231 protein-coding genes, 1 tRNA gene and 2 pseudogenes (2 of these 234 running past the window's edge) are annotated in these 230686 nt (G+C 39.5%); 141 read left to right on the top strand and 93 right to left on the bottom strand.

What is annotated here, in order from left to right:
- From AAZR93_RS08835 to yjiA, 3 genes are all read left to right on the top strand, one after another.
- Positions 1-1721, top strand: partial view of a carbon starvation CstA family protein gene (locus tag AAZR93_RS08835; protein WP_294104960.1) — the 3' portion only. 433 nt of this gene lie to the left of the window's left edge; 1721 of the gene's 2154 nt are visible here — the last part of the coding sequence; the start codon falls outside the window, past its left edge; its stop codon occupies positions 1719-1721.
- Positions 1722-1792: 71 nt separating this feature from the next.
- Positions 1793-1996, top strand: a complete 204-nt coding sequence (locus tag AAZR93_RS08830; RefSeq protein ID WP_294104958.1) for a YbdD/YjiX family protein — start codon at positions 1793-1795, stop codon at positions 1994-1996.
- A 70-nt stretch (positions 1997-2066) separates the two neighbouring features.
- Positions 2067-3041: a GTPase gene (gene yjiA, locus AAZR93_RS08825; RefSeq protein ID WP_434719574.1), complete on the top strand. Its 975-nt coding sequence runs from the start codon at positions 2067-2069 to the stop codon at positions 3039-3041.
- 110 nt (positions 3042-3151) lie between these two features.
- Here yjiA and AAZR93_RS08820 read toward each other — a convergent pair whose 3' ends face one another.
- Together AAZR93_RS08820 and AAZR93_RS08815 are read right to left on the bottom strand one after the other, a co-directional pair.
- Complete coding sequence (locus AAZR93_RS08820; RefSeq protein WP_434719573.1) at positions 3152-4471, bottom strand: serine dehydratase subunit alpha family protein; 1320 nt, start codon at positions 4469-4471, stop codon at positions 3152-3154.
- 219 nt (positions 4472-4690) lie between these two features.
- A complete protein-coding gene (locus tag AAZR93_RS08815; RefSeq protein ID WP_294104953.1) occupies positions 4691-6037 on the bottom strand; it encodes an MATE family efflux transporter in 1347 nt (448 codons plus the stop codon).
- Between the two features lie 325 nt (positions 6038-6362).
- Between AAZR93_RS08815 and AAZR93_RS08810 the strand changes: the two genes are divergently transcribed.
- Both AAZR93_RS08810 and AAZR93_RS08805 read left to right on the top strand, forming a co-directional pair.
- Positions 6363-7259: a diaminopimelate dehydrogenase gene (locus AAZR93_RS08810; RefSeq protein WP_434719572.1), complete on the top strand. Its 897-nt coding sequence runs from the start codon at positions 6363-6365 to the stop codon at positions 7257-7259.
- 182 nt (positions 7260-7441) lie between these two features.
- On the top strand, positions 7442-8203 hold the full coding sequence (locus AAZR93_RS08805) for a hypothetical protein (protein ID WP_294104949.1): 762 nt from the start codon (positions 7442-7444) through the stop codon (positions 8201-8203).
- A 131-nt stretch (positions 8204-8334) separates the two neighbouring features.
- Here the strand turns inward: AAZR93_RS08805 and AAZR93_RS08800 are convergent, their stop codons facing one another.
- Complete coding sequence (locus AAZR93_RS08800) at positions 8335-9162, bottom strand: phosphoenolpyruvate hydrolase family protein (RefSeq protein ID WP_294104947.1); 828 nt, start codon at positions 9160-9162, stop codon at positions 8335-8337.
- 15 nt (positions 9163-9177) lie between these two features.
- The gene (locus tag AAZR93_RS08795; protein ID WP_434719571.1) at positions 9178-10398 is read right to left on the bottom strand and encodes a Tm-1-like ATP-binding domain-containing protein; all 1221 of its coding nucleotides are present in this window, start codon (positions 10396-10398) and stop codon (positions 9178-9180) included.
- A gap of 385 nt (positions 10399-10783) precedes the next feature.
- Here AAZR93_RS08795 and AAZR93_RS08790 point away from each other — a divergent pair, with 385 nt between their 5' ends.
- Positions 10784-11419, top strand: coding sequence for a TetR/AcrR family transcriptional regulator (locus AAZR93_RS08790; protein WP_294104943.1), 636 nt, complete (start codon positions 10784-10786; stop codon positions 11417-11419).
- Between the two features lie 199 nt (positions 11420-11618).
- Positions 11619-12656, top strand: coding sequence for an AbrB family transcriptional regulator (locus AAZR93_RS08785; RefSeq protein WP_434719570.1), 1038 nt, complete (start codon positions 11619-11621; stop codon positions 12654-12656).
- Between the two features lie 80 nt (positions 12657-12736).
- On the opposite strand, the gene AAZR93_RS08780 is transcribed toward AAZR93_RS08785, so the two are convergent.
- Positions 12737-13084: a YacC family pilotin-like protein gene (locus AAZR93_RS08780; protein WP_294104939.1), complete on the bottom strand. Its 348-nt coding sequence runs from the start codon at positions 13082-13084 to the stop codon at positions 12737-12739.
- 249 nt (positions 13085-13333) lie between these two features.
- Here AAZR93_RS08780 and cueO point away from each other — a divergent pair, with 249 nt between their 5' ends.
- Both cueO and hpt read left to right on the top strand, forming a co-directional pair.
- Positions 13334-15037, top strand: coding sequence for a multicopper oxidase CueO (gene cueO / locus AAZR93_RS08775; RefSeq protein ID WP_434719569.1), 1704 nt, complete (start codon positions 13334-13336; stop codon positions 15035-15037).
- 190 nt (positions 15038-15227) lie between these two features.
- Positions 15228-15764, top strand: a complete 537-nt coding sequence (hpt, locus tag AAZR93_RS08770) for a hypoxanthine phosphoribosyltransferase (protein ID WP_434719568.1) — start codon at positions 15228-15230, stop codon at positions 15762-15764.
- A 63-nt stretch (positions 15765-15827) separates the two neighbouring features.
- On the opposite strand, the gene can is transcribed toward hpt, so the two are convergent.
- The gene (gene can, locus AAZR93_RS08765; RefSeq protein ID WP_294104933.1) at positions 15828-16481 is read right to left on the bottom strand and encodes a carbonate dehydratase; all 654 of its coding nucleotides are present in this window, start codon (positions 16479-16481) and stop codon (positions 15828-15830) included.
- A 470-nt stretch (positions 16482-16951) separates the two neighbouring features.
- Here can and AAZR93_RS08760 point away from each other — a divergent pair, with 470 nt between their 5' ends.
- The 8 genes from AAZR93_RS08760 to AAZR93_RS08725 all read left to right on the top strand — a co-directional run bounded on the left by AAZR93_RS08760 (position 16952) and on the right by AAZR93_RS08725 (position 25468).
- Complete coding sequence (locus AAZR93_RS08760; RefSeq protein ID WP_434719567.1) at positions 16952-17893, top strand: ABC transporter ATP-binding protein; 942 nt, start codon at positions 16952-16954, stop codon at positions 17891-17893.
- Positions 17890-18660, top strand: a complete 771-nt coding sequence (locus AAZR93_RS08755) for an ABC transporter permease (protein WP_294104929.1) — start codon at positions 17890-17892, stop codon at positions 18658-18660. Before AAZR93_RS08760 ends, AAZR93_RS08755 begins: the two co-directional genes overlap by 4 nt.
- Before the next feature lie 790 nt (positions 18661-19450).
- Entirely contained in the window at positions 19451-19993 is a 543-nt protein-coding gene (locus AAZR93_RS08750; RefSeq protein ID WP_294104927.1) for a fimbrial protein, read from the top strand.
- Between the two features lie 54 nt (positions 19994-20047).
- Positions 20048-20725, top strand: a complete 678-nt coding sequence (locus tag AAZR93_RS08745; protein ID WP_434719566.1) for a fimbrial biogenesis chaperone — start codon at positions 20048-20050, stop codon at positions 20723-20725.
- A gap of 20 nt (positions 20726-20745) precedes the next feature.
- The gene (locus AAZR93_RS08740) at positions 20746-23325 is read left to right on the top strand and encodes a fimbria/pilus outer membrane usher protein (protein WP_434719565.1); all 2580 of its coding nucleotides are present in this window, start codon (positions 20746-20748) and stop codon (positions 23323-23325) included.
- A 21-nt stretch (positions 23326-23346) separates the two neighbouring features.
- Complete coding sequence (locus AAZR93_RS08735; RefSeq protein ID WP_434719564.1) at positions 23347-24360, top strand: fimbrial protein; 1014 nt, start codon at positions 23347-23349, stop codon at positions 24358-24360.
- Positions 24361-24376: 16 nt separating this feature from the next.
- Positions 24377-24913 carry a fimbrial protein gene (locus AAZR93_RS08730; protein ID WP_434719563.1) on the top strand — a complete coding sequence of 179 codons (537 nt, stop codon included), beginning with the start codon at positions 24377-24379 and terminating at the stop codon, positions 24911-24913.
- A gap of 9 nt (positions 24914-24922) precedes the next feature.
- Positions 24923-25468, top strand: coding sequence for a fimbrial protein (locus AAZR93_RS08725; protein ID WP_434719562.1), 546 nt, complete (start codon positions 24923-24925; stop codon positions 25466-25468).
- Positions 25469-25541: 73 nt separating this feature from the next.
- On the opposite strand, the gene panD is transcribed toward AAZR93_RS08725, so the two are convergent.
- The 7 genes from panD to sfsA all read right to left on the bottom strand — a co-directional run bounded on the left by panD (position 25542) and on the right by sfsA (position 31823).
- The gene (gene panD, locus AAZR93_RS08720) at positions 25542-25922 is read right to left on the bottom strand and encodes an aspartate 1-decarboxylase (RefSeq protein WP_434719561.1); all 381 of its coding nucleotides are present in this window, start codon (positions 25920-25922) and stop codon (positions 25542-25544) included.
- Positions 25923-26175: 253 nt separating this feature from the next.
- Positions 26176-27039 (bottom strand): pantoate--beta-alanine ligase, encoded by an 864-nt coding sequence (panC, locus tag AAZR93_RS08715; RefSeq protein WP_434719560.1) that lies wholly within the window; start codon positions 27037-27039, stop codon positions 26176-26178.
- 43 nt (positions 27040-27082) lie between these two features.
- A complete protein-coding gene (gene panB / locus AAZR93_RS08710) occupies positions 27083-27874 on the bottom strand; it encodes a 3-methyl-2-oxobutanoate hydroxymethyltransferase (RefSeq protein WP_434719559.1) in 792 nt (263 codons plus the stop codon).
- Between the two features lie 59 nt (positions 27875-27933).
- Positions 27934-28425, bottom strand: coding sequence for a 2-amino-4-hydroxy-6-hydroxymethyldihydropteridine diphosphokinase (folK, locus tag AAZR93_RS08705; RefSeq protein WP_294104911.1), 492 nt, complete (start codon positions 28423-28425; stop codon positions 27934-27936).
- 12 nt (positions 28426-28437) lie between these two features.
- The gene (gene pcnB, locus AAZR93_RS08700) at positions 28438-29844 is read right to left on the bottom strand and encodes a polynucleotide adenylyltransferase PcnB (protein ID WP_294105076.1); all 1407 of its coding nucleotides are present in this window, start codon (positions 29842-29844) and stop codon (positions 28438-28440) included.
- A gap of 618 nt (positions 29845-30462) precedes the next feature.
- Positions 30463-30918, bottom strand: a complete 456-nt coding sequence (dksA, locus tag AAZR93_RS08695) for an RNA polymerase-binding protein DksA (protein ID WP_294104909.1) — start codon at positions 30916-30918, stop codon at positions 30463-30465.
- A 194-nt stretch (positions 30919-31112) separates the two neighbouring features.
- Positions 31113-31823 carry a DNA/RNA nuclease SfsA gene (gene sfsA / locus AAZR93_RS08690; RefSeq protein WP_294104907.1) on the bottom strand — a complete coding sequence of 237 codons (711 nt, stop codon included), beginning with the start codon at positions 31821-31823 and terminating at the stop codon, positions 31113-31115.
- A 104-nt stretch (positions 31824-31927) separates the two neighbouring features.
- Between sfsA and hrpB the strand changes: the two genes are divergently transcribed.
- Together hrpB and mrcB are read left to right on the top strand one after the other, a co-directional pair.
- Positions 31928-34387: an ATP-dependent helicase HrpB gene (hrpB, locus tag AAZR93_RS08685; protein ID WP_434719558.1), complete on the top strand. Its 2460-nt coding sequence runs from the start codon at positions 31928-31930 to the stop codon at positions 34385-34387.
- Positions 34388-34566: 179 nt separating this feature from the next.
- Entirely contained in the window at positions 34567-37101 is a 2535-nt protein-coding gene (gene mrcB, locus AAZR93_RS08680; protein ID WP_434719557.1) for a bifunctional glycosyl transferase/transpeptidase, read from the top strand.
- Between the two features lie 121 nt (positions 37102-37222).
- Here the strand turns inward: mrcB and hemL are convergent, their stop codons facing one another.
- Complete coding sequence (gene hemL / locus AAZR93_RS08675) at positions 37223-38512, bottom strand: glutamate-1-semialdehyde 2,1-aminomutase (RefSeq protein WP_294104901.1); 1290 nt, start codon at positions 38510-38512, stop codon at positions 37223-37225.
- A gap of 280 nt (positions 38513-38792) precedes the next feature.
- Between hemL and erpA the strand changes: the two genes are divergently transcribed.
- On the top strand, positions 38793-39137 hold the full coding sequence (gene erpA, locus AAZR93_RS08670) for an iron-sulfur cluster insertion protein ErpA (protein ID WP_294104899.1): 345 nt from the start codon (positions 38793-38795) through the stop codon (positions 39135-39137).
- Between the two features lie 201 nt (positions 39138-39338).
- Here the strand turns inward: erpA and btuF are convergent, their stop codons facing one another.
- Both btuF and mtnN read right to left on the bottom strand, forming a co-directional pair.
- Complete coding sequence (gene btuF / locus AAZR93_RS08665; RefSeq protein ID WP_434719556.1) at positions 39339-40163, bottom strand: vitamin B12 ABC transporter substrate-binding protein BtuF; 825 nt, start codon at positions 40161-40163, stop codon at positions 39339-39341.
- An 84-nt stretch (positions 40164-40247) separates the two neighbouring features.
- Positions 40248-40940 carry a 5'-methylthioadenosine/S-adenosylhomocysteine nucleosidase gene (gene mtnN, locus AAZR93_RS08660; protein ID WP_434719555.1) on the bottom strand — a complete coding sequence of 231 codons (693 nt, stop codon included), beginning with the start codon at positions 40938-40940 and terminating at the stop codon, positions 40248-40250.
- A gap of 244 nt (positions 40941-41184) precedes the next feature.
- Here mtnN and dgt point away from each other — a divergent pair, with 244 nt between their 5' ends.
- From dgt to relA, 3 genes are all read left to right on the top strand, one after another.
- The gene (gene dgt / locus AAZR93_RS08655) at positions 41185-42708 is read left to right on the top strand and encodes a dGTPase (protein WP_434719554.1); all 1524 of its coding nucleotides are present in this window, start codon (positions 41185-41187) and stop codon (positions 42706-42708) included.
- A 187-nt stretch (positions 42709-42895) separates the two neighbouring features.
- Positions 42896-44227, top strand: a complete 1332-nt coding sequence (gene rlmD / locus AAZR93_RS08650) for a 23S rRNA (uracil(1939)-C(5))-methyltransferase RlmD (RefSeq protein ID WP_434719553.1) — start codon at positions 42896-42898, stop codon at positions 44225-44227.
- Positions 44228-44243: 16 nt separating this feature from the next.
- Positions 44244-46475: a GTP diphosphokinase gene (gene relA, locus AAZR93_RS08645; RefSeq protein ID WP_294104889.1), complete on the top strand. Its 2232-nt coding sequence runs from the start codon at positions 44244-44246 to the stop codon at positions 46473-46475.
- 349 nt (positions 46476-46824) lie between these two features.
- Here relA and AAZR93_RS08640 read toward each other — a convergent pair whose 3' ends face one another.
- On the bottom strand, positions 46825-47007 hold the full coding sequence (locus AAZR93_RS08640; protein WP_294104887.1) for a hypothetical protein: 183 nt from the start codon (positions 47005-47007) through the stop codon (positions 46825-46827).
- A 157-nt stretch (positions 47008-47164) separates the two neighbouring features.
- A complete protein-coding gene (locus AAZR93_RS08635) occupies positions 47165-48091 on the bottom strand; it encodes an Rpn family recombination-promoting nuclease/putative transposase (protein WP_434719552.1) in 927 nt (308 codons plus the stop codon).
- A 212-nt stretch (positions 48092-48303) separates the two neighbouring features.
- Between AAZR93_RS08635 and mazG the strand changes: the two genes are divergently transcribed.
- The 4 genes from mazG (at position 48304) to AAZR93_RS08615 (ending at position 54416) form a co-directional block, all read left to right on the top strand.
- The gene (gene mazG / locus AAZR93_RS08630; RefSeq protein ID WP_434719551.1) at positions 48304-49098 is read left to right on the top strand and encodes a nucleoside triphosphate pyrophosphohydrolase; all 795 of its coding nucleotides are present in this window, start codon (positions 48304-48306) and stop codon (positions 49096-49098) included.
- 378 nt (positions 49099-49476) lie between these two features.
- Positions 49477-51114 carry a glutamine hydrolyzing CTP synthase gene (gene pyrG / locus AAZR93_RS08625; RefSeq protein ID WP_294104881.1) on the top strand — a complete coding sequence of 546 codons (1638 nt, stop codon included), beginning with the start codon at positions 49477-49479 and terminating at the stop codon, positions 51112-51114.
- 65 nt (positions 51115-51179) lie between these two features.
- Complete coding sequence (gene eno / locus AAZR93_RS08620; protein WP_434719550.1) at positions 51180-52481, top strand: phosphopyruvate hydratase; 1302 nt, start codon at positions 51180-51182, stop codon at positions 52479-52481.
- A 549-nt stretch (positions 52482-53030) separates the two neighbouring features.
- Entirely contained in the window at positions 53031-54416 is a 1386-nt protein-coding gene (locus AAZR93_RS08615; RefSeq protein WP_294104876.1) for a DASS family sodium-coupled anion symporter, read from the top strand.
- Positions 54417-54481: 65 nt separating this feature from the next.
- On the opposite strand, the gene AAZR93_RS08610 is transcribed toward AAZR93_RS08615, so the two are convergent.
- On the bottom strand, positions 54482-55318 hold the full coding sequence (locus AAZR93_RS08610) for a filamentous hemagglutinin N-terminal domain-containing protein (protein WP_434719654.1): 837 nt from the start codon (positions 55316-55318) through the stop codon (positions 54482-54484).
- A 294-nt stretch (positions 55319-55612) separates the two neighbouring features.
- Here AAZR93_RS08610 and AAZR93_RS08605 point away from each other — a divergent pair, with 294 nt between their 5' ends.
- Positions 55613-61696, top strand: coding sequence for a TcdA/TcdB pore-forming domain-containing protein (locus tag AAZR93_RS08605; RefSeq protein ID WP_434719549.1), 6084 nt, complete (start codon positions 55613-55615; stop codon positions 61694-61696).
- 55 nt (positions 61697-61751) lie between these two features.
- Here the strand turns inward: AAZR93_RS08605 and AAZR93_RS08600 are convergent, their stop codons facing one another.
- Together AAZR93_RS08600 and AAZR93_RS08595 are read right to left on the bottom strand one after the other, a co-directional pair.
- The gene (locus AAZR93_RS08600) at positions 61752-64913 is read right to left on the bottom strand and encodes an efflux RND transporter permease subunit (protein WP_294104870.1); all 3162 of its coding nucleotides are present in this window, start codon (positions 64911-64913) and stop codon (positions 61752-61754) included.
- Positions 64914-64928: 15 nt separating this feature from the next.
- Positions 64929-66116 (bottom strand): efflux RND transporter periplasmic adaptor subunit, encoded by a 1188-nt coding sequence (locus tag AAZR93_RS08595; RefSeq protein ID WP_434719548.1) that lies wholly within the window; start codon positions 66114-66116, stop codon positions 64929-64931.
- Between the two features lie 134 nt (positions 66117-66250).
- Between AAZR93_RS08595 and acrR the strand changes: the two genes are divergently transcribed.
- The 3 genes from acrR to mscK all read left to right on the top strand — a co-directional run bounded on the left by acrR (position 66251) and on the right by mscK (position 70799).
- On the top strand, positions 66251-66892 hold the full coding sequence (gene acrR, locus AAZR93_RS08590) for a multidrug efflux transporter transcriptional repressor AcrR (RefSeq protein WP_434719547.1): 642 nt from the start codon (positions 66251-66253) through the stop codon (positions 66890-66892).
- A gap of 70 nt (positions 66893-66962) precedes the next feature.
- The gene (locus AAZR93_RS08585) at positions 66963-67316 is read left to right on the top strand and encodes a DsrE/DsrF/TusD sulfur relay family protein (protein ID WP_294104862.1); all 354 of its coding nucleotides are present in this window, start codon (positions 66963-66965) and stop codon (positions 67314-67316) included.
- A 105-nt stretch (positions 67317-67421) separates the two neighbouring features.
- Complete coding sequence (mscK, locus tag AAZR93_RS08580; RefSeq protein WP_434719653.1) at positions 67422-70799, top strand: mechanosensitive channel MscK; 3378 nt, start codon at positions 67422-67424, stop codon at positions 70797-70799.
- Positions 70800-70805: 6 nt separating this feature from the next.
- Here mscK and AAZR93_RS08575 read toward each other — a convergent pair whose 3' ends face one another.
- Positions 70806-70982, bottom strand: a complete 177-nt coding sequence (locus tag AAZR93_RS08575; RefSeq protein ID WP_294104860.1) for a YbaM family protein — start codon at positions 70980-70982, stop codon at positions 70806-70808.
- 53 nt (positions 70983-71035) lie between these two features.
- On the bottom strand, positions 71036-71584 hold the full coding sequence (priC, locus tag AAZR93_RS08570) for a primosomal replication protein (RefSeq protein ID WP_294104859.1): 549 nt from the start codon (positions 71582-71584) through the stop codon (positions 71036-71038).
- A 143-nt stretch (positions 71585-71727) separates the two neighbouring features.
- Here priC and apt point away from each other — a divergent pair, with 143 nt between their 5' ends.
- The 9 genes from apt to AAZR93_RS08525 all read left to right on the top strand — a co-directional run bounded on the left by apt (position 71728) and on the right by AAZR93_RS08525 (position 82281).
- Positions 71728-72279, top strand: a complete 552-nt coding sequence (gene apt / locus AAZR93_RS08565; protein ID WP_294104857.1) for an adenine phosphoribosyltransferase — start codon at positions 71728-71730, stop codon at positions 72277-72279.
- A 154-nt stretch (positions 72280-72433) separates the two neighbouring features.
- Positions 72434-74365, top strand: a complete 1932-nt coding sequence (dnaX, locus tag AAZR93_RS08560) for a DNA polymerase III subunit gamma/tau (protein ID WP_434719546.1) — start codon at positions 72434-72436, stop codon at positions 74363-74365.
- A gap of 56 nt (positions 74366-74421) precedes the next feature.
- The gene (locus tag AAZR93_RS08555) at positions 74422-74751 is read left to right on the top strand and encodes a YbaB/EbfC family nucleoid-associated protein (protein ID WP_294104854.1); all 330 of its coding nucleotides are present in this window, start codon (positions 74422-74424) and stop codon (positions 74749-74751) included.
- A complete protein-coding gene (gene recR / locus AAZR93_RS08550; protein ID WP_434719545.1) occupies positions 74751-75350 on the top strand; it encodes a recombination mediator RecR in 600 nt (199 codons plus the stop codon). The genes AAZR93_RS08555 and recR overlap by 1 nt, the downstream gene beginning before the upstream one ends.
- A 465-nt stretch (positions 75351-75815) precedes the next feature.
- Positions 75816-77690 (top strand): molecular chaperone HtpG, encoded by a 1875-nt coding sequence (gene htpG, locus AAZR93_RS08545; RefSeq protein WP_434719544.1) that lies wholly within the window; start codon positions 75816-75818, stop codon positions 77688-77690.
- 191 nt (positions 77691-77881) lie between these two features.
- Positions 77882-78526 (top strand): adenylate kinase, encoded by a 645-nt coding sequence (gene adk, locus AAZR93_RS08540; RefSeq protein WP_294104849.1) that lies wholly within the window; start codon positions 77882-77884, stop codon positions 78524-78526.
- A 125-nt stretch (positions 78527-78651) separates the two neighbouring features.
- Positions 78652-79617, top strand: a complete 966-nt coding sequence (gene hemH / locus AAZR93_RS08535; RefSeq protein ID WP_434719543.1) for a ferrochelatase — start codon at positions 78652-78654, stop codon at positions 79615-79617.
- A 120-nt stretch (positions 79618-79737) separates the two neighbouring features.
- Complete coding sequence (gene wzz(fepE) / locus AAZR93_RS08530; RefSeq protein WP_434719542.1) at positions 79738-80859, top strand: LPS O-antigen length regulator Wzz(fepE); 1122 nt, start codon at positions 79738-79740, stop codon at positions 80857-80859.
- 108 nt (positions 80860-80967) lie between these two features.
- Entirely contained in the window at positions 80968-82281 is a 1314-nt protein-coding gene (locus AAZR93_RS08525; RefSeq protein ID WP_434719541.1) for an inosine/guanosine kinase, read from the top strand.
- Positions 82282-82631: 350 nt separating this feature from the next.
- Here AAZR93_RS08525 and eutH read toward each other — a convergent pair whose 3' ends face one another.
- Positions 82632-83882: an ethanolamine utilization protein EutH gene (gene eutH / locus AAZR93_RS08520; protein ID WP_294104840.1), complete on the bottom strand. Its 1251-nt coding sequence runs from the start codon at positions 83880-83882 to the stop codon at positions 82632-82634.
- Between the two features lie 161 nt (positions 83883-84043).
- A complete protein-coding gene (locus AAZR93_RS08515) occupies positions 84044-85483 on the bottom strand; it encodes an FGGY family carbohydrate kinase (protein WP_434719540.1) in 1440 nt (479 codons plus the stop codon).
- 242 nt (positions 85484-85725) lie between these two features.
- Here AAZR93_RS08515 and AAZR93_RS08510 point away from each other — a divergent pair, with 242 nt between their 5' ends.
- From AAZR93_RS08510 to AAZR93_RS08495, 4 genes are all read left to right on the top strand, one after another.
- On the top strand, positions 85726-87126 hold the full coding sequence (locus AAZR93_RS08510; protein WP_434719539.1) for an NAD(P)/FAD-dependent oxidoreductase: 1401 nt from the start codon (positions 85726-85728) through the stop codon (positions 87124-87126).
- The gene (locus AAZR93_RS08505; protein ID WP_434719538.1) at positions 87123-88352 is read left to right on the top strand and encodes an NAD(P)/FAD-dependent oxidoreductase; all 1230 of its coding nucleotides are present in this window, start codon (positions 87123-87125) and stop codon (positions 88350-88352) included. Before AAZR93_RS08510 ends, AAZR93_RS08505 begins: the two co-directional genes overlap by 4 nt.
- A 35-nt stretch (positions 88353-88387) precedes the next feature.
- A complete protein-coding gene (locus AAZR93_RS08500; RefSeq protein WP_294104831.1) occupies positions 88388-89164 on the top strand; it encodes a DeoR/GlpR family DNA-binding transcription regulator in 777 nt (258 codons plus the stop codon).
- Between the two features lie 106 nt (positions 89165-89270).
- The gene (locus tag AAZR93_RS08495; RefSeq protein ID WP_434719537.1) at positions 89271-89609 is read left to right on the top strand and encodes a DUF1937 family protein; all 339 of its coding nucleotides are present in this window, start codon (positions 89271-89273) and stop codon (positions 89607-89609) included.
- Between the two features lie 161 nt (positions 89610-89770).
- Here the strand turns inward: AAZR93_RS08495 and ybaL are convergent, their stop codons facing one another.
- Together ybaL and AAZR93_RS08485 are read right to left on the bottom strand one after the other, a co-directional pair.
- Positions 89771-91522: a YbaL family putative K(+) efflux transporter gene (gene ybaL / locus AAZR93_RS08490; protein WP_434719536.1), complete on the bottom strand. Its 1752-nt coding sequence runs from the start codon at positions 91520-91522 to the stop codon at positions 89771-89773.
- 295 nt (positions 91523-91817) lie between these two features.
- Positions 91818-93041: an MFS transporter gene (locus AAZR93_RS08485; RefSeq protein WP_434719535.1), complete on the bottom strand. Its 1224-nt coding sequence runs from the start codon at positions 93039-93041 to the stop codon at positions 91818-91820.
- 330 nt (positions 93042-93371) lie between these two features.
- On the opposite strand from AAZR93_RS08485, the gene ushA reads away from it, so the two are divergent.
- A complete protein-coding gene (gene ushA, locus AAZR93_RS08480; protein ID WP_294104823.1) occupies positions 93372-95042 on the top strand; it encodes a bifunctional UDP-sugar hydrolase/5'-nucleotidase UshA in 1671 nt (556 codons plus the stop codon).
- A gap of 53 nt (positions 95043-95095) precedes the next feature.
- Here ushA and ybaK read toward each other — a convergent pair whose 3' ends face one another.
- The 3 genes from ybaK to AAZR93_RS08465 all read right to left on the bottom strand — a co-directional run bounded on the left by ybaK (position 95096) and on the right by AAZR93_RS08465 (position 97388).
- Positions 95096-95572: a Cys-tRNA(Pro)/Cys-tRNA(Cys) deacylase YbaK gene (gene ybaK / locus AAZR93_RS08475; protein ID WP_294104821.1), complete on the bottom strand. Its 477-nt coding sequence runs from the start codon at positions 95570-95572 to the stop codon at positions 95096-95098.
- Between the two features lie 26 nt (positions 95573-95598).
- On the bottom strand, positions 95599-96399 hold the full coding sequence (locus tag AAZR93_RS08470) for a TraB/GumN family protein (RefSeq protein ID WP_434719534.1): 801 nt from the start codon (positions 96397-96399) through the stop codon (positions 95599-95601).
- 113 nt (positions 96400-96512) lie between these two features.
- The gene (locus AAZR93_RS08465; protein WP_434719533.1) at positions 96513-97388 is read right to left on the bottom strand and encodes a hypothetical protein; all 876 of its coding nucleotides are present in this window, start codon (positions 97386-97388) and stop codon (positions 96513-96515) included.
- Positions 97389-97603: 215 nt separating this feature from the next.
- On the opposite strand from AAZR93_RS08465, the gene celB reads away from it, so the two are divergent.
- From celB to AAZR93_RS08440, 5 genes are read left to right on the top strand one after another with little or no spacing between them, the layout of a single operon-like run.
- Entirely contained in the window at positions 97604-98887 is a 1284-nt protein-coding gene (celB, locus tag AAZR93_RS08460) for a PTS cellobiose transporter subunit IIC (RefSeq protein ID WP_294104815.1), read from the top strand.
- Positions 98888-98920: 33 nt separating this feature from the next.
- Complete coding sequence (locus tag AAZR93_RS08455) at positions 98921-99889, top strand: N(4)-(beta-N-acetylglucosaminyl)-L-asparaginase (protein WP_434719532.1); 969 nt, start codon at positions 98921-98923, stop codon at positions 99887-99889.
- Positions 99882-101354 (top strand): leucyl aminopeptidase family protein, encoded by a 1473-nt coding sequence (locus tag AAZR93_RS08450; RefSeq protein ID WP_434719652.1) that lies wholly within the window; start codon positions 99882-99884, stop codon positions 101352-101354. The genes AAZR93_RS08455 and AAZR93_RS08450 overlap by 8 nt, the downstream gene beginning before the upstream one ends.
- A gap of 1 nt (position 101355) precedes the next feature.
- Complete coding sequence (locus AAZR93_RS08445) at positions 101356-101661, top strand: PTS sugar transporter subunit IIB (protein ID WP_294104808.1); 306 nt, start codon at positions 101356-101358, stop codon at positions 101659-101661.
- Positions 101662-101670: 9 nt separating this feature from the next.
- Positions 101671-101988: a PTS lactose/cellobiose transporter subunit IIA gene (locus tag AAZR93_RS08440; RefSeq protein ID WP_434719531.1), complete on the top strand. Its 318-nt coding sequence runs from the start codon at positions 101671-101673 to the stop codon at positions 101986-101988.
- 108 nt (positions 101989-102096) lie between these two features.
- On the opposite strand, the pseudogene AAZR93_RS08435 reads toward AAZR93_RS08440, so the two are convergent.
- Positions 102097-102480, bottom strand: a pseudogene (locus AAZR93_RS08435) (cation transporter); the annotation flags it as partial.
- 363 nt (positions 102481-102843) lie between these two features.
- Here AAZR93_RS08435 and cueR (AAZR93_RS08430) point away from each other — a divergent pair.
- A complete protein-coding gene (gene cueR, locus AAZR93_RS08430) occupies positions 102844-103254 on the top strand; it encodes a Cu(I)-responsive transcriptional regulator (protein ID WP_294104803.1) in 411 nt (136 codons plus the stop codon).
- On the opposite strand, the gene AAZR93_RS08425 is transcribed toward cueR (AAZR93_RS08430), so the two are convergent.
- From AAZR93_RS08425 to tesA, 5 genes are all read right to left on the bottom strand, one after another.
- Complete coding sequence (locus AAZR93_RS08425; protein ID WP_434719530.1) at positions 103208-103687, bottom strand: NfeD family protein; 480 nt, start codon at positions 103685-103687, stop codon at positions 103208-103210. The genes cueR (AAZR93_RS08430) and AAZR93_RS08425 overlap by 47 nt on opposite strands.
- Positions 103684-104628, bottom strand: a complete 945-nt coding sequence (locus AAZR93_RS08420; RefSeq protein WP_336429610.1) for an SPFH domain-containing protein — start codon at positions 104626-104628, stop codon at positions 103684-103686. The genes AAZR93_RS08425 and AAZR93_RS08420 overlap by 4 nt, the downstream gene beginning before the upstream one ends.
- A gap of 13 nt (positions 104629-104641) precedes the next feature.
- Entirely contained in the window at positions 104642-105499 is an 858-nt protein-coding gene (locus AAZR93_RS08415) for a co-chaperone YbbN (RefSeq protein ID WP_294104798.1), read from the bottom strand.
- A 71-nt stretch (positions 105500-105570) separates the two neighbouring features.
- On the bottom strand, positions 105571-106356 hold the full coding sequence (locus AAZR93_RS08410) for an SDR family oxidoreductase (protein WP_434719529.1): 786 nt from the start codon (positions 106354-106356) through the stop codon (positions 105571-105573).
- A 140-nt stretch (positions 106357-106496) separates the two neighbouring features.
- Positions 106497-107135: a multifunctional acyl-CoA thioesterase I/protease I/lysophospholipase L1 gene (tesA, locus tag AAZR93_RS08405; RefSeq protein WP_336429606.1), complete on the bottom strand. Its 639-nt coding sequence runs from the start codon at positions 107133-107135 to the stop codon at positions 106497-106499.
- Here tesA and ybbA point away from each other — a divergent pair.
- The 3 genes from ybbA to AAZR93_RS08390 all read left to right on the top strand — a co-directional run bounded on the left by ybbA (position 107106) and on the right by AAZR93_RS08390 (position 111785).
- Positions 107106-107792: a putative ABC transporter ATP-binding protein YbbA gene (ybbA, locus tag AAZR93_RS08400; protein WP_434719528.1), complete on the top strand. Its 687-nt coding sequence runs from the start codon at positions 107106-107108 to the stop codon at positions 107790-107792. The two genes, tesA and ybbA, sit on opposite strands and share 30 nt — an antisense overlap.
- Positions 107789-110236, top strand: a complete 2448-nt coding sequence (gene ybbP / locus AAZR93_RS08395) for a putative ABC transporter permease subunit YbbP (RefSeq protein ID WP_434719527.1) — start codon at positions 107789-107791, stop codon at positions 110234-110236. Before ybbA ends, ybbP begins: the two co-directional genes overlap by 4 nt.
- Positions 110237-110426: 190 nt before the next feature.
- A complete protein-coding gene (locus tag AAZR93_RS08390) occupies positions 110427-111785 on the top strand; it encodes an esterase-like activity of phytase family protein (protein WP_294104788.1) in 1359 nt (452 codons plus the stop codon).
- A gap of 259 nt (positions 111786-112044) precedes the next feature.
- On the opposite strand, the gene AAZR93_RS08385 is transcribed toward AAZR93_RS08390, so the two are convergent.
- The 5 genes from AAZR93_RS08385 to ppiB form a co-directional block, all read right to left on the bottom strand.
- A complete protein-coding gene (locus AAZR93_RS08385; RefSeq protein WP_294104786.1) occupies positions 112045-113301 on the bottom strand; it encodes an MFS transporter in 1257 nt (418 codons plus the stop codon).
- Positions 113302-113424: 123 nt separating this feature from the next.
- Positions 113425-114507, bottom strand: a complete 1083-nt coding sequence (gene purK, locus AAZR93_RS08380) for a 5-(carboxyamino)imidazole ribonucleotide synthase (RefSeq protein WP_434719526.1) — start codon at positions 114505-114507, stop codon at positions 113425-113427.
- Positions 114507-115022 (bottom strand): 5-(carboxyamino)imidazole ribonucleotide mutase, encoded by a 516-nt coding sequence (gene purE / locus AAZR93_RS08375; protein ID WP_294104761.1) that lies wholly within the window; start codon positions 115020-115022, stop codon positions 114507-114509. The genes purK and purE overlap by 1 nt, the downstream gene beginning before the upstream one ends.
- 155 nt (positions 115023-115177) lie before the next feature.
- Entirely contained in the window at positions 115178-115900 is a 723-nt protein-coding gene (gene lpxH / locus AAZR93_RS08370) for a UDP-2,3-diacylglucosamine diphosphatase (protein ID WP_434719525.1), read from the bottom strand.
- 11 nt (positions 115901-115911) lie between these two features.
- On the bottom strand, positions 115912-116406 hold the full coding sequence (ppiB, locus tag AAZR93_RS08365; RefSeq protein ID WP_294104757.1) for a peptidylprolyl isomerase B: 495 nt from the start codon (positions 116404-116406) through the stop codon (positions 115912-115914).
- Positions 116407-116780: 374 nt separating this feature from the next.
- Between ppiB and cysS the strand changes: the two genes are divergently transcribed.
- The 3 genes from cysS to AAZR93_RS08350 all read left to right on the top strand — a co-directional run bounded on the left by cysS (position 116781) and on the right by AAZR93_RS08350 (position 121020).
- The gene (cysS, locus tag AAZR93_RS08360) at positions 116781-118169 is read left to right on the top strand and encodes a cysteine--tRNA ligase (protein WP_294104756.1); all 1389 of its coding nucleotides are present in this window, start codon (positions 116781-116783) and stop codon (positions 118167-118169) included.
- Between the two features lie 569 nt (positions 118170-118738).
- Positions 118739-119599, top strand: coding sequence for a hypothetical protein (locus AAZR93_RS08355; RefSeq protein WP_434719524.1), 861 nt, complete (start codon positions 118739-118741; stop codon positions 119597-119599).
- 212 nt (positions 119600-119811) lie between these two features.
- Complete coding sequence (locus tag AAZR93_RS08350; RefSeq protein WP_434719523.1) at positions 119812-121020, top strand: protein-tyrosine phosphatase family protein; 1209 nt, start codon at positions 119812-119814, stop codon at positions 121018-121020.
- 69 nt (positions 121021-121089) lie between these two features.
- Here AAZR93_RS08350 and fruA read toward each other — a convergent pair whose 3' ends face one another.
- The 5 genes from fruA to folD form a co-directional block, all read right to left on the bottom strand.
- Positions 121090-122781 carry a PTS fructose transporter subunit IIBC gene (fruA, locus tag AAZR93_RS08345; RefSeq protein ID WP_434719522.1) on the bottom strand — a complete coding sequence of 564 codons (1692 nt, stop codon included), beginning with the start codon at positions 122779-122781 and terminating at the stop codon, positions 121090-121092.
- A gap of 14 nt (positions 122782-122795) precedes the next feature.
- Positions 122796-123737, bottom strand: a complete 942-nt coding sequence (fruK, locus tag AAZR93_RS08340; protein WP_434719521.1) for a 1-phosphofructokinase — start codon at positions 123735-123737, stop codon at positions 122796-122798.
- A complete protein-coding gene (fruB, locus tag AAZR93_RS08335; protein WP_434719520.1) occupies positions 123734-124888 on the bottom strand; it encodes a fused PTS fructose transporter subunit IIA/HPr protein in 1155 nt (384 codons plus the stop codon). The genes fruK and fruB overlap by 4 nt, the downstream gene beginning before the upstream one ends.
- Positions 124889-125415: 527 nt before the next feature.
- A complete protein-coding gene (gene ybcJ / locus AAZR93_RS08330) occupies positions 125416-125628 on the bottom strand; it encodes a ribosome-associated protein YbcJ (protein WP_294104745.1) in 213 nt (70 codons plus the stop codon).
- A 17-nt stretch (positions 125629-125645) separates the two neighbouring features.
- On the bottom strand, positions 125646-126503 hold the full coding sequence (gene folD, locus AAZR93_RS08325; protein ID WP_294104743.1) for a bifunctional methylenetetrahydrofolate dehydrogenase/methenyltetrahydrofolate cyclohydrolase FolD: 858 nt from the start codon (positions 126501-126503) through the stop codon (positions 125646-125648).
- Between the two features lie 187 nt (positions 126504-126690).
- Here folD and AAZR93_RS08320 point away from each other — a divergent pair.
- Positions 126691-126767, top strand: a tRNA-Arg gene (locus AAZR93_RS08320).
- Between the two features lie 21 nt (positions 126768-126788).
- Here the strand turns inward: AAZR93_RS08320 and AAZR93_RS08315 are convergent.
- The 22 genes from AAZR93_RS08315 to AAZR93_RS08210 all read right to left on the bottom strand — a co-directional run bounded on the left by AAZR93_RS08315 (position 126789) and on the right by AAZR93_RS08210 (position 134903).
- Entirely contained in the window at positions 126789-127946 is a 1158-nt protein-coding gene (locus tag AAZR93_RS08315; protein ID WP_434719519.1) for a tyrosine-type recombinase/integrase, read from the bottom strand.
- A gap of 440 nt (positions 127947-128386) precedes the next feature.
- Positions 128387-128593, bottom strand: a complete 207-nt coding sequence (locus AAZR93_RS08310) for a DUF4060 family protein (protein ID WP_434719518.1) — start codon at positions 128591-128593, stop codon at positions 128387-128389.
- Positions 128571-128948 carry a hypothetical protein gene (locus tag AAZR93_RS08305; RefSeq protein ID WP_434719517.1) on the bottom strand — a complete coding sequence of 126 codons (378 nt, stop codon included), beginning with the start codon at positions 128946-128948 and terminating at the stop codon, positions 128571-128573. Before AAZR93_RS08305 ends, AAZR93_RS08310 begins: the two co-directional genes overlap by 23 nt.
- Positions 128941-129135, bottom strand: a complete 195-nt coding sequence (locus AAZR93_RS08300) for a hypothetical protein (RefSeq protein WP_434719516.1) — start codon at positions 129133-129135, stop codon at positions 128941-128943. The genes AAZR93_RS08305 and AAZR93_RS08300 overlap by 8 nt, the downstream gene beginning before the upstream one ends.
- The gene (locus AAZR93_RS08295) at positions 129132-129344 is read right to left on the bottom strand and encodes a DUF7301 family protein (RefSeq protein WP_434719515.1); all 213 of its coding nucleotides are present in this window, start codon (positions 129342-129344) and stop codon (positions 129132-129134) included. Before AAZR93_RS08295 ends, AAZR93_RS08300 begins: the two co-directional genes overlap by 4 nt.
- Positions 129289-129459 carry a hypothetical protein gene (locus AAZR93_RS08290; RefSeq protein WP_434719514.1) on the bottom strand — a complete coding sequence of 57 codons (171 nt, stop codon included), beginning with the start codon at positions 129457-129459 and terminating at the stop codon, positions 129289-129291. Before AAZR93_RS08290 ends, AAZR93_RS08295 begins: the two co-directional genes overlap by 56 nt.
- Before the next feature lie 6 nt (positions 129460-129465).
- Positions 129466-129702 (bottom strand): hypothetical protein, encoded by a 237-nt coding sequence (locus tag AAZR93_RS08285; protein ID WP_434719513.1) that lies wholly within the window; start codon positions 129700-129702, stop codon positions 129466-129468.
- Positions 129699-129953: a hypothetical protein gene (locus AAZR93_RS08280; protein WP_434719512.1), complete on the bottom strand. Its 255-nt coding sequence runs from the start codon at positions 129951-129953 to the stop codon at positions 129699-129701. Before AAZR93_RS08280 ends, AAZR93_RS08285 begins: the two co-directional genes overlap by 4 nt.
- Entirely contained in the window at positions 129953-130480 is a 528-nt protein-coding gene (locus tag AAZR93_RS08275) for a hypothetical protein (protein WP_434719511.1), read from the bottom strand. Before AAZR93_RS08275 ends, AAZR93_RS08280 begins: the two co-directional genes overlap by 1 nt.
- A 34-nt stretch (positions 130481-130514) precedes the next feature.
- The gene (locus tag AAZR93_RS08270) at positions 130515-130709 is read right to left on the bottom strand and encodes a hypothetical protein (protein ID WP_434719510.1); all 195 of its coding nucleotides are present in this window, start codon (positions 130707-130709) and stop codon (positions 130515-130517) included.
- A 40-nt stretch (positions 130710-130749) separates the two neighbouring features.
- Entirely contained in the window at positions 130750-131088 is a 339-nt protein-coding gene (locus AAZR93_RS08265; RefSeq protein ID WP_434719509.1) for a hypothetical protein, read from the bottom strand.
- Between the two features lie 35 nt (positions 131089-131123).
- A complete protein-coding gene (ssb, locus tag AAZR93_RS08260; protein WP_434719508.1) occupies positions 131124-131573 on the bottom strand; it encodes a single-stranded DNA-binding protein in 450 nt (149 codons plus the stop codon).
- The gene (locus AAZR93_RS08255; protein ID WP_434719507.1) at positions 131566-132198 is read right to left on the bottom strand and encodes a YqaJ viral recombinase family protein; all 633 of its coding nucleotides are present in this window, start codon (positions 132196-132198) and stop codon (positions 131566-131568) included. Before AAZR93_RS08255 ends, ssb begins: the two co-directional genes overlap by 8 nt.
- Positions 132176-132700, bottom strand: a complete 525-nt coding sequence (locus AAZR93_RS08250) for a hypothetical protein (RefSeq protein WP_434719506.1) — start codon at positions 132698-132700, stop codon at positions 132176-132178. Before AAZR93_RS08250 ends, AAZR93_RS08255 begins: the two co-directional genes overlap by 23 nt.
- On the bottom strand, positions 132700-132924 hold the full coding sequence (locus AAZR93_RS08245) for a hypothetical protein (RefSeq protein ID WP_434719505.1): 225 nt from the start codon (positions 132922-132924) through the stop codon (positions 132700-132702). Before AAZR93_RS08245 ends, AAZR93_RS08250 begins: the two co-directional genes overlap by 1 nt.
- Positions 132921-133151 (bottom strand): hypothetical protein, encoded by a 231-nt coding sequence (locus AAZR93_RS08240; RefSeq protein ID WP_434719504.1) that lies wholly within the window; start codon positions 133149-133151, stop codon positions 132921-132923. The genes AAZR93_RS08245 and AAZR93_RS08240 overlap by 4 nt, the downstream gene beginning before the upstream one ends.
- Positions 133152-133154: 3 nt before the next feature.
- Positions 133155-133343, bottom strand: a complete 189-nt coding sequence (locus AAZR93_RS08235; RefSeq protein WP_265495086.1) for a hypothetical protein — start codon at positions 133341-133343, stop codon at positions 133155-133157.
- 63 nt (positions 133344-133406) lie between these two features.
- Entirely contained in the window at positions 133407-133844 is a 438-nt protein-coding gene (locus AAZR93_RS08230) for a hypothetical protein (protein WP_434719503.1), read from the bottom strand.
- A 62-nt stretch (positions 133845-133906) separates the two neighbouring features.
- Positions 133907-134200, bottom strand: coding sequence for a hypothetical protein (locus AAZR93_RS08225; protein WP_434719502.1), 294 nt, complete (start codon positions 134198-134200; stop codon positions 133907-133909).
- A 1-nt stretch (position 134201) separates the two neighbouring features.
- Entirely contained in the window at positions 134202-134393 is a 192-nt protein-coding gene (locus AAZR93_RS08220) for a hypothetical protein (RefSeq protein ID WP_434719501.1), read from the bottom strand.
- 13 nt (positions 134394-134406) lie between these two features.
- Positions 134407-134676, bottom strand: a complete 270-nt coding sequence (locus AAZR93_RS08215) for a hypothetical protein (RefSeq protein WP_434719500.1) — start codon at positions 134674-134676, stop codon at positions 134407-134409.
- A 29-nt stretch (positions 134677-134705) separates the two neighbouring features.
- Complete coding sequence (locus tag AAZR93_RS08210; protein ID WP_434719499.1) at positions 134706-134903, bottom strand: hypothetical protein; 198 nt, start codon at positions 134901-134903, stop codon at positions 134706-134708.
- Positions 134904-135279: 376 nt separating this feature from the next.
- Here AAZR93_RS08210 and AAZR93_RS08205 point away from each other — a divergent pair, with 376 nt between their 5' ends.
- Complete coding sequence (locus AAZR93_RS08205) at positions 135280-135798, top strand: superinfection exclusion B family protein (protein WP_264633871.1); 519 nt, start codon at positions 135280-135282, stop codon at positions 135796-135798.
- Between the two features lie 74 nt (positions 135799-135872).
- Here AAZR93_RS08205 and AAZR93_RS08200 read toward each other — a convergent pair whose 3' ends face one another.
- The gene (locus AAZR93_RS08200; protein WP_434719498.1) at positions 135873-136163 is read right to left on the bottom strand and encodes a transcriptional regulator; all 291 of its coding nucleotides are present in this window, start codon (positions 136161-136163) and stop codon (positions 135873-135875) included.
- Position 136164: 1 nt separating this feature from the next.
- The gene (locus AAZR93_RS08195) at positions 136165-136365 is read right to left on the bottom strand and encodes a hypothetical protein (RefSeq protein WP_434719497.1); all 201 of its coding nucleotides are present in this window, start codon (positions 136363-136365) and stop codon (positions 136165-136167) included.
- A 384-nt stretch (positions 136366-136749) separates the two neighbouring features.
- Here AAZR93_RS08195 and AAZR93_RS08190 point away from each other — a divergent pair, with 384 nt between their 5' ends.
- Entirely contained in the window at positions 136750-136956 is a 207-nt protein-coding gene (locus AAZR93_RS08190; protein WP_198634997.1) for a hypothetical protein, read from the top strand.
- 53 nt (positions 136957-137009) lie between these two features.
- On the opposite strand, the gene AAZR93_RS08185 is transcribed toward AAZR93_RS08190, so the two are convergent.
- From AAZR93_RS08185 to AAZR93_RS08170, 4 genes are all read right to left on the bottom strand, one after another.
- The gene (locus AAZR93_RS08185) at positions 137010-137471 is read right to left on the bottom strand and encodes a hypothetical protein (protein ID WP_434719496.1); all 462 of its coding nucleotides are present in this window, start codon (positions 137469-137471) and stop codon (positions 137010-137012) included.
- A gap of 13 nt (positions 137472-137484) precedes the next feature.
- Complete coding sequence (locus AAZR93_RS08180; protein ID WP_434719495.1) at positions 137485-137793, bottom strand: STAS-like domain-containing protein; 309 nt, start codon at positions 137791-137793, stop codon at positions 137485-137487.
- Complete coding sequence (locus tag AAZR93_RS08175) at positions 137793-138911, bottom strand: hypothetical protein (RefSeq protein WP_434719494.1); 1119 nt, start codon at positions 138909-138911, stop codon at positions 137793-137795. Before AAZR93_RS08175 ends, AAZR93_RS08180 begins: the two co-directional genes overlap by 1 nt.
- 65 nt (positions 138912-138976) lie before the next feature.
- Positions 138977-139687 (bottom strand): LexA family protein, encoded by a 711-nt coding sequence (locus tag AAZR93_RS08170; protein WP_294104700.1) that lies wholly within the window; start codon positions 139685-139687, stop codon positions 138977-138979.
- Positions 139688-139794: 107 nt separating this feature from the next.
- On the opposite strand from AAZR93_RS08170, the gene AAZR93_RS08165 reads away from it, so the two are divergent.
- The 19 genes from AAZR93_RS08165 (at position 139795) to lysC (ending at position 148834) form a co-directional block, all read left to right on the top strand.
- Positions 139795-139980, top strand: coding sequence for a Cro/CI family transcriptional regulator (locus AAZR93_RS08165; RefSeq protein WP_434719493.1), 186 nt, complete (start codon positions 139795-139797; stop codon positions 139978-139980).
- Positions 139981-140089: 109 nt separating this feature from the next.
- On the top strand, positions 140090-140437 hold the full coding sequence (locus tag AAZR93_RS08160) for a hypothetical protein (RefSeq protein WP_434719492.1): 348 nt from the start codon (positions 140090-140092) through the stop codon (positions 140435-140437).
- 73 nt (positions 140438-140510) lie between these two features.
- Positions 140511-141197, top strand: a complete 687-nt coding sequence (locus AAZR93_RS08155) for a GIY-YIG nuclease family protein (RefSeq protein WP_434719491.1) — start codon at positions 140511-140513, stop codon at positions 141195-141197.
- A complete protein-coding gene (locus tag AAZR93_RS08150) occupies positions 141197-142006 on the top strand; it encodes a hypothetical protein (RefSeq protein WP_434719490.1) in 810 nt (269 codons plus the stop codon). The genes AAZR93_RS08155 and AAZR93_RS08150 overlap by 1 nt, the downstream gene beginning before the upstream one ends.
- Positions 142007-142009: 3 nt before the next feature.
- The gene (locus tag AAZR93_RS08145) at positions 142010-142864 is read left to right on the top strand and encodes an ATP-binding protein (RefSeq protein WP_434719489.1); all 855 of its coding nucleotides are present in this window, start codon (positions 142010-142012) and stop codon (positions 142862-142864) included.
- A 25-nt stretch (positions 142865-142889) separates the two neighbouring features.
- The gene (locus AAZR93_RS08140) at positions 142890-143282 is read left to right on the top strand and encodes an ASCH domain-containing protein (RefSeq protein ID WP_434719488.1); all 393 of its coding nucleotides are present in this window, start codon (positions 142890-142892) and stop codon (positions 143280-143282) included.
- Complete coding sequence (locus tag AAZR93_RS08135) at positions 143282-143557, top strand: hypothetical protein (RefSeq protein WP_434719487.1); 276 nt, start codon at positions 143282-143284, stop codon at positions 143555-143557. Before AAZR93_RS08140 ends, AAZR93_RS08135 begins: the two co-directional genes overlap by 1 nt.
- Positions 143544-143747 carry a DUF551 domain-containing protein gene (locus tag AAZR93_RS08130; RefSeq protein WP_434719486.1) on the top strand — a complete coding sequence of 68 codons (204 nt, stop codon included), beginning with the start codon at positions 143544-143546 and terminating at the stop codon, positions 143745-143747. The genes AAZR93_RS08135 and AAZR93_RS08130 overlap by 14 nt, the downstream gene beginning before the upstream one ends.
- A complete protein-coding gene (locus AAZR93_RS08125; RefSeq protein WP_434719485.1) occupies positions 143744-144022 on the top strand; it encodes a hypothetical protein in 279 nt (92 codons plus the stop codon). Before AAZR93_RS08130 ends, AAZR93_RS08125 begins: the two co-directional genes overlap by 4 nt.
- 2 nt (positions 144023-144024) lie before the next feature.
- A complete protein-coding gene (locus AAZR93_RS08120) occupies positions 144025-144306 on the top strand; it encodes a hypothetical protein (protein ID WP_434719484.1) in 282 nt (93 codons plus the stop codon).
- Between the two features lie 9 nt (positions 144307-144315).
- Positions 144316-144762, top strand: a complete 447-nt coding sequence (locus AAZR93_RS08115; RefSeq protein WP_434719483.1) for a recombination protein NinB — start codon at positions 144316-144318, stop codon at positions 144760-144762.
- Positions 144763-145469: 707 nt separating this feature from the next.
- Positions 145470-145772, top strand: coding sequence for a hypothetical protein (locus AAZR93_RS08110; RefSeq protein ID WP_434719482.1), 303 nt, complete (start codon positions 145470-145472; stop codon positions 145770-145772).
- Entirely contained in the window at positions 145772-146365 is a 594-nt protein-coding gene (locus AAZR93_RS08105) for a recombination protein NinG (protein WP_434719481.1), read from the top strand. Before AAZR93_RS08110 ends, AAZR93_RS08105 begins: the two co-directional genes overlap by 1 nt.
- Positions 146355-146555: a hypothetical protein gene (locus AAZR93_RS08100; protein WP_434719480.1), complete on the top strand. Its 201-nt coding sequence runs from the start codon at positions 146355-146357 to the stop codon at positions 146553-146555. The genes AAZR93_RS08105 and AAZR93_RS08100 overlap by 11 nt, the downstream gene beginning before the upstream one ends.
- On the top strand, positions 146552-147139 hold the full coding sequence (locus AAZR93_RS08095; protein WP_434719479.1) for a hypothetical protein: 588 nt from the start codon (positions 146552-146554) through the stop codon (positions 147137-147139). The genes AAZR93_RS08100 and AAZR93_RS08095 overlap by 4 nt, the downstream gene beginning before the upstream one ends.
- Before the next feature lie 494 nt (positions 147140-147633).
- Entirely contained in the window at positions 147634-147969 is a 336-nt protein-coding gene (locus AAZR93_RS08090; protein ID WP_434719478.1) for a phage holin, lambda family, read from the top strand.
- Complete coding sequence (locus AAZR93_RS08085) at positions 147966-148298, top strand: M15 family metallopeptidase (protein WP_434719477.1); 333 nt, start codon at positions 147966-147968, stop codon at positions 148296-148298. The genes AAZR93_RS08090 and AAZR93_RS08085 overlap by 4 nt, the downstream gene beginning before the upstream one ends.
- A 1-nt stretch (position 148299) precedes the next feature.
- Positions 148300-148647 carry a hypothetical protein gene (locus AAZR93_RS08080; protein ID WP_434719660.1) on the top strand — a complete coding sequence of 116 codons (348 nt, stop codon included), beginning with the start codon at positions 148300-148302 and terminating at the stop codon, positions 148645-148647.
- Entirely contained in the window at positions 148583-148834 is a 252-nt protein-coding gene (gene lysC / locus AAZR93_RS08075; protein WP_434719476.1) for an Rz1-like lysis system protein LysC, read from the top strand. Before AAZR93_RS08080 ends, lysC begins: the two co-directional genes overlap by 65 nt.
- Before the next feature lie 3 nt (positions 148835-148837).
- On the opposite strand, the gene AAZR93_RS08070 is transcribed toward lysC, so the two are convergent.
- Positions 148838-149050, bottom strand: a complete 213-nt coding sequence (locus tag AAZR93_RS08070; RefSeq protein WP_434719475.1) for a KTSC domain-containing protein — start codon at positions 149048-149050, stop codon at positions 148838-148840.
- A gap of 565 nt (positions 149051-149615) precedes the next feature.
- On the opposite strand from AAZR93_RS08070, the gene AAZR93_RS08065 reads away from it, so the two are divergent.
- From AAZR93_RS08065 to AAZR93_RS07970, 20 genes are all read left to right on the top strand, one after another.
- Complete coding sequence (locus AAZR93_RS08065; RefSeq protein WP_210846710.1) at positions 149616-150155, top strand: Rha family transcriptional regulator; 540 nt, start codon at positions 149616-149618, stop codon at positions 150153-150155.
- A gap of 10 nt (positions 150156-150165) precedes the next feature.
- Positions 150166-150399 carry a hypothetical protein gene (locus tag AAZR93_RS08060; RefSeq protein WP_434719474.1) on the top strand — a complete coding sequence of 78 codons (234 nt, stop codon included), beginning with the start codon at positions 150166-150168 and terminating at the stop codon, positions 150397-150399.
- Positions 150400-150463: 64 nt separating this feature from the next.
- Entirely contained in the window at positions 150464-150703 is a 240-nt protein-coding gene (locus AAZR93_RS08055) for a hypothetical protein (protein ID WP_434719473.1), read from the top strand.
- A gap of 63 nt (positions 150704-150766) precedes the next feature.
- Entirely contained in the window at positions 150767-151027 is a 261-nt protein-coding gene (locus AAZR93_RS08050; protein WP_196733022.1) for a DUF2560 family protein, read from the top strand.
- Between the two features lie 139 nt (positions 151028-151166).
- On the top strand, positions 151167-151619 hold the full coding sequence (locus AAZR93_RS08045) for a ubiquitin carboxyl-hydrolase (RefSeq protein WP_434719472.1): 453 nt from the start codon (positions 151167-151169) through the stop codon (positions 151617-151619).
- Positions 151603-153087, top strand: coding sequence for a DNA-packaging protein (locus AAZR93_RS08040; RefSeq protein ID WP_434719471.1), 1485 nt, complete (start codon positions 151603-151605; stop codon positions 153085-153087). The genes AAZR93_RS08045 and AAZR93_RS08040 overlap by 17 nt, the downstream gene beginning before the upstream one ends.
- A gap of 3 nt (positions 153088-153090) precedes the next feature.
- A complete protein-coding gene (locus AAZR93_RS08035; RefSeq protein WP_434719470.1) occupies positions 153091-154461 on the top strand; it encodes an anti-CBASS protein Acb1 family protein in 1371 nt (456 codons plus the stop codon).
- Positions 154397-155326 carry a phage minor head protein gene (locus tag AAZR93_RS08030; RefSeq protein WP_434719469.1) on the top strand — a complete coding sequence of 310 codons (930 nt, stop codon included), beginning with the start codon at positions 154397-154399 and terminating at the stop codon, positions 155324-155326. The genes AAZR93_RS08035 and AAZR93_RS08030 overlap by 65 nt, the downstream gene beginning before the upstream one ends.
- Positions 155327-155328: 2 nt before the next feature.
- Positions 155329-156603: a hypothetical protein gene (locus tag AAZR93_RS08025; protein WP_434719468.1), complete on the top strand. Its 1275-nt coding sequence runs from the start codon at positions 155329-155331 to the stop codon at positions 156601-156603.
- On the top strand, positions 156603-157040 hold the full coding sequence (locus tag AAZR93_RS08020; RefSeq protein ID WP_434719467.1) for a phage cement protein: 438 nt from the start codon (positions 156603-156605) through the stop codon (positions 157038-157040). Before AAZR93_RS08025 ends, AAZR93_RS08020 begins: the two co-directional genes overlap by 1 nt.
- Positions 157041-157055: 15 nt before the next feature.
- On the top strand, positions 157056-158150 hold the full coding sequence (locus tag AAZR93_RS08015) for a major capsid protein (protein ID WP_434719466.1): 1095 nt from the start codon (positions 157056-157058) through the stop codon (positions 158148-158150).
- A gap of 10 nt (positions 158151-158160) precedes the next feature.
- On the top strand, positions 158161-158418 hold the full coding sequence (locus tag AAZR93_RS08010; RefSeq protein WP_434719465.1) for a hypothetical protein: 258 nt from the start codon (positions 158161-158163) through the stop codon (positions 158416-158418).
- A gap of 56 nt (positions 158419-158474) precedes the next feature.
- Positions 158475-158876, top strand: a complete 402-nt coding sequence (locus tag AAZR93_RS08005; RefSeq protein WP_141173681.1) for a DUF7370 family protein — start codon at positions 158475-158477, stop codon at positions 158874-158876.
- Positions 158873-159238 (top strand): hypothetical protein, encoded by a 366-nt coding sequence (locus tag AAZR93_RS08000; protein ID WP_434719464.1) that lies wholly within the window; start codon positions 158873-158875, stop codon positions 159236-159238. The genes AAZR93_RS08005 and AAZR93_RS08000 overlap by 4 nt, the downstream gene beginning before the upstream one ends.
- A gap of 2 nt (positions 159239-159240) precedes the next feature.
- Positions 159241-159681, top strand: a complete 441-nt coding sequence (locus AAZR93_RS07995; protein WP_434719463.1) for a hypothetical protein — start codon at positions 159241-159243, stop codon at positions 159679-159681.
- Entirely contained in the window at positions 159678-160055 is a 378-nt protein-coding gene (locus tag AAZR93_RS07990; RefSeq protein ID WP_068445045.1) for a phage tail termination protein, read from the top strand. Before AAZR93_RS07995 ends, AAZR93_RS07990 begins: the two co-directional genes overlap by 4 nt.
- Before the next feature lie 14 nt (positions 160056-160069).
- Positions 160070-160798: an immunoglobulin domain-containing protein gene (locus tag AAZR93_RS07985; protein WP_434719462.1), complete on the top strand. Its 729-nt coding sequence runs from the start codon at positions 160070-160072 to the stop codon at positions 160796-160798.
- A 33-nt stretch (positions 160799-160831) separates the two neighbouring features.
- Positions 160832-161473 (top strand): DUF6246 family protein, encoded by a 642-nt coding sequence (locus AAZR93_RS07980; protein ID WP_434719461.1) that lies wholly within the window; start codon positions 160832-160834, stop codon positions 161471-161473.
- Between the two features lie 3 nt (positions 161474-161476).
- On the top strand, positions 161477-161662 hold the full coding sequence (locus AAZR93_RS07975) for a ClpX C4-type zinc finger protein (RefSeq protein ID WP_434719460.1): 186 nt from the start codon (positions 161477-161479) through the stop codon (positions 161660-161662).
- A 1-nt stretch (position 161663) separates the two neighbouring features.
- Positions 161664-161981, top strand: coding sequence for a hypothetical protein (locus tag AAZR93_RS07970; RefSeq protein WP_434719459.1), 318 nt, complete (start codon positions 161664-161666; stop codon positions 161979-161981).
- On the opposite strand, the gene AAZR93_RS07965 is transcribed toward AAZR93_RS07970, so the two are convergent.
- Complete coding sequence (locus tag AAZR93_RS07965) at positions 161971-162216, bottom strand: Arc family DNA-binding protein (RefSeq protein ID WP_126459766.1); 246 nt, start codon at positions 162214-162216, stop codon at positions 161971-161973. The genes AAZR93_RS07970 and AAZR93_RS07965 overlap by 11 nt on opposite strands.
- A 216-nt stretch (positions 162217-162432) precedes the next feature.
- Here AAZR93_RS07965 and AAZR93_RS07960 point away from each other — a divergent pair, with 216 nt between their 5' ends.
- Together AAZR93_RS07960 and AAZR93_RS07955 are read left to right on the top strand one after the other, a co-directional pair.
- Complete coding sequence (locus tag AAZR93_RS07960) at positions 162433-163455, top strand: hypothetical protein (RefSeq protein ID WP_434719458.1); 1023 nt, start codon at positions 162433-162435, stop codon at positions 163453-163455.
- Between the two features lie 201 nt (positions 163456-163656).
- A complete protein-coding gene (locus tag AAZR93_RS07955; RefSeq protein ID WP_434719457.1) occupies positions 163657-164055 on the top strand; it encodes a hypothetical protein in 399 nt (132 codons plus the stop codon).
- 68 nt (positions 164056-164123) lie between these two features.
- Here the strand turns inward: AAZR93_RS07955 and AAZR93_RS07950 are convergent, their stop codons facing one another.
- A complete protein-coding gene (locus AAZR93_RS07950; RefSeq protein ID WP_434719456.1) occupies positions 164124-164942 on the bottom strand; it encodes a LexA family protein in 819 nt (272 codons plus the stop codon).
- Between the two features lie 79 nt (positions 164943-165021).
- Between AAZR93_RS07950 and AAZR93_RS07945 the strand changes: the two genes are divergently transcribed.
- The 13 genes and pseudogenes from AAZR93_RS07945 (at position 165022) to AAZR93_RS07885 (ending at position 180259) form a co-directional block, all read left to right on the top strand.
- The gene (locus AAZR93_RS07945; RefSeq protein ID WP_434719455.1) at positions 165022-165195 is read left to right on the top strand and encodes a hypothetical protein; all 174 of its coding nucleotides are present in this window, start codon (positions 165022-165024) and stop codon (positions 165193-165195) included.
- A 66-nt stretch (positions 165196-165261) separates the two neighbouring features.
- Positions 165262-165603: pseudogene (locus AAZR93_RS07940) on the top strand (BRO-N domain-containing protein); the annotation flags it as partial.
- Between the two features lie 103 nt (positions 165604-165706).
- Positions 165707-165994 carry a hypothetical protein gene (locus tag AAZR93_RS07935; RefSeq protein ID WP_434719454.1) on the top strand — a complete coding sequence of 96 codons (288 nt, stop codon included), beginning with the start codon at positions 165707-165709 and terminating at the stop codon, positions 165992-165994.
- Between the two features lie 66 nt (positions 165995-166060).
- Positions 166061-166855, top strand: coding sequence for a Rha family transcriptional regulator (locus tag AAZR93_RS07930; protein WP_434719453.1), 795 nt, complete (start codon positions 166061-166063; stop codon positions 166853-166855).
- Positions 166856-167053: 198 nt separating this feature from the next.
- The gene (locus AAZR93_RS07925; protein WP_434719452.1) at positions 167054-167353 is read left to right on the top strand and encodes a hypothetical protein; all 300 of its coding nucleotides are present in this window, start codon (positions 167054-167056) and stop codon (positions 167351-167353) included.
- A 102-nt stretch (positions 167354-167455) separates the two neighbouring features.
- Entirely contained in the window at positions 167456-170893 is a 3438-nt protein-coding gene (locus AAZR93_RS07920; RefSeq protein WP_434719451.1) for a tape measure protein, read from the top strand.
- Positions 170894-170901: 8 nt separating this feature from the next.
- Positions 170902-171387, top strand: a complete 486-nt coding sequence (locus AAZR93_RS07915; protein WP_434719450.1) for a hypothetical protein — start codon at positions 170902-170904, stop codon at positions 171385-171387.
- A complete protein-coding gene (locus AAZR93_RS07910; RefSeq protein WP_434719449.1) occupies positions 171384-171851 on the top strand; it encodes a DUF1833 family protein in 468 nt (155 codons plus the stop codon). The genes AAZR93_RS07915 and AAZR93_RS07910 overlap by 4 nt, the downstream gene beginning before the upstream one ends.
- The gene (locus tag AAZR93_RS07905; protein ID WP_434719448.1) at positions 171851-172243 is read left to right on the top strand and encodes an NlpC/P60 family protein; all 393 of its coding nucleotides are present in this window, start codon (positions 171851-171853) and stop codon (positions 172241-172243) included. The genes AAZR93_RS07910 and AAZR93_RS07905 overlap by 1 nt, the downstream gene beginning before the upstream one ends.
- Positions 172230-174707: a host specificity factor TipJ family phage tail protein gene (locus AAZR93_RS07900; RefSeq protein WP_434719447.1), complete on the top strand. Its 2478-nt coding sequence runs from the start codon at positions 172230-172232 to the stop codon at positions 174705-174707. Before AAZR93_RS07905 ends, AAZR93_RS07900 begins: the two co-directional genes overlap by 14 nt.
- 61 nt (positions 174708-174768) lie before the next feature.
- Positions 174769-176238: a hypothetical protein gene (locus AAZR93_RS07895; RefSeq protein WP_434719446.1), complete on the top strand. Its 1470-nt coding sequence runs from the start codon at positions 174769-174771 to the stop codon at positions 176236-176238.
- An 819-nt stretch (positions 176239-177057) separates the two neighbouring features.
- Complete coding sequence (gss, locus tag AAZR93_RS07890) at positions 177058-178941, top strand: bifunctional glutathionylspermidine amidase/synthase (RefSeq protein ID WP_434719445.1); 1884 nt, start codon at positions 177058-177060, stop codon at positions 178939-178941.
- Positions 178942-179281: 340 nt separating this feature from the next.
- Positions 179282-180259: a LysR substrate-binding domain-containing protein gene (locus AAZR93_RS07885; protein ID WP_434719444.1), complete on the top strand. Its 978-nt coding sequence runs from the start codon at positions 179282-179284 to the stop codon at positions 180257-180259.
- Between the two features lie 117 nt (positions 180260-180376).
- Here the strand turns inward: AAZR93_RS07885 and AAZR93_RS07880 are convergent, their stop codons facing one another.
- The 6 genes from AAZR93_RS07880 to AAZR93_RS07855 all read right to left on the bottom strand — a co-directional run bounded on the left by AAZR93_RS07880 (position 180377) and on the right by AAZR93_RS07855 (position 187571).
- Complete coding sequence (locus AAZR93_RS07880; protein WP_434719443.1) at positions 180377-181555, bottom strand: M20 metallopeptidase family protein; 1179 nt, start codon at positions 181553-181555, stop codon at positions 180377-180379.
- A 653-nt stretch (positions 181556-182208) separates the two neighbouring features.
- A complete protein-coding gene (locus tag AAZR93_RS07875) occupies positions 182209-183534 on the bottom strand; it encodes an amidohydrolase (protein WP_434719442.1) in 1326 nt (441 codons plus the stop codon).
- An 18-nt stretch (positions 183535-183552) separates the two neighbouring features.
- Positions 183553-184029, bottom strand: a complete 477-nt coding sequence (locus AAZR93_RS07870) for a hypothetical protein (RefSeq protein WP_294102882.1) — start codon at positions 184027-184029, stop codon at positions 183553-183555.
- 2 nt (positions 184030-184031) lie between these two features.
- Positions 184032-184829: a DUF3100 domain-containing protein gene (locus tag AAZR93_RS07865; protein WP_434719441.1), complete on the bottom strand. Its 798-nt coding sequence runs from the start codon at positions 184827-184829 to the stop codon at positions 184032-184034.
- A 1202-nt stretch (positions 184830-186031) separates the two neighbouring features.
- Complete coding sequence (locus tag AAZR93_RS07860) at positions 186032-186331, bottom strand: helix-turn-helix domain-containing protein (RefSeq protein WP_294102888.1); 300 nt, start codon at positions 186329-186331, stop codon at positions 186032-186034.
- A gap of 811 nt (positions 186332-187142) precedes the next feature.
- A complete protein-coding gene (locus AAZR93_RS07855) occupies positions 187143-187571 on the bottom strand; it encodes an Exc2 family lipoprotein (protein ID WP_434719440.1) in 429 nt (142 codons plus the stop codon).
- A gap of 337 nt (positions 187572-187908) precedes the next feature.
- On the opposite strand from AAZR93_RS07855, the gene AAZR93_RS07850 reads away from it, so the two are divergent.
- The 5 genes from AAZR93_RS07850 to AAZR93_RS07830 all read left to right on the top strand — a co-directional run bounded on the left by AAZR93_RS07850 (position 187909) and on the right by AAZR93_RS07830 (position 194370).
- Positions 187909-188742 carry an aldo/keto reductase gene (locus tag AAZR93_RS07850; RefSeq protein WP_434719439.1) on the top strand — a complete coding sequence of 278 codons (834 nt, stop codon included), beginning with the start codon at positions 187909-187911 and terminating at the stop codon, positions 188740-188742.
- 767 nt (positions 188743-189509) lie between these two features.
- Positions 189510-190040: a fimbrial protein gene (locus tag AAZR93_RS07845; protein WP_294102896.1), complete on the top strand. Its 531-nt coding sequence runs from the start codon at positions 189510-189512 to the stop codon at positions 190038-190040.
- A gap of 101 nt (positions 190041-190141) precedes the next feature.
- A complete protein-coding gene (locus AAZR93_RS07840; protein ID WP_434719438.1) occupies positions 190142-192619 on the top strand; it encodes a fimbria/pilus outer membrane usher protein in 2478 nt (825 codons plus the stop codon).
- Positions 192620-192631: 12 nt separating this feature from the next.
- The gene (locus AAZR93_RS07835) at positions 192632-193384 is read left to right on the top strand and encodes a fimbrial biogenesis chaperone (protein ID WP_336428774.1); all 753 of its coding nucleotides are present in this window, start codon (positions 192632-192634) and stop codon (positions 193382-193384) included.
- Positions 193381-194370 carry a hypothetical protein gene (locus tag AAZR93_RS07830; RefSeq protein ID WP_294349948.1) on the top strand — a complete coding sequence of 330 codons (990 nt, stop codon included), beginning with the start codon at positions 193381-193383 and terminating at the stop codon, positions 194368-194370. The genes AAZR93_RS07835 and AAZR93_RS07830 overlap by 4 nt, the downstream gene beginning before the upstream one ends.
- Before the next feature lie 98 nt (positions 194371-194468).
- On the opposite strand, the gene AAZR93_RS07825 is transcribed toward AAZR93_RS07830, so the two are convergent.
- From AAZR93_RS07825 to AAZR93_RS07800, 6 genes are all read right to left on the bottom strand, one after another.
- Positions 194469-194666, bottom strand: a complete 198-nt coding sequence (locus AAZR93_RS07825) for a heavy-metal-associated domain-containing protein (RefSeq protein ID WP_434719437.1) — start codon at positions 194664-194666, stop codon at positions 194469-194471.
- A 136-nt stretch (positions 194667-194802) separates the two neighbouring features.
- Complete coding sequence (gene cueR / locus AAZR93_RS07820; protein ID WP_434719436.1) at positions 194803-195279, bottom strand: Cu(I)-responsive transcriptional regulator; 477 nt, start codon at positions 195277-195279, stop codon at positions 194803-194805.
- A gap of 47 nt (positions 195280-195326) precedes the next feature.
- Positions 195327-195590, bottom strand: coding sequence for a glutaredoxin family protein (locus tag AAZR93_RS07815; protein WP_434719435.1), 264 nt, complete (start codon positions 195588-195590; stop codon positions 195327-195329).
- Between the two features lie 86 nt (positions 195591-195676).
- On the bottom strand, positions 195677-198163 hold the full coding sequence (locus AAZR93_RS07810; RefSeq protein ID WP_434719434.1) for a heavy metal translocating P-type ATPase: 2487 nt from the start codon (positions 198161-198163) through the stop codon (positions 195677-195679).
- Positions 198164-198447: 284 nt separating this feature from the next.
- Positions 198448-201588 carry an efflux RND transporter permease subunit gene (locus AAZR93_RS07805; protein WP_434719433.1) on the bottom strand — a complete coding sequence of 1047 codons (3141 nt, stop codon included), beginning with the start codon at positions 201586-201588 and terminating at the stop codon, positions 198448-198450.
- Positions 201588-202814 (bottom strand): efflux RND transporter periplasmic adaptor subunit, encoded by a 1227-nt coding sequence (locus tag AAZR93_RS07800; protein ID WP_434719432.1) that lies wholly within the window; start codon positions 202812-202814, stop codon positions 201588-201590. Before AAZR93_RS07800 ends, AAZR93_RS07805 begins: the two co-directional genes overlap by 1 nt.
- 349 nt (positions 202815-203163) lie before the next feature.
- On the opposite strand from AAZR93_RS07800, the gene AAZR93_RS07795 reads away from it, so the two are divergent.
- The 14 genes from AAZR93_RS07795 (at position 203164) to hycI (ending at position 218019) form a co-directional block, all read left to right on the top strand.
- Positions 203164-203520 (top strand): helix-turn-helix domain-containing protein, encoded by a 357-nt coding sequence (locus tag AAZR93_RS07795; RefSeq protein WP_294102930.1) that lies wholly within the window; start codon positions 203164-203166, stop codon positions 203518-203520.
- 120 nt (positions 203521-203640) lie between these two features.
- Positions 203641-204039 (top strand): MerR family transcriptional regulator, encoded by a 399-nt coding sequence (locus tag AAZR93_RS07790; RefSeq protein ID WP_294102932.1) that lies wholly within the window; start codon positions 203641-203643, stop codon positions 204037-204039.
- Positions 204040-204279: 240 nt separating this feature from the next.
- A complete protein-coding gene (gene fdhF / locus AAZR93_RS07785) occupies positions 204280-206448 on the top strand; it encodes a formate dehydrogenase subunit alpha (protein WP_434719431.1) in 2169 nt (722 codons plus the stop codon).
- A 269-nt stretch (positions 206449-206717) separates the two neighbouring features.
- A complete protein-coding gene (locus AAZR93_RS07780; RefSeq protein WP_294102935.1) occupies positions 206718-207335 on the top strand; it encodes a 4Fe-4S dicluster domain-containing protein in 618 nt (205 codons plus the stop codon).
- A gap of 1 nt (position 207336) precedes the next feature.
- A complete protein-coding gene (hyfB, locus tag AAZR93_RS07775; RefSeq protein ID WP_434719430.1) occupies positions 207337-209352 on the top strand; it encodes a hydrogenase 4 subunit B in 2016 nt (671 codons plus the stop codon).
- A 13-nt stretch (positions 209353-209365) separates the two neighbouring features.
- Positions 209366-210316 (top strand): respiratory chain complex I subunit 1 family protein, encoded by a 951-nt coding sequence (locus AAZR93_RS07770; RefSeq protein ID WP_294102940.1) that lies wholly within the window; start codon positions 209366-209368, stop codon positions 210314-210316.
- A 13-nt stretch (positions 210317-210329) separates the two neighbouring features.
- Positions 210330-211772 (top strand): hydrogenase 4 subunit D, encoded by a 1443-nt coding sequence (locus AAZR93_RS07765; RefSeq protein ID WP_294102943.1) that lies wholly within the window; start codon positions 210330-210332, stop codon positions 211770-211772.
- Between the two features lie 11 nt (positions 211773-211783).
- The gene (gene hyfE, locus AAZR93_RS07760; RefSeq protein WP_434719429.1) at positions 211784-212434 is read left to right on the top strand and encodes a hydrogenase 4 membrane subunit; all 651 of its coding nucleotides are present in this window, start codon (positions 211784-211786) and stop codon (positions 212432-212434) included.
- Between the two features lie 4 nt (positions 212435-212438).
- The gene (locus tag AAZR93_RS07755) at positions 212439-214019 is read left to right on the top strand and encodes a hydrogenase 4 subunit F (RefSeq protein WP_434719428.1); all 1581 of its coding nucleotides are present in this window, start codon (positions 212439-212441) and stop codon (positions 214017-214019) included.
- A 1-nt stretch (position 214020) separates the two neighbouring features.
- Positions 214021-215754 carry an NADH-quinone oxidoreductase subunit C gene (locus tag AAZR93_RS07750; protein ID WP_294102947.1) on the top strand — a complete coding sequence of 578 codons (1734 nt, stop codon included), beginning with the start codon at positions 214021-214023 and terminating at the stop codon, positions 215752-215754.
- 16 nt (positions 215755-215770) lie between these two features.
- On the top strand, positions 215771-216322 hold the full coding sequence (gene hyfH, locus AAZR93_RS07745; protein WP_336428790.1) for a hydrogenase 4 subunit H: 552 nt from the start codon (positions 215771-215773) through the stop codon (positions 216320-216322).
- On the top strand, positions 216319-217101 hold the full coding sequence (locus AAZR93_RS07740) for an NADH-quinone oxidoreductase subunit B family protein (RefSeq protein WP_294102951.1): 783 nt from the start codon (positions 216319-216321) through the stop codon (positions 217099-217101). Before hyfH ends, AAZR93_RS07740 begins: the two co-directional genes overlap by 4 nt.
- Positions 217094-217543 carry a formate hydrogenlyase maturation HycH family protein gene (locus tag AAZR93_RS07735; protein WP_434719427.1) on the top strand — a complete coding sequence of 150 codons (450 nt, stop codon included), beginning with the start codon at positions 217094-217096 and terminating at the stop codon, positions 217541-217543. The genes AAZR93_RS07740 and AAZR93_RS07735 overlap by 8 nt, the downstream gene beginning before the upstream one ends.
- Positions 217540-218019 carry a hydrogenase maturation peptidase HycI gene (gene hycI / locus AAZR93_RS07730; RefSeq protein ID WP_294102956.1) on the top strand — a complete coding sequence of 160 codons (480 nt, stop codon included), beginning with the start codon at positions 217540-217542 and terminating at the stop codon, positions 218017-218019. Before AAZR93_RS07735 ends, hycI begins: the two co-directional genes overlap by 4 nt.
- Before the next feature lie 116 nt (positions 218020-218135).
- Here hycI and hybG read toward each other — a convergent pair whose 3' ends face one another.
- Genes hybG through hydN form a run of 3 tightly spaced genes read right to left on the bottom strand, consistent with a single transcriptional unit; the run spans position 218136 to position 219345 of the window.
- Positions 218136-218408 (bottom strand): hydrogenase maturation factor HybG, encoded by a 273-nt coding sequence (hybG, locus tag AAZR93_RS07725; protein WP_336428795.1) that lies wholly within the window; start codon positions 218406-218408, stop codon positions 218136-218138.
- Positions 218409-218444: 36 nt separating this feature from the next.
- Entirely contained in the window at positions 218445-218786 is a 342-nt protein-coding gene (hypA, locus tag AAZR93_RS07720; RefSeq protein WP_294102963.1) for a hydrogenase maturation nickel metallochaperone HypA, read from the bottom strand.
- A gap of 10 nt (positions 218787-218796) precedes the next feature.
- Positions 218797-219345, bottom strand: coding sequence for an electron transport protein HydN (gene hydN / locus AAZR93_RS07715; protein WP_294102966.1), 549 nt, complete (start codon positions 219343-219345; stop codon positions 218797-218799).
- A gap of 555 nt (positions 219346-219900) precedes the next feature.
- On the opposite strand from hydN, the gene AAZR93_RS07710 reads away from it, so the two are divergent.
- The gene (locus AAZR93_RS07710; protein WP_294349952.1) at positions 219901-221493 is read left to right on the top strand and encodes a sigma 54-interacting transcriptional regulator; all 1593 of its coding nucleotides are present in this window, start codon (positions 219901-219903) and stop codon (positions 221491-221493) included.
- Positions 221494-222019: 526 nt separating this feature from the next.
- Here the strand turns inward: AAZR93_RS07710 and fdhF (AAZR93_RS07705) are convergent.
- Positions 222020-224167: a formate dehydrogenase subunit alpha gene (fdhF, locus tag AAZR93_RS07705; protein WP_336431514.1), complete on the bottom strand. Its 2148-nt coding sequence runs from the start codon at positions 224165-224167 to the stop codon at positions 222020-222022.
- A gap of 420 nt (positions 224168-224587) precedes the next feature.
- Between fdhF (AAZR93_RS07705) and hprR the strand changes: the two genes are divergently transcribed.
- From hprR to AAZR93_RS07670, 7 genes are all read left to right on the top strand, one after another.
- On the top strand, positions 224588-225259 hold the full coding sequence (hprR, locus tag AAZR93_RS07700) for a response regulator transcription factor HprR (protein ID WP_434719426.1): 672 nt from the start codon (positions 224588-224590) through the stop codon (positions 225257-225259).
- The gene (locus AAZR93_RS07695) at positions 225256-226614 is read left to right on the top strand and encodes a heavy metal sensor histidine kinase (protein WP_434719425.1); all 1359 of its coding nucleotides are present in this window, start codon (positions 225256-225258) and stop codon (positions 226612-226614) included. The genes hprR and AAZR93_RS07695 overlap by 4 nt, the downstream gene beginning before the upstream one ends.
- 191 nt (positions 226615-226805) lie before the next feature.
- Positions 226806-227816 (top strand): protein-methionine-sulfoxide reductase catalytic subunit MsrP, encoded by a 1011-nt coding sequence (gene msrP, locus AAZR93_RS07690; RefSeq protein WP_294102980.1) that lies wholly within the window; start codon positions 226806-226808, stop codon positions 227814-227816.
- A gap of 3 nt (positions 227817-227819) precedes the next feature.
- Positions 227820-228416 carry a sulfite oxidase heme-binding subunit YedZ gene (locus AAZR93_RS07685; protein WP_434719424.1) on the top strand — a complete coding sequence of 199 codons (597 nt, stop codon included), beginning with the start codon at positions 227820-227822 and terminating at the stop codon, positions 228414-228416.
- Between the two features lie 211 nt (positions 228417-228627).
- Positions 228628-229548, top strand: coding sequence for a GntR family transcriptional regulator YhfZ (gene yhfZ, locus AAZR93_RS07680; RefSeq protein ID WP_434719423.1), 921 nt, complete (start codon positions 228628-228630; stop codon positions 229546-229548).
- Between the two features lie 25 nt (positions 229549-229573).
- The gene (locus tag AAZR93_RS07675) at positions 229574-229933 is read left to right on the top strand and encodes a PRD domain-containing protein (protein ID WP_434719422.1); all 360 of its coding nucleotides are present in this window, start codon (positions 229574-229576) and stop codon (positions 229931-229933) included.
- Positions 229934-230006: 73 nt separating this feature from the next.
- A protein-coding gene (locus AAZR93_RS07670) for a YhfX family PLP-dependent enzyme (protein WP_294102992.1) crosses the window boundary here: on the top strand, positions 230007-230686 show its 5' portion. 493 nt of this gene lie beyond the right edge of the window; the window shows 680 of its 1173 coding nt (coding positions 1-680); it begins with the start codon at positions 230007-230009; the stop codon falls past the right edge of the window.

Here is a 230686-nt window from a genome sequence, read left to right as displayed (position 1 = left end):
ATGGTGCATCGCTAGGGGAAATTATTAAAGAAGAGCTAGGGCCTATCCCAGGGACTTTGGCTTTGTTTGGTTGTTTCCTTATCATGATCATTATTCTGGCTGTATTGGCCTTGATAGTGGTTAAAGCGCTAGCAGAAAGCCCTTGGGGTGTATTTACAGTTTGTTCTACAGTCCCAATCGCACTCTTTATGGGAGTGTATATGCGCTTTATCCGGCCGGGACGCGTGGCTGAGATATCCGTCATTGGTATTGTATTATTGGTGGCATCAATTTGGTTCGGTGGTGTTATTGCACACGACCCGTACTGGGGCCCAGCGCTGACATTTAAAGACACCACGATTACTTATACGCTTGTGGGTTATGCCTTTGTTTCAGCATTATTACCTGTTTGGCTGATTCTGGCTCCACGTGATTACCTAGCAACCTTCCTAAAAATCGGTGTTATTGTTGGATTGGCGATTGGTATTGTGATCCTAAATCCAGAACTGAAAATGCCAGCCGTGACACAATTCGTTGATGGTACAGGCCCTGTCTGGAAAGGTACGTTGTTCCCATTCTTATTTATTACTATTGCTTGCGGGGCGGTATCAGGTTTCCACGCATTGATAGCATCGGGTACGACGCCTAAATTGTTAGCGAATGAAAAAGATGCACGTTATATCGGCTATGGTGCGATGTTAATGGAATCTTTCGTTGCTATCATGGCATTGGTTGCCGCATCTATTATTGAACCTGGTTTGTATTTTGCAATGAACACCCCTCCTGCGGCTTTAGGTATTACGATGCCTAACTTGCATGAATTGGGTGGCTCTGATGCTGCAATGATCATGGCTCAATTGAAAGATGTTTCAGTACAAGCCGCCGCAACGGTTAGCTCATGGGGTTTTGTTATCTCTCCTGAGCAAATTATGCAAACTGCGAAAGACATTGGTGAACCTTCTGTCTTGAACCGTGCGGGTGGTGCGCCAACACTGGCTGTGGGAATTGCATTTGTATTCCACGAAATAATGCCTGCCGCTAATATGGGCTTTTGGTATCACTTCGGTATTTTGTTTGAAGCGCTGTTTATCTTAACTGCACTAGATGCGGGAACGCGTTCAGGTCGCTTTATGTTGCAAGATTTACTTGGTAACTTCGTTCCATTCTTGAAGAAAACTGACTCATTAGTTGCGGGGATTATCGGTACCGCGGGTTGTGTTGGACTCTGGGGTTACTTATTGTATCAAGGCGTTGTTGACCCACTAGGTGGCGTTAAGAGCCTATGGCCGCTGTTTGGTATCTCGAATCAAATGTTAGCTGCAGTAGCTTTAGTCTTAAGTACCGTTGTCTTGATTAAGATGAAACGCAGCAAATACATTTTGGTTACTGTTTTACCAGCTGTATGGTTATTAATCTGTACCACTTGGGCGCTGGGTCTGAAATTATTCAGTGATAATCCTCAGTTGGAAGGTTTCCTTTATTTAGCGAAATCATATAAAGATAAAATCGCCGCTGGTGGTGCTGATTTAACAGCACAAGACGTGACGAATATGAACCACATTATTATTAATAACTATACGAATGCGGGTTTAAGTATTCTATTCTTAGTTGTGGTATACGGAATTATTTTCTTTGGTATCCGTGTTGCAATGAAGGCGAATAAAAACCCAAATCGCACCGATATGGAAACACCTTATGTACCGGTACCTAAAGAGGGTGTGAAAGTTTCATCTTCACATTAATCTTTAAAGTCTAAAATGGTGCCCTACATTGTGCGATAACATGATGTAGGGCATTTGTATTGGAGAAGGCGATGTTTGGAAGTTTAGGTAAAACAGGAAAATACCTTGGGCAAGCGGCACGTATGCTAATTGGTATTCCTGATTATGATACTTACGTACAACATATGAAAGATAACCATCCCGATAAACCGGTCATGACTTATAAAGAATTTTTCCGTGAGAGACAAGATGCGCGTTATGGTGGTAGTGGAAAGGGTGGATTTCGCTGTTGTTAATGATCAATAGTAATGATTAATGTTAATGATCGAAGTTAACCGATAAATTGATGAAGAAATGAGGATAATAATGAAACCAATCAATGTCACGATACTAAGCGGTTTTTTAGGTGCAGGTAAAACAACACTACTGAGTCATATTCTTCATGCTGATCATGGGCATAAAATCGCAGTTATTGAAAATGAATTTGGTGAAGTTCCTATTGATAATGCATTAATAGGTGATAGAGCCACTCAAATCACTACATTAAGTAATGGCTGTATTTGTTGTAGTCGTTCAAGTGAATTAGAAAATGCATTATTAGACCTATTAGATGGACTAGATAGCGGCAAACTTGATTTTGACCGATTGGTGATTGAATGCACGGGGATGGCAGATCCCGGTCCGATTACGCAAACTTTTTTCTCTCATGAAGTCTTGTGCGAACGATTTTTATTGGATGGCATCATTACGCTTGTAGATGCGGTTCATGCAGATAAACAGTTAAATGATTTTGCAATAGCACAGGCCCAAATTGGTTATGCCGATAGAATTCTACTCACCAAAACAGATATCGAGCCTAACAATACTGCTCAAAAAGAGGCACTAATTGAGCGTATACAACGAATTAACGCACGAGCACCGATTTATCCAGTTATTCATGGTGATATAGATTTAAAGTTATTGTTGGATATTGAAGGGTTTTTGTTAGATTCACAGTTAATTGTTAAACAACCGACTTTTCGTTTTGCACCAAAACAGCAAAATGAGGTGGAGTCGATAGTGGTTGAATTTGATTACCCAGTTGAGTTGATGGCGATATCTCAAGTGATGGAAGATTTATTGTTAAGTTTCGCTGATAACTTATTACGTTATAAAGGTATTTTATCCATCAAAGATGAACCTAAGCGTTTATTATTTCAAGGCGTTCAGCGCCTATATAGCGCAGATTGGGATAAAGATTGGCTTGATGATGAAAAACGCCACAGTGTATTGGTATTTATTGGAATTAAGCTTCCTGAAGAGATTATCCGCGAAAAATTTGCACAGCTTGAACTTAAATAATATAAGTTGCTAAGAGTAATTCAGAGGTAACAAGGTGATAAGCTAGGATATCGGGTCATCTATATAAGTATATGACCCGTATGGATTAAGCTGACGTGTTATAAGAACAGTTAGCGCGCTTTCGCTGCCATAATTTCGATGATTTGCACATCAGTATGCTTCATCGACCCTGCGGCTAATGCGCATAAATTTGCAATAGATTGGTCAACGTCATCAGAAACAATACCATCAGAGCCTCTAACACAGCTATTATCCATTGCCATTAGTACGGCTTTGTATGCTGAGCTCGCGCCCGTAGAGACTTTCATCGCACAACTGTTTGACGCCCCATCACAAATCATGCCACTGACATCCCCAATCATGCTACTAATAGCCATCGCAACTACTTCATAACGCGATTCTAATAACCACGCAATTCCTGCGGCGGCACCCATTGCGGCGGTGGTTGCCGCGCATAAAGCTGATAATGCAGGTAGTTGATTGTGAATATAAATAGCCATTAGGTGGGATAGCATTAATGCACGTGCGAGCTGTTCTTCTGTTGATTGAAGGTAGTCAGCCGTGACGACGACAGGCATGGTTGCAGCAATACCTTGATTACCTGAACCTGAATTGCTCATCGCAGGAAGAATTGCACCGCCCATACGTGCATCTGATGCAGCAGAGGTACGGATCATAATTTCTGACATTAAGTCTTTCGATAATAAACCGCGATCGCGCTGAGTCTGTAGCGTTCTACCAATATGTAAGCCGTAAACATTGCGCAAGCCTTCTTGAGATAACGCATCATTAAGATGCGCGGCTTCTAAAATGAAACAAATATCTTCAAGGGGGGCTTGAGTTGCGAAATTATAGACCGCTTTAGCGGTAACTATAGGTAATGGAATATCGGCAGCACAGTCAACAGGAGAGCTACTTTGTTGCTCACCTTGAGTGATATCAAAGATAATATTATCGTTATGGATAATTTTGACAATGTGCGTATGAGTACGCGCAATCATCACTGTTGCGGATTCCGTTTCGGTATAAACGGTGGCTTCGGAATAAATTACATCATCACAGGGTTTTTTAATATCGACAGTCACTAAACCTGCCGCAAGCATGACCTTACTGCGTTCAATCGCATCGGGAGTGGCTGATTTTAGCACTTCAAGACCTGCATCTGCATCACCACCAATAGCGCCAAGAACGGCAGCGATAGGTAATCCGACCATGCCAGTTCCAGGTACGGTGACACCCATACCATTTTTCATCAGGTTTGGGGAAACAAAGGCACATACACGGATCACTTCGCCATTAACGTACGAAGCCGCTTTCGCTGCCGCTAGTGCCAATGAAATTGGCTCGGTACAGCCTAAAGCAGGTTTAACCTCTTGCTTGACTGCGTTAATAAAATATTGCCACAGTAATGGCTGAGATTGTGTGTGCATAGTGAGTTTTCCCAACGGAATCTTTTTGATGGAATTATTTTAATAAAAAAGTGGGAGAAAAGTTTCACTATGTTTAAGGTGTTGAGGGGGTTTTAGAGAAAAATAATCTCTTATTTAAGTTACAAAGGCGAAAAAATTTTAAGTTTGATGTGTATCACAAAAAATCCTGCCTAAGACATTAGGCAGGATAGGGGTGCTAAGGGCTGTTGATCTTTATCCCTAGCTATCTAAATCGAGTCGTTTGCTTTGCCAACGACGCGAGCGCCAACGCCAAGCATTGGTTAAACCACGTAGCCATTCATCTGCAAAGAAGCCAATCCAGATACCGAGTAGCCCCATTTCCATTTTAATACCAAGGAAATAACCCAATGGGATCGCGACGCCCCACATAAAGATAATGGCCGTACATAATGGGAAGCGTGCATCACCAGATGCTCTGAGTGCGTTAACCATGACAATATTCAGTGTTCTACCTGGTTCTAAGAACACTGAAAGTAGGAACAGTGGTAGCAAGAGCGTAATAATTCCCTGATCTTCAGTCAGATTGGTAATGATAGGATCACGCAGTAGCCAGAAAATAATAACGACACCGATAGTGACATAAAAGCCCATTTTTAAGCTTTTTATGCCACGACGGTAAGCATCTTCAAAGCGTTTTGCTCCAACGAGATGCCCAACCATAATTTCATTACCAATACTGATAGATATACCGAACAGCATAATAAAAAGAGAAAGCTGGAAGTATAGGGTTTGAGCCGCAAGTGCGGTTTCTCCCATCAAGCCGATGAATGCGGATGCGGTCATAAAATGTAGTATCCACACCAAGTTTTCTCCCGCAGAAGGTAATCCAATATGCAGAATTTTACCTAACATACTGCTAGACCAACGTACTAATTGTAGCGGGGAAAATTTAATTCTCAGTCCATAAAATAATAGGCAGAAAAGTAAAATAACCGCGATGACACGTCCAACAACAGTTGACCATGCAACACCTTCTAATCCATATTGCGGTAAACCGAAGAAGCCATATAGCACAATCATGTTACCAAATACGGTAATGATATTGGCTATCAAAGTCACCCACATTGCAGGCTGTGACTTGCCGTATACGCGTAAACATGCTGCTAATATGATTGAAATTGCTTCAGGAATTAAGCAAATGCCTAAAATGTGCAAATATGCATAACCATCATCCATTAAATGTGATGGTGTATTCATGATGCTAAGGATTTTATAGCCAAAAAAGAGGGCAATTAACGCACTTGAAAAACCAAGTATGAAGTTAAACGCAATCGAAATATGTATGGCTTGACCTGCTTTATCACGACGTCCCGCGCCCAAATATTGAGCAATAACAACACTGCACCCGACGCTGATGAAAGTGAAAATAGTGATAAAAAGATCAAATACCTGATTTCCCACCCCCATTGCAGCGAGGTAGGCTGTTGATACATGGCTCACCATGTAGGTATTAATAAGTAAAGTGGCCAAATGAAGAAAAATATCAATAAAAATTGGCCAACTAAGAGAAAATAGCGATCTCTCAGTGACATCAGACTGATGCATCAAGAACCTTTATATAATTAGAATTAAGGGAAAATAAATTGGACGATAATTCTACATGGATTTGCTGAGGTATAATAGCGTTTGGCATGCCCTATTTTTATAAAGTGAATACTTTGTTTAGTTTCAACGATTCTGTTAGATTCAATATATTCATAACAATTCGAATTATAGTGTTTATTATAACGCTATTGACTGTTAATTATTCACTCTTACTACATATTTATGTATTATTGCGATGAGATATATTTGCTGAGGCCTGAAAGATTCAAGGTATAGCGTTAATACGTGCGAACAACATCAGAAGACGTTAAATTAAGGAACACAAATGACTAAAATTAAAGCAGCAATAGTGGGATACGGCAATATTGGCCGTTATGCACTCGAAGCTGTTCAAGCCGCTGAAGATTTTGAATTAGTGGGGATAGTGCGCCGTAATACGCAAGATGTTCCTGCTGAACTTTCTGCTTACAAAATTGTAGATGATATTGAAAAACTGGGAAAAGTGGATGTTGCATTATTGTGCTCACCAACTCGTGCAATTGAGCCTTTGGCTGCAAAAATTTTAAGCCTCGGTATTAATACCGTGGATAGTTTTGATGTGCATTCAGGCATTGTAGATTTAAAACATAGCCTTGATAAAGTCGCAAAAGCTTATAACAGTACCGCAATTATTTCCGCTGGTTGGGATCCTGGTTCTGATTCCATCATGCGTACATTAATGTTAGCGATGGCACCGAAAGGCGTGACTTTTACCAATTTTGGTCCAGGTATGAGTATGGGGCATAGCGTTGCAGCTAAGGCAGTCGAGGGTGTAAAAGATGCGCTGTCAGTGACTATTCCGCTGGGAACCGGTGTGCATCGTCGCATGGTGTATATTGAATTGGTCTCTGGGGCTAGTTTTGACGATGTGGCTCGTGCAATCAAAGCGGATAGCTATTTCTCATCAGATGAAACGCATATCCGTCAAGTTGATAGCATTGATGCGCTTAAAGATGTGGGTCATGGGGTACATATGACCCATAAAGGAGTTTCAGGTGCGACGCATAATCAATTATTTGAATATACAATGCGTATCAATAACCCTGCATTAACGTCCCAATTTATGGTTTCTGCTGCTAGAGCAACAATGAAACAAGCCGCAGGCGCTTATACGGTTATTGAAATCCCACCGGTTAATTTTCTACAAGGTGATTTAGATAGTTTAATCGCTAAATTGGTTTAACTATTTACTTATGTGGCATGAATAACGATTGAGATGATTCATGCCATTTCTACTCATTTACGTTCTCTGTTTTAATCCTCTCATTATTTCAACATTCAGATTATAGCCACTATTTATTTTTCACCTGATTGAGTAGTCTACCAAGCTTAATGATTGGCACGATTATTTTTGAGGATAAAATGATGAATAAAAAATCAAGGAGTGAAAGAAAAACGAATAGAAATAATCGTAGCAATGATAAGCAAAGCGAGAGCGGTTTTTTTTCTAAGAGCAGTTCGACAAAAAGTCTGACTGAAAGCAAACAATCATTTAATGTTATTCGCGCATTATCGAAAATGGTTAACTATGGTTTCTCGTTATTCTATGTTGGGTTTATTCTCTCAGTATGGTTTTACCCTGAATACTATAATGCAGAGATTATTTATAATCTGACAATTATTCTTATTTTTGAGTTTATTCTCGTGCACTCTGGCGTTTTTATGGCGGTAATTCAAAATAAAATTGCCTTGGTGGGTTTTGCTCTATTTTATGGAGTATTTGCCCTTGCAATAAATACTTCGGTACTTGGTGATGCGCCAATTATTCTTTATCTTTACAGTGCTACAGTGATAAATCGAATGATATTTGGTTTGAGTAGCCGTAGTCCGCAAGAACGACAAGAAAATATGGGCTATTCCGCATTAATGGCGCTCAACTTTATGTTTTGTATTTTCGCCGCTCTGATCCTATCTTTTATGGTGCCTTATGGTGGTCTAACGCCTAGCTACTTATCTTCCATTGACTATTATACTGCCATGACCTCAGGTGGAGAATTTCCTGAAAACCCCCATGTTGCATTTGCTTTTGGTGTTATGTACTTTTCTATGCCAGTGGTGATGCCTATTATTGTTAAGTATTTTACTTATCGATACCGTAAAAAACAGGCTAGTAAGGTTAGCGCTTAAGTATGATTTTTGCTTTGCGTTATCATATTTAATGACAGTTTTTATTATGAATAAATAATCTATAAGCAATAAAAAAACGCCTACCGAAGTAGGCGCCTGGTGTTGGCAAAACAAAATGGAAAATAAAAATACTAGCGAGTAATTGATTTGAATTTTTGTGTTGTTTCTGTGAGGGCAATTTCAGTTGGTAGACGTTCCATCGAACTTGCACCATAAAAACCATGACAATCTGGGCAATTAGCTAAGATATATTGAGCATCTTCTGGTGTAGCAATAGGACCACCATGACAAAGTACAATCACATCATCGCGAACCGATTTAGCCGCTTTCGCCCAATCATTAACTAGGGCCACACAATCTTTAAGTGTCAGAGCTGTTTCTGCACCAATATTACCACCTGTTGTTAACCCCATATGAGGCACAATGATATCTGCACCGGCTTTGGTCATTGCGATAGCATCTTCACTGCTAAAGACATAAGGTGTGGTTAATAAGTCTTTTTCGTGAGCCATACGGATCATATCGACTTCAAGTGCGTAACCCATTCCTGTTTCTTCTAAATTTGCTCTGAAGTTACCGTCTATTAAACCGACCGTTGGGAAGTTTTGCACACCAGCGAAGCCTGTCGCTTTGATATCATCAAGGAATTTATCAAACTGACAAAATGGGTCCGTACCGTTGACACCTGCAAGCACAGGGGTTTGTTTAACGACCGGTAGCACTTCTTTTGCCATGTCCATAACGATTTCATTGGCGTTGCCATAGGCAAGAAGGCCAGCGAGTGAGCCACGACCAGCCATGCGATAGCGGCCTGAGTTATAGATAACGATTAAATCAATACCGCCAGCTTCTTCGCATTTAGCTGATAACCCAGTTCCCGCACCACCACCGATAATCGGTTCGCCACGGGCTATCATATCTCTGAATTTTTTCAGTAAACTTTCGCGGTTATGTTTCATGAATAGACCTCTGTATTATTTGTTCAATATATCCTGATGTAATTGAATCACTTGTTCACAAAATTCAGCGGAATTAACATGATAAGGACTCAAAATTAACTGTCTTTTTGCTGTTGTAATTAGATTTTCGGTCAGTGCATCAATAAATGCTTGGTCAGCGAGTGGGTCCCAAAATGGTGCGCCTTCAATATCTAAGGCTGAGAATCCTGCGGTTGGAATGATAAAGCGAATTTCGCCATCACAACGGTTAAGTTTTTGTGCAATCCAACGACCCATTTGTTGATTTTCTTCTGGGGTAGTTCTCATGAGAGTAACTTGCGAATTGTGGTGATAAAATTGCCTATCACGATATTGTTCGGGCACCGTGGCCGGTCGTCCAAAATTGACCATATCTAAAGCACCACAGGAAAGGACACAAGGGGTTTGAGTACGAGCAATTGCACCAAAACGGTCTTCATCACAGGCAAGTACGCCACCAAATAGAAAATCACAAACTTCCGTAGTGGTGATGTCTAAAACGGAATGCAATAGATTGCTATCAATGAGTTTTTCCATTGCCTTCCCGCCACTGCCAGTAGCATGAAAAACTAAACAATCAAACTCATCTTCTAGCTTAGCAGTAAGTTGTTGCACGCAAGATGTGGTGACACCAAACATAGTTAATGCAATAGCCGGTTTTAAGGTGGTGGTATCTTCATCATCTTGATTAAACCAAACTGCCCCTGCAATTTGATTGGCTGCATTTTTTAATACTTTACGGGAAATAATGTTTAACCCAGAGACATCGGTTACTGAATACATCATTGAGATATCGCTGGCACCGATATAGCCTGAAATATCGCCAGAGGCCATGGTGGAAACCATTAGTTTAGGTATACCGACAGGTAATATTTGCATCGCTGGGGTAATTAATGCTGTGCCGCCTGAGCCGCCAAGGCCTAATATAGCAGCAACATCGGTTTGTGCAGCAAGATAAAGACTAAATGCTTGCGCCATAGCTTCTATAGCTTTACCTCTATCGCCACAAAAAACAGCTTTAGCACCAAGAGGATGATAGTTCGCAATAGTATCAGCACTAACATCCGCATTTTTTTCTAATTGAGTTGGTTGCGTTGTTAAATCGACTGTTCGTACAGAAAGCCCTGCATTTTTTATTATTTCACTAACATAAAAAATTTCGGCACTTTTAGTATCTAACGTAGTAGCTATGTAAATAAATCCCTGGTGCTTTTTCATGGAAAATCCTTTCAGATTGGGTCGGGAGTTTAATTTTTCATCTTAATGAGACTATAGTATCATTTTTTAGGTTTGTAAAATGAGATTATTATCTCGTTTTTAAATTTAAGATAAGGAAAATGTGTTAATGATTGTATCTTATTGATAAAAATTAAAAAATAATATTTAATATGGGTTATTATCACTATCATTAAATATTAATATCTATAATTTGTAGCTTAATTAGCATGATCCACCTATGATATTGAGTAATTAGTTTAAAGCTAAATTAAAATTGAGAGATGTTAGAAAATCTAATAGATTAAAAGTGCATGTCAACTCGAGTTCTTTTTTTTATGAAGCTGATTAAACTTATTCTCAGAGACAGTATTTTAAGGATGAATAAATGCCGCAAACTCAAAATATTTCAGAATATAAAGGTACGCGTAAACGAACCTATATTTTATTGGTAACGACGGCTTTAGATTTATTTGAAAAGGGTGCAATGCCTTCTGTTTCTGAGCTTGCATTTGAAGCCGGCGTTTCTCGTGCAACAGCCTATCGCTACTTTCCCACACAGAGCGACTTAATTACCGCTACCGTGAATGCCAGTTTGGGACCTATTTTAACATGGCGACCGCAAAGTGAAAAAACCAGTGAACGTATTGACGAGTTATTGCGTTATGCTTTTCCTCGAATGTTTGAGCATGAAGGAGTACTAAGAGCGGCATTACAAGTCTCACTACAGCAATGGGCTTCTGACCGCTCATCATTGCAAAATGTAGATGTCCCGAAAGTTAAACGCCTTCAGCGAGGAAATCGAAAAGATATTCTTTCAATGGTGACAACGCCGATGAAAGGTGAATATCCGCAAGAAACGATTGATAAAGTTATCAAAGCTTTTTCGGTTATTTATGGCTCGGAAATATTCTTAGTGCTAAAAGATATTTGGATGTTAGATAATCAGCAAGTCACAGAAATTGCGCAGTGGATGGCAAAAGCCGTTATTAACCAAGCCGACGCTGATAACAGAAATAAGTAAATCTGAGCTTCAGTTAACTGATTTTATCATCACTGATTTATGCTTCTAAATTAGTAAAATACAAAATGAATATCGGTCAAAAATTGAAATTTCAGTGAATAATCACTTAGGTGACAAATAGGCGAAAACTAAACGTTGATGGCATTATATTGTGATATAAATTAAGGCTATAACATGGGGTCTTAATGGTTAGTTTTTGATGATGAAATTCATAAAAATGTTAGGCGGGATAGTGAGTTGCTCATTTATTGGTGGGCTACTAACCTATTTTGGAATACCACTCGCATTAATGTTTGGTCCCATTATTGCCATTATTATTTTTCATCGATTTGGTTTCTCTTTTCCTATTCCTAAGCATACCATCACCTTTGTTCAAGTCGCGTTAGGGACATCTGTAGGTTTGATGTTCAATCAGGTTTCGTTAAAAGAAGTCGATAATTTATTACTTTTATTAGTTATGTTAGTTGTCTGTTTAGCCGTGCAATTTTCATTCAGTTTTTTTTGGTTTTACCGCAAGGTAGGATGGACTAAACAAGAAGCAATGTTAGGATCAGTTCCTGGTGCAATGGCCGCCATTTTAGCGCTGACTGACCATACGCATACCCCGCCACAGAAAATTGTTATTTCCCATACCATTCGCTTAATTATCTTAATATTTTTAGCTGGTATTGTTGTGGGTAGCAATAATGACCCTCAACCTATTTTTCAATTACCCCAGCTTTCATTAGAATCTACTTTTTGGTTGCTAGTCATTGTTGCAGTAGGTGTTATTTCTGGATTGATATTACAGCGTTTAAGAGTTCCTGCACCTTTTATGCTGACTTCATTAGCCACGGCAACTTTAATACAAGGTTGGCTGGATGTGCCGCTTCATTTTCCATTAATGCTAACAGAACTTAGTATGGTATTAATCGGTATGAACATTGGTAATCATTTTATTGTTTTCCCATTGTCATCATTAATTAAAAATATTTACTCTTCTGCTCAAGTTGTTGTTATTAATATTTTTTTAACTTTTCTTGTTACTGTGTTTGCATCATGGTTAACCGGTTACGATATCTCAGTTTTGCTGTTAGCCTGGGCACCGGGTAGTATGGAAGCGATGACATTCGCTGCAATTACGATGAATCTCGATGCTGGATTTGTCATGTCGAATCACATTATCAGAATGGTGATAATTCAAAGTATTCCATCTTTGGTGTTATTTTGGCAGGAAAAAAGAGCGAAGAGACCCTAAACTGAAAAGAAACATGTATGGCAATTAACATGTTTCTTTACTTTAAGTTAACTGTTGTTCCCAATAGGTGATGATTTAACTTATTTGACGTAAGCAAATAATCCCAATGAGTCACGAGCTAATGATTGACATTTAAAGTCTTTATCTAAAGGAATACCTTTTAGATCAGCATAACTTTCTTTGTTCATTTCTGTCATTTTTGTGGAGTTATAATCACTGAGATCCCATTTATTGCTCTTTGCAAGATAAACGATAGCTCGTTCAATTTCCCTATCGGGTATTTGTGTATATCCACAGTCATATTTTAAATAAATAAAAACGGCTGTGAGATCGGCAAGATCTTCAGCTTCGTTTGTAGAAAGAGCTCTGGCAGATTGGGTTATCCCTAACAGAGTCATTAAGCATGACATTACTATAAATTTGCGCATTCAGTATTCTATCGGATTTGTTTGTAAAGTTACGTTAGCATGAGAATAGAATTGTTAGTCAACTATATTTTTCTTAAATCAATGTAATAAACCCATATTTATTGAGTGGGTATGTTGACCTTCCTGTAGGGGGAAGCTTTATCATCCCCACTATTAAAGCACGTTTTCGCCGGAAAAGGTAATTGGCTATTTGCCATCCTATTTTGTTCTCACAGATTTTTTATTTTGATAAATAAAGGAAGGTTATCAATGTTACGTCGCGATTTTCTTAAATTAAGCGCTATTACTTACGCTGCAAGTGCGCTACCTATTTGGAGCCGTATCGCGGTAGCGGCTGAAAACTATCCAACTCTTGCTATTCCTGCATTGTTAGAGCCAGATGCTCAAGGTAATATCCAAATTGCAATTAAGCAAGGGACTTCTGTGTTTGTTCCCGGTAAAAAAACGACAACGTGGGGATATAACGGTGATTTACTTGGTCCGGCAATTAGTTTGAAAAACGGACAAAATGTTAATATTAATATTGTAAATCAACTACCTGAAGAAACAACAGTGCATTGGCATGGATTAGAAATATCAGGTGAGCAAGATGGTGGTCCACAAGCGATTATTCGTCCGGGCGCGAGCAGAAAAGTAAATTTTACCGTCGCACAACCTGAATCAACGTGCTGGTTCCATCCTCATACACACGGACAAACAGGCTACCAAGTTGCGATGGGATTAGCTGGACTGGTATTAATTAAAGACCAAGATAGCACTAAACATGGCTTACCAAGTTCATGGGGCGTTGATGACATTCCTGTGATTTTACAAGATAAACGTTTGAATGATGACGGCCAGATAGATTATCAGTTGGATGTGATGAGTGCTGCTGTGGGCTGGTTTGGTTCACTGATGCTGACTAATGGTGCAGTTCTTCCTAAGCACATTGCTCCAAAAGGTTGGATACGCCTTCGGTTGTTGAATGGATGTAATGCACGAAGCTTAAATATTTCAACCAGTGATGGCCGTAAAATGTATGTGGTGGCAAGTGATGGAGGCCTACTCGCAGAGCCTATTCCATTAACAGAATTACCTATTTTAATGGGTGAGCGTTTTGAAGTATTAATTGATGCTTCTGATGGCCGCTCATTTGATTTAGTGACCTTACCTGTTGGCCAAATGGGCATGACGATTGCACCATTCGATCAGCCTTTGCCTGTCCTTCATATTGAAACGACGATCAGTGCTAGTGAAGGTAAATTACCACCTGTCTTGGCCGCGTTGCCCGCGATTCCATCACTTGCAGGGCTGACTCGTCGCCGCTTCCATTTAATGATGGATATGCGCTTAGATATGCAAGGCATGATGATGTTACGTGAAAAATATGGTGACCAAGCTATGGGTAACATGGGCGGGCACGGGGCAATGATGGAAAATATGATGTCTGATGGAAATAATAATTCCATGGGGCAGGGAAATATGAATCACGGCAATATGAATCACGGCAATATGAATCACGGTAGTATGGGTGACGGTAATGCGTCTCAGGGCAAGATGAATAACATGCCAATGAATGGGATGGGAAATGGTGGTGGTCATTGTGGTACGGGGACTGGTGAATTAGACATTCATAACGCGAATACCATTAACGGACAAGTTTTCTCGATGACACATCCTGCGTTTAATGCACCGATGAATAAACAAGAGATTTGGGTCATTTCAGGTCGCGGTGACATGATGTTACATCCATTCCATGTGCATGGTACACGTTTTAGAATTTTGAAAGAAAATGGCAAAGCGGTAGAGCCACATCGCCAAGGCTGGAAAGATATTGTAAGAGTGGAAGGGCAAGTGAGTGAAGTGTTGGTAGAATTTAAGCATCCAGCAACACAGCAGCATCCTTATATGGCGCATTGTCATTTATTAGAGCATGAAGATACTGGGATGATGATGGGTTTCACGGTTAGCTAATATTAATTAAATTAAGCTAAATATCTCATGGGTTAGGATTGTTAGATTCTAGCCCTTTTGTTTTTATAGGTATAATTTAAAATCATTATCATCATTAACTTAAATTTAGGTTGTCTGTGAAGATATCGCGTCTTAGAGAGCTTTATGCTAAAATTACGTGCTTTCCATTCCCATAGATGCGTAATTAAAGATGAAACATACCCTTGAAGTAATGATCTCTGAAGAAGAGATCGCTCTGCGAATTAATGAATTAGCGAATGAAATTAGTGCTCACTACCAAAAAATAGAGGGCGAATTAGTACTCGTTGGCTTATTAAAAGGCTCATTTATTTTTATGGCTGATTTATGCCGTAAAATCAGTGTAGCTCATGAAGTCGATTTCATGACGGTATCAAGCTACGGTAATGCAATGACATCCAGCCGTGATGTGAAAATCGTTAAAGATTTAGATGAAGATATTCGGGGTAAACACGTTCTGATTGTTGAGGATATTATCGATTCGGGTAATACCTTAAATAAAGTGCGTGAAATATTCGAATTACGTGGCCCGAAATCTGTTGCGATTTGTACGTTGCTTGATAAACCTTCACGTCGTGAAGTTGATGTACCAGTCGAATGGATTGGTTATTCTATTGAAGATAAATTTGTCGTGGGATATGGCATTGATTATGCTCAACAGTACCGCCATTTACCTTATATTGGGCATGTGACTCTACTTGACGAGTAATCAATCTCTCATGCTATAAAAGAAAGGACAGCTAAGGCTGTCCTTTTTATTGATATTCGATTGCTATATTTTTGGCGTGAGTTTCGCTATTGCTTCACGATAACACAGCTCAAGTTTTTCACGGCTATCAGCAGTGGTATGCAAATCATGCAAACGACCGTTGTTAATACCGTAGACCCACCCGTGGATCATCACTTTTTGCCCACGTTTCCATGCTGACTGCATAATAGTTGAGTGGCCTAAGTTATAAACTTGTTCAACAACGTTCAATTCGCATAAACGGTCGAGGCGTTCGCAAGGCTTTAATTCACCTAGCATTGAGCTATGTCGGTACCATATATCACGGATATGCAATAACCAGTTGTTAATCAATCCTAACTCAGTATTATCAACAGCCGCTTCAATACCACCGCATCCATAATGGCCACAGATGATAATGTGTTCGACTTCTAAAACATCTACCGCATATTGAATAACGGATAAACAGTTAAGGTCGGTATGAATGACAAGATTGGCAACGTTACGGTGTACGAATAAATCACCTGGCGCAGCATTAATTAATTTTTCAGCAGGTACACGGCTATCTGAACAGCCGATCCATAGGAATCTAGGTTTTTGAGCTTTTGATAATTCTTTAAAGAACTCAGGATTTTCCTCTTTTACAGAGGCTGACCATGCTTCATTATTTGCAAATAGCTCTTCGATTTTTTTCATCATGACTTATAGCCTGGTTGTGTTACTTTGCGATAAAAATTTATACAATATTTAACTCGTCATACATCAACTTGCATTGTTGTTGACTGTGTTCATTCGTTCTAGTTACCAATGTTAGTTAGCGCCTAGCGACTCATTTACTTGTCATTTAGCTGCACCTTGACTGATTTAGAGTATATTGATTTATTAATAGTTAGTTATATTAATTCAATTTCATTATGATGAACCACTCATTTAGACAAGACAACCCTAAATAAGTAACATGTTGAATTATCTTTTATAACCTTATATTCATCATACTTCAAATGACATTATTACTGCAGTTCTTGGGCTATTTTCCCTTGCTACCTATCTGTATCTCAAATTATTTTGGGTTTATTATCACTTTTCTGCATAACATAGAATAGAAAAAAGTGGCATCATAGGCCCATATTGCCCTTAAACCATCACAAGAATAAAGGTGTTTTTTACATATGACGTATGCCCTTGAGTTATCGCAACTGACCAAAACCTATTCGGGTGGCGTGAAGGCTTTGCGAGGAATCGATTTGAACGTTGAAGATGGTGACTTTTATGCATTGCTCGGACCTAATGGCGCAGGTAAGTCAACCACAATAGGGATTATTAGCTCACTGGTCAATAAAACTAGTGGTTCAGTCAAAGTGTTTGGCTATGATCTTTCAAAGCAAGTTGTGCAGGCTAAGCAGCAACTTGGTCTCGTTCCACAAGAATTTAATTTTAATCCTTTTGAAACGGTATTACAGATTGTACTCAATCAAGCAGGTTATTATGGCGTTAAGCGTGATATCGCTTTACAGCGTGCGAAACAATATTTAACCCAATTAGATTTATGGGAAAAGCGAGATGAACGGGCGCGTAACTTATCTGGTGGTATGAAGCGTCGTTTGATGATTGCTCGGGCATTAATGCATCAACCTCGATTATTGATCTTAGATGAACCGACAGCGGGTGTTGATATTGAGCTACGTCGTTCTATGTGGAGCTTTCTGAAAGAGCTAAATGCACAAGGAACAACCATTATTTTGACAACCCACTATTTAGAAGAAGCTGAAATGCTGTGTCGGAATATTGGTATTATTCAACACGGTGAGCTGGTGGAAAATACCAGTATGAAGCAGTTATTAAGTCAACTAGAGTCAGAAACATTTATTTTTGACCTAACACCTAAAAGTCCGATACCTAAATTAGCAGGATATGACGCTCGGTTAATTGATACATCGACGCTGGAAGTTGATGTGAAAAGAGAGCAGGGACTTAATGGGGTATTTAGTCAATTAAGCGAACAAGGCATTCAAATTTTGAGTATGCGTAATAAGGCGAATCGTTTAGAAGAATTATTTGTCAATTTAGTGAGAAAAGAAAGTGATGCCGCCCATAAGGAGGATGCACAATGATTTCATTATATTGGGTTGCATTAAAAACGATTTGGATAAAGGAAGTTACTCGTTTTGGTCGGATATGGGTACAAACATTGTTACCACCAGTGATTACGATGTCACTCTATTTTGTGATATTCGGTAACTTGATTGGTTCTCGAATTGGTGAAATGGGTGGGGTGGATTATATGCAGTTTATTGTCCCCGGTCTGATTATGATGGCGGTGATCACAAACTCTTACTCAAATGTCTGTTCTTCATTTTTTGGTGCTAAGTTTCAGAAGAATATTGAAGAATTACTGGTAGCCCCTGTGCCAACTCATGTCATTATTGCTGGTTTTGTTGGTGGTGGTGTGGCACGAGGCGTTTTAGTTGGCTTTTTAGTGACTTTAATTTCGCTGTTCTTTATTCCATTACACGTTCATTCATGGTCGATGGTCATAATTACGTTGTTGCTTACTGCAATTGTATTTTCACTCGCTGGATTATTGAATGCAATTTTTGCTAAAAGTTTTGATGATATCAGTATCGTGCCAACTTTTGTTTTAACGCCTCTCACCTATCTTGGCGGTGTTTTTTATTCATTAACTTTATTGCCTCCAGTTTGGCAGGCGATATCCAAGCTTAATCCTATCGTGTATATGATCAGTGGTTTTAGATATGGCTTCTTAGGTATTGCCGATGTTTCTGTCATGGTAACATTGGGTGTTTTAATGATTTTCTTAGTCATCTTTTATATTCTAACTTGGTATCTTATTGAGCAAGGTAGAGGATTACGTAGTTAATTATTAAGGTCATTAATTGTCTTAAACCATTTATTATTAGACGCTTAAAAACCGCACTTTAAAGATTAATAAAAAATCAATTAAAGTGCGGTTTTTTATTAATTAAATAAGTAACAATACCTATTTTTATGATTCTAGTGAGCCAAAATGCAGGTTGTTGCTTATTTGCTTAAACTAATTTAATGAAAAGAAAATAGTTCTAATAGGTGACTTTTTTTCTCTTATATAAATATTTTTTTAAAAGTTTAATTTTATGCACTAACATAAAAATTACTTAAGATTAGTCTTATTTTTTTAGCGCTCAATTTTTTTCATTTTTATAGAGCAATTAGAGAATTATATCTAGCCAGTTTTTAACGCCCATAATCCCTCTGTTATCGATATTAAAATCTAACATTATTAATGAAGTGTTAATTATATTTGTTTTTTTATTAATAAATTGCAGCGTAATGACAGTAGTAATGAATTTATATTTCATTCGAAATATGAGGTTACAGTTTAAAATACAAACTGTAACACTACCACTAAGGTGGTATTTGGTTTTTAATTTCAATTATAACATATTTTTAAGTTGTTTGCTCTTTAGATACCACTAATTTGCTATATTTTGACATTAAATATATTAACTTATATTAAATTAATATTAATTACACGTATTATGGATTTAGTTAAGAAACGCTAATATACTTTTGATGAGTTAAAACGTAGAGCAATAATATTTAAATTTACATCAGTAATATTGCGTACGTTGATAATTAAATAATATTTACTGACATATAAAGGGTTAAATATGAATTTTAAAAAAACATTATTAATTACATCAATTATGGCTACTGCATTTTCAGGTATGGCAAATGCGGCATCTGCAGATGCTAATGGGACAATTCATTTTAAAGGTCAATTTATTGATTCAACTTGTATGGTTGAAGTTAATAATGCAAATAAAAATGAAGGCACTATTCAGTTAGGTACTTGGATGTCAAACAGCTTTGATAAAGTTGGCGAGAAAACAGATGCAATACCATTTTTAATTGGTCTTAGTGGCTGCCCTGCAACCTTAAATCAAGCCATTGTTACTTTTAGTGGTACTGCTAATTCAGACAACCCAGAACTATATAACGTAGATAAGGCTACAGGGGTTGGTATTGGACTCTCTTCTGATAATGTCGGTTCTACTTATTATCAACCAAACTCTCCAGCTGGTTCTATTGACTTAAGTAAAGGTAATAAAGGTGAAAAAGAATATTTTGCTCGTTATGTAACGACCGCTGATGCAGTAACTCCTGGAACCGCTAACGCTGATGTAACCGTAACTATTAAATATACTCAGTAATTATATTATTAGGGGACTTTACGTGTTCCCTCTTTTTTCCTATAGGGGAATAGTGTGAAAAAATCACTTATTGCTTTAATTCTTTTGAGCACAGCAGCAGTAAATGCTAACGCAAGCGTAGTATTGGGTGGAACTCGTGTGATTTATGAAGGAGATAAAAAAGAAGCCTCTATTTCGGTCAGAAATGATGATAAAACACCTTTTTTGGTTCAATCGTGGATTGATAATTTCGATAACACGGACAAAACTAAACCACCTTTTTCTGTGACCCCACCCCTTTTTCGAATTGAGCCTGAGTCAGCTAATGCGGTTCGTATTGTATTAACAGACCCAAGACTGCCTACAGATAAAGAGTCGGTTTATTGGTTGAATGTGAAATCGATTCCACCATCAGATAAAAATTCAACTAATAGCTTAACAATTTCGATTAATAACAAAATAAAATTGATTTATCGACCTATAACTTTACCAAGTTCAGATGCATTTAATGCATATGAAAAACTGAGTTTTGAAAAAACAGGTAATACTTTAAAAGCGAAAAATCCGACACCTTATTATGTTTCGTTTGGTGAATTGAAAGTCGGCAATAAAGGGATTGAAAATCCAGGAATGGTTCCTCCAATGGGTGAAGCGTCATGGAGTATTTCTGGTATGCAAGCAAACCAAGTGACTTGGAGTGCTGTTAATGATCACGGAACAATCACGCAAGCTAAAACACAAAAATTAAAATAATAATTGGAAGATTATTCATTATGCGCCGTATTACAAAACCAAAAAACTTACGTGAACATTGTAATGAATATCTTTCATATTCGCATAATGGGCAATTAAACTTTCAAGTAAAAAGAATTTGTCAGGCTATTACGGCAATAATGGTTGTCAGCGCTAGTATCAATTGTGCCATTGCAGAGGATTATTTTAGTCCTAATTCACTCAGTGCAGTCGATGGGACAAATGTTGCTGATTTACAAAATCTCGATCATTTTTCAACCGCAGGTGGGCAACTTGCAGGAAAATATCACGTCGATATCATTATTAATGGGGTATTTGTTGATTCGAGAGAAGTGACATTTGTTGATAGTGAAACGAGCAAACAATTAATACCTATTTTGACTAAAGCCGAATTAGAATCTTGGGGCGTTAATGTTAAGTCAATTGCTACTTTTTCCTCTCTTACGGCTGAGCAAAGTATCGGTGTTATTAGTGATTATATTCCGGATGCAAAAACGATTTTAGAACTCAACCAGCAAAAACTTATTATTTCTATTCCTCAAATAGCGATGGATAAACAAGTCGCAGGCGCAATACCTTCTAGCCAATGGGAAAATGGCGTTCCAGCATTAGTGTTAAATTATTATTATAGTGGTTCAAATAACTGGAACCGTAATAGTTCTGCAGATAGCAATTCCCATTATTTTAATTTACGTAGCGGACTAAACATAGGTCCGTGGAGGCTCAAAAATTATTCGACTTACAGTGATAATTCAGGGCAAAGAGAATGGAATAATATTGAAACCAGCCTAGAGCGTGGGATTAATTTCTTAAAGTCTCAGTTAATTGTCGGTGATACCACAACACCAGGGGAAGTTTTTGATGGCTTCCAATTTCGTGGTATCCAACTGCAAAGTGATGAGTCTATGTTACCAAACTCGATGAGAGGGTTTGCACCTATTATTAGGGGGATAGCTCAAAGCAATGCAGAAGTAACTGTTAAGCAAAATAATTATACGATTTATCAATCCTATGTAGCCCCTGGCGCTTTTGAAATTGACGATCTTTACTCAACCGGAACCAGTGGTGATTTGACCGTTATAATCAAAGAAGCCGATGGTTCCGAGCGTTCGTTTATTGTGCCATTCTCATCAATTGCCATTATGCAACGTGAAGGACAATTAAAATATTCTCTTACCGGCGGGAAATATAAATCAAATTCAAATGCTAATGAACCCGATTTTATGCAAAGCACATTTATTTATGGCTTACCTAAAGGTATTACAGGTTATGCAGGAACATTACTTTCGAAAGATTATCAATCCTATGCCGCAGGTCTTGGCATTAACTTAGGTAATTTTGGTGCATTATCAACTGATGTAACTCAAGCTAGTACACAAAACTTAAAAGGCCGAGAGAGTACAGACAGTGGTCAATCATATCGTTTTCAGTATTCTAAAAACATGATGACAACGGGAACGTCAGTAACACTAGCAAATTATCGCTACTCCACTCAGGGTTATTACAGCTTTACTGAAGCTAATAGCAATAATTCTGAATTATATCGAGATAACAAAAAAAACCGCTTCCAAGTCACATTGAGTCAATCGCTTAATGAATATGGCAGTATCTATTTTTCCTCTTATCAGCAAGATTATTGGAATCGCTCAGGAAAAGAACGTTCAATGAGCGCAGGTTATAATAATAGTTATGGCGGGATCACTTATAATTTAAATTACAGTTATTCTGATAACGCATACCAACATAAAGCTGATAATCATTTTTCATTTTCAATAACAATTCCACTTGATAATACATTTGGTGGCTACACGTCATTAAATAGCAATATGACCACCGATAATAATGGCAATACAGATGCGATGGTTGGGATCAGTGGCAGCTTACTTGAGCGTCAGAATTTAAGTTATTCCATTCAACAGTCATACGGCAATAAAGAAACTAAAGCGAGTGGAAACGCCGCTGCATCTTATCGAGGTAGCTTCGGTGTTGCTAACGTAGGTTATGGTTATGACCGATATTCACAACGTGCTAATTACGGCTTAACGGGCGCAGTGGTCGCTCATCCTTATGGTGTGACATTGTCGCAGCCTATCTATGACTCTTTTGGCATCATTAGAGCACCCGGCGCAGAAAATGTGAATATCTCTAACCGCACTGGGGTGGCTACCGATGGGCGTGGTTATGCCATCGTACCTTATTTAAGTGCTTATACTAAAAATGAAATTTCACTTGATGTGGACTCATTGCCTGACAATGTTGAATTAAAGACCAATACAGTGACTGTTATTCCAACAAAAGGTGCCGCTATATTAGTTAACTATCAAACGCATGTTGGTTATCGCTTACTCTTTAATGCGAATCACAATGGTAAACCCGTTCCCTTTGGTGCCATAGCTCAATTGGATCAAACTGATGGGCAGGATATAAGTTCTGGTATTGCTGATGAAAATGGGGATGTTTACCTTAGTGGGATGCCTGAAAAAGGGCGTTTAAAGATTAAATGGGGTAACGATGCTCAAGACCAATGCACAGCAGAATATCAATTAACGGCGGAGCAGTTGAAGCAGCATTTGCCTATCCTGCCTGTCAATTGCCGTTAAACACTTAAATGAGCTTTTAATATGAATATAAAACAAATTATGACTTCTATTGGTATCACTTTGTTTTCATTTAATGCGTTAAGTAGTGGATCTTATCGTGTTAATTTAGGGAATTTAGATATTAATAATGCAACTCATAAGCTTCCTCAAAAAGCAATTCTAGGTAATGGTTGGAAACAGTTTGATCTTGAATCTGGTAATGCAGTGTGTATAGCAAATGAGCCTAGTGATCTTAAATTTCAACCATTGATAAATAGCAAAACAACCGGTTTATCGATTAACGATGGTGCTGATAATTACCCAATTTTTAGCACGGGTATTGAAGGTATTGGTTATGTGGTTGGTGTACGTCAAAAAGGAACCAGTCGTTGGTATCCTTTAGCGGATAGTAATAGCCCAATTAATGCAGTTGATGGAACGTCGAAATTATTCCTTGAAACTAAAATGATGTATGTAAAAACAGTGCAAGGCAAAATTGAAGGCAAGGAAAATGCAGTCGCTCGTTTTGATCCTTTAAAAGTGCAATGTAGTGGTAATTTACAGGGGGATGGTGAGATTCAACCTGCACCTGCGATGGTGACATGGGAAGCGAGTACTTGTGAAATCAAGAGTGCTCGTCAATCGGTTAATTTAGGTGTTCATGAATTAGCAAAAGTGCAGGCTTTAAAAGTGGGAGATACTTTTGGCTATGCTCAACAATCCGTCACTATTGATTGCCCAAGTCAAATGTCTATTTTTTATACTATAGCCGATAATTTTCACCCAAGTAATGTCAGTACGAATATTATTTACTTAGAGAATGAAGGTGAAAAGCCTGGTTTCGCAGTACAAGTATTCGAAGCGGGTAAAACAACCCCATTGCGGTTAGGTGGTGATAGGTCATTGTCGAATGAACATCTTTACTCATTGGTTAATACTGCTAATTTAAGTCAAGTTATCACCAAAACCTTTGATTTTAGGTATGTTAAATTATCTGACAATGTGAAAGCTTCCGATGGTAATGCACAGGTCACTGTTACCCTAGTGTATAAATAAAATGAGTAATTTAATAATGAAATATATATTTAACTTGTTAATGCTACTCATATTATCTTTTTCAACATGGGTCTCTGCTGCTGATATAAAGGTCAATTTTACCGGTTCTATTCGAGGTACGACATGTAGCATTGAGACTAATAATTTAAATGTTGATTTAGGTCTTTGGTTATTAAAAGGAGGAGGTAGTAATTTTCCTGTGGGTGATACAACTGATTGGGTGGAGTTTGAATTGCAATTTGTTTGTAACTCAGTAAATAACCAAGTTTCAGGTTCATTACGAGGAGTTCCTGCATCTGATAATAAGTCATTTGCGCTAGATAACGTTGAAGGTAAAGCGACGGGAATGGGAATTCAAATTGAGGCTTATTCTACAGAGCGTAAACAATGGGAAGCTAAGAATGTGAACGAAGTTAGTACGCTATTAGGTAGTAGAGCAACTGTTGTTGGCTCGAATAGTATCAAATTGAGGGCGCGTTATAAATCATTAGCTGATAATGCAACTGCGGGAAAAGCAAATGCATCTATCACATTTCTTGTACAAAATAATTAAGGAATGATAATGAGAAAAATAATCAAAGGTTATAAATATTTGTTTCCTATTGCTGCTCTAATTTTTTCTACACCCGCAGTGAGCTATGATGCTGTATTTAATGTTACAGGAAAAGTGGCTGCTGGTACTTGCTCCATAAAATCGTCTCAAACACAAAATGTTAATTTGGGTGATCATACAATTGGTGCGAATGGCTTTGGTCAAAAGATAGGCTCAACGACTAAAGATGTACAATGGGAGCTTAATTTTGATTGTGACGCCAATACTATCATTTATGTATACCTGACTGGGGACAATGATCCTGATAATAATACAGTATTACGATTAGATTCGAATAATAGTGCTAAAGGGCTAGGTATTGAAACGGTGGCTAATGATAACATCGGTAGTGACTGGCATATTTTACCATTTTATCGTGAGAGGTCAGTGACTAAAGCCGGTAGGCCAGCAGGGCCAGTTAAAGTGTTATTTAAATCTCGTTATAAGCAGACTGCGGCTGTTGTAACCCCAGGACCCGCAAATGGTAATTTAGGCATTGATATTTCTTATAACTAAGTATTCATTATTTGATAGATACCTTAATACAGTGTCGATTATATCAAGGTATCAATGTGGGAATATTCTAGCTTTAAGCTACCTGTACTGGAACTGCTTTAGCAATTCGGCTCATCGTATTATTGGCATCAAAATAAGCCACTTTAGGCTGATGGTGGCGAGCATCCTCATCTTCCATATTCACATATGAACAAATAATGAGTTTATCGCCAACAGCAGCGCGACGTGCAGCTGCACCATTAACCGAAATAATTTTAGAGCCTCTTTCACCCGATATTGCATAAGTGGAAAAGCGTTCGCCATTATCAACGTTATAAATATCAATCGCTTCATATTCTAAAATACCCGCGGCATCCATGAAGTTTTGATCGATGGCACAAGATCCTTCGTAGTGAAGGTCTGCCTGTGTGACGGTGACGCGGTGGAGTTTGCCCTGTAGCATTCTTCTTAACATTTTATTCTTCCTCATTCGAACCACAGCGTTGTTGGCTTCACGCATTCGCCCTAGTCACATACTTATGTATGCTCCTAGGTTCTCATTTGCTTGCCGCCTAGCTGTAATTCGAATGAGTTTGAATAAACTAAAGACTAAAATATATAAGTATAGTTAGTAACTCAAATACATCTAATTTCATTCGAACCACAACGCTGTTGGTGTTGTATTTGCTGTGCTTGTTATTATAAAGTTATGTTAACTGTATTACTTTCTATGCAATATCGCTTTGTAGGTCAACTTGTAAATTGTCAATGAGACGGGTTTGACCTAGCCATGCTGCCATTAAGATAACGGCGCGTTTACTTGAATTACTTAATTCAGCCAATGTATCTGCATCACGAATGAATAGCTCATCAGGAGTAAAGCCAGCGGCACGCAAGTCTTCTGCTATTTCTGCAATAATAGACTCGGAAGTACTGGGTGATGCGACTAATTTTTGACCAGCTTCTGTCATGATACGATATAACTGAGGAGCTATTTTAAATTCTTCGGCAGACAAATTATTATTGCGAGAGCTCAGTGCAAGGCCGTTTTTGGCTCTGACTGTTGGTACTGAAATAATTTGTGTATCAAAAGATAAATCATTAACTAATTTACGAATAAGCTGTAGTTGCTGATAATCCTTCTCGCCAAATAACGCAATGTCAGGTTGCACTAAATTAAACAATTTGGTGATAACGGTGGCAACACCTCTAAAATGACCTGGGCGGCTAGCGCCTTCGAGCATGGTTGAGAGTTCAGGAACTTCAACGAAAGTCTGTTTTTCCATCCCGTTAGGATAGAATTCTTGAGGTGATGGTGCAAAAACTAAATGAATCCCCCGACGTTTTAGTTTCTCACAATCTTCTTGCAATGTTCGCGGGTAATTCGCTAAATCAGATTGTTTATCAAATTGCATTGGATTGACAAAAATACTGACAATCACAATATCAGCCTGTTGCTTTGCTTGATCAATTATCGCCAAGTGCCCGTCATGCAAATTTCCCATAGTGGGGACGAGCGCGATACGTTTGCCATCTAGTTTCCAGCGACGGATTTCACGGCGTAGTATCAGTGCCGTTTCAACGATAAGCATAAGTACAATCCTTATAGTCTACAGTCATAATTAATAGAATGAGTTACGAAAACGAGTGAGACTCATCAGGGTAAATACCTTCTTCAACTTCGCGAATATACATATGAATAGCATCATGTATATTGCCTGCTGGAGCGAGAAAGTTTTTAGCAAATTTGGGTGGGCGAGCGGTAATACCCAATGCATCTTGCATCACTAGAATTTGGCCATCGGTTTGTGCACCAGCACCGATACCAATAACTGGTAACAATAGCTCTTCGGAGACATGCGCTGCGAGTGAGCTTGGTACGCACTCAAGCACTAATAGCTGCATACCTGCATTTTCTAATGCAATGGCATCTTTGACTAATTGGTTTGCTGTGACTTCATCTCTACCTTGTACTTTATAACCCCCTAGCACATTGACAGCTTGTGGGGTTAATCCAAGGTGCCCACAAACAGGGACTGAGCGTTCACCGAGCATTTTAACGGTTTCACATAGCCAACTACCACCTTCAATTTTCACCATGTTAGCGCCTGCCTGCATCAAAATAGCGGCATTATGGCAAGCTTGTTCAGGGGTGGCATAGCTCATGAAAGGCATGTCGGAAATGATAAAGGCATCGGGTGCCCCTTTACGGACGCAACGAGTGTGGTAGGCAATCTGCTCAACGGTGACTGGCAGCGTACTGGACTCACCTTGAATAGTCATACCGAGGGAGTCACCAACTAACATGATTTGAATACCTTGCTCATAAAATAGTTGAGCAAAACTTGCATCATAGGCGGTGATAGTTGCGAATTTGTGTTTGTCTTTTTTAAACTGACCCAAATCAGCCAGAGAAATTGGTTTCATTATAATAACCTCCGGAAATGATCTCGCTATTGATAATGGCTTATTTAAGGTTGGACACTTTAGGGGGTAATGTCCCAAAGCATCAGGCCATTGCGAGGGATGTGTGTAAGCCTTTCTGAGAGCAATTCGCCATCAGGAAAAACAAGGTTAGGGGAAATTTCACTGAGCGGATACAGCATAAATTCACGCTCCTTTAGCCCGTAATGGGGTACAGTCAACCGTGAGGTATTAATAACACAGTTACCAAAAAGCATGATATCAAGATCGAGGGTTCTAGGACCCCAACGTTCAGCTTTACGCACTCGCCCAAGGTCGAGCTCAATTTTTTGCGTATAGTCGAGCAATATTTCAGGCTCAAGGTCGGTTTCAAGCAAGACCGCCAGATTGAGATAATCAGGCTGATCTTGTGGTCCAAGTGGCTTTGTGCGATAGAAAGACGATATGGCAGCAATACGGCTGCTTGGGAGCGCATTTAATGCCTGGATAGCTTGCTGTGCTTGCGTTAACGGCTCACCTAGGTTACTTCCAATAGCAATATAAACTTGCTCCATGACACTATCTCTCTATTGTGGCTTGTTTGGTTTGCGAGCCCCTGGTAGCGATGAACGATTAGGACGGTGGCGTCGACGTGTTGGCGCATTGCCTAATTCTGAAATCATTTCACGCTGTTTTAAGTTATTGGCTTCTTGGAATTCTGCCCACCATTGCGTGAGCTCTTGTAGCTCATTTCGGCGCTCTGCACTTGCTCTTAGCTCGAGTAAATCAAAAGCGGCACGGAATTTAGGGTGCTCCATTAATTTATTTGCACGGCGACCTTGCCTGCGAGGTAAGCGCAATTGCAATAGCCAAATATCACGCATCGTAGTCGTAATACGTTTTGGTATGGCGATTGAGCGGCACTGTTCATCAAGAATATCATTCATCGCAAGAGCGAATGCATCATAGTATGCAAGTCCACCTTCTTGGGATAGCTTCTCTGCATGTTCAGTGACGGGATACCATAACATGACTGCAAATAAAAAAGCAGGGTTGACGCGCTTATCATTTTTTAGTCTGAAATCTGTATTTTTTAATACTTGCTCAATGATTTTTTCCATTGGCGAGTCATTATTTTCACTGAATCGGCTAGTCAGTACTGGGAATAATTGCTCCAACAAATTATATTTTTGTAGCATTTTATAAGTGGCGTAGCCATGACCTGCTTGTAACAGTTTTAATGATTCTTCAAATAGCCTTGCCGATGGTATTTCCTTGAGTAACGGTGCTAAGTGGTGGATAGGCGCTGCGGTGTTTGGCTCAATCGTCATATTAAGCTTACAGGCAAAGCGAACCGCTCTTAGCATTCTGACAGGATCTTCACGATAGCGTGTTTCAGGATCGCCAATAAGACGAATAATCCCGTCTTTAAGATCTTTCATACCATTGACATAGTCACGCAATGAAAAATCATCAATGTTGTAATAAAGGCTATTGACCGTAAAGTCGCGACGGATTGCATCGTCTTCGATAGAACCAAAAATATTATCACGCAGCAACATACCGTTTTGTGCTTGCGAAGACATATTTTTATCGTCTGACAAATTTTGGTCATGGTGACCACGGAATGTGGCAACCTCAATAATTTCTGGGCCGAACATAATATGGGCAAGACGGAATCGGCGACCTACAAGGCGGCAATTACGAAATAGCTTGCGAATTTGTTCTGGGGTGGCATTTGTTGTGATGTCGAAATCTTTTGGTTTTTGGCCTAAAAGTAAATCACGGACACCGCCACCCACTAAATAGGCGTCATAGCCGCTTTTATTTAAGCGGTAGAGCACTTTGAGTGCGTTATCACTGATATCGTTACGTGAAATGTTATGTTCAGAACGTGGAATTATAGTGATATGTTCTTCGTTTCCGGTTGTCATTGTGGATTGTTTCTCTGCCTGTACGTCGGCACGCTTGGATTGACGAACCGTTTTTTTCATTTGTTTAGTTTTCTGCGCCACGGGCAATACTTCCACTGGGGCAGAATGAGTGACTGGTTTTTCACCGGCTGCACGTGGATCTTGCTCGACATTATCATTGCGGGATGCATTGCCATTACGCGACAATATATTACGGCAGAAATTTGCTACTCGGTTAAAAATAGTACACCTCGATGTCGTTACGAATATTCATTAAACAAAATAAGCGGCTAATCATAGCTTACTGAGGTTTCTTTGAGAATGGTTAAACGAATAAAAGTGCTATCTAATCATTTTTTATATCAATAGCTTTATCGGTAGAGGGCTAAAATTGCACTCAATTTACCGTTCTCAATAATAGTAGAAACCCTTTGCCTGAGCTGTTCTCGCAGTACAATGAACTTAACATTATGCAAAGTAATCAGCGCATATCGCAAGATAATTTTATGAGAGAGTTTATTTCTATCTTGTCCGAGGATCAATGCTAAATGTATTAGATTAAAGCATCCATTTAGTGAAATTAAATTTTTATTGATTCATGAAAAGATAAAATCAAAGCGCAGAGGAAGGGGATTTTGGAGGTAAAGTTTCCTTATAACGGCGCATGACAAATGCGCCGTTTAGGACTCCATTTAGCAATTAGCCAGCCATTTGCTTTTCGCGAATTTCAGCTAATGTTTTACAGTCGATGCACAAATCAGCGGTAGGGCGGGCTTCCAAACGGCGGATACCAATTTCTACTCCACATGATTCGCAAAAACCAAAGTCGTCATCTTCAACTTTTTTCAGCGTTTTTTCGATCTTCTTAATCAGTTTACGTTCACGATCCCGGTTACGTAATTCAAGGCTGAATTCTTCTTCTTGAGCGGCTCTATCAACAGGGTCTGGAAAGTTAGCTGCCTCATCTTGCATATGAGTAACTGTCCGGTCCACTTCATCTCTGAGTTGATTGCGCCATGCTTCGAGAATGAGCTTAAAATGCGCCAATTGGGCGTCGTTCATGTACTCTTCGCCAGCTTTCTGCTGATAGGGTTCAACCCCTGCAATGGCGAGAATGCTTAAGGACGATGTCTTACGTTTTTGCCCTTCTTGCATAATGCTTCTCCTACACACGCAAATTTTACAAAAACCCCAAGGGGGGAAAAATAAGGTCGCTATAAATAGCAGAAGAGAGCCCTTTTGGCAATCGTTCCTGCAATGAGTTTTGTAATGCTGTGAAGGCGCGCGCGTTTATTCCCTTTTAGCCCCCAGAACTCAGCTTCCTCGTACAAATATCTGTTAAATAGGTATTATTTATCAGACGTAAAGCTTAATTTCTTTCCCAATTTTATTTGTTGAACGGATATATCTGCTTGATAACAAATAACTTCAACGCCATTGTTAATGGCTTCCTCTAAAAGTAACGCATATTTTTTATCAATATGCGCTGCCGCAGATGCTACGTGGATTCCACTATGCAAAGCAACAAACAATAGTATGGCTCTTTTTCCTTCTTTGGCAATGAGTGTTAGCTCGCGTAAATGCTTTTGTCCTCGTAGTGTGACGGCATCCGGAAAATAACCTTGATTACGCTCGAGCAGGGTAACTGATTTTACCTCAATAAAACAATCAGGTAGGTCTTTTTTAGACAGAAAAAAATCAATGCGACTATTTTCTGACCCATATTTAATTTCTGGTTTAATTTCGCTGTATTCAGATAATTCTGGAATGTTTTTTGCGGCGAGCGCTTCTGCAATGATTTGATTCGCTTTTAGCGTGTTTACGCAAATGAGATGATTGTCGGCAGTTTGTGTGATTTCCCAACTATAGGGATATTTGCGTTTGATGTTATCAGATGTTGAATACCACACAGTATCACCCGGAGTGGCACAACCTGTCATCGCACCCGTATTAGCGCAGTGAATTGTCATTACTTCACCGTCAGGCGTCGTGACATCGGCTAAGAAACGTTTATAGCGCTTAATTAAGGTGGCAGGTTTTAATGGGGGAATAAATTCCATATCAGCTCCAAAGTAGACTTCCAAAACGTTTACTAACGCGAATAGTGGCGCTAATGCTACAGTGTCTGATAGCAAAAGTTAAATCCCATGGAGTCATAACCTAAGTGTTACCGATATTAGATGTGAGTGATGACTTACTCACGGCCTTAAAAAATTCCCCTCAAGTGTTATTGCATGCACCAACGGGTGCAGGTAAATCGACTGTATTGCCGTTGATCATTTTGAATAGTGGTGTTATTCAAGGGCGAATAATTATGTTAGAACCTCGTCGAATTGCCGCGCGAACGGTTGCTGCTCGTTTAGCTGAGCAACTTGGTGAGGAAATCGGTAATACTATTGGGTTGCGTATGCGCTCTGAAACAAAGGTCAGCCAACATACTCGTCTTGAAGTGGTTACTGAGGGAGTATTAACGCGACAACTACAAAATGACCCGATGCTTGAAGGTGTGGGATTGGTTATTTTAGATGAATTCCATGAACGTAATTTACAGGCAGATCTTGGGTTGGCCTTGTTATTAGATTCACAGCAAGCTATTAGGGAAGATATTAAAATTCTATTAATGTCTGCGACGTTAGATAATCAGGGATTAACTGAACTATTTCCAGATGCACCTATTATTACCTCTCAAGGGCGTATGTTTTCAGTTGATCGACAATTTCACCCAATCAATCCCAATAAATTATTTCATAAAGAAGTTGCGAGTGCTGTCTGGAAACTATTACAAAAAGAAAAAGGCTCATTATTACTTTTTTTACCAGGCGCAGGTGAAATTGAAAAAACACGAACAGAACTAGCGCTTATGGTTAGTGAGGACATACTTTTGTGTCCGATGTATGGCGCACTTTCTATTCAAGCTCAGCAACAAGCCATTCAAATTGCACCTCAAGGTAAGCGAAAGGTCGTTTTAGCAACCAATATAGCGGAAACGAGTCTAACCATTGAAGGAATTAGATTGGTGGTTGATAGCGGATTGGAACGTGTTGGGCAGTTTAATCCTCGAACAGGATTGACAAAGTTAGTCAAACAGCGCATTAGCCAAGCGTCAATGACTCAAAGAGCAGGACGTGCAGGCCGATTAGAAGCGGGCGTTTGTTGGCATCTTTTTAGTCAAGAACAAGCCCAAAGAGCGGCGCAGTTTAGTGAAGCGGAAATTAATCAAAGTGATTTGAGTGACTTGTGGCTATCTTTATTGCAATGGGGCTGCTCAGATACCGCTCAATTACGTTGGCTAGATACTCCTCCTGATACTGCAATTTCAGCGGCAAAGGATTTACTGTTTAAACTCGGTGCAACGGATAAACAAGGTAAACTTGCTTTGATGGGGCAAAAAATGGCTGAGTCTGGCAGTGCTAGTCGCACTGCTGCGATGCTATATGAAGCACAAAAAAGCAATAATAAAGAAGTGATTAAACTTGCCTGCTTATTAGTGGCAATAATTGAAGAGCCACCGCGTGCTACTGAGAGTGATATTAGGACTTACTTAGAAAGGCCTACTGAAAATTGGTGCAAAAGAGCATCGATATTAAGTGGGCAAAAAGTGACAGCGATTGTTGGCAGAGACTTTACTCTGATAAGTGAGTGGTTACCAACATTGCTTGCTGCGGGTTATCCAGACCGTATCGCTAAAGCACGAGATAATCATGCTCGCTATCAACTCGCAAGTGGTTTAGGTGCTTCTTTTAATGAAATGGATGCATTAATTGGTAAACCATGGGTAATAGTCGCGGCTGTTTGGCTGCCGGAATCATCTGCTGACGCGCGTATTACATTGGCTTATCCTATTGAAATTGAAAAGCTACAACGTGATTGCCCACGCTTGTTTTCTCAGCAGGAAACAGTTGAATGGGATGAACAAAGAGGCTCATTAATAGCGTGGAAGCGACTTCAATGTGGTCAATTGGTGATTAAATCAGAACGATTACATAATCCGGATAAAGCTGAAATTAAAAAGGCATTAATTCATTGGGTAAGACAAAACGGTTTAGCACAGCTTAATTGGCAAGAATCTGATTTGCAATTACGTATTCGCAATCAATTAGCGAAATATTATTTTCCTGATTTAAACCTACCCGCCGTTGATGATGAAACGCTGCTGTCGACACTTGAAGAGTGGCTGGAACCTTATCTTAATGGGGTGACAAACAAGCAGAAATTACAGGATATTAATTTAACGCAATTATTGTTAAATCGATTAGATTGGCAGCAAAAGCAATGGCTTGATAGTACCTTTCCGACTCATTACCATGCGCCATCTCAACGAAATGTAAGTATTTACTATTCACTTGAAAAGCCACCTGTCATTGAGATTCGGATGCAAGAGATGTATGGACAAGCCAAAAATCCAACTGTAGCCGAAGGTAAAGTGGTGGTGACATTATCATTATTGTCACCTGCAATGCGGCCATTACAAATTACGCAAGATCTGGGCGCTTTTTGGCTAGGTAGTTATAAAGAAGTGCAAAAAGAGATGAAAGGCCGTTATCCAAAACATTTGTGGCCTGATGATCCGGTCAACACAGAGCCAACAAGACAAACAAAAAAAGCAATGATGGGTGCGAAATAGCCTTTTTTTATGCTCTAATAGCAGCCCATAAATGAAAGGTCGCAATAGGTTGTCATTGAGTAAGGAAATGTAATTAAGAGCTTTCCCCAGTGAAACCTCTTACATTATGAGCCAAAATTCATCACTATGTGCCTAGAGCTGCCTATTAGTCGTTAAGCAATAAGTGATATGGAGTAACCATGTCCGGTAAAGATTATGAACCAATCGGTAGACGCAAAAAAAAGTCTGCTGAGAAAAAAACATCCGCATCACGCGGTCGTAGAAATCGTGATGATTATGATGATGAAGATTTATTCGAAGACGATGATGATATTGATGAGCAATATCTCGATGATGAAGATGAAGAAGAGCAAATGGCTAAAAAAGGTTCAAACAATAAAAAACCACGTAAAGTGAAAAGCAAATGGCGTTGGTTTTGGCTATTAGTCAAACTAATGGTCGTCGCTGCTGTTTTACTGGCGGCTTATGGTTTTTATTTGAATCAACAAATTAAAGAACGCCTTGATGGCAAAGTGTGGGATCTCCCCGCTGCCGTTTATGGGCGCATGGTGAACCTTGAACCAGGCATGGATTATAGCCAGGCTGAGATGGCACGCTTGCTTGAAGGTATGCAATATCGAAAAGTCAGTAAAATAACCACCTCTGGCGAATTTGTAGTGCGTGGAAATAGTATTGAAATCTTACGTCGCCCGTTTAATTTCCCTGACCAAAAAGAAGGGCAAATACTGGCGCGCTTAGTGTTTGAAAATGATGCTCTCAGTAAAATTGAGAACATGGAAAATGGTCGCTCATTTGGCTTTTTCCGCTTAGATCCTAAACTGATTACGATGATGCAATCAGCGAATAATGAGCAACGTTTGGTTTTGCCATTAGCTGATTTCCCGGAGTCATTGGTTAAAGTTCTGCTTGAAACTGAAGATAGAAATTTTTATGAGCATGATGGTGTTAGCTTATATTCTATCGGTCGTGCAGTCGTAGCAAACTTGACCGCAGGGCGCTCTGTTCAAGGGGGAAGTACCTTAACTCAGCAGTTGGTTAAAAACCTATTTTTAACCAATGAGCGTACCTTGAAACGTAAAGCGACTGAAGCCTATATGGCTGTGTTGTTGGATTATAATTACAGCAAAGAACGTATTCTTGAGCTTTATCTTAACGAAGTATTTTTAGGGCAAAATGGTAATGACGAAATTCGCGGTTTCCCTTTAGCGAGTTTGTATTACTTTGGTCGTCCGATTAACGAATTGAGCTTTGACCAACAAGCTTTATTAGTAGGTATGGTTCAAGGTGCATCAACTTATAATCCTTGGACTAAACCTCAAAATGCGATTAAACGTCGTAATATTGTGTTGAAAATACTTGAAACACGTAATGTTATCGATAAAGACATGTATGAATTGCTCAGTGCGAGGCCATTAGGGGTTAAATCGAGAGAAGGGCTTGTTGCTTCTCAGCCTGCATTTATGCAAATGGTACGCTTAGAGCTAAATGAAAAGTTAGGCGATCAAATTAAAGAGCTCTCAGGGGCGAAAATTTTCACGACCCTTGATCCTGTCGCACAAACTGCCGCAGAAAATGCAGTAGAGGCGGGTGTTGCTGATTTACGTAAAACTCGGAAATTAGATGATCTTGAAGGTGCAATGGTTGTTGTTGATCGTATCAATGGCGAAGTGAGAGCCATGGTAGGGGGATCTCAACCTCAATTTTCTGGATTTAATCGTGCACTAAATGCGCGTCGCAGTATTGGATCGTTAGCAAAACCGCCTGTTTATTTAGCGGCATTGAGTGAACCAGATCGCTATCGTTTAAATACTTGGCTCAAAGATGAACCATTGACAGTAAAAGTGGGAAATCAAACGTGGAGCCCAAGAAACTATAGCCGTAACTTTAATGGCCGAATGATGCTGGTGGATGCTTTGGCTAAATCACAAAATATTCCAACCGTAAATTTAGGGCTAGATATCGGCCTTGATCAGATAGTGAATACGTTTGTGCGTCTAGGCGCACCATCGGCAGCGATGGAAAAAGTACCTGCAATGCTGTTAGGCGCCATAAATTTAACTCCTGCTGAAGTGGCGCAGGTTTATCAAACGATTGGTGGCGACGGCAACCGTGCGAAATTATCAGCACTGCGTTCTGTTATTGATGGTGATGGTAAGGAAATCTACCAAAGCTACCCTTCTGCGGAGCGTGCAGTTCCATCACAAGCCGCATATCTTGCGTTATATGGTATGCAACAAGTGGTTCAGCAAGGTACAGGGCGTGTTTTATTAACCAAATACAGTAAATACAATTTAGCGGGTAAAACCGGAACCACCAACGATTTACGCGATAGCTGGTATGCCGGAATTGACGGTAAAGAGGTTGCTATTGTTTGGGTTGGGCGAGACAACAATGCGCCGACTCAACTGACGGGTTCCACAGGCGCATTGAAAGTTTATCAGCGCTACCTTGATAACCAAGCACCTTTGGCTCTGTTCAATCGAGCGCCAGAAGGTATTGTGGATATGCGTGTCATGATGGACGGGCAATTTAGCTGCTCAGATTTAGGTGGTGGTAGAATATTACCGGTTTGGACTGATGATCCTCAAAGCTTGTGCCAAACATCTACAGCGCAAGATCCTGTTTGGGATTTGAATGGTTCAAATGAAAAACCGAAGGAAGAGGATGCGCCAGATTGGGTTAAAGATATGTTTGGTGACACGCCTAGCCAGTAGTTTTTGACATATTTTAAGTTGTAGCATTAGGTATGTTGGCTAGCTGCAACTGGAATTTTTAAATAAAAAAATAGGCGCTATCATGAGCTTGATAGCGCCTATTTCATTTAAGGGCAAAAAACTATTCGGCTTTGATTTTTGCTAACGCGACTTCTGCGGCTTTAATGGTTTTTTCAATATCTGCATCACTGTGAGCAATTGACATAAAACCAGCTTCAAATGCGGATGGTGCTAAATAAATGCCTTGTTCTAACATTGAGTGGAAGAACTTTTTAAAGCGCTCAACATCACATTTCATCACGTCTTGATAGCAAGTTACGCTTTTTGCATCGGTGAAGAAAATTCCAAACATACCACCCACATGGTTGATCACCATTGGAATGCCTTGCTCTTGTGATACGCGAATTAGCCCGCGAGCTAGTTTTTCAGTTAATTCGGTGAGGCGTGAATGAACACCAACTTGAGATACTTCCTTCAAGCACGCAAGGCCTGCGGCCATCGCGACAGGGTTACCTGATAATGTACCAGCTTGATAAACCGGGCCAATAGGTGCCAGTTTTTCCATAACGTCAAGACGACCACCAAATGCGCCAACAGGCATTCCACCACCAATGATTTTACCTAAGCAGGTAAGATCAGGTTGAACATCGTAATAGTCTTGTGCACCGCCTAATGCGACACGGAAACCCGTCATAACTTCATCAATGATTAAGAGTGCATTGAATTCATCACATAAGGCACGAAGGCCGGGTAAAAACTCTGCATTTGGTGGTACACAGTTCATATTACCAGCGACAGGTTCTACAATGACACAAGCGATTTCTTCTGGATAATTTTCAAAAGCCTGACGAACAGTAGCAAGGTCGTTATAGGTGCAGGTCAATGTATGTTTAACGAAATCCTCAGGAACACCTGGAGAGTTTGGTTCACCCATCGTCAGTGCGCCAGAACCCGCTTTTACTAATAAGCAATCTGCATGACCGTGATAACAGCCTTCAAACTTGATAATTTTGTCGCGCCCTGTATAGCCGCGAGCAAGACGGATAGCACTCATGGTGGCTTCTGTACCTGAGTTCACCATGCGAACCATGTCCATTGAGGGAACTAAGTTACAGACTAATTCAGCCATTTCGACTTCGGCAGCTGTGGGTGCGCCAAAGCTCAAGCCTTTATGGACAGCTTTAATCACTGCATCGCGTATAGCCGGATGGTTATGACCAAGCACCATAGGTCCCCAAGAACCCACGTAATCGACGTAGGCTTTACCATCGACATCATAAATATAGGCGCCATCAGCGCGATCAACAAATACCGGGGTACCACCAACACCGTTAAAAGCGCGCACTGGAGAGTTAACACCACCAGGGATAGAGCGTTGTGCTTCTTCATATAATTCGACAGAATGGCGCATTGCAGGGCTCCTAAAAAAGCTAAACAAAAATATTTTCCATATTCTAAAGCACTGAACCAATTAAACCAAATACTGAACCCAAGTTATGTAGAATGTGCGAATTCGATAACAACACTTGAACGATTTAATCATGTGAAGGATAATTAGGTTAATTGATCTGAGTAGGTTATCTGCTTTAAAACATTCAGCCGCAGTTAAGTGTAATCAACAATGCTGTGGTTTGATGTATAATGAATATAGCTTACACATGTATTTACCGGTCACCGGTCTGGAGTAAGAAATGAGTAATGATGCAGCTTTACCATTGCAGTTTACTGACGCGGCAGCAATTAAAGTTAAAGATCTTGTGTCTGATGAAAACAACCCGAATCTGCGCCTACGTGTTTATATCACCGGTGGCGGTTGCAGTGGTTTCCAATATGGTTTCACTTTCGACGATCAAATTAACGACGGTGATATGACTATAGAAAAACAAGGTGTGGCACTTGTTGTTGACCCTATGAGCCTACAATATTTGGTCGGCGGAAGTGTCGATTATACCGAGGGTTTAGAAGGTTCGCGCTTTATTATCACAAATCCAAATGCTAAATCGACTTGTGGATGCGGTTCTTCCTTTAGCGTTTAATTTGGCACATTTCGAGCTGTGGCGTTGTTGGCTTCTCTCGGATACTCGGGTCACGTACTTATGTACGCTTCCCAAGATATCCTCGCTTGTCGCCTAGCCACAACTCGAACTATTTTGGATTATAACCTACTATAAAATAAGCTATATTTAGATAATTTTTTAACACATCAACACATCAACACATCAACTAACTAATAATATTTATTTTTGGTGATTCAGTTGTTCACATAATGCTTGTGTGGCATTGATAATGCGTGGTCCTGCGCGATGAAACCAATCTTCATTTAAACGAATAATCGGTATATCTAATTGTGAATGCCAAAATGCTTTGACAGCATCTTCTTGTGTTTTATTTCCAGTCATGACAATCACATCAGGTTTACGAGTGAGTACTTGCTCTCTGCTTACTTGTGGCCACTGTACTGCACTATTTGCAAAAATATTTTCACCACCACAAAACGTCACGACATCATTTTGAATGGTGTGATCGCCTGCACTAAAAAGTGGTTGTGTTCCTAGCTGAATAAACACGCGTTTAGCTTGCTTATTGGATGTATTTTGCTGTTTTAGTTGAGCTAAATTAGCTTTCATTTTCGTGATATTTTGTTGTGCTAGCTCAGGATTAGGGCTGTATTGTGCTAATTCATCGATAGCGAAAATCACGTCGTCAATACTTTGTGGATCTAAATAGACAATAGGAATACCTAATGCGGCGAGCTGATCCAGTGGCCGCTGTGGGTTACCACCTCGCCAAGCTAGCAGTAAATCAGGCTTGAGTGTAATAATGCGTTCGACGTTTAAACCTTGCCAATCAGAAACTTGTTCTAATTTTTTGGCTTGTTCTGGGTAATCTGAATAAGCGCTAACGGCGATTAAGCTATCACCGAGTCCTGCTGCATAGGCTAGCTCAGTATTAGCGGGTGAAAGGCTAATAACACGTTGTTTTGGCGCACAAAGCGCTGACGAAGTAAAAAATAAAAATAATAAAGCAGTTGCTGCTGGTAGGATAAAGTTGATTCTTTTCATCGCTATCATCTTGTTTAATTATGATATTGAATTAATAGACTTAGTGAATAGATAGCTAAGTCTATTAAGCTAATATTGAATATATTAAGCGAGTTCAGTCAGTATGGCATTAATCATTAATGATGACTGACGTGCAGCAACAGGAAGAAATTCATCGAAACTTGTATGGGATTCTTTATCTGCAACATCAGAAATTGCGCGAACGACGACAAAAGGTACGGCAAACTGATAGCAAACTTGCCCGATAGCAGTCGCTTCCATTTCAACGGCTGCAACTTGTGGGAAAGTGGCTTTGATGCGAGCTAAAGGCTCTGCGCCATTGATGAAAGCATCACCACTACAGACTAAACCACGAACTGCATTCATCGACAGTTGTGAAATACATTTTTCAGCAACTTCAATGAGTTTTTGGTCAGCAACAAAGGCAGGAGGACATTGTGCCATTTGGCCAGGTTCATAACCAAAAGCGGTGACATCAGCATCGTGGTAGCGTACTTCAGTCGAGACAACGATATCCCCTACATTCAAACGTGAGTCTAATCCGCCGGCAGAGCCCGTATTAATAATTACATCGGGTTGAAAATGTTCTATTAATAGTGTCGTTCCAATCGCGGCTGCAACTTTACCAATACCTGATTTTAGTAAAGCAATATCTGCACCATTAATTTTACCCGTATAAATTTCACAACCTGCACGGCTGAGTGTTTGACAATCTTCAATTTGAGAGCGAAGAATAGCTATTTCTTGCTCCATTGCACCGATTATACCGATTTTCATTATTTCTCCTTTCCCTATCTACCTTGCTTAGCAGCAATTTAAATTATTTAGGGTAAATGTTCGCCATCGTGCTATAACACGAACGAGATAAAATATCCGCGATGCTTTGTATTGTAGATTTTTACTACGAATTGAGCTTGCGAATATATATTAAAAAGATACACAAAGTGTAACATTGAAACGTAAATTTTGGGCTGTTTTTCCAATGCTTGAAGACTAATAAATAAAAAGATAAGGGGCAGATGTGGACGATATTAACTTTTTAAAAAAACTGAGTTTTCAGCGCAACTACAAAAGTGCTATCAGTCAAAAAGTTTCTGCTGATGATGAAGACGCTGTAAATCGTTTATTTGAAAGTGATCGCGGACGAATTATTAATTCTGCTGCTATTCGTCGTTTACAACAAAAAACCCAAGTTTTTCCTCTAGAACAAAATGCCGCTGTGCGCAGTCGACTGACCCATTCATTGGAGGTTCAGCAAGTAGGACGGTACATTAGTAAAACTGTACTGAGTGATTTAAAAAAGAAAAAATTACTCGAAGAGTACGGATTAACTGAACGTTGTGATGCCTTTGAAAGCCTCGTAGAAATGTCATGTCTGATGCATGATATTGGTAATCCCCCTTTTGGACATTTTGGCGAAGCGGCAATTCAACGTTGGTTTAGCGCCTTACTTGCACCAAGTTATATTTTTACCGAAGAAACACCAGACCCTTGTCGAATCAAAGCACTTCAATTAACCGGAAACAAAAAACAAGATTTGTTTCGCAGGCAATTAAAGCAAGATCTCTGTTCATTTGAGGGAAATGCACAAGGGCTGAGAATGGCTCATCGACTATTGAAATTGAATTTAACCTACGCTCAGGTTGGTTCTATTTTGAAATATACCCGAGGCGCCTACGATCTTGAGCCTATCCCTGACGAATTTGATTATTTGATGAAAAAGCCAGGTTATTACTGGTCTGAAGCTGATTTTGTGAGTGAACTGACTAAAAAATTAGATATGGAGAAATATTGCCGTTTTCCTTTGACCTATATTATGGAAGCAGCTGACGATATTTCTTATTGTATAGCTGATTTGGATGATGCTGCTGAGAAAGGTATTTTTACTGTAGAGCAGTTAATTGATCATTTGAAAGCCGAGTGGGGGGAGGTCAAACAAGGTGATTTGTTCGAGCAAACCATCATGCGGGCTTATAATAATATTAGTGAAAACCATACTAGGCGCATTCAGCAAGATCAATTTTTTATGTATCTACGTGTCAATATTACAGGAAAATTAGCTTATTACAGTGCGCAGCGTTTTATTCAAAACCTCCCTGAAATTTATCATGGGCGTTTTAATAGCGCATTATTGGAAGATAAAAGCCCTGAGCATCGGTTATTAAAAGTATTGAAAACGGTCGCTTTTAAACACGTATTTAACCATCATGAAGTTGAAGAGCTGGAGTTACAAGGTTATCGCATTATTAGTGGCTTATTAGATGTTTATAGCCCGTTATTAATGATGGATAGAGCGGAATTTTCTTCGCTGGTAGAACATAATTTCCATAAACATTTTTTTATTGAAACACGTCTATTTCATAAATTGTCAAACAAACATCGTTTATCCTATGCTGAAGCTTTAGAAAAAGTGTCGGCAACGAATGAATCAGATAAATCCATCCTAGAGTTTTATTATCGAGCAAGATTAATTCAAGACTATATTAGCGGCATGACAGATCACTATGCCTATGAAGAATATCGTAAATTTATGGTGAGTAATTAGACATAATTGATTTTTGAAAGAGCATTAAGCGAGAAAAACTTATCAGTGGTAAATAATTTTGCTTAAAAAGCTGCTATTATGATCAGCTGTATTCTTAATTCGAATGCGACAGCATAAATTAGCTGTAATTTAGAATTGAGAAAATATAATATTATTTTTTGCAACTTATTACCTCGTAGTGACTATTATGGCCCAATTTTACTCGCCGAATCGCCGTACCACCCAGCGCCGTCAATTAACGGTAATTGCTGATAGTCTTGATGCCGCGGGGCAAGGTGTTGCCCGCGTTGAAGGCAAAGCTATCTTTGTAACAGGACTATTACCTGGAGAAGAAGCTCAAGTAGAACTGACCGAGGATAAACGTCATTTTGCTAAAGCAAAAGTTATCAAACGTTTTAATCATAGTTTGCAAAGAGTTAAACCTCATTGCCGTTATTTTAACCAGTGTGGTGGTTGTCAGCAGCAACATGTAGATATCTCATTACAGCGAGAAAGCAAAGCCAAAGCGCTACAGCATTTAATGGCAAGAGAAACGGGAAGTAACCTAGAAGCAATCCCTGTTATCAGTGGTGAAGCATATGGTTACCGCCGCAGAGCTCGTCTTGGATTACAATATCAACTAAAAAATAAACATTTGGTGATGGGATTCCGTCAAACACAATCGAATACCTTAGTTGATATAAAAACTTGCCCAGTTTTGCATCCTGCGCTTGATGCGCTCATTCAACCTTTATCTGAATGTCTAAATCAACTTAGCATTGCACCTAAATTAGGGCATGTAGAGCTCATTAATGCTGATAATAGTAAAATAGTACTTATCAGACATTTGGCTCCCTTTAAGATATCAGATAGAAAATTATTAGCGGATTTTGAACAACAAAATAACGTGTCAATTTGGCTCGCGGGTGATGAAGATAAACTACAGTCGCTGACACCATCAACGTTGATACCTGAATATCAAGTCGCAGGCGAGGTATTACAGTTTAATCCCCTTAACTTTATCCAAGTCAATGCTGAAATAAATCAGCATATGGTGAAGCAAGCGATAGAGTGGTTAGATATAAAATGTGACGATAGAATATTAGACCTTTTTTGTGGAATGGGTAACTTTACGTTGCCGATGGCTCGCTTGGCTAAATTTGTCGTTGGCGTTGAAGGTGTTGAAAATTTAGTCGAACGAGCAACAAATAACGCTAAGCGCAATTCTATTTATAATACAGCGTTCTATAATGAAAACTTGGAAGCACAAATTGATACGCAACCTTGGGCTGCCGAAGGGTTTAATAAAGTATTGCTTGATCCCGCCAGAGCAGGAGCTGCTGGCGTAATGGAACATTTAATTAAACTGATGCCAGAAAAAATTGTCTATGTTTCTTGTAACCCAACAACATTAGCCAGAGACAGCAAGCAATTGCTTGAGGCAGGGTATCGGTTGCTACATTTGCGGATGTTGGACATGTTTCCGCACACCAGCCATCTGGAGTCAATGGCGCTATTTATTCTTAGCCCAGAGGGTTAACAGGTAGGGAAAAAATATGGTTGCAGTAAGAAGTGCACATCTTACCCCAGCAGGTGAGTTCGCCCCAGAAAAGTGGGTTAGCGGTCTGGGATTAAATAATAAACAATCAGAAGAAAAGCTCATCCATACCTGGCAGTATTGTCATGATAAATTATCAGGACAAGAAATAGGCCCTCTATTGCTATGGCGCGGCATCGAGATGACCGAAATTTTATCCACATTGAGTATGGATATCGGAAGTCTGCAAGCGGCCTTACTATTTCCTTTAGTTGATGAAAAAAAACTAGATGATCAAGCCGTCATTGATGAGTTTGGGTCATCCATTTATGAGTTAGTGAAAGGCGTACTGGAGATGGACGCCATTCGCCAACTTAAAGCGACTCAATCGAGTGAAACTAGTTCCGTTCAAGTTGATAACATTCGTCGTATGTTGTTGTCGATGGTGGAAGATTTTCGTTGCGTTGTTATCAAATTAGCTGAGCGAATTGCCCATTTACGTGAAGTTAAAGATGCTAGCGAAGAAGAGCGCGTACTGGCAGCGAAAGAGTGTTCTAATATTTATGCACCATTAGCAAATCGTTTGGGTATTGGCCAATTAAAATGGGAATTAGAAGATTTCTGTTTCCGTTATTTGCACCCTGATGAATACAAAAAAATAGCTAAATTACTGCATGAACGGCGTATAGACCGCGAAGATTACATTGATAATTTTGTCAGTACATTACGTAAATATATGCTTAAAGAGCAGATTCAGGCTGATATTTATGGCCGTCCTAAGCATATTTACAGTATTTGGCGAAAAATGAAGAAAAAGGCATTGGCATTTGATGAGTTATTCGATGTTAGAGCCGTGCGTATTGTGGTTGAGCGTCTACAGGATTGCTACGCCGCTTTAGGGATTGTGCATACTCATTTTCGTCATCTTCCTGATGAATTTGATGATTATGTCGCAAATCCAAAGCCAAATGGTTATCAATCTATTCATACCGTGGTTCTTGGCCCTAATGGTAAAACCCTTGAAATACAAATACGCACTAGGCAGATGCATGAAGATGCTGAGCTGGGCGTTGCGGCGCACTGGAAATATAAAGAAGGTGCAACCGGTCTTGGAAAAGATAGTGGCTATGAACACCGTATTGCATGGTTGCGTAAGTTAATTGCGTGGCAGGAAGAAATGTCAGATTCTGGCGAAATGTTGGATGAAGTTCGCAGCCAAGTATTTGATGATAGAGTGTATGTCTTTACGCCAAAAGGTGATGTGGTTGATTTGCCAACAGGTTCAACGCCACTTGATTTTGCATACCATATTCATAGTGATGTTGGACACCGTTGTATTGGTGCAAAAATAGGTGGGCGTATTGTTCCATTTAGCTATCAATTGCAGATGGGTGACCAGATAGAAATTATTACCCAAAAACATCCTAATCCTAGTCGTGATTGGCTTAATCCTAATCTTGGATATGTCACGACCAGTCGTGGGCGAGCAAAAATTCAAAATTGGTTCCGTAAGCAAGACAAAGATAAAAACATCCTCGCAGGACGCCAGATTTTAGATGGGGAATTAGCACAGCTTGAAATTAGCATTAAAGATGCAGAGAAATTGCTGATAGCTCGTTATAACGTTCATTCATTGGATGAAGTGTTAGCAGGTATTGGCGGTGGTGATATTCGTATTAATCAACTGGTGAATTTCTTACAAGGTAAGTTTAATAAAACGACTGCTGAAGAAGCTGACCGTGCAGCAATGAAAACCTTGGAAAGCAAATCAACGGTACCACGTGCACCTTCTCATGATAGCGGCCGTGTCGTCGTCGAGGGTGTCGGTAACTTGATGCACCATATCGCTCGCTGCTGCCAACCAATACCCGGTGATGAAATCGCAGGATTTATCACGAAAGGGCGTGGAATTTCTATTCATAGTATTAATTGTGAACAATTAGCTGACTTACAAAGTCATGCTCCTGAACGTGTTATAGACGCTGTCTGGGGGGAGAACTATTCAAGTGGCTATTCTCTAGTTGTCAGGGTCGTCGCAAATGACCGCAGTGGGTTATTGCGTGATATCACGACTATTTTAGCTAATGAAAAAGTGAATGTATTGGGAGTAAGCAGCCGCAGTGATGTAAAACAGCAGCTAGCAACTATCGATATGACGATTGAAATTCATAATTTACAGGTATTGGCGCGGGTTCTTACTAAGCTGAATCAGTTGCCAGATGTTATTGAAGCGAAACGCCATTCCCAATAATATTCTTCATATTTCGAGCTGTGGCGTTGTTGGCTTCACTCGGTTACTCGGGTCACATACTTTTGTATGCTTCCCGAGATAACCTCATTTTGCCGCCTAGCCACAACTCAAACTATTTTGAATATTTGTGATTTGTGTGTGGTATATTTCGAGCTGTGGCGTTGTTGGCTTCACTCGGTTACTCGGGTCACATACTTTTGTGCGCTTCCCGAGATAACCTCATTTTGCCGCCTAGCCACAACTCAAACTATTTTGAATATTTGTGTGTGGTATATTTCGAGCTATAGAGGACTGCTGGGCCACTAAAATGAATTTTTAGATTGTTTCTATTTATTGTGCAGACAAGGTTTTATTGTAGTTGGCGTATTTGGTCTTTGCTTAAGTTCGTGCTTTCCATAATTAATTCAAGAGAAATACCGGATTTTAACAATTTAGCGGCAATTTCTAATTGGGTTGATTCACGTCCTTCTTTATGCCCTTCCTTATGTCCTTTTTTACGTCCCTGATCTTGTAAACGTAGTGCAATATTCATAATAGTTCCTTGATGTTATGAATTTTATTTTTTGCCGTTTAGCCATAACTCGAACTATTTTGAATATTCGTGAGTGATATATTTCGAGCTATAGAGCACTGCTGGGTCACTAAAATGAATTTTTAGATTGTTTCTATTTTATTGTGCAGACAAGGTTTTATTGTAGTTGGCGTATTTGGTCTTTGCTTAAGCTTGTGCTTTCCATAATTAATTCAAGAGGGATACCGGATTTTAACAATTTAGCAGCAATTTCTAATTGGGTTGATTCACGTCCTTCCTTATGTCCTTCCTTATGCCCTTCCTTATGTCCTTTTTTACGTCCCTGATCTTGTAAACGTAGTGCAATATTCATAATAGTTCCTTGATGGTTGTGAATTTGATTTGTTAGCTGTTTTATAATTTGAGTAAAGCTATGCGAATCAATTGTATAAAACCAGTAATAGAATATTTTATCGATGTCATCTTCATCATTATAGTCTTGATTTATTGCTTGGGCTAGATTAGCGATTATCTGATTAACATCATCCCGCAAATCTTTATGTTTCATGGCAAGCTCCATCACGGCTATCTTACGGTGTTTCAGTAGTTCATTATCATCAATAACAGTAATATCAATCAAAGGTAAAGGGTTAAAATAAAGTTCATTAGCTAATTCTGGAAATTGAAAACAATGGGTCCACATTTGTGAATAGGGGTAAGGCGTAATTTTCCCATTATAGAACAACATTGGAACAACAAAAGGCAATGTTTTATGGCCTTGTTGCAAATGTTGGCTCATAGCAAGAAAGGCATAATGCATGAGACGCCATGTCATTAGTTTATCTGGTACAGATTGGTGCTCTACAAGAACATAAATATAACCGTCGCCATGATGAGTCTCGATAGAATACAGAACATCCGATAAACGAGAACGTAGCTTATGGTCAATAAACGATGAATTGGTAAGTTGTAATGTATTAAAATCACATAATTGTTTAATATTTTTAGGTAAATGAATATCAAAAAAATCTCGCGCATTTCCCACTTTAGACATAAAGCCTTTAAATGCGGAGTCATGGGGTGTGTTATGGTAATCCGTTGTCATACTTGAAACCTTTCCATCTGTTTAATGACTAAAATATTAGCGAAATTTTAGTCTGGATATAGAAAAGTTAGTCCTAAATTTTCATATGACTGGAATAATTAACTTATTGTAATAAATGGTTAATTTAAGGTTTAATAAATAAAATTCCACTTGCTATTCATTTGATATAAAAATAGCGGTTTATGTAATTAAGCAAAACAAAGGTTAGTAAAATGAGTCAGGGAAAACTACAAATTGAAAGATTATTAAATATTATGAATAAGTTGCGTGACCCACAGGATGGCTGCCCGTGGGATAAAGTGCAAACGTTTAAAACCATAGCACCTTATACGTTAGAAGAAACTTATGAAGTGCTAGATGCAATTGAACGCGAAGATTTTAGTGACTTAAAAGGTGAGCTAGGAGACTTGTTATTTCAGGTCGTATTTTATGCTCAAATGGCTAAAGAGCAGTCTTTGTTTGATTTTGACGATATTTGCCAAGCGGTGAGTGACAAGCTAGAACGTCGCCATCCACATATATTTGATGCCGAAAATCAGCTGAGTAGTAGTGAAGTTATCGCGGGTTGGGAAAAGCGTAAAGCGAAGGAGCGAGCAGAAAAAGAACAATTTTCCGTGCTGGATGATATTCCGAGTGCATTACCTGCGTTAATGAAAGCTTATAAAATTCAAAAACGTTGCGCATCCGTGGGTTTTGATTGGGATACCTTAGGTCCAGTTGTTGGCAAAGTACATGAAGAACTTGAAGAGGTGATGGAAGAGGCGACGCAAGTGGTTATCAATGAACAACGCCTTGAAGAAGAATTAGGTGATTTATTGTTTGCTACAGTTAATCTTTCTCGTCATTTAGGTCATAAACCTGAAATGGCACTGCAAAAAGCTTGTCAGAAATTTGAGAACCGTTTTAGACAAATCGAAGAACGCTTAGCAGAAAGTGGCAAATCAACAGAAAGTGCTACACTTGATGAGATGGAGGCTTTGTGGGTTTCTATTAAGCGTCAAGAATAGTGGCTCGTCATATTTCGCACTACAGCGTTGTTGGCTGCGCTTGCTAATCTTAATTTTGGCATGAACTATTTAGGGCGACTAACTGATAGCCGTGTTTCAGATCAAAATAAGTTCAAATTCATCTTTTTTAAGGTATACAAAGAGCTGAAAGGATTTAGCTTTTGATTTTAAAGTGTGTTAGTCTTAAGAAATAGTGTTGGATGTGTATTTATCGAGCATAAATATATTTTCTATTTTAACTTGCTGATATTATTAGAGTATTGATGAAAAGTGGCCTTATTGTGCTTAGAACATTTGTAGCGAATTTAAGGTTCGGGTATACTGTTTTCCCGTCCTGTTATATCCATCATCTTTTAAACCTAAACTTTCAGGTTCAGCATGAAAACTAATTATATTTTTGTGACCGGCGGGGTCGTATCCTCTCTGGGTAAAGGCATTGCCGCAGCCTCATTGGCGGCTATACTCGAAGCCCGTGGACTCAATGTAACCATGATGAAATTGGATCCCTACATCAACGTAGATCCAGGTACAATGAGCCCAACTCAACACGGGGAAGTTTTCGTTACAGAAGACGGCGCTGAAACTGACTTAGATTTAGGTCATTATGAGCGTTTTATCCGTACTAAAATGACACGTCGTAATAACTTTACGACCGGACGTGTATATTCAGAAGTATTGCGCAAAGAGCGCCGTGGTGATTATTTAGGCGCTACGATCCAAGTTATCCCTCATATTACTAATGAAATCAAAGATCGCATCATCCGTGGTGGTGAAGGTCATGATGTTGTATTGGTCGAAATCGGCGGTACAGTGGGTGATATTGAGTCTCTGCCATTCCTTGAAGCTATTCGTCAAATGGCGGCAGAAGTTGGTCGTGAGCGCACGTTATACATACATTTGACCTTAGTGCCGTATCTTGCGGCAGCGGGTGAAGTGAAAACGAAACCAACTCAACATTCAGTGAAAGAACTGTTGTCGATTGGTATCCAACCTGATGTATTAATCTGTCGTTCAGACCGTGTTATTCCTGCTAATGAACGTGCAAAAATTGCACTGTTCTGTAATGTGCCAGAAAAAGCGGTTATCTCACTTAAAGATGTTGATTCCATTTATAAAATTCCAGCTTTGTTAAAATCACAAGGTTTGGATGAATATATTTGTACACGCTTCCATCTTGATTGCCCAGAAGCGAACCTTTCTGAGTGGGAACAGGTTATTTATGAAGAAGCTAATCCTGCTGGTGAAGTGACCATTGGGATGGTCGGTAAATATGTTGAATTACCTGATGCTTATAAATCAGTAATTGAAGCCCTAAAACATGCGGGTTTGAAAAATCGTTTAACGGTTAATATTAAACTGATTGATTCACAAGATATTGAAACACGTGGTGTGGAATTACTCAAAAATCTAGATGCAATTCTAGTTCCGGGTGGATTCGGTGAACGCGGCGTGGAAGGTAAGATTCTGACAGCACAATATGCACGTGAGAATAAAATTCCTTATTTAGGTATATGTTTGGGTATGCAGGTTGCTCTGATTGAGTTTTCGCGCAATGTTGCCAACATGAAAGATGCGAACTCCACAGAATTTAAGCCTGATTGTAAATACCCAGTTGTTGCGCTGATTACAGAATGGCGTGATGAAGACGGCAACGTTGAAGTTCGTTCTGAAGAGAGTGATCTTGGTGGAACAATGCGTGTTGGTGGTCAAGTTTGTCATTTAGTGAATGGCAGCTTAGTACGTGAAATGTATGGTTCAGAGACTATCACTGAGCGCCATCGCCACCGTTATGAAGTGAATAATATGCTACTGAAGCGTATTGAAGATGCAGGTCTTAAAGTTGCGGGCCGTTCAGTAGACAATAAGCTGGTTGAAATTATTGAGAATCCAAACCATCCATGGTTCGTGGCTTGTCAGTTCCATCCAGAGTTCACTTCTACACCAAGAGATGGTCATCCGTTGTTTGCAGGTTTTGTTAAAGCCGCTGGAAAATACCAGAAAGGTGAGTTGAAATAAGATATGGGGAAGTCAGCAAATCGTTGTTAACTTCCCAAAATTTAACTTGTACTGAGGAAAACCTAATGTCTAAAATTGTTAAAGTGATCGGTCGTGAAATCATTGACTCTCGTGGCAACCCAACTGTAGAAGCTGAAGTTCATTTAGAAGGTGGTTTTGTTGGTTTAGCTGCTGCTCCTTCAGGCGCATCTACGGGTTCTCGTGAAGCTCTAGAACTACGTGACGGCGATAAAGCACGTTATTTAGGTAAAGGTGTTCTTAAAGCAGTTGGTGCAGTAAATGGCCCATTAGCTCAAGCACTGCTCGGTAAAGATGCAAAAGATCAAGCCAACATTGATAAAATCATGATTGACCTTGATGGCACTGAAAACAAATCTAAATTTGGTGCAAATGCAATTTTAGCGGTTTCTTTAGCAAATGCTAAAGCGGCAGCTGCGGCAAAAGGTATGCCTCTGTATGAGCATATTTCTGACCTGAATGGTACTCATGGTCAATATTCAATGCCTTTGCCAATGATGAACATCATCAATGGTGGTGAGCACGCAGATAACAACGTTGATATCCAAGAATTCATGATCCAGCCTGTCGGTGCACCAACGCTGAAAGAAGCGATTCGTATGGGTTCTGAAATTTTCCATCATTTAGCGAAAGTGCTCAAATCTAAAGGTATGGGCACCGCTGTTGGTGATGAAGGTGGTTATGCACCTAACTTAGAATCAAACGCTGCTGCACTTGCTGCGATTAAAGTTGCTGTTGAACAAGCAGGTTACGTTCTAGGTAAAGATGTGACTCTGGCTATGGACTGTGCAGCTTCTGAGTTTTATAACAAAGAAACAGGTAACTATGAGCTGAAAGGTGAAGGTAAAACTTTCACTTCACAAGAATTCACTCATTATTTAGAAGAGTTGACTAAGCAATATCCAATCGTTTCTATCGAAGATGGTCTGGACGAATCTGACTGGGACGGTTTTGCATACCAAACTAAAGTTCTTGGCGATAAAATTCAATTAGTTGGTGACGATTTATTCGTTACTAACACCAAGATTTTGAAAGAAGGTATTGATAAAGGTATTGCTAACTCAATCCTGATTAAGTTCAACCAAATCGGTACACTGACTGAGACTTTGGCTGCAATTAAAATGGCGAAAGATGCTGGCTACACGGCGGTTATCTCTCACCGTTCAGGCGAAACTGAAGATGCAACTATTGCTGATTTAGCAGTGGGTACTGCGGCAGGCCAAATCAAAACAGGTTCTATGAGCCGTTCTGACCGTGTTGCTAAATACAACCAATTGATTCGTATTGAAGAAGCTCTAGGTAAAAATGCACCATTCAATGGCCTAAAAGAAGTTAAAGGCCAAGCATAATTTTGATTATAATTAGTTGATTTTAAAAGAGGGAAGCTAAGTGCTTCCCTCTTTTTTATCAAAAATAAAACTGACTCAGCTATCAAAGCTTTATTTTGTTTATGTTCGATACAATACTTGTTCAATTTTATTGTTTGCTATTATTTTTACACTATTTTATTAGTGTTATATTTTTATCCTGAGCTTAATTTAATTAAAAATTTTTAAGTTACTCAAGTTAACTAATATCAATTAAATTAGCTGATTAAGTAATGTAATTTTATTGTTTTTCATTAAATCAGTAAGTTAAAACCCAAAATAGTAGATTGTGTTTAAAGCTGAATATATCTGTCTTATAGTGATTTTCGCTATTTAATGCTTCGAATTTTACGATCTAACAGGTAGGTTTTTTGGAATTAATGACAAATACAACTAAATTATACGGTATAGATCGCATTTCTAAGTTATCCACATTTTAAACCCATTCAATTAACTCTATATTCCACTTCTCGTAAATAAATATTAACAATAAAACTCGAAATCAATTTGCTTCCGAGCTATGGAGTTTATATGGACGCTTCTGAATCTTTGACACCAGCAGTAGGACCTACCCCACCAAATAAAAGGGGATGGATTATCTTAGCTGTTGATATAGTAATATTAATTTTACTTTTGAAATATTTACCTTTTGACGATAAAGCCAATGCAGGCTTGGCAATGATGGTTTTTGTGGGAGTCCTTTGGTTAACTGAGGCGATTCACGTTACGATAACTGCTCTATGTATTCCAATTTTAGCAGTTGGTTTAGGGCTAATGAATACTGGTGATGCGCTTAAATCTTTTGCAAATCCGATCATTTTCTTATTTTTCGGTGGATTTGCATTGGCAACCGCTTTGCATATTCAAGGCTTAGATAGATTGATTGCTAATCGATTACTGATGGCTGCTCGTGGACGACTTTCTGTTGCTGTTTTGCTGCTGTTTGGCGTAACGGCACTGTTATCAATGTGGATTAGTAATACTGCAACGGCAGCAATGATGTTGCCATTAGTGCTTGGTATTTTATCTAACCTTGATGTTCGCCATGAACGAAACACTTTTGTATTTGTATTATTAGGAGTGGCATATAGTGCCAGTATTGGTGGTTTAGGAACTATTGTTGGAAGCCCTCCAAATGCAATTGCGGCTGCGGCGTTAGGTTTAGATTTTCTATCATGGATGAAATACGGTATTCCAATCATGGTAGTGTTGTTACCAATGATGTTTGCTTTGATGTATATGATGCTACGCCCAAATCTTAAACACCGTTTTGAAATAGAATTAGAACAGGTTGAATGGAATGGAAAACGCATCACAGCAATGACTATCTTCTTATTAGCAGTAGTTTGTTGGATTACGAGTACTTTTATTAGTGAAGCACTCGGTGGCATTAAAGATTTAGATACAATTATTGCAATGAGTGCGGCAATTTTAATCGCTATAACAGGCGTTGCGACTTGGTCTCAAATTCAAAAAAATACTGAATGGGGCGTATTAATGCTATTCGGTGGTGGTTTAACTTTGAGTGCAATTTTAAGTACTTCAGGAGCCAGTAAGATTATGGCCGACTGGATGCAATTAACTTTTGGTGAGAGCCACTGGTTTATTATTATTTTAGCTGTTACGACCTTCATTATTATATTAACTGAATTTACAAGTAATACGGCAAGTGCGGCATTATTGGTACCTATTTTTGCAACAGTTGCAGAAGCATTAGGTATGCCTGTAATCGTATTGACAATGATCATTGGTATTGGTGCTTCTTGTGCCTTTATGTTGCCTGTAGCGACACCACCAAATGCAATTGTTTTTGGGTCTGGTTATATAAGGCAAATTGAGATGGTACGAGTCGGTGCGGTATTAAATGTTGCCTGTATCATTGTTATCTCACTATTTGCATGGTTCTTCTGGCTCTAGTAGACACTAATTTAGTATTGTATCTTTAGTATATAACGGCCTCATAATTTATGAGGCCGTTTGTATTACTGTACGGGTTTTGCAATGAGTACTTGCTGGTTTTTCCCTATTTGAATTTTTCCTGAACTAGCTACTGAAAAATCAGCATCTCCGCGTAATGAAAAATTCATGGTTTGAATAAGCCCTTTTATATCAATGTTATTTTGCGGACATAAAAAGCTATCTTTACATTGATATTGATGACTTTCAAATGAAATCAAGCGTCCGAGTAGCTTTGCATTCTCGCTTAATTCTAATTGACTACCTTCGCTATAGGGAATACTTGTTTTAAATTTAGAACCTGAACGAATAATACCTTCTCTTGGTGAAATGGAAGCACTTCCCGATGTACTCAAATAGTTTTGTATGGCAGAGGTAATATTTATCGCATTTTGTAATTTAATTCGATCAGCAAATACATTTAGTTTAGATAGTTGAATTGGCTGCGCTTGCTGCTGACTAATACTGATTTGACTTGTTGGGCTAACTGAAAATTTTAACTGGCTATAGTCTTCTAATGGTTTAGCTTCTAACTGTTTGTCTTTATTTTTTATATATTGCTTATCCATACTACCTGCGATAAGAGAAAGACTATTGATATTGCTTACGGTTCCATCAACCCATGAAATTCCATTAGGGTTGGCTATAATAAGATTAGCAGCTTGTCCTTTAATACCTAGTATTCCTTGAATTTTACTTTCTTCAGTTCCTGTCACTTCGGCTAATATTAATTTTGCTGCTTTATCAGTAAAATTAATATTATCACTGATATCATTATTAAAAATAAGTCCATGCTCATTAGATGATAAACTATCGAATGAATTGAATGAAATATCATTTTTAAGGGGGGCTTCAATATTAATGACTTTCGCTTTGGCTACATCAGGTTGAGCAAAGACCGGGAAATTAAAGCAAGACAGAAAAGTAGTTGCTAGATAGATAAAAAAAGATTCATTATTTATTACATCTCCTTGTAATAATAATCCTAATTGAAGTCATAAACCATAACTCATTTTTTATTTTTATTCTTGTATCAAAAAATAATATAGGTGTAATGATTTATGTTATTTTATTATTTACATAAAAATTTCATTGTTTTCAATTACAATCTGTTTAGTCGTTAAAATGATCTTTATCTATAATAAAAGGGAATTAATATGCTTAATGTGATAAATGAAAATGAAAGCAAGGAAATGTTTTATGATTCATATTTTAATTCATTTTTAATAATTAAAAATGAAAATAAATTTTCAAATATGAAAAAATATAGTTTTATTTTACAAGCAATTAATGATAAGGAATTAAAGTCAGGCATGATTAGTGGTGTAAGATTAAAAAATAGGCTTGCCAGTTTGGATATTAAGTCATTCAAATCTAACTCATCAGAGTTTGTGATTAAAAATGCAATTAGCTTAGATTGTATCACTAATAAAATAAAAAAATCTTCTATAGTAGATATTCAATTTGTTAAAATTAGCAGTTATTCCTATGAAATAGAGTTCGTAATCAATGCTTCAAAGAAAGACGCATCTATGATGGTTGAAGCTTATTTTCTAGGGTATAGCGAGACTAGTCAGTCAAATAAATCACCTGCATATATTGATATACCAAAGCATCCATCTAAAACGAAGTTCTTATTTACAGGTACACTTTCTAGCTCTTCAGTAGTTGTTACAGAATTAAATGAAACAACATATCGGGTTTATCATGATGAGAGAGTTAATAGTTCGCTACTCTATGATAATGTAGTGATGGCTGTAGATTATAAGGATTATCAAATTAAAGGTGCTGATGTAGGTATTGGGATGGCATATATGCAATATGAAAATGAAACCTGGCAATTAGTATTGCAAAAACAAAAGTATGAAGTTATTAGCGGTGTACCAAAAGTTCATTTAAGAGATAATACAACTTCACTTTTAGTTCAATTTCCTTTAATACGAGATCAGATAGAGAATGTAAATAAATTTAAAATAGAACGTGATATGAAACATCAAGAGTTAATTGACGCAGCTAAAGAACTTGGCGTTAATACTGAAAATATATATGATATAGAATATAACCCTGGAGAGTTTTCATTATATAATATGAAAACAAGAACGTGGTCTAAGTTAGTTCAGGAAGTAAAGGATGTAATAAACTTTAAAACTAGCGCTTATTTTGTTGAAATAAATAAAATAAAAATTGAGTTGAGTGAGCTTGAATTTGAATCTGGTTCTCAAATAGATAGATATAAAAAATTAAAAAATGATATTTTTTTGATTGAGACTAAGTGTGACTATTTTAAAGTAAAATATAATAAATTATTATCTGAAGTCTTGATACTTGAAAGAAATTGGCTTTGGTTAAAAATAAAAAATATGGAAGGAAGTAGCTCAGTTATAGATCATAATTATGATGAATCAGTTGAATTAGGCAAAGGTGAGGAGTTTGACTCTTCAGTAGAGCAGAGATTTAAATTTTTGCTTATGGATGATGTGAATCGTGATAATAGTCATTTTTTTTATGGTTATAATAATTATAGTAAGATCAGGCTCCCTATTTCACTGGAAAATTTACCATCACTTGAATTAAAAAAAGTATACTTAAATTGCGAGTTAACAATAGAGCAGAGAGGGGCTTTAAGTCGTTATATTGAAATTGAGTTTGAGAAAGAATATATTGCACTAATTTTAATAAAAGGTGAAAAAATAAAAGAGTTTTTTCATCATTCAGGTTGTGACAATATACGACTTATTCCGCAGGATTTCTATCTACTGTCAGTAAAGGACAATAGTGGTGGTCGTTGTTATCCATTAGTTAGAGCTATGGCAGTGGCGCTAGCTAAAGAAGGGAAAACAGGGGCAGATCATTTAATTGATAAGCTATATTATGCAATATCTTTACCTGATGAAGAAAGTTCTAAACGATTAAAAACAAGTTTAATTACTTTACATTCTAATGTGTTAGCGAATCAAGCATCTATTTCAAATGGTATATTAAATTTGACTGAAATTCAGCATAAAATTTCAGAGTCTAATACAACACAGATGTATTCTCTTAATACGACAAAGCATGCCATGTTGTTAGGGAAAATTGTGAATTCGGAGGGAGCTATATATTATTTTTATGATCCAAACTTTGGGATATTTGGATTTAATGATGAAGCTAAGTTATTTAGTGGAATTAAAGAGTATATGTTAAAAAAGAAAATGGCGGCATTTTATAATGCTATGGGGAATGAAAAAGATCCCAAGTTTGAATTAATTACTATTGATATAGATAAAATGGCAGATGTTCCTATAGGTTCTGGTTTGATTGTTGATGATTTACATGATGCAAATAAATTAAATGAAATAAGTGAACGAAGAGCAAAAGTGAGTTTAGTTGCTGAACAAAAAAATGCTATCTATCATGATCTACAATTACAAGCATCATTACAAGTTATTGATGCAAAACAGTGGGGAGAAAGAATTGATGATGCAGTGAAGCGACTTGCGGATGAAAATCATCTTGATAATAAATGGTTAATTAATTTCTCTAATATTAAAAAATTAGCAGAAGGTGATTATCTAATACAATTTTTGCATCAGGATAAAACTGTGGAGCCTCGCTGGATAGAAACATCAGATAGTACATTTCTGGAATTTTCTCATTATTTTAGTCAACAAATAGATAAAATAAAAAATCATAATACTTTATCTAAAGATAGGTTTATACGAGAAGATAGTATAGATGATGTTGAAGCTGCAGATGGTTTAAATATGGGAATTGAGATTCAAACATTAATTCAATGGGCTAATAATAAAAATCGAGGTTCTTCACTGGGAGCTGAATCTAATTTAGGTATTGCATTAAAAATACATAGTTACGTTGGTTTCACTATGATGTCGCATGGTGCTATAAATGATATGTTTAAAGTGAGTAATGCCGTTAAATTATTATGGCAGGACGATGCCAGTACACTTAAAAGTAGTATGAATACCTTTACTTCCAGTGTAGCTCGGACTGCAAATGAAGGAATTGGACTTATTTTTAATGGCACATTAGTCGGGTTAGATATTTATGAATTGACGCAGGCTGAAACAGAGCCTCAAAAAACTATTTTTGGAACACAACTAGCATTTGATTCTGCATCACTGACGTTTGGTATCGCATCCATGTCGGCTGGTGCCGCTGGTGCAACTGGCGTTGCAGCATTCTGTGGTGGCGGTGGGGTGATATTCGGTGGTTTAGCTATAGGGTTTGCTTCACTTGCTGCAAATTTTGCAACGATTACGGAAGATGCTAAGGCTGTAGGGAGATATTTTTATTTATTGGATAAAGCTTATCAAGGGAATGGATTTGATTATATTTCGGATAGCGAATTTTTAGTGGCTCGGCAAGGGGGGATAATAGAGCTAATTGATTTTAAAAATAGCCGTATGGTCTTTGGTAGCCAGTATATATATCGTTCAGGAGAACATGAAGAAGGTGGGGGGGAGCGGAATTATTTTTTTTGGCCGTCATATGCGAATGTGATAAATCATGACAGAGAAGATTCATTAAATGTTCGCGAAGAAATGGGATATACAGAAAATACGCATTATGTAAATTATAATAAATCCAAGGCTATTATTTTACCGAATACACCACGATCTTATATTAATTATGAGCATAGTATGCTACCGGGTTCAACTAGCAGAAATGATTTAGGATTTAATATTTTGAGAAGAATAGAGGAAAGTGAAAAATTTGATTTTGATTATTATACATTTCCATCTGAGTATATCATATCTAGTATTAAGCAAGAATATATTAAAACAAAAATTGATATTATATTAGATGATAATGAAAGGCATTTAATTATCCCGACGATACCTAAAGAATGGCATGGGTTATTAAATTATAAAATAGAAGGATATAATAGTAACTATCAAATTTATCTTAATGAGGGTGTGGAATTAACATTGTTAAGTCATGAATTTAATAATAAGAAATCTAATTGGATTATTAATGTAAATTCATTGCCAAATAATGATGTTGAATTTTATTCAGGTAAAATAAAAGTTGGGGGCGTAACTATTAATCTAATATCTCCTGAAAATATCGGCTCGATTATGATTGTTGGTAAGAATAATGAAACTAGTTTTGTAGAATTAGACCATAAAATGGTAAAAATTATTAAAGAAGATGCTAGTAACTGGACAGGAAATCAAGAATCGGTTGATAAACATTTAAATATGTTATCTAAAAATCATCGATTATATGAGAAATATATTACGGTAGATAATTATCAGCATAATGGGATTGATATAGGTAGAGCCTTTTACGATGTTGAAAAGAGTAAAATGTTTTATATTGAACTAGGCTATGCATCGGGGGCAAATGCGGTATTATCGCTAGTCGCGGATGGTCATGCATACATTAGCTTACCAGATGAGTCAGTTTTTTTTATTATTGATATCGATTCAAATAAAACATTGGTCAAGTACTGTTTTGACAATGATTTTGGAGAAAAAATTAAAGATATTAAGATATGGAAAATGAACAATTATATTTATATGAGCTGCATTTCAAAAGAAGATAGTCATGAAATTAAAAGTGTGTATCAATATAGTAATAATACACTTAACCTAGTGAGTGTATCTACTAGGGGGAAGATTTCATCTTATTTTGATTCGGAACAAGTTGATATATTTAAGAATGAGATGAATAAAAATGAGATGTTGTCTCTTTTATATCCTAAAATGGCATTTAATTATGATGTTAAAGGTAAACGGTTAAAAAATAAAGAAGTAAAACTATCTGATACCATTATGCTTTTTGGGAAATTAAATAGTAATGAAAATATACGAGTTTGGTTACGGATAAAGGATTGTGTAGTAATAAAGGCCAATATAAAAAAAGATATTTCATATAAATTAGCTAATCAAGAGAGTAAAAAAGTATCGCATAGTGATGTATATGAGGATTTAATTTATATTAATAGTCAATATAATGATGAAGGAGAAGAGGTTTTTTATTTTTATAATTCTAGTGATCATACTGTTTATTGGCAAAAAGGTTTACCTTTAGAGCTTCAAGATGACAGTGGGCCTATTGCGCAAGCAATTGATCTTAAAAATGTGATTAATGCTATTAACTGGGAGGGCAATTGCATCGCAATAACCAAAGATGGAGGTATATATCATATGTCAACTACTGGGCTGCCGAGTATCATAGCAGTAAATGAGTTGTGGTTAAAAAAATACAGTATGTGGTTTAATGAACTAATGGTTCGTGTTGATAATGATACTATTATTTCAATTTTTGGATTAACGGATAAAAATAATGATTACTCCCTTTATGCTTGGTATGTAAATGAGGGACTTTTTGTTTCTACTGAATTTTCTTCGAGTAAAAAATTAACTTTTTTAGGTTATGATCGTTTAAAGGAGTCGATATTTATTTTTGATAGCGAGAATGGAAAATTATATTCACAAAAAAAAATAAATTCTATCATTGTTAACCAAGCATTTTCAAATGAAGGTGCTTTGATATATCCAGAGCTAATTAACAGTCCTAGTCAGCTATATTCTGAATTTAAAATTAAAGATATAAAAAGGAGTGGTGAAAATTTAATTTTAAAAACCTCAAATGATGATGTGATTATCCATGTTATTAATAGCTCAGTTAATAAAAATAGTCTTGATGAAAAAAGCTCAGTTTTTATTAAATCGGGTAGCAATGTTGATAACTTTTTAACTATGTATAAAAGTAGTGGTATTCGAAAAATTATTTTTAATGGTAAAGAGGGGCATGATACCTACATTATTAGTGAGTCAATGTGGAAAGAAAGTGAAACAATTATTATTGATAATAATGCTATCGATATGAAGACGGATGACCTTGTATTGATAATAAAAGATCTGAATCAAGTTGTAGTTGATCGAAATAAAGATGATCTAGTTTTTTTTGATGTGAAGTATCAGACAAAATTAATTTTTCGGCAAGTATTTGGCCCTCAGGCAAAGCAGCACCAACATTTAAATATAATCTTACCTAATGAAGAAGAAAGCGTCAGACTTGATAAATTAATAGAAGTATATCAAGAACGTGGGCCCCTTATGACATTGCAGACTTATTATAGTAATGAAGATGTTACTACCTCTACTTTGATTGAATCTACATCGTCTATAGGAGCGGATAAAGATATCGGGATGGTTAGTGGTTTTAAAACAACAGAGCTATTAAGTAGAACAACTAATCTTTCAAATCATCTTTTTGGTAGAGGAATGTAAGTATATTAATCTATAAAAAATGCCAGTCTACTGACTGGCATTTTATAGATAACAATTAGCTATTCGTTGTCGGTGGATGACTATGTTCTACATCTTCAGATTTCTTCGAGAAACGGCGACGGATCACCACGAAGAACACTGGAACGAAGAAGATAGCTAGTGATGTTGCAGCAAACATACCACCAAGAACGCCTGTACCTACAGAGTTCTGGGATGCAGAGCCCGCACCATTACTAAATACCAGAGGAATAACACCTAACATAAAGGCTAATGATGTCATCAAAATTGGTCTTAAACGCATTTTAACTGCATTCAATGTTGCTTCAACCAATCCTTTTCCTTCTTTTTCCATCAAGTCTTTGGCAAATTCAACAATCAAGATTGCATTCTTCGCCGAGAGTCCAATGGTTGTAAGGAGTCCCACTTTAAAGTAAACGTCATTATCTAAGCCTCGTATAGAGGTAAAGAGTAATGCACCGATGATCCCTAGTGGTACAACTAACATGACAGAGAACGGAACAGACCAACTCTCATACAATGCAGCTAAGCATAGGAATACGACAATCAATGATATTGCATACAGGGCTGGAGCTTGGTTACCTGCTAAACGTTCCTGATATGACATACCTGTCCACTCATAACCGATACCAGCAGGTAAGTTTTCGGTGGTCAGTTGTTCCATCATTAACATCGCATCACCTGTACTCTTACCAGGTGCAGCTTGCCCTTGAATATTCATTGCAGGCACGCCGTTATAACGCTCTAAACGTGGTGAACCAAATTTCCAAGGATCTTGAGATGTATCCAAGAATGCAGAGAATGGCACCATTTTACCGAGGTTATTACGGACATATAGATTGCTAATATCGGATGGTAACATACGGCTTTCAGCGTCACCTTGTACATAAACTTTCTTCACACGACCGCGGTCGATAAAGTCATTTACATAGCTTCCACCAAAGACAGAACTTAGCGTTGCGTTGATATCGCTGATTGCAACACCTTGAGCCTGAGCTTTTTGTTGGTCGATATAAACACGGTATTGGGATGTATCATCCTGCCCATTTGGACGGACACCTTGAAGCATTTCTGGATGTTGGGCCGCGAGTCCAAGTAATTGATTACGGGCTTGCATTAGTGCTTCATGTCCTAAGTTAGCTCTATCAACTAACTCAAAGTCAAATCCATCAGCAGTACCTAACTCAACAATTGCCGGTAGGTTAAAGGCGTAGATCATAGCCTCTTGCTTTTTGGAAAGCGCCATATTTGCACGTAATACAATAGCATCAACGTGGTTTTCATCACCTTTACGTTCGCTCCAGTTTTTCAGAACGACGAAAGCAAGACCCATGTTTTGTCCTTGACCTGCGAAGCTAAAGCCTCCAACGGTAAAGACAGATTCAACATTCTTTTTCTCATCAACTAGGTAGTATTTAGTCACTTCATCTAGTACAGCCTGCGTCTGTTCCTGTGTTGAACCCGGCGGTAGCTGAACCATAGAAAGGAATACACCTTGGTCTTCTGCTGGTAAGAAAGAAGAAGGTAGACGAACAAACATTAGCGCCATGCCCGCAACTAAGACAAGATAAATCAATAAGTAACGGCCAGTGCCGTTAAGCATACGACTTACGCTATCAGTGTAGTGGTGAGCTTGTTTTTCAAATGTCCGGTTAAACCATCCAAAGAAACCTTTTTGACTACCATGGCTGCCTTTTTCAATTGGCTTAAGCATCGTTGCACACAGTGCTGGTGTTAAAATCATTGCTACCAGTACAGATAAAAGCATTGATGAAACTATGGTAATGGAGAATTGACGGTAAATTGCCCCTGTCGCTCCTCCAAAGAAGGCCATTGGGATAAATACGGCAGATAGTACTAATGCGATACCGACTAATGCACCTTGGATTTGACCCATTGATTTTTTGGTCGCTTCTTTTGGTGATAAGCCTTCTTCTTGCATAACACGCTCAACGTTTTCGACTACGACTATAGCATCATCGACGAGTAGCCCGATGGCGAGTACCATCGCAAACATGGTCAAGGTGTTAATGGAATAACCAAATGCCGATAAGATGGCAAAGGTACCGAGCAATACGACTGGAACCGCAATCGTTGGTATTAAAGTTGCTCTGATATTTTGTAGGAATAAATACATAACCACAACAACGAGCATGATTGCTTCAACTAACGTTTTTACCACTTCGTTAATGGAAATCTTAACGAATGGCGTTGTATCGTAAGGGTAAACAATCTCTAGGCCTTGAGGAAAGAATGGCTTCATATCTTCAAGCGCTGTACGAACGTTGTTTGATGTGTCTAGTGCATTTGCGCCTGTGGCTAATTTGATACCGATACCAGCAGCTGGCTTACCATTAAAGCGAGCGATAGTACTGTAGTTCTCTGCACCTAACTGAACTTCTGCAAGATCTTTTAAGCGAACTTGGGAACCATCTTGGTTAACACGCAGTAAAATATTGGAGAATTCTTCAACATTATTCAAACGAGTTTGAGCGATGATGGAAACGTTTAAACGTTGTCCGCCAACAGGAGGAGTCCCCCCGAGTTGTCCCGCTGCGACCTGGTTATTTTGAACTTTGATCGCGTTGATGACATCGGTTGTCGTCATATTGTATTTAACAAGTTGCTCTGGTTTGAGCCAAATACGCATTGCATATTGGGTACCAAACAGTTGGGTTTCACCAACACCGTTGACTCGGCTAAGTGGGTCTTTAACGTTTGATCCCACATAGTCGGCAATATCATATTGCCCCATGGAACCATCATTAGAAACGAAACCTGCAACCATCAAAAATGAGCTTGTGGATTTATCAACACTAATACCTTGTTGCTGTACTTCTTGTGGCAATAATGGCATAGCTAGCTGCAATTTATTTTGCACCTGAACCTGCGCAATATCGCCATCTGTGCCTGCTTCAAAGGTTAGTGTAATACTTGCTGAGCCCGATGAATCGCTGCTTGATGACATATATACCAAGTTATCGATACCATTCATGTTCTGTTCGATAACTTGAGTTACTGTATTTTGTACCGTTGAGGCATCGGCTCCTGGGTAGTTAGCTGAAATAGAAACAGCAGGAGGTGCGATAGTCGGGTACTGAGAAACAGGTAACTGGATAATTGCCAACAGACCAGCAAGCATGGTGATAATCGCAATTACCCACGCAAAAATTGGTCTTTCTATAAAAAACTTAGGCATTAATCAGCCGCTCCCTTATTTAGACTTTTCTTCAGGTTTAGCCTGATTGTCTATGGATTGCGTTTCTAAGTTAGCTTCCTTAGGAACAACAACAATGCCAGGTTTGATTTTTTGTAAGCCAATGACGACGACGCGTTCACCTGCCTGCACCCCATCAGTTACCAGCCATTTGTTGCCAATAGCTTGTGCTGCTTTAACATTTCGAACTTCAATTTTATTCTCAGCGCCAACAACCATGACCTGAGCCGTTCCTTGAGCTGTACGAGACACCCCTTGCTGTGGAACTAAAATTGCTTTTTCAATAACGCCATCATCTAAAATAGCGCGCACGAACATGCCAGGAAGAAGCTCTTTATTCGGGTTAGGGAATACAGCTCTCATTGTGATTGAACCCGTTGTTTCATCAACAGTCACATCAGAGAATTCTAGCGTTCCTTTTTGCGTATATTCCTTGCCGTTATTATTGACTAGGCTTACAGGCGCTTTACCCACTTCTTTTTGAATCGAGCCTTGCTCAATCTCATTTTTTAGACGTAAAAAATCATCACTTGATTGAGTTACATCTACATAGATTGGGTCAAGTTGCTGAACACGCATTAATTCAGTTGCTTGACCACTTGAAACTAAAGCACCTTCAGTTACATTTGATTTGCCTGTACGGCCACTAATCGGAGCTGTGACTTTAGTGTAGTTCAGGTTAATACGTGCAGTTTCAACAGCCGCCTCGCTTGCTTTTACCGAAGCTAAAGCTTGTGCGTAAGTTGAGGTCGCTTGGTCATATTCTTGTTGGCTAATGTAATTTGTACCAATGAGTTGTTTTTGACGTTTAACGGTCAAACCGGCCAAATTTGCATTCGCTTGTGCTTTTGCAAGTTCTGCCTTTGCGCTGTCATAGGTAGCTTGGAAAGGTGCAGGATCGATTTGATACAAAGATGTACCTGCTTCGACATCGCTACCTTCTTTATAATTGCGTTGCAAAATTATCCCACTAACTTGTGGGCGAACTTCAGCAACACGAAATGCAGATGTACGACCTGGTAATTCGGTTTTGACAGTCAGAGGTTCAGCTTTAAGCGTAACAATTCCTACCTCAGGCGCCGGGCGTTCACCGCCACCTTTCTGTTCATCGTTACAACCTGATAAAGCTAAGCCACCTGAAAGAACCAACAGAGCCAGAGGTAACACCCCTCTGTTTTTTCGCATAAGTAACCTCAATTAATCAATATGAGTTTTAAAATAAAAATAGGAAAAATGGTAAACAATAAGATTTATCACTATGCTATAATACAAACATACACGAATGTATGTAAATCTGCTTTCGATAAAAACGAGTCAAGATGGCACGAAAAACTAAACAACAGGCTGAAGAAACCCGCCAAGAGATTTTAGATGCTGCTATCAAAACATTCTCTGAACGGGGCGTTTCTGCCACATCATTAGCTGATATAGCTGCGGCAGCGGGTGTTACCCGAGGTGCTATATACTGGCATTTTAAAAATAAAGTCGATCTTTTTTATCAAGCCTGTGAATTTGGTGATAATCAAATAATACAAGCTGAAGAATATTATCGCTCTAAATATACCAACGATCCGCTCTCAATACTAAGAGAATTACTCATTTATATTTTGACTGATTTTATTGAGAGTCCTAAAAACAGAGCATTGATGGAAATTTTCTTTTTAAAATGCGAACTTGTTGGTGAAATGGCTACTTTAGTTGACTTTAAAAGAGCAAACTATGTTGCGAGCCAATGTCGTATTCTAGATATTTTACGTGCATGTATTGATGCAGGACAACTTCCAGCCAACCTTAATATTGAATGTGCGGCTATAATGACACGTTCCCTAATGTCTGGTTTACTTGAAACTTGGTTATTACAACCCGAAAGTTTTAATATGAATCAATATACGATTACTTTGGTTGATACACTGTTAGAAACGTTTAAACATAACCCAGCAATACGGTTAAACGAAATCTGAACATAATCGCCGTTTAAATATAGCAAATTAAACATAGCAATTTAAATACAATCAATAGTTGGAGAGTAAAATGTCATCCATTCTGATTATAGCCAACGGCGCACCTTATGGTAGCGAAACATTATTCAATTCATTACGTTTAGCAATTACCATAAAAGAGCTGCATCCAGAAACGGATTTAAAAATATTTTTGATGTCAGATGCGGTGAGCGCGGGTATCACTGCGCAAAAACCAAAAGAGGGTTATAATCTTCAACAGATGTTAGAGATTTTAACGGCTCAACAGGTACCTGTTAAGCTTTGTAAAACTTGCACTGATGCAAGAGGTATAAGTGAGTTACCTTTAATTGATGGTGTCGAAATTGGTACTCTCGTTGAGTTGGCTAATTGGACACTCGAGGTTGATAAAGTTCTCACTTTTTAATGATGAGATTGCGTGCTGCAATTAAATTGCTAGCATGCAATATCTGCCATTAAGTCGCATTTTAGATGAAGTATCATGAGTTGGGTTGTAATGAAACAGAACATTATGATGAAACAAGAAAATAGGTGGCTATACTCAGTGGGCGTATTTTTGACGCTTATTCTCTTTTTCTCTGCTCATGCAATGGCAATAACCACTAATAATTTTCCGAGTAAAAACGATATTAAAGCCGAGCTCAATACATTAAATAAAAAAAGTAATGTGAGCGAAGATAATAAATTAGCGATTGCTGATCTTGAAAAATCCCTTTCTTTTTATGATGAGCTAGATAAGTTAGATCAAAAGCTAGACGAACTGCAAAAAAAAATCAATCGTGCCAATGAAGAGTCCAAACAAGCGGTTCAAGGATTACTTCAATTAAAAAATCAAAGTGAAAACCAAGCTGCTAACTTTTCCAAAAAAATTGAAAATGTCAGCCTATCTCAGTTAGAAGAGATGCTAACTCGTTATTTGGAGAATTTACAATCTGAGCAAAATGATTTAGCTACTTATAATAGTCAATTAATTGGTTTACAGACTCAGCCCGAACGTGCTCAGGCTATGATGCTAGATAATGCGAGACGATTACAAGAAATCCGTAATGAGTTAAACAGCACAATAAACGACTCGGTAAAATTACGGCCGACGCAAATTGATATGCTGCAAATTGAACAGTATTTATTGCAGCAACAAAATGAATTTCAAAAGCGTGTATTACAGGTTAATACGCAGCTACAAGATGTTTTACAGAAACAGCGTGATTATACCGCGGTTTATATTGAACAACTCGAAGGGCATATCCAACTTATTCAAGAGGTGATTAATAATAAGCGCCTTAATGACTCTCAATCCACAGTGAGAGAAGCTCAGAGTACCTCTGAGGCTGGTATACAGGTACAACAAAATCCGATTATTCAAAAAGAAATTGCGATTAATAATCAACTGAGTAATCGGTTGATTGAAGCAACACAAGGTAGCAATAAATTAGTACAAAATGGTATTCGGGTAAAAGCTTGGTTAGAAAGAGCGACTCAATCGGAACGCAATCTTAAAGAACAAATTAATGTTCTACGGGGAAGTTTATTATTGTCGCGTATTTTATTTCAGCAACAAATTGATTTACCTGCTGATATTTTAACCAAAAATTTACCGGCTACTATTGCTGATTTACGTCTTGAGCAATTTGATGTTAATCAGCAACGGGATGTGTTGTATCAAGTTAATGATTATATTGCTAATTTAGAGCGCCAGCAGGCTGCGACATCGGGAGATGAACACGTTACATCCGATCTTTTTTCATCGGAAGATAAAGCGGTATTAGTGAGATTACTGGATGTCCGTCGTGAACTACTGGATGAATTAAATCTTCAGTTAGGTAGTCAAATCTCTCAAGCGATTAATTTACAGTTAGATCAAAATCAATTATTGAGTGTCATAAGTTCGCTTGAAAATACGTTAGCTCAACAAATATTTTGGGTTAATAGTAATAAACCTATTGATATTGAATGGGTGAAAGCTTTCCCTGAAGCCGCGGCAGCACAAGTCAGTAGTTTTGATTTTAACCTGTCTACTGGCAGTCTTAAAAAGGGATTTACTAACTCAATGTTGGTTGTTATTCCCTTGCTCTTTATTGCATTAGCCTTTATTTGGTTAAATCGGAAAATTAGCAATAAGTTACATGATATAAATAAAAGCCTTTCTAGTCTTAGGCAAGATAGTATTTTAAATACGCCTTTTGCCTTGTTATTGACGTTATTACAGACGATACCTGTTTCTCTTGTGGTGATTGCTGCGGGTTATTGGTTTTTGAAAACAGGGAATGCACAAGGTGAATTTGTTTGGGCTTTTTGTTTACAATTTGCTATTTTTTGGATTTTGTTTGAACTGACCTTTAGAATATTAAAACCAGAAGGTATTGCTGAGAAACATTTTTCAATCGAAAAAGAAAAAGCGGCCCAAATTCGGCGCAGGATGCTTAGACTATCCATCCCTCTAATTCCATTAATTTACTTTTCAACTTATGGCGTGACTAACCCACTTAAGGTCTCTGATGATGTGATTGGGCAGCTCGTTGTGTTGGTTTCATTATTGCTGTTGTGTGTTTTTACTATCCCATTTTGCAAAGAAGTTTGGCGAGAAAAAGGCAGTCATTTGACACGCTCAGTTGTGATAACGATGCTGACGTTTTCCCCTTTGATACTGATTGGCCTCATGATGGCGGGGTACTATTACACCACATTAAGATTAGCGAATCGCTGGCTTGATAGCCTTTATCTTTTATTGTTGTGGTATATCACTTACAGCACTTGTTTAAGAGATTTAACACTGGTTGCGCGGAAACTGGCGTATCAACGAGCTCTTGAGCGTCGTGCGATGCTTAAGCAAGAAGATACTGAAAATGAGCCAATCAAAGAACCCCCAATGACAATTGAATTGATTAGTCAACAGTCATTGCGCTTAACCACGATGGTGCTATTTATCATCTTTGCCCTTGGTTTTTATGCTATTTGGTCTGATTTTATTACTATATTTTCATTTTTAGACAGTGTGAATTTATGGAGCTTTACCACGACTTCTCCTGAAGGGGGAAATATTCTTCAATCGGTTACCTTGGCTAATCTGATCCTCGCTTTGGTTATTATCGTGGTGTCTTGGATTATGACGAGGAACTTACCCGGTTTATTAGAAGTATTGGTGTTATCACGTTTAAAGCTAAGACAAGGCTCGACTTATGCTATCACCACTATATTGACCTACATAATCATTGGTATTGGTACTATAACCTCGATGGGGATGATTGGAGTCACTTGGAATAAATTACAATGGCTTGCCGCTGGGTTAACGGTGGGGTTAGGGTTCGGTTTGCAGGAAATTTTTGCTAATTTTGTTTCAGGGATCATCTTATTGTTTGAAAGGCCGATCCGTATTGGGGATACCGTTACAATTGGTACTTATTCAGGTACCGTGAGTAAAATTCGAATTCGTGCGACTACCATTATTGATTTTGATCGCAAAGAAGTGATCATCCCAAATAAAGCTTTTGTTACAGAACGGCTGATCAACTGGTCTCTTTCCGATACGGTTACTCGGATCACCGTGGCATTAGGTGTAGCTTATGGCTCGGATCTAGATAAAGTGAAAGAAGTCTTATTGAGCGCAGCGACATCAAATAGCAAAGTAATGACAGAACCCGCGCCAGGCGTTTATTTTACCACCTTTGGTGCGAGTACTTTAGATCATGAGCTGCGCTTTTACGTCCGTCAAATAGGCGATCGTGGGACAACTAGCGATGAAGTTAATCGGGAAATTGATAGACTATGTCGAGAGAATGATATCAATATTGCCTTTAATCAGTTGGAAGTGCATCTGCATAATAATAAAGGCGATGAAGTGCAAGAAATTAAACGCGTACCTAAAGAAAATAATGATAAAACGGATGATTAATGAGTGTTAGCGTGATTTTGGGCATTCATCGATGATGTCTGCTGCTTGTTTGCTGAGATAGTCATTTTTCACAATATCAAGGGCTTTCAGTACGATCTCTGTTTTAATGTCAGATGACTCTAATAAATAGATAAGATCAACGGCGAGTTGGGTTTCAATTGGGGCGTCCTTTAATGAATTCATCGATATTCCTTTATCTATCTATTTTCAGATTCTGGTTTATTTCATTTGTGCGTTTATTCTAAAAACTGGCCTTCTTGATGTTCAATGGCTTTTTCAATACGTAATAAGGCTTGTCGACAGCGATATAAACGCCCCGCTAAAACTGCCAGTTCTTTTTGACATTGATATTGCTGTGTTTGATTGGTTAAGCCACTTAAATACAATTCTTTCTCACTGACCATAGCTTGTAAACGACGTTCGAAGTCTTGATGTTGAGATAAACGCTCGTATAAATCAATATGTTCTTTTTTCTTCGTGAAAGAGGTCTCTTTTTCGCGTAATGGCTGTGTTGAAATTTCACGTGAAATAGCTTGTATTTGATGAACAATTTTCTCGGTCAGAAAATTGACTTGTTGATTGTTGTTTAAAGAAACACTGTGACAAAGTTGCTGGTAGAGTTTATTTAATTCATTTTGGCAATCGCCAAGGCGTGCCGATTTATGACTAAATAGCTGTAGATCAAAACGAGATTGCGAAAATTCTTGGTCTTTTATTGGTTCTATTCGAGTTTCTAGCTCAATAATTTGCGTTTTTAACGCATCTAAAAGCGCCTGTATTTTCATTTTTTGTGCTCAATAAAGGTGAAAAATAACGGAATATTGATATCCAACAAGAAAACTCACCGCAAATAGACGGCTTCTTATTGCATTTTTATGGTACTTTACATAGATTCTACCTTTTCGTATTTACTATATTGGCTTTTATTATGACTGCTAAAGAGCAACAACTGCAATTGATTAAAGAAAGTATCGCATCTATTCCTGATTATCCGAAGGAAGGTGTGTTATTCCGTGACATAACTACATTGTTAAATAACCCAGCTGCATACCAAGCAACGATTGATATGTTAGTTGAACATTATGAAAACAAAGGAATAACTAAGATCGTTGGTACTGAGGCTCGTGGTTTTCTGTTTGGGGCTCCGGTTGCATTACGTTTAGGTGTTGGTTTTGTACCTGTACGTAAAAAAGGCAAATTGCCGCGCGAAGTATTAAGTATGACTTATGATCTTGAGTATGGCACTGATACACTTGAGATCCACAAAGACAGTATTCTTCCTGAAGATAATGTTTTAGTTGTTGATGATTTATTGGCCACTGGTGGCACAATTGAAGCGACCGTTAAAATGATTAAACAACTTGGCGCAAAAGTTGTTGAAGCGGCATTTATCATCAGTCTACCTGACTTAGGTGGCGTTGAACGCTTGGCTGAGCAGGGTATTAGTTCATATAGCCTTGTCGAATTCCCAGGCCATTAATCCTCTTTTCCCCACTATTTTAATCACAGCCTCGCCGTAGAGGTTGAGGCTGTGATAGCATGGTACTAATATTATATTTAATGACTCATTATATTTAATCGCCGTACCATTTATTGTACTTTATTAATGACCATGTTTAATAACTGTGGAATCCATGAGCTATCAGGTACTTGCCCGTAAGTGGCGCCCCCAAAAATTTTCAGATGTTGTTGGTCAACAACACGTCTTGACCGCACTGGCTAATGGGTTGGAGCATCAGCGGCTTCATCACGCCTATCTTTTTTCAGGTACTCGCGGCGTCGGAAAAACGACGATTGCGCGTTTGTTTGCGAAAGGACTCAATTGTGAGACTGGCATTACGGCAACGCCTTGTGGTCAATGTGCTAATTGTCTTGAAATTGAGCAAGGGCGATTTGTTGATTTGATTGAAATTGATGCGGCTTCTCGCACTAAAGTTGAAGATACGCGTGAATTACTTGATAACGTTCAATATGCGCCAGCAAGAGGTCGTTTTAAAGTTTATCTTATTGACGAAGTGCACATGCTCTCTCGTCATAGCTTTAATGCACTATTAAAAACGCTTGAAGAACCCCCTGAGCATGTGAAATTTTTACTTGCGACGACGGATCCGCAAAAGCTACCTGTCACGATATTATCGCGCTGTTTGCAATTTCATCTTAAAGCACTTGATGTGACGCAGATTGCAGAGCAGCTTGAAGTTATTCTCAATGCAGAAAATATTGAACATGATAAGCGTGCTCGTCAGCTAATAGCACGTGCAGCCGACGGCAGCCTACGTGATGCATTAAGTTTGACGGATCAAGCCATTGCAATGGGGCAAGGTGTGGTCACGGGTGATATCGTTAGCCAAATGCTTGGTACACTTGATGATGAACAACCATTGGCAATTATTGAAGCCTTAGTACGTGCAGATAGTATGGCGGTGATGGCGCAAGTTGAACAGGCTGGTACTCGAGGTGCTGATTGGGATAATTTGCTGGTTGAGACTTTATCTTTACTACATCGAATTGCGATGATCCAGCTATTACCAGCAGAAAAAGAAACAGATCCATCGTCAACGGAAGGTCGTTTAAGGCAAGTTGCAAGAGTCGTTTCTCCTGCGGATTTACAACTTTTTTATCAAATTTTACTTGTTGGGCGTAAAGAGATGCCTTTTGCTCCAGAGCGGCGCATGGGGGTGGAAATGACATTGCTTAGAGCATTAGCTTTTCATCCTAAAAGTATAATTGAGGAAGTTGAAACGCCGCCAAGGCTAGTGCAAAGCGTGCCAGCGCAATCCGCACCAACTGCGGTTAATCGTCAAGCTTTATCAAGTCCAAGTGCTGATAACTTACCTGAGAATAGCCCGACCTTACAGCTCTTAAAAGCAAGGCAGGCGCTTCAAGTTCCTCAAAATGAGGATCCTGACTCAAAAAAGTCTAAACCGGCGATGCCTCAAAAGGCTAAGCCGGCGGCATCAGCACTTGAAAGGCTGGCCGCGGTGACCAGCAAATATCAGCAAAATATTGAAAGTAAAGCTTCGGAAAAAGGGAAATCCGTAAAGCCGAAGCATTATCAGTGGCGTCCACAGAATGAAGAGGTATTAGAACCTAAAAATACCCTGACAACGCCAACTGAAATTAAAGAAGCTTTAGAGTATGAAAAAACACCTGAGTTGGCGGCTAAAATTATTGAAGAATCTCGAGAGCGGGATAGTTGGTCAGGTGAAATTGCAAAATTAAATATTCCAAAGCTAGTTGAACAATTGGCTTTGAACTCATATAAAGAAGAATTAAATGAGTCGCAAATTATTTTACATTTGCGACCGGTTCAGCGTCATCTTGATAAACCCGCTGCTCATGCAGTATTGCAAGAAGCATTGAGCCAACATTATGGTCGTTCTGTTGAACTAAAAATCGTTCAAGATGATAATACAGCGGTAAAAACACCACTTGAATGGCGACAAGCGATTTACGAAGAAAAACTGGCGCAAGCTCGTCAGTCTATTATTGCGGATAAAACGATTCAAAAATTGCGATCAATGTTTGATGCGCAGCTTGATGAAGAGAGTATTCGCCCCGTTTAACGCTACAGTGATTACTGTTATATAAAGTAAGCTGTGGCCTCAGTTGTGAGAAAAATATGTTTGGAAAAGGCGGATTGGGTAACCTGATGAAACAGGCCCAACAAATGCAAGATAAAATGCAAAAAGTTCAGGAAGAAATCGCTCAACTGGAAGCAACGGGCGAATCTGGTGCAGGTTTAGTCAAAGTGACTATCAATGGGGCACATAATTGCCGCCGCGTTGAGATTGACCAAAGTCTTTTTGAAGATGATAAAGATTTACTAGAAGACTTGATTGCTGCTGCTTTCAACGATGCGGCTCGCCGTATTGAAGAAACCCAGAAAGAAAAAATGGCTGGCGTTTCAAGTGGTATGCAGCTACCACCAGGCTTTAAGATGCCATTCTAATGCAGACAAGTCCGCTTCTTGAATCATTAATGGAAGCGTTGCGCTGCCTTCCCGGAGTGGGACCAAAGTCAGCGCAGCGAATGGCTTTTCAGCTACTACAGCGTGATCGTAGTGGCGGTATGCGATTAGCACAAGCGCTGACACGGGCAATGTCTGAAATAGGGCATTGTCGTGATTGCAGAACATTTACAGAACAAGATGTCTGTAATATTTGTGATAATCCACGCCGTAAACAACAGGGGCTAATCTGTGTAGTGGAAAGCCCTGCGGATATCTATGCCATTGAACAAACAGGCCAGTTTTCAGGGCGTTATTTTGTTTTAATGGGGCATTTATCACCTCTTGATGGTATCGGTCCTATGGATATCGGTTTGGATAGACTAGAAGAGCGTCTTTCTTCTGAATCTATTACTGAGGTCATTTTAGCGACTAATCCAACTGTTGAAGGTGAAGCGACCGCTAATTATATTGCTCAAATATGTGGGCAATATGGCGTGATGGCAAGTCGCATCGCTCATGGAGTGCCGGTAGGTGGAGAGTTGGAGCTGGTAGATAGTACGACGTTGTCTCATTCTCTCTCTGGCCGTCTTAAGCTTTGATATCCTCGTCATAATTCGCGTTGTAGCGTTGTTGTCTTCATACGTTAACCCTAGTCATATACTTGTGTATGCTCCTAGGGCTTAACGTATTTGATCTCCTCGTCATACTTCGCGCTGTAGCGTTGTTGTCTTCATACGTTAACCCTAGTCACATACTTGTGTATGCTCCTAGGGCTTAACGTATTTGACGCCTAGCTACAACACGAATTATTTAGAGGATGTTGTTAAATATGATTTGCTAGAAAACTTCAAAAACTTCAAAAACTTCAAAAACTTCAAAAACTTCAAAAACTTCAAAATTTTAAAAACCGTCAAAGCTTATCTTGTTATTTTAGCTCTCTGCTTTTTATTGTGATTTGTATGATTTTTTATATGGTGAGCTTGAATTCTCATTTTATGCCCCCAACTATTGGACTATCGATAAGTTAAAACTCTTCAATTAGATTAAAGATATAGAGGCCATTAATGAGTATGAAAGGACAGGAAACTCGCGGTTTCCAATCAGAAGTTAAACAACTGCTGCAATTGATGATCCACTCGCTTTATTCAAATAAAGAAATCTTTTTGCGTGAGCTTATATCAAATGCGTCAGACGCCGCAGATAAGCTGCGTTTTCGTGCACTTTCAAAACCTGAACTGTATGAAAATGATGGTGAATTGCATGTGCGCATCAGTGCCGATAAAGATAAAGGAACGTTAACAATCAGTGATAACGGTATCGGGATGAGCCGTGAAGAGGTGATTGATAATTTAGGGACTATTGCAAAATCGGGTACTAAATCATTTTTAGAATCATTAGGTAGTGACCAAGCCAAAGATAGCCAAATGATTGGGCAGTTTGGTGTGGGTTTCTATTCTGCGTTCATTGTGGCTGATAAAGTGACTGTACGCACCCGTGCGGCAGGTTCAGCCCCTGACCAAGGTGTTTTTTGGGAATCTGTTGGTGAAGGTGACTACACCATCGCTGATATCGAAAAAGAACAACGTGGTACAGAAATTACTTTGCATCTTCGAGAAGATGAAAAAGAATATCTCGATAATTGGCGCTTACGCTCAGTGATTAGCAAATATTCTGACCATATCGCATTGCCTGTTGAAATTGAAGATAAAAATGAAGAAGATGGCACAGTCACTTGGGAAAAAATTAACCAAGCAAAAGCACTGTGGACGCGTAATAAATCTGAAATTTCAGATGAAGAATATGTCGAATTTTATAAACATATTTCTCATGACTATGCTGATCCGTTAAGTTGGACCCATAATCGCGTTGAAGGTAAACAAGAATATACCAGCTTGCTGTATATCCCATCGAAAGCGCCATTTGATTTATGGAATCGTGACCAACAGCATGGCTTAAAACTGTATGTACAGCGTGTCTTTATTATGGATGATGCTGAACAGTTTATGCCTAATTACCTACGTTTTGTACGCGGTGTGCTGGACTCGAACGATTTGCCACTGAATATCTCTCGCGAAATTTTGCAAGATAGCGCACTAACACGTAATTTACGTAGCGCGTTGACTAAACGTGTCTTGCAAATGTTAGAGAAAATGGCAAAAAATGATCCTGAAAAATACCAAGCTTTCTGGCAACAATTTGGCTTAGTCATGAAAGAAGGGCCTGCGGAAGATACAAGCAATGGTGAAGCGATTGCTAAACTTCTGCGCTTTGCGACAACGCACTCAGAAAGTAGTGTGCAAAATGTCTCTTTGGAAGACTATATAAGCCGTATGGTTGAAGGGCAGGACAAAATATACTTTATTACTGCTGATAGTTACGCTGCTGCGAAAGGAAGTCCACATTTAGAGTTATTCCGTAATAAAGGAATTGAGGTTCTGCTGCTATCTGATCGTATTGATGAATGGATGATGAATTACCTATCTGAATTTGATGGTAAACAGTTCCAGTCAGTTAGTAAAGCTGATGAGTCATTAGATAAATTAGCCGATGAAAATAAAGCCGAGTTAGAAGAAGCGGATAAGCAATTAGCACCATTTGTAGAGCGTGTAAAAACCTTTTTAGGTGAACGCGTTAATGATGTGAAACTAACTCATCGTTTAACTGATACGCCAGCAATTGTAACGACTAATGCAGATGAAATGAGTACGCAGATGGCCAAACTATTTGCGGCAGCAGGGCAAGCAGCGCCTGAAGTTAAATATAACTTCGAATTAAATCCTGCACATCCATTAGTTAAAAAGGCATCAGAAGTGACTGATGAATCTGTTTTCTCTGATTGGGTTGATGTACTTTTGGATCAAGCACTACTTGCTGAACGTGGCACATTAGAAGATCCAAACTTATTCATTCGCAAAATCAATGAATTACTTTTGAAATAATTAAGTGACTCATTTTCGTTTTTGAACATAAACCACGTTTTAGCTTGTGCTTTAGCGTGGTTTTTTTCTTTTGCGAAGAAAGTTAAATGCGAAAACGTTTACGTGTCTTCTTGAGTCGAGCGCTATGCTAATGGTATGGTAGCTTGTTTTCTTTTCAAATTATAAAAAACTAAAAGCAAGGGGTTTACGCAATGCGTATCATTCTGCTCGGCGCTCCAGGCGCAGGCAAGGGCACTCAAGCTCAATTTATTATGGAGAAATTTGGGATCCCACAAATTTCAACTGGTGACATGTTACGTGCCGCTGTTAAATCAGGAAGCGAGTTAGGTAAACAAGCTAAAGATCTGATGGATAACGGCAAGTTAGTAACTGATGAATTAGTTATCGCGTTGGTTAAAGAGCGTATCAAACAAGATGACTGTCGTAACGGCTTCTTGTTGGATGGGTTCCCACGTACAATTCCTCAAGCTGATGCAATGAAAGAAGCAGGTATCACGGTTGATAGCGTTCTGGAATTTGCTGTACCTGATGATATTATTGTTGAACGCATCATCGGTCGCCGTGTACATGCACCATCAGGTCGTGTTTATCATGTTAATTTCAACCCACCAAAAGTTGAGAATAAAGATGATGTTACCGGTGAAGAATTAACAATTCGTAAAGATGACCAAGAAGATACCGTACGTAAGCGTTTAGTTGAGTATCATGATTTGACCGCACCTTTAATTGCTTATTATCAAAAAGAAGCCAAAGCGGGTAATACTCAATACTTTAAATTAGATGGCACGCGTAAAGTTTCAGAAGTGAGCGAAGAATTAGCTAAAATTCTCGGTTAATTTTAGAATCGATTATTAATAAAGGCAGCGATAACCGCTGCCTTTATTTTTGTGCCACTTGCTGTCAAAAATAGTTATTTATCTGTGATAAAGTTGGGAATGATTATCAATTAGGAGTAATTATAATGTTAGAAAAAAAAACCGGAATTCTGTTAGTTAATTTAGGCACGCCAGATGCCCCAACAACATCCGCAGTTAAACGTTATTTGGCCGAATTTTTGAGTGATATTCGTGTTATTGATCTTCCTCGCATTATTTGGAAACCCATTTTGCATGGTGCAATTCTACCTTTGCGTTCGTCTAAAGTGGCGAAACTATATCAATCAATTTGGCAAGAAGAGGGGTCTCCTTTATTAGTTTACTCTTTGCGTCAGAAAGAAAAATTAGCGCAATGTTTTCCTGAGATACCGGTTGAATTAGGCATGAGTTATGGTTCACCTTCAGTGAAAAGTGCGATAGATAATTTAATGAGCCAAAATGTTACTGATTTAATCGTATTACCGTTATATCCTCAGTATTCATGTACTACAACAGCGGCCGTCTATGATGCTGTGACGAAAGTATTTCAGGGGATGAGGACTATCCCATCTCTACAGTTTATTCGTAGCTATGCGACGCATCCTGCGTATATTCAAGCATTGGTTTCTTCTATTGAAAGCAGTTTTTCTGAACATGGTGAGCCTGATAGATTAGTGCTGTCTTTTCATGGCATCCCTCAGCGTTATTGTGATACAGGCGATATTTATCAGCAGGAATGTGAAAAAACGGCACAATTACTGAGAGAAGCTTTAGATTTTCCAAGTGAAAAAGTGTTATTAACTTATCAGTCTCGTTTTGGTCGTGAGCCATGGTTAACGCCTTATATGGATAAAACTATGCAGCAATTACCCGCAAAAGGCGTAAAATCCGTTCAGGTAATTTGTCCAGGATTTTCAGTGGATTGCTTAGAGACATTAGAGGAAATCAGCGAGCAAAATAAAGAATTTTTTATCAATAACGGCGGTACTAATTATCATTACATTCCTGCGTTAAATGATAGTCAAAATAGTATTGACATGCTTAAATTAATTATAAAAGGTGTAATTAAATAATCTATGGCTTAAATTAATACAATAATCTGCTGTTATCGATATATCAAAAATTTCAAAATTGACTATAATACTTATCTATAACTTAATTATATAAAATATTATATGTCATTTGGAATTAATATGAGCAATGGTAAAGAATCACAAGGTGGCTTAAAACAGGCACTAGTGCAAAGCCCGCAATTCAATATGCAACCAAGTGATGAAATTGACTTAATGGCATTATTAGCAGTTTTGCTGAGGCATAAATTTCTAATAATTGCTTTTACAGTTGTAATGACAATTATAAGTATTGTTGTCGTCAGTTATTTACCACAAAAGTGGACGAGCACAGCCGTTGTGATCCCTCCAACGTCTGAAGAGATTCAAGAAATTAGTTCAATTGGCGCACAATTGAGTGTATTAGATATTAATATTGATTTAGGCGCACAACGTATATTCAATGTTTTCATTGATCAGTTTCGTTCGAAAGTAAATCAAGAAGCCTATGTGAGAAGTACTGATTATTATAAAAAGCTTTCACAAAAAATAGATTCAAAAGAAGAAGTGCTTAGCCAGCAAAGGTTGGTTAATCAAATCATTGAAAATGGTATTCAACTTAAAGATAAGTCAAAAGAGAAAAACAGTGATTCTACTGATATTGTTTTAACTTTTACTGCCCCTCAACCTATTGAAGCTCAAGACTTACTTGAAGGCTATGTTCGTTATACGGCTTCAAAAGTCAGAACGCAAATCAAAATAGAAATTGAAAATGCCATTGCTCGCCAATTGGTATATGCAACGGAATCTTTCAAGCAGGAAATTACTAAAATTCGTACTAAGTATGATGTCAAAGTTGAAAGATTAAAACGCGCTATTGATATTGCGAAAGCGGCAGGTGTAACAAAACCGATTTCGAGTGAAGCGGCTTCTATTATTGATGATCCTGATTATCCAATTGCATTGGGAACTGAAGCGTTAGAGCAAAAATTACTGATTGAAACACAAAATCGAGATATTGAATTAATGAGTGAAGACTTACAAAATCGTCAACACTATATTAATAATTTGAATGAGTTAACGAGCAAAGAATTAAATTTTACACCAGTGAAATTTATTCTAACGCCAGATTTACCGCTACGTAAAGACTCACCTAAATCTTCATTGATTGTTGCATTGAGCGCAATACTTGGATTTATTCTTAGCTGTGCTTTTGTGTTAAGTCGTGAATTGTTTCGTGATTACAACAAACAAAATACACATTAAGTAAATTGCTAAATAATTAATAATGAAGCCAGCACCTTGAGACAAGGGTGCTGGTTTTCTTTTATCGTGCTAGAATAGACCAATGTTCCTTTTCTGATTTTTTTCATTATGAAATTCCCCGGTCAACGCAAATCAAAACACTATTTCCCTGTCAGCCTCAGAGATCCTCTTTTGCAACCAATTAAAGAGAGAATGAGCGAAGACGAAAATTGTAAATCTTATATTGTTGGTATCGATCAAACATTAGTGGATATAGAAGCTAAAGTTGATGATGAATTTATTCAGCGTTATCAATTAAGTAAAGGTCATTCATTAGTTATTGAAGACGATTCGGCTGAATCGCTTTATAAAGAACTTACAGACAACGCATTGATTACTCATGAGTTTGCCGGTGGCACTATTGGTAATACACTACATAACTATTCTGTACTGGCTGATGATAAATCTGTATTGCTTGGAACTATGTGTAATAACATAGGAATAGGTAGTTATTCATATCGTTATTTGTGCCATACCTCTAGCCGCGTTAATCTTAACTATTTACAAGGTGTTGATGGACCTATTGGCCGCTGTTTTACGTTAATAACAGAAAATGGTGAGCGGACTTTTGCCATTAGCCCTGGTCATATGAATCGTTTGCACCCTGATAGTATTCCAGAAGATATTATCGCAAATGCATCTGCTTTGGTTTTAACAGCGTATTTAGTGCGTTGTAAGCCGGGCGAAACGATGCCTGAAGCCACAATGCAAGCAATCACCTATGCTAAAAAACATAATGTTCCTGTCGTGTTAACCTTGGGGACTAAGTTTGTTATTGCTCAAGATCCTCAATTTTGGCGTGACTTCCTAACAGAACATATATCTGTCGTGGCAATGAATGAGGACGAAGCATTAGAATTGACAGGCTTTAGTGACCCTTTGCTTGCTTCTAATATGGCATTAGATTGGGTTGACCTTGTTTTATGCACCGCGGGCCCTTCAGGGCTATATATGGCGGGTTATACTGAAGAAGCCGTCAAACGGGTGACTCAACATCCATTATTACCCGGTGCGATTGCTGAGTTTAATTTGTATGAGTTTAGCCGAGCTATGCGTCAGCAAGATTGCAAAGTCCCATTGAAAATCTTTTCTCATATTGAGCCTTATATGGGGGGGCCAGAGAAAATAATGAATACGAATGGTGCAGGGGATGGGGCTTTATCTGCATTGCTTCATGATATTACGGCGAACTCCTACCACCGCTCTAATGTGCCAAATTCAAGTAAGCATGAGCGCCAATACTTAACTTACTCATCATTAGCGCAAGTGTGCAAATATGCAAACCGTGTCAGTTATCAGGTTTTAACCCAACACTCGCCACGATTGACTCGTGGTTTACCTGAGAAAGAAGATAGCTTAGAAGAATCTTATTGGGAAAGATAAATTTATTATCGTGAGTGATTATTAGATGAGTTAATACTATTGAGTGTAATTGAATGCCCCAATGTTTAAATCAACATTGGGGCATTCAAGTTAATCACTATACTATTGTTACTAGATTAGGTATTAACAAAAATACTTATTTGAAGGCTAAAATAGCCACTTAAGTTAGTTGAAATTAAACTAATCAAAAAAACCGTATTATTGTTGAATAATTTTTAGTCATATTTGGATGGTGATATCAAATATGAGTGTTTATAAAAATTGATTATGAAATTTAACTTTAATGCGCCTATTTCTGATAATTAAAATTCGAGCGAGTTATTAACAATACATAAATATTATTAATATATTTAAGCTTGTTTAGTGAGCCCTAACTCCACATTTACTTTTGTGAATTCAATTTCTTTTTCATCTTCAATTTCGTAGCGTATTGCTTGTGGAACTGAAATTTTGATGGCAATGAAAACAGCCAAGAAACCACCAACTAGCTTACCTAATAAAATAGGCAATACGAGTGTCGGTTGAAAGTTAGCAGTAAAGGCTAAATGGTCGCCAATAGTTGCTTGAGCACAAACACCGAATGCTACACACAAAACTTTATCTCTTGCTTTCATATCTTTGAATAAATGATAGGTTGCAATAATATTCGCCATGACCATGATAAAGCCTAAAGAACCCGTATCGCTTAGTTTTAAACGGTTACTTAATGCACGGACTAATGGTTTACAATAGCGTTGAAATAGGTAGCAGATAGGAAATGTGCCTGCCAACATGATCCCGATATAACCTGCAATCTCAATCGCTCTAAACAACTCATTTTGGTCTGCAAATAGAGGATCAAATCCCCAAGCGCCAAACACTTTAGTAAATACACCTGTAAAGTGTTCAACAATTGAAAACGCTAATACAAGTTTAACGAATGCATCCATAATTTTACCAAAAATTAGGAAGCCTGTTACCATCAACATTGGGCGATATTTAAGTCCTGCCGCTAATAAAAAGCAGAAAATAAATAATGGCATTAAGTATTGCAACATGGTTAGAAAGTCGAGCGCTATCTGATGAGTTGCAGGTGAGTTAGTTGAAATAATGTCTCTTACTGGGATATTACTAAAAGTGATCAAAAGTAGTGATGCTAATACAGCAAATGGGATGGAAATCAAACCAGCCATTGCACCTAATGCTAGATATTTATGATCTTTACGGTTGAGCATGGTCAATCCAACAGGGATCAGATACACAATAGTTGCACCAGAGGTGTAGCCTATTAGCATCGCAGTGATCCACATATCTCGATTAGTAGTAAGAGCGTCTGCTAATTGGTAGCCGCCCATATCAACCGCAATGATTGATAGGGCCGCGATAGAGACATCTGATCCTACTGATGAGAAGATAGGACCAAGTACATAAGAAATCAGTTGGGAAAGTAAAGGAACAGCTGCCATGATCCCTGCTTGGGCAAGGAATACGGGGCCAATTGAAAAAATACCGTTAACAAATTCTTTTCCAAGGTCGCTGGTGGGTCTTACTATTGATGCGACAGCGCCAATGATGGCTCCGCACATAATTAAGTAGATAATATAATTACCAAATTCAGCCATAGTAGGGTTTCCTTTTATTATTGTGTATAGCCGTAATGCTTCAAATTGCATGATTTTTTAATCAGTGTGGTTATACCGCATGCCTAAATCACTGGATTACTATGTGACTTTGGAGATAGCAGCATGTTGTTAACATACAACTTGAATTATTTTGCTTATATTTAGTGTCTTAATTGGCGAGAACGGGCGATGATGTCGCGATATTGCGCCATAACGCCTTGCATATTTGTCCCATCGGGACGCGTTATTGTGGAATTGCGTTTTACAGGCATTTCGTGGCTTATACCTAAACCTTTACGGGCTAGCAATGCAGCACCTAAAGCGGTGACTTCGCGATTTGCTGGCGATTCAATATTTTTTTGTAATAAATTGGCTAAAAATTGTTTAAAGTATTGATTTGATGATAATCCTCCATCAACAGAAATGGACTGACCTAACGGCGAAATTTTCTCCATTGCGAAAATAACTTCAGCTGAACGCGCCGCAATCCCTTCTAATACAGACTGCATCATATCTTTTTTATCTGTATCAAGTGAAAGACCCGCCCACATACCGGCAGCACTTCGATCCCAATAAGGGCAACCTAAACCCGATAAAGCAGGTACAAATGCTAGACCTCGTTGAATGGCAGATTCGGCTCTGAAGTCACTCAGTTCATCAAACTGATCAAATAAGCCTATTTTTCGAGCCCAGTTCACGGCTGAAGCGGCATTGTAAACACCACCATCAAGACCAAATACAGCAGCTTCTTTAGGAAATTTCCAACAAAGTGTGGGTAAAAGACCGGTCTCGTGGGTTTGTGGAATTTCAGAGCCAGTGAGTGCTTGTAGGAAAGCGCCAGTACCAAATGTAATTTTGGCATCCCCTTTATTGCGACAGCCATGACCAAAAGTCCCTGCAAACTGATCGACAATAACAGCGGTAACTGGGGTTAAGTGCCCATCTAGATTAATTGCGCCAAAATTGCCAATATTATCGCTCAGCGTTGGAAGGCAATGGATAGGTACGCCAAAGATTTCACATAGTTGGGGATCCCATTCTAATGTGTGAATATTCAGTAATGAGGTACGCGATGCCGAATTGTAGTCTGTGACAAAAACGCCGCATAATCTATCAAGGAAGAAAGCATCCATAGTGCCTAAGCGTAGTTTGTTCTTATCTGCCAGTGTTTTGGCGCCTACAACATTCTCTATAATCCATCCCATTTTGCTAGCGGAGAAATAAGGGTCTAGCGGCAAGCCTGATTTTGACTGCACAATAGATTCAAAACCTGCATTTTTGAGTTCTTGGATCGTTTTTTCGGTACGCAGATCTTGCCAAACTATGGCATTGTAAAGCGGACGTTTGCTGTCAGCATCCCAAGCCACAATGCTTTCACCCTGATGAGCAATACCGATAGCATCAACAACTTCACAGCTATGTAGGCATTTAATAATATTTGCCAATATTTCTTCAGGGTCATGCTCTACCCAACCACTATTTAGCGTGATTTGCTTATGTGGGATACTCATCGGGGAGTGATAATGGCCACTTTCATCAAAAACCACGACCCGGGTTCCCGTTGTTCCCTGATCGATAGCAGCATAGCGTTGATTGAGCATCGCATTTCTTCCTAGTGTTATAAATGTTGTAAACTAGTCTGTTTTTTTGCTTACTATCGTTCAATCGGAAATAAAATCCACAAAAAACTCACAATAAGTTTCATGATTGTGATAAAAATCACAATAAAGTAACAATGTGGGTGTTTTTTGGTTTGTTGCTTTAATTTGTGTTGTTTTGGTTGTTGAGTTTGTGGTTATTGTGTGGTTTTATGTGTGAAAGTTTTAAGTAAAGGATTTCAGCCATGGATATTAATAATAAAAAAATTTGGGATGTCATTGTTATCGGTGGTGGTGTCATTGGTTGTGCAGTGACCCGAAAATTTACCTTAATGGGGGCTAAGACACTCTTACTCGAACGCGGTGGTGATATTTTATCGGGGGCAAGTAAAGCAAATAGTGCACTATTGCATACAGGATTTGACGCCACACCAGGGAGTCTCGAATTAACCTGTATGCAAGATGGATATCGCGAATTCATTGATATTAGAGAAAAAATGAATTTACCTATATTAGAAACTGGGGCGTTAGTTGTTGCTTGGAATGATGAGCAACTGAGCAAACTCCCGAGTATTGTGGAACAAGCACACACTAACAACGTATTAGATGTGGCAATTATAGATAAAGACGAATTATATCGTCGAGAACCTCATTTAGCGGAAGGTGCGATGGCGGCTGTCACTGTTCCCGGAGAAGCGGTAATTGATCCTTGGAGCACCCCATTAGCTTATTTAACACAAGCCGTGAAACATGGGGCGCAGTATCATTTTCATAGTGAGGTGATATCGGGCTCATTAAGTGAGGGAATTTGGCATTTGTTGACATCAAAAGGTGAGTTTTCTGCCCGTTTAGTGATCAACTGTGCGGGTATTAATGGTGATATTGTGGAATCTATTTGTCATCCATCGCCATTTCAAATCAAACCGCGTAAAGGACAGTTCTTAGTTTATGATAAAGCTGCGGCGGCAGACGTTAATGCCATTATTCTACCTGTGCCGACTGCGATAACTAAAGGTGTACTGTTATCAAAAACAATATTTGGTAATTTATTACTAGGGCCAACGGCTGAGGAACAAGAAGATCGTTGGAAAGCGGAAGTCAAAGAAGAGGTGCTGCAAGACTTGATTGAACAAGGTTCGCGCTTGTTACCTTCCTTGCATAATTATAGCGTTACCGCGACTTATGCAGGCTTACGTCCAGCAACAGAAGAAAAATATTATCGTATTAATGATTACCCTGAAAAACAGTGGCTGTGTGCTGGTGGAATTCGTTCTACGGGGTTGACTTCAGCGTTAGGGGTGGCTAATTATTTAAGTCAACTTTATCAAAAAAACTTTACGCCTTTATTTGAATTATCTCCGCCAGATGCGTTGATATGGCCAAAAATGCCAATGATTTCAGAGTATCATCAACGTGATTACCAATGTAAAAGTAATGGTGGGATTGTCTGTCACTGTGAGTTAGTCACTCAAAGAGAAATTGAAGCCACATTTGATTCGGATATTCCCCCTGAATGTTTAGGCGCACTTCGACGTAGAACACGTGTCATGATGGGGCGCTGTAATGGGTTTTATTGTAGTAGTCAGGTAGAAGAAATTATTAATTCTCGCTTCGATAACACACTCGCAGTGGAGGCGGTGAAATGAATTTGAATTACGATGTTATTATTATTGGTGCAGGACCTACAGGGTTAGCGGCAGCACAAACATTACGTCGTCGCGGTATTCACAATATTGCTATCATAGAGCGTGAAGAGCATGCCGGTGGAGTTCCTCGTCATTGTCAGCATCCTACATTTGGTTTGTTAGCATTTAAGCGTCCAATGAAAGGCAATAAATTTGCACAGGCCCTTATTAAACGTGTGGGTGATACTCAAATTTATACGCGCAGTACCGTAGTAAGTTTTCAACCTAATGGAATACTGACCGTGTCAATGCCAGACGGAATTGTTGAAATGCATGCAAAGCGTGTGTTAGTCGCCACTGGTGTGCGCGAAACACCTCGCCACCCACGATTAGTCACGGGCTTACGTCCTCAAGGAATACTTACCGCAGGAGCATTGCAGCAATTTGTCTATTTGAAAGGTAAAAAACCTTGTCGTAACCCTGTGATTGTGGGAAGTGAACTTGTCAGTTTTTCCGCATTGTGGACATTGAAAAATGCAGGTGTAAAAGCACAAGGTATGATTGAAAGTGGTTCACGCATTCTTGCCTATAAACCTGCGGTATTATTTGCAAAAGCAATGGGTACGCCTGTGTACCTAAATAGTAAAATTACCCAAATTGGTGGCCTTGAACGTGTTGAATATGTGGTAGTCGAAACCGCAGGGCAATCTCACAAAATTATGTGTGATTCCATTATTTTTACGGGTGGATTTGTTGGGGAAAATACTTTAATTCGTAAAAGTCATCTTGATTTTGACGCGAACACAGGTAAGCCCGTTACTGATCAATATGGGCATTGTTCAGATATACATTATTATGCTGCGGGTAATATGCTGCATCCTGCGGATATGGGCGACCAATGCTATCAAGAAGGCCTCATTATTGGAGGCCATATAGCAGATGATATTTTAGCTCATCACCATAAGTTATCGATTAATAATACGGTAAGATTACCCGTTAGTATTGGTTCTTCGATTCGCTTTAGTGTGCCTGCCTGTATTGATTTATCCGTGATGAATATGGATAAAACTGATTTTAATATTCAAGTTAAACACGCTATTACCGGTACTGTCAAAGTTATGGCTGGAGATTATGTTTTGTATGAGAAACATCATCGTTGTTTGCCTACAAGACGTATATTGCTTAAAGGCATCGATTTAACAAAAATTCAACCGGATGCTACTGAAATTCGTATCACTGTTGTATAGTGCTGAAAATGTTAAATAGTTATAAAGGTAAATAGATGAGTGAGGGGCGTTCTTCAAAAGTACGACATCAAGCCATTATTGAATTATTATCAACTCATGGTCAGGTGTATGTGCAAGAGCTTGCTAAGTATTTCAATGTTGCACAAGAAACTATTCGTCGCGACCTCAGTAAGCTTGAAACTCAAAAATTATTGAAAAAAGTCCATGGTGGTGCCGTTAATATTCAATCCAAATTTGAGCGTAATTTTACAGAAAGAGCTCAAGTTGCCGTTGATGAAAAAAAAGCAATAGCTTTTCAAGCCGCGAAATTAATTAAGCCGGGTGATACGCTGTTTATTGATTTTGGCACAACAACTTTTGAGTTTAGCCAGCGGGTTAAATTAATTGATAATTTAACGGTTATTACTAATTCCCCTTTGCTTGCCAATACATTGCAGGAAAATCCAACAATTGAAACAATTCTAATTGGTGGACAATTTAATGCGATGCAAAATGCCTGTTTAGGTGTTATTGCACTGAAAAATATCGCTGAGTTTTTTGCTGATTATGCCGTTATTGGTGTTGGCGCAATTCATTCATTACATGGCGTGATGGATCAACATGTTGATGAAGCGGCTATTGCACAAAAAATGATGGAAAATAGCGATAAATTAATTGTTTTAGCCGATGGTACTAAAGCAAATAAGCATGCAATTAACTTTGTAACAGGGTGGGATAATATTGATTTTTTAGTGACAACCTGCAAAGACTTTAAATTATCTGAAAATAAAAAACGACCAAAAACAAAAATTATTATTGCTGAAATTGAATAAGAGTTAATTTTAAAAATCGTTAATACAAACCTATGAAGAACAATATTAATATTCCTTCATAGGTTTACTGTACTCAAAATTTGTTATTTTATAACCAGGAAATTATATGAAAATCTATTTTATTGCTTGCCCATATTCAGACCCTGATAGCAATGTGGTTGAAATGCGCTTTCAAGAATGTACTAAGGTTGCCGCTGAATTGGCATTAAAAGGCATCGCAACTTATAGCCAAATTACTATTACACACCCAATTAACCAATATCTTGCAACACAGAATAAAAAAGTCGCTTGGTCATCTATTGATATGGCATTTTTAGATCGCTGTGATGGCTTAATTGTATTGACGCTCCCGGGATGGGAGAAAAGTGGTGGTGTTGCTGCTGAGATTCAATTCATGAAGGATAAAGGATTACCTGTTTGGACTTACGATGAGTTTAAAATTTAAAGATTTATTATAGTTTGACGCTCAGAGAGTTAACGGTAGTTCAAATTATTTAAGGTGGAATTGTGGTTTAAGAAGACTGAGTGAATTTCAAGATAAAAAAAGGAAGCCAAATGGCTTCCTTTTTTGTATTTTATTGTTTACTTTTTTAAACCAAGAAGTAATTAATGAGATGGTTTTAGATACTCATCTAAATTTTTTCCTTCATTTTTTCCATCATGGTTACTATCCGAATTGTCATCAATTGAGCAGCCAAATTCTTCGACATCGTTACACATGAAGGTTGCCATTGATTTAGCAATTTCATGTTCACCGATAATAATATGGTCCGCTCCACGCTCTTTTATGAAGCTAACTTCATCATCGTAGTGAGCACGGACAATCACGATAACATTAGGGTTTAGTTCTTTGGCTGTTGCCACAATTTCACCAGCTTCATAACCATTAGGAATGGTCACAAGTAAGGTCTTCGCACATTCAATACGCGCTAAGCTAATGGTTTCCTTGTTTGCTCCATTACCTAAAATTGCGCTAAATCCATTTTCGGCAAGACCTTCAAATCTAGCTCGAGTGTCCTCAACGACAACCAGTGGGATATTTTTTCTACGTAGTTTGTCTGCTAGCATCCCACCAACACGTCCATAACCAACAATAATGGCGTGACCACAGATATCGACAGGAACTTGAGTTTCATCTTCTAAGGTTTCTTCAAGAAGCTGCTCTTCGATAGTTTCTGTTCTTTCAAGATACTTATCTAATAAGGTAAATAAGATAGGGTTAAGCATGATAGAGACAATTGCACCTGCTAATACAAGGTTTTGAGCGTCTTTATCCATCACACCGAGTGCTAATCCCATACCTGCTAAGATAAAGGCAAACTCACCGATTTGTGCAAGACTGACTGATATGGTTAGTGCTGTTCGCCGTGAATGACCAAACATGCGTACAAGCACCAATGCTGCGGCTGACTTACCGATAATGATAATCGCAAGTACACCTAAAATACCCAGCGGTTGCTGTAATAGTACCATTGGGTCAAATAGCATACCGACAGAAACGAAAAACAGTACGGCAAATGCATCGCGTAGCGGTAAGGTATCTTGAGCAGCACGATGGCTAAGCTCAGATTCATTCAATACCATTCCGGCAAAGAAAGCACCAAGGGCAAATGAGGCATCAAATATTGCCACCGCCGCATAAGCTATACCTAATGCAAGAACAAGGACGGCTAAGGTAAAGAGCTCGCGGGAACCCGTTGAAGCAGTACGCGATAAAATCCATGGGATCACTTTACGGCCAATAACAACCATAAGAACAATAAAGGCAACAACTTTACCAACTGTCCAAGCAAGTCCGAGGATAAGCTCGCTAAAGCTTGCGTCATCGGTATTCATGATGGCAGCAGCAGCAGGTAATAGTACAAGAGTTAGCACCATGGCTAAATCTTCAACTATTAACCAACCAATGGCAATTTGTCCGCGCTGACTTTCTATTAGTTGTCGTTCTTCTAAGGCTCGAAGTAGTACAACGGTACTGGCGGTAGACAAACAGAGACCAAAAACAATACCAGTAAATATTCCCCAGCCAAATAACATGGAAAGGCCGAGGCCTAATATCGTTGCGACCGCTATTTGTGCCACTGCGCCGGGGATGGCAATCGCTTTAACTGCGAGCAAATCTTTAAGTGAAAAGTGAAGGCCAACCCCAAACATTAATAGGATAACACCTATTTCAGCGAGCTCTGGTGCCAGGGTGGTGTCGGCGACGAATCCAGGTGTAAAAGGACCGGCTAGTACACCAGCCGCTAAATAACCAACTAAAGGGGAAATTTTTAATCGTTGAGCTATCATTCCTAACAAATATGCAAGGGCGAGACCACCAACAATGGTTGTAATTAAGGGCGTTGAATGCTCCATTTAGTCTCCTCTGGGTCGTGAATAAAAAAGGTGGGTACATGCCTTTGACTTTTAAAATGACGGTGACGCATTGACTATCATTTTGAAATACAAATTTCATGTTTAGGTATTTTATCTTTTTTTGAGATAAATTGCCTTAAAAAAATGCAATGTTTTTAAAAAAAAAGCGGACTAGAGGTGATAAATAGTTTAAAGGTTTGAGTTTTTGAGATTTAGGGCTAATATTTGAGTCAAATATAGCGGTAGTAACCCATACTTATATTTTAATAAGTATGGGTAAAATAAGAAAATAAAACTATTTATTGCCAATATTTGGTAGTAATACTGTAAAAATACCAAGTAATGGTAGAAAGGCGCAATATTGATAAACTTGTTCAATACTGGTTTGGTCTGCAACATATCCGAGTACTGCTGCGCCAACACCACCCATGCCAAAGGCTAGTCCAAAAAAGAGGCCTGAAACCATTCCTGTTTTACCGGGGATCAGGTCTTGGGCATAAACTAGGATCGCTGAAAAAGCAGATGCTAATATCAAGCCAATGATCACAGTGAGTACGCCTGTCCAATAGAGCGATACGTGAGGTAAAATTAAGGTAAATGGCGCAACACCAAGTATAGAAAACCAAATAACATACTTACGACCAATTTTGTCACCGATAGGGCCACCAATCATAGTGCCTGCAGCAACAGCAAATAAAAATACAAAGAGGTGAATTTGGGCATTTTGAACCGAAACACCGAATTTATCGATTAAATAGAATGTGTAATAGCTGCTAATACTCGCTAAATAAAAGTATTTAGAAAAGATTAATACCAGCAGGACAGCCAAAGAGCCGATTACTGCCTTGCGCGGTAAAACTTTAATATTAGCGTCATAAGTGCTCTTTTTATTTGCTGTGCGGTGTTGTTGCTTATACCAGCTACTAACCTGTAATAGAATGACAATCGCCAGTAGTGCGGCAAGCGAAAACCAACCAATATTGCCTTTGCCGTAAGGTTCAATAATCAGCGCTGCAAGTAATGGGCCTAATGAAGCTCCTAAATTACCCCCAACTTGAAAAAACGACTGGGCAAGACCGTGACGTCCACCAGATGCCATACGTGCGACGCGAGACGATTCAGGGTGAAATACGGATGATCCAGTTCCCACTAGCGCCGCCGCTAATAAAATCATGGGGAAAGTTTCAGCTATCGCTAGTAGTATTAATCCTGAAAGGGTGAAGGTCATGCCAATAGGTAAGGAATAGGGCTGTGGGTGCTTATCCGTGTAATAACCAATTATTGGCTGTAGTAATGATGCCGTAATTTGATAAGTTAGGGTTATCATTCCTATTTGAACAAAACTCAGCGAGAAATCAGCTTGCAACAATGGATAAATCGCTAGGATTAGCGATTGGATCATGTCATTTAACAGGTGAGAAAAACTGATTGCGGTGAGAATACTAAAAACAGTTTTCCCTGTTTTGCTCGACGGTTTCGGTGGACTGATGTTGTTTGGTGTTGTGGTCTGCTCACTCATAATTATCAACTTATTATTGTGTTATATAATTGTTATCAATATATCCGATATTCTTGGCATACTTCAAGTTAGTGGTTATATTCAATCTTGATCATCTACAGCTTGTCTATAATTCGCCGTATTTCACCTATATTTAAATGGAGAAATAAGAAGTTTCAAAAAGCATAACAATGAATTATTTGAAGTAGATCTCATTTTTATGAAACGAATTTATTATTATGCAAGAGGTATCAAATCTTGCTCAAATTTTTATGCTATAAAACAGAACTCGATTACTCACTATAATCTACACACACTGTAGAAAATTCCTATATCAGCAGGGAGAAATGTATGAAGTTTACATTTAAGGCATCAGTATGTGCGTTAACTGTGTCTTTGGCGCTATTACCAGCGGCATTGGCAAACGCATGGGAAAAAGATAAAGCCTATAATATTACTATTTTACATACGAATGACCATCACGGGCACTTTTGGCACAATGATAATGGAGAGTATGGTTTAGCGGCACAAAAAACGGTTGTTGATGAAATCCGTGATGAAGTTGCTAAACAAGGCGGCAGTGTATTACTGCTATCTGGTGGTGATATTAATACAGGTGTCCCTGAGTCTGATCTGCAAGATGCAGAACCTGACTTTAAAGGGATGAATTTAGTGGGTTATGATGCAATGGCACTGGGCAACCATGAATTTGATAATCCACTTGAAATATTACGCCAACAAGAAAAATGGGCTACTTTCCCATTCCTTTCCGCTAATATTTATCAAACTAGTACTGGTAAACGTTTATTTAAGCCTTATCAAATTTTTGATAAGCAAGGTGTGAAAATTGCGGTGATGGGGCTGACAACGGATGATACTGTTCGAATTGGTAATCCGGCTAATTTCCCTGATGTTGAATTTCGTGTTCCAGCAGAAGAAGCCAAAAAAGTTGTTGATGAGCTTCGTGAAACTGAAAAACCAGATATTATCATTGCGGCAACCCATATGGGACATTATGACAATGGTAATCACGGTTCAAATGCACCCGGCGATGTGGAAATGGCGCGTAGTTTACCTGCGGGCTATTTAGATATGATTGTGGGTGGACACTCACAAGATCCTGTTTGTATGTCAAAAGAAAATAAAGATTACAAACAAGCTGATTATGTACCGGGAACACCTTGTGCACCTGATAACCAAAATGGAACTTGGATTGTTCAAGCCCATGAATGGGGTAAATATGTAGGCCGTGCTGATTTTGAATTTAAAAATGGCAAATTCACACTAAAACATTATCAATTGATCCCTGTAAATTTAAAGAAAAAAGTTACTAAAGAAGATGGGACGACTGAGCGCGTCTATTACACTCAAGAAATTGCACATAATCCTGAAATGACTAAATTGTTGACGCCTTATCAAGAAAAAGGTGACACACAACTTGGCGTGAAAGTAGGTTCAGTTGACGGTAAATTAGAAGGTGATCGTAGTAAAGTTCGTTTTGTCCAAACTAACATGGGTCATTTGTTGTTAGCGGCACAAAAAGAGCGTGCGGGTGCTGACTTTGCCATTATGAGCGGTGGTGGTGTTCGTGATTCAATTGAAGCCGGTGAGATAACATATAAAGATGTGCTGAAAGTTCAGCCATTTGCCAATGAATTGGTGTATGTTGATTTTAAAGGTGATGAAGTCATTCCTTATCTGCAAGCGGTTGCCAATATGAAACCTGACGCGGGCGCTTATGGACAATTTTATAATGTTAATCTGACATTAAATGCAGATGGCACTATTAGCGATGTTAAGATTGATGGTAAACCTGTAGATACATCAAAAACTTATCGCATGGCGACATTGAACTTTAATGCTATCGGTGGCGATGGTTACCCTAAAATTGATAATCATCCAAACTATGTCAATACCGGTTTTGTTGATGCAGAAGTGCTCAAAGGCTACATTGAGAAACATTCTCCATTGAAAGCTTCTGATTATGAGCCGAAAGGTGAGATTGTTTATAAAAATAAATAATCAGCAGTAATAGATTGATATTCAAAGCCCCAGAGATGGGGCTTTTTGCTAGGTTAGTCTTTTTTTATCTCCGCAAAAGTCGCGTTTAATACCTCAGCAAGGGCATTTGGCGCTAATTCAATGTCAAGCCCGCGTTTTCCACCTGAAATAAACATCGTGTCATATTGTTTGGCCTGGCTATCAATAACGGTAGGCAGACGTTTTTTCTGACCAAGAGGGCTGATCCCACCGAGTAAATAGCCTGTTGTTTTTTGTGCTATTTGCGGGTCGGCCATTTCGACTTTTTTTACTTTGAAGACTTTAGCTACCAGTTTTAAGTCCAATTGGCCAGAAACCGGTGTGACTGCGACTGCCAGCGTTTTTTGATCGCCATTTAATGCCACTAACAAGGTTTTAAATACCTGTTTAGCATCTAACCCTAATTTATTGACGGCTTCATCACCAAAGTTATGCTCATTTGGGTCATGGTCGTAAGGGTGTAAGATAAATTGAATTTTATGTTTTTCGAGTAATTTTACTGCGGGTGTCATATTTATACCTGCTATTTTCTAATCAACTACTTACGTAAATAATCAACAAGGCTGCCTTCACCAAATAGGTGCAAAGCACCAACAGCCACCACATAGTTTCCATCTGGTAGTGCTTTTAATTTTTCACTCCAAGCTTGGTTGCGCTTAACCATTAAGGCTTGGTAAACATCTTCACTGAAGGTATTGGGCAATGTCGCACAATGATTAGGTTGATAATCAAGCCACCAGCTAATCATGGTTTGCAAAGAGCGTGCATTCGCTCGCCAATGGACAAGGGAGTCTTGTAATAGCGCTAAACCTTGATTCGGTAGCTTGAGCAGTAGCTCAATTTGCGAATCAGTTCCTTCAAGTTCAATCATTTCTTTTTGTTGCGATTGAGCACTGCGTAAGAGTTGATAGTCAATGCCATAGTAACCCCTTAAACCCAGTTCTTGAGCTTGAGTCGCCTGCAAAATCAGTGCAATTTGCCAAGCGGGTAGTCTATCGAATTGGCTTGGTTCTTGGCGAATTTCCTGACAATACTGTAAAAACAACGCATACTCTTCTTTGGTAAGTCGTTCTTCTACCTTCACCTGTGCTATGGTTTGTGAGGGGAAGGGGGAATAATTATCGGTAATATCTGCTTCCACAATCAACGCATCCGCTTGGTTGAGTTTTTCTAAAAGTACCGCAGATAAAGGAAACATGTTTTCTGTTCCCATATGAATGCTACCGACAATATGCAGCTTTAGTTTTTTTGATAAACGAATATCAGCAGCAGGATAGGGATATACTGGTGCGACTTCAGTATGTAGCCAATTTTTCAAATTTTCGAGTAGCTTTCCCATGTGTAACCCACCGACTTTAAGTTTCAGTTGCTTAGGTTAAACAATCTTGGGTGGATTTGCGAATAACTCAAGGGATTATTTCCTTTCTTTACGTGTTGTTCTGTTTACTATAATCATAAGTGGCTATTTTGACGCCAGAACTCTGCTGGTGTTAAACCGCCCAATTTCTTTTGAGGCCAGTGCGCGTTATGGTGAAGGATAACGCTTGATAAAAACTCGGCTACAGTTAGGTTTTGTGCCGCAGGTATTAGCGTAGAAAATGGTATTTCAAGTCGTATTGATGCCTCATTTTCAACATCAAAATAACTTAAATTGAGATTCTGCTGGCTACACCATTGTTGCAATGGGTGCTCTTCAAATACAGATTCTAAAAATAACGTTTTATTTTCAGTCTCAAGACTTTGTATAGCAGCCGGTAAGTTGGGTTGTATTTCATTTAACCAATTGACGACGAGTTGTGCAGATATTCCTTGAAAGATTGCGATGCACAAATAGCTGCTGACCTGTTCTTCTAACCAGAGTAAATGAAGTTGCCCATCATCTTGAGGTAGTAAATTCAATCGACGATAGCGTAATTTCAATGTTCCGCAATGCAGGCCACTGTTCAAGGCTTTTTTCCCTTTTAAAACTCGGGTGCCAAGAATATTCATATGAACCATATTCCCCTTTTTCAGCATCCTATCTAAACTTGCCCGTGAAATAGCTTGTCCCATGCCATCATTAACATAAGTGATGAGCTCATCCAGAGGTAAAACAAAGTGTGTTCTTAGCCAAAGGGCTAGATTAATTTGTTCTTGTCTCATTACCTTGTGTACATTTCGTGGGGTGGATTTCTGATCCTCAACATCTTGCCTTATGCGCCAACGTCGTACGGTAGAAACCGAAATACCTAATTCTTTAGCAAGCTCGCGGTCACTTTTGTCTGACTGTTGCAGGTAGCGGCGAACTCGAGGTGTCGTTGTCGCGTTAGCATGTAATTTTATTTCCATCTCAAACTCCTCTTCTAAATGAGGTGGTATTCAATCTTATGAGACTAATTTATTTGGTACTAAATACTGTGACGTATCGCAACTTTATTTAAATTGCCTTAGGCAATAATCAAAACGCTGGCAAATAGACAGATAATTAACCAAAACAACGTAACTAAAATGCTCAATAACTTTCGTCTGTTATATCCAATATCGCCTTTTATGGGAGATTTACCATGAGTAAGGTACTTGATTACTTAGAAGCTAAGCTGATGCCGTTAGCTGCAAAAGCTGCATCACAACGGCATTTATGCGCAATTCGCGGGGCTTATGTCTCTTTTATGCCATTTATCATCGTCGGCTCGGTGATGCTAATTATTTCGTCCTTTCCGAATCAGGCCTATCAACAATTTATGAGTGGTATTTTTGGCGAGAGCTGGACCAGTATTGTTGAAATCCCTTTTAATGCCGTATTTTCGACTATGTCGTTATTTATCAGCTTTATGGTCGCGTACCGTTTAGCGGAGCATTATGAGGAAGACCAAGTTTCTTGTGGAATTTTGGGTTTGATCTGTTTTTTAATTTTGACCCCTTTTTTAAAAGCAGAATCATTAGGGAATGTCACTGTAATCTCGACTGAATGGATTGGTAGTAAAGGTCTGTTTGTAGCGATGATTGGTTCATTAATATGGACTGAACTTTTTTGCTATATCAAACGCAAAAAATGGGTGATCAAAATGCCAGAAGGCGTTCCACCTGCTGTTCAAGAATCTTTTGCGGCACTGATCCCTGCGTTATTAGTGGTGATTTTAGTGTTAGCGATCCGCACTTTAGTTGCCCAAACCAGTTATGAAACAGTTCATCAGTTTATTTATCAAACGCTTGCAACACCGATGCGCCACTTTGGGACTTCATATTTTGGCGCGCTGTTAACTGGGTTGAGTATTACTTTGTTATGGTCTGTAGGAATAAATTCAGGATCGATGGTCAATGGTATTATTCGTCCACTTTGGATGGAAAATCAGACAGACAATATTGCCGCTATTCAAGCTGGTGTAACACCTCCTCATGTTATTACAGAACAATTTTTTGACATGGTTTGGATGGGCGGGGCAGGAGCGACCTTATCTTTAGTGATTGCAATGCTGATTTTTGCGCGTAGTAAAAGTATTCGTGAAGTTGGACGAATAGGGGCTGGCGCTTCAATTTTCAACATTAATGAGCCGATCCTCTTCGGGCTACCTATCATTATGAACCCGATTATGTTGATCCCATTCAATCTCGTCCCACTTGTGCTTATCACGACGCAATATATCGCAATGAGCCTAGGAGCCGTGGCTTCGACGACCGGGGTGTTTATTCCATGGACATTGCCACCGGTAATTAGTGGTTTCATCGTCACGGGGCATATAAGCGGCAGTATTATGCAAATTATTAATTTATTGATTGGCGCGATGATCTATTTACCCTTCTTGCGCATCATTGATAAACAGTATTTAGCCACTGAACAGAAAGTATAATTTGTTGTTTTATTAGAAATTCAAGGAGCTGTTATGTGGGGAATTATAGCAACATGGCGTATGGCCTTAGAAGGTGTCACTCGAGCGACAGGCATGTTGAACCATGGTGAAAGCGCATCCCACGCTGTCGTAGAGGCAGTCTCTGATGTTGAGGATTTTCCTCTATATAAATCGGTCGGTTATGGCGGATTACCCAGTGAAAACTGTGAAGTTGAGTTAGATGCAGCTTTTATGGATGGCGATTCTCTCGCATTTGGTGCAGTCGGTAATTTGAGCGATATTGCGAATCCCGTACGTGTCGCACATGCATTAAGCCGAGAACGATTTAATTCGCTATTAGTTGGACGTGGAGCCAGAGAGTGGGCTATCGAGCAAGGTTTTGCGCAGAAAAAAATGCTAACGCAAAGATCAATTGCACATTATAAAAAGCGTTGTAGAGAGACCATCGATAAAGGATTGAGCCCATATGATGGCCACGATACTGTCGGTATGGTCGGGTTAGATTTACAAGGCAGTATGAGCGTAGCAACTTCTACCAGTGGGCTATTTATGAAACGTAGAGGCCGAGTCGGGGATTCACCAATAATTGGTTCCGGTTTTTATTGTGATAGCGAAATTGGCGGTGCTACCGCAACGGGTGTTGGTGAAGATCTAATGAAAGGCTGTACGAGCTATGAGATTGTTCGACGTATGGCTGCCGGTTTAACTCCACAACAGGCCGCGGATTCAGTGGTACTTGAGCTAGAAGATAAATTAATGAAGCGATTTGGCCGTTGTGGTGATTTATCTGTGGTGTGTATGAATGCACTGGGTGAATTTGGCGTGGCTACGAATATCAAAACTTTCTCCTTTGTTGTGGCGACCGCCAATATGTCACCAACCGTTTATTTAGCGGATCGCCATGATGAGCACACGACCTATAGGCTAGCCGATAGCAATTGGTTACAAGATTATGAAACGCGGATCAGAGAGCCTATCGATGGAGCGTTACATTATGATTAATTATCAAATTATTATTGAGAGCAAAGCGTTTACTCAGGCACTTTCTACGACACAAGTTATTACTTATCCGCAAAGTGACTTGTTAAAACAATTAGGTCTCCGTAGTCCATTAGTGGAACAGCTTAATAATTACAGCGCGAATGGACAAGTTGCCGATTGCCAATTTGGCTGTGAGCCCGTGGGGCGTTTGACGCTAATTCCTGAAAATCATTGGTTATCATGGCCTGAAGGGCAATTACTTACAGATATTCGTTCTTTGGTTAAAGCGCCACTAGCCAATGTATGCGTAGATTGTCGGTTATTTGACCTTAGCCAAGCGAAACATCGTGGTGCCTGCCAGCAGCTATTGATTTTACTATTTAATCAAAGTTATAGCCTTGATGATCAACAATTTAAAACCACTCAAACTGTGACTCAGAAAATTAAAAATTTGATTTTTTATAGTCATGTTGAGCAAGTAGATGAGTTAAATAAATTAGCACAACACGCCTTTTGTGTGAGTAAAGGTATGATTGATGCACGGCAATTAGCGGATATCCCGAGTGATATTTGTACGCCTGCTTTTGTGGCAGACACTGTGACTTCTGTGATTGCTAACTATCCTTCACTTTCTGCCTCAATCTTAGATGAAAAAGAAGTCAAAGCCCAAGGATTTGGTTTGCTTCATGCTGTTGGTAAGGGCGCTAAGAATCCGCCTCGTATTGTTATTATTCGCTATCAAGGTAGCGATGATGCTAATAATCGTTGCCGTGCATATGTCGGGAAAGGTGTGACCTATGATACTGGTGGTTATTGGTTAAAAAGTGGTGATGGCATGTATACCATGAAATATGACATGTGCGGCGCTGCTAACGTTTTTGGTTTACTCGTTGCCGCAGCAGAAATGAAATTGCCAGTTAATCTTGTTGGGATCTTGATGCTGGCAGAGAACATGATAGGTCCAGAGGCTATGCGCCCGAGTGAAATTGCGACGAGTTACTCAGGTTTAACCGTAGAAATTAATAATACAGATGCAGAAGGTCGACTGGTATTGGCTGATGGGATTGCTTACGCCAGCACATTACAGCCAAAATATATTATTGACGTGGCGACGTTAACCGGAGCTGTTGTGAAAGCATTGGGTTATGACTTAACCGGACTCATGTCCTCAGATATGGCATTGAGTGCTGATTTGCATCAGGCAGGTCTGGATAGTCGTGATGAGATTTGGGCATTGCCCTTGGATAAACGTCTTGCAGGACAGGTGAAAAGTCATATTGCGGATGCGTGTAATACACCGAGTAACAATGCGGCAATCAGTGCATCAGCTGCTTACTTTTTAAGTCTATTTTGCCCCACCGATTTACCTTGGGCGCATTTAGATGTTAGTGGAACAGCATTATGGCGTGAGAATGGTTATAGCACAGCATCTGGTCGACCGATTCCGCTTTTAATTCAACATATTATGAATGACTTGGAGAAATAATATGAAAAAGATTTTATTGATTTGTGATTTAGGAATGTCCACAAGTCTGATGGTTAAAAAAATGCAAGAAGCGGCTAAAACACGTGGTATTGACGCTGAAATTACGGCAAAGTCGGTGCGTGATTATAAAGCCTGTGTAAATGATTTTGATGTTGCGCTTTTAGGTCCACAAATTCGTTACAAACTAGCAGAATGTCAAAAAATTGCCGATGCGGCAGGTAAAAAAGTTGAGTGCATCGATATGATGGCCTATGGAACCCTGAAAGGGGATAAAGTATTAGACCAAGCATTAGCGCTGATTGATTAAGGAGTCAGTATGGATCTCGAAAATGAAGTCATGGAGCTGATTACTAATGCAGGTTATGCACGAAGCTTAGTTTTTCAAGCCATTGCGGTTGCACGTGAAGATAATGATTTTGCTGAAGCGGAAAGTTTAATGCAACAGGCTCAAGATGCATTATCCATTGCGCATCACACTCAAACACGATTAATTGAAATGGATGAAGGAACTGGCAAAGTTCCCGTTCATATCATCATGGTTCATGCTCAAGACCACCTAATGAATGCGATTATGTTGACTGAATTAGGGCGTGAAATCATCATGTTGCATAAAAAAGTGGCAGAGAAAAACTAAAGAGTAAAAATTTGATTCTAAATTGAAAATAGCCCGATATCGAACTAGGGCTATTTTCATTTAATATTGGCGTACTTTAATGCAAAACAACAATATTTAGATTGCGTTCGCTTGATAACCCGCTTGCTCAACCGCTTTAATCAAGCTGTCAGTTGAAGCTTTGCCATAAATTTTAGCGCGTTCAGTATCAACAATAGCGCCAGCAACGCCTTCAACAGCCTCAAGTGCTTGTTGCGTTTTACCCGCACATTTCATACAACTCAAACCTGACAATTGCAACTCAACATCCGGCGTTGTAGCAACAGCCGCCTGATATCCATCTTGTTCAATAGTTGCAATTAATGCATCAGCACTAGCACTACCCTCAACAACAGCATACTCAAGAGTGACTTTAGCACTTTCAACATCATCACGAGCTTGTAGTACTTTAGTCACGGAGCCCACACAGTGGCTGCAAGTGAGTCCTTGTAGGGAAAGTATTATCTTATTCATTTTATTCTCCATTTTACCCGTCATTCTTCGAGCTACAGGGGTGTTGGCTGCGTTCAACTCCCCGAATCACATACTTGTGTATGTTCATCGGGATAGTTTCACTTGCCGCCTACCTGTAACTCGAATAATTTAGGGTAAATTTCAAGTATACATTGCGGTATACATTGGATTTCCTGTCATTCTTCGAGCTACAGGGGTGTTTGCTGTGTAAAACTTTCAGTCATAGCCATAAAACTTTGGCTTTACCGACAACCTATCTGCATTCGAATGGTTTAGGGTGTATAATTAGGCATCAACTTAATCTATCATTTAACTATGTAGTAGAGGTTAAACCTTCCTTCAAGGTTAAGGTCAAGGAAAATTATGAATATTAGTGAAATTGCGAAAAAAACAGGTTTGACCGCAAAAGCGATTCGCTTTTATGAAGATAAAGGCTTAATTACTCCTCCTTTACGCGGTGATAATAGTTATCGCTATTATCAAGATAGACACTTTGATGAGCTGGTGTTATTAAAACAAGCTAAAGATGTTGGGTTTACCCTCGATGAATGCGGTGAATTACTGGGATTATTTCGAAATCCAACCAGACATAGCTCGGATGTGAAAACGACGACTATTGCCAAAGTGCAAGAAATAGAGCAGACAATGGTGAAATTGTCTGCCATACGAGATACGTTGCAAAAATTAGTGGATGAATGTCCCGGTGATGATGGTGCAGACTGCCCGATTATTGACCATCTTGCTCGTGGTTGCTGTCATCAGAGTAAGGCTTAACTTTTAACGTGATACCGTCGACAGCAATAACAACCACTTCGGTATCCGCTAAAAGTGGGATATCTGAATAGATACGCCAGCTTCCGTCGGCCAAACGTACACGGCTGAAACCTTCTTCGGTATCCGTAAGTAAACGTGCCTTAATACCTATTAGCTGGTGGCTAATTTGGTTTACATCGTCAGCTTTAGTGTTTTGCCGCCCACTAAGCCATTTTCGCCATAGCACAGCAGAAACAATGGTAAAAATAGCGAACAAAATACCTTGCCATTCCCAACCGAGAAATGGCAATACGAGGGCGATAAAACCGACCAGCACGGCAGCAATACCTGTCCACAATAGGTAGCCGCCAGTCCCAATGAGTTCACCAATCAGCAATAAACCACCGAGACATAGCCAAAACCATGCGGGCTGAGTGCTGATGAGTTCTATCATTTGTTTACCTGCTTCTTATCAGCTCTAGCTTTAGTACTGTCGCCAATAAGTTCAGTGATACCACCGATTGCTCCCATTAAACTACTTGCCTCTAGTGGCATCATGATCACTTTACTATTTTCAGCAGAACCAATACTAATTAGAGCATCGGTATATTTTTGTGCTACGAAATAGTTAATCGCTTGCATGTCACCAACTGCAATAGCTTCTGATACCATTTGAGTGGCTTTAGCCTCCGCTTCTGCCGCTCTTTCACGAGCTTCTGCTTGTAAAAACGCAGATTGGCGTTCACCTTCCGCTTTTAGAATTTGAGACTGCTTCTCACCTTCTGCTTTTAGGATGGCGGCTTGTCGAATACCTTCAGCTTCAAGAATATCGGCACGTTTAGTCCGCTCAGCTTTCATTTGAGCATTCATCGCGCTAATCAATTCTTTCGGGGGTTTTACATCACGAATTTCAATACGAGTAATCTTCACGCCCCAAGGGTTGGTCGCTTCGTCAACAACATGCAGTAAGCGGTTATTGATGGAATCACGCTGGGAAAGCATTTCATCTAATTCCATTGAACCCAATACGGTACGAATATTGGTCATGGTTAAATTAAGTACAGATAACTCAAGATTACTGACTTCATAAGCAGCGCGAACCGGGTCAACCACTTGAATAAAGCACACAGCATCAATAGTGACGTTGGCGTTATCTCGTGAAATGACTTCTTGGGATGGAATATCAAGGACTTGTTCCATCACATTGATGCGACGGCCTATTTTATCCATAAATGGAACGATAAAATGCAAACCCGGTTGTAACGTTCGAGTGTAACGACCAAAACGTTCAACAGTCCATTGGAATCCTTGCGGCACTGTTTTTACACAGGTAAAAACAATAACAATGGCGAAAAAGATAATAATCGGTATAGCACCAAACGCGAACAAGTCCATATTAAGCCCTTAATTAGTAAAGTAATGAATAAACTTGTCTGCGGTATTTACTGGCCAATGAATCGCCGGTACCCATTGCTGACATGATATCCATCATTGTTTTCTTAACTGCACCGTCTCCGGCATTTAAATCTTTTTTCAAGAATGCCAGTAGCAGTTCTAGTGCTTCTTCATTACGGTTTACTTCATGTAGTTTTAGGGCAAGCTGCACAGCAAGGGTGGTGTCTGCTGGGTTTTGATTAAATTCTTGCTGCAATTGCTGAATTTCAGGCGTATCAGCAGCTTGCTTTAATAAATCGATTTGTGCAATTAACCCTTGATAGCGGCTATCTTTGTCTTGCATCGGTACAGTGGCAAGGGTGATTTGTGCATCATCAGTCAAATTCAAATTAATTTGTGTTTCTGCTAATAACAGCGTGATATCACTATTTTTAGGATTGATTTGATTAGCTTCTTTTAGCAGCGGCAGGGCTTCTTGAGCTTTACCTTCTGCGAGTAATTCAGCGGCTTGTGCAGCTTTTAGCTCTTCAGGGCTTGGCAGTACGCGAGAAAGCATTTCCAGCACAACCTCTTCTGGTTGCGGGCCTTCAAAGCCATCAACAGGACGACCATTTTGCAATATATAGACGGTTGGGATCGCTTTTAGGCCAAATTGGCTGGCGACCATTTGCTCTTCATCACAGTTAACTTTAGCTAAAATAAATAAGCCTGCATACTCATTGGCGATCTTATCAAGTGTTAGTCCAAGATCTTGGCAATGTGGGCTGCGCGGAGACCAAAAATAAAACATGACAGGCAAAGTCATCGATTGTTCAATGACTTGATGTAAATTGGTTTCGTTAATATCAATAATTTGAGCGTTAGCTAACATAAGGTATCTCTTTGTAAATTGTTATTAATACTAAAATTGTTGTCTATAAAATGGGGGCGTTTTTTGATTTTTCAAGCTTTTTTACCCTGATTAGACAGTATTTTATCCATTAACTTATCAGGCAGTATTCGTTTAAGTATACGCACAAATACCGTCAGTAGTGTGACAGAGTAGCGTATACGAGGATGTGGGCTTTCGAGCGCATGAATTAATTTTTCAACAACATGTTCTGGTGTTAAGGTGAAACGAGCCGCAATCCCCGGATTTTTAACGGGTTTATCTTTTTGGGTTTGTGCCACATTTTGTGTAAATGCGGTATGAATAGGACCGGGTTCAATCAAACTGATGTGAATACCACTGCCTTTTAATTCTAATCGCAAGGCGTCTGACCAGGCCTCTAATGCATATTTACTGGCCGCATAAGCACCACGCCCCGGTGTTGAAATAATTCCCATCACTGAGCTGGTCTGTACAATACGGCCTTCATTGTGCACAAGCATGGCGGGGAGCAAGCGGAAGGTTAATTGATGAACACCGAAAAAATTAGCGGAAAATTGCGCTTCAAGCTGCTGACGGCTGACAGTACTTAAGGCACCATAAACGCCAAATCCGGCATTATTAAATAATCCGAAAAGACGTCCATGGCATAATGAAAGCACAGCGTCAGCCGCGGCATCTATGCTATCGTTATCATCAAGATCAAGAGCAACAGTGTCATAACCGAGATCTTTTAAGCGCAATATATCCGCTTCTTTGCGGCAGGCAGCAATGACATGGTAGCCGCGTTGGCGGAGAGTTTGTGCAGCACAAAAGCCTATGCCGCTTGAGGCGCCAGTAATTAGTACGGATTTTTTCATAACTTTACCTATGCTCGTCATTCTTTGCGCTGTAGTGTTCTCGTCATTCTTTGCGCTGTAGCGTTGTTGTTTTCATAATGTTATTTAAACAGAATGTTGATTATTCACTCTAATTTGAATTAATGTGTTAAGTATATATTTCACTTCTTAGGCGGTAAAATATAGAGAGAAAGCTGTTTTTCCATGAAATCTGTAATAGAAGGCTGAGCCTCTACTGTTGGATGAATACCATCTTGTTGTATCCATTCAGGCTTGGTTATCACAGTTTCCATATAAAATGGTAATAGTGGAATATTATTTTCTTGTGCTAATTTTGAATACACGCGTTCAAAGCTTGATGTATAGCGTTTTCCATAGTTTGGTGGAATACGAATTTGCATTAAAAGCGGTTTAGCACCAGATTGCTCTATTTTATCGATAATTTGTTGTAAATTAGTCTCTAACTGTTCTACAGCTAGCCCTTGTAAACCATCGTTTGCACCAAGCTCAATCAATACCCAATTAGGTTTATGTTGTTCAAGTAAGGTAGAAAGACGTTCCAGCCCTTGAGCTGAAGTGTTTCCACTGATACTGCCATTAATCACAGTTACAGGCGGTGACAATTTCTGCCAACGACTGGCGAGCAAAGAGGCCCAAGCCTGCTCTGCCGGTAAGCGATAACCTGCACTCAGGCTATCACCGAGGATCAATAGTTTTGTTGTTGCGAGTGCCTGTCCACTTGCAATCAATAACAGGAGAAAAACCAATATATGTCGGCGAAAAATATTCTTGAAGTTCATCATCTCATTAAACGTGTTGGCCAAGGTGAACATGAACTGACTATATTGCAAGGTGTTGAGCTAATTGTCGAGCCCGGTCAAACAATTGCTCTTATCGGCGAGTCGGGATCAGGTAAATCAACCCTTTTAGGGATCATTGCCGGACTTGATGACGGCACCAGTGGAAGTGTCAGTTTGCTGGGGCAAGAGTTAACGCAAATGGATGAAGAACAGCGGGCGCGTCTACGTGCACAAAGTGTGGGTTTTGTTTTTCAATCCTTTATGTTGATCCCCACACTGAATGCCATTGAAAACGTACAACTTCCCTCGTTATTACGGGGTGAATCAGAATCCAGCAGCCAGCAACATGCCGTTAGTTTATTAACTGAATTAGGTCTCGGTAATCGACTCAAACATATGCCAGCACAATTGTCCGGTGGTGAGCAACAGCGAGTTGCATTAGCCAGAGCTTTCAATGGCCGTCCTGAAATTTTGTTTGCAGATGAACCGACGGGGAATCTTGATCGTCAGACAGGGGATAAAATTGCTGATTTGCTTTTTTCAATGAATAAAGAGCATGGCACAACCTTGATCCTCGTTACTCATGACCATGAACTGGCAGCCCGCTGTCAACGCCGTTTAAGATTGGTCGATGGTCTATTAAGGGAAGAGGCATGATTTGGCGCTGGTTCTGGCGTGAGTGGAAAACGCCATCATTATTAATTGTTTGGTTGGCACTGACGCTAGCGGTTGCTTGCGTGTTAGCGTTAGGACGTATTAGCGACCGTATTGAAAATAGCATGAGCTATCAGAGCCGCGAATTATTAGCGGGTGATTTAGTGTTGCGATCTTCTCAGCCGAGCGATCCTGCTTGGTTACAGGATGCTAAAAATAGTGGCTTGAAAGTGAGTCAGCAAATTTCATTTTCAACTATGGCCTACTCAACGGCAGATGAAGATGCTCGACCACAATTAGTGCTGATCAAAGCCGCCGATAGTGCCTATCCGTTATATGGTGGATTAGTCACTGAGCCTGCGGGGTTACAGCCAACAAAAGGGCAAATATTAGTCGCCCCTAGATTGCTTGAGCTATTAAACCTAAAGTTAGGCGATGATATTGATATTGGCGATGCCACATTAAAAGTTGCAGGTACTTTAGAGCAAGAACCGGATAGTGGCTTTAATCCTTTTCAAATCGCCCCAAGAGCACTTATTTCGATTGAAGATGCTGCATTGACCGGCGCTATTCAATTAGGAAGCCGATTAACGTATCGAGACATGTTCGCCGGAGATAGTGACGCTATTGAGGCTTTCCATGCAAAATTTGATAAAGATTTAAGAACTGATCAACGTTGGTATACCTTAAATGAAGATAATGGTGCGGTAGGAAAGACATTCCAACGTGCACAACAATTTCTTTTATTGTCTGTTTTATTGACGTTATTACTGGCAATTGCTGCTGTTGTTGTTTCAATGACCCATTATTGTCGTAGTCGACACCAGTTGATTGCGGTATTAAAAACCCTTGGAGCAGGGCGTAGTGCGCTGCGAAAATGGATTATTGGTCAGTGGTTGGTTATTTTAATTGCCGCTGCGCTATTAGGTTCATTGCTTGGGCTCGCCTTTGAAGGCATCTTGATGCAAATTCTAGGCGCAATGCTTCCAAAAGCATTACCTTCAGCAAGTTTATGGCCTTGGGTTTGGGCGATAGGCACATTATTTATCATCGCGATTATTGTGGGTATTCGTCCTTATTATCAATTAATGGCAACGCAACCTTCGCGAGTGTTACGTGAAGATGCACAATCACCCGTTTGGCCTTTGTATTACTATCTCCCCATAGTCACACTCATTGTCGTGGGAGGATTATTTTTATTTGCGGGTGTGAACCCTTTACTATGGTCAATCCTGATTGGTATCGTGGTTTTGGCAATTCTCCTAGCACTTATTGGTTGGATAGGGCTGTGGGGCTTACGTCATATTAAGTTTAAACAGTTAAGTTTACGGCTTTCGGTCAGCCGTTTATTGCGCCAACCAATGCAAACAATCACACAAATGAGCGCATTTTCGCTCTCGTTTATGTTGTTAGCATTATTAGTTTTGGTTCGAGGTGATTTGCTCGACCGTTGGCAGCAGCAGCTTCCAGCCGATAGTCCGAATTATTTCTTGATCAATATGACTCAAGAACAAATTAAGCCAGTCACAGAGCTTTTGGCGCAATATAAAGTCAAACCAACAGGCTTTAACCCTGTAGTATTGGCGCGTCTGGCTGAGATTAACGATAGATCAGCGATTGAATGGGCAGATGAACGCGATCCAAACAATAACACGGTACGACGTGAGCTTAGCCTGACTTGGGAATCCATTTTACCACCGGCCAATTTAATGGATAAAGGCACTTGGCCACCAAAAGCGGGTGAGGTGTCTATTGAACAGACCGTCGTGAAAGAGCTTGGAATAAAAATTGGCGATAAGCTAACGTTTAATTCTGGGGCACAAATTTTTTCTGCGACGGTGAGTAGTATTCGAACGGTAGATTGGGAAAGTTTACGACCTAATTTTTACTTTATTTTCTCTGAAGAAAGTTTATCTCAAATGCCAGCCACTTGGTTGAGTAGTTTTCATTATGACGGTGATGGTCAGTTATTGACGCAGCTTAGCCGTAACTATCCAACCATTAATGTGCTAGACACTGGCGCAATTATTACCCAAATCCAGCAAATTCTCCAACAAGTGAGTCAGGCTTTAGAAGTGATGGTGGTGTTAGTGATTTTATGCGGATTGCTGCTATTACTTGCTCAAGTCCAAGTCGGTATGAGTCAACGTGAACGCGAGTTAGTGGTTTACCGTACGCTAGGTGCCAGTAAAAAGCTGATGCGAAGAACACTTTGGAGTGAGTTTGCATTATTAGGTCTAATGGCCGGTTTTGCTGCGGCTTTTGGTGCAGAAATTGCTCTGTGGTTATTACAAACTAAAGTGTTTGATTTTCCATGGCAACCAGAGTGGCGTATCTGGTTAATACTACCGCTAAGCGCTGCGTTGTTGCTATCAATATGCGGAGGTTGGTTAGGCTTGCGCTTATTAGGCACTGGTAATCAGCACCGACGTTTATCGAATGGTTGAGTTATAAAACTTCAGGTAGATATCAATGTATTAAATACCGTGATGTCTACCTATTTTTCTTCTGTGAAAAATAAATTCGCTACAATCTTTCAAGTAAAATAACTGTCTTGAATTCATCACTAAACTGTCATTTGCCGTAGTTATGATTCCGTCGTCGATTATTGAATAATCTAATAATAGGATCATAACAATGTTGCATCGTCGCATGATTGGCTCATTATCTTTACTTGCTACTTTAATTTCATTTAGCACCACAGGGTTTGCTCAACAACAAGTTCCGGCTTCATTGGCTGGACATGCTATTTTACCCGTGAATTCAAGTGTTCCTGCACCTGAAAATGCCCCTTCGGATCTACAAACTAGTGGTAAATTTACTACTGCTAAACGTGTTGATACCCTTGGGCAAATTGAAGGAAAATCCGCAGATCGTCCAACAGGTATGCATATCCCAATTAAAGGGCAGCCTTTACAAGGACATTCAGGTATTAAGCGGATGGCTGATGGGACTTATTGGGTACTGACGGACAATGGTTTTGGTAATAAAGTTAATTCTCCTGATTCAATGCTTTATCTAACCCAATACGATATCGATTTTAAAACAGGCAAAGCCAATCCGCTGAAAACTGTTTTCTTCCAAGATCCAAATAAAATTATTCCGTTCCATATCATTAATGAAAGTTCTCAAGAACGTTACCTAACTGGTAGTGATTTTGACCCGGAAAGTTTTCAATTTGCAGATGGTGCGTTATGGGTAGGGGATGAGTTTGGACCGTATTTAATCAAAATGGATTTAGACGGTAAAGTTTTAGCCTTATTTGAAACCCAAGTTGATGGCAAGAAAGTGGTTTCTCCAGATCACTACCAAGTTACTACACCGGGTAAACCTACTGATAAAGTTAGCTTTCAAGTTAATCGGTCAAAAGGTTTTGAAGGGATGGCTTCATCACCAGATGGTTCAAAATTGTACCCAATGTTAGAAGGGGCAGTTTGGAATGAAGACAAGCAAGATTATGAAAATGTTGATGGTAAACGCGCTGCACGCATTCTTGAATTTGATGTGAAGAAACAAGATTGGACAGGCCGTAGCTGGTTATATGTCTTTGAAGACAATCAAAATGCGATTGGTGATTTTAACTTAATTGATGCTACTCATGGGCTGATTATCGAACGTGATAACGGTGAAGGTACGGCTGATAAAGCTTGTGCACAAGGGGCAACAAATACAGAGAATTGCTTTAGCAATTTAGCTAAATTTAAACGCGTTTATCGTATTGAGTTTTCAGATAAAAATGTTGGATCTGCGGTAGATAAGCAAGCTTATATTGATTTGATGAATATACAAGACCCAAATAGCTTAGCAAGAAAACCATTAAACGAGGGTGTTTTCACTTTTCCATTCTTCACTATCGAAAATGTTGATGTAGTTGATAGCGAACATATTATTGTTGGTAACGATAATAATTATCCGTTCTCATCGAGCCGTGAACCAAATAAAGCAGATGATAATGAGTTTATTTTACTCAAAGTACCAGAGCTATTAGCACCTTAATAATCCGTATATCTCGTGTTGTAGCATTGTTGGATAGCTACGACACGAATGATTTAGCTATTGATATTGTTCAAAATGCCGAGTTTTTGAATCCTTAATTTCCCTTGGTTTTAGTATTAGCCTGAGTGTGTTTTCAGGCTTTTTTTATTTATACTCGTCATACTTCAAGCCGCAGGGGTGTTGACTGCGCTTAGCTACCCGAATCACATACTTATGTATGCTCATCGGGATATCGCTAGTTAACTATTTGAATTATATATTATGAGTGATTTAAAGTTGGGGGCTTCATTCGTAATGTTAGTAACAAAATCACAATAACCGGCGCTGCAATAATCAAAAATGCAGGCGTGAAACTGCCAGTATAATCTTTTACTGCACCAGCAATGAAAGGGGCTAAACAGGCAATCGTGGAAAATAAATTAACGATGGAAAAAAGTTCTAAATAAGGGCCGCGACCGAAATAGTTAGACAATAAGACACTGGATGCTAAAAAAGTCATGCCATAACCAATACCAACAAAAATAACAAATAAAATCAACCAGAACCAAGAAGTAGCAATACTTAAGAAAACCACACCCAATACCATAATAATTAAACTACCAATCAGTAACTTTTTAGGTTCTAGCCATTCGCCAGCGGCACCACCAATAAATCGAGAAAATGCATTTACGAAAGCCATGGTGCTGAGTAATGACACCGCTACCGTCATACTAAACCCTCGTTCTTCAATATGCGCGACCGCAAAGCTATTGACGGTAATACCACACCATAAAAATGAAGTGTAAGTTGCGGCAATTAAATAAAATTGCCAAGTACGTAGCGCTCGGCCTACGGTCCAAACCTGATTTGTTCGATAAACAGGTTTGTTGGCATTGCTGACTTGTTTTTGCATCACCATTTTGGCGTGAGCTTGTTCTTTTTTACCTTCACGCAGCATCAAGATGGTGACTAATGTAATGACACTCAAGTAAATCGCACACAGTACCCAATGCATCCGCCAAGAACCGAGTTGATTAGAGGCATAAAAATAGATCCAAGGCCCTGCCACGCCGCCTAAACCACCAATCGTAAAATAAAGACCGAATGCTAAAGATTGCTTTTCAAATAAGCGGGAAAGTACATAGGTGCCTGGCACCGTGGCAAGTAAGGTAAAACCTACCCCAATTAAGGCGGTACCAAGAAAGTAAGTGCTGATGATTTCGGTAGAATAGAGATTATAGAAACCGGCAATAAAGAATAACGTGCCTAGCAATAATGTTAAGCGGACACCCACCTTACGAATGAGTAAAGAAGGCAAGAAACTGGCTAGCCCACAGGTTAATCCAAGCAAAGTAAAACCAAACCCTGCTTCCGTCCAGCTCCATTTTAGTTCTTCTATCATCCCGGGCAATACCACGCCTAAAGAGGTGAATGTGGTCGCAGTAGCTAAAAAATAAACCATCCCTAATAGAACTAAAATGCTCCATTGATAGAAAGGGCTAAAAGTTGGAGAGGGTGCGGCTTGTACGTCTGGCATGTCGGCTCCAGTAAAACCGTATGCCTTTATATTTTGATATTTATTATCAACAGGAGTACGGCAAAAATAACAAAATGCCCGAAATTAAATATTCGGGCATCGAATAGGGGCTATTTTCGCTATTTATTGGCGAGAGTACCAGTCTAATTTTACTTTTGCCCACTCAATGCCACTTTTATACTCATTTGGCAGCAAAGTTGTTAGTGCATCAAGTGTTGAAGTGAGTTTGTCGCAATCATGGTGAGACAGGTTTAAATGTCCCACTTTGCGTACTGGGCGTACTTCTTTTTCATACCAGTGTAGATGAACTAATGGCAAGCTTAGCCAGTCAGTATTTACGTCGGTTCCAATTAAATTGACCATTACCGCTGGGCTCTCGACTTCAGGGGAGGGCATGGGTAAATCTAAAATAGCGCGTAAATGTAACTCAAATTGGCTGATAGATGCGCCATTTTGTGTCCAGTGGCCGCTATTATGCACTCGTGGTGCAATCTCATTAATGAGTAATTTATCGCCGACGACAAAACATTCCATTGCCATCACACCAGTATAATCAAGTTCATCCATGACAGCGCTCAACATCGATTGTGCTTGTTGCTGGTGGGCATTGCTTGATTTAGGGAAGGCGACACTGGTGCGTAAAATACCTTCTTGATGAAGATTATGTGTAATTGGGTAAAAAACAGATTTTCTGACTCGGTTTCGAGCACCAATAATAGAGACTTCGGCATCAAAGGGAATGCCTTGTTCGACAATACATTCACCATAAATTTCAGCAGGTAAATCAGTTTCATCGCCGGGTCTTACACGCCACTGCCCACGGCCGTCATAGCCACCAGTGCGGCGTTTTACAATCAAAAAATCACCTAATGTGGCAAATAATTCAGGCCATTGTTCAGGGGATTCAAGTAAAGCCCAAGGGGCGGTGGCAAGTTGCAATGAATCATATAAGTTTTTTTGTGGGGATCTGTCTGCTAAACGTGGAAAAATATCACGGTTAATAAACGCATTATGACGCGCTAATTCTTTGGTTAAGGGGGTTTCTGGCCAACGTTCAATTTCTGCGGTGATCACGCTTTGTTGGTAAGGAACAGCTTCTGGTTCCGCATCTAAGCCTACTGGAAAGACAGCTATTCCCAGCGGTTCACCGGCTTGACGCAACATACGACCAAGCTGACCATTTCCTAAGACACAAACTGGTTTCATTATGCCTCCCGTGGATCTGGGTTATTTAGCACATCTTGAGTTTGTGTTTCACGCCATGCTGATAAGCGTTTAAAAATATCCGGATTGGTTATCGCCAAAATTTGTGCCGCTAATAGTGCGGCGTTTGCGGCTCCAGCTTTCCCTATTGCTAAGGTGCCAACAGGAATGCCCTTTGGCATTTGCACGATAGAATACAGGCTATCAACTCCACTAAGCGCAGCACTTTGTACAGGAACGCCTAGAATAGGCACGAGGGTTTTTGCTGCTAACATACCGGGTAAATGTGCCGCTCCACCTGCACCTGCAATGATCACATCAAAGCCGTTTTTTTTAGCCTGTTCTGCAAATGAAAACAGTTTATCGGGCGTGCGATGAGCGGAGACAATTTCAACATGAAAAGGCAGTTGCAGTTCAGTCAACACATCAGCAGCATGCTGCATGGTTGTCCAATCACTTTTAGAACCCATAACAATGGCGATTTTTGCCGCAGATTGAGCAGGAACTTGGGCAGTCATTTAGTGCTTCCCTGTATTTAAAAAATATCACCGGTAAGGTGGGAAATGGAATTAAGTCGATCATATCATGGTAATGCGGTAAGGAAAACGTTTGCGTGGTTGTTTTTTAAGCTAACAGTAGACGTAAACGATAAAAATAATGAGAGATAAATTAATCAGAATGGGAAAAAAATGAGCTCAATACCTTGTTCATTAATCACAAATGCAGAGCCTTCTTGATGCCATGCACCGAGCACACCTCGATAATGTGGTTTGTCATTAATGGCAATTTCATGGATAGCAGGACGGTGGGTGTGTCCGTGGATCATCCAGTCAGCATGATATTTTTGCATCTCAGTAATGACAGCTTGTGGATTAACATCCATGATCGACTCAGATTTCATGCTGCTTGCGAGCTGGCTATTGCTACGCATTTTTCGTGCAATTCGGCGGCGAATAAACAAGGGCAGAGTGAGAAAAAGCCTTTGTATCCAAGGTGTGTGTACTTTTTTACGGTAATTTTGATAGGCTGCATCATCAATACACAGGGTATCGCCGTGTAAAATCAATATTCGTTTACCATACAGTTCTAACAATGTTTCTTGAGGTAAGATAGTCATACCGCACTGTTTAGCATAACGTTGACCAATTAAAAAATCACGATTTCCATGAATGAAATAGCAAGGGATACCGCGCTCAGTCAGTTGTTTTAGCGCTTGAGCTACCTGTAAATGAAGCGGATTATCGTCATCATCGCCAATCCAATAATTGAAAAAATCACCGAGAATGTATAAGCGCTCAGCGTGGATAGCTTGCTGCTGAATAAAATGGATAAAACCGGCGGTGATCGCCGGTTCATCTTCACTCAGATGTAAATCTGCAATGATGTAAGTGGACATATCTTCTGAGATTACTCGCTGATAGTCACTTTTTCGATCAAGACATCTTCGCGTGGTACGTCTTGGTGGTGACCACTACGACCTGTTGCTACGCCTTTGATCTTGTCAACAACGTCCATACCTTCAACAACTTCAGCGAATACACAGTAACCCCAACCATCAGGGCGCTCTGAACGGAAGTTCAAGAAGTCATTGTCTGCAACGTTAATAAAAAATTGTGCAGTTGCAGAGTGTGGATCATTAGTACGTGCCATCGCCAATGTACCACGGGTATTTTTTAAACCGTTGTTGGCTTCATTTTTAATCATGGCTTTCGTGTCTTTTTGTTTCATGCCAGGCTCAAAACCACCGCCCTGAACCATGAAACCGTTAATAACACGGTGGAAAATGGTATTATTGTAAAAGCCTTCGCGGCAGTAAGCTAAGAAGTTTTCGACAGTTACTGGTGCTTCGTCGTTAAAAGTTTTAATAACAATGTCACCGTGATTTGTATGAAATGTAACCATAATAGCTATCCTGAATAATTGTTTTTTATGCGCTCTCTGATGAAAGCGTTGAGATCAGAAAGTTTATATCACAGATGAAACCTGACTTGAAGCGACAGCGCATTTTGTAAAAATTTTATTGTGCGCTAAATAAGTCCAGTATCGGGGAATAAACCCTGTTCAAGACCTTGCATTCTGGGGGTGATCGGGGTTCAATATCATGGTATTTTTATTCACAGATAGCTAATGTGGATATCGTGGTTATCGTTCAACTTTTCGCCTTGTGGCGATCCGAAGTATTTTAAGTCATGAGATATGATCGCTGTCTTAATCTGTGACATGTTTCAACTAAATGATAAATAACACATATTGTGCTAACAAATGGAAAAATTCAGATGCTACAAATTTACAACACACTAAGTCGTCAAAAAGAAGAATTTAAGCCCATCCACTCAGGGAAAATTGGGATGTACGTGTGTGGCATCACCATTTACGATCTGTGCCATATTGGTCACGGACGTACCTTTGTTGCTTTTGATGCAATTAGCCGTTATTTACGTTATTTAGGTTACGATTTAAATTATGTGCGTAATGTAACGGATATTGACGATAAAATTATTAAGCGCGCAGCAGAAAATAATGAAACTGTTGAAGCGTTAACGACACGTATGTTAGCTGAAATGCATAAAGATTTTGATGCATTAAATATTCTGCGTCCAGATAGTGAGCCTCGAGCGACAAGGCACATTGAAGAAATTATCGAATTAACCCAAAGTTTAATTCAGCGCGGCCACGCCTACGTCGCTGAAAATGGCGATGTGATGTTTGAAGTAAAAACTGACCCAGATTACGGGTTATTATCTCGCCAAGATTTAGACCAATTACAAGCAGGTGCGCGTGTTGAAGTCGCTGATGTAAAACGTAATCCAATGGATTTTGTATTATGGAAAATGTCGAAAGAAGGTGAACCAAGCTGGGAATCACCTTGGGGCTTAGGCCGTCCAGGCTGGCACATTGAATGTTCTGCAATGAATAGCAAATCCCTTGGTCATCATTTTGATATTCATGGTGGAGGTTCTGATTTAATGTTCCCACATCATGAAAATGAAATCGCTCAATCCACCTGCGCCCATGATGGTCCTTATGTTAATTATTGGATGCACTCGGGTATGGTGATGGTCGATAGAGAGAAAATGTCTAAATCTCTCGATAACTTTTTTACGATCCGTGATGTATTAGCGTATTACGATGCTGAAACAGTGCGTTATTTCTTATTATCTGGTCATTATCGCAGCCAGCTTAATTATACAGAAGAAAACTTAAAGCAAGCACGTACTGCGTTAGAGCGCCTGTATACGGCTTTACGCGGAACGGATAAAACAGCGACTCCTAAAGGTGGTGAGGAGTTTAAAGCACGTTTTTGTGCCGCAATGAATGACGATTTTAATACCCCAGAAGCTTATTCCGCACTGTTTGATATGGTACGTGAGATTAACCGCTTAAAAGCTGAAGATATGGCTGCGGCAAACGGTATGGCTGCTCAGTTGCGTGAGCTTTCGGGGGTATTAGGTCTTTTAGAGCAAGATCCGGAAACCTTTTTGAAAGGCGGCGCACAAACGGAAGATGACGCTGAAGTGGCTAAAATCGAAGCGTTAATTAAGCAACGTAATGATGCGCGTAAGAATAAAGAATGGGCATTAGCGGACGTGGCGCGTGATGAGCTAACTGCCATGGGGATTGTACTGGAAGATAGCACTGCTGGCACGATTTGGCGCCGTAAATAAAAATACTCATCATATTTCAAGCTGTAGCAGCGTTGGTTTCACTCGGCTACCCGAATCACATACTTGTGTATGCTCATCGGGATAGCCTTCTTTACCGCCTTGCTACAACTCGAACTATTTTGAGTATTTAATGAATATAATTTATTAAAAGTCATTAATAGTTTTGTTAGTTCCATTTGTCTACCTGAATAATATACTTATGTATACCCTGAAATTCCCTTGCTTGCCGCCTACCCACAGTATGAATTATTTAGCGTATTCAATGGTCATAAATGATAAAAAATAGCTAATGGTTTTATAAAACCTTCAAACCTTCAAACCTTCAAACCTTCAAATATTCAAATATTCAAGAACAAGAAATAATTATTTTCTTTTCAAATATTGTGTGTAAATAACATATCAGTTTTAGCGTCGTTGGTTTCACTCGTCTAACCGAATCATATACTTGTGTATGTTCATTGGGATAGCTTGGTTAGTTTCTAAATCTGCAAGAAATAATTATTTTGTTGTCAAATAATGTGTATGAATTACATACAATCTGCAATTATTTGACATAAGGGAACAAAGTTATGACAACAGCGGCCAGTTTATTAGGTAGACACCCAGTTAATATGCCCCTACAAAATGAAAATCGACAAAATAGTGATACTCAGCAAAATATGAGTATAACATCGGTGAAAAATACCAATATTAATAGACCTTCTTGTTTTCGTGGATTAAAAAATCAGATGATTAATTTATGGCATCGATTTATTCATTGCATTATTAATAAACATGCTTCATCTATGACAATCTTAAAACCTAGTTTTATTAGCTATATTAAGGATGAAGGTAATGATTTCGCTAAAGATATTAGTGTTGTGAATAAAAAAGAAAATGGCTTATCTATTATAAACAAAGAAAATTTAATAAGAAAATCGAATGAGTTTTTAAGTGCGTCTAAATATACTGAACAATATTTAAAAATATTACTCAATGAGGCACCAAGTGCATTGATAATTTTAGCTACAAATACAGAACTTGAGGAAAAAACGTGTGATGATGCTCATGCACCTATCTTTTTTCAAGGTGAAAAATTTAAAAAATATGGCGATATCAATATTCTTTCCGTTAAAACTTCAAATACTCAGAATATAGGCCGATTGGCTATCGATAACTACAATATTACACTTGGTGGTGACAAGGTGGTTACGTCAATACCCGTTATTCATGTTGTTAATTGGTTGGATGTTTCCTATCTAAATGAAGATGATAAACAAAACCTATTAGGCCACATAACGGAAACAATAAATAATCGGAAAAAACTATCTTTACCACAATCTGGTTATGAGAGGAAACTTCCAGAACCAAAAAAAGAGCTATTTGCACTTTCTTTTAAAAGTAATAAAGCTGATACTTTTTTTGAAAGTTTTAATGCTAAATTGATTTAGGCGTGCTAGTTAGAAGGAGTAGGTGAAAATTTATTGATAATCCATCGTAATTTAAACAGAGATCGATATCTTGTCACTTTTGTATGGTCATAACTAATTTATGGCTAAATTTGAAAGAAACAATTATTCCTATAATGAATAATAAGATTAAGTAATAAACAAGATAATTATTATTTGAACAACATTTTATTTATATAAGGGGATAGTTGATTGTGAATGTATTTAAAAAACAAGATGTTATGGCGAAAGTTACTTCTTTTCCTCATTCTACTGAATTTACAGGCGATATTGCTGGTGTTAAAGAGCAAAAGACTGCACCTCCAACTTTATTGGCGAATATGAAGTCTGTTAAAAATACAACGATAAAAATACCATTTTTATCGAAAATACAAAGTGCCATTAACACATTAAAACAATGGAGCCATTCGATTATTGATAAGGTAATTGGAATCAGAAAACAACATGTACCAACTGATACTCCGAATATTAGCTCAACAGCATCGCAAAATTATGAAGCTATCGCTTTAACTCAAGGACCAAGTAATTCTCCTCTGGCACTAGATGAACAGTTAAGTTTTGAACAATTAAAGGCTATGACAAGCCAAAGGATTACCGATCAGAAAATTGTTTATGTAAATAAAAGTAATGGTGTTCTTGGCGCTCGGTATAGTGATATACCCACAGCTAAAAAAACTCAAGTACATATCATTGATGAACTAGATGAAAAAATAGGCTTACCGGCTAATCATTTGCAAATTAATGGTGAAAATATTGCTATTCGCTCTCAGTATCCTAAAGATGATAGCAAAAATTTAGAAAACCATATTCGAATGATTGTGGATAATAAAGTTCCCGCCATACTGATTTTAGCGTCAGAAAATGATATAGAAGGCAAACTCCCAGCCTATTTTATGGAAAATAAAAAAATTGGAGCTTTTGAGGTAACTGTCACTCGCCCTAATAAACATATCACTATTAAGAAAGGGGAGTTAATCATTGAACGTTATAAAATGAAAATAAGTTATGCCCAAGATGGTATTAAAAAAAATCATTATATACCGGTGAGTCATGTCACTAATTGGGAAGATAAAACAACAGTAAAAGCAATGGATGTAGTCGCTTTAGCAAAAGAAGTTAATTTAATGACTAAAACAAAGTTAAATGGATGGGCCACAAGTAATAGAAACAAAGAGAATAACCCAAGAGAACAACTTCCGTTGATTCACTGTAAAGCTGGTGTTGGTCGTACAGGATTGGTTGTTGGTGCAATGCAATTAATGAAATCAGAAAATACATTATCAGCAACAGAAATTATCTTAGATTTACGTGAAAGTGGTACACCAACTATGGTTCAGACTAGAGAACAGCATCATACATTACAGGAAGTTGAAAAAATCATGAAGACGGATAAGCTAGTTTAACAATAAACAGATATACCTATTAAAAATCCCCCAATTAAGGGGGAATCAAACATTTTTATTCACAATATATTAAGCGATACTTGCCATTTCTTGTTCCGCTTCTGGTGAGCTGGCTTTTTTAATCAAAGCATACAAAATACCTGAAACCAACGTACCGGCAATAATCGCGAATAAATACATCAGAACATGGTTAACCGCCTCGGGTATTAGCAGCACGAATAAACCACCATGTGGCGCCATTAATTGAATACCAAAGAACATGGATAACGCACCTGTTATCGCTCCACCGATAATACAAACTGGGAGCACACGGATGGGGTCTTTAGCGGCGAATGGAATTGCCCCCTCAGAAATAAAACATAAGCCTAAAACAAAGGATGCTTTACCCGCTTCCCGCTCAGCTTGCACAAATTTATGGCGAGCAAGTAATGTTGAGAGCCCCATTGCTAGTGGTGGTACCATACCTGCGGCCATAATGGCGGCCATTGGAGCATAGGTTTGCGAACTTAATAAACTCACACCAAAAGCATAAGCGGCTTTATTAATTGGTCCACCCATATCCGTACACATCATGGCACCTAAAATAGCCCCTAAAATAATGGCATTAGTACCTTGGATTGAGATCAACCATGTTGTTAGTTTAAGCATTAAAAATGCAGCGGGTTGACCGATGACATAGATCATCGCCAGTCCGGTAATTAATGTGGAAAGTAACGGTATGATTAAAATTGGTTTTAATGCCGCCATTGACTGTGGCAATTTAATTTTTGTGCTAAGAAATAGTGCACAGTAACCAGCTAAAAACCCTGACACTATCCCGCCAAGAAAACCTGCACCTAAGGTGACGGCAAGGGCACCACCGACTAAACCAGGGGTTAAACCGGTTCTATCGGCTATTGAGTAAGCAATATAAGCGGAAAGCACTGGCACCATTAAGCCGAGAGCGGTATCACCACCGATAACTTTAAGTGCCCAAGCCAAAGTACCTTGTACTTGAGCCGAGTCTAAGCCGAAAGCGAATGACAGCGCAGTACAAAGACCCCCAGCGACCACCATCGGTAGCATATAGGAAACGCCAGTCAGTAAATGCTTATAGACACCGCGTTTTTCACCTTGTGAATGTGTTTCAGAATTAGCAGTACTTTGAGCGCTAAATACCGTCGCCTCCTTCAGTGCTTTATCCATCTCTTGGGCGGTCTTCTTGAGTGCAGCGCTGGTGGAGGTGCGATACATGCGTTTGCCTGCAAACTTGTCGACATTCACTTCAATATCCGCAGCAACGATCACCAAATCAGCTTGGTCAATATCTTCTGCCGTGATCTCATTACCGACACCGACAGAACCGCGAGTTTCAACTTTGATTTTCCAGCCACGTTTTTTAGCTTCAGCTTCGAGCGCTTCAGCGGACATATAAGTATGAGCAACCCCTGTAGGGCAAGCGGTAACCGCAAGGACAGAAAGCGTTTTTGAATTTGTTTGTGCGGATGTTGTTGATTCTATTATTGTGGCTTCAGCGTTTGCTTTAGCTAAAAATTCGGTAGGCTGTCTGATGGCTTCATCAGGATGGCCAAAATAGATTTTTTTATCCAGAGCTTCAAAATTTTCAGGCAACTCGTCCCCAAAAATAATAACCACATCAGCATCTGCTGCTTTATCGGTAATCGACATATCTTGCGTGGAAAGCGCACTTTTTAGTGCATCAAAGGCAAGCTTTATCGCTGCGGGGCCTTGATGATTATTTGCAGTAATCCATAGTTTCATTATGTTTATCCTCACTACAACGTGAAAGGTTGCAAATCAATACGCGCCATCATGCGAGCTAGCTGCGTTCTATCTGTGATACCGACATTCGGTTGGGAAACGGCAAGAGCTGAAATTGCAGTTGCTAAGCGCAGCGTATGTTCACTGGTTTGTCGCATCATCAGACCATAAATTAGACCGCCAACCATTGAATCTCCGGCACCAACAGTACTGATAACCTCACAATGAGGTGGTTTAGCAAACCATGCACCAGATGAATTTACCCACATTGCTCCTTCTGCACCTAAGGAGATAACAACATGGGCAATGCCTTGGCTGCGTAATTGATTCGCGGCTTCCACGACATCTTTATGTGTCGGTAGTGGTTTACCGGCCCAGATTTCTAATTCGCGGTGATTTGGTTTGACTAGCCAAGGTGAGGATTTTAATCCAGCAACAAAAGATTCACGGCTACTATCAAAAATAACGCACATACATTCATTACGTAGGCGTAGCATCCATTTAGTGAAATCTTCGAGATCAACACCTTCAGGAATACTGCCGCTGACGCAAATCATATCGAATTGGCCAGCCCAACTGAGTGAGTCTGCGACAAAACGTTGCCAATCTGCTTTCGTGACTTTGAAGCCTGAAAAATTAAAGTCGGTCACATGACCGCTTTTTTCAGTTAACTTTACATTGATGCGTGTTCGACCTTCTACAATTTGAAAGCGATTGGCAATGCCGGTTTCACTAAACACTTTTTGAAAGCCGTCTTGATTTTCTTTACCTAAAAAGCCGCCAACAGTGACATCAATACCAAGATTTTTTAGAACCTTAGCCACATTAATACCTTTACCTGCCGCATGAAGTCCTGCGGTTTTGACCAGATTCACTTCACCAGTATCAATTTCAGGCAGTAAGCCAACCAAATCATAAGCTGGGTTTAAAGTGATGGTTGCAACTCTCCTGCTCATGCTATTTCCTCTCCAAGACCTGAATTAATGGCGTTACCGATCGCGGATATCGCTTCTTGGGCGTCAGCACCTTCAGCATGAATACGCAGGCGGTGACCACATTTAGCGCCTAAACTGACGATTTTCATCAAGCTTCGTCCATTTACAGGGGTGGCGGTGCCATCGAGATTACTTACAGTGATTGCGCTTTTGAACTTTTTAATATTGCTGACTAGCATGGTACTAGGACGTGTGTGAAGTCCATGTGGATTATGAACAATAAACTCTTCTGTCACGGCATTTTGTTCTGATGTGTCGCTTTCTTGGTTATCATTTTTGGCGTAAAAGAGTGAGATAAGGTTATCAACGTTATCTATTTTAAATAAATCATTTATTTTTTTATTTTGTAATAATTGATTGATTTTAAATAAAAAATCATCAACCTGACTATTTGCATAGGAAATGGTAATTAAACCTTTGACGGGGTTATTTTGATACGTGAATTCGTTTTTTACCGTTGATAATGCAATAGCACTGTGAATATTACCAGTGACACTATCACTCAACCAAATGCTCTGGCCTAAGTAATAGGGGGTTTCAGTTAATACTCGAGTGATAAAATCAGTGCTAATAGATTCTGAGTTTTGTAAGCTAATAATATTCTGCATTTTTAACGCATTGATATTATTAGTATCAATATTCAGGGTAACCATGGTGTCATCAAATTTAAGAGGCTGAATCTGACTTTCGCCCATAAGTAAGCTTCTTAACGTTTCCACGGAATTTGTTTTTGCCATTTCTTGGGCAATATTTTCATCGCTAATAATGTGTGTTAATTGACGTAATAGTGTTAAGTGTTCGTCAGATTGTGCGGCAATACCGATGACAATATAAGCGATTTGGTCTTCACCCCAGTCGATTCCTTGAGGAAACTGAAATACAGCAAAACCCGTTTTCAATACTTGAGAGCGCGTATCTACTGTGCCATGAGGGATAGCTATCCCATTACCTAAGAAAGTTGGCGCTTGGTTTTCTCTTTCTAACATGCCTTGAACATAACCGCTTTTAACATATCCGGCTTCAGCTAGTGCCGCTGCAATTTGTTCAATTGCATCTTGTTTGCTGTGCGCGGTGGCTGCAAGATGAATATCTTTAATTGACAGGTTAAACATGATTTCTCCTGATTATTCTTTTTAAGAACCAATTCAGACAAAACGTGCCAAATTGATTAGTTGTTATGCGTGTTATCGTTAACAATATAGCTGAATCGATAAAGCTTGTCTATGAAGTAGGCGGATGAAAAATGAGATCTTGCTGGCAAAAAGAGATTTTTAGCGCAAATTTATATTTTTAAAAATTGGTTAATTGAAAAAGCTGAAGTCTGGCTGAAGTTTAGCTGAAATACTGATTTTGCTTTTTTAGGCGAGAATGTTGAATAATTAAAAGACTTAAATTGACTTACGCTAGGTGAGAAATAACCGATTTTATACAGGAAATACAGGGGGAGGAGGGGAGGTAAATAGGGAGGTTAGTTAAAAGTTGAGTAAGCTGAATGACGCTTCAGCTTACTCTGGGACTAGTTTTTTCGAGTTTATTATTGCCAATGATAGCGTTTAATTAGTCAGTGAAAGATGATTTAAGCAATAACCAACCAAATAGATGCTAATACTAACGTTGAAAAAAGTAGTTCCTAGGTGAATTAGTCTTGGACTTTAATTTTTTCACTACCAAGTGACACGATTTTGCCCGCTAAAATTTTGCAGCGTTTACGTGTTTCAATTACATCGTCAACTTTTACTTGGCCAGCCGCAATCATTGCTTTAGCCATTGCACCGCTTTCTGCCCATCCTTGAATTTTTAGCAAATCGCATAACTCAACATGCGGATGCCCATCAAGATTGAAAATTTCCATTGTTGCTCCAGATTTCATTAAATATCGTGATATTCTTCGCACGCTTGCAGCGTGTTTTGGATAAGTGTAGCGACGGTCATTGGCCCGACACCGCCCGGTACAGGGGTTATCCAAGAGGCGAATTTCGAGGCTTCATCAAAATCAATATCGCCAGTCACTTTGCCGTTGTCTAAGCGGTTAATGCCCACATCAACTACTATTGCACCCGGTTTTATCCACTCACCCGGTATAAAGTTAGGCTTACCAACAGCAACAACGAGTAAATCTGCGTTGCGAACATGTTGTTCTAAGTTTTGGGTAAACCGGTGAGTTACCGTTGTGGTGCAGCCCGCTAATAATAATTCAAGGCTCATTGGACGACCAACGATATTTGAAGCGCCAACAATTACCGCATTTAACCCATAGGTATTAATGTCATAACGTTCAAGCAGGGTGACGATACCTTTAGGTGTGCACGGGCGCAGGCGAGGGGCTCGTTGGCATAGTCGACCGACATTATAAGGGTGGAAACCATCGACATCTTTGTCAGGATGGATTCTTTCAATAACTTTGACGTTATCAATACCCGCAGGGAGTGGCAACTGAACTAAGATGCCATCAATTTGTGAGTCTTGGTTCAAGTCATCAATCAGTTTCAACAGTTCTGCTTCTGATGTCGTGTTGGGTAAATCATAAGAGCGAGATAAAAAACCGACTTCTTCACAGGCACGACGTTTGCTGCCGACATAAATTTGTGAAGCTGGATTTGCGCCAACTAAAATCACAGCAAGTCCGGGCGCACGCTTACCTTTAGATAAACGTAACTGTACTTTTTGGGCAACTTCTTGCCTTATGGTCTGCGCAATCGTTTTCCCATCAATAATTTTTGCTAACATCTGTAACTTAATCCATATATGAGACTCGGGGATGCGTCTATTTTGTCAGAACTTAGCATCAATGTCAGGTCAATCTGTAACATAAAATGAGCAGATAGTTATTTTAGTAGCGAAAAGCCATTGACTCGGCGCTCAGCAACCGTATAATCCAACGCCATCAGCTTAATAGGCTGTTCGCATTTACAATGCGCCCTTAGCTCAGTTGGATAGAGCAACGGCCTTCTAAGCCGTAGGCCGCAGGTTCGAATCCTGCAGGGCGCACCATTAGTTTTCAATCACTTACCTTCATTTAAAATTCTCCACTTTTGCTAACTGGGACGTATTTGGGACGCAAGTACCGAAAATAGTGTCTATTTGCTTCGCGTGTTCAGTTAAATGATTAGGTGCTAAGTGCGCATATCTTCTCACCATATCAACGGATTCCCAGCCGCCCATTTCTTGCAAAACTGAAAGTGGTACACCTGACTGAATTAACCAGCTCGCCCATGTGTGCCGCAAGTCATGAAAGCGGAAGTTTTCTATTCCAGCTCTTTTTAGTGCGGTTCTCCATGCTGTGTTAGAATCGACTCTCATTTTTCTAACGCTTGGCGTTAAAGTTCCATCCGGTCTTTTCTTCGGATCCGTGTGAACGAATACCCATTTATGATGGTTTCCTATTTGAGCCTTAAGCACTTGGCAGGACGTATCATTTAAAGCAACCCCAATTGCCTGACCTGATTTACTGTCCTCTGGATTTATCCAAGCGACCTTTCTTTGCATATCAATTTGTCCCCATTCTAAATTGATAATATTGGAACGTCGCAAGCCAGTAGCAATAGCAAATGTAACTACGGATTTCAGTGGTTCAGGGCATTCGCGGATCAGCCTTTGTGCTTCGTGATACTCTAACCACCGAACCCGTTTTTCTCTTACTGTTGGAACTTTAATAACGGGTGACTTTTCCAGCCACTTCCATTCTCTCTCTGCAGTGCGTAGCAATGACTTCATTATCGCCAAATGCTTTGCTTTCGTAGCTGTTGTTACTTGAGCTTCTGAGTAAGCAGGGATTTCCTTTCCCTTGCGCTTTGCTGATTCCGCTTGCTTCTCCCATCGCTCTTTAACCTTTCGATTTCTCATCTTGCTTACAGCTGCATAAATTTTTGCTTCTGTAATATCTTTTAGCTTCACACCTTCAAAGTGATCTAACCAAAAGGAAAGCCGACCTTTATCATCATCCAATGATTTTTTATCAGCTTTCTCCTCAATCCAGCGAACAATAGCCTCTTCAAATGTAACCTCGGGGAAGTCACCAAGTTTTTCTATGCGCCACAGTTCAGACTTTCGTTTGTCGTGTAGCTCCTGTGCTTGCTTCTTGATCGTTGTGCCAAGAGACTCCTTGATACGTTTGCCGCTTGGCGTCGTGTAGTCCCCGTACCATATTTTTCCTCTTTGGAATATTGACATGATTTCCTTTCTCCTGTCTCACCAGTGTTCACTGGCATAGTGTGAATTGATTTGTTGGCCGCTGCAATACATGCAGCTCTAGTGAATAGGTAAGGTGAGTTTCTTTTAAGGGGATTTTTCTTTGTGAATGCAATCATTCCTTGCTTGCACCACTGGGACAAAGTGTTTTCTGATATGCCTATTATTTCTGCAGCTTCTTTCCTAGAGATAGTTATTCCTATCATCATTAATCTCCTTATCAATAGTCATAACATAGTGATTGAACCACATGTTAGGTGTGTATTTTAATTTCTTATCGGGTGGTAATAGGTTTGTGAATTCTGGAAGGTATTTGCTTATTGTTTGCTTGGATAATTCGGCGGTTAGTTTGTCGTATTTCTTTAATTCTGTGTGGCACCTTTTCGCCACACTTCGCAATCCGTTTTCATGCTCTTGTGGTGTCATATTCTCTGCCTTTTATTTCTCATTGTGACCATATAAGATTTTTGACAGTTTTTAATTTCGACAGGGTAGATATTCTTTCCTATCTTTATTTTGTGATTAACGATTATTCCGGTTCGACTATGATTATTTTTGTGTATTTCTAGCGCGGCATTAATTGCAATTCTTTCTATATCAGATGCGTCACCTTTTATTATTAATTTCATTCTCCGCATCCTTCATTAATAAATATGCTAGGCATATTGCACGAGTTAGTTTTTTATCTTCTGCTATATTCCAGCCTGAGCCACATTGCCAAAGTCCATCTTTCGGTATCATGGTTATTTTATTCATTTCAGCTAAATTCATTGCCATTTGATTGCTAAATACATCAATCCATTCAGTTTCTACCCATTCTTCCTCATTATCATATTTTATTTCTGCTTTTAATCGCCGAGTAAAGAATCTAAATTTTCCTTTCCCTTGTTCAATGTTTTTATATTGGATGCCATTTTCTTTACAATCTAGGATGAATATTTTTTTATTAATCTCGAAGTCAGAGAGTTCGGTGTATTTATTCATTGATTAACTCCAGTTCATCTTCTTTAAATTCGCAAACAGTATTTCCAACCATGCATTTATATGGAAACTTATTGTGCTTGAACTCGTCTATATCAATAATTGTCATTTCATCTAAATATAAAATTCCGCAATGTGCGGAGTGGTCGCAGTTTTGCAATTCAACCTTATCGCCGACTTTAAATTTCATATCTCCCCCAATTCTATTCTTGATAATTTATTTATAATCCTATCTCTCCTATATTTAGGAAGCTTAGGCTCATTCTTTTTATTGCCATGCCTACCGCTGAAATAGTAGTTAACGATTATTCTGCAATGCTCGTTATAATCAGACTCTACTAACTCATCCAGCGTTGATAGTTTTCTCACCGAACACCTCACCACACTTAATCTCAACATCCCACACCGCCATTAATTGATTAGCACGGCTCTCGCATTCTTGCTGTGTGTATAATGTATTAGTTACAGGCGTAACATATCCCTGCCAAATTAATAACAGTACGAATAGTTTCATTATTAGTTAATCCAATCGGTAGAGTGGGATATTATAGTTGCTATTTTTTAATGGATATAACGTAGTAAATTTAATATCTAAATTTCTAAGTTCTTTTTCAGATGCAAACCCAGTTGGATATTGATTAATAATTCGCTCCAACTCATTACATAAAGCAACAATAACTTTCTTTTCTGGCTCTTTGTTATCTGCAATCATACCCTTGAGATAAGATGTTAATACTAATACCTCATTCTTATTCATTTTTTTATTTTCACTCCGTTGCTGATTAATATATTTCGAAATAACTCAATCATGCCTTTATATCCTTCGCTGCCATATTTTGAGTCTGGCAATTCAACCTCCAAACTCTCGCGTGATGCTTGCCATGCCTCCCATGCTTCTCTTGTCACAAGATAATAGTAATATCCAAATTGGTCTTTCTTTAGCGGGTCTATATGATTCTGCGGTTTCTTCAAAAAATACGTTTCAAATTGCTGTCTTGATTTATCCATCACTCCACCTTTTTAAACTCAATAACCCACACCCACGGATTATTTAGCCAAATTTCAGCTCCATAGATTGATTGCCACAGGCTTATGAAGCTATCACTAGCGCGGTTAAACCACTCGGCGGTATCATACAAATCAGCCAAGGTGTAATCACAATAAGCAGTTCCATTGCCAAAATTGTTATCTAACATCAGAATGCCTTCTGCCTTAGCATCCTCTTCGCTTATGTGATTAAGCTGCTCTATACAAACATCAGTAATTTCAATTTTCCCTTTGATATCACCGTCTTTATCCGTAACGCTAATGATGTCGCCAATTTCACCATACGGGCAATCAACATCAACAAATCCATGTCGCCATGCTGCACATACTTGCTCTGATAGTGTGTAACCTTCCTGCCATGCACCTAACTTGCGTAGCTCTTCCTCAGTTACTTTTGGCTGTGGCTCAATCGGTCTACGTGTCTGCGTTTTTCTACCATCCATGACAGCTGCTAACATTGCATCGTTAAACTTGATTCTGCCTTTCATATTCATTCCTTTTATTGCATCCCTGCGAGTTAAATTAGTCCAACTGAATAGCGCCTTCTTCTGGATATTCGGTGCAGTAAAAAATAGGCTTGGATTTATCGAAATAGTCTAAATGATGCTCATCATCTAGCGTGTATTCTGCTTCATCATCTGACCCTTGGTACTTTATTTCTAAGCCAGCAAATTCAGCCATAGCCATTATTTGCTTTGTTGTTAATGTAATAGTCATATCTATCTCCTGTTTGCATCCTTGCAAATATATCCATGAGCTAATTCCAGTTAGAAATCTCTTCTTCGATTAAATCGTCTATTTCGTCGTTAGTGGCTTCTTCATTGAGAAATAAGCGTGCCTCGGTCATATATTTTTCTCGGTTCTCGTCAAAGAACTTTGAACATTCAGGCGACCAACCACGCTTACCTCCTTGAAAATCTGCGGCGGCATTATCTTCAGCCATATTTTGAATCATCATATCGGAAGTAATGATGCCAGATTCACGACAAAACCCCTTTAAGTCGCGCTTTCTGAAATAAGATGAAACCTTTGAATCGCAAACATCTTTAAAGCGTAATTTCCAGCGACGAATACAGCGTCCATGTAGAGTTTTCATGGTTATATCCTTTGGTTAAATCACATAGGGAAGGGTTAGAATGGGATTTCGTCAAAGTCCTGTGTCGGCTCGAAATTTTGCTGTGGTGGTTGCTGAGGCTGTCGCGCTGGTTGCTGGCTTCCTGCCTGATTACCACCGTTACCGCCTAGCATTTGCATCGTGCCGCCGATATTTACAACGACTTCTGTTGTGTATCGGTCTTGACCGCTTTGGTCTTGCCATTTACGCGTTTGCAAAGAACCTTCGATATAGACTTGTGAGCCTTTTTTCAGGTATTCACCTGCAATTTCAGCTAACTTGCCGAAAATTACCACTCTATGCCATTCGGTTTTCTCGCGCATTTCTCCTGATTGCTTATCACGCCACGATTCCGATGTGGCTAGTGTGAGATTCGCTACTGCGCCACCGTTAGGCATGTAGCGAATTTCAGGGTCTTGGCCTAAGTGACCAATGAGTATTACCTTACAAACTCCACGACTAGCCATTTAACACTACCTCCTGAGTTGTTTTAATTAATTCTAAAAACTGATTTCTACGTTCCTGTAGTTGTGAAATTTCATCCTGAAAATCATCCTTGTTCAGTCTGTGAATTATTAATTGCTTACCCTCTGGAAAATCAGCACAGTAGCTAACAAAGTCTACCCAATCCATTTGAGTACAATCTAAGTGACTAATTAGTTGCCATTTATAAGATGGGTCAAAGCTTTTTCTGGTTAGAGTGGCATAATGAACTGAAGCGATTACTGACTTAATCTCAATAATGCCTTTTGAATTTTCGACGATACCGTCAGGGCTATCACCATAATCACCACAGTCAAAGAACCCTCCATTTAAAACATATGAAAATGTAGTATCTTCATACAGCATCCTTGCTATAGGCTCTTGTTCGTGACCGCGTTCCATGTGTTTATTTGAATAGTTATATTCAGCTTTAGCGCCAGTTATCCTTTCCAGCGCTATTTGTAGAGCATATTTTTTTGCAGGGTCTCCAAATGCCTTGCCATAATTAGCCATGAATAGCGGTGCGTTTGAAGATGTTACTTTTCCTACCCGTAACGATTCCCAATCATCAGAGTTTTGTTCAACATCATGAAATATTGGCTTCATCATTACACTCCGAAATTAGTTTTTTCTCGTTTTCGGGCGATATGCTTAAACGGGCAGTAACAGCATTCAGATGTCCATCTCTCTTGTATGCTTCTTTAGCGCTATTCCAAGCCTTTTCCATGTTCGGTGTTAGTTCCTGAACTAAGACTTTAGGTGCGTTAGGAGATATCCTTAACCCCTCCATAACTTCACGACCAAACTTTACGTTAGTATCAACATAAACAGTGACGCGCTGATTACACCAATCTTCAATGAATGGTGATCCAGTTAGGCGACGAAGCATTTTTGAGTTTGTGGCATTAAGTATCATTGGCTTTAATGCTTCTCCTGGTCTAAGTTCTTTCTCTGCAAAATAAGCGGTATTAAATAAATCTTTTGTTTTTTTAGTTTTATCACCTTCCAAAACAACGCGAACTATCGTTAAATCAACTCTATCAACGATGTCAGCACTGCTTAAATAAGGGGAATCAAACGCTTTTCTATAATGGGTTTTTTGAGCTTCCATTATTGCCTCCATATTTCATTTCTTATGTCTTTTGCAGCGTTAAAGGCTCCATCCCAAATACCTGCAAGTTGAGATTCAGTTAGTGACTGAATTATTGTTGGTGACGCATTTGTTACTGAATCCCATATAACCCGAGCCATTTCATTAGTTAGCTCATCATCCTGATTTGCTAGGTGCTCACGGTCTGGAATAGTGACGAAATTTTCATATTCTGAAATTCTCATGCTGCGTCCTTACCTTTCTTCTCAATTGCCATTTGAATGAGTTCATCTAGCGTTCCCTTGCTAGCTGCAAACTCAACGGCACCTTCAAGAGGGCTTTCCATTGCCCCAAATATCGCGTTAGTGTCACCTGTTAATGACTTTAGTTCGTAACTTTCCATAGTTATCGAAAGGTTTTTATAAAAGCTCACTTCGGGCTTATAGCCATCAGTTAAAATATTTACTGACATAAGTCACCTCGCGAATAAGGGAAGGGCAACAAAGAACATCACAACAATTACAGCGAAATAGAGTTTCCAGCTTGGCTCGTCATCTGCTGTTTTACGCTTACTAATTCTTGATGCTCGAATGGCTTGCGGTTTGCTTGGCTTAACCATGAATCCATCTCGCATTGCACGGTTATATTTCTGATTTGTATGCATGATTAGTCCTCACGTATCTTTCGATAGCGATAGTTATTTAGGTTCTGGTGTTGGCGCGGTGGGTTACTTAGATACTGCGTTATTCCAGCGTTTGATTAACTCTCTTGGGTCGTTGTAGGTTGGAGATCCATTCCAAGCACAGCACTTTAGGTTGAATGTATTTAAACCCTGTGGACTAGGTAAAACAAAAGGGCTGTACGCATGTAGTAATGGAGTTTTTTTACAAAATGGACACTCAGATATATCCTCACATCCTGTGAAATCTATCTCTGGTTTTGTTTTGTCATCTTCCATCCACTCAAGGCCTTCCGGAACATGTAGCCGATACCCATCCCAATAATCAAACTCTGGTGATAGGACTGATTGATAGCCAGCCCCTCTAGTTCGCATCCGCTTTCTTGCAATTACTTTTTCGCCTTCAACGGCTTTACTGTCCATTCGCCAGAGATAAACACCTTCCTTTTCTGGCTTTTGTTCTGAGTATTTAATCCACTGACTCATGTATTGTTCCTTATGTGCGTATTCCTCACTATTAATAGCGATATGAACGATTAAGTGGTGGGTTACTGCTGACCGAGGGCTTTTGCTATTACAGCGTCAGTGATATCTAAATTGTCGCCACTGTCCTGTTTGTAGCTTGCAACTATGTTTCGTAGTCGAATGAGCTCACTTAATAACTCTGGTGCTGCGGCGATTAGATTGGCGTTGGCTTCTTGTACAGATTCACTTTCAGGCCAATTAGTAGACCAGATTTCAACCCAGCTGTTATTTTCGCATCCATGAACTGTAGCGATTTGCCCAGTATGGGTATTATTCCTATCCGTTAGCCACGGTGCTGGCGTATGCTTAAATTCCATATCACCCCCTAGCCTTTAACATTGCATCTGCCATGCGGTAGGCTGATAGTGCTGTATCGTAGAAATCTCCTTCGCACTGCTCCCTTAAAGACCATGGTAGCGGTATTGTGCTAATCATTGCATTCATAGCCTCCATTGCGAACTTGTCTCGCAATTCTTCTAGTTGCCACGGTAAATTCTTTTTATCTGTCATACTCCCTCCTAAGCTATTGCATTAATCCATATTCATAATTGATATCATTAAGACCTTCCCTGTCTGACTCCAAGTAGTAGTCCCATCTATCCAGACTTTTATGATGCGTCCTGACCAATTGCCAGCGCCAACCGTCAGCGTGTCTAACTCGCCTTACATACCTGATTGTAGTAACCCAATGTTCATATCCACCATAGCCACTCAGTGAATCAAACTCGACTCGAACAGGTCTGAATAACTTCGGCATGGGTAGATTTCCATTGTGATACTCATCTATTGTCATACTCCCTCCGTTATTAACTAAACACGATGCTAGTAGCCTGAATATTCGCGCAAAGCAGAAATGATTTTTTGACATTCCCAATATGCATTTTGAATAACATCTTCAAATCCTTGGTCTACGCATGTATCTAAATTTTCTTTCAATATGCCAAATTTAGCGTCTAACTCCCTTAGCATCACGAGTTGCCATTCAGGGTCGTTAGATTCTGGAATTTCTATATCATCCATCTCTATCTCCTATCTATTAATCAACTCACCACAGCCCACAGAATGGACTCTGATTAGTCGCCTAGATATCGCTCTAGGCTGCGGGTCTCACAGACCATGGCACCGCACTCTTAAATTTATTTAGATAAGTTAAATTTAATCACTACATAAATCCTCCGATTCAAACGGTACTTACATCTATGGCGTGACCGATTTAACGCCTATGTTTATTGTCGTGCTGTCAAAAAAGCTATCTCAGCACAGCCCACCTTGATGGACTGTAATTAGTTAACTGTGCCCGTTTATTTATCCACTTAGGGCGTCAGTGGTTTCATTGTGCCCCCACAAATGAAATCGGTTATAATTAACTCACCCCCACAATATGAGAGTTAGTTAAATGGAATTATTAGCCATTATTGGACGTGTATTAAAAAGCGAACCATTGGAGCGTGTTATGTGGTTTATTATTGTTTGGGTGTCATTATTGATGATTAGTCCTGATTCTTGGGGCGCTAGCTTTAACTCAAAAATTGGGATCCCTTATGTTTGGCAAGTGTTTATATTTGCCATTTCTTTTGTCATTGCAGTTAATACGCAAAGACTTGTAATGATGGGGCGTGATTCAATTATTGGTGTTATCCGCGATAGAAAATTAAAGAATGAAAAAATAAAAATATCGCAGTTAATATCAAACCTCTCGAAAGGAGAAAAAGGATATATAGCAATGATTATTGATATAGGCGGTGGATATGTGGGCGGCAACCGAAGCGATCCAGTAATTAAGTCTTTGCTAGATAATAATATTATTCATGATTATTCTAAGCACTTAAATATGAGGCATATGAATAGCTACATAATTAACCCCTATTATTATTCTGAATGTGTCAATCAATTTACAGGGTATTTTGATATTTAGCCCATCCGTGGGCTTTATCTTGCCGTAACACTTCCATCACTCATAATCGGCTTGCGTAGCCGTGGTTGCTTGCGTCACCATTTCTTACTTGCGCTTCTCTGGTGTGCGTGATTGACGACTCTATACATGATGTCGTCTTTTGATGTGTCATCCACTGATGCGTAGTCTCTTGGTACTGGTGGGCTTATTATGGCTTTGTCAGTTCTATCCATAGATTCTCTATCTAAGTCAATATCCTGAAGCTCTGTTTTTGTTTTATAAAAACTCGGTGGAAGACCATTTTCTTTTCTGTATTGCTCACCTAGCTTTTGTCTTTTCAGTCTCCGGCGGTCACGAGCCGTTAGCCAACTTAAGTTATCAGTCACGTTATGCCCTCGCTGTAATATCGCCGTTTGGCATGATTGGCTTGCGTAGTCTTAGCGGCTTAGCCTGAGCTGTTGGTAACTTATTCAACTCAAAAATTATCTGAGCCATAACATCGAATGAATTAACCTTCCGTGATTCTTCTTTGCGCTGTTCCATGCGCTTCTCTTTCCTGCGTAATTTATAACGCTGTCTTGAGTTCATAATAAAATCCTCAGTTAGTTAACTTTGGTGATTGGCATAGTCATGTGACTAAATCATGATCCGGCGTCCGGAAGTTGGCTTATGTCACGCCAATCATCTATACCAATCCCAAAGCTAACTTTACTTTGGCCTCCCGTTTTCAAGGAGGAAGCTAAATTATTAAAGAGCATAAGGCGTATATTTCATGTTGCTTGCCTTCGATGGAGTTAATAATACTAAAGGTATTACTTGTGGTCAATACTAATGATATTAAAATAAATACTGAAAGTATTAATTTATTGAATTTAAACGGAATTTATTTTCAAAAATTATTTATCTTGCGAGGAAAATCACACGAATCAGCGGAACATATGCTAAATTATTGGGTAAAACTCAGGAGGATTTATGAATTTAGATGATGAGGAAGTTGTAAAAGTAGTAATGGAAGTGGGCGGCGCGGTATTTCGACTGCTGGACAATACCGACACTATAACCAAAGAAATGATTATTGATGAACTTGAGCGATACCGTAAAGAGGTAACGAACACGCTACATAAAGGCGCTTTACGTGATGCTGCTCAGGTAGTTAGAAGTATGGGGAAGATTGGATAGGGCACAAAAAAGCCCTCGCGGGGAGGGCTATAGTCTATGTTAGAGGTGGTGGGTTATGAAAATTTTTTATTGTAAGATTTCTTTATTTCTTCTTGGATTCTTTGTAACTCTGCTAGAGTAAAAATTATTTTGTCTTTTTCATACTTTTGCTCATCGGTGCAGTTTTGTCTTAGTTCAGTTATTAAGTGGTTTTGCACTAATTGTTGATTATCTAGACATTGGACTCTCTCACAAAGGAATTGTATTTTTCGGACTAAAGATATAAATCTAAAATAAGCTTTAACCTTTGACCTTTGGCTTCTTGTTATCTCTGATAAAATTAGCATCTCAGAATATACTACATCTAAAACTTGATATAGCTCATCAATTAATCTATTGATTTCTTTATTTTTTTCATTTTTGCTATTGTTACTATACGCCAACTTAGAGGTAATTATCCAGCCGGTTATTGTAATTACAGCTGTAGCTAAAGCAGTGAAAAAACTTAGCCACTGAGGGTTAAACTCATTATCCATGAACTATATCCCTTTATAAAGAATCATTTATATAGCTAATGACTTCTTGCTTTATTGATTCGTCGTTAGAGGTAATATTATCTCTTAATTTTAATATTAAATTTTTATCTACACCATGGCGAGCAAGTCCGCCAAAAGTTTCTTCTAAAAACGATGAGCCGTATCCAAAGACACCATCTAAATTAACCTCTATATCGCCATTATTTTTTTCTATTTCAGGGATTAGAATGTCATCTCTAAATTCTTCACCACTAAATTCACCTAAATTCTTGTATCTTGGCCCCGGAAACCGTGAAAAGTCTTTTATATATATAGTTTTCATTATTCTTGAGTTCCTAATGGTGGTAAAGTTATACTCCATTCGACTATCGTTCCTGATATCGATTGACTACCATCCCAACAAATTTCTGGTTTCTTTTTGATGCCTTTATTGGTAAATCGGTAGTTACCCTTGTTTGACATAATGCTCAACCTTGACCCTTCTACATTTTCTATGATTGATTGCAAATCTGTGCCGCCCTTTCCTCTGTAAGCTAGTTTAGTTCGAGTCTTTTTGACTTGCAATGATGCTCTAATATAATCGCTATCGGAAGACAGATTTTTACCTATATATTCAATTAATTTACGCATAATGCTAGATGGCTGCGTTTTTTTTAACGTATTTGGAATCCCCACACCGAGATCGCAAATTAAAACAGTAAGTCTATTTTCTAACAATGCAGCAAAACACCACCATTTATTTGTATTAGATAGCTTTGTTTTTTTATAAAGGTCACTTCTATATGCGTGCTCTACAGAATTAGCCATTGCCTCAATTAAAGGTCGATAAAGTCCGCTATAATCTACATTTAATTTTTCTGTAACGCTCTCAAGCAGCCGTCCAACAGCGCTACTCATGACCTCTTCGCCTCTTAATACCTCCCAACATTTAACATTGGCGATTTCTTGCATATTTCTTGTTTTTAAACCTACCGCTTCATAGAAACCTATTCTATTTAAAACGCTGTCTACTACAGGTTTTTTTTCATGCGAAGGCGCTATTCTTACTGGTAATGGGCGAGAGACGATATATTTCACATGAGGAAACATGACTTTGATTGACTCAATTTTGGCTAATAGCCAAATACCAGCTGCTGCAGTGATCGTGGTTGTATTCCTAAAGCAAATATGAACTTTTCTATTTGTTGATACACCAATTTCACGTGACCTTTTTTCCACTTCAACTACAAACTCTACCATCCTATCATGATACTTAGTTGTGTATAAGTCCATGATATTTGGTGCTACTATTTTATCTTTTTTTGTATTTTTTTTTCTTTTACCGCTTCGAGTCATGCTGGATTGAGTTTTTTTTGCTGCAGATTTAGATAATCCTCTAGTAAATCGTTTTAGTGCTCGTTTTAATTTATGAGCATTAACTTCTTTTTCCCATAACTTCATTAGTTCCCTCAATTGTTGTGAAAAAATAAAGGTTTTGCCACACCCTAAAACGTGTCGTCAGGCCACTAGACTAAGCGCATCATCATCTGAACAGCTACGCCGATGATCTTACAATTTCCATTGATTGGCGTTATTGGCCATGCAGGGTTTAAGCCTTTTAAGAACTTTTGACCGCCATCAATGACCAGTTTTTTAAACGTCGCTTCATTCGAATCAGTTAACTTAGCTATGACTAAACTATTGTTTATAGCCTCTCGACCAGTATCTACGAGCACTAACGACCCCTCAGGAACGCTTTGGCCTGATGCTGCTGTCATAGAATCGCCTTCGACTTTTAACCAGAATGCGGAGCCTTGCACATGCACTTCTGACTCATACCACTCATCTATCTGATCTAGTGTGTATGGCTCACAAGCTTCATTCCAAGACCCTGCTTGAACCCAGCTAATTACTGGATATTTAGGCGCTGGACGATATGGCCTTGGATTAGACACATTTGGAGATAATGCGTTAGTGATCAGCTCAGCTTCTTTAGCAAGGGATGGGCTGAACTCGCTTATAGGTACTTGCAGTAAATTAGAAAACACTGAAGCGATTTGAACGTTAAGTGGGTTTCTACCATTTAGATAATGACCAACCCCGCCCTGACTTATATCAAGCATGTCAGCAATTTGCTGTTGTGTTATTCCTAGCGATTTTTTCTTGGACTCATACAAAGCCTTTAGACGATTGGCGTCATTAAGCTGTTCTGTCGTCAATTTATTCTTATTGCTCATTGTCTCAATTCTAATACCAATGCTATTAAAAGTGTTAATACCATATGTATTGACCTTTATTAATACTTTCAGTATTATTGTGGTGTGGAATAAAAAGGAGATTTACCATGGAAAGAATTCCTTTGTCTGAGTATGTAAAAAATAACAGTCAGGAAAAGGCAGCATCATTAATTGGGGTGCATCAGACCGCAATTAGTAAAGCCCTCAGAGAGGGTAGAAATATTTTGTTAACAACAACCGAGGGTGGAATTCAAGCAATTGAAATCAAACCATTCCCCAGCAATAAAAAATAGTAATACCGCTCTTTAACATTTCATCCGCTCTCCTTGCAAACGGGAGAAACCACAACTCACAGGATCGTGAGCAACGGACTAACTGCAACTATTTAATGGAATATAAATTATGGACTACGCAAAAACTATCAAAGTGGATTGTTCACCTAACGAATTGATGAGCTTCTACCTAAAACAAATGTATTCAATTGGAAATAACGGACTGGCTCAGCGGCTAGGCGTTCACCCATCAACTTCAAGTCGCGATAAAAACCGGATATTTGAGCTTGCTTGTTTAGCGGTAACTGAACTTGGATTGCCCCCTGATTCAGTACACATCAGTGATAAGCCAACGAAGGTTGTTATTGAGGGAGATTATGCAGAAAGGTTAATTCAGGTACTCGAAGGGAAAGGAAAGATAAAAAGAAAAGCCCCAACCGCTAGGACGGACGAGGCTCAAATAGAACTGTCAATTTAAAGGGATCAACTTTAAGGAGGTAATTATACATGAATATTAATTACACAACAAATCGATATGGAGGTCGAGAGTAATGGGTATAGGTCACTTAGGAGAATTGGAATTAAATCGAGACCAAGTCAACCCTGGCGCTATACCTGATGATTTTAGGATAGAAGGCTGGGTATACATTCTTAGCAATGAGTACATGCCTGGTATCTACAAAGTCGGGATGACAACGATCTCGCCAGAAAACAGAGCGAAAGAACTTTCATCAGCCACAGGAGTTCCAGATAAATTTAAAATCGAAGCTGCATTTTATTCTGACTCTCCTGGAGATAATGAAGCTGAAATTCATGAGTACTTATCTGATCACAGGATAAATGAATCGAGAGAGTTTTTTAAATGTGACCTCGAAGACATTATAGATACATGTTCAGAGGTTTGCATGGCGAAGGTTGGCGACCCAATAGAAGACATTGCTGACTCGTTTGATGTTATTTGCACTGACAGGCTTGATGAGCTGAAGCTGGATAAGCTATTTGAGTCTATTGGAATAACCGTACTTGGGTGCAAATTAGCCGCAGCAGAAAGAATGATAAGACTTGCGGCTCACCTTTCTAAAAATAAATTTGCTGATTCACATTCTCTTTACTTCAAAGGAAACACTGCATACCTGGTGCAAAGCACTATGGGAAAGTTATATGAAGAATATCTAAAAAATGAGGAGTGGAAAAAGAATAACCCTGAATTAGCACACAAACTGGAGGTACCTTTCTAATGGCCAGAGCACGAAATATTAAGCCGGGCTTTTTTACTAATGATGATTTAGCAGAATGCGAGCCATTGGCTCGTATTCTTTTCGTAGGCTTATGGACAGTTGCCGATCGCGAAGGTCGAATTGAAGACAAGCCCCGTAAAATTAAAGCTATGGTATTGCCATATGATGATGTTGATTGTGACAAATTACTCGCGCAATTGCATGGTAAAAACTTCATCACTAGATATGCAGTAGATGGGAATGAGTTTATCCAGATTAATAACTGGAAGAAACACCAAAACCCTCACATGAAAGAAGCGGCTAGTGAAATACCAGAACAAGTAACGCAACCTATTGATATTGAAGAAGCACCAGAAAAGCACAGTTCTAGCATGGTGCAAGAATCAGAAGAGAACAAAACTATCCCTGCTGATTCCCTCATCCCTCATCCTGATTCCCTTAACCTGATTCCCTATAACACCCAAGCCAAAAATCCGGCTTGTTCTGGTGATGAGAAAAAATCGTCAGACAATGTTCAGTCGATTGCAAAAAAATACGCATTCGAAGGCCAGGTGATTCGCCTTAACCAAAAGGACTTTGACTCCTGGAAAGAATTATTTCCTAACATCGATTTGGTATCAGAGTTAACACGTTTAGATCTGGAGTTTGAAAAGGTAAAACCTAAGAACTGGTTTAGCACAGTTAGCGCTAAGCTGAATTACCAGAACAAAAACGCTAAGCCAACCTGGACGCCTAACAAGCGAGCAGCCAGTGAAAGCTTTGGAGCCAAGGATTATGGTCAAACGGATATGCCAACATGGGTGAATTAAATTATGAACCTGACAGAAAGAATTCAAGAAATCAAAAAGAACCTGGCAGAGATTGATAAACAACCTGCTGAAATACCAAATACAGAAATTCATTACCTGGATATCGAATGTGAAACTCACGGAACATACCAGGCTAGAAAGCGAGTAAGCACAAGTGGATTAAAGCTCACACCTAGACCATCACCATGCTCTAAGTGCCTGCTTGAAGAGCTGGAAAAGTTAAAGGCTGAAAAACAACAAAGTGATGAGCGTGGCAAGAAGCGACTTATCGAAAATCTTTTAGCTGACCTAAATATCCCCGAACGTTTTGTTCCATGCACCCTGGATAATTACGAATCCGTTAACCAGGATGCGGCTAGAAATCTAAGTGTTTGCAAAGCCTATGCAAGTAAGTGGACAGATAGACTACGCCAAGGCGGCGGTTTAGTTATGTGCGGTAAGCCTGGTACTGGTAAGAATCATTTAGCCCTGGCTATTGCTCGTCATGTAATCGAACAACACCAAGATTCAGCCTTATTCACAACAGCGTTGCGTGTTGCCAGAAAATTCAAGTCAACCTGGAGTAAAACTGCGACTGAAACTGAGTCAGAGGTGATTCGAATTTTTACCAACCCTGATTTACTGATAATCGACGAAGTAGGTGTTCAATTCGGGTCTGAAGCTGAAAAGTTGATCTTGTTTGAAATCATCAACACCAGGTATGAACGAATGAAACCAACCATTCTAATCAGCAACCAAACCAGGGAAGAACTAGGCGCGTTTATCGGAGAGCGAGTCATTGACCGTATGAGCGACGGCGGCGGTTGTACATTAGCTTTCACCTGGGATAGTTACCGATCACGCAAGCAAGCAGCCTAACACACCAAATCATAAGGACTTCTAGATGAAAGCAATATCAATTCGTCAGCCTTGGGCGTGGCTAATAGTTAATGGCCACAAGGATATTGAGAATCGAAGTTGGCGCACTAAGTACCGAGGCAAAGTATTGATTCATGCATCACAAGGCGTTAAGACCATTGAATATGTTAGAGCATCGACACTGGCAAATAGATTAGGGATAACACTGCCAGAAATTGATGATTTTGACACGGGCGGGATTGTTGGCATGGCAACGATTACTGATTGCGTAGAACAAAGCGATTCACCATGGTTTTTCGGTGAGAAAGGTTTCGTATTAACTGATGCAAGGGCGCTAGATTTCATTCAAATGAAAGGGAAATTGAGCTTCTTTGAAGCAGGAATTGAGCCAGATGAAATTAAGCGAGGTGTTGAGTGATGAAAGGAACAACGTTAACAGAGCTGAATGAGTTCTATATTCGAAAACTGGATGCAGAAGATAAAGCTGATGACATGAAAACAGCATTTCGCATGGCTTTATTTTTGGATAAGTCGGCATGGAAGATAGAAATAGACCCACATGTTATCTGTAGGTCTGATGGCAGTGTATTCGAAGTTGAAATGGATAAGGAATCGGCAGAGCGATTAGCCAATCAGCTAAACGAGCTAACAGGAAATTCCAGCCAACGGGAGGCATCTAATGCAGGGAGCTAATTGGGTTAAGTGTTCAGATAAAATGCCAGAGAAAGACGTTAGAGTGATGGCAGTTTGGAATGGAATGCCAACGATTCTATGTTTATTTTCTAGAACTGGGTTATGGGACGATGGCGATTTTTACTCATGCATCCCACTTGAAGATGTTACTCACTGGATGCCACTCCCACCAATGCCAGAGGGTGAATGATGAAGATAAAACGCAAAGTTCACAATAAACTATTTCCAACTCGTAAATTGTCATTCTATCAGCACTCAAAAGTCGATGAGTGGAACTCGCTAGAGTGCTACATGGATAAGTGGTTATTAGTTATTTTGTTCACACCAATTGTTGTCATTGGAACGCTAGTAGCTGGATTTCCTACGGCATTCAAAGAAGCTACGGTTTATTTCAGTAAACCATATTCAGTTGATAGCCTGACACTTGCAGAAGTTGAGGCTATTAGGGTGGAACAGGAGAGCTAACAGTGAGTGATAAAATACCCGCAATAACAAATCCACTAGGAAAGCATTGGAAGCAGCCAAACCCTAGTAATATCGTCATTGACGAAACTCACGCAATGATGGGTAGTTCAGATTATGAATTGCTAGCCGATTACTCATGCTCAGTGCCATCAGGCGTTTATGTTGGAAAGATGTGGAAAGCAGTAGCTCCAAGCGGCAAAGCCTTTCTTCGTTGGTTCGGCATAGTGCCAGAGCGCGATGATGTATGCAGTAATAACCAGCGAGAAATATTGATAGTTGATTAGGAGGTTAACTTGGAGAAAGCCACAAAGTTTCTTCTAAGAAATAAACGAATACGAGATAACCTGATAGCAGCACTAAACGCCTTACCCCTCAACGAAGAATTACCCTTAGAAGTAAAAATCTCAGAATCCAGCCGAACGCTACCGCAGAACGACATGTTCCATGCGCTATGTGGTGATGTATCAAAGCAAATGACACTCAATAATGAACCACTGAAATTATGGCAGTGGAAGAATGTATTTGTGTCTGGTCACTGGATGGTTACGACAGGGGCGAAAGAGTCACCGTTGATTCAGGGTATCGAAGGTGAGCTATTAAACATACGTGAGAGCACATCTCAAATGGGCAAGAAGCGCATGAGTAGCTTAATTGAATACTCGACAGCTTGGGCGGTAGAAAGTGGCGTGAAACTGCGTACAACTCGTTATGAATATAACTACTACGGTCACAGGGAATAACTCAAGGAGCAGCAAGAGCGATGAATACATTTGATTACTTACATTTAGTGCTTATTCCAGTAGCTAAAAACTTTAAAGCAGATAGACCAATGAACGATGGTCTTTACGTGACAATTCATCACGCAAAGTCTTGCAGAGTTAAATTCATGAGTAAGCGCATTGAAAGGAATTGGCAGAAATTTTGCGCAGAGCATGAGTTAAAGAACGATAACTCACTGGAATACTGATAGGGAGATTAAATGAGTATCATATCAAAAATGGCAATCGCTATGGCGTCACTAGCATCACAGAACGCTTTATGGGCTATCAATCGTAACAGCTATTGGTACAGCTACCCCACATCAACTAAACGCATCACAGGTCACGCAAAGATAAACCGAGCAGCCAAGAAGCGGAGGGAGAGAAAGTGAGTAGGTGGAAGAAATTAAAGCAGAACTGGAAGAGCTATCTAATCGCTTACTCCGTAACTACGTTATGGATTTTGTTTGTACTCCCGTTTTATGGATTGATTATTTTACTAGCACAAATCTTTTCATGGATAGGTGATTTTTTCTGGAGCCTAGATTCTAGATATAGGTCAGTGCTTAAAATCGTTGATAAGTGGTTAATAAAAGTAACTAAATTAAGGAATTGTGATGATTAGAACCCGACACGTAATTCTATTCTTTTCGATTGTTACTTTAGCGATGGGATTTATGGGGGCATAGATGGCGCTTTATGAGGCAGGAAAGCTAGCCTTAGTTATTTCATCTCCAAATACATCGGAAATTGGTCGCTGCGTCACGCTCACCAGAAGGCTACATGATGGGGAGTACTTCAAAGCTACAGACGGTTCTGAGTATCGATGCGATAACGCAACAGAAACATATCAGTGGCTAGTCAGTGGGGATGTTTCGATTTATTTGGATGGCAAATTTAGTGGCATGAGTGTGTTTTCTGAAAGTGAGTTAATGTTGCTCGATGATGGCGAGAAAGAGTGTCAGCGAGTTCATGTGAAGGAGTTTATTTAATGGCTAACCAAAGACGACGGCGCTGTAAAATATGTAGAGAGTGGTTTCATCCCAAGTATGACAATATCGAGTGGTGCAGCCCAGAACATGGAGCAGAATTAGGAATTAAGCGAAGGCAAAAGGATTATGAAAAGGCACAGGCTAAACTCAAAAAGGAACAAAGAGAAAAAGAAGTAAAAGCCCGCGATAAACTTAAAGTTAGAAAGTTAGCAGTAAAACCCCTCAAATACTTCACCCAGCAAGCTCAGAACGCATTTAACGCCTTCATTAGATACAGAGACCGAAACGAGCCTTGCATCTCCTGTGAGCGATTTCACGACGGTCAATATCACGCTGGACATTACCGAACAACGGGAGCCAATCCAGAACTTAGATTCAATGAGGACAATACTCATAAGCAATGCGCCCCATGTAACAACCACCTTTCCGGAAATATCGAAAAATACACCCCCAATCTGATAGAGAAAATCGGACAGGAGCGATTCGATATTTTGATGGGATTTCATGAGCTACCCAAGTGGAAACGTGAGGACTACGAGCGAATACGTGACGACTACCGGAAGAAACTGAAGGAGCTGAAAGATGTTCACTGACATATCAGCGGCAATTGAAGAGGCTAGATATCTAAAGTCAGAATTCAAATTTAACTATGCAGTCGTTCAGCTTAAAGGTGCAGAGCTAAAAATTGAAACTGATAACAGGGCTAACAAATACCCAAGGCTAGGCGTCATGTTCACCACTAAAAGCGATAGGTATCACACAGTATTGCCGGAGGTAAGATGAGAAAGGCTTCATTTGAACAAATAGCTTATTTCAGAACTGAAAAGGAAATGAGAAAAAAGCTTTTCGGATCACTTCCAAAGCTCAGCCCATCAGAAAGGCCATGGACTAGATACATGCTGACTATTTGGGGTAGAAATCATCGAGGGGATGAATCACCAGATGGCCTAAATATAAATGTCATTGGTAGACTTATGACTAGGGATGAATGGGACGATGGTTCAGCTACCTTAATTAGAGCTACTTTCGATAACTGCCGAAGAATGGGATATACAGGCAATGAGTTACTTGAAAAGGTAAAAGAAATTGTAGCACCTAATCAATCAATACTCGGCGCACTTAGCCTCGCCAAAGAAAAAGATGACGCCGAATTTGTTGAAAAGTGTATTAATGTAATTTTACCAATTAGCAATCCGCTTCGGGATGTAGTTATTAAACGCTATAAGCAGTGCAAAAGCTCGCAAAATGTTTTAGAGGAGCTTTCCAGAAAGACAGGCATAGACCTAGACTCTGCAAAGCGTCGCGTTAGATGGGCTTGTGCAATGATAGAAGACGCTATTCATCCTATAATTAGCGACTCAAAGTAGTATTATTTTCTATTTAAAATATCAATAGGAGAAATATGTTGCATTCTGCGCCTAAATAGTATACTGTTTGTGTCATGCTCGGTCGTGAAAGCAAAGAGCAGGTAACAAGGCAAAAGAGGCGGCGCTTGTTATCGATACCGTCTAGTTGGTCACTTCGTCTATTTGGACTGGGATTCCAACCGCATCGGCTGAAAGGTCGATTGACACTACGGAAAGACGTGTAGCCTTGGTGGTAAGGCGTCATGAGAAGCTGGGGAGCGTCAGCTTTAAACCATCCATGAACCGCTCAACAATTTAGAGCCTCACTTCGGTGGGGCTTTTTGCTTTCCAACTCTCCGGAATTTCCGGATAGTTCACATTCAAGAGGGCGCCTAGTGCGGCCTTTTTCGTATACGCCGCCACAGAATTCTAATCACACACACTTAATTGACGCATAGAGATTGTGCGCGGCTATCTATTAACTTTAATCACGGAACACTCCGCAGGGGGTGAGTATGCGCATGCCTGATAAAAATACTGAGTTCTGGGTGCAGGTCTGGGACTGGATAACAATAAATGCGCCACTCATCGCTGGCGTGTTGTTAGCCGCCATGACCGCGCTTACACGAGAGAAACGAGATGGGGCAGGATGGAAGTCATCACTAGCTGAGGCTTTTATATGTGCCTGTATCAGTATTGGGATTATTACCGCACTGGAATATGCAAAGTTGCCAATTAGCCTTGCTCAATTTTGTGGTGTCTTTATCGGATTCTTAGGTACCAAGAAAATAGGGGCGATTGTCGAGGCGGTAATGACATTCTTTAAAAACAAATTTGGAGTTAGCAAATGACATTAGGTGAAAAACAACGCAAGTTTACTCGTATGGTTGCTGATTTGATTATCTTCGCATACGACAAAGGCTATGAGTTGACATTCTCAGAAGCATACAGAACACCAGAGCAAGCGGCGTTAAATGCTAAATCGGGTGCCGGCATTAAAAACAGCCTACACACTCAGCGATTGGCGGTGGATTTCAATCTGTTTAAAGATGGCAAATACCTAACCGCATCAAGTGACCATAAATTACTTGGCGAATATTGGGAATCTATCGGCGGTACGTGGGGCGGTCGATTCAATGACGGCAATCATTACTCGTTAGAGCACAATGGCGTGAAGTGATATGAGCGAGGTAACCAAAGAGTTATTAAAAATACTGATAAAGTATTTAATTGCCTTCATTCCAATACTTGTTGCGCTCTTTTTCATTTATCAAAACTCAAAGTTAGAACGTGAAATTAAATCGTTGAATGGCGAACTGTCACAGCAACGCCTCATATCTGATAACGCCTACACCTTAATATCTATCTTTGACCGTATCTCTGGAGCAACCATAGATGCTAAACAACAAAACACACTGGACGCACAGACAACCAAGAAAGACGTCAAAACTATTCTTGTGGATAATGACTGCGCTCCCGTTACTGCTCCTGATAGCCTTATTAACAGGATGCGGCAATACAAAGACTGAATATGTATTAGCGCCTCACGTCCCCACTCCTGCAAGCCTACTAGCTGATTGCCCGATACCAGATATCCCTGACAAAATGACGTGGGGTGATATCGCTGAATATAACATTGAGCTGATGTCGGTAATTAAGGCGTGTAACTTGGACAAGAAAGCAATACGGGAAATTGAACAACAACGGCGGCAATAAAAGCTAACTCATTTTAACTGAGTCATACTTATTAACAATACGACGATCTATGTATTTTTGTGGCGCATAAGAGGTTATTAGCCTTTGATATATTATAAAAGGAACGTCTGCATATTTATCTGTGCTTGCGTGGTGATAGCCAATGTAGAGAGTTTTAGTCTCATGGTTGTAGGCAGCTGAATGAACAGTAGGTGAGTTTATATATGACTTATGCATTTGAATCAATCCAATAAAAATAGCCAATTAGGGGGCTATAAATGAGGGTTATAAATTTCATCGTTACAAGTTAATTGTCGACATCATTTAAGAAAGCTTTAACGTAAGTTCGAGCCTCTGAGAAATCAGGACTTTTTAATAATAAAAAAATAGCCCCTGGTGTTGAGGCTTGAAAAGGAAAATATCTTTGCTGTGTGCATCTTAAGGACGGCACTAATTCTATACAGAGTTTATTCAATTAGTTACATGGTAGTTAAAAATAAGTTTAATTATGTAAATTTATTTATCTTCCAATGAATCAGAGGCTTTTTAATAGGTGTAATTATCCCACCATTTAAGGGGGTGATCGCTATCTTGACTGCTAGGAACAGACTAGAAGTGGCTTAGCAGTGTATCGCTAGGCTGCGAAATCTACGCATTTCACCGCTCATTCACAGAGCAATTCTAAAACGTCGAATCCAATCACTTTGATATGAGCCTTCGAGGAAGTCAGTTATAGCTGGCGAGCTTCGACGGGCTGATTTTCTATGTGAACGAGGGTTCATTTCAAATGTAGGTAATACGTATGAATAATTTAATGGTAGTTAATGGTATTGATTTTCGTGAGCTTGTATTTCTAAGTGGCTCGAATGCAGAAACAGATACATTCAAGGTGGCTTTAGCATTTAAGAAGAGTCACAAGGATGTATTGAGAAAGGCAAGGTCAGTCATTAAGTCGTGCTCGCCTAGTTTTGCAGAGCGCAATTTTACGCTTTGCCATGAAAACAATAACTTACAGAACGGCAAGCCTCAACCATTTTACAAGATGACTCGTGATGGTTGGATGATGCTAGTAATGGGCTTTACTGGAGATGAGGCTGTAAAGCTTAAAGAAGCATTCATCAATGCATTTAACTGGATGGCTGATGTTATTACCAAAAATATCCGCACCATGGAACAAGAGAGAAACGAAGTGATTCTTGAATTCATGAAAGAGAAAGATGTGGCTAGCATGTCAGGCCGATTACTAAATCGATGGGGTAGGGTTAAAAAACCACAACTTCTTAATCGCATCGCTGAGATTGAAGAAAAAGGCCAGTTACGATTACCTGAATTCAACGCATAAGGATATCACCATGAAAATAAATACAAGTGGACTAACGACAGGTCAATCTTTCGCAATTTTAGCTATATGCATCATCGCAACCCTATCAGTAAGTTTCTTCTTGTCATGGTGCTTGCTGCATATTTGGAATTGGTTTGCTGATTCAGCAGGGTTCGATTTGGCAATAAGTATTAACTGGGGAACCGTGGTTGGATTATCAGTAATTCTGTGGGTTCTTAAATCGATATTTGGCAAGAAGGAATAGGTCGCTCAGTGGCCTTTTTTATGATGAAATAGCGCAAATTAATTTAACCAATGAGGTGCAAGTAATGAGTGAGCAAGACGATTCAATTAAGCGCTTACCGTGGACTGGTGCTGCATTGAAAGTAGCGCTGGTAATGACAGTAGAAACAATGAAGCTAACACCAGAGGAAGCGGAAAGGCAGAACATTACTGTAGTAGTTGGCCCATTCGCTAGACCATACAGAGAGATAATGGCAATAGCCGAAGAGTATGTTGAAAGGGAAATTCCTAAATCAATGCGCGATATGCCATTAGATATTAAATAAACAACAAGAATTCACAATGACCCGCCTAGTGCGGGTTTTTTATTACCTAAAGAAAGGCAATTTATGACTACTGAACTAACAGCAAAAGAGAAAATCCGCTTAGGTTTACTTAAGCTAACAGGCAATAACACTACGGCGACGGCTAAGGCCATTAAGCTAATTAACGATGTACAGCTTGAGTATGAGTTATTCACATTACTCTGGAACACTAATTCAAGCATGAACAGCAACGGGGACGGCGATACGGTGACTAAAGTAGACACTGTTTATCAACGTGTTCAAGAAGCTAAGAAAACGTTATTCAACGATGAAGTAGCAGAATAACCAATTTATAAAATTCTACAAACGTCATTCATAGAGTGGCGTTAATAGAGATTTATATAAGTTTGTGACGGCAAAGGTATCACTGATTGCCGATGGTATATAAACATAACCAGTTAATTGTTCTGATTGAGGTTAAATAATGGCGACTAAAACAAAAATGGGTCGTCCTTCTGATTATTTACCAGAGGTGGCGGACGATATATGCGCATTGCTCGCTAATGGTGAAAGCTTAAGAAAAATATGCAAGCGACAGGGTATGCCAGCAATACGAACGGTGATGTATTGGCTGCAGAAACACGATGACTTTATGCAACAGTACGTGCGCGCGCGCGAGGGTCAGGCTGAATCTCTACTTGAGGAAATACTTGAGATTGCTGATGACTGTTCGCCAGACCCTGCTGCGGTAGCAAAGGCTAAGTTACAAGTGGACGCTCGCAAATGGTACATAACTAAAGTGGCACCAAAAAAATATGGAGACAAAACAACCACCGAGCTTACAGGGAAAAACGGTGGGCCTATAGAAACCGCAACGCTAACAAAAGAAGAATACAGGAACGCTCGACAGGAGATGTTAAATGAGGACGACTGTTGAGCAAAGAAACTTTGCACGTAAATTAGAGTGTGAAGAGGACGGGTTATACTTCTCTCGATACTTCTTCAAGCAACGCACTGGCGGTAAGATGATTGTCGCACCTCATCACCATGCAATACAGAACGCGCTTGATAGGGTTATTAGTGGCGAAATTACACGGCTAATAATCAATGTTCCTCCTGGTTATACAAAAACAGAACTTGCAACTATCAACATGATGGGGCGAGGGATGGCAATAAATAACCGCGCCCGTTTCATGCACCTCTCATACTCACATAACTTGGCATTACTTAACTCATCGACAACTCGCAGCATGGTTAAGTCACAAGCGTTTCAATCTATGTGGCCAATGACTTTGCGCGATGATGCTGACAGTAAGGCCATGTGGTGGAATGAGTTTGGCGGTGGTGTGTATGCTTCATCAGCCGCAGGTCAGGTAACAGGCTTTCGAGCGGGTCACATGGAGTCAGGCTGGCAAGGCGCATTGGTTATCGATGACCCAGTTAAGCCCGATGATGCATACAGTGAGACTGTTCGTGACGGTGTAAATAATCGCTTTAACGAGACAATAAAATCACGATTGGCTATCGAAACTACTCCGATGATTGTGATTATGCAGCGTATTCATTACCACGATTTAAGCGGCTATCTATTGCGCGGTGGCTCTGGTGAGAAGTGGCATCACCTTTACTTACCCGTAGTCATTGATAATTCACAATCGTATCAAGAGTTATTCCCTGAAAACACTCACTCTATACCCATAGAGCATGGCCTCGATGATGGCTGGTTGTGGGAATTCAAGCACAATGAATCACACAGAACGGCTTTAGAGTCACACCGCAGAACATTTGAAGCGCAGTATATGCAGCGACCTCGCAGATTTAATGAGGAAGGCGCGCTGTGGAATGAGCAGATGATTAATGCGGCTCGTGAGCTGAATATCATAGAGCCATTAGCTCGAACGGTAGTAGCCATTGACCCGCAAGCGACAAATTCAGATGAGAGTGACGAAAGCGGAATTGCAGTGGCTAGCGCATACGGTGGTGGTGATAAACGTCAATTCACTGTCGATGGTGATTACAGCGGCAAATACTCTCCGAATGGTTGGGCGACAAAAGCGATATGGGCCTATGAGCATCATAAGGCTGACGCGATAGTCATTGAAACTAACCAAGGTGGCGATATGGCTGAAGATACGCTGAAGAATGCAGGTTTCAAAGGTCGTATCATTCGCATCCATGCCAGTAAGGGCAAGTTTGCCAGAGCTGAGCCAATATCAGCCTTATATGCACAGGGTAGAGTTGGACACAGAGGTAACTTATTCACACTGGAAAACCAGATGATGGAATACGTACCGCAAACAGCCAAGAAGTCACCCGATAGGATGGACGCCACAGTTTATGCTCTGACTGAGCTTAGTGAGCCTGCCGCAATCGGAATGATGATCCCCAAACGGTTACTGAGGTAACACATGACCGACAAATTACAATTAGCCGTCAATCACGCAATGAATGACGCGATATCTCGTGCTCGTATGGCTATGGCTAATCCGACTATGGGGATTGACGCCAAGCGCACATCAGCATGGTGCGAGTATGGATTTAAGCAAACACTAACATTTGATGATTTATATAATTTATTTCGCCGTGGCGGTATCGCTTATGGGGGAGTAACAAAGTTAAACGGACATTGTTGGAAAACATCACCACAGGTTATTGAAGGTGATAAAGCCGATAAATCGAAGAAAGAAACTGGATGGGAAGCTAGCCTTAAGAAGTTGGTGACTAAGCGCATATGGAGAGAGTTTAAAGAAGCCGATCAGCGTCGATTGGTTGGTCGATACTCAGGATTGATATTACATATCAATGATGGCAGTAAGTGGCATGAGCCAGTGAAAACATCGAAGCTTCTAAAAAAGGTAACGCCTGCGTGGGCTAGCGCGATTAAGCCTACTGGGTGGGTGACTGATATCAACTCACTTGATTATGGTCAGCCCAAGCTGTGGCAATACACAGAGTCGCTACCTAATGGTGGCACTAGAAATATTAACATCCATCCTGATCGCGTGTTCATTCTAGGTGATTATTCAATTGATGCTATCGGATTTCTTGAGCCAGCTTATAACGCATTTGTGAGCCTTGAAAAAGTTGAAGGCGGTTCTGGTGAGTCGTTTCTTAAAAATGCAGCCCGTCAAATGAACATCAACTTTGACAAAGAAATCAATTTTAGCAACTTAGCTTCGATGTACGGAGTAAGCGTTGAAGATTTGCAAGGAAAATTCAATGAAGCCGCCGCGGAGATAAACCGAGGCAACGACACGCTATTAACTACGCAAGGCGCAAGCATTACTCAACTAGTTAGTCCGGTTTCAGATCCAACCCCTACATACACAGTCAACTTACAAACAGCTGCGGCAGCTCTCGATATCCCATCCAAAATACTTGTTGGCATGCAGACGGGAGAAAGAGCTAGCACTGAAGATCAGAAATACTTCAATTCACGCTGTCAGTCACGCAGGGAAAGCGAACTCTCATTCGAGATAGAGGACTTCATTGACCACCTAACTAGAATAAAGGTGCTAGAGCCTATTCCTGAGAAAACGGTTATTTGGGATGACTTAAACGAGCAATCAGCCACTGAGAAACTCGATAGTGGTGAAAAGATGAGCCGTATAAATCAAACATCACTAGCAACTGGTGAGCCTGTATTTACTGTTGAGGAAATCAGGACGGCGGCAGGGTATGAGAACGAAAGTGATGAACCGTTAGGTGAATTGGATGAAGATACAAAAGATAAGGACCGCGATAAGGGCAGGAACGAAAGCCGATCCGACAGCGGTTGATAAATTAGAGCGTGGAGCAATGAAAGCATTTGCAAAGCGCATGAAAAAAGTATCGCAAGGCTACATACAGCTACTCAATAGAATCCCATCCGAGCCTGTAGTTAATAAAAAATACCAATTCGACCTAGACCCTAACTATCTTTCAATCATCTTGAGAGACGGTGAGCTCATGGTCGATGAAGTGTTATTGCAGGGTGGCGAATTCAATAACTTCTTTTTCAATGAGTACGTCAGCACAGCATATGAGCGAGGAACGGCGCAAGAGTATGCAAACTTAGCGCAGCAATCGACGGCATACGCAGCAACACAGCAAAGCGTGGCAACGGTATTACTCAGTGAGCCTTATCAGCTTCGGATGGCATTAGTTCGTGCTCGTGTGTTTGAGGAAATGAAAGGGCTGTCAGCACAAGTCAAGGCAGATATGGCGCGTATTCTTACCGATGGCATAGCGAGGGGGCTGAATCCTCGTGAGGTAGCTAGAAATCTGAATGAGCAATCAGGTATCGAAATTCGCCGTGCTAATCGAGTGGCCAGAACGGAAATCACAACGGCATTACGCAGGGCAAGAATGGATGAAGCTGATGAGGCTAGCGAAGCTCTCAATCTTGAAACTCGACAGGTCCACATATCCGCGCTTAGCCCAACAACTCGACCTAATCATGCATCACGACACGGCAAAATATTTACCACTGATGAACAGCGTGATTGGTGGGCTAGAGATGGAAACTCAATCAACTGTAAGTGCTCGACGGTGACTATTCTGACCGACAAAGAAGGCAGGCCGTACAACGATACGTTACTCAATAAACTGAAAGAGGAAAAAGAAGCCATGAAAGAACGTGGTTACCAATGGGCGGAGGAATAACGATGCCGATTCAAGTAAACGTTACGACCAAAGTTAACAGCGCATCAATCAGGCGTGAAACCTATAACGGCCGTGAGCACATCATCATCCCAAGCTACACACTGCCAGCAAACGTCATCATGAATGGCGGCTTATATCCAAACACAGAAATCGATGCTCATTACAGAGGCCTAGAAGGCACTCTCGCGCCACTTGGTCACCCAACGGTAAATGGTGAGTTCGTATCTGCTTTATCGGCCGAGGGCATTAATCAGGGGCATATAGGGGCATGGAATCGTAATGTTGCGAAAGTCGGCAATCGGATTTATGTCGAAAAGTGGATTGATGTAAACAAGGCAAAAGAATCTGAAGGTGGGCGCGAAGTGTTGGCAAGAGTGGAAGCGCTGGAAAGCGGCGAAAGCTCAGAGCCAATTCATACCAGTGTGGCTGTTTTCTTGGAGCAGCTCGAAGCTAACGAAGAGCAGAAAGTACAAGGTTATAACTGGATTGCAAAAATTCACAGTATGGACCATGACGCAATATTACTTCATGAATCTGGTGCAGCAACACCAACTCAAGGCGTTGGAATGATGGTAAACGCTGACCAAGCAACCGAGATGCAAATTAACAACGGTGCGCTTACTGGCGAAACTTATCGCGAGAAAGAACATAAGTTAACGATGGCAGCTCGCAAGCAGTTTGCTGCTGGTGACGAATATGTATGGGTTTCTGATTTCACTGATACGCACGCAGTCATCATGGTGGATAACGGTACAGCTAAATTACACTCCTACACTAACGAAAATGGAGTTATCACATTTGACATTCAAGGTGAAGAAGTAGAGCGCCAAGAGTCATGGGTCAAAGTGGTAACAAATAAACTTAAATCGGTATTCAGTAAACCGCAGGCAAGCCCTGCAATCAACAATAGCACGGAGGGCGACATGCCTTTAACTAAAGAAGATTTAGACCAACTAAGCACTATCATTGGCAACGCGATTGCCGCAAACAATGAGAGTGTAATTAACCCAATCAAAGAAACTCTCAGTGAAATTAAAACGAATCAATCGCAATTATCAGAAAGCTTAACCGCTAACCAACGCGCTGAAGAAACAGAAATGCGCAAAGAGGTAGCGGCTAAATATGGCGAAGTGGTTGCAAATTCACTACAAGGCCAAGCGTTAATCGATATGCACAAGCAACTTGGTGAAACGGCATCATTGGCTGGTAATTCTGGCACGCAACAGGAACAAATTGGCGCCCCAAACCCAGCGGAATACTTTAAAGGAGCTCAATAATGGCTACTAATCGTTACCGCCGTGTAAATCTCGACGGCAAATCAATCACGGAAACACGCGCAGCAAAGGCTAATGTGTTGCCCGGGACTTTCGTAGTTATTGATGCAAATGATGAGTTTGCACAAGCGACAGCGTTAACAGGTCGCATCTACATTACCAATCCAGCATACCACCAAGGGCTGACAATTCGTGATGCTATTCCTGCTGGCGATTCCGCTGTCGGTGAGTATGTAGAAGAGGGGCGAGAGCTTGCTTTATTGGTTCCTGCTGGCACTTACAAAAAAGACTCACCGATTAAATTTGGTGCAGATGGTCAAGGTGCTTTAGCAACTGCTGATACCGACTCGGTTATTGGCTACAGCCAAGATGAAGTAACTTTGTCTAGCGCGGATTTCATTCGGGTTCGCTTCCGTGTTGGCACTGTTGCCTCTGCATAATTAAAAGGAAAAACTATGTTTTATACTGCTGAAACTTTAGCAACAAATAGCCGACTGCAACGTCAGTGGGAAGGATTGTGGGCGACACGTAATATTTACAACACGCAGCATAATCTGATGATTAACCAGTATCAGAACGTGATGGACGGTGAAACGCTAGCGGCAAACCAAGTTGGCGGCTTCACTCGTGAATTTTGGGCTGAAATTGACCGTAACATTATCCAGCTCCGCGACCAAGAAACAGGCATGGAAATCGTTAATGATCTAATGGGCCTGCAAACAGTATTGCCGATTGGTAAGACTGCTAAGCTGTACAATGTGGTTGGTGATATTGCTGACGATGTATCAATCAGTATCGATGGTCAAGCGCCATACTCACATGACCACACTGAATACGGTTCAGATGGTGATCCAATTCCAGTATTCACGGCTGGTTATGGTGTTAACTGGCGTCATGCGGCAGGTCTAAGCACTGTGGGAATCGACTTAGTATTAGATTCTCAAACTGCAAAGATGCGCCAATTCAATAAGAAGATTGTTAATTACTTCCTGAATGGTGATGACAAAATCAGTGTCGATGGTTACAAAGGCCAAGGCATGAAAAATCACCGCAACACAGCAAAAATCGATTTAGGCGCATCTGGTGCAAACATCGACTTAACTACTGCTGATTTACCAGCGTTGTTAGCGTTTTTTGGTTTCAAAGGTGCATTTGGTCAAACCGCTTTCAATAACAAAGTAGATTTCTACGATGTTATGTGGGTGAGCTACGAAGCATGGGGTAATCTGATTAAGCCTACAGTGGTTGCGGTTGGCGCAGGTGCTGGTAATAGCGTAGTGAATGGTCGCGTTATTGATACCTTGCTGCCATATGCAGGTGTGAAAGAAATTCGCCCAACTTATGCGCTTAAAGGTTCTGAGTTCATCGCGTATCAGCGCCGCAAAGATGTAGTAACTCCGTTAGTCGGTATGGCAACAGGTGTCGTTCCTAAGCCTCGCTTTATGCCGCAGGATAACTACAACTTCCAAATCATGAGCGCAGCAGGTCTGCAAATTACTCGTGATGGTGAAGGCAAGTCAGGTGTGGTTTACGGTGCGAAACTGAGCTAAGGAGATAAGAATGGCTAAGTATGAAGTTATTATCCCTTGGTTCGGTGTAACCGTCGGGCAAGTAGTTGAGCTTGAAGAATTGCATCCAGTGTTAAAGCCAAATGTGCGCTTGCTGTCAGATGAAGCGAGTGCGGCATTACCACCGTCGGTTGAGCAGACTAAAAAGCTAACCAAGAAAGAGGTAATCGAAAAACTCACAGAATTAAGTATCGAGTTTGATGAAAAAGCCAAGGTCAATGAGCTAATAGCTCTGCTTCCAGAAGAATAGCCGCGAAAGCGGTTTTTTTATGCCCTCGAAAGGGGGCTTTGCTTTGTGAGGTAATCATGATCACAAAAGAGCAAGCCAAAGAATATCTGACGGGGCAGGGAATAGAGTTACCTGATTTTATTCTCGACGCATTGATTGAGCAGGTCGGTAGTATTCAGGAATGCCTTGATAAGCATTACCCAGCTGCGACAGCGCTATTGATTCAGATGTATTTACTTGCGCTCATGGCACTTGGTCAAGGTGATAAGTATATCAGCTCACAATCAGCTCCCAACGGTGCGTCACGGTCATTTCGGTATCAATCCTTTGGTGATAGATGGAAAGCGGCTACATCGCTTCTACGTGGCTTAGATAAGTACGGATGCGCTAATGGTCTAATCCCATCTGACCCGACTCAAACGGCGCATGCTGGATTGTGGATAGCTAAAGGTGGGTGTATGTGCGGAGGTGGTCGATGAGCACTACGGCTAACTGGTCATATACCTCACTCGCAACAATCTACCCTGTAATCTACGGCGGTCGTTATGGTGATGAGATAACCTATGGCACACCTTATCTTATCGACTGCACATGGCAATCTAGCAATGAAGTTGTGAAAGACGATATGGGTAAAGAGTTCGTCACCAATAACGTTTTTTACACTGAGTTGAAGCGTGACGGCGTGGATGTACAAAAGCCAGAGCGAGGTTTCTACATTGCCAAAGGCGATACCACTTCTCAATCTGACCCGAGAGTCGCAGGAGCTGACATTATCATCACGGTTAAAGAAGATGATATGAGCTTTTTTGGTGAAGAGTTCGATTATGAGATAAGGACTTAACTATGGGTGTGAAAGTAAAAGGCATCCAGAGTGTTAGGGCTAATATCAACAGCACATTGCAGCTAATTGCAACTCAAACGACAGCGAGGGTAATGCAGGAAATATCAATTACTGGCGCTGCTCATGCTGCGCTACTAACTCCAATCGACACTTCCAACCTTATCAACAGCCAGTATCGGCAGCTAAGCAAAATATCCAGTGGATATGAAGCTAGGGTGGGCTACTCCGCTAATTATGCTGCTGCGGTTAGTCAGATGAAAGGCAAGCTTAAAGGTCAGCCAAGAGAGGATTTTGGTAAAACTCGAAGTGGTATTTCTTTCGGTGGCGGCACAGGTAAAGGTAATTATTGGGACCCGAACGCAGAGCCTGATTTCTTGCGTAAAGGTTTTGAAAACGCAGCACCTGAAATACAGGAAATCATTAAACGGGGCTACAAAATATGAAGCCTAGTGATATCTATCAAGCGATACGCGATTGGCTCACGGAGAATAACTTTGATGATGGCTTTAAGGTACAAGAACGCTTTTGGCGTGATGGTGCTCAGTTAGATAAATTCATTGTTATTCAGCGAATGGGCGGCAGTAATCCAGAGGAAGCGTTAGTCCGAGATTCTTACAGATTAATTCTCATTTCTGCTGATGGTGGAAGCCAGAAAGAATTAGAAGATTTAGCGTTTAGTATTAGAGATGCATTAATTCGTGATCACAAAATCGGCTGTATGACCTACGTTGAGCCAATCGGCAGTATCAATCAATCAATGAGCGACAGAAACCGCTTAATCCTCGAAATTAATTTCAACACAATAATCTCACGATAACGGAGTAAATAAACATGGCAGGATGTGAATCAGGTGCATTCACAGGCCGCGACGTGGTTGTATTTTATGCAATTGGTTGCCCTGAGAATAAACCTTCACCAACTGAATACGGACGCCTCGGTATGATGCGCGGCAAGTCGTCTGCTACCGAATGGGAAACCGTCGACGCAACGGGCGATATGTCACCACAAAATACGCAGGAAAGTTTGGTTTCGTATAAAAACGTCACTTTCTCTGGTGATGGTGTATCACGCAAAGAGGCCTTATACGGTCAGAAAGAACTAAAACGACACGTTAACAATCCTGAAAGTACATCAGGTCAGCCTTATGTATGGTTCAAAATTATCAGCCCTATCGATATCACTGAAGGCTGCTTTTTGGTAACGAGCTGGAGTGATGAATATCCGCATGATGATGTAGCGACTTGGTCTATTGAAGCTAATAGCGCAGGTGGCGTTGATATTCGTGATATTCCAGACGAAATCATCATCACTAAGCAGCCAGTAGACCAGACTTTAACGGTTGGCCAAACACTAAACCTTTCTGTTGAAGCTAAATCAACTGATGGCTCGACTCTGACTTATCAGTGGAAGAAAGGTAATAGCAATGTTACTGGCGGTACTGCTGCAATGTATACCAAGCAATCAACAGTTGTAGGTGATGCAGGGGAATATACTTGCGTCATTACTTCAACTTCTGCGGGTAGCGTTACTTCAAGTCAGGCAACAGTCACCATTTCTTAATCTAAGGGGCGCAAGCCCCTCTATTGAGGTCTCATGCAAGTAATAACGGATATAGGGCAGATAGCGGTTGTTGTCGATGGTAAGTCATACCATTTAATACCGTCATTCTCAGCAATGGCTAGGCTGTCTCAGGATTCAAGCACGCGATTGACTGATATTTTCGTCACAGTATATGGAGGTCGTTTCTCCAGTTTGAAAGACCCTAAATTAGCTAAGAATGCAGAGGCTATCTGCTTTGCTAACATGGTCATGGATTGCAAAGAGGTGATAGAAAAGTGCTGTAACGAAAAAGTCAGTGCGTTAATTGGCAATCTCAGCGTCAACCGTAAAGGCTGGTTAAGCTATCGAGAAGGGCGCTTGAAGTTACAGGATATCATCACTCTTGCCCGTCACCTTATGCGTCACGGAATCATGGGCGACCAAAAGCCTGATGAAGACGAAGAACCACAGGGTAAATTCACAAACGAGTTCGACCCGCGCGTCTATGTCTATCTTGCCGTAGCCCATTTGGGCATTAGCGAACAAGAAGCATGGGGAATGACAATGACAGGTTTCCGCGCTGCTATGGAAGCTAAATTTCCCCGCAGCGAGAAAGATAAAATCCCATCCAATAAGCGGTATGAAGAAGCTATGGATTGGGCTGATAAAATTATTATGCGTGATAATGCGAGGTAGTATATGGCTGAGTTAAAATGTAATTTCTGTGGGCGAAGTCAAACTAAAGTACCAATTCTTATTTTAGCTAAAGACGATTCCGGTGGTATTTGTAGCACTTGCGTTGGTGATTGCGTACAGACTATGGGAATGATAATCAAAGAAAGTAAGACTACGTTTCATCTGCCGACAGAAGAAAAAGAGGGTTGATATGAGAGAGCCAAAACCAACAACAAAACCCGTTCCGTCGTCAGATATTCAACATGTTAATATTCCTGTTGACTATGTGGCGAACAGCATAAGCGTGCTAATTTCAGTGTGTAAACATTACAGCTTGCTTGATGATACTGTCAATATCCAGATAACCAAAGATATGGACGGCGACTTAATTATCATAGCAACCGCCAAAGGTAAAAATTTAGATGAGATATCATCAATGAATGATTACCTTTTTGAGCGGCTATATGAGAGAGATGTAGATCTAAGTGGTATGGTCGTATTTTTTGAACCTGATGCCACTACTTCTTAATCCCTAATTTTTCCTTAACGACATCCATCTCTCGTTCAAGCTGAAATATGCGCTCAGCCGCATCAGATATTGTTAATACTTCAACATGAGAATTACGCATTATCCAGTATTCGATAGCTGCGACCATTTCCTGATTGGCTGACCGATTATTAAACTCAGCTAACTCTTGAATTCTATCTTTTAAATCAGTCGGTAATCTGAGGTTAACCTGCGGATGCTTATATTTTCTTTCCATGCCACCTATCCTCAAAAACTCTCATTCTAGATAGGTGTTTTTTAGGTATCAATGCGTACCAAGTAGGTATCATTGTATATGTATACAGTAGTTTGGGTGGGTATAAATAAAAATTAAGCGCATGGTGTAATCTGGAGCATGTGATTAATTGAGTTTAAATTATTTTTGTAATGAATTAACATCCATAAATACAATATCGTTAATCAAAAACTTACTATGAATAATAATGCAAAAAAATTTTCCTTGTCTAGGTTGTTTGAGTTGTGGGATTTACATGCGGTAGCTATCCTCCCTTTATCTGGTATATTTTTCTTGTTTTTAGGTCAGGTGATGATTGCTTATGATGTGTGGGTTAAATTCTTTACCATGGTCTCAAGCCTTGGAATGGCTCTGCTCGGCGGCTCATTATTCCTTGCTATAACCAAAACATCACAATACACAAAATTTTTCCAAGACCGTATTTACGATGTTTTTTATTCCCCGCAAAAAAGCGTCCCGAAAGATTTGCTAGTTAGCAAATGGAAGACACTAACGCACTTTTTACTACAAAGAACAGCTGGTGATCTTCATAAAGATGTGGCCAATGAAATACTTAAAAGATATTTTAACGACGACATTCATTATTATTTTCAAGAAACAACTGAAATATATGACATAACGCTAGAAAGTGATCTAAGGACAGCAAGAATTAAAAAAAGGGTTATCCATAGGGTTGTAATCAACAACAATAGAGAAGACGCTAATATAATCCATAAAATTGTTTATAGAACACAGTCTGATTTAAAGGCAATTTATGTGGACAATGAAATTGTAGATATAAGCAACTGCGTTGAAAGGGAAAACATAAAGATTAATGGAGAGGACTTTATCTTCGCTACTGTCACAATCAATCTAAAAAATGATCGGAAATCCAAGATACTGGAAAGGTATTACGAAAAAACGCAAGATATCATTAACGACCCGCTTACTATTGTAAATAATAGTAAATTCATACAGCATTTAACAGTAAGACACAAAGCCACTAATTGTGACGTAAAGATAGTTCCGACAGGTTCAGTAGGGAGCCCCAAGTCACGTCCAGATAAATACATTGATGCAGATGGGTACACAAGAGTGATAATATCTCCAATTGAAGGTTTGACCCTTCCCGGAGAAGGTTATATATTATTTATAGCTCCACAAAAAGAGCCTGAACTTAATCTCATACATGAAGATAGTGATGAAACTAGCACAACATAAGGATGACATGATGAAATTGAATAATTTACTGTGTGATTCTACTGAAATCATCTAGTTCTAACTTGGATACTGCCAAGCAGCTGCGGTAAACACCCAAGATACTAATGGTATCAACTAACCCACTCCGGTGGGTTTTTTATTGCCTTAAACTCACGCGCAAAGTACATTTCAATCATGTGATTAAATTAAAGGTGATTTGATATGCCTACTAAGATTCTATATTTGCTCTGTATTTCACTATTAGTATTACTTTCGTTTGTGTTGGGGGCTTCTGTTAATATACATGGTAAAGCTCCTAGCATCATTGATGAGGCTAAGCTAACCGTATCTAATTTCATGTATCAACCAAAGGCAGCAGATTTTAAAAATGTGGCATTTTACGCAAGTGGCACTAGCATGAAAAACAAGTCTATAGGCAATGTTTGCGGTGAAGTATTTACATTTAAAGACGACGTGCCCTACAGGCATCAAAGATTCATAGTTCAAGTTGCAGAAGGCATGAGCGGTGAAAGTATCTTCTCTTTCCCTTTGTTTGATTTTGAAGGTGAAATGATGCCTGAAGAAGAGTTCCAGAAAATTTGGGATGTTAGATGCAAGTGATTTAATCACCTTGCTGACATGGCCTACTTTCGAGTAGGTTTTTTATTGCCCGTCCTTGGGCTGGTTGGTTATTTCTTACTGAGTAGCTGTTCTAGCATAGACTCTATTTTGTCTAGCCTTTCAGAAATACTGTCATTTGTGGATTCAGTTTCTTGCTTTCTAGCCTTATCGCTGATGTTTTCCATAAAGTCGGATATCATCCCGCTTCTGGATAGCATAATCACATCTGGCGAGAGTTCGTGCCTTGATTCTATTGCTACCCCGATTATAGATATGTTTTTACCAGCTAAGATGTTCATATAGCTTGGGTTTAAAGGGTGTAAGTAATACTCACCTTGGTCTATTATCAATTGCTTAAATGTTACATCATCACTTGATTCAATTTTACATAGAACAAAATCACCGCTACAGACATCTGATTCTGGGTCGAATATTACTGTGCATCCCGCAGGGAAGCTTATTGTTGAATTAGATTGCATGGAGTCACCATCTAACTTGACAGCAAAGGCTGAATCAGGCGCAAGCCTTGGAGCAGGAATATAATCATATCCAACAATATCATCACCACTAGAAAGGTTGGCGGCTTGAACAAAGGTGATAACAGGAATCAATGGCAGAGTTATAGTTGATCTGACCCTTGCTATATCAGGAGCCTCTCCAACGCCAGAAGCTAACCATTCAGGAGTGGTTCCAAGGGCGGCAGCTAAATTATTCAACGCATTAATGCGAGGGCGAGCCTCACCACCTTCATAAGCTGCAATTTGTCTTGTTACAACTCCTACCTTTTTTGCTAATTCAGATTGAGTTAGGCCTAGTGCGTTTCTTGCTGCGGCAACTCTTCGAGGAAAACTATCGTTAAAGTTCATGAATGCACACCTAAAAATCATTGACTCATTTTGAATTTTGAGTATGATGATAATTCATCAATGAGTATATTAAATTCAATAACACATAATGGAGTGAATAATGAAGCAAAAATCAGCTAAGAGCAAGCAGATTAGTTACCGTCTACGTCCAGAGGTAGAGGAGTTTTTAGAAAGTTACGCTGCTAGAACGCATCGTTCTATACAAGGAATGTTGGATACTATTATGGATAGCGTGATCGACAAGGAACAGAAAGGTGAAAGTATTATTCAATAAAAAGCCCCAATTGCACGAACAATTGAGGCTAGTTGCCAAGTAAACCCTTAGACAGGAATAAGTGACATGAACATTGTAACTAAAACAGATTTAACTTTCCAGAACTTCACATTCAACCCAATAGTTGAAGATAGTCAAGTGTGGTTAACATCAACTGAAATTGCGCACGTATTAGGGTATAGCCGCACAGATAACGTAAGCAAGCTCTATGCGCGTAATGCTGATGAGTTTACAGACTCTATGACAATGACCGTCAATATGACGTTCAATGGGATAAACAATAGCTTACGTAACAAAACGGTCAGAGTTTACTCACTTCGTGGTGCTCACCTGATCGCAATGTTTTCTAACACTCCAGTGGCAAAGCAGTTTCGTAAATGGGTGTTGGATATTTTAGATCGCGAGGTTGAGTTAGGTAATCCATTCACCAGTATTTAATTATCACTACCCAATTGAATCAGCTGATGTTCATAACCGTAAGTTTGATAACGCATGGTTAACGCCTAGCAGCTTGATTGACAACGAAAACCCTGCGCCAGAGCTTGATTTGATAGAGCAATTAGAGCGTGATGGTTTTGATGTAACAGGTGCAAAGGTTCGTATTCATGCATTACATAACAGCGCTAAACAAGCAGTGCAAATTGAAGAGCTGTTTGTGGACACAAAGAAAATGCTACACCGATTGAAAGATAGCTTTGATGTAGGCTCAAGACTAGGAGGTGCAAACGTAGTATTTGAAGGAAAAGACAAAGGAGTGATGATTAGTGGTAACAAGAAAAGAAATATCGGATGTCATTAAAACAGAAAAGCCAGCAGGTGCGAACTGTTGGCTATTTCCCAAATCAATCCATAAAGGAAGATTTAAATGAACGAATTAACATTAGCATCAAATGAAACAAATGTCACTATGTCCAGCCGCGAGATTGCGGAGCTGACAGGAAAGACTCATCATCACGTGGTTCGTGACATCGAAAAAATGTTAAGTGAACTAGGTTTTAATTATCCAAGCACGGATGATTATGTTTCCAAAGAGTTTTTTATCAAACGTAAAAATTATAAAGGTCGTTCTGTTATCGATGAAATAGGGCTAGACCAAGATATTACAATGACGTTGATGACCGGATACAGTGTGCCGTTGCGCCATAAAGTATCAAAACGCTGGAGAGAGCTTGAAACAGGAAAAGTAACGCCAATGGCTGCGCTGAATGACCCTGAATTCTTACGCTCAACATTGCTCACGTATTCAGAAAAGGTTATCGCACTCGAATACACTAATAAAGAACTGAGTAACAAAGTTGAATGCATGTCTAACCTGTTTAAAGAAGGCATGACGCCAACACAGTTCTGCAAAATGCTTAATGGTGTAAATACTCAACAAGTTCAAATGTGGTTGGCAGAACGCAATTGGTTATATAACGAAAGTAAGTCAGGTAAAAATGTTCGCTGGCGTGTAGCTTCATATGCTCGTGATAAGTATATGACTGAAAATCAGAGTGAAATCAATCCTCATGGGTACGAGCCATTCATTAAATATCAGCCTGTGTTATTGAAGAAGGGTGATAAGCGTATTTATGACCTTTATCTTGCAGGTGAGTTACCAATGAAAAAGAATTGGGATGGATTATTTACTCACGATAAAGAATTAAAGGCCGCAGCCTAACCCACACATAGCCCAAGGATGGGCTAGATAGCGGTGAAATACTTTTACCGCTCAATATTTAAACTACGAATTTATCGTAATTAACTCACGTCACGTAAAACTTTTACGCCACGCCTCTTAATTGAGGTCTTTTGCTTTGTTTTGCACACACCTCGGGCTATCATAAATTAAATTAATAAAAACTGATGGGATGGTGAGATGAAAAGAATATTAGCTGTGGCTGTTGGTTTGTTATTTGGTGCTTCTGTATACGCAAATAACGAATGTAATGATGAAGTATGCGTTGTAAATCAATGGAAAGAATTTGTATGTGCAAAGTCTGATAATGCGAAGCAATGTAGTGAGAATATCAGCCAGATAATCAAAGCTTCCCATTATCAGGGGGCGCTAGCTCTATATTGTAAAGAAAAGAAAGAGAGTGGCGATCTAGAAAAGGATCATGAGTTAGCAAGCAAGTGTGAGATATCCGAAAGATTTCTAGTGGACACAACTCAGTAAACTTTATTTAAATTAATTTAGAGACCCTGCCAATTGGCGGGGTTTTTTGTTTTAGCTAATAGCCCTGTCATTTGATGGGGCTTTCTTTTTTAAGAGGTTATTATGACTGTAAATGCAGGTTCGATTGAGTTCATTATTAAAGCCGATACTGATGCGTTGCTTATATCTAACAAGCAAGTAGAAAGGAGTTTAAGTGATCTTGATGCTGGTTTTGATAAAACAGCGAAATCAGTAGGTAAAACAGAAAAAGCTATGTTTTCTCTTTCAAAGGCTGCTGCTGCGGTATCATCCGCCTTATCTATTGGGGTTATTGTTGGTGCTGTTGATGAATGGGGGCAGGTAGCCGCTCGAATAAAAATGGCCTTAAAGTCAGTAGAGGGTGATGTTGAAAAATATGGTGATATTCAAGAAAGATTTTTAGAGATAAGTAATCGTAATGGTAAAGCAATAGAAACAACACAACTACTATATGTGGAAGCGGCTACCTCAATGAAGGAGTTGGGCTATAACACAGAACAAACAATAGATTATATAGAGTCGCTTTCATCATCTCTTACAGCTAATGCCACTAACGCAAATCAAACTCAATCAATGTTAAATGCCTTAAGTAAATCAATGGTGTCAGGACGGGTTGCTGGTGAGAATTGGAATTCAATAATGAATGCTACTCCTACCTTGATTAGTGATATTGCTAAGCAACTGTCCATAATGAGAGGTGGAGTAAAAGTTACAGAGCAAGAAGTTAAAAAGATGGCTGCTGATGGAAAAATTTCTTTCCAGCTATTTGCCGATTCAGTTATCAAAGCTCGAGATGCCAATAATGCCATGGCAGATAGTATGGATAACACAGTTGCTGATGGGTTTACTAAGTTAATAAATTCAGCTAAATCATATTATGGCGAAATGAACCAAAGCTTAGGAATTACCAAATCAGTATCAGCTGGGTTCGCAGTTCTAACGGAGAACTTTGACAAAGTATCAAGCGCTATAACTGCGCTGGTAGCCATAGGGGCGGCTCGCTATTTTGGAAACTTATCTAATAGTATAATTAAATTTGGAGCGGACTCTGCAAAAGCAGCGATCGATAGTCGGAAATTAGCAACAGAGAAGCTAAATGCTGCTAAAGCATCTTTAGAGTTAATTAGAAATGAGAAAACATTTGCGCTCACTACCCAGCAGTCTCTTAATACGCAGCTAGCAACCGCAAAGACCGAGATGCAAAGAGCAGCAATTAGAAAGCAATTATCAGTTAATTCGGCAGAATTAATAGCATTAACTAAAGCTGAAGTTGTTGTTACAAATCAGCTAGCAATCGCTCAAAATAATCTTAATTTTGCTTCTAGAGCGGCGGCAGTGGCAATGAATTTACTTAAAGGTGGTCTGGCGCTTTTAGGAGGCCCTGCTGGTGTAGCGATGTTAGCAGCTGGCGCGGTTTTTTACTTCTATCAAAAAAGTCAGGAGGCCAAGCAAGAAGCATTGGCATTTGCCGACTCAATAGAAGAATTAAAAAACAAAATGAAAGAACTATCCGAGGTAGCATTAGATGGTGAAATAGCTAAGGCTAGCAGGTCGATAGAGGCTCAAAAAGACGCAATCTCCGATCTAGAAAGCGAAATTGAAATACTTAAAAATGGTTACAAAGCTGCTTCTAGCCAATTTGATTTATTTGGTAATAAATCAAAGGCATTAGCAGAAGCGAGCGATACGCTCAAAATAAAAACAGCGGAATTAGAAGAGAAAAAGGCAAAATTAGCTAAGACAATTGAGTTTACTGCCGAAGCTACAGTAGAACTGACAAACAGAAATAAAGATCTCTATGATGCCATGAATAATGCATCTGGAGCCGCTGGTAAAATGGGCGGCATTATTGGCGTATTACAGCAAAAAATAAAGGCCGCTGCGGATGAAAAGGAGCGCCTAAACAATGCAATGAGAGATAATCCCAGAACGGATGACGGGGAAAAGGCAATACTTAACCTGAAAGAACAAAATGAGTTGTTGGGGATTCAGGACAAAAGAAAAAGAGCCATCAGAAAAGCTGAGATGGAAGCATCAAAGCTAACTAGTAATGATGGACAGGCAAAAGATATAGTCGCACTGGCCACGGCTAATTATGACCTAGCCGAGTCAGATAGAGAACGGAGCAAAGAGTCTAAAGCATCATCCAAAACTACTGATACAGCAACAGAAGCAATTAAGCGTCAAGTAGCGGAAATCGAACGCTTGAATAAAAGCTACGAAGATGGATCTAAGAAGTTAGCGCAATATGATGCTGGTAAGGCATTAGGTTATAAGGCAAGTCCTGAGCAAATAGCACAAGCAGAGCGTTTAGCTGGTGAGTTGTACGATATTCAGCAACGATTAGCAGACAAGCGAGCCGCGCTAGAAGCTAATGTGATCGCCAAAGCTGAAAAGTTGAAAACGGATGAATTAGCTCAGATAGAAAGACAACTGAAAGCGGGTGATATTTCCTTTGAAGAGTCACAGCGCCGTAGGTTGGGAATCGCGTCTGAATACGCCACTAAAATTGCAGAGGCCACAGCCAATAACATCATCACGCCAGTAGCAGAGAACCGCGCTAAGTTCGACCCTGTACAAGCATTACAGAACGAAAATACCCGCAAACTCGCCTTGATGAGAGAGTATTACAATCAAGAGCAGCAGCTTCTAGCAGACTCCTACGCTAAACAGCAAATGTCGCATGAGCAATTTACAGCAGCGAAACAAGCTACTGACATGCAATACAGAGCGCTTATCACAGCGATGGATAATCAGTACCAACAACAGCAAACAGCCGCGCAATGGGAGCTAATGAGGAATCAATCATTAAGCTACGAAATGCTGGCGTCTGCGGTTGATTCGTTCGCGGGTAATGCTTCCAATGTAATGACAGGGTTGATGACGGGTACTATGTCGGCGGCTGATGCCATGCGCTCATTGGGTAATACGATTCTAAACAGTGTCGTTAACTCCATCGTGCAGGTCGGCGTTGAAATGCTGAAAAACTTTATCATCAGTAAAACGATGGGAGTAGCAGCACAGGCAGCGAACGCAGCGGCAGCAGTTGCAGGGGGTGCAGCGGCATTGGCAGCATGGACACCTGCGGCAATAGCAGCATCAATCGCAACAGGCGGGGCAGCAGCGGCAAGCGGTTTGGCTTCTTTCCAAACATCCATGTTATCCGGTCAAGCAATGTCATTACTCGGCGGTCGTCGCTACGGTGGTAACGTATCAGGCGGCAATCCATACCGTATTAATGAATCGGGTGAATCTGAAATATTCCAGACTTACGACGGGAAACAGGCTTTCATTCCGAATAAGTCAGGGAAGGTTATTCCCGCGGATAAGGCGAATGGAAGTAAAGGTATTAATGTGAGCGTTATTTTTAATGACTACTCATCAGGAAATCATCAATTTGAAGCTCAAGCAACGCAAAACGGCGATACGTTAACGGTTCAGGCATTCTTAACTGATATGCACGAGAAGGGACCTATGCATCGTTCAATAACTCAAAATACTACCGCAAACACAAGGCTATAGAGGTAACGATGGACGAAATTATTGATTACCCTCGCGGTATGCCATTGCCGATTAGGGCAGACAAAAACATGACCATCGACACGGGATTTAGGACTGACCAGCCACAGATTGGCGCTCCTATTTTCCAGCCTCTGACGGATGATTTAAAAACCGTTTGGAGTGTGCGGTGGGTATTGAGGCGAGAGCAGGAAAGACGATTCGCTCAATGGCTGCGAAGCCCTAACTATCTTGATAACGGTAAGCGCTGGTTTCGTATGGAAATTGATTTGGGTGGGAGTGGACTACAGGAACAAATAGTTCACTTCGTTCAAATGCCAGTGCAGACCTCAATTGTTGCTGGCGTGGTGACGTGGACGGGAAGCATTATTTGCCGAAAACTGAACAATACAGATGATGAGTTCGGAGACCTGATTGTCGAGTTATTACCTGAGGAATGGGGCTTGCTCGATATCGTCGTCACCGAGCGATTGCCACGGTGCAAGGGGGGAGAATGAAGTTAAGAGAGTACAGAGCGCAACGACCGATGCGAACATTCTACGAAACTATCCAGTTCTATCACCCATCATTCGGAAACATTCATTTAGTCAGCTTGCAGATAGAGCCTAAAGTCTTGGGCGGTGTTGAATATCAGCCGTGTAACTTTGAGATTGCAGAAAGCCAGCAAAGCAAAACGCCGATTATCGACGCTTCGATTAAGTTCAGCCGAGTAGCTCAGGATTTTAAGCAGCAACTTAAGCTCTGGCGTTCTTATGTGAGAATGACACCGATAGTAGCAACGTTCAGGTTATTTGATTCAGCTGATAAAGATAACCCGATAAGTGAATGGTCGCTGTACGTGAAGGACTGCTCACTTGATGCCGAGTCGGTCACTGTCACGCTGTCGATGAATAACCCACTGAATAAAAATGTTGGCAGAATATACACGATGGAAGAATTCACAGGCTTGGAGACGGTTTAATGACGAAATTAGAGTTTATTAATCGGATGATAGGCAAGCCGTGGAAGAATCGCGCGTGTACGTTTGATGCGTGCGATTGCTGGGGCTTGGTGGTCTTGTATTTTAGGTACGTACTAGGTACGGAAATACATCATGATGCAGGCTACGAATCGGACCATGATTTTGTAACTTGCTATGAGAATGAAGCCGAATTCTGGCAACCTACCGAGCATCCAACTGATGACGGGATATTCATTGGCTATCGTGGCTCTCAACCAGCCCATATCGGATTAATTATCGACGGCAATGCGTTTCATAGTCGAGGTGAGAATGGCGCTGTACGCATGGATAGGCTTATTGTGCTTGAGAAGAAATTCACGAAATTGGAGTTTATGAAATATGCCGATAGTTGAAATTCAGCGAGTGGCTGGAACACCTAAAGAAAGAGTCGATTTAACAGTCGGCTCTTTTTTTTATAGCGATTTTCTAGTGCATCGAGAGGATTTATCAAGGGATGTGCTGGTGACAGTAAATGGCGTCGAGCTTGGCCTAGATGATGAGTTAGATTTCGAGATAACACCGGTTCACTTTATTCAAGTGTTCGACCAACCCAAAGGTGTCATCGGCGACATCCTGAATCCCGTGTTTAACTTGGTCACAAAAGTATTCTCGTTTCTTGCGCCAAAAACACCGTCATTCTCTGCGGCTGATTCCAACGTCAAAGACAGCCCAAATAACCGACTGACCGCACAAACGAATATCGCGAGAGCGTATCAAGCAAGGCCTAGAATTTGCGGTCAAGTGAGAGCGTTCCCTGACCTTATTCAGCAGTCAATGTTTGAGTACAGCGGAAACCTTAAAACTGTTACCGAGTTTATGTGCTTGGGTGTCGGGCGATTTAAAACAGAGAGCGTCCGGTTCGCTGAGTCAGATTTTACCGCGATGGCAGGTGCTAGCTATAAAATCTATCAGCCCAATGAAGTGATTCCGCTGATTAATGAGGGATTTGAATTCCCTGATATCGACGGGCAAGAATTGCCTGGTCCTAATGAAAGTAAAGATATCCCACAGCAAACCGCAACAGCGAATGAAGTGGTTTCAGGTGAGATAAAAGGCGGTGAGGCGGCAATTAAAATCGTCAAGCAAGATGAGTTTGAATACTTCTTTGAGTTGACTAAGCCGCGCTCGATATCAATGACGGTGAATGTGAGCTACGACACACCGCAAGGTAACGTAACTAAAGATGTGAAAATTGACGCTCAATTAGTGGATGTGAAAGAGAGCGATGACGGTTCGTTAATTTCGCCTGTTGAATATTACGAGTTCTTCTTTACTAACCTATCCGGCACTGAATTAGCGCAACTACCACCGAATGCCGTTGTGAACACGACGAAATTTGTTTTGTACGATAACCAATTTCTAACAGTAGGACCATTCTTTGCGCCAGTCGATGGAGACCAATTGTGGGTGCATACGCAAGGGCAACTTGGTGGCGGTAACTACTGTAATGCACGAGTCGAAATATGGAAAGTTGATGTCGACAATATTGAGATAGCTGGTACTCGACAGCAGTTCACTACCGGACTGAGAGAGACCAACGGCTCGAGAGTTTATTACAAGACAGATAAGGTTGATTTGTTAGCAGGTCGTGGCCGTTATGCAATTCAACTAACCCGACTCGAAAACAGCAATGACCAAAGCATTATGAAGTTAGAAAATGCGCACATGGTCAGAGTGAGAAAAGATGTTGTTTTTGAGAGTGACACAATTATTAGCGTGTCTGTAAGGGCGACTGAAGCGCCAACGGGAGCAAGAGAGCGTAAGTACAACGTACTATCTACTTCAATGCTTATATCGTATGACCGAGCATCAAAGCAAGTCGATTACACACTCAGGCCATCCCGTAGTTTTGCAGATAACGTATTGCATACTTGGCTTGTTGATGCCGGAGAAAGCGAAAGAAATATTGATATTGATGGGTTGTATCGGATTTACGATAACTTACCAGATGAGCGGCTTGGTTATTTCGATTACACCTTTGACGATGAAGATATTTCTCTAGGGCAACGTATCGAAACTATCTGTAATGCCGCAAGGGTAACAGCTTATTTTGATAATGCAGTGCTCACATTCTCGCGTGAGCAGTCTAGTGAATTTTCGATGACCACTTTCAACCGTTCGAACATTACTGGTAATGACATGAAAATATCCTATGACATGTCGATGCCGAGTGGATATGACGGAATTGAGCTTGAGTATGTAGAACCTGTTCGCAATAAGAAAGACTATATCCGCTTTGTCGTTGATGAAAACGGAATCAATGAAGGGTTATCACGCACACCGAATAAGATAGTTCTACAGGGTTGTCGTAATCGCTATCAAGCAATGGACAGGGCGCTTTTAGAGGCTAATAGACTCATTTACCAGCGTACAAATATTAGCCTTACAACGCTTGCTGACGGTGGGAATGTGTACCCATCCGACATGGTGCTTATCGCCGATACCTACGATTCAAATCAGCAGGCTGGGTATTTAACTGAGCGAAACGGCGAGGTATTCACAACCAGTGAGAAAATCAAATTTGATGATGAAATGTGGGTATATCTCACTGATTCAATGGGCTACACAACGCAGAAGTTTAAAGCGGAGCCTAGGTTAGATAGTGAGTTCGGCTTTATCGCAAGCGTGCCAGAAGATATCGAACTCAATTTCTACGATGGGTACCAGAAGCAATCACCTTCTAGATATGTGATAGCAACATCAATTGAACTCGAAAACATCAAATGGGTGATAACCGATAAACGCCCACTCGGTGGTGAGCGCTACACAATAACTGCAACCGAATATTTCGACGCAAAATCAGACTACAACGCATAACAGCAATCATTAACCAACAAGCCAGCCATTAGAGCTGGCTTTTTTATTGGAAAAAATAAGCATGAGAGAAGTTAAACCAACACAAAAGCCAGTTCCAAGTAGTGACATCAAAGACCTATTTTTTAACTCAGGGAAAATCGACGAGTGGGTTAACTCGTTACAGCATGAATATACAGATAGATTCGGAAAATGCCATAAAACCGCGGCTGGTATGGAGTGGGTATTTAACCAACTTGTTGAGATGTTTAAAGTTGATGCACTTAATGCGATTTTAGCTGTTGGTTATGCTCCAGCAGGAACATTCCAAGAAGGCGCTGAAGTAAAAGAACGAAACGAAACTGTGTTATGGAAATTGCCAGATGGGGATGGGGATTATTATCGCTGGGATGGTAATTTAGAAAAGAATGTACCTATGGGGTCATCTCCACATTCAGCGGGGGGTATTGGGAAAGGTGCATGGATTAACGTTGGCGATATAACCTTACGCCCATTAATAGACAAAAAACAAGGGGCATTTTCAGTATCTGCTCTTGAGTCTGGTTGTGTAAATGATAGATTGACTGATAACACACCGCTCATTCAGCAATTAATTGATACCTATTCAGGGCGGCACATTTACCTCACTATTGAACCGAACATTTTGTGGCATGCAGATAAAATAACGATGCGAAATGGTGTTAATGTGCTGGATTATTCAGGATGGGACTACGCATACAATCAATGGAATGAACATATCAAGTTCCACATGAATCATATTGCTGATGACAATCAGCATAATGGCAATGGATTACACATCCTCGCTAAGCGCCACCCTCATATTATGATTGATAATATTGGCGGCAAGAATGACCCAGCTGGCGAGAATTATCGGTCTAGCGTTATTTTTAGAGTTTTTGGAAAATTAAAGGCACGACTTGGCATTGGTGCCTCCGATACAGATACTAACTTTATCATCACTGGCGAAGATTTGAGTGCTAGGTATGCATTTAAGAACACTGAACCGGGGGATTTTGAGCAATCGTGGAATGCTCAGCCCGTGAATGATGTTGATTATTTCTATGGCTCAAAGGCTGACCAAGCACAGATTCACAGAAAAGTTGCCCGTACAGGTTTTGGTGTTTCAGAACAGTATTACTCTGGCAGTTTAAATCAGCTAGTCAGAATCAATTACAACACTGACGGTAGTATTCAATACAGTCAGCTTGGAGCTGTGACGCTAAACATATCAAGTTCGGGAGCGGTGTATGGTCAAAAGAAACGGATATTAAAAGAAACGTCTTATAATCTTGCGGCGTCCGAGTCTGGAACTATTTGTGCAAACGTCTCATCGGGAAGCTCATCTACATACATATTACCCGTTGGCGTTTCTGGAATCTATTACACGCTGGTAAATACATCAGGAACTAACTTGAGTGTAAATACTCGTGCAGGGGAAAGTTTTATTGATGGAAGCACAAGCAAAACGATAAATGCAAGAGGGAGCAATATAACGTGCCTATGTATTGGTACGGGTAGCTGGGTGATGTATTAAGTTTTAACATGGAGCGAAAAACACTGTGACGAGCTGTGCCGAAATTGTGACACAAAAATGAGAGGGGTGATGGGACGTGGTTGGGACGTTCAAGTTTAAGTGTGATTGAACGACTTTAAACAACTTTGAATTACTTTATCTTCTTTGTAGCTTGTGAACACTGAAAGAGACTGTAATTAACTGATTATAAAGTATTAATTCTACGCTCTTCTAAGCCGTAGGCCGCAGGTTCGAATCCTGCAGGGCGCACCATTCAAAATCAATCACTTATCTAATCTTCAAAAAAATCCATAAGTTAGTATTATTATTTCATTCCTAACCCACTCTTCATAAGCATTTTCTGTGCAACTTGAAAACATATCGTCTTTTGTTTTTCCTCTCTTAGAAAATTCATTTTTTATGATATAAGCCAATGATTAAAATAGCATTTAAGACTACTACCCATATTACTTTTGATAATACGGCTAACAGCTTTATTATTTTTTTAGTTATTGATAACTTTAATAGTCTAGATAACTGCAATCACATAAATTTAGCTGATTTTTTCATTGGTTCCTTTAAGTTTGCAGTTAATCTTATTTTTATTTTTGGGTGGGTAATATCTATTTTATAAGGTCGGTACTTGAGTGCTAATGAACTGAAAATATTGTACTATTTCTTATAGTGTTAATTTTTGTTCTTATATTATGACTTATTGCCGTTTTAATTTAATTAACTATTCATGGATGTGAAATATCAAAAATATAGTTTTTTTATATTTTGTGAGCGTAAACTAAAAGGATAGTAAGCCTATAGTTATAATTAAGATGGAGCTAAGACATGAATTTAATGATGAATGAACACGAGCATTTTGGATCATTACTTGGATATGCTCCAGGGGGCGTACCAATATACTCATCAGATTATGATTCGCTATCTAAACTTGATAATAAGGAAGATATTTCTTTTCGAAGTTATATAGGCAATGAATACATGGGGTATAAATGGCAATGTGTTGAGTTTGCGCGTCGTTTTTTATATCTCAATTATGGTGTTGTTTTTACTGATGTAGGAATGGCATATGAAATATTTTCTTTACGCTTTTTGCGACGTGTAGTTGATGATGAACTTTTACCACTGAAAGCGTTTGTTAACGGTAGCCAAGTTAAACCTGTTGTAGGCGGATTATTGATTTGGGCGGAGGGTGGGGAATTTCATAAAACAGGGCATATAGCCGTTATAACTCAAGTTTATGATGATAGAATTCGCATTGCAGAGCAAAATGTTATTCATCATAAATTACCTATTGGGCAACAATGGACCCGAGAGTTACCTTTAGAAAATGATAAGGGTAGGTATACAGTTGTAGATACTTTTTCAGATACGAATATTTTGGGTTGGATGATACAAACCGATAATGAAGAATATGCTTATACTGAGCCTTGCATTAATCCTGAACTGTTAAAACTTCATTTTGCTCAAATAGATAATAGAATAGATTTTGGTCAAAAATGGTTGGATGAGTCCGATCCTATAGAAAGTAAATATATTCAAGCAAGGCATGGAAGTATACTTAACGGTGCTCTTCATGAATATTTTACAATTTCGAATACCGCTGAAAGCAAACTGATACAAGCCACGAATGAAGTCCATCTTATGTATTTGCATGCAACAGAGAAAGTACTAAAGAGTGATGATTTGCTTCAATTGTTTAATATTCCAAAGATACTTTGGCCGCGTATACGTCTATCTTGGAAGAATAGACGCCATGATATGATTACTGGCCGATTAGATTTTTGTATGGATGAGCGAGGATTGAAGGTTTATGAATATAATGCGGATTCAGCTTCCTGCCATACTGAAGCTGGCCTAATAATTGATAAATGGGCAAAAGTCGCTGAGCTCAATGAAGGTTGGAATCCAAGTGCTTATTTAACTGAATTACTTTCTAGTACATGGAAACATTCTTCTGCTAAGCCCTTTATTCACATTATGCAGGATGTTGATAGCGAAGAAGATTATCATTCTCAATATATGGCATATGCCATTACTGAAGCAGGTTTTGATTATAAAATTATTCATGGTTTGGATGAGTTAACTTGGAATGAGATAGGCCAAGTTGTTGATGGTGATGGTCGAGTATTGCAATGTGTATGGAAAACATGGGCATGGGAAACGGCTTTAGAGCAAATTCGACAAGAATATGAGGATGAGCACGAATATTCAATGTTGAAAATCCGTACTGGGCATTTAGAGCATAATGACGTTAGATTAGTTGATGTGCTATTAAAACCAGAAATTTGTGTTTTTGAGCCTTTATGGACAGTTATTCCAAGTAATAAAGCGATTTTACCTATTCTTTGGTCATTATTTCCTCATCACCCTTATCTTTTAGAAACAAGTGTTGAAATTAGTGATGAACTACGTTCGAGTGGTTATGCAATAAAACCAATAGCTGGTCGTTGTGGGGATAATATAGATTTGGTTGGTGAAAGTGACAAAGTTTTAGATAAGACATCTGGGAATTTTGATAATCAAGAAAATATTTACCAACAATTATGGTGCTTGCCTAATGTGGCTGGTCGTTATATTCAGGTTTGCACATTTACTGTTGGTGGTCATTATGGTGGAGCATGTTTACGGTCTGACCCATCATTAGTAATCAAAAAAGATAGTAATATGGAACCATTGTGGATATTGGATGATAATGATTTTTTAAAATAGCAATAATATTAGAAATAAAAACAGAACTATGAGTAATATTAATAAATATTAACTATTTCATTTTTTTAGGCCATCAGAGCTTACTGGTGGCTTTTTCATCTTTAGGTTGTAGTCAATTGAGTTGGATTTGTAAGATTCACTATTAAATTTTTATTTGCATTTATTCTTGGTTATTAGTTTATTTATCTACATTTAACTAACCCAAAAGTTTCTCTAAAGCGACCATATCCTCATGTTTATTTCTTCATCATTCACCTTGTGTTACTCTTCACAATACAGAGTATGTTGTATTAACTTACATTCTGCTTATTAATAATTTTATAACAGGATAAAATAAGCAATGAACATTAGTCAGCTTAAAAGTTTTGTTGAGGTGGTCAGGAGTGATTTTAATATTACAAATGCCGCTGAAAAATTGTATACCTCTCAGCCAACAGTAAGTAAACAGCTTAAAATCCTAGAAGATGAACTAAACGTTTCTTTATTCAATAGAAAAAACAATAACTTATTATCACTTAGTCCGATTGGTGAACAGGTTCATCATGTTGCATGTGATATTCTTGCGCAGTTTGATAAAATCAAAAGTCTGGTTTCACATGATGACACCACCATAAAACAAAATCTTCATATCGCGACTACACATACGCAAATCCGTTATAAATTACCTAAAGTCATTGAGCGCTTTAATGCTCGCTACCCAAATGTTTCATTACATTTTCACCAAGGGGCTCCTGCTCAGTTGGCTGAAATGATTAATAATGGTGATGTGGATTTTGCGATCGCAACGGAATCGTTGCATCTCTATGATGATTTACTGACAATGCCTTGTTATCAGTGGTCTCGTAGTGCACTTGTTCCTCATGATCATCCGCTGGCACAGCATGAGCAGTTAACTATTGAAGAATTGGCGAATTATCCCTTGATTACTTATGTATTTGGCTTTACGGGACGCTCGAAGCTGGATCAAGTATTTTATCAAAATAATCTGACCCCAAATGTGGTATTAACTGCAGTTGATACAGAAATCATTAAGTTTTATGTGAAACGGGGACTTGGTGTCGGTATTATTTCATCGGTTGCGTTTGATTCGCAAGAAGATAGTGATACGCTTCGCTGCATTAATATCAGTAATTTGGTCAAGCCAAGTTATACGCATATTTGCATCAATCGGCATATGCATCTGAAAGATTACATGCTTGATTTTATTTCTTGTTATGCCCCTCATCTTGATTTGAATTATATTCACCAGCCAGCTCAGTGGTTACCTGCAGATCAAAAATCGCGTGATCGGCTTTATTCTGCATTGCCTGAACTTTGATAGCGTCTTGTTGTAGTAACTAAATAATATTCAATAGAAAATATTACATAAACAATATTGTAAAAAAGCCCAGTAAGAATTGATTACTGGGCTTTGGTTTTGCTGTGTGTTTTATTTTTAACGTGTGGCGATGTTAATAAAAATTTGAGCACCAATTAATAGGCAGTCATCATCGACAAAATAGGGATTAGCGTGCAAATAGTTATTAATTCCTTTTGCTTTATTACCACTACCTAAAAAGTACATTGCACCTAATTTATCTTTAGTGGCATTAATCATATAGCTAAAGTCTTCACTTCCTGTCATTGGCTTACAGTTTGGCTCGATATTTTCAGTTGGTAAGAATGAAGCCGCTGCATTATAAATTACCTTTACTGCTTGTGGGTGGTTAATAACTGCGGGATAGCCGGAGGCTTCAAGTGTTGTTTTGAATCCGCCAGCTTCGCTACGAGCGACTATTTCGTTAAAACTTTCTTTTAAAATTTTATTCGTTTCTTCATCCATTGAGCGAATGGTTCCACGAGCTTGAACGTGGTCGGCCAATGCATTTGGGATGGTTCCGCCATTGATCATACCGCAGCCGAATACCGCAGGGCTAAATGGGTCCGTTTTTTTAGCGACGATATAATCCATGTAATCAATAATGCGGGTCGTTTCACGGATAGCATCTAGCCCTTTATGTGGCGTGGAGCCATGGGCAGAAACACCGTGAACATCTAGTGTCCAGGCCGAGCCGTAAGAGGACATTACACCCGAATTAAAGCGAATGTATCCCGTATCAACGGCAGCATCATTGTGTAATCCATAGACTTCACTAACACCATCCATGCAGCCCATTTCGACCATTTTGTCCGCGCCCGGTATTCGCATATCTTCTTCTGCCATTTGGAAGATAAAGCGGACGTTATGAGTGAGTTCAGTGGCATTTTGGCTGAGGTAGTTTGCCGCCGTTAGCGCTATAGTCATGTGGGTATCGTGACCACAATTGTGAGCACAACCTTCGTGTATTGAGCTGTGCTCATTGCCGGTGAGATCTGGCATTTCAAGGCCGTCTATATCGGTACGGTAAGCAATTAGCGGTTTTGCAGGGTCAACAACTAAGTCTGCGGTAAAACCGGTGTATCCTTCAAACTGGCGAATGGTATAACCAAAACTATTCATCAGTTCACGGCAATATTCTGAGGTTTTATACTCTTGACCGGAGGGCTCAGGGATTTTATGTAAATCCTGACGTGTTTTTTTACTGAACGCTTCAAGCGCAAAAAGCTTGTCACTGATGTTATATTTATTTGTCATTACATTATACCTTGTGTACGGAAACCGGTTTGCATGTTGATAAAAATATCCCTGATATAAGCGTGAGTATTAGCAAAGATAATGAATAGTTTTTGCGTAAACTCAATTTGCGCGCATTTTATTCTTACTAAAATATTTTGGCTTCCGAAAACTAGAGGTTTCGGTAAGCGATAATTATATATTCTTATCTATAGGTAATAAATTATAGATAACATTGTAACTTTAAATTCAAAAAAGTGAGCGTGATGAAGATCTTGTTTGTATCATATCAGTATTGCATGGTGCATGAATAATTGTGATGTTCTATTGAAAATAAATTAAGAAAACAGTTATGGGTTTAAATTTTAATTATTTCAAATGGTTGCATTTTATTTTGTTTCTTTTTATATCCTAGATTAATAATTTCATTATAGCTCTCATTAATATAGCTAAATAATATTGACTTTATTAAATGCTATTTTGAAATAATTTTTAGATATATTGCATACCACTTTTTTAGATTATCTAATGAATTTTTTACTTTAATCTTGATTAAAGTAAAATTAATTCTAACTATGATCATCTATTTATTACAAATTAAAATAGTGACCGAAGCGATTGATTAATCAATACGCCACCATTTAAGGTGACGTATTCGGTGATATGCGTTGTACTCAATTCTTAAATGAGCTGATAAAAGAGAGATATTCCTCTTTGCTCATGAGTGGGGTGTAGTCAGCAAGAAGCTCTTCTGCACCCGAAGCATCATCAAACAGTAGATCAATAATAGACATTGCCATCATTTGAGCTGGGCGGATGTAGGCCATATCATCATCAAAGACCACATAATCTTTACCGTGTAAACCGCCACGAATTGCGCCAATCCATGGGTGGCTAACAGGCATGATATGAGAAAGGTCTCCAGTATCTGTGCTGCCAGTCATGTGTTTTGCAATCCAGACGTTTTCGTCACCAATCAGATTATTTGCATTTTGCTGTAACAGGTCATTCAGAATGGCATTGTTATACAGTGGCAGATAGCCTGGTAAATCCTTGACTTCCACCTCAGCTCCGACAGACATTGCCCCAGCTACTAACGCACGCGTAATACGCTCGTTGGCATCTATCATTGCAGGGACATTTGAGGCGCGGACATAACTTTCCATACGCACATCGCTGGGAACGACATTAACGAGGTCGCCGCCCTGAGTAATGATAGGATGAAAACGAATGTAATCTTTTTCCTGAAAGGTTTCACGAATAGCATTCACACCCATGATACCCATCATTGCGGCATTTAAAGCATTCACACCGATATGGGGCGCAGCGGCTGCGTGTGCTGGTTTACCTTTATAGTTGATTAGCTTGCCGATAAAGCCATTAGTCGTGGTAGACATTTCGATAAAGCCGTTATCACGTTCCGGTTTGACACTGGTTAAGTGAATTTGCATTGCCATATCGATATCATCAAACTCCCCCAGAGAAATCAGCTCCGGCTTACCGCCGATGTAAGTGATTTTTCCTTGTTCGATGAGCTTGCTACGATAAGCCAGTTCTACATATTCTTCAGCAGGCACGGCGAAAGGGACGACATCACCTGCCAGATATTCCATTGCACCAGAATTCACCAGCCCAATAGTCACTGCCATCATATTTGCAATTTGAGCATTATGACCACAGCAATGCGCAGCACCCGTTAGGTCATCTGCATCTGGGTGCTCAGCACAGAGAATGGCATCCAATTCACCGATCACGGCAATACTACGTTTACTGCCTTTGCCACCTTTAAGGCGCGCTTTGACACCTGTGAGTGCGAGTTGATTACGGTAACTAACACCTAAGGAATCAAATGCAGCTTCAACTTTTTTTGCTGTTTTCGTTTCTTTATAACCGAGTTCTGGCTCTGCCCAAATATCTTCTGCAAGTTTTTTAATGTCGACTTTATGGCTTGCAATTACTTCACAGACTTTGGCTTTCAGTTGGTCTTTAGTCATTTTCATGTTAAATGTTCCCCGTAATTAGATAACGCCACTCCATGAGAGTGTTATTTGACCAATAAGTGCGGCGAATATAAATGTCCCAGAGAACACAGCTAGTGATACCGGAATAATTCTCCAAGAGATGGCTTTGAACTTTTCAATATCTTTACCTAGAGAAAGACCTGCAAATGCTAGTACTGTCGTACTGATCACGGCAATAGAGACTTTACCTGTCATCGCAATCATTTCTTTATCATACGGAAATAGTGGTGAACATAGTCCAGCGGCAATCAGGGAAACCCAAAAAATAACCGGCAATTTACCTAACGGCGGAATTAGCGCAATGAGATAGGCCACAAAGGACATCGCACTTAACAACGCCATTGCGAGTAATGTATCGCTGAAAACTTGTCCGAATGTACCGCGACCATAGAGTGATCCACCGATAGCATCACCCAGAGCTGTGAATATAGCGACTAAAACTAGGATTACGGCAATTTCTGTCATCTTTTTCATTATTAACTTTCCTTATTGGTATTCGTAGCAGCCATTGCATTTTTTCTTTTAAATTTGTTGTATAGGAAAGAAGCAAATGGTAAGGAAAAGAATATGTAGACGTACAGACCTAATACCGAGGACATCAGGTTAGCTGAAGAGGAAAATGCCTGAATTTCTGAAGCTTGATTAGGATAAAGTTCGAGTAGTGGTGCTACTGCTGCGGCTAACATTGATCCACTTCCGACACCGGCACCCATTGCCAAAGCGAGTGGGCTGAGGATATCAAGACCGGCAATTACACTAGCCAAGATTCCCATCCAGACAGCACCAAATAATGTACCGCAGATATACATTGCCATCACACCTCGGCCTTCTGGCGAATCTAATCCATACTTAGCTTCAATAATGGCGATATTCGGTTCACGGCCAACAGAGTATGTGGCTCCGACAGCCTCGCGGCCCATGCCAAGCATAATTGCAAGTGGCAGACCCATAATAATGGTACCGATAAAGTGACCGACTTCTTGCAAAATTAATGCGCCGCCAGCTTGAATGATTTTTTCCCAAGAAGCCCCAACAGAAGTACTTAATTTAGCGATCAAGATAACCAATGCAACACTCATTATTGAGGTTGCATGTGCCATATTTTTTTCGTTGAGGATTTTAAATTTTGGAAAGCTAATAATACCACCCATCAGCATGGAATAAAGCATCGGGAAAAACATAACTAAACCGAGTTTAATTTGCCCTATAGCTTCTGCAAGGAGAATGATAAATAAGCCAACCAAAAGCAACTTACTATCTTTTAATATACCCATAGTGTTACCTTTTATTATAGAAATTGTTATTAGGAATTATTCGTATTTATTTATATAAAATGTATCCTGTCCGCATTCATACTATCTATGAAACCGTTTTCCTGACAATATTCCGAAAATTCCTCAAGCATGCCTAAAAGGAATGGCTAAAACCAATTAATGAGTGTTTATTGATTAATATTAATATAATTGCTTGGTTTTAATTAATTCATATAAAATATTTACCTTGTTTTTCATGTGGATACTGGTGTGGTAATATTGTGGTGAATATTATTTGATAAGTTGAATTGCTTATTTATTAAAATAATAAGAAGAAGGCTTAAATAAACTTAAAATGTGAACTAGAGCCTGTTTTTTTATTAATTCGACATGGTGTATTTTTTTTCGATTAATTTAACTAATTATAACTATAGAGCCTTTATAATGGATAATTATGCATATTTGTATGTATTTATCTAACTTTAGCAATACTTTTAGAGCATTTAACTAGTGTCAGAAAATGCGTTATTCTTATAAAAAAATGTCTAAATTAGACATTGATCACACTATGTTATAAATATAGATACAGATCACAATATGGAATATTTTTTTATTGGAGTATAAAAATAACGAATTTAATACTCTTATGAGTATCATTTTTGTGAATATTGACTGGATTCTATCGTTTACTCTTATTTTGTGAAATTTTACATCAAAAGCGGCTGCCGGTTAGTATCTAAAGCTAATCTCGTTTTATGATGATTTTTGTTATAGAAATAGTGTATCTGCTTGTCTGATTTTTTTGGTGCTATTTCTATCATGAATAATTTAATTCAATTTTAGTCGGCATTAGTGTGATTTTATGGGCTATAATCTATTTAATCTTAGGCAATCAATGAGAGAATCCCCCCACTGTGGGGAGATTAAAAACAACTGGGAAAATTAGTTATTTCATTCTCATTGATTACTTAAGGTAGCACCCTAATCACATTTAGCGTTACAGTAAAATGAGTTAGGATCTCTACTTGTATATTGAGTTATTGATACAAAAAAACAAAATATCAATGAGCGAGTTGCAGGGTATAAATTGATTAATATTTATCTATTTATGAGATTCCAAACATTCATTTTAATAATTTTTCAATGCATTAAATGATAGATGAAATAAGTATTGCATAAAAAAAACTAATGTTTTTTAAAGATATTAAATATAACAGTACTTATTAGACCAAAATAAATTTTGGGTCAGTGTATAAACAATCCTTTATATTTTTTTCATTATCTTTAATATCATTCTCTATTTCTTTTAATAAATAGATGAAAAAGCTCTCAACACTTAAGTCTAATTTATCTAAAAATAGTAAAACAAGGTCTAGTGATATTGTATTTACGCCATTTTCATAGCGAGAGACTTGTTGTTGGCTAACATGCAATAACTTACCGACTTCAGCTCCAGTCATCCCATATTCAATACGTTTACTTTTTAAATAGTTCCCAACTAAAGTGTTAACAATAGTATTCATAATAAAGAATTCCCATACTAACTATTTTTATAGATATTATTTGTTAGAACCAAAAATATACAATTAATTAATTTAAGTAAAGATGTTTAAATCATTCAATTAATACCATTGTGATAGATAAAACCTATCAATTCAAAGTTAATCAATTGTTTAAAGCGATCATTTTATTGGGTTTTTAATGAGGTAAATTAATTCAACGTATTGATTTTAAGTGATTTAATTGTTTGTTTTTCTTGCAGTTCATTTTTTTGTCAATAATGCGGTAAATATCCATTTTACTCACAATAAGAGTAATGATAAAGGGTTTGCCTTTATGAATATAAATGAAAGGATGGCATTGTCTTATAATGAAATAAATTGTTATTTTATATAATTAATGACCATTCGTTATTGCTATTCAATTAAATTGATTTTTTGTAAATTAATTTGCTATTAATTTAAAATTAATAATTTGTTAATGACGGGAATAATTAAAATAAAAATGAGACTTATTTGAAAATTGTCGGTATTTATATTGATTATTTGTTAATTTTGAAGGGGAGATGCATGGTGACCCCTATCAAGAACATAGGGTAATATTAATACTAGCATGTTTGATTTGTAAAATGATTTAGTATTTTTATATCAATTATGATTCTCTGCGTTAACTTTGCATAAATGGGAGGAAAGATAAACTTTAATAAATTGAAGATATTTTGTATACCACATAAATTTGTTTCTGTGGTATACAAAATAAGCAAAGTAATGGCTAAGTAAGCGATAGACTGATAAAGCGAATTTTGCCAAGCCATTGTATGAATCATGACATCATTTACTGGATGGTTTGATATCCGGCCTTGTATGCAGCAATGATTGATTCAGACATTATTTTTTTCTCAATATTTGATTTGTTAGCACCACTTACCGTTTCAACATGTACTTTTTCTGAAATGTATTGCTCTTTCGCATTTATACTGTTTAGGAACTCTGGAGTTGAAAAATAGGCAATTTTTTTCACATAACCCTCATTGGATATGTTGTCGTGTTTATCTTTTATTCCCATATCATAGAATTGCTTAAAAAAGGGGATGTTGAGCTTAATTGAAGTATGAATGTTGGTTTGAAAATTGGGGTCAGATTCATAGCTTGCTAGCTGATAAACATAATGTTTACTTATTTCCTCGTAGGGTAAGGTGGGGGTACTACAGGCAAATAGCAATAAAACAGAGGGTAATAATAACGTTACACTCAGTTTTGACATATTTTGTGTCCTTATTTTATATAGTTTCTTTTCCACTATAGTAATTCATATATCTGGTTATGAAAATATTACATTAAAAAAATTTATAAATTAATGCGATAGTGTTTTAAGACGATATGTGGAACTGAATAAATTATGTTTTATTCATCATGTTAGCTATCACTCTTCCAATTTGTCATCATTTCAACCAAGTTACTGCAACCCTGATGTATCTGCCCTATTGTTATAACCTAATTAATTTTAAGCCAAAGGAACATGGCGATTGTTTATGCTATTCTAGTTTTAGTAGTCTTGAATGTTTAACTATAAGATATTTCAATGTAATTAAGGAGATATTATGATTCAGTCATATGAACTACAGGATGGCTTTCAAATTCCTCAAATTGGATTTGGCACATACTCGCTTAATGGTTCGCAGGGTACTCGCATAATTGAAAGTGCGTTGTCAAACGGGTACCGTTTAATTGACACTGCATTTAATTATGAAAATGAAGGTATTGTTGGGAAAGCGATAAAAAATAGTTCAGTTCCTAGAGATAAAATAACCGTCACATCAAAATTACCAGGGCGTCATCAGCAATATAAAAATGCGCTGCAAACTGTCCAAGAATCTATATCCCGTATGGGCTTAGACTATATCGATATTTATTTAATTCATTGGCCAAATCCCAAGCAGGGTAAGTTTATTGAAGCATGGCAGGCTTTGATTGATGCACAAAAATCTGGACTAATTAGAAGTATTGGTGTCTGTAATTTCCTACCTGAGCATATAGATGCTCTTGAATTAGAAACGGGTATTCTGCCTGTGATTAATCAGATTGAATTGCATCCAAACTTTAATCAGTTAGATCAACGCAAGTATGATCAATCAAAAAATATTATTACTCAGTCATGGAGCCCGCTAGGACGCGCAGGTGATCTGTTAACGCATAATGCATTGCTTGAACTCGCTCATAAACATAAAAAGTCTGTGTCCCAAATTATTATTCGTTGGCATTTGCAGTTAGGGGCATTACCAATACCTAAATCATCAAATGCATCGCGGCAAATTGAAAATATCGATGTTTATGATTTCTCATTATCTATTGAGGATATGCAGGTCATCGATATGCTGTCTTCATTAAAGGGTAGACTAAAAAATCAAGACCCTTCTTTTTATGAAGAGTTTTAATATTGAATACAGAAATATTGTGATTTATCACTTATGTTTAAATTGTTTTTGATATTGACTTAAAATGGGCAGTGTTAGAGTTAGTCATATTGCCCATTGTTTATTTAACATTATTTAAAGAATATCTACTGATTAAATGGATGATGAAAGATGTAAGGTATCAGTTAAGCGTCCATAATCGTTGTGTCTACATTCCCTTAAGTGGAATATTGTCATTAAGCTAAATTTTATTTTAGCTCATTATTCATTGATCCGTTAATATAATTATAATTAACTTAAATTTATTTTTTTTGTTTTAATTATAAAAAAATAAAATTAACCAAATTATATAACAATTGATTACATTTAATAACATTGCATAGTGGCGCTATCATCAAAAACTGCGTTCAATTTGTAATTAAATTTTGTGTGAATGTAAGTAAATATCTACATAAACTCCTGTGGTGAGTATATATAGATTTTTAGTCTACATGTAGCGTCTAACTTTGCTGTTTTGTTTATTTTTGATTGATTTATATTTTTATCCGTTTATTTGTAAATTTTCAAGATTTAATTCTTAATTTGTTATGGTTTTCGCTGTTAATAGGATAAAGATGAGTCTTTTAATTATGCATTTATTAGCAGTTCAACTGAATATATTTGGTTACACTCTACGAGCTAAATACACAACTTGGGTGTATTTATATTTAATATTAGCCAGTATCATTCATCTCGTTCCCAATAATAGAAAACACTTTCAAAAATCATTAATTAATAAGGTATATAAAATGAATAAAACTTTAATCGCAATTTGCTTAGCTTTAACGACAACTTCAATTTCTGCTATTGCTGCTGATGCGGGTTCTGGAAAAATAACATTCAAAGGTGTTGTAAATAGCGGTGCATGTACTATTTCTCCTTCTGATATTAATAAAGAAGTTGAATTAGGAAGTATTTCAGCAGCAAGCTTATCGGCAGATGGTAAAGTAGGTCCATTAAATACATTTGAATTAAAATTACAAGACTGCCAATTAGACCCAGCAGCAACAGGTTCAGATTATTCTAAAGTTAAAATTGCATTTAATGGTCTATCTGATTCAAGTAAAGCAACTTTATGGGCAAATGCGGGTAGCGCAGATAACGTCGCGGTAGCTTTCTTTGATAATACAGGTAAAGCAATTAAACCAGGTGATACTTTAGAACAAGGTATGAAAACACCAGAAACAACAATTATTTTATCTGCTCAAGCTCAAGCGACTGGTGTAGCAACTGCCGGTACTATCAGCTCTGTTGCAAACTATGTATTAAGCTACGAATAATAAATTTATAGTAAATCAATACTTTTTTAATTAATTGTCTTACGCCGTTTCGGCGTAAGACGTTTAATTATATTTTCCACTATTATAATAAGAGTGAGCTTATGTATTTTAAGAAAAAAAGCATTTACTATGCTATTTCACTTCTTATTAGTGGTGGATATTCTAATGCTGAAACATTTAATATCAATGCACTTAACTTATCCGCAGATGATAACGTTGACTTAAGTTATTTTGAAAAAAACGATTTAAGTGAAGGTTTGTATGAAACAGATATTGTATTTAACGATAAACGAATTATTCGTAATGAAAAAATTAAATTTATTGATAATAATGGGGTAATTGAGCCCTGTATTACTCCTGAATTACTTAAACGTCTTCCGCTAACGAATGAAGCAAAAGATAAATTAATTGCTACTCAAGAAGATAACTGTATTAACTTAAATTCTCTTGATCCTAATGTAGTGGTGGCTTTTAATGACAGTGAACAAATTCTGACTATTTCAATGCCGCAAAAGTATACCAATTTGGTTTATTCTTCTTGGGTTAGCCCTGAGATGAGAGATAGCGGTATTGCAGGGTTAATTTTTGATTATACTGTAAATAATAGTCATTATTATAGAAAAAATAGCGGTAGAAGTAATAGCGTTAGTGCCTTTGGTAATATTGGTGCCAATGTTGCGCAGTGGCGTTTTCGTGCAAATTATCAGTATGAAAATAAACTTGTTGATCCTAATGGCGATAAGCAAAGTCGCTTCGATTGGGAGCAAGTATATGCATTTAGGGATGTAGCGAGTTTGTCTGCAAAGCTATTTGTGGGTGAAGTTTTTATTAGATCTGATTTATTTGATAGCGTGCGTTTTAAAGGTGTGAGTTTCTTTACTGATGAAAGCATGATGCCTCAGAATTTGCGAGGTTATGCGCCGCAAATTACCGGTGTTGCAGCTTCAAATGCAACGGTGACTTTGTCTCAAAATGGTAGAATTATCAATCAGGTGAAAGTACCTGCGGGTCCTTTTGTCATTAAAGATCTGAATCAGTCGGTAATAGGAACTGTGGATGTTACTGTCACTGAAGATAATGGGCAAGAAACTACTTTTCAATTTACGACAACAAATATTCCATTCTTAACTCGTAAAGGGCAAGTGCGTTATAAGTTAAACGCAGGTCAATTAGCGCCTAAATACAGTCATCATACCGATGATAATTTTATTACGTTAGAAACTTCTCTTGGCGTTTTTAATAATACCTCACTATTTGGTGGGCTTGTTGCAACTCAAGGAAACAAATATCAAGCTATAAACGTTGGCATAGGGCAAAACCTCGGTTTTTTAGGGGCACTCTCTGTTGATATAACACAATCCTATGCAGATGTTTTAACCGGAAGAGAGCAAGGAAAAAGCTATCGTATTAACTACGCAAAAGATTTACCGAGTATCGATGGCCAATTGACTTTAACGGGATATCGTTTTGCTGATCAAACGTTTAATTCTTTGACTAACTTTGTTGATCGGAATTTTAGTGATAATAATTTTGAAGACATCAACAAAGATAAACATGTTTTCTCACTTTCGTATGCGCAGCAATTACGTTTTATTAATGCAAGTGCCAATATAACGGCATCTCGTAAAACATATTGGAATGGTAAGCAAAATAACTACTTTAGCGTTGGGCTGAATAAATATTTTGATGAAGGCATAATGAAAGGAGGTAACATTTCGTTATCTTTAAATCAGATACGTAATGGCTATGATAAAACAGATAATCAGGTTTATCTTTCAATCAGTAAGCCATTAAATTCAGATAATAGAAATGCATCAGTGTCATATTTTGCTTCTTATAGTGATAAAGATAAGCGCTATGCGAACAATGCAAACTATAGTCGTTATGTGGATAAAAATACCAATTATAGTGTGACTGCTTCAACGCAAGATAGTTTATCTGATGCCATGGTGAGCACTTATATTTCACATAGTGGCGATTTGGGCCAAGTACAAGTGAGCGGTTCGTTGTCTGATTCAATGAATTCCGCCAGTGTGGCAATGAGCGGTTCAGTAACCGCGACACAACATGGTATTTCTGCACATCGTCTAACATATCGTGACCAATCTCGTTTAATTGTTGAGGTACCTAAAACTAAGGGACTTGTGATTGAAAATGGGAATACAACGACAAATAGTTTTGGCATAGCGACAATCAGTAACGTACCAACCTACTATAATATGGAATATAAGGTTGATATGAATAAGTTACCAGACGATGTAAACATTGAAGAAAATATTCTTGAATCTACACTTACTGATGGTGCTATCGGTTATGTGAAAATGGATGCAAATATTGGGAAGTCATTAATAACGCGTATAAAGCTTATTGATGGAAAATATCCTCCATTAGGCGCGATTGTGACTAATGGAGCAAATGATAAAATTTCAGGAATTATTGCTGAATCTGGCATTGTTTACTTAACTGGGCTGAATATGGGTGATCAGCTGAGTGTGAATTGGGGAGATGGTCAATCTTGTTCTTTCTCCGCAGATAGTATTCTTGCTGGAAGCCGCGATATTACTTTATGTAATCACTAAGGTGGTTAAAAAATGTTGGTGAAAAAAATGACTCTATTTAAAAAAGTAATTTTTGTTGTTTTGTTATCTGGCGTAATGAGTCAAGCATATGCTGTGCTGGGCTTAGATAGAACTCGTATTATTTTTAATGAAGAAGATGGAGGAGTCAGTGTTGTTATTGAAAATCAAGACAGCGCATCCTCATTTTTAGCGCAAACTTGGATTGAAAAACCAAATGGTGAGAAATTAAATAACTCTTTGGTTGCGCTGCCATTTTTACAAAAATTAAGTCCGAAACAGAAAAAACAAATAAAAATCACTTATATGGAAGGGCAGAACCTGTTGCCACAAGATAGAGAAAGTTTACTTTATTTCAATTTATTAGGTATTCCACCTCAAGGAAAAGAATCAAGTGTGGTTCAATTTACGATTCAATCACGATTAAAACTATTTTATCGTCCAAAAGGTATTGAATATAAAATGCCTGCGGGTAACGACTTTCGACGTGATCTTTTAGTCACCAAGCAGGGTGGGAATATCAAACTAACGAATCCAACGCCATTTAATATTATTATTACGAACCTGAATGTGGATCAGCGTAAAGATAGTGATTTTCCTGAAACCATTGTTGCACCTTTTAGTGATTCAGTTGTAAAACTAAAAAATCCGGCTTGGAATAGTTTTCATATTGGTTATATCGATGATTTTGGTGGATTACAATTTAGTCAATATCAATGTGATGCGTCACAGTCTTGTCAATTGTCATCTCATGCGAAAAGCAAATGACACTATTTTATCGAAATAGCGCAAAAATAAAAAAGCGAATCAAACAAAGTACACTTTGTTTGTTGCTAATAGCTTCAGGTAATGTTGCTTATGCAGCTGGGGCAGAATGTACTCCGAATGGTGGGCATATGTGGAATCCTGTGCCTGAAATTAATATTGATATGAATACTACTTTAGGTGAAATCTCCGCGGGAACTGAATTAGGTAAAGGATATACTGGTTTTTTTTCATGGCATTGTAATTTTTCAGGGTCTAATGCAGATAGAACTATTTATTTTTATAATCAAACACCGGCAACAACGAAAGCTCTTTTATTATCGAGTGGTGTTAGACTTTATCAAAATATTTATAGTCATGAAGTTGTCGAGATTACAGCAAATAATACACCAAAGTTAACGGTCGGTTATTGGAGTCAATCCGTTGCTGATATTGCTTTCATGTATATTTACACTCTTAAACGAGGAGTAGGACCATTAAAATCATTCGATACAGGTACTTTTGTTGTGGGGTATCATGCTGATGGTACTGGACGTCGTTTAGGTGACCTTTATCATGCTCGGATAACTGGAACATTAGTTAACTATTGCCCTACGCCTATTGTTACTATGAGTGATAAGATCGTTGATTTTAAAGAGTTAACGCCAGACCAATTTAATAGTGGTAAAACGGTTAAAGAAAATTTCAATATCACTTTAACACCTGTTTCAAGCTGTCAAGCTGCGCTGGAAGTGAGTGTTAAATTCCAAAGTAATAGTGGCGTCGTGAACAGTAAATATTTGGTTTTTGAGAACGGGTTGCAAGCGACTATTACAGATAAAAGTTTAGGGCAAGAAGTTATGTTTGACCGAGACTATTATAAAGGCGCTATTTCTCAACAAGCTCCGGGTAATTATCAATACAGCGCTGAACTATCAAATAGAAATAACGAGTCGATTAAACAAGGTCCGTTTAGTAATACAGTGAATGTGTTGTTTTCATATCGTTAATCATTTTAGCATCTAAATACAGCGGAAATATGAGTTAATTATTTCCACTGTATTATTATCGTAATATTAATCTTCCACTAATCTTTCAATAAATTAAACTATGCGGGATCTGCGGGATATCCGGCTGTATTTAATGCCGTACGGAAAATACTCTCTTCGAGGTTACTGTGAATTTTAACAGTTCTTGTTTCCGGCTCAGTGGTTATTTGTGCATGGGCATCAATATCTAATAATGCTTTTGTGACTGATTTAGCGCAACCGCCGCAAGTCATATTGGGTATCGTTAAATTAATCATTTTGCTCTCCTAATTATTGTGGTTTCCTGAGTAATGTAAGGCTTACCAGCGTAGCAAGGTCAATGCATTTTTAGTAAATAATGTGTATTTATTTCAATAGTATTAAATATTGATTTTATATTTAATACTTTAATGATTAAGACGAAATCCGCTTATTTGATGGCAGTGATGCATAAGCTCCAAATCGAGAGGTTTTAGTAACGTTTTTTTCTGTATTAATTGTCGGTTCAGTTAAACTGGCAATAATCGGGCAATCAGGTTGATTATTGCCATGACAATGTTGGGTTAGCTTTTCAAGTGTTTGAGCCATGTCTTGTAATTCAGTTATTTTTTGTTTTAATTCAGTTAGATGGGTTAGTGCCATGGCTTTAACATTGGCGCTAGCTCGGTCACTATCTCGCCATAACAGTAAAAGTGCTGAAATCTGTTCAGTTGAAAAGCCAAGATCTCGGGCACGACGAATAAGATGAAAGCTCTCTACATCCGATAAAGTATAATGGCGGTAACCAGCATTAGAACGGTTTGCTTTTGGAATTAATCCCGTCTGTTCATAATAACGTATCATTTTTGCTGAAATGTTAGCGAGTTTAGCTGCTTGACCGATATTCATCATGTTCTCCCATTTTGTAGGCGGATACATTTTCTTTATTAATGTAATGTTTACCTATGTTTTAGACCTAGTGCGACCATGAGTTTTGGTTTCTGTGATGCGAATGTGCCGTAAAATATTTGTTCGCCAATAAGTGTAATTGGCGCAACACGTACACCGGTATTTTCTTTTGCTTCCATCATGATTTTAGGGTCAGTGAGGTCGCGTTCTTCAAAAGGGAACGCATTTTGGGTCAACCACTCTTTTAACATATGACAATCAGGGCACGTGGGTGTGGTGTAAACAATAATGTTGGAATGAGATTGATTCGCCATCATTTATCCCTTTGTGTTTTAAGACTTACTTTTAGAGATTAGCCAGATCTTTCAATCTGGCTAATCGTCATGTATTTATTGGTATATTAACCTTTCATTGGTGCTTGAAAGCGTTTCAAACGTAAGGCATTACCCAGTACAAATACACTCGATAGCGCCATTGCACCGGCAGCTAACATTGGTGACAATAACGTACCATTTATCGGGTAAAGCAAACCAGCGGCAACTGGGATTAATAAGGCATTGTAAGCAAACGCCCAGAACAGATTTTGTTTGATGTTCCGGATGGTTGCTTGACTCAGCGCAATCGCATCAACAACACCGCGTAAATCCCCCGACATTAACACTACATCGGCAGCTTCAATGGCGACATCGGTTCCGGTTCCAATGGCGAGGCCGACATCGGCTTCTGCCAGTGCTGGTGCATCGTTGATGCCATCTCCGACGAAGGCCACTTTGCTACCATTGCTGCGAAATTTTTTCAACGCGGCAACTTTACCATCGGGTAATACTTCTGCTGCGATTTCATCGATACCCAGTTGTTTTGCTATCGCAGCGGCGGTAGCGGCGTTATCACCAGTAATCATAGCGACTCGAAGACCCAGTGCATGTAAGGCTTTAATGGCTTCAGGTGTTGTTTCTTTAATCGGGTCAGCAACGGCAATAATTGCGGCTAGGCGGCCATCAATTGCTGCATATAATGGGCTTTTACCTTGCTCACCAAGGCGTTGAGCTGTTTGTTGTAGACTTGAAACATCCAATCCTAGCTGTGCCATGAATCGGTCGGCACCCACTGAAACTGCGCGGCCACCGACTTGAGCTGAAACACCAAAGCCTGGTACTGCTTCAAAGTTTTCAATTGAGGCAAAGGTGATGCCTTTTTCTTTTGCTGCGGCAACAATGGCTTCAGCAATAGGGTGCTCAGAACGCGTCTCAATGGCAGCAACAAGACTGAGTACTTCATCATATTCAAATCCATCCGCAGGCACGAGGTCAGTTAATTCTGGACGGCCCTTGGTTAATGTTCCGGTTTTATCTAATGCAACAACACTCACATCTCGCAGGGCTTGCAACGCTTCGCCTTTGCGAAAGAGAATACCAAGCTCTGCTGCACGTCCAGTACCAACCATGATAGATGTTGGTGTTGCGAGTCCCATCGCACATGGACAAGCGATAATTAACACGGCAACCGCATTAATCAGTGCAAAAGTTAGCGCAGGATTTGGGCCAAAAATCATCCAAATAATAAAGGTGATTACTGCGCCCGTCATGACCGCTGGTACAAACCACATGGTGACTTTATCAACTAATGCTTGAATCGGTAATTTTGAACCTTGGGCTTCCTCAACTAATCGGATGATCTGCGCAAGTACGGTATTTGAGCCAATTTTAGTGACGCGGAAACTGAATGCGCCAGTTTTGTTAATTGTTCCACCAACAACATCAGAGCCAATTTCTTTTGATACTGGAACAGGTTCGCCGGTGATCATACTTTCATCAACGTAAGATGCGCCTTCAATAACCTCACCATCGACTGGGATTTTTTCGCCTGGACGGACAAAAACAATATCGTTTGTTGTCACATCATCCAGTGGAATTTCAATTGTTTCGCCGTTACGTTCAACACGAGCGGTTTTAGCTTGAAGCCCCACAAGGCGTTTAATCGCCTGAGATGTTTTTCCTTTAGCGCGCGCTTCTAACGTACGACCCAGCAAGATTAACGTGACGATCACCACGGCAGCTTCAAAGTAGACATTTGCCGTTCCAACCGGTAATACTTGTGGAATAAAGGTAGCAACAACGGAATAACCGTAAGCGGCGATTGTACCAACAGCTACCAGTGAGTTCATATCAGGCGCGCCGCGAAATAAGGCTGGAATACCTTTGCGGAAAAAACGCATCCCAGGGCCAAATAAAACAATCGTTGCTAAGATAAACTGTATATACCAGTTCGTTTGTTGGCTCATGACTTTCGACACGAGCTCGTGTACGCCGGGAATAAAGTGCGATCCCATTTCAATAATGAATACGGGTAGCGTAAAAATAGTGGCAGTCAATAAAGCGCGACGTAATGAACGCTCTTCATTATCACGACGCTCATCTGCTTGGTCATTGCTACTGGTTGTTCCCGCCGATATTCGACGAGATTTATAACCCGCTTGCATAACCGCAGCTTCTAAATCATCAATAGTGACAGCACCGGAAAGGTGGCGGATACGGGCGCGTTCAGTCGCTAGATTCACTGTAGCTTCCAATACACCGGGCACTTGTGCTAAAGCTTTTTCAACGCGACCGACACAAGAAGCACAGGTCATTTCTTCAATCATGAGTTCGGTGGTTTCTTCGCGAACCGTATAACCTGAGTTTTCAATTGCTCGTACTGCTGCAAGGGGATCTGCCGCGCCAGTGAAGGTAATATCAGCACGTTCTGTCGCAAGGTTAACCACGGCAGTGCTTATTTCTGGAACTGCTTTTAAAGCACGTTCAACACGACCGACACAAGATGCACAGGTCATGCCTTCAACCGGTAAACTTATACGGTTGGATGTGGATGGGGAGATATTCGTATTCATTATTTTGCCTTCTTGAATAGGTTGTTGAGTGAAAGCATAAGGTTTCCCTTAAGGGTAAGGTCAAGGTTTTTTTATTTTTATTTAATGAATAAATTGATGTTTGAACAATTATGGTGTGTTTCTAAGATGGAAATATGACCGATTTTTATTTTATTATATTTATAATCAATTGGTTAATTTATGTCATGAAAATTAAGGTAACAAAGTGTATTAAAAAAATATTTTATTCACTAGGCAAAATCTACCTAGTGAATAAAGGTTTCCGTATTATATCAAATTATTTGTTATAGCGACTTTCTGAGTGTTAATTTACGGACAATAACGTAAAAAACAGGTGTCAGTATTAAGCCAAATAATGTCACGCCTAACATACCAAAGAAAACAGCGATACCCATGGCTTGTCTCATTTCAGAACCGGCTCCGTTCGCCAAAACTAATGGAATAACACCTGCGATAAATGCAAACGATGTCATTAATATTGGGCGTAATCGTAAATGGGCGGCTTCTAAAACAGCTGCGATAGGGTCGGCTCCTTGTTTTTCTTGTGCAATAGCAAATTCGACAATTAGTATGGCATTTTTGGCGGCGAGTCCCACAAGGACAATAAAGGCGATTTGCGTAAAGACGTTGTTATCACCATTGAACAGCCATACACCCGCAATCGCAGAAAGTAATGCCATTGGTGCTATCAATAAAACAGAGAAGGGAAGTGACCAACTATTATATTGGGCGGCAAGGATCAAAAAGGCAAATAAAACGGCTAATGGGAAAATATATAATGCCGAATTACCACTCAATTGCTCTTGGTAAGTTAAATCAGTCCATTCATAAGTCATACCTTCCGGTAGGGTTTCTTGCAAGATTTTTTCAATAGCGTCGGTTGCTTGTCCAGAAGTGAAGCTCGGAGCGGCGTTTCCTGTAATATCTACCGATGGAAAACCATTATAGTGAATGATGCGATCTGGCCCTGTAGTACGTGTAATGTTAACTAATGTGCCTAGCGGGATCATGTCACCGTGTTTATTGCGTACTTGCAATAATTCAATATCTTTAGCATCCATTCTAAATGGCGTGTCTGCCTGAACGACAACGCGATAAGTTCGGCCAAATCGATTGAAGTCATTAACATATAATGATCCAAGATTGATTTGTAGTGCATCAAAAATATCGGTTAATTCCACACCTTGTGATTTTGCTTTTACGCGGTCTATATCAACATCTATTTGTGGTGAATTGGTTTGAAAACTGGCCATCATCCCTGTGAGTTCAGGTGTTTGCATCGCCTTCATTAAAATTTGTTCTTGTACTTTAGCTAACGCTTCAAAACCAAGATCGGCTCTGTCCTCTATTTGGACTTTAAATCCGCCCATAGCACCTAATCCTGGTACAGGCGGTGGTGGGAAAATACCCACGAAACCGTCAGGAATTTGACTAAATTTCCCCATTAATTTACCCGCAATGGCATTCGCAGAAAGCGATGGGTCTGTGCGCTCGTCAAAAGGTTTAAGCATCGCAAACATCAAGGCGGAGTTAGGAATATTAACGGGCCCATTAACGGATAAACCGGGGAATGCGACCACGTGTTCAACACCGGGCTCGGCAAGTGCAATGCGTGACATTTCTTTTACTACGGCTTCGGTTCTATCGAGTGAAGAACCTGGCGGTAATTGTGCAACGCCAATTAAGTAGTATTTATCTTGTGCGGGAACAAAACCGTTAGGGACAACGTTAAAACCCAGTGCGGTTAATCCAATAAATCCGAGATACAGAGTCAGTATAATAAGGCTGCCTCGAATGCATCGACGGATTAATTGAACATATTTTTCTGACAACTTATTAAAGAAGAGATTAAATTTGGCAAAAAAAGCACCGAATATCAGATTAATAATACGTGTCAGCCAATCTGTTTTTACATTTTTACCGTGGGGCTTAAGTAACATTGCACAAAGTGCTGGTGCTAAGGTTAATGAGTTAATCGCGGATATAATGGTTGAAATAACAATGGTTAATGAGAATTGTCGATAAAACTCTCCTTGTAACCCCGATAAAAATGCGGTGGGAATAAATACTGCGGCTAGCACAGAGGTAATCGCTAAGATTGGGCCCGTTACTTCATCCATCGCTTTGAATGCAGCTTCTCTGGGCGCTAACCCTTCGGTTATATGCCTTTCCACATTCTCGACGACAACAATGGCATCATCGACCACGATCCCTATCGAAATGACTAATCCAAATAGGGATAGCGTATTTAAGGAGAAACCAAATAAATACATAAAGGCAAATGTGCCGATTAATGAGACGGGGACGGCGACCAGTGGAATAATCGAGGCGCGCCAGCTTTGTAAAAATAAAACCACCACTAAAACAACTAAAATAGTCGCTTCAAGTAAGGTTATCGCAACTGATTTTAATGAAGCACTGACAAAAACCGTCGGGTCGTAAGCGATTTTATAATCGATACCGTCAATAAAATTAGCCTGTAAGCGTGACATAGTCTCGCGTACAGAGCTGGATACATCTAAAGCGTTAGCGCCTGGGCTCATCACAATTTGTAAGCCAACGGCATTTTGACCATCAAGCAGGCTACGTAATGAATAATTATCTGCACCTAACTCCATTCTAGCCACATCTTTCAAGTACGTAATTTGGCCATTTTCGCCAGCTTTGATAATAATATTGCCAAACTGTTCTTCTGTTGTCAGCCTGCCCAGAGCATTAACACTGATTTGAAATGAAGATGTGCTATCCGGTTGCTGTCCAATAGAACCTGTTGCGACTTGAATATTTTGCTCACGAATAGCGGCGACAATATCATTTGCAGTCAGCCCCACTGATGCCACTTTTGTTGGGTCTATCCAAGCCCGCATTGCATATTCACCTTCCCCCCAAACCACGGCGCTTGCGACACCGGAGAGTTTAGCAATTTCATCTCGCACATTTAACATGGCATAGTTAGAGACAAACAGTGAGTCGTAGACATCATTTGGGGAATACATATGGACAACCATCAGGACATCTGGAGATGTTTTCTCTGTTGTCACGCCAATTTGTTGCACTTCTTGAGGCAATCTTGGCAGTACTCTAGAAACTAAATTTTGTACTTGAATTTGGGCAATGTCAGGGTCAACACCTTGCCCAAATGAAATGGTTAAAACCATTTTTCCATCAGTTGACATCTGAGAGCTCATATAGAGCATCCCTTCTACGCCATTGACGGCCTGTTCTATCGGTGCGGCAACAGTGTCTGCGATAACTTTAGGTGTTGCGCCCGGATAACTTGCAACCACTTGGACTGTAGGGGGGGTAACGGATGGATATTCGCTTAATGGCAATTTAAAGAAGCTAAGAATACCGGCTATCAAGATAAATATGGATAAGACAATGGCAACAATGGGCCGTTGAATAAAAAAATGGGGAAATTTCATTATTTGTTTTCCTCCGTTTTATTTTTGTTGGTCATATTGTTTTCAGCCAGATTGCTATCAGCCAATGGTGATTGCATTGGAATTTCGTTAGGCGTAACTTCCATTCCCGGTCTGACAAGACCTTTGATAATGACTTTTTCACCTTGTACTAAGCCCTTATTGATGACTCTTAAGCCATCTTTCATCGCACCGAGTTCGACTTGTCGATATTCTGCTTTGTTATTTTTATCAAGCACTAATACATAGTTTTGTCCTTGGTTGGAACCGATTGCTTGCTCATCAATGAGAATTGATGGCGCTTTGTTACCAATAGGAAGTTGAACGCGAATAAAGGAGCCGGGGGTGAGTTTGCCATCTTCATTTTTAAGTGAAGCTCGCACTTTGACTGTCCCTGTTGCTCGGTCAATTTGATTACTGATAAAATTGAGCGTGCCTGAATGAGGATAATTTTGTTCATTAGGTAAACGAATATTCACCGAAGGTAATGCGACATCTTGCTTTGATTTTGGAGTGAACTGTATAGCTGAAAGTTGATGAAAGGTGGTTTCATCAATATCAAAATAGGCATAGATAGGGTCAATTGAAACAATTGTCGTTAACAGTGTGGCAGTATTGATATCACCGCCTGTCACAAGGTTGCCTTCTGTTATTAACGCTCTATCAACTCGGCCAGTTATTGGCGCGGTAACTTGCGTATACGATAAATTTAATTTAGCGGCTTCAACTGCGGCTTTGGCAGATTTAACTTGAGCATTATTGACGGTACGATTAGCGTGTGCATCATCGTAATCTTTACGAGAAACGACGCCCTTATCAACCAGACCTTTGATTCGATTGTAATTTTTATTTGCTTGAAAGGCTAACGCTTCAGCTTGACTAAGTTGTCCTATCGCTTTATTCAATGCAATTTGAAAAGGCAGAGGGTCTATTTGAAAGAGTAAATCCCCTTTTTGAATAATTTGCCCTTCAGGCAAGTTAATCGCATTAATTCGACCGCCGACTCGGGCACGTAAATCAACTGTTTTAGGTGCAGCTAAGTAACCTGTAAATTCGGAAGAGGGAATAATATCCCGTTGAATAACCTCAGCGACAGGTACTTGGGGAAGCATGATGGCGCTAGTGCTTTCTGGCTGACTATCATTATTATTATTTTCTTGTGCAGCAGATTGCCCACCCAGAGTGATAGCTGTAAAGAGCGCTGCATATACGCCAATTTTCATTTTCATAAAAAACCTTGCCTGATTAAATAAAGGAATTGTTAATTTGGATGTTATTGAATAAATTCTTTGCAAGGGTAAAGGTTACAGTCGCTGTAAAGTCAATAGTTTTAATTAAATGAAAACAAAAAAATAAAAGATGGTAAGTTTACATTTGATATGGATTTTTAATATGATGATTTATTTTATTTTGATGAGGAATTAAATAAAGGCTACTGTATGAAAAATTAAAATAATCTTCTGAACTATTGACCTTGTATCTACTTTAAGGTTTTAAATGACTTTAAAGTAACTTAATTATATTTAAATTAAATAGAGTTTAAAATGAAATCAATCATGACGGTCATTGAGGTGTTTAATGATGAATAATAATGCATTAAGAGAAAATATCGTGAATGATATTATTATTTGGATTGATGAAAATGTTGATAAACCTCTCGATATTGAAATAATCTCTGAAAGAGCAGGTTATTCAAAATGGCATTTTCAGCGGATATTTAAACATGTGGTTGGCGTTAACTTAGGTGAATATATTTTAAATATCAGGCTATTAAAGGTCTCGTCTGATCTAAAAAAAACCAATGATAAAATTATTGATATTGCATTCCGATATGGCTTTGATAGTCAGCAAGAGCTAAATCGTGCATTTAAAAGAATCTTGAAAGTGACACCGGGCAAGTATCGAAAAGAAACTGTACTACGCTACGATGCTTAATTTGAATCATGATATTAAAAATTAATAAATGCTTATTTGTTATTTTTCTTGACCTTACAATGACGGCAAGGTTTAAGATTGTTAGCATATTTTTAGATTGAAATTATTTGAGGTGAATAAATGAAAATAGGTGAGATGTCAGATTTATTTAAAATTCCAAGGGAAACTATTCGTTTCTATGAACGTGAAGGGCTAATGTTACCTCCCAATAGAAATAATAATAACTATCGGAGTTATAGTGAAAATCATGTTGAACGTTTAAGGTTTATAAAAAACTGTCGAAATTTTAATATGTCGCATCGTGAGATCAAAAAACTACTCAATCTTATTGATAATAATAATGCGGGTTGTGAATTAGTCGAAGAGGTCGTTTTGAGTCATTTATCCAGTATTAGAGAAAATATTGAGAAGTTGAAGCGGTTAGAGAAAGATTTGGTTATTTTACAAGTTCATAGTAAGAATATGGATATTAATGATAAATGTGGGATCATTAAAAATCTGTTATCTCGGGAGATTTAACTATTGATGAGATGATTAATTTTTTATTCCAAAACAGTAAAAATTCCCTATCTTGCATACTTTTTATTCCAATTTTAAACTTTAAATTATTTTCGTCAAAAATGTCGACGCTCAGTTTGAACATTAAGTTGTATTCCTATCATATTGATTAATATTCATTATTTTATTGGCATATTTTGTGCATTATTTGAGTTTCTTTTTCTTACTCTTTTACTCCCTAGTTAGGGGAAAGGACTTCAAATGAAAAAAGTTATATCTGTATGCCCATACTGCGGCGCTGGTTGTAAATTAAATCTCTGTGTTGAAAACGGCAAAATAATCAAAGCTGAAGGCGCTAATGGCGCTACAAATCAAGGACAACTCTGTTTAAAAGGTTTGTATGGCTGGGATTTTCTTTATGATAATAAATTACTAACTGCTCGCATTAATCAGCCAATGATCCGCAGGGAAAAAGGGGCGCCATTTGAAGTTGTCAGTTGGCGTGAAGCCATTAATTATACCGCCCATAAATTAAAAGAAATCAAAGAAAAGTATGGCGCTAAATCCATTATGTGCACGGGATCTTCTCGTGGTACGGGTAATGAAACCAATTTTGTCATGCAAAAATTTACCCGTGCAGTGTTAGGCAATAATAATGTCGACTGCTGCGCGCGAGTTTGCCATGGCCCTTCTGTGGCGGGATTACAGGTCACATTGGGGAATGGCGCCATGAGTAACTCAATCGCCGATATTGAGAACTCGGATTGTTTATTAGTTTTCGGATATAACTGCGCAGACTCTCACCCAATCGTTGCTAGGCGAGTGATAAAAGCTAAAGAAAAAGGGGCTGAAATTATTGTTTGCGACCCGAGAAAAATAGAAACAGCAAAAATAGCCACACAATATCTTCCGCTAAAGAATGGGACCAATATGGCATTAGTGAATGCCTTTATTTATACCCTGATAGAAGAAGAACTTTATGATAAAAATTATGTTAATCAGTTTACTGAAGGTTTTGAAGACGTTAAACAAATAGTACAGGATTATAGTCCGGAAGCGGTTCAGGATATTGTCGGTATTCCTGCATTACAAATTCGTCAGGCGATGCGAACTTACGCTAAAGCTAAAACAGCGACCATTATGTGGGGAATGGGCGTTACCCAATTTGGACAAGCCGTTGATGTAGTTAAAGGTCTTTCTAGCTTAGCGCTGATGACGGGAAACCTTGGAAAACCGAATGTTGGCGTTGCGCCAGTTCGCGGACAAAATAATGTTCAAGGTGCCTGTGATATGGGGGTGTTACCTAATCTATTCCCCGGTTATCAGGAGGTCACAGATGAAAGCGTGCGTCAAAAATTTGCAAAAGAGTGGGGAATTTCGTCTGAGCAGCTTGACCCTAACGTAGGTTATCGAATTACTGAAGTACCTCATTTAGCTATTGAAGGAAAGGTCAAAGCCTATTACATCATGGGTGAAGACCCATTACAGACAGAAGCAGATTTGAATCTAGTTCGAAAAGGTTTTGAAGCACTCGAGTTTGTTGTCGTTCAAGATATTTTCATGACCAAAACGGCAGAACAAGCCGATGTTATTTTACCTTCAACCAGTTGGGGTGAACACGGTGGTATCTTCACTTGCGCTGACCGTGGATTTCAACGATTTGAGAAAGCGATTGAGCCAGTTGGTAATGTTAAACGGGATTGGGAAATTATTTGTTTGATAGCGACAGAAATGGGTTATCCAATGTCGTACACCGATAATAAACAAATTTGGGATGAAGTTAGAAAACTTTGTCCGCTATTTTTCGGTGTGACCTATGAAAAATTAGCCGGATTAGCTCATATTCAATGGCCTTGTCCAACTGAAGATCATATGGGAACGCCTTATCTCTATAAGGACAATGTATTTGATACGCCTTCAGGTAAAGGGCTACTTTTTGCAACCAATTGGCGCGCTCCTGCGGAATTACCGGATGAAACATACCCGTTGATCCTTTCAACGGTTCGTGAGGTTGGCCATTATTCTTGTCGCTCAATGACCGGAAATTGTAAAGCGCTCGCATCTTTAGCGGATGAGCCGGGTTATGTTCAAGTTAATCCCGAAACCGCGAAAAACATAGGCATTAAAGATCAAGATATCGTTTGGGTTGAGTCTCGTCGGGGAAAAGTTATGTCTCGTTGTAGTATTAATGAAACTATCAATAAGCCCGCCATTTACATGACTTACCAATGGTGGGTTGGAGCTTGTAATGAATTGACGCAAGATAATCTTGATCCTATTTCAAAAACGCCAGAAACTAAATATTGCGCCGCAAGGATTGTCAAAATTAACGATCAAAAATCCGCAGAAAGCCTCGTGACTTCGAAATATGTCGATATGCGTTCGCGACTGATTAATTTGGTTGAGTCAGCCGAAAGCCAAATACAATAAAACCTAAATAGAGTACCTAAATAAAGAGTGGCTACGGTGTGATTAATTCACATCGTGGCCATTTTGCTATTCAGTTTGTCCATTTCATTTTCACAGATTTCGCTTCCTCACTTCACTGCTTGTCGTCATTAGTGTCGATTAAGCGGTATTTATCATTCCATTATTTCATAACAAATTGATTTTATTGATAATAATTTATGGCATGAAAAATGCTTAGTTAATGGCATCAATCCTAATGACTTGACAGATTTTATTGGAGGGTAAGGCGAATGAATCGCTTTGTTATTGCCGACCCACAATTATGTATCGGATGTAATACCTGTATGGCGGCGTGCTCAGAGACGCATAAAGTTCAGGGATTACAAACATATCCGCGACTAAAAGTGGTGAAAATTGGAGAGCTGACTGCACCTATGCTCTGCCGCCAGTGTGATGATGCTCCATGTGCTCGTGTGTGTCCGGTGAATGCCATCACCCACGAGAACAACATGATTGTGCTGAATGAAAGTCTTTGTATAGGCTGCAAATTATGCGGTCTAGTTTGCCCATTTGGGGCAATCACCCCATCAGGCAGTAAACCTGTGGATATGCCTGATTTCTTTGAACAATATGTTCCCAAAGAAATGTTATTGGATGTTCCTGACAGCTTACCAACGATGAACCCGTTTTTGGCATGGAATGCTGGTATTCGTAATGTCGCTGTGAAATGTGATTTATGTGACTTTAGCGAAGAGGGCCCAGCTTGCGTGAAAGTGTGCCCAACTGACGCTCTCCATATTGTTGAAGAGAACCAATTAGAAAATGAAAATGCGAAACGACGCAATGCATCGGTCAATGTGATGCCGCCAGAGTTCGACATTTTTGTCTCAGGACAGGAGAACTCATAACATGACGTCGCTTCAGTTACTCTTGTGGTCAATCTCCCTTTATTTTGCTGGTGGCTTCATATCATTGCTATTTAAAAGACAAGAAAAAATAGCAATTTATGTCGCCGGTATTGCAGCAATAATTGGCGGGATCCTTGGTTTAATGAGTTCAATTCCTGTGTTGATGAATGGCGAGGTATTGACCTATTTTGCGCAAGGACCATTCCCATTTGCGCATTTTGTGGTTCGTTTTGATAGCCTCGCCGCTTTTATGGTGATGGTGATTTCATTACTTGTCACAGTAAGCGCTTTATATTCGTTGAATTATGTACAGGAATATTGTGGCCGTGGCGCATGGAGCATGGGTTTCTTTTTGAACCTATTTGTTGCATCAATGGTTGCACTGGTCGTTATGGATAATGCTTTCTATTTCATTATTTTATTTGAAATGATGTCATTAGCTTCTTGGTTTCTGGTTATTGCTGACCAAGATGAAAAATCTATCCGTGCTGGCTTACTGTACTTCTTTATTGCTCACGCCGGTTCTATCCTCATCATGATTGCTTTCTTCTTGATGTGGCGTCAAAGCGGTAGCTTAGATTTCGACTCCTTCCGACAACTTTCACTTTCACCTACCATGGCCTCAGTGGTCTTTTTGTTGGGTTTTTTTGGTTTTGGCGCCAAGGCGGGGATGTTGCCGTTACACAGTTGGTTACCGCAAGCTCACCCAGCCGCACCTTCTCATGCTTCCGCGCTGATGTCTGGTGTGATGGTAAAAATAGGTATCTTCGGGATTATCAAAGTCGGTATCGATTTGTTAGGCGCAACGCAAGGTTGGTGGGGAATTGTAGTACTTGCTTTTGGAGCCGTATCTTCTGTTCTTGGGGTTATGTACGCCTTAGCAGAACATGATATCAAGCGTTTGCTTGCTTGGCATACAGTAGAAAACATCGGCATCATTTTGATGGGCGTTGGCGTTAGTATGGTCGGTATGGCAAATAACATGCCAGTGTTGGCGACTATTGGTCTACTTGGTGCGCTTTATCACTTACTCAACCATGCGGTATTTAAAGGCTTGCTATTTCTCGGTGCTGGTGCTGTGATTTACCGTATTCATACTCGTGATATGGATAAGATGGGGGGCTTAGCCAAGTTAATGCCGCTCACTGCGACGGCCTTTTTAATTGGTTGTATGGCCATTTCTGCATTACCGCCACTCAATGGTTTTGTGAGTGAGTGGTACACCTATCAATCCTTATTTTCTATGAGCCATGAAGGCACTTTCATTATGCGTATCAGTGGCCCAATTGCGATTGTGATGTTAGCCATCACAGGTGCTCTTGCGGCAATGTGCTTTGTGAAAGTCTATGGCGTGAGTTTTTGTGGTGGTGCGCGTAGCGAACAAGCAACCCATGCACGAGAAGTACCTTGGACCATGACTGTCGCGATGATTATTCTTGCGGCAATTTGCGTCATTTTAGGTGTGGGTGCGAGTGTGATTGCACCTGTGTTAGCCAATGTCGCGATGTCATTGACCAGTGTAACGGATATCACGGTTGTTCAAGGGGCGATGTTAATCCCTGATAGCGCGTCTCAAGCGATGATATCACCTGCTATGACTTTTGTGCTTCTACTCGCCTTACCTGTGATCCCATTTATTATTTATATGGTTTTCAAAGGCAAACAACTCGGCTTTCGTCGTAAAGGCGATGCATGGGCTTGTGGTTATGCATGGGAAAGCGATATGTCCGTATCTGCGGGTGGATTTACTCAGCCGCTTCGTTCTATGTTCGCACCCTTGTATCGGATGCGTAAACAGCTCGATCCGTCAGCGAAATTGGCTCAGGCTTTAGACGTGACTAAAGCAGGGGCAGGGAAAGTCGAACCTTTCTGGGATGAAAGTATTATTTATCCTCTAGTGCGCGGTATCAATCGGTTTGCCAAACGAATGCAGTGTCTTCAAGGTGGGGATTTTAGACTTTATTGTCTCTATGTCGTTGCGGCGTTAGTCGTTTTACTTGTCGTCATTGCGGCGTAAGGAGAGAGAAACCATGTCTATTCAAGAAACACCGACATTGATGACAGGACTCTTTGCAGTGGTTCAAGCGGTATTTTTACTGCTATTAACACCATTGTTTACTGGTATCTCTCGTCAAATTCGCGCCAAAATGCACTCTCGTCAAGGCCCCGGCGTTTTACAAGATTATCGTGATATTTTTAAATTGTTGAAGCGTCAGTCCGTCGCACCGCGTGATTCAGGAATGGTCTTTTGTATCATGCCTTATGTATTACTCGGTAGTATGTTGTTATTAGCGATGGCACTGCCTGTCTTTACGATCACTTCACTGTTTAGTGGCGCATCTGACATCATTATTGTGTTGTATGTTTTTGCGCTATTTCGCTTTTTCTTTTCGCTCTCAGGTTTAGATACCGGAAGCCCATTTGCAGGTATCGGTGCCAGCCGTGAATTGACGCTTGGTGTTTTGGTCGAACCTACTTTATTTCTTGGTTTGTTAGTTGTCGCATTAATTGCAGGCTCAACCAACATCGGCGCTATTAGTGCGGTGATGAATGAGGGCTGGATATCGCCAACAGCAACTCTCCTTGCACTATTAGCTTGTGGTTTTGCCACTTTTATTGAAATGGGCAAAATTCCCTTCGATGTGGCGGAAGCTGAGCAAGAATTGCAAGAAGGACCGCTTACTGAGTATTCAGGATCAGGTTTAGCACTCGTAAAATGGGGAATAGGTCTGAAACAAGTGATCGTCGCAGTTTTGTTTCTGTCTATTTTCTTTCCCTATGGTAATGCGAGCGAATTGACAATAGTCAGTTTGCTATTTGCCATCGTCATCATGCTCATAAAATTGTTGGTTATTTTCGTTCTGGCATCGTTAGTCGAAAATAGTTTGGCTCGTGGTCGTTTCTTACTGACGCACCATGTGACTTGGTTAGGATTCGGTGTTGCGGCACTCGGATTCGTTTTCTATCTCACCGGTCTATAAGGAGCGACAAAGCATGTTAGAAAATATTGCACTGGCGACTCTAATGGTTCCGTTTATTGGGGCGTTGCTGGTCAGTTTCTTACCAACACGTGTCGCACCGTGGCTAAGTACGTTAGTTGCGTTGCTTGCATCGCTCGGTACGGCGGCATTGGGTTGGTTGTATCTCGACGGTGGCAAAGTCGCCACCACGTTGGAATTAGTACAAGCAGGGGATGTCGCGTTATTTGGTTTTACCATTGATGGCGTCAGTACATTAATTGCGTTTGCCGTAGTATTCCTAGGTTTCTTAATCTGCCTTTATTCTACAGGCTATTTAACTGAAGGTAACCGTGAGCACGCACACGGCCCAACTCGCCGCTATTATGCATTTTTGCTGATTTTTATCGGTGCAATGGCGGGTGTGGTGCTGTCTTCTACCATTTTAGGACAACTGGTCTTCTTCGAAATTACCGGAGGCTGTTCTTGGGCGCTGATTGGTTATTACCAAACTGAAAAATCACAGCGTTCTGCAATGAAAGCACTGCTTATCACCCATATCGGTTCGTTGGGACTGTACATGGCAGCAGCGACCTTATTCATCAGTACAGGAACATTCGCACTAAGTGCCATTAATCAGCTGAATGAAACACAAAGCCTGATTGTTTTTGGTGGCATTTTATTTGCGGCATGGGGTAAGTCTGCACAACTCCCATTACAGGCTTGGTTACCTGATGCGATGGAAGCGCCAACACCGGTCAGCGCGTATTTACACGCGGCCTCTATGGTGAAAGTTGGCGTGTATATTTTTGCGCGTAGCATTATGTCATCAACCCATGTACCGGAAATTATCGGTTGGATTGGTGTGACGATGGCAGTGATCACCTTGGTATATGGTTTCTTGATGTATCTACCACAAAAAGATATGAAACGATTGCTAGCGTGGTCAACCATTACCCAATTAGCGTATATCTTTCTTGCCTTGTCGTTATCGATTTTTGGTTCGAAAGAGGCGTTTGATGGCGGTATTGCTTACATCTTTAACCATGCTTTTGCGAAAAGTTTATTCTTCTTAGTTGCAGGTGCGCTGAGCTATAGCTGCGGTACACGTATGCTGCCGCGTTTACGTGGATTAGCAAAACAGTATCCACTTTTGGGCGTTGGATTTTGTGTGGCGGCATTGGCGATTGCCGGTGTTCCTCCGCTTAATGGTTTTTTCAGTAAATTTCCAATCTTTGCCGCAGGTTTCGCGTTGTCTGACAAATTCTGGATATTAACGCCAATTATGATTTTGGTGTTGATTGAATCCGTCGCGAGTTTTGCTTGGTTACTTTACTGGTTCGGTAAAGTGGTACCTGGCGAACCAAGTGAAGAAGTGGCAAATGGCAGTGCTGTTCCATGGGCGATGCAGTGGGTAATTGGTTTACTGATCATCATGTCCTTCTGTTCTAGTGTTATTGCCGTCATCTGGCTCAATTAAGGGGAGAAAGTATGACTGGTTCAATGATTGTAAATAATTTAGCGGGGCTGATGATGATCACTTCGCTACTGGTTATCGGCGCAAAACGTCCGGTGGCATCTTGTTGGTTTTATGCACTTCAATCTTTGGTTCTGGTGGCGATTTTTGCCACACTCTCTCAAACCTTGAATGCGCCAGAGCTAGCAATGTGGGCAGGCACTGCATTTGCAACAAAAGTAATTTTAGTACCACTGATTATGGGATATGCATTTCGCAAACTCTCTGATCCGTCAGCGAATGGCGGTGTGATAAGTCCTGCATGGTTGATGTTAGCAGCAGCGGTCATCGTGGTGTTGTGTTGGTTTGTTGTCGAACCGATAAAACTGCCAATAGCCACAGATTTGAAGCCAGCTTTAGCGGTTTCACTGGGACATTTTATGTTGGGATTGCTATGTATTGTGACCCAGAAAAATATCCTTAAGCAGGCATTTGGTTATTGCTTGATGGAAAATGGTTCACATCTGACATTGGCATTGCTGGCATATAAAGCGCCAGAATTAGTTGAAATAGGCATCGCGACGGACGCCATTTTTGCTGTGATTATCATGGCGGTGCTGGCACGTAAAATCTATCGCACGCTCAACACACTGAACGTGGATCAACTGACCGCGCTGAAGGGGTGATGAGATGAATCAAACTATGTTATTGACGTTATTAATGGCGACACCATTGGTTATTTCTATGTTGGCTTTTATCTGCCGTTTACTTGGAAATAGCGCCAAAATGGCGGTTACTTTGGTGCATGCCATCGGGATTACTTTATTGTTGGTATTATCGCTGTGGATGGTGAATACCATTGGTGAAGTTGGCGACCTGCTAATGGCGCAGCGCTGGATCCATCTTGATAGTCTTGCTGGATTATTTTTAGCGATATTGGGAATTGTTGGTTTTCTGACAGGTTTATATTCCATTGGCTATATGAACCATGAGGTTGAAGAGGGGGAAATTAGCGTTGGAACCCTTTGCAATTACTATGGTTTCTTCCATCTGTTCTTATTTACCATGTTATTGGTTATTACCAGTAATAACCTGATTCTCATGTGGGCGGCGGTTGAAGCTACCACATTAAGCTCTGCATTTTTGGTGGGTATTTACGGTCAACGCTCTTCTTTAGAAGCCGCGTGGAAATACATCATTATCTGTAGTGTCGGTGTGGCATTTGGTCTATTTGGTACCATTTTGGTTTATGCCAATGCGGTCAATGTCATGCCTGATCCAGAGTTAGCGATTTTCTGGACAGAAGTATTGAAATATACCTCATTACTTGACCCAACTTTGATGCATTTAGCCTTTGTATTCGTTTTAATTGGCTTCGGAACCAAAACGGGTCTGTTTCCAATGCATGCATGGTTACCTGATGCACATAGTGAGGCTCCAAGCCCAACTTCGGCATTGCTTTCTGCCGTATTGTTAAATTGCGCACTACTTATCATCATTCGTTATTACATCATCGTCACGTCTGCGATTGGTGGTGAATTTACTCAAACCTTGTTACTTGTCTTTGGCTTGCTTTCTGTTGCTGTCGCCGCATTCTTTATCTTAGTTCAACGAGATATGAAACGACTATTAGCTTATTCAAGCGTTGAAAATATGGGCTTGATTGCAGTCGCATTAGGTATTGGTGGCCCATTAGGGGTACTTGCTGCGTTATTACATACTTTGAATCACAGTTTAGCGAAAACGCTGCTGTTTTGTGGTTCAGGTAATGTATTACTTAAATATGGCACGCGGGATATTACCGTTGTTAAAGGGCTATTACGCACAATGCCATTTACCGCAGTCGTGTTCGCTGGTGGCGCATTAGCTTTAGGCGGTATGCCACCGTTTAACATATTTTTAAGTGAGTTCATGATTGTGGTTGCCGGTATTGCTTCTAACCATTTCTGGCTGACACTGCTTGTTTTAATTCTCATTACTGTCGTTCTTGGCGGATTAGTCAGAATGATCTCTAAAACATTATTTGGTGAGAAACCTGACTGTGTTTCAAAAGGTGAACTTGGCATTTTGACGACCTTACCGATGGCAATTCTTATTGTTTTGATGTTGGTAATGGGTACGCACATTCCACAGTCTGTTAGTAATCTACTTGAGAATGCGGCCACTATTGTGTTGAAAGACAGTGCATTACCTAATTCAGAATTAACTACTTTAAACTTTCATTGGCCGTGGGGTGTAAACGCCTCTTCGACCTCATTGCAGGAGAAATAACGTGAGCTATCAGAATTATGCAGATACCCTTCAGGGCGTTCGTAAAGGCGCGGGTTATCTGGCAAAAGTCCGCGAGAAATTTCCTCATGCGGTGCTGGACGAAGAGTGGCAAACCGCAAATCAGGTCACCATCACCATTAAAACGGAAATGCTGCCAGAGGTGGTTGAATTTCTGTATTACGGTTGCGGCGGTTGGCTGCCAGTATTATGGGGAAATGATGAGCGCCCATTGAATGGGCAATTTGCGGTGTATTACGCACTTTCAATGGAAGAAGGTGAAAAATGCTGGGTAACAGTAAAGGCTTTTGTTAGCCCTATTACTCAAGAATTTCCTTCTGTTACTCCGCGAGTTCCAGCCGCAGTTTGGGGGGAACGTGAAATACGGGATATGTATGGTCTACGTGCGGTAGGCTTGCCTGATGAACGTCGTTTAGTGCTCCCCGATGATTGGCCTGAAGATCTTTATCCATTGCGTAAAGACACGATGGATTATCGTCAGCGTCCAGAGCCAACCACGGATACTGAAACTTATCAGTTTATCAATGATAGTAAAACTCAAAGCCGAGTTGTGCCAATCGGTCCATTACATATCACCTCTGATGAACCTGGCCATTTTAGATTATTCGTTGATGGTGAACGCATTGTGGATGCGGATTACCGCATGTTCTATGTTCACCGTGGTATGGAAAAACTAGCAGAAACCCGTATGGGCTATAACGAAGTCACGTTTTTATCTGACCGAGTTTGTGGCATTTGCGGTTTCACTCACAGCGTGGCTTATACCTCTTCAGTCGAAAATGCCCTTGGTATTTATGTTCCACCTCGTGCACATACTATTCGTAGCGTATTGCTGGAAGTGGAACGTCTACACAGCCATTTATTAAATATTGGTTTAGCCAGTCACTTTACCGGTTTTGATACTGGTTTTATGCAGTTTTTCCGCGTGCGTGAAAAATCTATGAAGATGGCTGAATTATTGACTGGTGCGCGTAAAACTTACGGTACTAATTTGATTGGTGGTGTTCGCCGTGATTTCTTAAAAGAACAGCGGGTGAAAACCATTCAGTTGGTACGCGAAATGCGCCGTGATGTGACCGAACTGGTGGATATGTTGCTGAGCACGCCGAATATGGAACAGCGTACTGTGGGGGTTGGTCTTTTAGATCCTAAAGTTGCGCGAGACTATAGCCCAGTAGGCCCAATGATCCGTGCTAGCGGATTCAAACGTGATGTGCGTTTTGATCACCCATTTGCCGATTATGCCAACTTACCGAAAACGCTTTTCACTCTAGATGGTTGTGACGTTTATTCACGCGTGATGGTGCGAATTAAAGAAACATTAGATTCTTTATCCATGATTGAATATGCATTGGACAATATGCCAGATGGCCCAATTTTGACCGAAGGCTTTACATATCAACCACATAAATTTGCGCTGGGTTATACCGAAGCACCACGTGGCGAAGATGTTCACTGGAGCATGTTAGGTGATAATCAGAAATTGTATCGCTGGCGTTGTCGTGCGGCGACTTATGCAAACTGGCCAGTACTGCGTTATATGTTGCAAGGGAATACCGTCTCCGATGCGCCATTAATTATTGGTAGCCTTGACCCTTGTTACTCTTGTACTGACCGTGTGACGCTGGTGGATGTGAAAAAACGTAAAGCAAAAACCATTGCATACAAAGAGTTAGAGCAACAAAGTATTCTGCGTAAAAAATCGTTAATGAAATAAATCGGAGGAAATACTAATGCTTAAATTATTTAAAATCCTCCGTGAAACGGGGACAGCAACGGTTAAATATCCATTTAAGCCACTTGAAGTGGCTCATGGTTTCCGTGGTAAGCCAGAATATGACCCATTGCAATGTATTGCTTGTGGCGCTTGTATCTCGGCTTGTCCTGCGAATGCCTTAACGATGGAAACAGATTTAGAAAGCGGTGAACGTCGCTGGCAGCTATTTCTTGGGCGCTGTATTTATTGTGCCCGTTGTGAAGAGGTTTGCCCAACCCGAGCAATTCATCTGACAGAAGAATTTGAAACTGCCGTGATGAATAAAGCCGATCTGTATATGAAAGGGACTTTTCGTTTACAGCATTGTCGTCAGTGTGGCGAAGCATTTGCCCCTAAAAAATCAGTCGATTATGCAATGGCGTTGATGGTGGCGTCGGGTATTGAAGAGAGTGGCATTGAAGCACTAAGACCAATGTATGAAACCTGTCCGACCTGCAAACAGAAAAATAACCTGTTAAATAATAATCGTCAAAACTTCCGTTTGCATATTGAGGGAGATAAATCATGAGTTTTCCAGAGATCCCTGTTAATCATCATGTGAGTCAGCCTGTCAGCATGGATGAGCAGGTCGCAAAATTAAAAAGTACCTTGTTAAAAGATATCAAACGTTCAGCTTATGTTTATCGTGTCGACTGTGGTGGTTGCAATGGGTGTGAGATAGAGATTTTCTCTGCAATCACGCCTGTATTTGATGCGGAACGTTTTGGGATCAAAGTCGTTGCATCACCACGACATGCTGATATTTTGCTATTTACGGGCGCTGTGACGCGGGCAATGCGTATGCCTGCATTGCGTGCTTATGAATCTGCTCCTGACCCAAAAATTTGTATTTCTTACGGGGCTTGTGGCTGTGGTGGTGGTATTTTCCATGACCTTTACTGCGTTTGGGGTGGCAGTGAACATATTGTGCCGATTGATGTATGGATACCGGGTTGCCCACCGACACCTGCGGCAACCATTTATGGATTTGCGGTGGCCTTGGGGTTATTAAATCAAAAATTAACCGCACAAGATCACCATGAAGGCGAAGGTGAACGCGTAGAATTATTGTTACCCTCTATCCCATTGGCTACGCGTGTGATGATTGAACGTGAAGCGCGTCGTCAGGCTGGGTATTTTCAAGGAAGAGAAATTAGCGATCACTTTTTATCATTGCTTGAAGGTGCAACACCAACACAGGTTCAAGCAACGATGCAAAAATGGATTAACGAAGAGCAAGATCCTCGCTTACGAGACATTGTTAACCGCTTAGTGACCGTGTTACAGCAAGGGGGTGTTGATGACTAACTCAAATATTGAGCTCTCTACGTCAGAGCAGCCCGCATCAAAAGGCAACGTTTATTTTTGGTCACTTCGCCAAAAGTTTGTCGATAGCGACGACGATGTGCCCGAAGAAGCGCAGCAAGTCATGTATTACTCATTGGCTATTGGTCACCATGTTGGCATGATAGATTGTCTGAAAAATGAATTAGTGTGTCCATTAGACGGTTACCAGTCTTGGGTTAATGCAATACCTGAAGGAGAGGCGCGACGCAAATTGCAGGGGTTGATTACTTTCGGTGAAATTAATATCGATTCAACTCATACTAATATGTTAGCACTTGCTGTCGATGGGTTTGCGAAAGATGAAAATTCACCTTATTGTGAATGGAGTTCAACCCTGATTCGATTATTAGGTGAAATTGAGCGAGAACCTGCAATTTACCTAATAGTAAAGAGGCGATCATGACAGATTTATCTAACAATAACATTATGTTAGCTGTTGGTAATAGCATGATGGGGGACGATGGTGCAGGCCCGATGCTATATGACTTGATGCAAGAAAATCCCATTGCAGATTGGCTAGCAATAAATGGCGGAAGCAGTCCTGAAAATGTGACCCATCAGATAAGAGCGCTTAAACCTAAACGTTTGTTAATAGTGGATGCTGCGGATATCGGCTTAAATCCAGGTGAAATCCGTGTTATTGATCCTGATGATATTGCTGAAATGTTTATCATGAGCACGCATAATTTACCGTTGAATTTTTTAATCGACCAATTAAAAGACGATATTGATGAAGTGATTTTTTTGGGTATCCAACCTGATTTAGTGGGTTTTTATATGCCAATGAATGAACAGGTGATTGATGCAGTACAACAAGTTTATGCTGCATTGCCTCTCTGGGAAGGGTTCGGCGGATTCAAATTATTCGATGGCGAGTAATTTCATTATAAATAGTTGATGTTTAGTTGTTGAACTTGTAAACCGCAGTGAGGTTATTTAAAACACTGCGGTTTTTATTGATTAAGGATGATGAATAAAATTTTGGATGTTGTATATCAAGCATTTCCATGCAAAAAGTAAGAAACATCTTCTTCGACTTCGGCCATTGCCATTAGGGCTTCAAGCGTATCATGGGCCTCTTCTTCATCGATAATACTCATGGCAAAACCGACGTGAACGAGCACCCATTTATCAAGCATGTCGGTGGTTTCTCCGTCACAAACCAGCGCAATGTTCACATCCCGTTTGACCCCACAAACTTCGACTTGTGCATTGTCCATTGGTGAATTACCTACTGACACAATTTTGCCGGGTATGGCTAAACACATAACTGACTCCTGATTTGATTTAAACGTCTTACAAGATTATTCCACTTCAATTTGCTTTACCTGCATGGTGTCGCTGCTGTTTATTTGCAGGTTACGACTGCCACAGTGAGGACATCCCGTATCAAATTGGGTAACGCTCACATTGCTTTGGCAATCTCGGCACCATGCTTGCGCAGCGACGGTGGTGACATGTAACTTTGCACCTTCAGCGAGCGTGTTACGGCAAACAATATCGAAACAAAAATGCAGTGCAGACTCTTCAATACAAGAAACCGCACTGAGTTCTAACCAAACTGCACAGACACGCTGTGCGTGATTTTGTTTTGCATGCTGTTCGATAATTTCTAACGCACTTTGACATAAGGTAACTTCATGCATCGGGACTCTCTTATGACATCAAATCGTAAGGAATTTCAAAAGCCGCACGGCGACGACGCTCTTTAATAATTTCATCCATACGATTACGGTCTACGACAATAAGCGCGTCGGTTGGGCAAACTTCCACACAAGCAGGGCCACCTTCGCGAGTATGGCAGAGATCGCATTTATGTGCTTCAGCACGGTATTGTGGAATGGTATTTAGCGCAGTATTTTGTTGAGCAACAAGGCGGCTAATGACTTCCATTGTGCCGTAAGGGCAAGCAATGACGCAGGTTTTACAACCGATACATTTAGATTGGTCAACATACACAAAATCATCTTTACGGCTAATCGCACCATTAGGGCAAACATTGGCACAGGGGGCATCTTCGCATTGACGGCAAACTACAGCAGTACTGATGTTATAGCCTTTGATAACATGAATGCGTGGGAAAAAATCATCTTTAACGACAGTTTCAATACCTGTTTCTTGTTCTTGATGAGAAACTACACATGCCACTTCACAAGTGTGACAGCCAATGCATTTTTTGGGGTCTGCAATGATGAAACGGTTCATCATACTCTCCTGAATGATATACGACGACATCACATCCGGCTTTCCGGTGTAACCGTCCTCTGGTTCGAATACCTTTTCATAAGCATGTATCGTGCCAGATCAGAAAAATAATTTAATTCAGTTAAATCAGTATATTAATAAATAATAAAAAGGTGCTGAAAGGGTAATTGAAATATTCGTCACAAGCTTCGACAAATATGACGATAATTACAAGCATCGTTATATATATGGCTATACTAAGATATTGTTATATTAAAAATAGGGGACTGGATCAAACTTAAATCAGTCAGCGATATTCTTTTTTTATAGAGTCATTACAATAATAGGATTAAAAAATTGTATTAGCTAAAATGATATTAATCACGGCATTAAATTTTTTGAATTTGCGTTTATTTATAGATGAGTATTTTAGAATATATAAGCGATAAATAATTCAATTAATAGCAAGACGATAAACGAAGTTAGCTTGGGGTACATACTTTAGTATGTGATCTAAGTAGCCAAGTGAAGACAATACAGCGATAACCTGAACCATGACGAGTTAGTGGAGACTTTGTGGATATATCTGAAAAAGCTGAACGTATACGCCATGAACGCGACCAGTACAGAATATTAGTTGATATTACCAATTCGGTGCTTTCTCATTTAGAAATGGATGGTTTAGTTGCTGAAGTATCTCGAGAAATTTACCGTTTTTTCGGTATAAGTCAAATCAGCATCGCATTATGTGATAATTATAGTTCTGCCGTATACCTTTGTTATTCCAGCTATTATCAACGTTCACATCCCGTTGAGAAAATGCAGTATCATTTGAATGAGTTACATCCAGATTTAACACAGGCTCTTGATAGTAATCAGCCTGTGCGTTTGACTTTAGATTCTGCCACGCAAGACCCACTCTATAGGCATGTGTGTGAGCAAGGGATGAGTGAAACGTTGTTATTACCATTGGCATTTAACCATAAACCTTTGGGGGTGTTGGTTTTATCTCATGAAAATAAAAGTATTTTTACAGAAGATAATTGTAATTTGCTTAAACAAATAGCGGCACGATTTGCGATTGCAGTTGATAACGCAGCTGCTTATGGTGAAATTACTCGTTTAAAAGACAGCCTGAAAACTGAAAATCTTTGGTTGACTGAACAGATACATCGTACTGATAGTTTCAGTGAAATTATTTTTCAAAGCGAAGCGATGCGTAATGTATTAGAGCAAGTTGATTTGGTGGCTCACAGTGATAGCACCGTGCTTATCTTAGGTGAAACGGGAACTGGTAAGGAGCTTATCGCGCGAGCTATTCATCGTTTAAGTGATAGACATCAACGCACTATGATTAAGATGAATTGCGCCGCTGTTCCATCAGGGTTGCTAGAAAGTGATTTATTTGGTCATGATAAAGGCGCGTTTACCGGAGCTACTACAACACATATTGGCCGTTTTGAAATGGCGGATAAAAGTACGTTATTTTTAGATGAAATCGGTGATATGCCGTTAGATCTTCAACCCAAGTTATTGAGAGTGCTGCAAGAACGTGAAATTGAACGTATTGGCGGTAATAAAGTGATACCCGTGGATGTTAGACTAATAGCAGCCACAAATCGTAATCTTAAATCCATGACCAATGACCGTGAATTTCGAGAAGATCTCTATTACCGTTTGAATGTATTCCCTATTGTGATCCCACCGTTACGAGAGAGACCAGAGGATATCGCACTGCTGGCAACCTATTTTACGCAAAAAATTGCTCAGAGAATGAACCGAAAAATAGACTGCATTCCACTCGATGCTCTGGAACAGCTTTCTCGCTATCCATGGCCCGGTAATGTGCGAGAACTAGAAAATGTGATTGAACGAGCAGTGATCCTAACACGGGGTAATACACTTAATTTACAGTTACATGAGCTGAATATCCCAAAGCCATCACGCCTTAAAAATGCACTGCAAACTCCGACGTTGCTCGAAAAGCGAATGCAAACAGAGGCGCCTGAAAATGATGACGAGGAAAGGGATAGAATTATTGCTGCACTAAAAGCAACGAATGGGGTGGTTGCTGGTGCAAGAGGGGCAGCAACACGTCTAGGGTTGAAGCGGACGACGTTGTTGTCGAGGATGCAGAGGTTAGGGATTTGTGTCCAAGATCTTTTTTAGTTCGTATACCTGTCATACTTTGTGCTGTAGGGGTGTTGGCCGCGCAAAACTAACCCTAGTCACATACTTGTGTATGCTCCTAGGGCTTAGCTTTACTTGCCGCCTACCTACAACCCAAATTATTTTGGGGAGTGTTTGTAAGGTGGCTAAAATAAAAAATGATTGAGAACTATTATAATTATAGTGTTGCCATTCTTTGTGTTATGGCGTGAGCCTAACTATATATTTTTCTTTTCTGATTATCTGCAATTTAAATTATTTTAAATATTAATTTTAGAATGCTAACTAATAATAATTCTTATTAATATTTGAATAAATTGAATTGGATTATTAAGGACTGGCTAAGGTTAATTAGTTGAAGAGTCATTAATTGGTAATTACATGCTTAGCTATTAAATGAAGTTATTGTTTTTGTGATTCGAAAGTAATCGATACTGTTGTTAGGTTACCAGTAAAAAAATCGGGTCACATACTTATATGCATGTGACCCGTGAGATTTTTTATCGTATAAAAAATGAAGGGAAAACTAAACTCCCTCGGCAGCCTCGCGTAATCTACGCTTAATCGCCGTATACTCTTGTACAACATAGTGTTCAGCTTTGTGTTGATCCGCAATTGGTTCTACACGGACTGCACAATATTTGTACTCTGGTGTTTTGGTTATTGGGCTGAGGTTTTCTGCTACTAACTCATTACAAGCACCAATCCACCATTGATAAGTCATATAAATCGCACCTTTATTAGGACGTTCACTAATATTTGCACGAGTGATAACTTTACCTTGTTTAGAGGCTATCCATACCAGCTCTTGATCTTTAATACCCAATTTCTTCGCATCAGCGGTATTTATCTGAACAAAACCGGGTTCATCTGCTAATGCCGCAAGCGCTTTACAGTTACCAGTCATGGAACGGCAAGAGTAATGGCCAACCTCACGGACTGTGGCAAGTACCATCGGATAATCAGCGCTAACTTGGTCAATCGGTGGATGCCAATCACAAGTAAAGAACTGACCTCTACCATTTGGCGTATCGAAATTGCCTCCCTCGTATAAGTATTCAGTACCTTCACTTTCCAATGTACGACATGGCCATTGGATATAGGCGAGACCTGCCAATTTTTCATAAGTAGCACCATAGTAAATAGGGCAAAGCTCACGTAGCTCATCCCAAATTTCTTTGGTGTTGTTATAGTGCATCGGATAGCCCATTGCGGTGGACATCAAACTGATAATTTCCCAGTCTTTTTTCACATCACCAACAGGTTCAACCGCTTTATAAAAACGTTGGAATCCACGATCTGCTGCGGTATAGACACCTTCGTGTTCTCCCCAAGAGGTTGCTGGGAAAATAACATCCGCAATAGCGGCTGTTTTAGTCATAAAGATATCTTGAACAATCAATAGCTCTAATTTATCGAAAGTACGACGAATGGTTGCTAAATCAGGTTCAGTTTGCAGTGGATCTTCACCCATGACATAGTGCGCTTTTAAAATACCTTCATCGATGAAATGTGGAACTTCACTTAATGGGATCCCATTTTCATCTGGCATTTTTTCAATGCCCCAAAACTTAGCAAATTTATCAAGTGCCGCTTTATCATCGACATATTGATAACCCGGCAAAGTATTTGGCAGAGCACCCATATCACAGGCGCCTTGAACATTATTTTGACCACGAACGGGGCCGACCCCAACATGCGGTTTACCTAAGTTACCCGTTAATAATGCTAAACTTGTGAGGGATTGAACGGTTTCGACACCTTGATAGAATTGTGTGACACCCATGCCCCATAAAATCATGGCACTTTCGGCATTTGCATACATGCGAGCCGTTCTACGGATATCTTCGGCTTTGATACCGGTTGTTTCTTCAACAGATTCAGGTGTATAAGGTGCGACTAAAGCACGGTATTCATCGAATTTATCTGTGTGAGCCTCAATAAAGGCTTGGTCATACAGGTTTTCTTCAATGATCACGTGAGCGAATGCATTTAGTAATGCAATATTAGAGCCGTTTTTCAATGGTAAATGAATATCTGCGATACGCGCGGTTTCAATATAACGCGGATCACAAACAATAATTTGAGCCCCTTTTTCTTTCGCTTTTAAAATACGACGCGCGACAATAGGGTGTGAGTCTGCGGCATTATAACCGAAGACAAAAATACATTTGGCATCCTCAATTTCGACAATTGAGTTACTCATTGCGCCATTACCGACCGAACGCTGCAGACCTGCAACCGAAGGGCCGTGTCAGACACGCGCACAGCAGTCGATATTATTACTACCGACAGCTGCACGAACAAATTTTTGCATCACAAAGTTAGCTTCATTACCCGGACCGCGAGAAGACCCTGTGGTCATAATCGCTTTTGGACCATATTTTGCTTTAATTGCCAGTAACCGCGAGCTGGCAAATTCAATCGCTTCATCCCAAGAAACCACTTCTAACTTGCCACCACGTTCACGGCGGATCATTGGGTTTTTGAGGCGAGGTGTTAAAATTTTAGTGTCATGAATGAAGTCCCAGCCATAATAGCCTTTCAGGCAGAGCTCTCCTTCATTGGTGTGACCATTTGCGCCTTCTGCGCCAATGATCTTCCCGTTCTCCACCTTCAGGTTTATTTTACAGCCTGAGGCGCAATACGGGCAGACGGTGATGACTTTTTCCATCAACATTGCTCCTATATTTTTCATTTAACGGTTAAATACCGCCTTATCTCCCTTATATATGCAGGGTTTATGCCAGTTTTAATATTTAAACTAAACTTATCTAATCTATTGAATTTAAAAATGATATTTTTTATACCTATTTTCTCATAGACGAAAAAAACATGAAGTAGAGCCGATCGTCAAAAATGACGAGAGTGGTTTGTCGATGCTAGATGCAAATGGCGGTGCGATAGCTTAATAGTTTAAAAGTGCAGACTGAGGTGCATGTAACGTGCTTTTTAATCCGAATGAAAATTGACTATCAAAGATCAATAGTCCCTAATCTCGCATAAAGCGATTAACAAATGATTGAAAGAGACTATAAAGCTCGTTATAAATATTCAGATTATTATGAATAAAAAGGATTTTAGGATCGTTAAAATGAAAATATTATTAATTGAAGATCATGATAAAACAGGAAGTTGGATAAAAAAAGGCTTAGAAGAGGCGGGTTTTACTGTCGATATTGCGACTGATGGTAGGGATGGCCTCTATTTTGCGTTAGAAAATGATTACCAATTAATCATTTTAGATATTATGTTACCCGGTATGGATGGGTGGAATATCTTGAAAATTTTACGAACATCTAAAGCTGTTCCGGTTATTTGTTTAACTGCGCGAGATGCGGTTGATGACCGTGTTAAAGGTTTAGAGCTAGGTGCAAATGACTATTTAGTTAAGCCTTTTTCATTTTCTGAATTATTAGCACGTATTAAAAATCAATTACGCACTCATCAAATCGCGCCGACAGTAATTGAAATTGCTGATCTTAAAGTTGATCTTACTCGGCATGATGTTGAGCGCGGTGGTTTGAAAATCCCTATGACACGCCAAGAATATTCACTATTACTATTTTTTGCGTTGCATGTGGATGAAATTTTACCTCGAACGTTAATCGCCAGTGAAGTTTGGGGGATTGATTTTGAAAGTGATACTAATATTGTCGATGTTGCTATTCGTCGATTGAGAAAAAAAGTAGATGACACTTTTGATGTGAAATTAATCGAAACAATTCGAGGTATGGGATATCGCCTCAATAGGCCAACAACATGAAAGTAAAATCATTACGCTTTAAAATTATCACTTTATTTGTCTTGCTGATGGTGGTTAACACTAGCTTTGTGACATTAACATTATATTACTCGCTAAAAAATGAGTTGGTTTCACGTGATGATAATTTACTGGTAAATCGTGCAGATCAACTGGCGAAACTGATTGTTAGCGGCATTGATATTAAAACATTACCTATTTATTTCCAGCGTATGATGGATATGAAGCAGGATATTATTCAAATTAAAGATTTAAATAATCATGTGATAGTGGAAACCAATTCAGATATTTTATTAACTTCCCATCTTAAAGTGATTAATTTGGATGAATTGGGATTAAATGCTATCACTCATTGGGAGACTACATCGGGAACGCCAGTATCTGCAATTAGTTTTGATATTCAATCACCTATTGGAAAACTTCAAGTTGTTATTGCTAAAGTCTCTATTGATCGTAACAGTGTGCTAGCTGAATATTTGAAAAAAAGTATCTTTATACCGATTATCTCGATTTTATTTATGGGTATTCTAAGTTTTTGGTTAATTAAACGTGGATTACATGATATTACCTTGTTGAGTCAGATCACTGCTAATAGTGATATCCATTCACTTGCCGAGAGCATTGATATTGAACAGTTACCGGATGAACTCAAGAATTTAGGTGATTCATTAAATATTATGCGGTCAAGACTGAAAAATGATTTTATTAAATTAACCCAATTATCAGATGATTTGGCACATGAGTTAAGAACACCCATTAATGCGATCCGTGTGCAAAATGAAATTGTATTACAGCGACCACGTACTGTGGCTGAATATGAAGCCATTATTGTGAGTAATATTGAAGAGCTAGATAAACTCGCTAAAATTATTCAAAGTGTGTTATTTATCGCTAGGGCGGAAAATAAAAATATCGCGCTAAAAAGAGAAAATCTTCTTTTATCCGGGGTGATTGATGAGGTTTATGAATTATTTTCTCACTATGCAGAAGAAAAGCAAATTCAGCTAATCCATGACGAGTCTTCCCTTCATATTGATGCAGATCGTTTGCTATTGGTTCGAGTTTTAATGAACTTAATTTCAAATGCGATTAAATATTCTTACCCTAATACCCAAGTTACTACGCATATTGAACGCAATGATGAAAGGTTAATAATTGCGGTTACCAATGAAGGTGACATGATTGCTGTCAAAAATGAAGTTTTTACCCGTTTTTGGCGCGGGGATAACGCTCGCAGTTCTGATGGCAGCGGATTAGGTTTATCAATTGTCCAAGCGATTATGACTTTACATGGCGGTGAAGTTATTTTTGAACGTATTGATAAATATAATGTTGTCACCTTATCCTTCCCTAATTGATAAGGCGAAATGATTAACATGACAATTTTGTCATTAACCCGTCAGCTTGTTTCATTCATTTTTCGGTATAACAATATCAAATTATAAGAATGCGCATTTTATTTCTTCATCAATGTGTTTTCTTTTATGTTTTCAGTTTTTATATAAAACGCTTGTGACTGACTTATGTATTTGAGTTGAGGAAAATAATAATGAAAAAATCGAAAATAACGAAAGATACTGATATTACACCTGAATCTGTTTTCATGATGAAGCGTAGAAATTTACTCAAATTACTGGGGGTTGGCGCGGCAGGATTAGCTGCTAGCTCGGCGGTTAAAGCTGACTTTTTTTCATGGTTTTCGGGTGATGAAAAAATCGTTACGCCTAAAATAGCGACAAGAGAACTCACCTTTATAAAGCCTGAAGCATACCAAAGTGAACTAGTGTTAACGCCTGAGGATAAGGTCACAGGCTATAATAATTTTTATGAATTCGGTTTAAATAAATCCGATCCTGCCGAATATGCACATACCATGAAAACTGATGAGTGGATGGTTTCAATTGAAGGGGAAGTTAACCGCCCAATAACGTTAAGTTTAGATGATATTCGTCATAAATTTACACTAGAAGAACGTATATATCGTATGCGCTGCGTCGAAGCGTGGTCAATGGTCATTCCTTGGATTGGCTTTCCATTAGCGAGCTTGCTTGCATTAGTTGAGCCAACAAGTCGCGCAAAATATGTTGCGTTCGAAACGCGATATGCGCCGGAAGAAATGCCGGGTCAAAATAGTCGTTTTGTGGGAGGGGGGCTGCAATATCCTTACGTTGAAGGACTTCGCTTAGACGAAGCCATGAATCCGCTAGCATTTATGGCAACTGGGGTGTATGGCAAAGAATTACCTAATCAAAATGGTGCACCTATTCGTTTAGTTGTTCCGTGGAAATATGGTTTTAAAGGCATTAAATCGATTGTCAAAATTAGATTGACGGAATCCATCCCGCCTACAACATGGAACTTATCTGCGCCAGATGAATATGGTTTTTATGCCAATGTGAACCCAGATGTCAATCATCCTCGTTGGTCTCAAGCCTCAGAGCGTTTTATTGGCTCAGGGGGATTAGGACAAGTCACAAGACAGCCAACATTGCCTTTTAATGGTTATGGCGAAGAGGTTGCGAGTTTATATACAGGTATGGATTTAAGGAGAAACTTTTAATTTATGGATCCACGTCAGATGCCAATTGGTTTGGTAAAAGGTATTTTTCAGTTAATTGCATTACTGCCACTGGCATGGCTTATTTATGCAGTTAATCTTCAACAGCTAAGTGCTGATCCCGCAAAGGATATTCAGCATTTTACTGGGCTGACAGCACTGCGTTTATTAGTGTTGATTGCTGTTATTCCTATGCTGGCTCACTACTTAAAATGGAATAATATATTTCAAGTAAGAAAGCTGGTAGGGATATGGTGTTTTGTCTGGGCGACACTGCATTTAACGAGCTATTTATTACTTGAAATAGGTTGGAGCAATGTGGCTTTATTTTTCTCAGAGATTTATTCCAGAGTCTATCTAGCAATAGGCTTAATTTGTTGGTTATTTTTATTTGTAATGGCGATAAGTTCTTTTAATTGGTTACGAGTTAAGCTTGGTAAATGGTGGAAAAGAATACACAATTTACTTTACCCTGTGCTGCTATTAGTGGTTTTACACTTTGCGTTATCGATGAAAACAATAACGCCAGAACCGTTTTTTTATCTGGCAATTATCTTATTCGCCTATTCCCACCGATTCTTACAACGGAAGATAAATAGTTAGTTATTGTTTATCTTATTTATCATGTATATAAATTTATTTTTTTAGATTTAATAATCTTATTGTTTGATATATAAGGTTATTGTTTAATACATTCTTGTCTACGATACATTTATATCACATTCGTGATGATAGTCACTAATTGACATTTATTTGTTTGCATTTTATCTTCAAATTAATGAAGATAAATTTAATATAATTTTTGAATAATATTATGACCCAAGCATTTATTAAAAAAGAAGGAATTGCGCAGTCTTATCTCTCGCGTTATTTACTGGTCTTAGAGAATGGTAGTCGTCTTAAAACCATTGATGAATTAGCGAAAGATAGTTATCTATCAGTAGGATTGATGCAATCAGCATTGAAATCATTAGAGGCTCTTGGCGCTATTACTATTGAGCGACGGGGTCGTAATGGTAGTTTCGTTACTAAGATTGACCATAAGCTACTTTTTAAATTTGCTAATATCGGTAACGTTGTTTGTGCTATGCCGCTGCCTTATGCAAGAGTTTATGAAGGGCTGGCGAGTGGCTTGAAAGCACAGTTTTTAGAGGTTCCATTCTATTTCGCACATATGCGAGGGTCTGATATTCGCATTGAGTGTTTAGAAAATGGTATTTATGATTTAGCGGTAACTTCACGTTTGGCAGCTGAGCAGCATTTATCTGAGCATAATGTGCATATTGCCCTAGCTCTTGGAAAATATAGCTATGCGCAAGAACATAAATTGATTTATCGCCAAGGTGAGTTGAATAGCATTCGAAAAGTGGGCGTCGACAGAACCTCAACAGACCAGAAAATGATGACGGAACAATGGAGTGCCGGTGGTGACTATATTTTTGTCGATGTTTCATATCATGAATGCGTTAATAAAATAATGAGTCATGAAATTGATGCCGCTATTTGGAACGTCGGCCAGGGTAAAGAGCTAGATCAACTTGGCTTAACAACGCAATCTTTAATTGAGAATAAAAATCTTAGTCATGATTGTTTTTATAAGGCATCAGAAGCGGTTATTTTGACTCGTAAAGATGATTCTCAATTGCAGCAACTCATTAGTACAATGATTGACCCTGATGCTTTGTTAATCCACCAAAAAAATGTAATTGATGGCGTAATTGAACCAGTTTATTGAATTTAAGTTATGGGAGCAGTGAAATATGGAGCAAAGGCTGGCTATTTTATTACAAGGTGGTGTCATTGACCAAGATATTCATGACGGCATGTTGTGTGTAATATCAAATTTGGAGAATGATTGGAAAATAACGATTCGGCACTCTCAAGGCAACATGGCACTAACACACATGGCAAGTGCATTGATGCGTTCTCGAAGAGGGGAAAAAATTGAACCTGTTGATAGTGATATTTTAGATGAAGTTAAACAATTTGAGAATTACCAATTGGTTACGCAGATTCATCAGTCACTCCTTAGTCATTTTCAATTAACGCTAGACCCTGCGGAAGAAGGTTATTTACTCGCAAATATTTATAGTTTGATATTGGCAAATGAGCATAGTTAAATTTTCAGTTTAAATATTCATTATTTTGAATATTTAAATCAGCGCCTATTCTTGCCAACACTAAGGGAAATGTATGTTCATTGAGGCATTAAAAAAACAGAATCCAAAACTCATTGAGGCCGCGACACATTTCTGGCAAAGGGGAGAAATTCTTCCTGATAGCTACATTATTGATGTCGATCAGGTCATAAGCAATGGGCAAAAATTACTGGCGACTGCGCAAGTTAATGGTATTGAGCTCTATGCAATGACTAAGCAAATCGGTCGTAATCCATTTTTGGCAAAAAAATTGATTGAGTTAGGTTATCGCGGTGTTGTTGCTGTTGATTTTAAAGAAGCGGATACCCTAAGTGAGCACCATATACCCTTGAGTCATCTCGGTCATCTAGTCCAGATCCCAGACGCACTTATTAAGCCATTACTACAAGCAGAACCTGAGGTTATCACGTTATTTTCATTAGAAAAAGCGGCTAAAGTTAGTGCGGTGGCGCTGACTTTAAATAGGGTTCAGCCTGTGTTACTAAAGTTCACCCGTGATGGCGACAACCTTTATCCGGGGCAAGAAGCCGGTTTCGATTTTAATAAAATTGAACAAACGGTTACTGAAATAAAAAAATTATCGGGTATTCAAATTGTGGGATTAACTCACTTCCCCTGTCTTTTGTGGAATGAAGAACAACAAACGACACAGATAACACCGAACCTTCAAACTTTAATGGAATCGGCAAGGGCTTTAAGTTCACTGGGTATTGA

Origin of the sequence: Providencia sp. Je.9.19 (assembly GCF_051129765.1) — a bacterium.
Taxonomy (GTDB): domain Bacteria; phylum Pseudomonadota; class Gammaproteobacteria; order Enterobacterales; family Enterobacteriaceae; genus Providencia.
This window is presented reverse-complemented; position numbering and strand designations above follow the sequence as displayed.

What these genes read in the sequence shown, in the direction of transcription:
- hyfB (WP_434719430.1), top strand. Translation starts at nt 207,337, where the DNA reads ATGACGTCGCTTCAGTTACTCTTGTGGTCAATCTCCCTTTATTTTGCT.
- AAZR93_RS07995 (WP_434719463.1), top strand. Translation starts at nt 159,241, where the DNA reads ATGGGTGTGAAAGTAAAAGGCATCCAGAGTGTTAGGGCTAATATCAAC.
- AAZR93_RS07855 (WP_434719440.1), bottom strand. Translation starts at nt 187,571, where the DNA reads ATGTCAAAACTGAGTGTAACGTTATTATTACCCTCTGTTTTATTGCTA.
- AAZR93_RS07815 (WP_434719435.1), bottom strand. Translation starts at nt 195,590, where the DNA reads ATGGCGAATCAATCTCATTCCAACATTATTGTTTACACCACACCCACG.
- AAZR93_RS08600 (WP_294104870.1), bottom strand. Translation starts at nt 64,913, where the DNA reads ATGCCTAAGTTTTTTATAGAAAGACCAATTTTTGCGTGGGTAATTGCG.
- AAZR93_RS08780 (WP_294104939.1), bottom strand. Translation starts at nt 13,084, where the DNA reads ATGCGCAAATTTATAGTAATGTCATGCTTAATGACTCTGTTAGGGATA.
- AAZR93_RS07810 (WP_434719434.1), bottom strand. Translation starts at nt 198,163, where the DNA reads ATGAATACGAATATCTCCCCATCCACATCCAACCGTATAAGTTTACCG.
- ssb (WP_434719508.1), bottom strand. Translation starts at nt 131,573, where the DNA reads ATGGCTAGTCGTGGAGTTTGTAAGGTAATACTCATTGGTCACTTAGGC.
- AAZR93_RS07990 (WP_068445045.1), top strand. Translation starts at nt 159,678, where the DNA reads ATGAAGCCTAGTGATATCTATCAAGCGATACGCGATTGGCTCACGGAG.
- AAZR93_RS08160 (WP_434719492.1), top strand. Translation starts at nt 140,090, where the DNA reads ATGGACTACGCAAAAACTATCAAAGTGGATTGTTCACCTAACGAATTG.
- AAZR93_RS08455 (WP_434719532.1), top strand. Translation starts at nt 98,921, where the DNA reads ATGTGGGGAATTATAGCAACATGGCGTATGGCCTTAGAAGGTGTCACT.
- AAZR93_RS07985 (WP_434719462.1), top strand. Translation starts at nt 160,070, where the DNA reads ATGGCAGGATGTGAATCAGGTGCATTCACAGGCCGCGACGTGGTTGTA.
- AAZR93_RS08795 (WP_434719571.1), bottom strand. Translation starts at nt 10,398, where the DNA reads ATGAAAAAGCACCAGGGATTTATTTACATAGCTACTACGTTAGATACT.
- AAZR93_RS07805 (WP_434719433.1), bottom strand. Translation starts at nt 201,588, where the DNA reads ATGAAATTTCCCCATTTTTTTATTCAACGGCCCATTGTTGCCATTGTC.
- AAZR93_RS08205 (WP_264633871.1), top strand. Translation starts at nt 135,280, where the DNA reads ATGGAATTATTAGCCATTATTGGACGTGTATTAAAAAGCGAACCATTG.
- AAZR93_RS08235 (WP_265495086.1), bottom strand. Translation starts at nt 133,343, where the DNA reads ATGCATACAAATCAGAAATATAACCGTGCAATGCGAGATGGATTCATG.
- eno (WP_434719550.1), top strand. Translation starts at nt 51,180, where the DNA reads ATGTCTAAAATTGTTAAAGTGATCGGTCGTGAAATCATTGACTCTCGT.
- AAZR93_RS08470 (WP_434719534.1), bottom strand. Translation starts at nt 96,399, where the DNA reads ATGGGAAAGCTACTCGAAAATTTGAAAAATTGGCTACATACTGAAGTC.
- hemL (WP_294104901.1), bottom strand. Translation starts at nt 38,512, where the DNA reads ATGCGCCATTCTGTCGAATTATATGAAGAAGCACAACGCTCTATCCCT.
- lysC (WP_434719476.1), top strand. Translation starts at nt 148,583, where the DNA reads ATGACTGCGCTCCCGTTACTGCTCCTGATAGCCTTATTAACAGGATGC.
- relA (WP_294104889.1), top strand. Translation starts at nt 44,244, where the DNA reads ATGGTTGCAGTAAGAAGTGCACATCTTACCCCAGCAGGTGAGTTCGCC.
- AAZR93_RS08420 (WP_336429610.1), bottom strand. Translation starts at nt 104,628, where the DNA reads ATGGACTTGTTCGCGTTTGGTGCTATACCGATTATTATCTTTTTCGCC.
- AAZR93_RS08065 (WP_210846710.1), top strand. Translation starts at nt 149,616, where the DNA reads ATGAATAATTTAATGGTAGTTAATGGTATTGATTTTCGTGAGCTTGTA.
- AAZR93_RS08165 (WP_434719493.1), top strand. Translation starts at nt 139,795, where the DNA reads ATGGAAAGAATTCCTTTGTCTGAGTATGTAAAAAATAACAGTCAGGAA.
- fruA (WP_434719522.1), bottom strand. Translation starts at nt 122,781, where the DNA reads ATGAAACTATGGATTACTGCAAATAATCATCAAGGCCCCGCAGCGATA.
- AAZR93_RS08450 (WP_434719652.1), top strand. Translation starts at nt 99,882, where the DNA reads ATGATTAATTATCAAATTATTATTGAGAGCAAAGCGTTTACTCAGGCA.
- AAZR93_RS07780 (WP_294102935.1), top strand. Translation starts at nt 206,718, where the DNA reads ATGAATCGCTTTGTTATTGCCGACCCACAATTATGTATCGGATGTAAT.
- ybbA (WP_434719528.1), top strand. Translation starts at nt 107,106, where the DNA reads ATGTCGGCGAAAAATATTCTTGAAGTTCATCATCTCATTAAACGTGTT.
- dksA (WP_294104909.1), bottom strand. Translation starts at nt 30,918, where the DNA reads ATGCAAGAAGGGCAAAAACGTAAGACATCGTCCTTAAGCATTCTCGCC.
- AAZR93_RS07825 (WP_434719437.1), bottom strand. Translation starts at nt 194,666, where the DNA reads ATGATTAATTTAACGATACCCAATATGACTTGCGGCGGTTGCGCTAAA.
- ybbP (WP_434719527.1), top strand. Translation starts at nt 107,789, where the DNA reads ATGATTTGGCGCTGGTTCTGGCGTGAGTGGAAAACGCCATCATTATTA.
- AAZR93_RS07795 (WP_294102930.1), top strand. Translation starts at nt 203,164, where the DNA reads ATGATGAATAATAATGCATTAAGAGAAAATATCGTGAATGATATTATT.
- AAZR93_RS08070 (WP_434719475.1), bottom strand. Translation starts at nt 149,050, where the DNA reads ATGCATAAGTCATATATAAACTCACCTACTGTTCATTCAGCTGCCTAC.
- folD (WP_294104743.1), bottom strand. Translation starts at nt 126,503, where the DNA reads ATGTTAGCAAAAATTATTGATGGGAAAACGATTGCGCAGACCATAAGG.
- AAZR93_RS08505 (WP_434719538.1), top strand. Translation starts at nt 87,123, where the DNA reads ATGAATTTGAATTACGATGTTATTATTATTGGTGCAGGACCTACAGGG.
- AAZR93_RS07860 (WP_294102888.1), bottom strand. Translation starts at nt 186,331, where the DNA reads ATGAATACTATTGTTAACACTTTAGTTGGGAACTATTTAAAAAGTAAA.
- AAZR93_RS08280 (WP_434719512.1), bottom strand. Translation starts at nt 129,953, where the DNA reads ATGGATAAATCAAGACAGCAATTTGAAACGTATTTTTTGAAGAAACCG.
- AAZR93_RS08385 (WP_294104786.1), bottom strand. Translation starts at nt 113,301, where the DNA reads ATGCCAGACGTACAAGCCGCACCCTCTCCAACTTTTAGCCCTTTCTAT.
- AAZR93_RS08020 (WP_434719467.1), top strand. Translation starts at nt 156,603, where the DNA reads ATGGCTACTAATCGTTACCGCCGTGTAAATCTCGACGGCAAATCAATC.
- folK (WP_294104911.1), bottom strand. Translation starts at nt 28,425, where the DNA reads ATGGAGCAAGTTTATATTGCTATTGGAAGTAACCTAGGTGAGCCGTTA.
- AAZR93_RS07685 (WP_434719424.1), top strand. Translation starts at nt 227,820, where the DNA reads ATGGATCCACGTCAGATGCCAATTGGTTTGGTAAAAGGTATTTTTCAG.
- AAZR93_RS07905 (WP_434719448.1), top strand. Translation starts at nt 171,851, where the DNA reads ATGACGAAATTAGAGTTTATTAATCGGATGATAGGCAAGCCGTGGAAG.
- AAZR93_RS08210 (WP_434719499.1), bottom strand. Translation starts at nt 134,903, where the DNA reads ATGGATGATATAGAAATTCCAGAATCTAACGACCCTGAATGGCAACTC.
- adk (WP_294104849.1), top strand. Translation starts at nt 77,882, where the DNA reads ATGCGTATCATTCTGCTCGGCGCTCCAGGCGCAGGCAAGGGCACTCAA.
- AAZR93_RS08255 (WP_434719507.1), bottom strand. Translation starts at nt 132,198, where the DNA reads ATGATGAAGCCAATATTTCATGATGTTGAACAAAACTCTGATGATTGG.
- AAZR93_RS08525 (WP_434719541.1), top strand. Translation starts at nt 80,968, where the DNA reads ATGAAATTCCCCGGTCAACGCAAATCAAAACACTATTTCCCTGTCAGC.
- AAZR93_RS07910 (WP_434719449.1), top strand. Translation starts at nt 171,384, where the DNA reads ATGAAGTTAAGAGAGTACAGAGCGCAACGACCGATGCGAACATTCTAC.
- fdhF (WP_434719431.1), top strand. Translation starts at nt 204,280, where the DNA reads ATGAAAAAAGTTATATCTGTATGCCCATACTGCGGCGCTGGTTGTAAA.
- AAZR93_RS08180 (WP_434719495.1), bottom strand. Translation starts at nt 137,793, where the DNA reads ATGAAAACTATATATATAAAAGACTTTTCACGGTTTCCGGGGCCAAGA.
- AAZR93_RS07915 (WP_434719450.1), top strand. Translation starts at nt 170,902, where the DNA reads ATGGACGAAATTATTGATTACCCTCGCGGTATGCCATTGCCGATTAGG.
- AAZR93_RS08125 (WP_434719485.1), top strand. Translation starts at nt 143,744, where the DNA reads ATGATGAAGATAAAACGCAAAGTTCACAATAAACTATTTCCAACTCGT.
- mrcB (WP_434719557.1), top strand. Translation starts at nt 34,567, where the DNA reads ATGTCCGGTAAAGATTATGAACCAATCGGTAGACGCAAAAAAAAGTCT.
- recR (WP_434719545.1), top strand. Translation starts at nt 74,751, where the DNA reads ATGCAGACAAGTCCGCTTCTTGAATCATTAATGGAAGCGTTGCGCTGC.
- AAZR93_RS07930 (WP_434719453.1), top strand. Translation starts at nt 166,061, where the DNA reads ATGAACGAATTAACATTAGCATCAAATGAAACAAATGTCACTATGTCC.
- AAZR93_RS08045 (WP_434719472.1), top strand. Translation starts at nt 151,167, where the DNA reads ATGGCGACTAAAACAAAAATGGGTCGTCCTTCTGATTATTTACCAGAG.
- fruK (WP_434719521.1), bottom strand. Translation starts at nt 123,737, where the DNA reads ATGAGCAGGAGAGTTGCAACCATCACTTTAAACCCAGCTTATGATTTG.
- AAZR93_RS08410 (WP_434719529.1), bottom strand. Translation starts at nt 106,356, where the DNA reads ATGAAAAAATCCGTACTAATTACTGGCGCCTCAAGCGGCATAGGCTTT.
- AAZR93_RS07830 (WP_294349948.1), top strand. Translation starts at nt 193,381, where the DNA reads ATGACACTATTTTATCGAAATAGCGCAAAAATAAAAAAGCGAATCAAA.
- AAZR93_RS08190 (WP_198634997.1), top strand. Translation starts at nt 136,750, where the DNA reads ATGAATTTAGATGATGAGGAAGTTGTAAAAGTAGTAATGGAAGTGGGC.
- yhfZ (WP_434719423.1), top strand. Translation starts at nt 228,628, where the DNA reads ATGACCCAAGCATTTATTAAAAAAGAAGGAATTGCGCAGTCTTATCTC.
- AAZR93_RS08090 (WP_434719478.1), top strand. Translation starts at nt 147,634, where the DNA reads ATGCGCATGCCTGATAAAAATACTGAGTTCTGGGTGCAGGTCTGGGAC.
- panB (WP_434719559.1), bottom strand. Translation starts at nt 27,874, where the DNA reads ATGAAACCAATTTCTCTGGCTGATTTGGGTCAGTTTAAAAAAGACAAA.
- AAZR93_RS08025 (WP_434719468.1), top strand. Translation starts at nt 155,329, where the DNA reads ATGCCGATTCAAGTAAACGTTACGACCAAAGTTAACAGCGCATCAATC.
- AAZR93_RS08290 (WP_434719514.1), bottom strand. Translation starts at nt 129,459, where the DNA reads ATGAAACTATTCGTACTGTTATTAATTTGGCAGGGATATGTTACGCCT.
- AAZR93_RS08035 (WP_434719470.1), top strand. Translation starts at nt 153,091, where the DNA reads ATGACCGACAAATTACAATTAGCCGTCAATCACGCAATGAATGACGCG.
- AAZR93_RS07755 (WP_434719428.1), top strand. Translation starts at nt 212,439, where the DNA reads ATGAATCAAACTATGTTATTGACGTTATTAATGGCGACACCATTGGTT.
- AAZR93_RS08105 (WP_434719481.1), top strand. Translation starts at nt 145,772, where the DNA reads ATGGCTAACCAAAGACGACGGCGCTGTAAAATATGTAGAGAGTGGTTT.
- AAZR93_RS08140 (WP_434719488.1), top strand. Translation starts at nt 142,890, where the DNA reads ATGAAAGCAATATCAATTCGTCAGCCTTGGGCGTGGCTAATAGTTAAT.
- AAZR93_RS08485 (WP_434719535.1), bottom strand. Translation starts at nt 93,041, where the DNA reads ATGAGTGAGCAGACCACAACACCAAACAACATCAGTCCACCGAAACCG.
- AAZR93_RS08640 (WP_294104887.1), bottom strand. Translation starts at nt 47,007, where the DNA reads ATGAATATTGCACTACGTTTACAAGATCAGGGACGTAAAAAAGGACAT.
- AAZR93_RS08060 (WP_434719474.1), top strand. Translation starts at nt 150,166, where the DNA reads ATGAAAATAAATACAAGTGGACTAACGACAGGTCAATCTTTCGCAATT.
- AAZR93_RS08310 (WP_434719518.1), bottom strand. Translation starts at nt 128,593, where the DNA reads ATGAAATTAATAATAAAAGGTGACGCATCTGATATAGAAAGAATTGCA.
- mazG (WP_434719551.1), top strand. Translation starts at nt 48,304, where the DNA reads ATGAGTCAGGGAAAACTACAAATTGAAAGATTATTAAATATTATGAAT.
- purK (WP_434719526.1), bottom strand. Translation starts at nt 114,507, where the DNA reads ATGAAACCAGTTTGTGTCTTAGGAAATGGTCAGCTTGGTCGTATGTTG.
- AAZR93_RS08425 (WP_434719530.1), bottom strand. Translation starts at nt 103,687, where the DNA reads ATGATAGAACTCATCAGCACTCAGCCCGCATGGTTTTGGCTATGTCTC.
- AAZR93_RS08170 (WP_294104700.1), bottom strand. Translation starts at nt 139,687, where the DNA reads ATGAGCAATAAGAATAAATTGACGACAGAACAGCTTAATGACGCCAAT.
- AAZR93_RS08390 (WP_294104788.1), top strand. Translation starts at nt 110,427, where the DNA reads ATGTTGCATCGTCGCATGATTGGCTCATTATCTTTACTTGCTACTTTA.
- AAZR93_RS07970 (WP_434719459.1), top strand. Translation starts at nt 161,664, where the DNA reads ATGAGAGAGCCAAAACCAACAACAAAACCCGTTCCGTCGTCAGATATT.
- AAZR93_RS08735 (WP_434719564.1), top strand. Translation starts at nt 23,347, where the DNA reads ATGAATATAAAACAAATTATGACTTCTATTGGTATCACTTTGTTTTCA.
- AAZR93_RS07840 (WP_434719438.1), top strand. Translation starts at nt 190,142, where the DNA reads ATGTATTTTAAGAAAAAAAGCATTTACTATGCTATTTCACTTCTTATT.
- AAZR93_RS07955 (WP_434719457.1), top strand. Translation starts at nt 163,657, where the DNA reads ATGCCTACTAAGATTCTATATTTGCTCTGTATTTCACTATTAGTATTA.
- AAZR93_RS08755 (WP_294104929.1), top strand. Translation starts at nt 17,890, where the DNA reads ATGATTTCATTATATTGGGTTGCATTAAAAACGATTTGGATAAAGGAA.
- AAZR93_RS08635 (WP_434719552.1), bottom strand. Translation starts at nt 48,091, where the DNA reads ATGACAACGGATTACCATAACACACCCCATGACTCCGCATTTAAAGGC.
- hyfH (WP_336428790.1), top strand. Translation starts at nt 215,771, where the DNA reads ATGCTTAAATTATTTAAAATCCTCCGTGAAACGGGGACAGCAACGGTT.
- AAZR93_RS07950 (WP_434719456.1), bottom strand. Translation starts at nt 164,942, where the DNA reads ATGATTTTTAGGTGTGCATTCATGAACTTTAACGATAGTTTTCCTCGA.
- tesA (WP_336429606.1), bottom strand. Translation starts at nt 107,135, where the DNA reads ATGAACTTCAAGAATATTTTTCGCCGACATATATTGGTTTTTCTCCTG.
- hprR (WP_434719426.1), top strand. Translation starts at nt 224,588, where the DNA reads ATGAAAATATTATTAATTGAAGATCATGATAAAACAGGAAGTTGGATA.
- hyfE (WP_434719429.1), top strand. Translation starts at nt 211,784, where the DNA reads ATGACTGGTTCAATGATTGTAAATAATTTAGCGGGGCTGATGATGATC.
- AAZR93_RS08615 (WP_294104876.1), top strand. Translation starts at nt 53,031, where the DNA reads ATGGACGCTTCTGAATCTTTGACACCAGCAGTAGGACCTACCCCACCA.
- eutH (WP_294104840.1), bottom strand. Translation starts at nt 83,882, where the DNA reads ATGGCTGAATTTGGTAATTATATTATCTACTTAATTATGTGCGGAGCC.
- ybaL (WP_434719536.1), bottom strand. Translation starts at nt 91,522, where the DNA reads ATGGAGCATTCAACGCCCTTAATTACAACCATTGTTGGTGGTCTCGCC.
- AAZR93_RS07770 (WP_294102940.1), top strand. Translation starts at nt 209,366, where the DNA reads ATGTCTATTCAAGAAACACCGACATTGATGACAGGACTCTTTGCAGTG.
- AAZR93_RS07875 (WP_434719442.1), bottom strand. Translation starts at nt 183,534, where the DNA reads ATGAAAATGACTAAAGACCAACTGAAAGCCAAAGTCTGTGAAGTAATT.
- AAZR93_RS08175 (WP_434719494.1), bottom strand. Translation starts at nt 138,911, where the DNA reads ATGAAGTTATGGGAAAAAGAAGTTAATGCTCATAAATTAAAACGAGCA.
- AAZR93_RS07885 (WP_434719444.1), top strand. Translation starts at nt 179,282, where the DNA reads ATGAACATTAGTCAGCTTAAAAGTTTTGTTGAGGTGGTCAGGAGTGAT.
- AAZR93_RS07980 (WP_434719461.1), top strand. Translation starts at nt 160,832, where the DNA reads ATGCAAGTAATAACGGATATAGGGCAGATAGCGGTTGTTGTCGATGGT.
- ybcJ (WP_294104745.1), bottom strand. Translation starts at nt 125,628, where the DNA reads ATGGAAATTTTCAATCTTGATGGGCATCCGCATGTTGAGTTATGCGAT.
- AAZR93_RS07965 (WP_126459766.1), bottom strand. Translation starts at nt 162,216, where the DNA reads ATGGAAAGAAAATATAAGCATCCGCAGGTTAACCTCAGATTACCGACT.
- AAZR93_RS08100 (WP_434719480.1), top strand. Translation starts at nt 146,355, where the DNA reads ATGTTCACTGACATATCAGCGGCAATTGAAGAGGCTAGATATCTAAAG.
- AAZR93_RS08785 (WP_434719570.1), top strand. Translation starts at nt 11,619, where the DNA reads ATGATGAAATTCATAAAAATGTTAGGCGGGATAGTGAGTTGCTCATTT.
- mscK (WP_434719653.1), top strand. Translation starts at nt 67,422, where the DNA reads ATGATGAAACAAGAAAATAGGTGGCTATACTCAGTGGGCGTATTTTTG.
- AAZR93_RS08445 (WP_294104808.1), top strand. Translation starts at nt 101,356, where the DNA reads ATGAAAAAGATTTTATTGATTTGTGATTTAGGAATGTCCACAAGTCTG.
- AAZR93_RS08095 (WP_434719479.1), top strand. Translation starts at nt 146,552, where the DNA reads ATGAGAAAGGCTTCATTTGAACAAATAGCTTATTTCAGAACTGAAAAG.
- fruB (WP_434719520.1), bottom strand. Translation starts at nt 124,888, where the DNA reads ATGTTTAACCTGTCAATTAAAGATATTCATCTTGCAGCCACCGCGCAC.
- celB (WP_294104815.1), top strand. Translation starts at nt 97,604, where the DNA reads ATGAGTAAGGTACTTGATTACTTAGAAGCTAAGCTGATGCCGTTAGCT.
- priC (WP_294104859.1), bottom strand. Translation starts at nt 71,584, where the DNA reads ATGAAAATACAGGCGCTTTTAGATGCGTTAAAAACGCAAATTATTGAG.
- AAZR93_RS08495 (WP_434719537.1), top strand. Translation starts at nt 89,271, where the DNA reads ATGAAAATCTATTTTATTGCTTGCCCATATTCAGACCCTGATAGCAAT.
- cueR (WP_434719436.1), bottom strand. Translation starts at nt 195,279, where the DNA reads ATGATGAATATCGGTCAAGCAGCTAAACTCGCTAACATTTCAGCAAAA.
- AAZR93_RS07945 (WP_434719455.1), top strand. Translation starts at nt 165,022, where the DNA reads ATGAAGCAAAAATCAGCTAAGAGCAAGCAGATTAGTTACCGTCTACGT.
- AAZR93_RS08145 (WP_434719489.1), top strand. Translation starts at nt 142,010, where the DNA reads ATGAACCTGACAGAAAGAATTCAAGAAATCAAAAAGAACCTGGCAGAG.
- pcnB (WP_294105076.1), bottom strand. Translation starts at nt 29,844, where the DNA reads ATGAAAAAAACGGTTCGTCAATCCAAGCGTGCCGACGTACAGGCAGAG.
- AAZR93_RS07835 (WP_336428774.1), top strand. Translation starts at nt 192,632, where the DNA reads ATGTTGGTGAAAAAAATGACTCTATTTAAAAAAGTAATTTTTGTTGTT.
- AAZR93_RS07975 (WP_434719460.1), top strand. Translation starts at nt 161,477, where the DNA reads ATGGCTGAGTTAAAATGTAATTTCTGTGGGCGAAGTCAAACTAAAGTA.
- AAZR93_RS08810 (WP_434719572.1), top strand. Translation starts at nt 6,363, where the DNA reads ATGACTAAAATTAAAGCAGCAATAGTGGGATACGGCAATATTGGCCGT.
- AAZR93_RS08440 (WP_434719531.1), top strand. Translation starts at nt 101,671, where the DNA reads ATGGATCTCGAAAATGAAGTCATGGAGCTGATTACTAATGCAGGTTAT.
- AAZR93_RS08230 (WP_434719503.1), bottom strand. Translation starts at nt 133,844, where the DNA reads ATGAGTCAGTGGATTAAATACTCAGAACAAAAGCCAGAAAAGGAAGGT.
- AAZR93_RS08725 (WP_434719562.1), top strand. Translation starts at nt 24,923, where the DNA reads ATGAGAAAAATAATCAAAGGTTATAAATATTTGTTTCCTATTGCTGCT.
- AAZR93_RS07740 (WP_294102951.1), top strand. Translation starts at nt 216,319, where the DNA reads ATGAGTTTTCCAGAGATCCCTGTTAATCATCATGTGAGTCAGCCTGTC.
- AAZR93_RS08815 (WP_294104953.1), bottom strand. Translation starts at nt 6,037, where the DNA reads ATGCATCAGTCTGATGTCACTGAGAGATCGCTATTTTCTCTTAGTTGG.
- AAZR93_RS08055 (WP_434719473.1), top strand. Translation starts at nt 150,464, where the DNA reads ATGAGTGAGCAAGACGATTCAATTAAGCGCTTACCGTGGACTGGTGCT.
- AAZR93_RS07850 (WP_434719439.1), top strand. Translation starts at nt 187,909, where the DNA reads ATGATTCAGTCATATGAACTACAGGATGGCTTTCAAATTCCTCAAATT.
- AAZR93_RS08575 (WP_294104860.1), bottom strand. Translation starts at nt 70,982, where the DNA reads ATGAATTCATTAAAGGACGCCCCAATTGAAACCCAACTCGCCGTTGAT.
- AAZR93_RS07800 (WP_434719432.1), bottom strand. Translation starts at nt 202,814, where the DNA reads ATGAAAATGAAAATTGGCGTATATGCAGCGCTCTTTACAGCTATCACT.
- AAZR93_RS08265 (WP_434719509.1), bottom strand. Translation starts at nt 131,088, where the DNA reads ATGAAAACTCTACATGGACGCTGTATTCGTCGCTGGAAATTACGCTTT.
- AAZR93_RS08790 (WP_294104943.1), top strand. Translation starts at nt 10,784, where the DNA reads ATGCCGCAAACTCAAAATATTTCAGAATATAAAGGTACGCGTAAACGA.
- apt (WP_294104857.1), top strand. Translation starts at nt 71,728, where the DNA reads ATGACTGCTAAAGAGCAACAACTGCAATTGATTAAAGAAAGTATCGCA.
- rlmD (WP_434719553.1), top strand. Translation starts at nt 42,896, where the DNA reads ATGGCCCAATTTTACTCGCCGAATCGCCGTACCACCCAGCGCCGTCAA.
- AAZR93_RS08130 (WP_434719486.1), top strand. Translation starts at nt 143,544, where the DNA reads ATGCAGGGAGCTAATTGGGTTAAGTGTTCAGATAAAATGCCAGAGAAA.
- AAZR93_RS07735 (WP_434719427.1), top strand. Translation starts at nt 217,094, where the DNA reads ATGACTAACTCAAATATTGAGCTCTCTACGTCAGAGCAGCCCGCATCA.
- AAZR93_RS08760 (WP_434719567.1), top strand. Translation starts at nt 16,952, where the DNA reads ATGACGTATGCCCTTGAGTTATCGCAACTGACCAAAACCTATTCGGGT.
- AAZR93_RS08500 (WP_294104831.1), top strand. Translation starts at nt 88,388, where the DNA reads ATGAGTGAGGGGCGTTCTTCAAAAGTACGACATCAAGCCATTATTGAA.
- AAZR93_RS08355 (WP_434719524.1), top strand. Translation starts at nt 118,739, where the DNA reads ATGACAACAGCGGCCAGTTTATTAGGTAGACACCCAGTTAATATGCCC.
- AAZR93_RS08585 (WP_294104862.1), top strand. Translation starts at nt 66,963, where the DNA reads ATGTCATCCATTCTGATTATAGCCAACGGCGCACCTTATGGTAGCGAA.
- hemH (WP_434719543.1), top strand. Translation starts at nt 78,652, where the DNA reads ATGTTAGAAAAAAAAACCGGAATTCTGTTAGTTAATTTAGGCACGCCA.
- AAZR93_RS08300 (WP_434719516.1), bottom strand. Translation starts at nt 129,135, where the DNA reads ATGAAATTTAAAGTCGGCGATAAGGTTGAATTGCAAAACTGCGACCAC.
- AAZR93_RS07920 (WP_434719451.1), top strand. Translation starts at nt 167,456, where the DNA reads ATGACTGTAAATGCAGGTTCGATTGAGTTCATTATTAAAGCCGATACT.
- AAZR93_RS08605 (WP_434719549.1), top strand. Translation starts at nt 55,613, where the DNA reads ATGCTTAATGTGATAAATGAAAATGAAAGCAAGGAAATGTTTTATGAT.
- AAZR93_RS08085 (WP_434719477.1), top strand. Translation starts at nt 147,966, where the DNA reads ATGACATTAGGTGAAAAACAACGCAAGTTTACTCGTATGGTTGCTGAT.
- htpG (WP_434719544.1), top strand. Translation starts at nt 75,816, where the DNA reads ATGAGTATGAAAGGACAGGAAACTCGCGGTTTCCAATCAGAAGTTAAA.
- AAZR93_RS08305 (WP_434719517.1), bottom strand. Translation starts at nt 128,948, where the DNA reads ATGAATAAATACACCGAACTCTCTGACTTCGAGATTAATAAAAAAATA.
- AAZR93_RS07895 (WP_434719446.1), top strand. Translation starts at nt 174,769, where the DNA reads ATGAGAGAAGTTAAACCAACACAAAAGCCAGTTCCAAGTAGTGACATC.
- btuF (WP_434719556.1), bottom strand. Translation starts at nt 40,163, where the DNA reads ATGAAAAGAATCAACTTTATCCTACCAGCAGCAACTGCTTTATTATTT.
- AAZR93_RS08015 (WP_434719466.1), top strand. Translation starts at nt 157,056, where the DNA reads ATGTTTTATACTGCTGAAACTTTAGCAACAAATAGCCGACTGCAACGT.
- AAZR93_RS08750 (WP_294104927.1), top strand. Translation starts at nt 19,451, where the DNA reads ATGAATTTTAAAAAAACATTATTAATTACATCAATTATGGCTACTGCA.
- AAZR93_RS08240 (WP_434719504.1), bottom strand. Translation starts at nt 133,151, where the DNA reads ATGTCAGTAAATATTTTAACTGATGGCTATAAGCCCGAAGTGAGCTTT.
- AAZR93_RS08135 (WP_434719487.1), top strand. Translation starts at nt 143,282, where the DNA reads ATGAAAGGAACAACGTTAACAGAGCTGAATGAGTTCTATATTCGAAAA.
- AAZR93_RS07845 (WP_294102896.1), top strand. Translation starts at nt 189,510, where the DNA reads ATGAATAAAACTTTAATCGCAATTTGCTTAGCTTTAACGACAACTTCA.
- can (WP_294104933.1), bottom strand. Translation starts at nt 16,481, where the DNA reads ATGATGAAAAAAATCGAAGAGCTATTTGCAAATAATGAAGCATGGTCA.
- AAZR93_RS08050 (WP_196733022.1), top strand. Translation starts at nt 150,767, where the DNA reads ATGACTACTGAACTAACAGCAAAAGAGAAAATCCGCTTAGGTTTACTT.
- hycI (WP_294102956.1), top strand. Translation starts at nt 217,540, where the DNA reads ATGACAGATTTATCTAACAATAACATTATGTTAGCTGTTGGTAATAGC.
- ppiB (WP_294104757.1), bottom strand. Translation starts at nt 116,406, where the DNA reads ATGGTTACATTTCATACAAATCACGGTGACATTGTTATTAAAACTTTT.
- dnaX (WP_434719546.1), top strand. Translation starts at nt 72,434, where the DNA reads ATGAGCTATCAGGTACTTGCCCGTAAGTGGCGCCCCCAAAAATTTTCA.
- AAZR93_RS08805 (WP_294104949.1), top strand. Translation starts at nt 7,442, where the DNA reads ATGAATAAAAAATCAAGGAGTGAAAGAAAAACGAATAGAAATAATCGT.
- erpA (WP_294104899.1), top strand. Translation starts at nt 38,793, where the DNA reads ATGAGTAATGATGCAGCTTTACCATTGCAGTTTACTGACGCGGCAGCA.
- AAZR93_RS08245 (WP_434719505.1), bottom strand. Translation starts at nt 132,924, where the DNA reads ATGAGAATTTCAGAATATGAAAATTTCGTCACTATTCCAGACCGTGAG.
- AAZR93_RS08275 (WP_434719511.1), bottom strand. Translation starts at nt 130,480, where the DNA reads ATGAAAGGCAGAATCAAGTTTAACGATGCAATGTTAGCAGCTGTCATG.
- AAZR93_RS08220 (WP_434719501.1), bottom strand. Translation starts at nt 134,393, where the DNA reads ATGACAGATAAAAAGAATTTACCGTGGCAACTAGAAGAATTGCGAGAC.
- hypA (WP_294102963.1), bottom strand. Translation starts at nt 218,786, where the DNA reads ATGCATGAAGTTACCTTATGTCAAAGTGCGTTAGAAATTATCGAACAG.
- AAZR93_RS08830 (WP_294104958.1), top strand. Translation starts at nt 1,793, where the DNA reads ATGTTTGGAAGTTTAGGTAAAACAGGAAAATACCTTGGGCAAGCGGCA.
- cysS (WP_294104756.1), top strand. Translation starts at nt 116,781, where the DNA reads ATGCTACAAATTTACAACACACTAAGTCGTCAAAAAGAAGAATTTAAG.
- AAZR93_RS08515 (WP_434719540.1), bottom strand. Translation starts at nt 85,483, where the DNA reads ATGCTCAATCAACGCTATGCTGCTATCGATCAGGGAACAACGGGAACC.
- gss (WP_434719445.1), top strand. Translation starts at nt 177,058, where the DNA reads ATGAATTTAATGATGAATGAACACGAGCATTTTGGATCATTACTTGGA.
- pyrG (WP_294104881.1), top strand. Translation starts at nt 49,477, where the DNA reads ATGAAAACTAATTATATTTTTGTGACCGGCGGGGTCGTATCCTCTCTG.
- AAZR93_RS08465 (WP_434719533.1), bottom strand. Translation starts at nt 97,388, where the DNA reads ATGGAAATAAAATTACATGCTAACGCGACAACGACACCTCGAGTTCGC.
- cueR (WP_294104803.1), top strand. Translation starts at nt 102,844, where the DNA reads ATGAATATTAGTGAAATTGCGAAAAAAACAGGTTTGACCGCAAAAGCG.
- AAZR93_RS08080 (WP_434719660.1), top strand. Translation starts at nt 148,300, where the DNA reads ATGAGCGAGGTAACCAAAGAGTTATTAAAAATACTGATAAAGTATTTA.
- AAZR93_RS07960 (WP_434719458.1), top strand. Translation starts at nt 162,433, where the DNA reads ATGAATAATAATGCAAAAAAATTTTCCTTGTCTAGGTTGTTTGAGTTG.
- sfsA (WP_294104907.1), bottom strand. Translation starts at nt 31,823, where the DNA reads ATGGAATTTATTCCCCCATTAAAACCTGCCACCTTAATTAAGCGCTAT.
- AAZR93_RS08295 (WP_434719515.1), bottom strand. Translation starts at nt 129,344, where the DNA reads ATGTTGAGATTAAGTGTGGTGAGGTGTTCGGTGAGAAAACTATCAACG.
- AAZR93_RS08800 (WP_294104947.1), bottom strand. Translation starts at nt 9,162, where the DNA reads ATGAAACATAACCGCGAAAGTTTACTGAAAAAATTCAGAGATATGATA.
- purE (WP_294104761.1), bottom strand. Translation starts at nt 115,022, where the DNA reads ATGACTGCCCAAGTTCCTGCTCAATCTGCGGCAAAAATCGCCATTGTT.
- AAZR93_RS07900 (WP_434719447.1), top strand. Translation starts at nt 172,230, where the DNA reads ATGCCGATAGTTGAAATTCAGCGAGTGGCTGGAACACCTAAAGAAAGA.
- hpt (WP_434719568.1), top strand. Translation starts at nt 15,228, where the DNA reads ATGAAACATACCCTTGAAGTAATGATCTCTGAAGAAGAGATCGCTCTG.
- ushA (WP_294104823.1), top strand. Translation starts at nt 93,372, where the DNA reads ATGAAGTTTACATTTAAGGCATCAGTATGTGCGTTAACTGTGTCTTTG.
- ybaK (WP_294104821.1), bottom strand. Translation starts at nt 95,572, where the DNA reads ATGACACCCGCAGTAAAATTACTCGAAAAACATAAAATTCAATTTATC.
- panC (WP_434719560.1), bottom strand. Translation starts at nt 27,039, where the DNA reads ATGCTTATCGTTGAAACGGCACTGATACTACGCCGTGAAATCCGTCGC.
- AAZR93_RS07790 (WP_294102932.1), top strand. Translation starts at nt 203,641, where the DNA reads ATGAAAATAGGTGAGATGTCAGATTTATTTAAAATTCCAAGGGAAACT.
- AAZR93_RS08040 (WP_434719471.1), top strand. Translation starts at nt 151,603, where the DNA reads ATGAGGACGACTGTTGAGCAAAGAAACTTTGCACGTAAATTAGAGTGT.
- AAZR93_RS08110 (WP_434719482.1), top strand. Translation starts at nt 145,470, where the DNA reads ATGGCGCTTTATGAGGCAGGAAAGCTAGCCTTAGTTATTTCATCTCCA.
- AAZR93_RS07695 (WP_434719425.1), top strand. Translation starts at nt 225,256, where the DNA reads ATGAAAGTAAAATCATTACGCTTTAAAATTATCACTTTATTTGTCTTG.
- AAZR93_RS08820 (WP_434719573.1), bottom strand. Translation starts at nt 4,471, where the DNA reads ATGCACACACAATCTCAGCCATTACTGTGGCAATATTTTATTAACGCA.
- AAZR93_RS08270 (WP_434719510.1), bottom strand. Translation starts at nt 130,709, where the DNA reads ATGACTATTACATTAACAACAAAGCAAATAATGGCTATGGCTGAATTT.
- panD (WP_434719561.1), bottom strand. Translation starts at nt 25,922, where the DNA reads ATGTTAAGAAGAATGCTACAGGGCAAACTCCACCGCGTCACCGTCACA.
- AAZR93_RS08415 (WP_294104798.1), bottom strand. Translation starts at nt 105,499, where the DNA reads ATGTTAGCTAACGCTCAAATTATTGATATTAACGAAACCAATTTACAT.
- AAZR93_RS07765 (WP_294102943.1), top strand. Translation starts at nt 210,330, where the DNA reads ATGTTAGAAAATATTGCACTGGCGACTCTAATGGTTCCGTTTATTGGG.
- mtnN (WP_434719555.1), bottom strand. Translation starts at nt 40,940, where the DNA reads ATGAAAATCGGTATAATCGGTGCAATGGAGCAAGAAATAGCTATTCTT.
- AAZR93_RS08730 (WP_434719563.1), top strand. Translation starts at nt 24,377, where the DNA reads ATGAAATATATATTTAACTTGTTAATGCTACTCATATTATCTTTTTCA.
- AAZR93_RS07880 (WP_434719443.1), bottom strand. Translation starts at nt 181,555, where the DNA reads ATGACAAATAAATATAACATCAGTGACAAGCTTTTTGCGCTTGAAGCG.
- AAZR93_RS07925 (WP_434719452.1), top strand. Translation starts at nt 167,054, where the DNA reads ATGAAAAGAATATTAGCTGTGGCTGTTGGTTTGTTATTTGGTGCTTCT.
- AAZR93_RS08000 (WP_434719464.1), top strand. Translation starts at nt 158,873, where the DNA reads ATGAGCACTACGGCTAACTGGTCATATACCTCACTCGCAACAATCTAC.
- AAZR93_RS07675 (WP_434719422.1), top strand. Translation starts at nt 229,574, where the DNA reads ATGGAGCAAAGGCTGGCTATTTTATTACAAGGTGGTGTCATTGACCAA.
- AAZR93_RS08510 (WP_434719539.1), top strand. Translation starts at nt 85,726, where the DNA reads ATGGATATTAATAATAAAAAAATTTGGGATGTCATTGTTATCGGTGGT.
- AAZR93_RS08250 (WP_434719506.1), bottom strand. Translation starts at nt 132,700, where the DNA reads ATGGAAGCTCAAAAAACCCATTATAGAAAAGCGTTTGATTCCCCTTAT.
- AAZR93_RS07870 (WP_294102882.1), bottom strand. Translation starts at nt 184,029, where the DNA reads ATGAAAAAGATGACAGAAATTGCCGTAATCCTAGTTTTAGTCGCTATA.
- AAZR93_RS08195 (WP_434719497.1), bottom strand. Translation starts at nt 136,365, where the DNA reads ATGAACTCAAGACAGCGTTATAAATTACGCAGGAAAGAGAAGCGCATG.
- AAZR93_RS08030 (WP_434719469.1), top strand. Translation starts at nt 154,397, where the DNA reads ATGAAGATACAAAAGATAAGGACCGCGATAAGGGCAGGAACGAAAGCC.
- cueO (WP_434719569.1), top strand. Translation starts at nt 13,334, where the DNA reads ATGTTACGTCGCGATTTTCTTAAATTAAGCGCTATTACTTACGCTGCA.
- AAZR93_RS08010 (WP_434719465.1), top strand. Translation starts at nt 158,161, where the DNA reads ATGGCTAAGTATGAAGTTATTATCCCTTGGTTCGGTGTAACCGTCGGG.
- AAZR93_RS08215 (WP_434719500.1), bottom strand. Translation starts at nt 134,676, where the DNA reads ATGACAATAGATGAGTATCACAATGGAAATCTACCCATGCCGAAGTTA.
- AAZR93_RS08555 (WP_294104854.1), top strand. Translation starts at nt 74,422, where the DNA reads ATGTTTGGAAAAGGCGGATTGGGTAACCTGATGAAACAGGCCCAACAA.
- AAZR93_RS07865 (WP_434719441.1), bottom strand. Translation starts at nt 184,829, where the DNA reads ATGGGTATATTAAAAGATAGTAAGTTGCTTTTGGTTGGCTTATTTATC.
- lpxH (WP_434719525.1), bottom strand. Translation starts at nt 115,900, where the DNA reads ATGTCCACTTACATCATTGCAGATTTACATCTGAGTGAAGATGAACCG.
- msrP (WP_294102980.1), top strand. Translation starts at nt 226,806, where the DNA reads ATGAAAAAATCGAAAATAACGAAAGATACTGATATTACACCTGAATCT.
- hybG (WP_336428795.1), bottom strand. Translation starts at nt 218,408, where the DNA reads ATGTGTTTAGCCATACCCGGCAAAATTGTGTCAGTAGGTAATTCACCA.
- AAZR93_RS08185 (WP_434719496.1), bottom strand. Translation starts at nt 137,471, where the DNA reads ATGGATAATGAGTTTAACCCTCAGTGGCTAAGTTTTTTCACTGCTTTA.
- AAZR93_RS08150 (WP_434719490.1), top strand. Translation starts at nt 141,197, where the DNA reads ATGGCCAGAGCACGAAATATTAAGCCGGGCTTTTTTACTAATGATGAT.
- acrR (WP_434719547.1), top strand. Translation starts at nt 66,251, where the DNA reads ATGGCACGAAAAACTAAACAACAGGCTGAAGAAACCCGCCAAGAGATT.
- hydN (WP_294102966.1), bottom strand. Translation starts at nt 219,345, where the DNA reads ATGAACCGTTTCATCATTGCAGACCCCAAAAAATGCATTGGCTGTCAC.
- yjiA (WP_434719574.1), top strand. Translation starts at nt 2,067, where the DNA reads ATGAAACCAATCAATGTCACGATACTAAGCGGTTTTTTAGGTGCAGGT.
- AAZR93_RS08225 (WP_434719502.1), bottom strand. Translation starts at nt 134,200, where the DNA reads ATGGAATTTAAGCATACGCCAGCACCGTGGCTAACGGATAGGAATAAT.
- AAZR93_RS08315 (WP_434719519.1), bottom strand. Translation starts at nt 127,946, where the DNA reads ATGTCAATATTCCAAAGAGGAAAAATATGGTACGGGGACTACACGACG.
- AAZR93_RS08740 (WP_434719565.1), top strand. Translation starts at nt 20,746, where the DNA reads ATGCGCCGTATTACAAAACCAAAAAACTTACGTGAACATTGTAATGAA.
- AAZR93_RS08595 (WP_434719548.1), bottom strand. Translation starts at nt 66,116, where the DNA reads ATGCGAAAAAACAGAGGGGTGTTACCTCTGGCTCTGTTGGTTCTTTCA.
- AAZR93_RS08155 (WP_434719491.1), top strand. Translation starts at nt 140,511, where the DNA reads ATGGGTATAGGTCACTTAGGAGAATTGGAATTAAATCGAGACCAAGTC.
- AAZR93_RS08005 (WP_141173681.1), top strand. Translation starts at nt 158,475, where the DNA reads ATGATCACAAAAGAGCAAGCCAAAGAATATCTGACGGGGCAGGGAATA.
- AAZR93_RS08285 (WP_434719513.1), bottom strand. Translation starts at nt 129,702, where the DNA reads ATGAATAAGAATGAGGTATTAGTATTAACATCTTATCTCAAGGGTATG.